At 38.9% G+C, this 200445-nt stretch carries 190 protein-coding genes, 2 tRNA genes and 3 pseudogenes (1 of these 195 only partly in view); 86 read left to right on the forward strand and 109 right to left on the reverse strand.

Annotated elements, in window-relative coordinates:
- Positions 1 to 3119 carry the 5' portion of an NACHT domain-containing protein gene (locus AC1PJP_RS18580; protein ID WP_479768081.1) on the reverse strand. 829 nt of this gene lie to the left of the window's left edge, so 3119 of the gene's 3948 nt are visible here — the first part of the coding sequence; its start codon is at positions 3117 to 3119; its stop codon lies off the left edge, out of view.
- A 126-nt stretch (positions 3120 to 3245) separates the two neighbouring features.
- Here AC1PJP_RS18580 and AC1PJP_RS18585 point away from each other — a divergent pair, with 126 nt between their 5' ends.
- Positions 3246 to 3668: a hypothetical protein gene (locus AC1PJP_RS18585; protein WP_479768083.1), complete on the forward strand. Its 423-nt coding sequence runs from the start codon at positions 3246 to 3248 to the stop codon at positions 3666 to 3668.
- Between the two features lie 27 nt (positions 3669 to 3695).
- Here the strand turns inward: AC1PJP_RS18585 and AC1PJP_RS18590 are convergent, their stop codons facing one another.
- The 13 genes from AC1PJP_RS18590 to paaA all read right to left on the reverse strand — a co-directional run bounded on the left by AC1PJP_RS18590 (position 3696) and on the right by paaA (position 15064).
- The gene (locus tag AC1PJP_RS18590) at positions 3696 to 4079 is read right to left on the reverse strand and encodes a PaaI family thioesterase (RefSeq protein ID WP_479768085.1); all 384 of its coding nucleotides are present in this window, start codon (positions 4077 to 4079) and stop codon (positions 3696 to 3698) included.
- A gap of 77 nt (positions 4080 to 4156) precedes the next feature.
- Positions 4157 to 4762: a DapH/DapD/GlmU-related protein gene (locus tag AC1PJP_RS18595; protein ID WP_479768087.1), complete on the reverse strand. Its 606-nt coding sequence runs from the start codon at positions 4760 to 4762 to the stop codon at positions 4157 to 4159.
- Positions 4749 to 5714 carry a phenylacetic acid degradation operon negative regulatory protein PaaX gene (gene paaX / locus AC1PJP_RS18600; protein WP_420939937.1) on the reverse strand — a complete coding sequence of 322 codons (966 nt, stop codon included), beginning with the start codon at positions 5712 to 5714 and terminating at the stop codon, positions 4749 to 4751. The genes AC1PJP_RS18595 and paaX overlap by 14 nt, the downstream gene beginning before the upstream one ends.
- 53 nt (positions 5715 to 5767) lie before the next feature.
- A complete protein-coding gene (paaK, locus tag AC1PJP_RS18605) occupies positions 5768 to 7057 on the reverse strand; it encodes a phenylacetate--CoA ligase PaaK (RefSeq protein WP_479768089.1) in 1290 nt (429 codons plus the stop codon).
- Between the two features lie 40 nt (positions 7058 to 7097).
- Positions 7098 to 8306, reverse strand: coding sequence for a 3-oxoadipyl-CoA thiolase (gene pcaF / locus AC1PJP_RS18610; protein ID WP_479768091.1), 1209 nt, complete (start codon positions 8304 to 8306; stop codon positions 7098 to 7100).
- Positions 8307 to 8318: 12 nt separating this feature from the next.
- Complete coding sequence (locus AC1PJP_RS18615) at positions 8319 to 9857, reverse strand: 3-hydroxyacyl-CoA dehydrogenase (protein WP_479768093.1); 1539 nt, start codon at positions 9855 to 9857, stop codon at positions 8319 to 8321.
- Positions 9858 to 9859: 2 nt separating this feature from the next.
- The gene (gene paaG / locus AC1PJP_RS18620) at positions 9860 to 10651 is read right to left on the reverse strand and encodes a 2-(1,2-epoxy-1,2-dihydrophenyl)acetyl-CoA isomerase PaaG (protein WP_479768094.1); all 792 of its coding nucleotides are present in this window, start codon (positions 10649 to 10651) and stop codon (positions 9860 to 9862) included.
- Positions 10651 to 11424, reverse strand: coding sequence for an enoyl-CoA hydratase-related protein (locus tag AC1PJP_RS18625; RefSeq protein WP_479768096.1), 774 nt, complete (start codon positions 11422 to 11424; stop codon positions 10651 to 10653). The genes paaG and AC1PJP_RS18625 overlap by 1 nt, the downstream gene beginning before the upstream one ends.
- A gap of 8 nt (positions 11425 to 11432) precedes the next feature.
- A complete protein-coding gene (gene paaE / locus AC1PJP_RS18630) occupies positions 11433 to 12494 on the reverse strand; it encodes a 1,2-phenylacetyl-CoA epoxidase subunit PaaE (protein ID WP_479768098.1) in 1062 nt (353 codons plus the stop codon).
- 23 nt (positions 12495 to 12517) lie between these two features.
- On the reverse strand, positions 12518 to 13018 hold the full coding sequence (gene paaD, locus AC1PJP_RS18635) for a 1,2-phenylacetyl-CoA epoxidase subunit PaaD (RefSeq protein ID WP_013198407.1): 501 nt from the start codon (positions 13016 to 13018) through the stop codon (positions 12518 to 12520).
- 16 nt (positions 13019 to 13034) lie between these two features.
- Positions 13035 to 13790, reverse strand: coding sequence for a 1,2-phenylacetyl-CoA epoxidase subunit PaaC (paaC, locus tag AC1PJP_RS18640; RefSeq protein ID WP_005303777.1), 756 nt, complete (start codon positions 13788 to 13790; stop codon positions 13035 to 13037).
- Positions 13791 to 13802: 12 nt separating this feature from the next.
- Positions 13803 to 14093, reverse strand: a complete 291-nt coding sequence (gene paaB, locus AC1PJP_RS18645) for a 1,2-phenylacetyl-CoA epoxidase subunit PaaB (RefSeq protein ID WP_000389648.1) — start codon at positions 14091 to 14093, stop codon at positions 13803 to 13805.
- Positions 14094 to 14125: 32 nt separating this feature from the next.
- Positions 14126 to 15064, reverse strand: a complete 939-nt coding sequence (gene paaA / locus AC1PJP_RS18650) for a 1,2-phenylacetyl-CoA epoxidase subunit PaaA (protein WP_004793398.1) — start codon at positions 15062 to 15064, stop codon at positions 14126 to 14128.
- Positions 15065 to 15330: 266 nt separating this feature from the next.
- Here paaA and paaZ point away from each other — a divergent pair, with 266 nt between their 5' ends.
- The 6 genes from paaZ to AC1PJP_RS18680 all read left to right on the forward strand — a co-directional run bounded on the left by paaZ (position 15331) and on the right by AC1PJP_RS18680 (position 23403).
- Positions 15331 to 17433 (forward strand): phenylacetic acid degradation bifunctional protein PaaZ, encoded by a 2103-nt coding sequence (gene paaZ, locus AC1PJP_RS18655; RefSeq protein WP_013198409.1) that lies wholly within the window; start codon positions 15331 to 15333, stop codon positions 17431 to 17433.
- Positions 17434 to 17843: 410 nt separating this feature from the next.
- Positions 17844 to 20483, forward strand: coding sequence for a DNA mismatch repair protein MutS (gene mutS, locus AC1PJP_RS18660; protein WP_479768102.1), 2640 nt, complete (start codon positions 17844 to 17846; stop codon positions 20481 to 20483).
- Between the two features lie 61 nt (positions 20484 to 20544).
- The gene (locus tag AC1PJP_RS18665; RefSeq protein ID WP_479768103.1) at positions 20545 to 21075 is read left to right on the forward strand and encodes a GNAT family N-acetyltransferase; all 531 of its coding nucleotides are present in this window, start codon (positions 20545 to 20547) and stop codon (positions 21073 to 21075) included.
- Between the two features lie 344 nt (positions 21076 to 21419).
- The gene (gene fdxA, locus AC1PJP_RS18670; RefSeq protein WP_003650851.1) at positions 21420 to 21743 is read left to right on the forward strand and encodes a ferredoxin FdxA; all 324 of its coding nucleotides are present in this window, start codon (positions 21420 to 21422) and stop codon (positions 21741 to 21743) included.
- Positions 21744 to 21873: 130 nt separating this feature from the next.
- Positions 21874 to 22596 carry a D-Ala-D-Ala carboxypeptidase family metallohydrolase gene (locus AC1PJP_RS18675; RefSeq protein WP_174746768.1) on the forward strand — a complete coding sequence of 241 codons (723 nt, stop codon included), beginning with the start codon at positions 21874 to 21876 and terminating at the stop codon, positions 22594 to 22596.
- Positions 22597 to 22734: 138 nt separating this feature from the next.
- Positions 22735 to 23403: an O-methyltransferase gene (locus AC1PJP_RS18680; protein ID WP_416661612.1), complete on the forward strand. Its 669-nt coding sequence runs from the start codon at positions 22735 to 22737 to the stop codon at positions 23401 to 23403.
- A gap of 116 nt (positions 23404 to 23519) precedes the next feature.
- Here the strand turns inward: AC1PJP_RS18680 and AC1PJP_RS18685 are convergent, their stop codons facing one another.
- The 12 genes from AC1PJP_RS18685 to AC1PJP_RS18740 all read right to left on the reverse strand — a co-directional run bounded on the left by AC1PJP_RS18685 (position 23520) and on the right by AC1PJP_RS18740 (position 35110).
- Positions 23520 to 24362, reverse strand: a complete 843-nt coding sequence (locus AC1PJP_RS18685) for a universal stress protein (protein ID WP_199944779.1) — start codon at positions 24360 to 24362, stop codon at positions 23520 to 23522.
- 155 nt (positions 24363 to 24517) lie between these two features.
- Positions 24518 to 25129, reverse strand: coding sequence for an acyltransferase (locus tag AC1PJP_RS18690; RefSeq protein WP_416717096.1), 612 nt, complete (start codon positions 25127 to 25129; stop codon positions 24518 to 24520).
- A complete protein-coding gene (locus AC1PJP_RS18695; RefSeq protein ID WP_004793414.1) occupies positions 25122 to 25721 on the reverse strand; it encodes an IMPACT family protein in 600 nt (199 codons plus the stop codon). The genes AC1PJP_RS18690 and AC1PJP_RS18695 overlap by 8 nt, the downstream gene beginning before the upstream one ends.
- A 92-nt stretch (positions 25722 to 25813) precedes the next feature.
- Positions 25814 to 27010 (reverse strand): beta-barrel domain-containing protein, encoded by a 1197-nt coding sequence (locus AC1PJP_RS18700; RefSeq protein ID WP_013198415.1) that lies wholly within the window; start codon positions 27008 to 27010, stop codon positions 25814 to 25816.
- Positions 27007 to 29145, reverse strand: coding sequence for a type I secretion system permease/ATPase (locus AC1PJP_RS18705; RefSeq protein ID WP_013198416.1), 2139 nt, complete (start codon positions 29143 to 29145; stop codon positions 27007 to 27009). The genes AC1PJP_RS18700 and AC1PJP_RS18705 overlap by 4 nt, the downstream gene beginning before the upstream one ends.
- Entirely contained in the window at positions 29142 to 30608 is a 1467-nt protein-coding gene (locus AC1PJP_RS18710) for a TolC family outer membrane protein (RefSeq protein WP_192833678.1), read from the reverse strand. Before AC1PJP_RS18710 ends, AC1PJP_RS18705 begins: the two co-directional genes overlap by 4 nt.
- Before the next feature lie 273 nt (positions 30609 to 30881).
- Entirely contained in the window at positions 30882 to 31628 is a 747-nt protein-coding gene (lptB, locus tag AC1PJP_RS18715; RefSeq protein ID WP_107881577.1) for an LPS export ABC transporter ATP-binding protein, read from the reverse strand.
- A complete protein-coding gene (lptA, locus tag AC1PJP_RS18720) occupies positions 31628 to 32176 on the reverse strand; it encodes a lipopolysaccharide transport periplasmic protein LptA (RefSeq protein WP_013198418.1) in 549 nt (182 codons plus the stop codon). Before lptA ends, lptB begins: the two co-directional genes overlap by 1 nt.
- Positions 32160 to 32708, reverse strand: coding sequence for an LPS export ABC transporter periplasmic protein LptC (lptC, locus tag AC1PJP_RS18725; protein ID WP_013198419.1), 549 nt, complete (start codon positions 32706 to 32708; stop codon positions 32160 to 32162). The genes lptA and lptC overlap by 17 nt, the downstream gene beginning before the upstream one ends.
- A 37-nt stretch (positions 32709 to 32745) precedes the next feature.
- Positions 32746 to 33285, reverse strand: a complete 540-nt coding sequence (locus AC1PJP_RS18730; protein ID WP_004793423.1) for a KdsC family phosphatase — start codon at positions 33283 to 33285, stop codon at positions 32746 to 32748.
- Between the two features lie 3 nt (positions 33286 to 33288).
- On the reverse strand, positions 33289 to 34266 hold the full coding sequence (locus tag AC1PJP_RS18735; RefSeq protein ID WP_004793424.1) for a KpsF/GutQ family sugar-phosphate isomerase: 978 nt from the start codon (positions 34264 to 34266) through the stop codon (positions 33289 to 33291).
- A gap of 202 nt (positions 34267 to 34468) precedes the next feature.
- Entirely contained in the window at positions 34469 to 35110 is a 642-nt protein-coding gene (locus tag AC1PJP_RS18740; RefSeq protein WP_228269810.1) for a hypothetical protein, read from the reverse strand.
- 163 nt (positions 35111 to 35273) lie between these two features.
- Between AC1PJP_RS18740 and cysS the strand changes: the two genes are divergently transcribed.
- The 4 genes from cysS (at position 35274) to AC1PJP_RS18760 (ending at position 38734) form a co-directional block, all read left to right on the forward strand.
- Positions 35274 to 36695, forward strand: a complete 1422-nt coding sequence (gene cysS, locus AC1PJP_RS18745; protein WP_479768108.1) for a cysteine--tRNA ligase — start codon at positions 35274 to 35276, stop codon at positions 36693 to 36695.
- 63 nt (positions 36696 to 36758) lie between these two features.
- Positions 36759 to 36834: transfer RNA gene (locus AC1PJP_RS18750), tRNA-Gly, on the forward strand.
- A gap of 386 nt (positions 36835 to 37220) precedes the next feature.
- On the forward strand, positions 37221 to 38228 hold the full coding sequence (locus AC1PJP_RS18755; protein ID WP_479768110.1) for a hypothetical protein: 1008 nt from the start codon (positions 37221 to 37223) through the stop codon (positions 38226 to 38228).
- A gap of 2 nt (positions 38229 to 38230) precedes the next feature.
- Complete coding sequence (locus AC1PJP_RS18760) at positions 38231 to 38734, forward strand: hypothetical protein (RefSeq protein ID WP_479768112.1); 504 nt, start codon at positions 38231 to 38233, stop codon at positions 38732 to 38734.
- A gap of 250 nt (positions 38735 to 38984) precedes the next feature.
- Here the strand turns inward: AC1PJP_RS18760 and AC1PJP_RS18765 are convergent, their stop codons facing one another.
- Together AC1PJP_RS18765 and AC1PJP_RS18770 are read right to left on the reverse strand one after the other, a co-directional pair.
- Entirely contained in the window at positions 38985 to 39314 is a 330-nt protein-coding gene (locus AC1PJP_RS18765; protein ID WP_375036858.1) for a hypothetical protein, read from the reverse strand.
- Positions 39315 to 39402: 88 nt separating this feature from the next.
- Positions 39403 to 39846, reverse strand: a complete 444-nt coding sequence (locus tag AC1PJP_RS18770) for a winged helix-turn-helix transcriptional regulator (protein WP_479768114.1) — start codon at positions 39844 to 39846, stop codon at positions 39403 to 39405.
- A gap of 110 nt (positions 39847 to 39956) precedes the next feature.
- On the opposite strand from AC1PJP_RS18770, the gene AC1PJP_RS18775 reads away from it, so the two are divergent.
- Positions 39957 to 41174, forward strand: a complete 1218-nt coding sequence (locus tag AC1PJP_RS18775; RefSeq protein ID WP_479768116.1) for an MFS transporter — start codon at positions 39957 to 39959, stop codon at positions 41172 to 41174.
- Positions 41175 to 41243: 69 nt separating this feature from the next.
- On the opposite strand, the gene AC1PJP_RS18780 is transcribed toward AC1PJP_RS18775, so the two are convergent.
- Entirely contained in the window at positions 41244 to 42008 is a 765-nt protein-coding gene (locus tag AC1PJP_RS18780) for a COG4705 family protein (protein WP_479768117.1), read from the reverse strand.
- Positions 42009 to 42317: 309 nt separating this feature from the next.
- Here AC1PJP_RS18780 and AC1PJP_RS18785 point away from each other — a divergent pair, with 309 nt between their 5' ends.
- A complete protein-coding gene (locus AC1PJP_RS18785; protein ID WP_192833688.1) occupies positions 42318 to 42722 on the forward strand; it encodes a hypothetical protein in 405 nt (134 codons plus the stop codon).
- Between the two features lie 164 nt (positions 42723 to 42886).
- On the opposite strand, the gene AC1PJP_RS18790 is transcribed toward AC1PJP_RS18785, so the two are convergent.
- Positions 42887 to 44134, reverse strand: coding sequence for a mechanosensitive ion channel family protein (locus tag AC1PJP_RS18790; RefSeq protein ID WP_199942403.1), 1248 nt, complete (start codon positions 44132 to 44134; stop codon positions 42887 to 42889).
- Positions 44135 to 44380: 246 nt separating this feature from the next.
- Between AC1PJP_RS18790 and AC1PJP_RS18795 the strand changes: the two genes are divergently transcribed.
- Entirely contained in the window at positions 44381 to 44743 is a 363-nt protein-coding gene (locus AC1PJP_RS18795; protein ID WP_051080044.1) for a DUF3592 domain-containing protein, read from the forward strand.
- A 4-nt stretch (positions 44744 to 44747) separates the two neighbouring features.
- Here the strand turns inward: AC1PJP_RS18795 and AC1PJP_RS18800 are convergent, their stop codons facing one another.
- From AC1PJP_RS18800 to AC1PJP_RS18815, 4 genes are read right to left on the reverse strand one after another with little or no spacing between them, the layout of a single operon-like run.
- Positions 44748 to 45392 (reverse strand): glycosyltransferase family 2 protein, encoded by a 645-nt coding sequence (locus tag AC1PJP_RS18800; RefSeq protein ID WP_479768120.1) that lies wholly within the window; start codon positions 45390 to 45392, stop codon positions 44748 to 44750.
- Complete coding sequence (locus AC1PJP_RS18805; RefSeq protein WP_416715786.1) at positions 45389 to 45988, reverse strand: class I SAM-dependent methyltransferase; 600 nt, start codon at positions 45986 to 45988, stop codon at positions 45389 to 45391. Before AC1PJP_RS18805 ends, AC1PJP_RS18800 begins: the two co-directional genes overlap by 4 nt.
- Complete coding sequence (locus AC1PJP_RS18810) at positions 45963 to 46757, reverse strand: PIG-L deacetylase family protein (RefSeq protein ID WP_479768122.1); 795 nt, start codon at positions 46755 to 46757, stop codon at positions 45963 to 45965. The genes AC1PJP_RS18805 and AC1PJP_RS18810 overlap by 26 nt, the downstream gene beginning before the upstream one ends.
- Positions 46745 to 47758, reverse strand: a complete 1014-nt coding sequence (locus AC1PJP_RS18815; protein WP_479768124.1) for an acyl-CoA dehydrogenase — start codon at positions 47756 to 47758, stop codon at positions 46745 to 46747. Before AC1PJP_RS18815 ends, AC1PJP_RS18810 begins: the two co-directional genes overlap by 13 nt.
- Positions 47759 to 48007: 249 nt before the next feature.
- On the opposite strand from AC1PJP_RS18815, the gene AC1PJP_RS18820 reads away from it, so the two are divergent.
- Positions 48008 to 48241, forward strand: a complete 234-nt coding sequence (locus tag AC1PJP_RS18820) for a DUF2171 domain-containing protein (protein WP_005303705.1) — start codon at positions 48008 to 48010, stop codon at positions 48239 to 48241.
- 283 nt (positions 48242 to 48524) lie between these two features.
- A complete protein-coding gene (locus tag AC1PJP_RS18825) occupies positions 48525 to 49469 on the forward strand; it encodes a metal-dependent hydrolase (RefSeq protein WP_479768125.1) in 945 nt (314 codons plus the stop codon).
- Positions 49470 to 49535: 66 nt separating this feature from the next.
- Here the strand turns inward: AC1PJP_RS18825 and AC1PJP_RS18830 are convergent, their stop codons facing one another.
- From AC1PJP_RS18830 to AC1PJP_RS18840, 3 genes are all read right to left on the reverse strand, one after another.
- Positions 49536 to 50090, reverse strand: a complete 555-nt coding sequence (locus AC1PJP_RS18830) for a TetR/AcrR family transcriptional regulator (protein ID WP_479768127.1) — start codon at positions 50088 to 50090, stop codon at positions 49536 to 49538.
- 652 nt (positions 50091 to 50742) lie between these two features.
- A complete protein-coding gene (locus AC1PJP_RS18835; RefSeq protein ID WP_479768129.1) occupies positions 50743 to 51165 on the reverse strand; it encodes a hypothetical protein in 423 nt (140 codons plus the stop codon).
- A gap of 90 nt (positions 51166 to 51255) precedes the next feature.
- On the reverse strand, positions 51256 to 51381 hold the full coding sequence (locus AC1PJP_RS18840; RefSeq protein ID WP_094030692.1) for a YHYH domain-containing protein: 126 nt from the start codon (positions 51379 to 51381) through the stop codon (positions 51256 to 51258).
- Between the two features lie 154 nt (positions 51382 to 51535).
- On the opposite strand from AC1PJP_RS18840, the gene AC1PJP_RS18845 reads away from it, so the two are divergent.
- Positions 51536 to 52081, forward strand: coding sequence for an AAA family ATPase (locus AC1PJP_RS18845; RefSeq protein WP_479768131.1), 546 nt, complete (start codon positions 51536 to 51538; stop codon positions 52079 to 52081).
- 217 nt (positions 52082 to 52298) lie between these two features.
- On the opposite strand, the gene AC1PJP_RS18850 is transcribed toward AC1PJP_RS18845, so the two are convergent.
- Positions 52299 to 52637, reverse strand: a complete 339-nt coding sequence (locus AC1PJP_RS18850) for a hypothetical protein (RefSeq protein ID WP_151768479.1) — start codon at positions 52635 to 52637, stop codon at positions 52299 to 52301.
- A 280-nt stretch (positions 52638 to 52917) separates the two neighbouring features.
- Positions 52918 to 53685, reverse strand: coding sequence for a class I SAM-dependent methyltransferase (locus AC1PJP_RS18855; RefSeq protein ID WP_151823266.1), 768 nt, complete (start codon positions 53683 to 53685; stop codon positions 52918 to 52920).
- Between the two features lie 197 nt (positions 53686 to 53882).
- Between AC1PJP_RS18855 and AC1PJP_RS18860 the strand changes: the two genes are divergently transcribed.
- The 3 genes from AC1PJP_RS18860 (at position 53883) to AC1PJP_RS18870 (ending at position 55570) form a co-directional block, all read left to right on the forward strand.
- Positions 53883 to 54557, forward strand: coding sequence for an HAD family hydrolase (locus AC1PJP_RS18860; RefSeq protein ID WP_479768133.1), 675 nt, complete (start codon positions 53883 to 53885; stop codon positions 54555 to 54557).
- Positions 54558 to 54789: 232 nt separating this feature from the next.
- Complete coding sequence (locus AC1PJP_RS18865; protein ID WP_031945309.1) at positions 54790 to 55275, forward strand: Lrp/AsnC family transcriptional regulator; 486 nt, start codon at positions 54790 to 54792, stop codon at positions 55273 to 55275.
- Between the two features lie 178 nt (positions 55276 to 55453).
- The gene (locus tag AC1PJP_RS18870) at positions 55454 to 55570 is read left to right on the forward strand and encodes a hypothetical protein (protein ID WP_004793556.1); all 117 of its coding nucleotides are present in this window, start codon (positions 55454 to 55456) and stop codon (positions 55568 to 55570) included.
- Between the two features lie 15 nt (positions 55571 to 55585).
- On the opposite strand, the gene AC1PJP_RS18875 is transcribed toward AC1PJP_RS18870, so the two are convergent.
- From AC1PJP_RS18875 to AC1PJP_RS18890, 4 genes are all read right to left on the reverse strand, one after another.
- On the reverse strand, positions 55586 to 56395 hold the full coding sequence (locus AC1PJP_RS18875; protein WP_479768139.1) for a pyrroline-5-carboxylate reductase family protein: 810 nt from the start codon (positions 56393 to 56395) through the stop codon (positions 55586 to 55588).
- A gap of 330 nt (positions 56396 to 56725) precedes the next feature.
- A complete protein-coding gene (locus AC1PJP_RS18880; RefSeq protein WP_479768141.1) occupies positions 56726 to 56950 on the reverse strand; it encodes a hypothetical protein in 225 nt (74 codons plus the stop codon).
- Positions 56951 to 57167: 217 nt separating this feature from the next.
- Positions 57168 to 57383 (reverse strand): cold-shock protein, encoded by a 216-nt coding sequence (locus AC1PJP_RS18885; RefSeq protein ID WP_005303678.1) that lies wholly within the window; start codon positions 57381 to 57383, stop codon positions 57168 to 57170.
- Between the two features lie 351 nt (positions 57384 to 57734).
- Positions 57735 to 58667, reverse strand: coding sequence for an LpxL/LpxP family acyltransferase (locus tag AC1PJP_RS18890; protein ID WP_013198449.1), 933 nt, complete (start codon positions 58665 to 58667; stop codon positions 57735 to 57737).
- 238 nt (positions 58668 to 58905) lie between these two features.
- Here AC1PJP_RS18890 and AC1PJP_RS18895 point away from each other — a divergent pair, with 238 nt between their 5' ends.
- A complete protein-coding gene (locus AC1PJP_RS18895) occupies positions 58906 to 59523 on the forward strand; it encodes a LysE family translocator (protein WP_013198450.1) in 618 nt (205 codons plus the stop codon).
- 97 nt (positions 59524 to 59620) lie between these two features.
- Here the strand turns inward: AC1PJP_RS18895 and AC1PJP_RS18900 are convergent, their stop codons facing one another.
- From AC1PJP_RS18900 to AC1PJP_RS18910, 3 genes are all read right to left on the reverse strand, one after another.
- Positions 59621 to 60166, reverse strand: a complete 546-nt coding sequence (locus AC1PJP_RS18900) for a glycoside hydrolase family 108 protein (protein WP_479768143.1) — start codon at positions 60164 to 60166, stop codon at positions 59621 to 59623.
- Between the two features lie 29 nt (positions 60167 to 60195).
- Complete coding sequence (locus AC1PJP_RS18905) at positions 60196 to 60585, reverse strand: hypothetical protein (RefSeq protein WP_005303665.1); 390 nt, start codon at positions 60583 to 60585, stop codon at positions 60196 to 60198.
- A 210-nt stretch (positions 60586 to 60795) separates the two neighbouring features.
- Positions 60796 to 61050 carry a hypothetical protein gene (locus tag AC1PJP_RS18910; RefSeq protein WP_005303662.1) on the reverse strand — a complete coding sequence of 85 codons (255 nt, stop codon included), beginning with the start codon at positions 61048 to 61050 and terminating at the stop codon, positions 60796 to 60798.
- Between the two features lie 669 nt (positions 61051 to 61719).
- Between AC1PJP_RS18910 and AC1PJP_RS18915 the strand changes: the two genes are divergently transcribed.
- Positions 61720 to 62391: an XRE family transcriptional regulator gene (locus AC1PJP_RS18915; RefSeq protein WP_005303661.1), complete on the forward strand. Its 672-nt coding sequence runs from the start codon at positions 61720 to 61722 to the stop codon at positions 62389 to 62391.
- Between the two features lie 151 nt (positions 62392 to 62542).
- On the opposite strand, the gene AC1PJP_RS18920 is transcribed toward AC1PJP_RS18915, so the two are convergent.
- Together AC1PJP_RS18920 and AC1PJP_RS18925 are read right to left on the reverse strand one after the other, a co-directional pair.
- The gene (locus AC1PJP_RS18920) at positions 62543 to 62776 is read right to left on the reverse strand and encodes a hypothetical protein (protein WP_004793577.1); all 234 of its coding nucleotides are present in this window, start codon (positions 62774 to 62776) and stop codon (positions 62543 to 62545) included.
- Between the two features lie 174 nt (positions 62777 to 62950).
- Positions 62951 to 63027, reverse strand: a tRNA-Met gene (locus tag AC1PJP_RS18925).
- 256 nt (positions 63028 to 63283) lie between these two features.
- Here AC1PJP_RS18925 and xseA point away from each other — a divergent pair.
- Together xseA and xseB are read left to right on the forward strand one after the other, a co-directional pair.
- Complete coding sequence (xseA, locus tag AC1PJP_RS18930) at positions 63284 to 64549, forward strand: exodeoxyribonuclease VII large subunit (protein ID WP_479768146.1); 1266 nt, start codon at positions 63284 to 63286, stop codon at positions 64547 to 64549.
- Entirely contained in the window at positions 64539 to 64733 is a 195-nt protein-coding gene (gene xseB, locus AC1PJP_RS18935) for an exodeoxyribonuclease VII small subunit (RefSeq protein ID WP_004793582.1), read from the forward strand. The genes xseA and xseB overlap by 11 nt, the downstream gene beginning before the upstream one ends.
- 199 nt (positions 64734 to 64932) lie before the next feature.
- On the opposite strand, the gene AC1PJP_RS18940 is transcribed toward xseB, so the two are convergent.
- Both AC1PJP_RS18940 and AC1PJP_RS18945 read right to left on the reverse strand, forming a co-directional pair.
- Positions 64933 to 65151: a hypothetical protein gene (locus AC1PJP_RS18940; RefSeq protein ID WP_004793583.1), complete on the reverse strand. Its 219-nt coding sequence runs from the start codon at positions 65149 to 65151 to the stop codon at positions 64933 to 64935.
- Between the two features lie 48 nt (positions 65152 to 65199).
- Entirely contained in the window at positions 65200 to 65793 is a 594-nt protein-coding gene (locus AC1PJP_RS18945) for a LysE family translocator (RefSeq protein ID WP_479768147.1), read from the reverse strand.
- A gap of 442 nt (positions 65794 to 66235) precedes the next feature.
- On the opposite strand from AC1PJP_RS18945, the gene AC1PJP_RS18950 reads away from it, so the two are divergent.
- On the forward strand, positions 66236 to 66565 hold the full coding sequence (locus AC1PJP_RS18950) for a hypothetical protein (protein WP_004793585.1): 330 nt from the start codon (positions 66236 to 66238) through the stop codon (positions 66563 to 66565).
- 472 nt (positions 66566 to 67037) lie between these two features.
- Positions 67038 to 67394 carry a four-helix bundle copper-binding protein gene (locus AC1PJP_RS18955; protein ID WP_005303648.1) on the forward strand — a complete coding sequence of 119 codons (357 nt, stop codon included), beginning with the start codon at positions 67038 to 67040 and terminating at the stop codon, positions 67392 to 67394.
- A gap of 634 nt (positions 67395 to 68028) precedes the next feature.
- On the opposite strand, the gene AC1PJP_RS18960 is transcribed toward AC1PJP_RS18955, so the two are convergent.
- The 3 genes from AC1PJP_RS18960 to AC1PJP_RS18970 form a co-directional block, all read right to left on the reverse strand.
- Entirely contained in the window at positions 68029 to 68436 is a 408-nt protein-coding gene (locus AC1PJP_RS18960) for a GFA family protein (RefSeq protein ID WP_479768148.1), read from the reverse strand.
- A 30-nt stretch (positions 68437 to 68466) separates the two neighbouring features.
- Positions 68467 to 68868: a Cu(I)-responsive transcriptional regulator gene (gene cueR / locus AC1PJP_RS18965; protein WP_005070253.1), complete on the reverse strand. Its 402-nt coding sequence runs from the start codon at positions 68866 to 68868 to the stop codon at positions 68467 to 68469.
- Positions 68869 to 68943: 75 nt separating this feature from the next.
- The gene (locus AC1PJP_RS18970; RefSeq protein WP_479768149.1) at positions 68944 to 71415 is read right to left on the reverse strand and encodes a heavy metal translocating P-type ATPase; all 2472 of its coding nucleotides are present in this window, start codon (positions 71413 to 71415) and stop codon (positions 68944 to 68946) included.
- Positions 71416 to 71581: 166 nt separating this feature from the next.
- Between AC1PJP_RS18970 and AC1PJP_RS18975 the strand changes: the two genes are divergently transcribed.
- Positions 71582 to 71782: a heavy-metal-associated domain-containing protein gene (locus tag AC1PJP_RS18975; protein WP_081400315.1), complete on the forward strand. Its 201-nt coding sequence runs from the start codon at positions 71582 to 71584 to the stop codon at positions 71780 to 71782.
- 57 nt (positions 71783 to 71839) lie between these two features.
- On the opposite strand, the gene mobR is transcribed toward AC1PJP_RS18975, so the two are convergent.
- Entirely contained in the window at positions 71840 to 73510 is a 1671-nt protein-coding gene (gene mobR, locus AC1PJP_RS18980) for a phenol degradation transcriptional regulator MobR (protein ID WP_479768150.1), read from the reverse strand.
- 368 nt (positions 73511 to 73878) lie between these two features.
- Between mobR and AC1PJP_RS18985 the strand changes: the two genes are divergently transcribed.
- The 7 genes from AC1PJP_RS18985 to AC1PJP_RS19015 all read left to right on the forward strand — a co-directional run bounded on the left by AC1PJP_RS18985 (position 73879) and on the right by AC1PJP_RS19015 (position 79601).
- Positions 73879 to 74166, forward strand: coding sequence for a phenol hydroxylase subunit (locus AC1PJP_RS18985; protein WP_068527940.1), 288 nt, complete (start codon positions 73879 to 73881; stop codon positions 74164 to 74166).
- 21 nt (positions 74167 to 74187) lie between these two features.
- Positions 74188 to 75186, forward strand: coding sequence for an aromatic/alkene monooxygenase hydroxylase subunit beta (locus AC1PJP_RS18990; protein ID WP_044100881.1), 999 nt, complete (start codon positions 74188 to 74190; stop codon positions 75184 to 75186).
- 11 nt (positions 75187 to 75197) lie between these two features.
- Entirely contained in the window at positions 75198 to 75464 is a 267-nt protein-coding gene (locus AC1PJP_RS18995; RefSeq protein ID WP_000049450.1) for an MmoB/DmpM family protein, read from the forward strand.
- A gap of 45 nt (positions 75465 to 75509) precedes the next feature.
- Positions 75510 to 77036, forward strand: a complete 1527-nt coding sequence (locus AC1PJP_RS19000; RefSeq protein ID WP_479768151.1) for an aromatic/alkene/methane monooxygenase hydroxylase/oxygenase subunit alpha — start codon at positions 75510 to 75512, stop codon at positions 77034 to 77036.
- Positions 77037 to 77095: 59 nt separating this feature from the next.
- Positions 77096 to 77458, forward strand: a complete 363-nt coding sequence (locus AC1PJP_RS19005; protein ID WP_420200546.1) for a phenol hydroxylase subunit P4 — start codon at positions 77096 to 77098, stop codon at positions 77456 to 77458.
- 14 nt (positions 77459 to 77472) lie between these two features.
- Positions 77473 to 78534, forward strand: coding sequence for a 2Fe-2S iron-sulfur cluster-binding protein (locus AC1PJP_RS19010; protein WP_479768153.1), 1062 nt, complete (start codon positions 77473 to 77475; stop codon positions 78532 to 78534).
- 185 nt (positions 78535 to 78719) lie between these two features.
- Positions 78720 to 79601: a SphA family protein gene (locus tag AC1PJP_RS19015; RefSeq protein WP_479768155.1), complete on the forward strand. Its 882-nt coding sequence runs from the start codon at positions 78720 to 78722 to the stop codon at positions 79599 to 79601.
- 48 nt (positions 79602 to 79649) lie between these two features.
- Here AC1PJP_RS19015 and AC1PJP_RS19020 read toward each other — a convergent pair whose 3' ends face one another.
- Both AC1PJP_RS19020 and AC1PJP_RS19025 read right to left on the reverse strand, forming a co-directional pair.
- Positions 79650 to 80609, reverse strand: coding sequence for a LysR family transcriptional regulator (locus AC1PJP_RS19020; RefSeq protein ID WP_004702719.1), 960 nt, complete (start codon positions 80607 to 80609; stop codon positions 79650 to 79652).
- Positions 80610 to 80653: 44 nt separating this feature from the next.
- Positions 80654 to 80783 (reverse strand): annotated as a pseudogene (locus tag AC1PJP_RS19025) (hypothetical protein).
- A 106-nt stretch (positions 80784 to 80889) separates the two neighbouring features.
- Here AC1PJP_RS19025 and benA point away from each other — a divergent pair.
- From benA to AC1PJP_RS19060, 7 genes and pseudogenes are all read left to right on the forward strand, one after another.
- Positions 80890 to 82272: a benzoate 1,2-dioxygenase large subunit gene (gene benA / locus AC1PJP_RS19030; protein WP_004793610.1), complete on the forward strand. Its 1383-nt coding sequence runs from the start codon at positions 80890 to 80892 to the stop codon at positions 82270 to 82272.
- A pseudogene (benB, locus tag AC1PJP_RS19035) lies at positions 82269 to 82788 on the forward strand (benzoate 1,2-dioxygenase small subunit). The gene benA and the pseudogene benB overlap by 4 nt, the downstream one beginning before the upstream one ends.
- A 52-nt stretch (positions 82789 to 82840) precedes the next feature.
- The gene (benC, locus tag AC1PJP_RS19040) at positions 82841 to 83857 is read left to right on the forward strand and encodes a benzoate 1,2-dioxygenase electron transfer component BenC (protein ID WP_479768158.1); all 1017 of its coding nucleotides are present in this window, start codon (positions 82841 to 82843) and stop codon (positions 83855 to 83857) included.
- A 21-nt stretch (positions 83858 to 83878) separates the two neighbouring features.
- The gene (locus AC1PJP_RS19045; protein WP_198071387.1) at positions 83879 to 84664 is read left to right on the forward strand and encodes a 1,6-dihydroxycyclohexa-2,4-diene-1-carboxylate dehydrogenase; all 786 of its coding nucleotides are present in this window, start codon (positions 83879 to 83881) and stop codon (positions 84662 to 84664) included.
- A 57-nt stretch (positions 84665 to 84721) separates the two neighbouring features.
- Positions 84722 to 85915: a benzoate/H(+) symporter BenE gene (gene benE, locus AC1PJP_RS19050; protein WP_479768160.1), complete on the forward strand. Its 1194-nt coding sequence runs from the start codon at positions 84722 to 84724 to the stop codon at positions 85913 to 85915.
- A 479-nt stretch (positions 85916 to 86394) separates the two neighbouring features.
- Positions 86395 to 87753: an aromatic acid/H+ symport family MFS transporter gene (locus AC1PJP_RS19055; protein ID WP_479768162.1), complete on the forward strand. Its 1359-nt coding sequence runs from the start codon at positions 86395 to 86397 to the stop codon at positions 87751 to 87753.
- Positions 87754 to 87797: 44 nt separating this feature from the next.
- Positions 87798 to 89054: an OprD family outer membrane porin gene (locus AC1PJP_RS19060; RefSeq protein WP_479768164.1), complete on the forward strand. Its 1257-nt coding sequence runs from the start codon at positions 87798 to 87800 to the stop codon at positions 89052 to 89054.
- A 105-nt stretch (positions 89055 to 89159) separates the two neighbouring features.
- Here AC1PJP_RS19060 and AC1PJP_RS19065 read toward each other — a convergent pair whose 3' ends face one another.
- Together AC1PJP_RS19065 and hrpA are read right to left on the reverse strand one after the other, a co-directional pair.
- On the reverse strand, positions 89160 to 90266 hold the full coding sequence (locus tag AC1PJP_RS19065; protein ID WP_013198471.1) for a beta-ketoacyl-ACP synthase III: 1107 nt from the start codon (positions 90264 to 90266) through the stop codon (positions 89160 to 89162).
- A 95-nt stretch (positions 90267 to 90361) separates the two neighbouring features.
- Positions 90362 to 94219 carry an ATP-dependent RNA helicase HrpA gene (gene hrpA, locus AC1PJP_RS19070; RefSeq protein ID WP_479768166.1) on the reverse strand — a complete coding sequence of 1286 codons (3858 nt, stop codon included), beginning with the start codon at positions 94217 to 94219 and terminating at the stop codon, positions 90362 to 90364.
- A gap of 352 nt (positions 94220 to 94571) precedes the next feature.
- Here hrpA and ahpC point away from each other — a divergent pair, with 352 nt between their 5' ends.
- Both ahpC and AC1PJP_RS19080 read left to right on the forward strand, forming a co-directional pair.
- On the forward strand, positions 94572 to 95135 hold the full coding sequence (gene ahpC / locus AC1PJP_RS19075; RefSeq protein ID WP_003652649.1) for an alkyl hydroperoxide reductase subunit C: 564 nt from the start codon (positions 94572 to 94574) through the stop codon (positions 95133 to 95135).
- A 253-nt stretch (positions 95136 to 95388) separates the two neighbouring features.
- Positions 95389 to 95598: a KTSC domain-containing protein gene (locus tag AC1PJP_RS19080; RefSeq protein ID WP_004793625.1), complete on the forward strand. Its 210-nt coding sequence runs from the start codon at positions 95389 to 95391 to the stop codon at positions 95596 to 95598.
- 50 nt (positions 95599 to 95648) lie between these two features.
- Here AC1PJP_RS19080 and AC1PJP_RS19085 read toward each other — a convergent pair whose 3' ends face one another.
- Positions 95649 to 96842 carry an alkane 1-monooxygenase gene (locus AC1PJP_RS19085; RefSeq protein ID WP_479768168.1) on the reverse strand — a complete coding sequence of 398 codons (1194 nt, stop codon included), beginning with the start codon at positions 96840 to 96842 and terminating at the stop codon, positions 95649 to 95651.
- A gap of 120 nt (positions 96843 to 96962) precedes the next feature.
- Between AC1PJP_RS19085 and AC1PJP_RS19090 the strand changes: the two genes are divergently transcribed.
- Entirely contained in the window at positions 96963 to 97997 is a 1035-nt protein-coding gene (locus AC1PJP_RS19090) for a helix-turn-helix domain-containing protein (RefSeq protein ID WP_437119981.1), read from the forward strand.
- On the opposite strand, the gene AC1PJP_RS19095 is transcribed toward AC1PJP_RS19090, so the two are convergent.
- Positions 97989 to 98576 (reverse strand): O-methyltransferase, encoded by a 588-nt coding sequence (locus AC1PJP_RS19095; protein WP_151822022.1) that lies wholly within the window; start codon positions 98574 to 98576, stop codon positions 97989 to 97991. The two genes, AC1PJP_RS19090 and AC1PJP_RS19095, sit on opposite strands and share 9 nt — an antisense overlap.
- 45 nt (positions 98577 to 98621) lie before the next feature.
- Positions 98622 to 98840, reverse strand: a complete 219-nt coding sequence (locus AC1PJP_RS19100) for a DUF1653 domain-containing protein (protein WP_049837791.1) — start codon at positions 98838 to 98840, stop codon at positions 98622 to 98624.
- 267 nt (positions 98841 to 99107) lie between these two features.
- Here AC1PJP_RS19100 and ahpF point away from each other — a divergent pair, with 267 nt between their 5' ends.
- Together ahpF and AC1PJP_RS19110 are read left to right on the forward strand one after the other, a co-directional pair.
- Positions 99108 to 100673 carry an alkyl hydroperoxide reductase subunit F gene (gene ahpF / locus AC1PJP_RS19105; RefSeq protein ID WP_479768170.1) on the forward strand — a complete coding sequence of 522 codons (1566 nt, stop codon included), beginning with the start codon at positions 99108 to 99110 and terminating at the stop codon, positions 100671 to 100673.
- Between the two features lie 172 nt (positions 100674 to 100845).
- Positions 100846 to 101190 (forward strand): hypothetical protein, encoded by a 345-nt coding sequence (locus AC1PJP_RS19110; RefSeq protein ID WP_005303582.1) that lies wholly within the window; start codon positions 100846 to 100848, stop codon positions 101188 to 101190.
- 64 nt (positions 101191 to 101254) lie between these two features.
- Here AC1PJP_RS19110 and AC1PJP_RS19115 read toward each other — a convergent pair whose 3' ends face one another.
- Positions 101255 to 101866: a glutathione binding-like protein gene (locus AC1PJP_RS19115; RefSeq protein ID WP_003652661.1), complete on the reverse strand. Its 612-nt coding sequence runs from the start codon at positions 101864 to 101866 to the stop codon at positions 101255 to 101257.
- A gap of 207 nt (positions 101867 to 102073) precedes the next feature.
- Complete coding sequence (locus AC1PJP_RS19120) at positions 102074 to 104512, reverse strand: ExeM/NucH family extracellular endonuclease (RefSeq protein ID WP_479768172.1); 2439 nt, start codon at positions 104510 to 104512, stop codon at positions 102074 to 102076.
- 145 nt (positions 104513 to 104657) lie between these two features.
- Between AC1PJP_RS19120 and trmB the strand changes: the two genes are divergently transcribed.
- On the forward strand, positions 104658 to 105374 hold the full coding sequence (trmB, locus tag AC1PJP_RS19125; RefSeq protein ID WP_479768174.1) for a tRNA (guanosine(46)-N7)-methyltransferase TrmB: 717 nt from the start codon (positions 104658 to 104660) through the stop codon (positions 105372 to 105374).
- A gap of 59 nt (positions 105375 to 105433) precedes the next feature.
- Here trmB and AC1PJP_RS19130 read toward each other — a convergent pair whose 3' ends face one another.
- From AC1PJP_RS19130 to AC1PJP_RS19140, 3 genes are all read right to left on the reverse strand, one after another.
- Positions 105434 to 106279, reverse strand: coding sequence for an ADP-ribosylglycohydrolase family protein (locus AC1PJP_RS19130; RefSeq protein ID WP_479768176.1), 846 nt, complete (start codon positions 106277 to 106279; stop codon positions 105434 to 105436).
- Positions 106280 to 106535: 256 nt separating this feature from the next.
- On the reverse strand, positions 106536 to 106961 hold the full coding sequence (locus AC1PJP_RS19135; RefSeq protein WP_479768178.1) for a hypothetical protein: 426 nt from the start codon (positions 106959 to 106961) through the stop codon (positions 106536 to 106538).
- A gap of 33 nt (positions 106962 to 106994) precedes the next feature.
- Complete coding sequence (locus AC1PJP_RS19140) at positions 106995 to 107606, reverse strand: immunity protein Imm33 domain-containing protein (RefSeq protein ID WP_437119218.1); 612 nt, start codon at positions 107604 to 107606, stop codon at positions 106995 to 106997.
- 278 nt (positions 107607 to 107884) lie between these two features.
- Here AC1PJP_RS19140 and AC1PJP_RS19145 point away from each other — a divergent pair, with 278 nt between their 5' ends.
- Entirely contained in the window at positions 107885 to 108511 is a 627-nt protein-coding gene (locus tag AC1PJP_RS19145) for a glutathione S-transferase family protein (RefSeq protein ID WP_174746535.1), read from the forward strand.
- 13 nt (positions 108512 to 108524) lie between these two features.
- Here the strand turns inward: AC1PJP_RS19145 and AC1PJP_RS19150 are convergent, their stop codons facing one another.
- The 5 genes from AC1PJP_RS19150 to AC1PJP_RS19170 form a co-directional block, all read right to left on the reverse strand.
- Entirely contained in the window at positions 108525 to 109304 is a 780-nt protein-coding gene (locus AC1PJP_RS19150; protein ID WP_479768180.1) for a Rossmann-like and DUF2520 domain-containing protein, read from the reverse strand.
- A gap of 93 nt (positions 109305 to 109397) precedes the next feature.
- Entirely contained in the window at positions 109398 to 110813 is a 1416-nt protein-coding gene (locus AC1PJP_RS19155) for an OmpA family protein (protein WP_479768182.1), read from the reverse strand.
- Between the two features lie 213 nt (positions 110814 to 111026).
- Positions 111027 to 112262: a dihydroorotase gene (locus tag AC1PJP_RS19160; protein ID WP_192836389.1), complete on the reverse strand. Its 1236-nt coding sequence runs from the start codon at positions 112260 to 112262 to the stop codon at positions 111027 to 111029.
- 12 nt (positions 112263 to 112274) lie between these two features.
- Positions 112275 to 113291 (reverse strand): aspartate carbamoyltransferase catalytic subunit, encoded by a 1017-nt coding sequence (locus AC1PJP_RS19165; protein WP_003652674.1) that lies wholly within the window; start codon positions 113289 to 113291, stop codon positions 112275 to 112277.
- Positions 113292 to 113413: 122 nt separating this feature from the next.
- Positions 113414 to 113758 carry a hypothetical protein gene (locus AC1PJP_RS19170; RefSeq protein WP_151768661.1) on the reverse strand — a complete coding sequence of 115 codons (345 nt, stop codon included), beginning with the start codon at positions 113756 to 113758 and terminating at the stop codon, positions 113414 to 113416.
- A gap of 239 nt (positions 113759 to 113997) precedes the next feature.
- Between AC1PJP_RS19170 and rlmKL the strand changes: the two genes are divergently transcribed.
- On the forward strand, positions 113998 to 116208 hold the full coding sequence (gene rlmKL / locus AC1PJP_RS19175) for a bifunctional 23S rRNA (guanine(2069)-N(7))-methyltransferase RlmK/23S rRNA (guanine(2445)-N(2))-methyltransferase RlmL (protein WP_479768184.1): 2211 nt from the start codon (positions 113998 to 114000) through the stop codon (positions 116206 to 116208).
- 18 nt (positions 116209 to 116226) lie between these two features.
- Here rlmKL and AC1PJP_RS19180 read toward each other — a convergent pair whose 3' ends face one another.
- Complete coding sequence (locus tag AC1PJP_RS19180; RefSeq protein ID WP_107882491.1) at positions 116227 to 116643, reverse strand: hypothetical protein; 417 nt, start codon at positions 116641 to 116643, stop codon at positions 116227 to 116229.
- Between the two features lie 268 nt (positions 116644 to 116911).
- Here AC1PJP_RS19180 and AC1PJP_RS19185 point away from each other — a divergent pair, with 268 nt between their 5' ends.
- Complete coding sequence (locus AC1PJP_RS19185) at positions 116912 to 117406, forward strand: CinA family protein (protein WP_479768186.1); 495 nt, start codon at positions 116912 to 116914, stop codon at positions 117404 to 117406.
- A 50-nt stretch (positions 117407 to 117456) separates the two neighbouring features.
- Here AC1PJP_RS19185 and clpB read toward each other — a convergent pair whose 3' ends face one another.
- Entirely contained in the window at positions 117457 to 120036 is a 2580-nt protein-coding gene (gene clpB / locus AC1PJP_RS19190) for an ATP-dependent chaperone ClpB (RefSeq protein WP_013198493.1), read from the reverse strand.
- 300 nt (positions 120037 to 120336) lie between these two features.
- Between clpB and AC1PJP_RS19195 the strand changes: the two genes are divergently transcribed.
- Positions 120337 to 121146 (forward strand): peptidoglycan DD-metalloendopeptidase family protein, encoded by an 810-nt coding sequence (locus tag AC1PJP_RS19195; protein ID WP_479768188.1) that lies wholly within the window; start codon positions 120337 to 120339, stop codon positions 121144 to 121146.
- Here AC1PJP_RS19195 and AC1PJP_RS19200 read toward each other — a convergent pair.
- The 3 genes and pseudogenes from AC1PJP_RS19200 to AC1PJP_RS19210 all read right to left on the reverse strand — a co-directional run.
- A complete protein-coding gene (locus AC1PJP_RS19200) occupies positions 121143 to 121568 on the reverse strand; it encodes a GNAT family N-acetyltransferase (RefSeq protein WP_151987350.1) in 426 nt (141 codons plus the stop codon). The genes AC1PJP_RS19195 and AC1PJP_RS19200 overlap by 4 nt on opposite strands.
- A 94-nt stretch (positions 121569 to 121662) precedes the next feature.
- The gene (locus AC1PJP_RS19205) at positions 121663 to 122085 is read right to left on the reverse strand and encodes an OsmC family protein (RefSeq protein ID WP_005041936.1); all 423 of its coding nucleotides are present in this window, start codon (positions 122083 to 122085) and stop codon (positions 121663 to 121665) included.
- Between the two features lie 135 nt (positions 122086 to 122220).
- Positions 122221 to 122283: pseudogene (locus AC1PJP_RS19210) on the reverse strand (hypothetical protein); the annotation flags it as partial.
- Between the two features lie 241 nt (positions 122284 to 122524).
- Here AC1PJP_RS19210 and crp point away from each other — a divergent pair.
- The gene (gene crp / locus AC1PJP_RS19215) at positions 122525 to 123232 is read left to right on the forward strand and encodes a cAMP-activated global transcriptional regulator CRP (protein WP_004793675.1); all 708 of its coding nucleotides are present in this window, start codon (positions 122525 to 122527) and stop codon (positions 123230 to 123232) included.
- A gap of 159 nt (positions 123233 to 123391) precedes the next feature.
- Positions 123392 to 124441 (forward strand): NADP(H)-dependent aldo-keto reductase, encoded by a 1050-nt coding sequence (locus tag AC1PJP_RS19220; protein WP_151767709.1) that lies wholly within the window; start codon positions 123392 to 123394, stop codon positions 124439 to 124441.
- Between the two features lie 55 nt (positions 124442 to 124496).
- Here the strand turns inward: AC1PJP_RS19220 and AC1PJP_RS19225 are convergent, their stop codons facing one another.
- The 6 genes from AC1PJP_RS19225 to gap form a co-directional block, all read right to left on the reverse strand.
- The gene (locus AC1PJP_RS19225; protein ID WP_013198497.1) at positions 124497 to 125276 is read right to left on the reverse strand and encodes a M48 family metallopeptidase; all 780 of its coding nucleotides are present in this window, start codon (positions 125274 to 125276) and stop codon (positions 124497 to 124499) included.
- 115 nt (positions 125277 to 125391) lie between these two features.
- Positions 125392 to 125709 carry a hypothetical protein gene (locus AC1PJP_RS19230; protein ID WP_013198498.1) on the reverse strand — a complete coding sequence of 106 codons (318 nt, stop codon included), beginning with the start codon at positions 125707 to 125709 and terminating at the stop codon, positions 125392 to 125394.
- Between the two features lie 119 nt (positions 125710 to 125828).
- Positions 125829 to 127148: an adenylosuccinate synthase gene (locus AC1PJP_RS19235; RefSeq protein ID WP_013198499.1), complete on the reverse strand. Its 1320-nt coding sequence runs from the start codon at positions 127146 to 127148 to the stop codon at positions 125829 to 125831.
- A gap of 63 nt (positions 127149 to 127211) precedes the next feature.
- Positions 127212 to 128378 carry an ATP phosphoribosyltransferase regulatory subunit gene (locus AC1PJP_RS19240; protein ID WP_003652693.1) on the reverse strand — a complete coding sequence of 389 codons (1167 nt, stop codon included), beginning with the start codon at positions 128376 to 128378 and terminating at the stop codon, positions 127212 to 127214.
- Positions 128379 to 128576: 198 nt separating this feature from the next.
- Entirely contained in the window at positions 128577 to 129650 is a 1074-nt protein-coding gene (locus AC1PJP_RS19245) for a hypothetical protein (protein WP_479768190.1), read from the reverse strand.
- Positions 129651 to 129815: 165 nt separating this feature from the next.
- Positions 129816 to 130835 carry a type I glyceraldehyde-3-phosphate dehydrogenase gene (gene gap, locus AC1PJP_RS19250; RefSeq protein WP_479768192.1) on the reverse strand — a complete coding sequence of 340 codons (1020 nt, stop codon included), beginning with the start codon at positions 130833 to 130835 and terminating at the stop codon, positions 129816 to 129818.
- Positions 130836 to 131105: 270 nt separating this feature from the next.
- Between gap and alaS the strand changes: the two genes are divergently transcribed.
- The 3 genes from alaS to csrA all read left to right on the forward strand — a co-directional run bounded on the left by alaS (position 131106) and on the right by csrA (position 135588).
- Positions 131106 to 133742, forward strand: coding sequence for an alanine--tRNA ligase (gene alaS, locus AC1PJP_RS19255; protein ID WP_479768264.1), 2637 nt, complete (start codon positions 131106 to 131108; stop codon positions 133740 to 133742).
- Positions 133743 to 133807: 65 nt separating this feature from the next.
- Positions 133808 to 135088 (forward strand): aspartate kinase, encoded by a 1281-nt coding sequence (locus AC1PJP_RS19260; protein ID WP_004793772.1) that lies wholly within the window; start codon positions 133808 to 133810, stop codon positions 135086 to 135088.
- Positions 135089 to 135333: 245 nt separating this feature from the next.
- Positions 135334 to 135588 (forward strand): carbon storage regulator CsrA, encoded by a 255-nt coding sequence (gene csrA, locus AC1PJP_RS19265; RefSeq protein ID WP_004793773.1) that lies wholly within the window; start codon positions 135334 to 135336, stop codon positions 135586 to 135588.
- Between the two features lie 67 nt (positions 135589 to 135655).
- Here csrA and rnhB read toward each other — a convergent pair whose 3' ends face one another.
- Positions 135656 to 136222, reverse strand: coding sequence for a ribonuclease HII (gene rnhB / locus AC1PJP_RS19270; RefSeq protein WP_004793774.1), 567 nt, complete (start codon positions 136220 to 136222; stop codon positions 135656 to 135658).
- Between the two features lie 70 nt (positions 136223 to 136292).
- Entirely contained in the window at positions 136293 to 136682 is a 390-nt protein-coding gene (locus AC1PJP_RS19275) for a hypothetical protein (protein ID WP_004793775.1), read from the reverse strand.
- 236 nt (positions 136683 to 136918) lie between these two features.
- Here AC1PJP_RS19275 and AC1PJP_RS19280 point away from each other — a divergent pair, with 236 nt between their 5' ends.
- Positions 136919 to 137476, forward strand: coding sequence for a cytochrome b (locus AC1PJP_RS19280; RefSeq protein ID WP_252060143.1), 558 nt, complete (start codon positions 136919 to 136921; stop codon positions 137474 to 137476).
- A 44-nt stretch (positions 137477 to 137520) separates the two neighbouring features.
- Here the strand turns inward: AC1PJP_RS19280 and AC1PJP_RS19285 are convergent, their stop codons facing one another.
- The 3 genes from AC1PJP_RS19285 to AC1PJP_RS19295 form a co-directional block, all read right to left on the reverse strand.
- On the reverse strand, positions 137521 to 138519 hold the full coding sequence (locus AC1PJP_RS19285; protein WP_151987342.1) for an adenosine deaminase: 999 nt from the start codon (positions 138517 to 138519) through the stop codon (positions 137521 to 137523).
- Between the two features lie 116 nt (positions 138520 to 138635).
- Positions 138636 to 139955, reverse strand: a complete 1320-nt coding sequence (locus AC1PJP_RS19290) for an NCS2 family permease (RefSeq protein ID WP_004793782.1) — start codon at positions 139953 to 139955, stop codon at positions 138636 to 138638.
- Between the two features lie 320 nt (positions 139956 to 140275).
- Positions 140276 to 140503 (reverse strand): hypothetical protein, encoded by a 228-nt coding sequence (locus AC1PJP_RS19295; protein ID WP_013198505.1) that lies wholly within the window; start codon positions 140501 to 140503, stop codon positions 140276 to 140278.
- 572 nt (positions 140504 to 141075) lie between these two features.
- Here AC1PJP_RS19295 and AC1PJP_RS19300 point away from each other — a divergent pair.
- The gene (locus AC1PJP_RS19300) at positions 141076 to 141798 is read left to right on the forward strand and encodes a pirin family protein (RefSeq protein WP_005299292.1); all 723 of its coding nucleotides are present in this window, start codon (positions 141076 to 141078) and stop codon (positions 141796 to 141798) included.
- 75 nt (positions 141799 to 141873) lie between these two features.
- Here AC1PJP_RS19300 and AC1PJP_RS19305 read toward each other — a convergent pair whose 3' ends face one another.
- Positions 141874 to 142494, reverse strand: coding sequence for a TetR/AcrR family transcriptional regulator (locus AC1PJP_RS19305; RefSeq protein WP_002163161.1), 621 nt, complete (start codon positions 142492 to 142494; stop codon positions 141874 to 141876).
- A gap of 523 nt (positions 142495 to 143017) precedes the next feature.
- On the opposite strand from AC1PJP_RS19305, the gene AC1PJP_RS19310 reads away from it, so the two are divergent.
- The 4 genes from AC1PJP_RS19310 (at position 143018) to AC1PJP_RS19325 (ending at position 147414) form a co-directional block, all read left to right on the forward strand.
- On the forward strand, positions 143018 to 143977 hold the full coding sequence (locus AC1PJP_RS19310; protein ID WP_005299295.1) for a metal-dependent hydrolase: 960 nt from the start codon (positions 143018 to 143020) through the stop codon (positions 143975 to 143977).
- Positions 143978 to 144042: 65 nt separating this feature from the next.
- A complete protein-coding gene (locus tag AC1PJP_RS19315; protein ID WP_416707394.1) occupies positions 144043 to 144876 on the forward strand; it encodes an SDR family NAD(P)-dependent oxidoreductase in 834 nt (277 codons plus the stop codon).
- A gap of 22 nt (positions 144877 to 144898) precedes the next feature.
- Entirely contained in the window at positions 144899 to 146422 is a 1524-nt protein-coding gene (locus tag AC1PJP_RS19320; protein WP_005299300.1) for a flavin-containing monooxygenase, read from the forward strand.
- Between the two features lie 113 nt (positions 146423 to 146535).
- On the forward strand, positions 146536 to 147414 hold the full coding sequence (locus AC1PJP_RS19325) for a class I SAM-dependent methyltransferase (protein ID WP_005299303.1): 879 nt from the start codon (positions 146536 to 146538) through the stop codon (positions 147412 to 147414).
- A gap of 57 nt (positions 147415 to 147471) precedes the next feature.
- Here the strand turns inward: AC1PJP_RS19325 and AC1PJP_RS19330 are convergent, their stop codons facing one another.
- The gene (locus tag AC1PJP_RS19330) at positions 147472 to 148392 is read right to left on the reverse strand and encodes a LysR family transcriptional regulator (protein ID WP_016141783.1); all 921 of its coding nucleotides are present in this window, start codon (positions 148390 to 148392) and stop codon (positions 147472 to 147474) included.
- Positions 148393 to 148630: 238 nt separating this feature from the next.
- On the opposite strand from AC1PJP_RS19330, the gene AC1PJP_RS19335 reads away from it, so the two are divergent.
- From AC1PJP_RS19335 to ttdB, 3 genes are read left to right on the forward strand one after another with little or no spacing between them, the layout of a single operon-like run.
- Entirely contained in the window at positions 148631 to 149929 is a 1299-nt protein-coding gene (locus tag AC1PJP_RS19335) for an MFS transporter (protein ID WP_440206921.1), read from the forward strand.
- A 49-nt stretch (positions 149930 to 149978) separates the two neighbouring features.
- The gene (ttdA, locus tag AC1PJP_RS19340; RefSeq protein ID WP_002163154.1) at positions 149979 to 150878 is read left to right on the forward strand and encodes a L(+)-tartrate dehydratase subunit alpha; all 900 of its coding nucleotides are present in this window, start codon (positions 149979 to 149981) and stop codon (positions 150876 to 150878) included.
- Positions 150875 to 151483, forward strand: coding sequence for a L(+)-tartrate dehydratase subunit beta (ttdB, locus tag AC1PJP_RS19345; protein WP_000722967.1), 609 nt, complete (start codon positions 150875 to 150877; stop codon positions 151481 to 151483). The genes ttdA and ttdB overlap by 4 nt, the downstream gene beginning before the upstream one ends.
- Positions 151484 to 151526: 43 nt before the next feature.
- Here ttdB and AC1PJP_RS19350 read toward each other — a convergent pair whose 3' ends face one another.
- On the reverse strand, positions 151527 to 152540 hold the full coding sequence (locus AC1PJP_RS19350; protein WP_035331466.1) for an AraC family transcriptional regulator: 1014 nt from the start codon (positions 152538 to 152540) through the stop codon (positions 151527 to 151529).
- Between the two features lie 135 nt (positions 152541 to 152675).
- Here AC1PJP_RS19350 and AC1PJP_RS19355 point away from each other — a divergent pair, with 135 nt between their 5' ends.
- The 4 genes from AC1PJP_RS19355 to AC1PJP_RS19370 all read left to right on the forward strand — a co-directional run bounded on the left by AC1PJP_RS19355 (position 152676) and on the right by AC1PJP_RS19370 (position 157729).
- Positions 152676 to 154163, forward strand: a complete 1488-nt coding sequence (locus AC1PJP_RS19355) for a flavin-containing monooxygenase (RefSeq protein WP_479768197.1) — start codon at positions 152676 to 152678, stop codon at positions 154161 to 154163.
- Between the two features lie 44 nt (positions 154164 to 154207).
- On the forward strand, positions 154208 to 155062 hold the full coding sequence (locus AC1PJP_RS19360) for an SDR family NAD(P)-dependent oxidoreductase (protein WP_057074190.1): 855 nt from the start codon (positions 154208 to 154210) through the stop codon (positions 155060 to 155062).
- A gap of 75 nt (positions 155063 to 155137) precedes the next feature.
- Positions 155138 to 156031, forward strand: coding sequence for an alpha/beta hydrolase (locus tag AC1PJP_RS19365; protein WP_192836380.1), 894 nt, complete (start codon positions 155138 to 155140; stop codon positions 156029 to 156031).
- A gap of 27 nt (positions 156032 to 156058) precedes the next feature.
- Positions 156059 to 157729, forward strand: coding sequence for a GMC family oxidoreductase (locus tag AC1PJP_RS19370; RefSeq protein WP_192836379.1), 1671 nt, complete (start codon positions 156059 to 156061; stop codon positions 157727 to 157729).
- A 63-nt stretch (positions 157730 to 157792) separates the two neighbouring features.
- Here the strand turns inward: AC1PJP_RS19370 and AC1PJP_RS19375 are convergent, their stop codons facing one another.
- From AC1PJP_RS19375 to AC1PJP_RS19385, 3 genes are all read right to left on the reverse strand, one after another.
- Positions 157793 to 159991: an OsmC domain/YcaO domain-containing protein gene (locus AC1PJP_RS19375; RefSeq protein WP_144733547.1), complete on the reverse strand. Its 2199-nt coding sequence runs from the start codon at positions 159989 to 159991 to the stop codon at positions 157793 to 157795.
- A 251-nt stretch (positions 159992 to 160242) separates the two neighbouring features.
- Complete coding sequence (locus AC1PJP_RS19380) at positions 160243 to 161523, reverse strand: OprD family outer membrane porin (protein WP_192836378.1); 1281 nt, start codon at positions 161521 to 161523, stop codon at positions 160243 to 160245.
- Between the two features lie 31 nt (positions 161524 to 161554).
- On the reverse strand, positions 161555 to 162901 hold the full coding sequence (locus AC1PJP_RS19385; protein WP_479768200.1) for an MFS transporter: 1347 nt from the start codon (positions 162899 to 162901) through the stop codon (positions 161555 to 161557).
- A 373-nt stretch (positions 162902 to 163274) separates the two neighbouring features.
- Between AC1PJP_RS19385 and AC1PJP_RS19390 the strand changes: the two genes are divergently transcribed.
- The 5 genes from AC1PJP_RS19390 to AC1PJP_RS19410 all read left to right on the forward strand — a co-directional run bounded on the left by AC1PJP_RS19390 (position 163275) and on the right by AC1PJP_RS19410 (position 169405).
- Positions 163275 to 164960, forward strand: coding sequence for an arylsulfatase (locus AC1PJP_RS19390; protein WP_479768202.1), 1686 nt, complete (start codon positions 163275 to 163277; stop codon positions 164958 to 164960).
- A gap of 25 nt (positions 164961 to 164985) precedes the next feature.
- The gene (locus AC1PJP_RS19395) at positions 164986 to 165939 is read left to right on the forward strand and encodes a formylglycine-generating enzyme family protein (protein ID WP_479768266.1); all 954 of its coding nucleotides are present in this window, start codon (positions 164986 to 164988) and stop codon (positions 165937 to 165939) included.
- Positions 165940 to 165951: 12 nt separating this feature from the next.
- A complete protein-coding gene (locus AC1PJP_RS19400) occupies positions 165952 to 167139 on the forward strand; it encodes an OprD family outer membrane porin (RefSeq protein ID WP_479768203.1) in 1188 nt (395 codons plus the stop codon).
- Between the two features lie 232 nt (positions 167140 to 167371).
- Complete coding sequence (locus AC1PJP_RS19405; RefSeq protein WP_479768205.1) at positions 167372 to 168448, forward strand: aromatic ring-hydroxylating dioxygenase subunit alpha; 1077 nt, start codon at positions 167372 to 167374, stop codon at positions 168446 to 168448.
- A 12-nt stretch (positions 168449 to 168460) separates the two neighbouring features.
- The gene (locus AC1PJP_RS19410; RefSeq protein WP_192836373.1) at positions 168461 to 169405 is read left to right on the forward strand and encodes a PDR/VanB family oxidoreductase; all 945 of its coding nucleotides are present in this window, start codon (positions 168461 to 168463) and stop codon (positions 169403 to 169405) included.
- Positions 169406 to 169448: 43 nt separating this feature from the next.
- Here AC1PJP_RS19410 and AC1PJP_RS19415 read toward each other — a convergent pair whose 3' ends face one another.
- From AC1PJP_RS19415 to mhpT, 3 genes are all read right to left on the reverse strand, one after another.
- Positions 169449 to 170141 carry a GntR family transcriptional regulator gene (locus AC1PJP_RS19415; RefSeq protein ID WP_192836372.1) on the reverse strand — a complete coding sequence of 231 codons (693 nt, stop codon included), beginning with the start codon at positions 170139 to 170141 and terminating at the stop codon, positions 169449 to 169451.
- Positions 170142 to 170264: 123 nt separating this feature from the next.
- Entirely contained in the window at positions 170265 to 170720 is a 456-nt protein-coding gene (locus AC1PJP_RS19420; RefSeq protein WP_004702845.1) for a MarR family winged helix-turn-helix transcriptional regulator, read from the reverse strand.
- Positions 170721 to 170790: 70 nt separating this feature from the next.
- A complete protein-coding gene (mhpT, locus tag AC1PJP_RS19425; RefSeq protein ID WP_013198528.1) occupies positions 170791 to 172023 on the reverse strand; it encodes a 3-(3-hydroxy-phenyl)propionate transporter MhpT in 1233 nt (410 codons plus the stop codon).
- A 248-nt stretch (positions 172024 to 172271) separates the two neighbouring features.
- Here mhpT and AC1PJP_RS19430 point away from each other — a divergent pair, with 248 nt between their 5' ends.
- The 8 genes from AC1PJP_RS19430 (at position 172272) to AC1PJP_RS19465 (ending at position 181925) form a co-directional block, all read left to right on the forward strand.
- Positions 172272 to 173111: a p-hydroxycinnamoyl CoA hydratase/lyase gene (locus tag AC1PJP_RS19430; RefSeq protein WP_171056853.1), complete on the forward strand. Its 840-nt coding sequence runs from the start codon at positions 172272 to 172274 to the stop codon at positions 173109 to 173111.
- 37 nt (positions 173112 to 173148) lie between these two features.
- A complete protein-coding gene (locus AC1PJP_RS19435; protein WP_479768208.1) occupies positions 173149 to 174600 on the forward strand; it encodes an aldehyde dehydrogenase in 1452 nt (483 codons plus the stop codon).
- An 81-nt stretch (positions 174601 to 174681) separates the two neighbouring features.
- Complete coding sequence (locus AC1PJP_RS19440; protein WP_479768210.1) at positions 174682 to 176568, forward strand: feruloyl-CoA synthase; 1887 nt, start codon at positions 174682 to 174684, stop codon at positions 176566 to 176568.
- 75 nt (positions 176569 to 176643) lie between these two features.
- Positions 176644 to 177783, forward strand: a complete 1140-nt coding sequence (locus tag AC1PJP_RS19445; protein WP_479768211.1) for an acyl-CoA dehydrogenase family protein — start codon at positions 176644 to 176646, stop codon at positions 177781 to 177783.
- Between the two features lie 82 nt (positions 177784 to 177865).
- Positions 177866 to 179116, forward strand: coding sequence for an OprD family porin (locus AC1PJP_RS19450; protein WP_479768213.1), 1251 nt, complete (start codon positions 177866 to 177868; stop codon positions 179114 to 179116).
- A gap of 58 nt (positions 179117 to 179174) precedes the next feature.
- The gene (locus tag AC1PJP_RS19455) at positions 179175 to 179711 is read left to right on the forward strand and encodes a DUF3237 domain-containing protein (protein WP_151745192.1); all 537 of its coding nucleotides are present in this window, start codon (positions 179175 to 179177) and stop codon (positions 179709 to 179711) included.
- Between the two features lie 40 nt (positions 179712 to 179751).
- Positions 179752 to 180141 (forward strand): PaaI family thioesterase, encoded by a 390-nt coding sequence (locus AC1PJP_RS19460; protein WP_192455799.1) that lies wholly within the window; start codon positions 179752 to 179754, stop codon positions 180139 to 180141.
- Positions 180142 to 180173: 32 nt separating this feature from the next.
- Complete coding sequence (locus AC1PJP_RS19465) at positions 180174 to 181925, forward strand: tannase/feruloyl esterase family alpha/beta hydrolase (RefSeq protein WP_479768215.1); 1752 nt, start codon at positions 180174 to 180176, stop codon at positions 181923 to 181925.
- Between the two features lie 73 nt (positions 181926 to 181998).
- Here the strand turns inward: AC1PJP_RS19465 and AC1PJP_RS19470 are convergent, their stop codons facing one another.
- The 4 genes from AC1PJP_RS19470 to gudD form a co-directional block, all read right to left on the reverse strand.
- On the reverse strand, positions 181999 to 182712 hold the full coding sequence (locus tag AC1PJP_RS19470) for a FadR/GntR family transcriptional regulator (protein ID WP_005299379.1): 714 nt from the start codon (positions 182710 to 182712) through the stop codon (positions 181999 to 182001).
- Between the two features lie 241 nt (positions 182713 to 182953).
- A complete protein-coding gene (locus AC1PJP_RS19475) occupies positions 182954 to 184540 on the reverse strand; it encodes an aldehyde dehydrogenase (NADP(+)) (RefSeq protein WP_192835053.1) in 1587 nt (528 codons plus the stop codon).
- A 30-nt stretch (positions 184541 to 184570) separates the two neighbouring features.
- Complete coding sequence (gene kdgD / locus AC1PJP_RS19480; RefSeq protein WP_005299384.1) at positions 184571 to 185482, reverse strand: 5-dehydro-4-deoxyglucarate dehydratase; 912 nt, start codon at positions 185480 to 185482, stop codon at positions 184571 to 184573.
- Between the two features lie 268 nt (positions 185483 to 185750).
- Positions 185751 to 187085, reverse strand: a complete 1335-nt coding sequence (gene gudD, locus AC1PJP_RS19485; protein ID WP_005299387.1) for a glucarate dehydratase — start codon at positions 187083 to 187085, stop codon at positions 185751 to 185753.
- A gap of 284 nt (positions 187086 to 187369) precedes the next feature.
- Between gudD and AC1PJP_RS19490 the strand changes: the two genes are divergently transcribed.
- From AC1PJP_RS19490 to AC1PJP_RS19500, 3 genes are all read left to right on the forward strand, one after another.
- Positions 187370 to 188734 (forward strand): MFS transporter, encoded by a 1365-nt coding sequence (locus tag AC1PJP_RS19490; protein WP_192836363.1) that lies wholly within the window; start codon positions 187370 to 187372, stop codon positions 188732 to 188734.
- A gap of 70 nt (positions 188735 to 188804) precedes the next feature.
- Positions 188805 to 190352, forward strand: a complete 1548-nt coding sequence (garD, locus tag AC1PJP_RS19495) for a galactarate dehydratase (protein ID WP_479768217.1) — start codon at positions 188805 to 188807, stop codon at positions 190350 to 190352.
- A gap of 124 nt (positions 190353 to 190476) precedes the next feature.
- The gene (locus AC1PJP_RS19500) at positions 190477 to 191382 is read left to right on the forward strand and encodes a DMT family transporter (RefSeq protein WP_192455806.1); all 906 of its coding nucleotides are present in this window, start codon (positions 190477 to 190479) and stop codon (positions 191380 to 191382) included.
- Positions 191383 to 191393: 11 nt separating this feature from the next.
- Here the strand turns inward: AC1PJP_RS19500 and AC1PJP_RS19505 are convergent, their stop codons facing one another.
- On the reverse strand, positions 191394 to 192458 hold the full coding sequence (locus tag AC1PJP_RS19505) for an AraC family transcriptional regulator (RefSeq protein ID WP_479768219.1): 1065 nt from the start codon (positions 192456 to 192458) through the stop codon (positions 191394 to 191396).
- Positions 192459 to 192588: 130 nt separating this feature from the next.
- Between AC1PJP_RS19505 and AC1PJP_RS19510 the strand changes: the two genes are divergently transcribed.
- Positions 192589 to 194049, forward strand: a complete 1461-nt coding sequence (locus AC1PJP_RS19510; protein ID WP_479768221.1) for a coniferyl aldehyde dehydrogenase — start codon at positions 192589 to 192591, stop codon at positions 194047 to 194049.
- A 247-nt stretch (positions 194050 to 194296) separates the two neighbouring features.
- Here AC1PJP_RS19510 and AC1PJP_RS19515 read toward each other — a convergent pair whose 3' ends face one another.
- The 8 genes from AC1PJP_RS19515 to AC1PJP_RS19550 form a co-directional block, all read right to left on the reverse strand.
- Complete coding sequence (locus AC1PJP_RS19515) at positions 194297 to 194851, reverse strand: SMI1/KNR4 family protein (RefSeq protein ID WP_479768222.1); 555 nt, start codon at positions 194849 to 194851, stop codon at positions 194297 to 194299.
- A gap of 71 nt (positions 194852 to 194922) precedes the next feature.
- Positions 194923 to 195255: a hypothetical protein gene (locus AC1PJP_RS19520; protein ID WP_479768223.1), complete on the reverse strand. Its 333-nt coding sequence runs from the start codon at positions 195253 to 195255 to the stop codon at positions 194923 to 194925.
- Between the two features lie 34 nt (positions 195256 to 195289).
- Positions 195290 to 195742 carry a DUF4265 domain-containing protein gene (locus tag AC1PJP_RS19525; protein ID WP_479768225.1) on the reverse strand — a complete coding sequence of 151 codons (453 nt, stop codon included), beginning with the start codon at positions 195740 to 195742 and terminating at the stop codon, positions 195290 to 195292.
- Between the two features lie 75 nt (positions 195743 to 195817).
- Positions 195818 to 196165 carry a hypothetical protein gene (locus tag AC1PJP_RS19530; RefSeq protein ID WP_479768267.1) on the reverse strand — a complete coding sequence of 116 codons (348 nt, stop codon included), beginning with the start codon at positions 196163 to 196165 and terminating at the stop codon, positions 195818 to 195820.
- Positions 196166 to 196380: 215 nt separating this feature from the next.
- On the reverse strand, positions 196381 to 196803 hold the full coding sequence (locus tag AC1PJP_RS19535) for a hypothetical protein (protein ID WP_479768227.1): 423 nt from the start codon (positions 196801 to 196803) through the stop codon (positions 196381 to 196383).
- Between the two features lie 226 nt (positions 196804 to 197029).
- Positions 197030 to 198493, reverse strand: a complete 1464-nt coding sequence (locus tag AC1PJP_RS19540) for an amino acid permease (protein ID WP_004793843.1) — start codon at positions 198491 to 198493, stop codon at positions 197030 to 197032.
- A gap of 399 nt (positions 198494 to 198892) precedes the next feature.
- Positions 198893 to 199987, reverse strand: coding sequence for an arginine N-succinyltransferase (gene astA, locus AC1PJP_RS19545; protein ID WP_479768229.1), 1095 nt, complete (start codon positions 199985 to 199987; stop codon positions 198893 to 198895).
- A partial coding sequence (locus AC1PJP_RS19550) for an aminotransferase class III-fold pyridoxal phosphate-dependent enzyme (RefSeq protein WP_479768231.1) occupies positions 199984 to 200445 on the reverse strand: 462 nt, incomplete at its 5' end. The genes astA and AC1PJP_RS19550, both read right to left, overlap by 4 nt.

Genomic DNA, 200445 nt, shown 5'->3' on the forward strand with positions numbered 1-200445 from the left:
TCAGATCGAAATGTATTCATTATCCATTCTAATAAGTTAACACTTAGTTGAAGGTTCGCTTTATTTTCTCGATATCTTCCATTTAGCCTGTCTCCAATAGTCCAAATAAAATCTCTATCAGATAACTCTTTCTGAAATTGTTTAATCGTTTCTTCAAAATCTATAATTAAGCCTATACCAATCCAATTTTTCTTCTGTTCAATATTTTCAAGGTTTGTACGTTGTGATAGAAATTTTTTGAGAAAATCAAACTGGCCTGCATAAAGCAAACTATCTATTAACTCCGATTCTGGCTTAAGTGCAATCAATGGGAATTGCTTCATCCATCTTTTAGCTAATTCAATATTGAAACTTTTATATTTTGCTCCATTCATAACATTATATAAACCATGAATATCAGCAAATCTGCTTTGAAATAGTGGTTCATAAAATAATTGTAGTGCTTCTTCTAAACAACCACGTCTGAGCAACTCATTTTCAATTTCTTCGAATACTTCAGGAATTTTCACCTCTTGGTCATATCGACAATTCATTAATGTAAAATAACCAGCAAATAAGCGCTCATCAGGTAAATCATTTAAGCCAATATTTTTTCGAACACGCTCTGCTAATGCGACAATGAGGATAAAACATTCATTATAAATCCTACCTTCTTTTCTAATTTCTAGAATATCTTCGGCCCTTACTTTGGGTGCACTATTCGTTAGAAAGTTTTCAAATCCTTCCATACAAATATTTGATATTTCACTCCCTAGCCACGCTGCAATACACTGATGAGGTGCGGGTTTACTATCGATATCACTAAACATTTTTAAATATGCTTTTGCTGGAGCCAAAATGACCTCATAATTACCATTACGTAATAGTTCGCGATTTTGATAATAAAACTTCTGTTGTTCAGCTTGCAGTACTTGTTTTTTCTTTTCTTGTTTTTGTGTACGCAAATCTTCTTTAATTGCCCAATCATCCAATTTTCTAATAGAAATTTGCTCTAACCATATTTTATCTTGTGCGTTTGCTCTAGTAAAAGGCAGTGCTATGTTACGAACCTCCTGACCTATCTCACCATCATGTCGTACTAAGTGAACAATTTCTTTCCAACGCTCATCCAGAGGATTAGTTAAAAACATATTTTCTAATAATAAAATAACATCGTTTTCATTCGGTATAAGACCTAATGATGCTTGGGAAAGATTTCTAGATCGTTGCCCTATAAGCTTCTCATTAGTAAGTCCAAGAAGCACAAAGCTCTGTATTTTTTGTCTTAATAAATCATTGGTTCGGAAAAAATTTTCTAATTCTTTTATTTTTTCATTATTATAACCATAGCTATAATCAAACTCTTCAAGCCATCTCCATAATTTTTCAACTGGAATTTCTTTAAAATTGAGAACTCTTAATATTAAATGAGATAGAAGATTCTTTATTTCATATCTTTCATCATGTTGAAATGGGTTTTCTTCTGACTTTAAATGTTCTACAAAAGCATCAAGAAATTTTTCTATTTGACCATCAGGTAGATCAATTTCGATGAACCAAAGTGGTCCCGAAACAGTTTCTTCAGTTTTTAAGTATAAAAAAGCTAAAGTGGCTATTAGCTTACTATCAATTCTGTTATATCCAATATCTTGTAGTAGCTCTAAAGCTAGTCGAAATGATGATTCATCATTAAATTTAGAAAGACTAAGATAAATTTCTTCCCAATCTATTAGTTGCTTTTGAATTGCTAATGTTTCACCAGCAGCTTTACGAATAGCATACTCGACCTGAGTCTCTAAAACTAACTTCTTTAAAACTTCAATAAAATAAGCTGGTAATTGAAATAACTGAATAGATTCAAGTAAAAAAATTCTAAACGTAAAAGAAATTTCATAATTTAAAAGAATATCTTTAATTTGGTTTAAAATGACTGGTGCGGTGAAAGCCCGAATCTGATAGCTATTTCGTTTATAAAACCTAGGATTATTTTCTGCTAAGTTTTCTATACTAGACAATAAAACTTTAGCTTGTTCTACTGAAAGATTATCGACATCCCCATATTCTAATATTCCGATTGGATCAGATTTAATAACTTCGAAAGCTAAATTATGATCCATAATTAACCATGCATGCATACCACGTAAATTAGCAGGAACAAGCTCATATGCATGAAAAAAAGATAGAAGACGTTTTCTTTTACGGCTCGTATTTGCTTGTTTAATTAGCCATTTAGCACCTAAAAACTCTCCTATCCTACGATGTAGATAGGTAAAGCGTTCAACACCATTAGCTTTAAATAAGCGAGAACCAATTATATTTTCAATATATTGTCCATTTGTAATACTTTTTATTTCACTTATTGGCAATTCCCCATCATCAATTTTGTGAATAGGCTTTCTAGTGATAGCTTCATTTGCTGACAATATTAAACTTCCAAAAGCTGCTCCTGCTACTTCAAGTTCAGTTTCTTTGGATAGTTGTCTTTCTTTCTTCTGTTCAGAATGTTCAATTCTTAATAAATTAACTGCTTGGTCAAACAGTTGAGTTAATGTTTCAGGTAGTTGAGTGGCACTAGCAACTTCTGAAATCAAATTTAATGTTTGTGGATTACCCAATAGCCCTTCTAATCCGAGGTTCACAAAGTGATCCACAACTTTCAATGCTTGCTCATTTCCTATTTTTTCACTTAAGAAATCATTCATATCACTTTGAGAGAAAGGATTTAAATGAAGTTCTAGTGGTTCAATATTATATTGTTCTTTAATTGCTACTAAACCAGTAGCACTACGCCAATCTGCCACACGACAAGACAAAACAAACTGTGGATAATCAAGTTCTCCCAATTTTTGCAAAACTAAATCGATACCATCCCCATCCTTAGATGAACTCAATTCATCCAAAGCATCAATTACAAGAACTTTTTTATTATTTAGCAAAGTATTAGGTTTATGACGATAGAGTAACTGTCGAGCAGTACAATATGCAAAATTATCCAAGCTTCCTAACCACTCAAGCAGGCAAGATTTTCCCATACCTGCCTCTCCTAAAATAACTAATGAGTTATCCATATTAGGTAAATCTTCTTGAGTTACTGACAAATACTCTTTTTCAACTTGATACCACAAAGTTCGTTTAATCATTTATTTTTAACTACCTAATATTTGGAATATCTTGTAAGAAAAATCTAATCATATACCAGATAAATATAAAATTTTCTTTGATTAACTCTATTATATATTTCAAGAAAACGTTAAAGAACAAAATCTATGTGTGAATGTCAAAATGTCGGTGAATTTTTTGTATGCCCTGACAGCTTTTCAAATATTTTCAGCAATAACTATGAAATGAAAAATAGGTTTCCTCACTACATCATTGAAGAGGCTCCATGCGAAGAAACTCTTCCAAAATTTGACTATGGTGAGTTTTATTATGTCTGCTCTGAGTGTGAGCAAGCATGGTATTTCGAGTGTTATCCAGATATACCAACAGCGCCTATTTTTGGAATTAAACTTTCAGATGTGAACCAAACCTTGAGCCAAAATCGAATAAACAGTATTAAGCAATTCTTAGTTGTTTTAGCTCATGAAGGCTTTTCAGAAAATAAGTGCATTCATAAAGGATGTACTGACTACTCACTTAATGGAATTAACGTATGCCTTAATCATTTTGGCTATAAGTTTAGTACCTGATAAGTTTTGTTCTAGATCTAACGCATATCACGGCGCAAGCCTGTAACACGTAGATGTAAACAAAGCGACTCTATTATTCAAACCGTCTGTTATCAACACTTCATAATGCGCGAACTTTTTACTACTGCCGACCTTGGTTGCCGTTGCAAATAACAACCTATCTTTCGCACCGCTCATATAGCGAATATCAGCCTGTAGGCCTGTATATGGCGCATCCCCTGCATTACAAGCCATCGCAAAAGCAATATCGGCTAAAGAAAATATGACTCCACCATGTACGCCGCCCAAGGCATTCATGTGTTCATCTTTCACATTAAGCTTGCAACGCGCTTCATCAAAACTGCGATGCAGCACTTGAACACCCAATAATTCTGCAAATTGATCAACCGCAGTATTTTCCATTTTTTGCACAAACGTCTCCCTACTCGTGCGAGTATTCCTTAAGTGTTATAAATCTATGTCTATTGAAATCGACTGATTAAAAGCCGTTAAACGCTATCTTGTTTAATCTGATAGTTTGAAGAATTAAAGTCCTTATAGGTCAGGCGGTCATCTGACTCTGAACTTAAAGGCTGAACTTCTTGCATTGTGTTTAAGCAGCGCTGTGCAAGCTCAATGTATTCTTGCGTGCCTCTGGTTTTCCATTTTTTTTCTTGTTCTGATAAATCACGTGCAACCTTAGCAGGACTTCCGATTGCCAATACATTTGCCGGAATAATATCTTTGGTTTTGACCAAGCTATTTGCGCCAATAATAGTGTTTTCACCAATTTCGGCATAGTCCAAAATTACGCTGTTCATGCCGACCAAAACATTTTTTCCAATACGGCAGCCATGCAAAATTGCCCCATGCCCAATGTGCCCCATTTCCTCAACTAGAGTCACGCTTTGCGGAAAACCATGTACGGTGCAGCTATCTTGTATATTGGCATTTTGCTTAATATGGATACGTCCAAAATCGGCACGTAATGAAGCAAATGGCCCTACATATACGCCCGCTTCAATAATCACATCACCAATTAAAACAGCAGTTGGATGTACAAAAGCCTCTGGGCTAACGACGGGAATAACACCGTCAATACTATAACAAGGCATGATTTAACCTCTCATTTGCCGCCACCAAACCTCCGAAACGGCGCCAATAATGTGCTGTGGCATTTGGCATTGGTCCTTCTGCTGTTGCGGCAACAGACAAGAAGTATTCATCCGCAGGTTCAAATACTTTTTTATAAATATTCATTGATAAAGTTCGTGCACTAATCGCGGGCCAGTCAGTTGGCAATAACTCAAGCGGTAATGCAGGGTCTTTCAATAAAATCCGTCGATAGTAATGAATCAGCAAAGTTCGAATTTGAAAGGCCTGAACCGGTTCGAGTTGTTCGTTTTCTTGCATGAGCAACACGCCAATTTCTCTAAAAATATCGAGAAACTGTAGATATCTTTGGCGTAATTCATCGATGGGCCAGTTGGTTCTGAGCATACGACCAATGGTATCGACCGAATTATTAAAGAGCTGCAATGTTTCGGCTTTAAACACCACCACTTGCTCACTCATATTTAAGTCAACCAACAAGCGTTGCAGTTCAATACGGTTACAACCCGGATAAGCCATTAAGTTTGTCGAAATATTGGCAAATCCTAACCATTCGAGTTCTTTCTTTAACAACGCTTTATTTTCAGTATCGAGACTAGACATCAGAATAAGATCCCAATAATGGTCCCACTCTTTCATCTGGTCGTTATAAATGCGTTGCTCGGCCTGCAAATAAGTCGAACGGCTCGAATCGGTAATTCGATAAAAACTGGTTCTGCCGATTTTGTCTGAACATAACCAATCATTTTTAACTAAACGAAAAACAGAGGTTCTTACAGCACGGTCATTAAAACCAAATAGCTCTAATAACTGAATCAGGCTTGCAAGACTAATGTTTCCACCCCGATGAAGTACTGAATCTCCAAAAATTGTCGAAATAAGCGAAGTTCCACTTAAGGTTTCATTCTTTACAACAGAATCAATTATTTGCTGTATTTTTGCACTCATACTCATGTCTTGGCGTTTAGTTTCAGGGTATAGATTCTATACCCTGAATGATCTTGATGTTAAGCAATCTGACGCATATCGATTACCCGCTTTGCCTTACCTTCCGAACGAGGTAAGGTCGCTTCAGTAACAACTTCTACAGTAACGCTAATCCCAATCATGGTTTTAATGCGTTTCATCAACTCCTGAGCAAGTTGATTGGCCTGTATATTACAGTTATGACACATCTCTGTGCGAATATGCAAAGTATCCATATGTCCTTTTTTAGTCACCAAAATTTCATAATTTGGAACTAAATGTGGAACTTGCAAAATTTGCTCTTCAATTTGGGTCGGGAAAACATTCACACCGCGAATAATCAGCATGTCGTCACTACGGCCAACAATTTTATCCATTTTACGCATTGCCAGATTTTCACCCGGTAGTAAACGGGTCAAATCACGGGTACGGTAACGGATAATCGGTAAGCCTTCTTTGGTAATAGTCGTAAAGACTAGCTCACCAAGTTCACCATCTTTACAAACTTCACCCGTTTCAGGGTTAATAATTTCAGGGTAGAAATGATCTTCCCAAATCGTTAATCCCTCGCCCTCACCTAAGCACTGCATTGCAACGCCCGGCCCCATTACTTCAGACAAACCATAAATATCGAGTGCTTTAATATTTAGGCGTTCCTCAATTTCACGGCGCAGTTCGTTGGTCCACGGCTCGGCACCAAAAATACCGACTTTTAAAGACGTATTACGTGCCGTACCAAATTGTTGCTCGAGCTTTTCAATAATGCTCACACAATACGATGGCGTAACCATAATTGCAGTCGGTTTAAAGTCTTGAATAAGCTGAACTTGCTTTTCAGTTTGACCGCCAGACATTGGAATAACCGTTGCACCTAAGCGCTCAGCGCCATAATGTGCACCTAGACCACCTGTAAATAGTCCATAGCCATAAGCAACCTGAACCATATCTTTCGCGGTTAAACCTGCCATGCGTAAGCAACGCGCAACAATGTCTGACCAAGTGTTGATATCTTTTTGGGTATAGCCCACTACTGTCGGTTTACCCGTTGTGCCCGATGATGCATGTAAACGCACAATTTGCTCTTGCGGTACGGCAAACATCCCAAACGGATAGTTGTCTCTTAAATCCTGTTTGGTGGTAAATGGAAACTTCGCCAAATCATCTAAAGTCACGAAGTCATCAGGATGTATACCTGCTTCATCGAACTTTTTCTTATAGACCGGACTATTTTCATATACAAAAGTCAGGGTTTGTTTTAACCGTTTAGTTTGCAGCTCTCTAAGCTCTGCAAGTGTTAATTGTTCAACATTATCCGTTGTAAGGCTGTCCATCGCCTATCTCCTCATTATGTAATTTTTAAAACCGTCTAAATTAATTTAAGTTTTCCAAAATCAGTGCGACGCCTTGTCCAACACCTACACACATCGTGCAAAGTGCATAGCGTCCACCGCGTTTTTTTAGCTCACGTGTTGCTGTAATTACTAAGCGAGTACCACTCATACCGAGCGGATGTCCTAACGCAATCGCACCACCATTTGGGTTCACGCGTTGATCGTCATCTTTTAGGCCAAGTTCACGCATACAAGCCAAAGATTGGGCTGCGAATGCTTCATTCAGCTCAATCACATCCATCTGATCTAGCGTTAAACCTGTTTGCTTTAAAATTTTCTGCACAGCCGGAACAGGACCTATACCCATATATTTGGGTTCAACACCTGCACTTGCAATGCCAATCACGCGTGCTAAAGGTTTTAAACCATGTGTATCTGCAAATTCACCGTTGGTAATTAACACACATGCGGCGCCATCATTTACACCAGAGGCATTTCCGGCAGTCACCGAACCACCTTCTTTCTTAAACGGCGCTTTTAGCTTCGCAAGTGCTTCAAGTGTCGTTTCACGCGGATGTTCATCGCGGTTCACCACAACCACGTTTTTCTTACGATCTACAATCTCGACAGGCAAAATCTCGTCGGTAAAAAAACCGTTTTGCTGTGCAGCAGCCGTTTTTTGTTGGCTAAGCAATGCAAACGCATCTTGGTCTTCACGACTAATCTGGTATTTTTCAGCTACATTTTCGGCAGTTTCAGGCATGCTGTCTGTGCCGTATTGCGCTTTGAGTTGCTTATTTACAAAGCGCCAGCCAATGGTGGTGTCATAAATTTCAGGTGTACGGCTAAAAGCTTCAGTTGGTTTAGCTTGTACAAAGGGTGCACGGCTCATTGACTCAACACCACCTGCCAACACAAACTGCGCTTCACCTGCTTTAATTGAGCGTGCCGCAAGGCCTACTGCATCTAGACCTGAAGCACATAAACGATTGATGGTCATCGCTGGTACTGTGTCAGGTAAGCCCGCCAAGAGTGTCGCCATACGTGCAACGTTACGGTTGTCTTCACCTGCTTGGTTAGCACATCCTAAAAACACTTCGTCTACCGTATTCCACGGCAAGTTCGGGTGTTGATCTTTTAAATATTTGATGGGCAATGCAGCTAAATCATCTGCACGTACTGCACTTAAGGCACCTGCATATCGTCCAATTGGGGTACGAATAAAATCGCAAATTAAAACGTCTTCCATGTTGACTCCTGATTATGCAAATTCGGTCATATCGCGTGAATATTGGGTAGCAATGTTTTGAGTTTTTGCTACATATTGTTTGAGGTAGATACTCGCGCGATATTTTTCCTCTCCATACAGTGCATATAAGTTATTTAAAGTTTGGAGCACATAAGCACCGCCCATTTGTGTCAACCACTGGTAAGGACCCTTAGGATAATTCACTCCATATTTCATGGCATTATCAATATCTTCCAGACTCGCAACACCATGTAAACTTGCTTCACAGGCTTCATTAATGAGTAAAGCGATGGTGCGTAAGGTTAACAGTGCCGGATGGTCTTTAATCCACATCACGCTAATACCAAACTGTGCAAAGTAAGCTTCAACTTTAGCGAGATCACTTTCTTCACAAAGCTCGTTATGACTGAGTACTAAAGCCTCTGCGTGCTCAAAATCATGATGCCAATCCATTAAAACCACTTTACGGCTTAAGTAATGAATATTGGCAGACTCACCTTGGCTTAAACGTAAGTCGATATCATCAATTTGAAGGATGTTGTCGTCACTTGCAGATCCGCTTTTTAAACCCAACCGTGTTAAAAAAGCAGGTAGCTGAGACCAAGTCCCTTTGAGCTGAATATGGGCATCGACTGGTTTGGTAGTCACAGCTTTAGGCTGAAATGTCTCGTACTGATTTTTTTCGTTATAGCTATAAAAGCCTTGTTTTGACTTACGGCCCCAAGCACCCGCATCGACCAATTCTTTTTGAATCAGGCTTGGGCGGTAGCGTGGCTCGTAAAAAAATTCTTGATAAACGCTTTGGGTCACTGAAAAGTTAACATCTTGCCCAATGAGGTCGGTAAGTTCACACGGCCCCATCGCAAAACCGCCACACTGCTTTAAGGCATAATCTAGCTGGTCGTAGCTGGTGACTTGTTCTTGCAGTGCTCTAAAGCCTTCTGCATAAAACGGACGTGCAATTCGGTTAACAATAAAACCAGGAGTCGACTTGGTGAGTACTGGAATTTTTTTCCAGCCGAGCATTAAGGTTTTTAAAGCCAAACATAAGCTGTTTGGGGTTTTTAAGCCTTGCACAATTTCAACCAGTTTCATGACTGGCGCAGGATTAAAAAAGTGTAAACCTACTACGCGCTCAGGGTGAGCAATGCCAGCCGAAATTGCAGTCACTGAAATTGAAGATGTATTGCTTGCAAAAATGGTTTGCTCACTACAAATTTCAGCAAGTTGCTTAAATAAAGACTGTTTAACTTCTTTTTTCTCAACGACCGCTTCAATGACTAAGTCAGCATCACGCAGCGCTTCAATTTGATTCACCACAGTTAAACGCGCTAAAGCTTCATCCGCTTGCTGTTGTGTGAGCTTGCTCTTTTCAACCAGCTTTTTAAAAGTCTGCTCTAAGCCGTGAACGGCTTGTTGCGCTTTTTGAGCGTCCAGATCATATAAAACGGTCGAGTGCCCATTGACGATGGCTAACTGGGCAATGCCGATGCCCATAGTGCCAGAACCAATAACGGCAATTCGGGCACGAGATAAGTCTAAATCTGTCATGCTTAGCGCCCTTTAAAATTTGGTTCACGTTTATTCATAAAGGCTTGTACACCTTCACGATAATCTTCGGAACGACCCGCAATACGTTGTAAGTCACGCTCTAACAGCATTTGCTCATCAAAGGTGTTATTACTTGATTGATGAATGGCTTTTTTAATGAGAGATAGACCAAATGTAGGCTGTTTCGCTAAACGCTCTGCGAGTTCAGTCACTTTTGTTTTAAGCTCAGCGTCTTCAACTACATCCCAAATCATGCCCCATTCTTTTACGGTTTCTGCTGGGAGCTTGTCACCTAACAAGGTCAAACCCATCGCACGCGCATGGCCTACAGCACGTGGTAAAAACCATGTACCCGCAGAATCTGGAACCAAACCTAAACGGCAAAAGGCTTGTACGAAGTTTGCCGATTTTGCTGCAATCACTAAATCACATGCCAGTGCAATATTTGCCCCTGCACCTGCTGCTACACCATTTACGGCGCAAATCACAGGCTTCGGCATATTTACAATCGTCTTAATGAGCGGGTTATAGTAAGTTTCAATGGAATATCCTAAATCTGGAGCTTCAGCATTTGGGTCAACTACACGATCACCTAAATCTTGCCCTGCACAGAAGCCACGGCCTTCGCCACTAATCACCACACAGCGAACATCCGGATTTTTGGTCCACTGGTTTAAAACCTCAGCCACTTCACGGTGCATATCAACGTTAAAGCTATTCAGTGCTTTTGGGCGGTTAAATGTCAGGTAGCCAACACCATTTTTTTCTTCAGCAATAATATTTTGATAGTCCATCACTCACCTCTAAACACTGGCTTTCTTTTCTCAAAGAAAGCATTAATCCCTTCGTTTCGATCTTTTGTAGCCGCCAGCCAGACAAAGTTTTGACGTTCAAACTTGAGTCCCTGACTTAAAGTCGTTTCATGAATACTTTTAATTGATTGTTTAATCACGCGAATCGCTAAAGGCGCTTGTTTGGCAATTTTGGCTGCAAGTTGAACCGCATATTCAACGGTTAATTCAGTCGGAACCACTTGACTGCAAATGCCATGTTGCTCTGCCTGTTTTGCCGAAATCATCTCACCTGTCATGGCCCAGCGCATGGTGAGTTGTTGTCCAACCAAGCGAGCCAAACGCTGTGTTCCGCCTGCACCCGGCAACATACCCAAGGTAATTTCAGGTAAAGCAAAACGGGCATTTTCACCGCAAATTACCATATCTGAATGTAAAACCAGCTCAAACCCAGCGCCTAAGGCATAGCCTTTGACTGCGGTAATCAGTGGCTTACTAAATGCATCAATTTTTTGCCAAAGCTTCGGGCGAATATCGAGTTGCAAAGTCACGGCGTCCATTGCAGCTAATTCGCTAAGATCTGCTCCAGCCGCAAAACATTGTGAGTTACCCGTTAAAACCACCGCTTTGACTTGAGCATTGTGTTCAGCTTCTTCGAGCAACTCGCATAAACACTGCAATGTTGCATTGTTTAAAGCATTTCTTTTTTCTGGACGGTTTAGGGTTAATAACAAAACACCGTCAGCAGCTGTGCTGGCTTTGATTAACTCTTGCATAACAGCCTCTATTCATCAAAACTCAAACGAACATTTGAGCCTTTTGGTAAGGTCTGACAGCTCAGCACATAGCCCTTTTCAACTTCATCTTCTTCAAGACTATAGTTAAGGAACATGTCGACTTCACCAGAAAGTACCTTACAACGACAGGTCGCACACACCCCACCTTTACATGCATACGGTAAGTCAGCACCTGCACGTAAAGCCGCATCAAGAATACTTTCGTCGTCCTGAGCCACAGAAACAATCAGCTCACGACCATCTAAAATGATGTTTACTTTTTCTTCTTTACGATTTGCATCAGCTTCAGCGCTACGTTTACGAGCCTGCCCTGTATGGAAACGTTCGGTGTGGATTTTTTCTTTTGCAATACCATAGTTTGGCAAAGTGCTCTCTACGGCATTCATCATTTCGTCTGGACCACAAGCAAACACATGGTCAAAACTCGTTTCAAGCACATCAAAATCAAAAAGTTGTTTTAGCTTTTCTTCATCAATACGACCATTCATCAGTTCACTGTCATTGAACTCACGAGAAAAAATATTGATGAGCTGAAAACGTTCTTTAAACTGATCTTTCAAATCCATAATTTGCTCGGCAAACATGGTTTGTTTCCATGAGCGATTGCCATAGAGCAATGTAAATTTAGCTTCAGGTTGTTCAAACAACACTTGCTTAACAATCGATAAAATTGGGGTAATACCACTGCCCGCAGCAACACCTAAATAGTTTTGTCCACCCATCTTGGCTGCTTTTTGAAAAAACACACCTTGTGGTGGCATCACTTCAAGCACATCACCCACTTTTAAATGGTCATTTGCCCAGTTTGAAAATTGACCCTGATCAATTTTTTTAACCGCAATGCTGATGTCTTCTTTTGCTGCATAGCTACAAATTGAATAACAACGGCGGATTTCACCCGCTTCGGTTAAATGGCGAATGGTTAAATGTTGCCCCGGTTGAAATTGAAATTGTTCTTGTTGTTCAGGTACAACGTCAAATGCAATACAAATTGCCTGATCGGTTTGAGGCGTAATACTTTTTACTTTTAATGGTACAAATTGGCTCATGGCTGATTTCCTTATCTAAAGACTTAAATACATTTGAAGTAATCAAAAGGCTCAAGACAGTCCTGACATTTATAAAGTGCTTTACAGGCGGTAGAACTAAACTCTGTTAACAGTCGGGTGTGTTTACTTTTGCAACGTGGGCACTCGACACCATCTTTTAAGTGAACGTGAGTCCCACATTGATGCGCCAACCCTTCTGGTGGTGCAATGCCATAAACTTGCAGTTTCTTTTTACCCGCTTCAGACATCCAGTCCGTGGTCCATGCTTCTGACAAATCGACCATGACTTTGACTGGTGTCAAAGCTTCTGCGGTAAAGGCTTCAGCAATTTGTGCTTTCAACATATCTGTTGCTGGACAACCGCTATATGTCGGAGTTAAACGAACAATAATTTCTTGTTGGTCGTTAATCTCTACACCACGAATCATGCCTAAATCCACAACAGATAAAACCGGAATTTCAGGGTCACTTACCGTTTGTAGAACATCCCAACATTGGTCGATGCAATGACGAATCATTTGCATGGCTCACCTCCTTGTCTTACCAGGTCATGCCTGGATAAGTTCTTTGAATACTTTGCATTTCAGCCAACAAATAACCTAAATGCTCGGTATGCAATCCTTGTTTTGCACCGCGGCGATAAGCACCGTTCACAGCAACATTTAATTCAAAACGTTTAAGTTCATCTGCAATGGTTTGGTTCCATTGTTCTTTTTCATTTGAAAAATCTGGAATCACACCTTCTGCAACTAGTGCTTGTTCGTCTGCATTAAGTTCAAATAACTCAGCAGTAAAGCGCCATAAATTATTTAATCCATCTTGTACACGTTGATGTGCTTCATCTGTGCTTAAACTTAAACGTTCCATCCAGCTTGTTGAAAAACGGATGTGATACTTCACTTCTTTTAAAGATTTGACAGCAAGCGCACTAACTTCTGGAAGCGAACTCTGGGTTAAAGCCGTAAATAAATGAAGATGGTAATGGTCCATCAACCACTGACGTACAATCGTTTGTGCAAAATCGCCATTCGGTTGTTCGCATAACAATAGGTTTAAAAACTCACGTTCTGTACGGAAATATGCAAGCTGATCTTCATCACGTTTAGCTTCATCATATTGACCAGCCAAAGTCAGAAAGTTTCTTGCCTGACCTAATAAGTCCAAACCGATGTTTGCTAAGGCAATATCAACTTCAAGCTCAGGTGCATGCCCACACCACTCAGCCAAACGCTGAGACAAAACCAGTTGGCTGTCGCCAATATGTAATAAGAATTTAGATAAAACTGAATGATTCATGTGTCATCTCCCTTACATGTGCTCAATGCCATCTGGGATATGGTAGAAAGTCGGATGACGATAAACCTTGTCTAAAGAAGGATCGAAAAATTCAGCTTTTTCATCTGGCTGTGATGACTTAATCAGTTCAGAACGAACCACCCAAATGCTGATTCCTTCATTGCGGCGTGTGTAAACATCACGAGCATGTTGCAGTGCAATCTCATCATCAGGTGCTCTTAAGCTGCCTACATGACGGTGGCTTAAGCCTTGTTTACTACGTACAAATACTTCGTAGAGCGACCAGTTGTTTTTATCTTCCATTTTGATTTCCTCAAATTTTTCCATAAATCTTGTTAAGCCACTTTGTTCGCTTCAAGCTGTTGTTTTTTAGCGTAGACCACGGCTGCATCACGAACCCATTTGCCGTTTTCCCATGCCTTACGGCGTGCTTCGATACGCTCGTGATTACATGGTCCACGTCCGGCAATCACTTCATTAAATTCGTGCCAGTCGATCTCGCCAAACTCATAGTGGCCTGTTTCTTCATTCAGTTTTAAATCTGGGTCTGGAACTTCCAAACCTAGCTGTAAAATTTGCGGCACCGTGTTATCAACAAACTTTTGACGTAATTCATCGTTACTAAAGCGTTTGATTTTCCATGCCATGCTTTGTGCGCTGTTTGGAGAGTGCTCATCACTTGGACCAAACATCATGAGTGCTGGCCACCAGTAGCGATTTACCGCATCTTGTGCCATCTGTTTTTGTTCTGGTGTACCACCTGCTAAAGCCATCATGGCTTCAAAACCTTGGCGTTGGTGGAAACTTTCTTCTTTACAAATACGTACCATTGCACGTGCATATGGTCCGTAAGACGTACGGCAAAGCGCAACTTGGTTCACAATGGCTGCCCCATCGACAAGCCAACCAATTGCAGCGACATCTGCCCAAGTCAAAGTTGGATAGTTAAAAATTGATGAGTATTTCATTTTCCCATCAATTAATTTTTCCATCATGTCATCACGGTCAGCACCTAAAGTTTCTGCGGCGCTATACAAATACAAACCATGACCTGCTTCATCTTGTACTTTCGCGAGCAAAACCGCTTTACGTTTTAAAGTCGGCGCACGAGTAATCCAGTTTCCTTCAGGCAACATACCTACAATTTCAGAATGGCCATGTTGCCCAATTTGACGAATCAATGTTTTGCGGTAGGCATCGGGCATTTGATCCTTAGCCTCGATCGTAATTTCATTGGCAATATTTTGTTCAAATTTCTGGTAGTTGTTTTCCATTCTTTCATTCCCTGTAGGCATCACCCTTAAATCTATTTTTCGATACACTAAAAACAAAGTCAATCACTTTTTTAGTATCAAATTAAATTACCAACAGTAAAACACATCAAATTATTGAAATTATTAAATTTAAGCCAATTGTAAAAAACCTTTTTACTTTTACAAATCAAAATAAAGTTGACTTTTAGACAAATTAATCTGAAATTATGAATCATATTTTTTCAATTTTTATAATTGACGTATCACATAAAAAAAGGAGTTTGGTCATGCTTGAACAAGCACACCTAGAAGGAACCTCAACTGACACAGATTTTCAGCAGTCTGGGCATCAACTGCCTCATCTTGCTTCTTCTGTCTATGGAACATGGCATTCGACCAGTGAAGAACTGCGCCCTGTTTACCATGCCATTACAGGTGAATCGATTTATGCCGTAAGTAGTCATGGCATTGATATGAAACGTGTTGTTCAATATGCCAAACAAAATGGTTCAGAACTGGCTAACTGGACATTCCACCAACGTGCTAATGCGTTAAAACAAATTGCCCAACATTTGCTTGAGCGTAAAGAAGAGTTCTACAAACTTGCTTATGCCACAGGCGCAACTCGTAAAGATGCATGGATTGATATTGAAGGTGGCATCCAGACGTTATTTGCTTATTCAAGTCTGGTTCGCCGTGAACTCAATGACGAAAAAATTATTACTGAAGATAGCTGGATTCAATTATCTAAAAATGGAACTTTTGGTGCTAAACACATTTTAAGTCCTAAAGCAGGTGTTGCCGTTCACATCAACGCATTTAACTTCCCAATTTGGGGAATGCTTGAAAAGATTGCACCGACGCTACTTGCAGGTGTGCCATGTATTGTGAAACCTGCAACAGATGGTTCTCAATTAACTCAAGCGGTTGTAAAAGCCATTGAAGAAGCCCATGTATTACCAAAAGGCTCGCTACAACTTATTTGCGGTCAGACTTATGACTTGTTCGACCACTTAGGTCCACAAGACTGTGTTACGTTTACAGGTTCTGCTTACACAGGTCAAAAACTGCGTAACCACCCTCACCTCAATAAATATTCGATTCCATTTAGCATGGAAGCCGACTCGGTAAACAGCGCAATTTTAAGCCCTGAGGCAAATGAAGAAACAGTCGATTTATTTGTGCGTGAAGTTTTCCGTGAAATGACCACAAAAGCAGGCCAAAAATGTACTGCGATTCGTCGTGCATTTGTTCCTGAAAACTTGTTAGCGACTGTGCAAGAAAAGCTAACTGCCAAACTTGCTAAAGTTGTGGTAGGTGACCCTCAAAAAGAAGAAACCACCATGGGTGCTTTAGCTAGCATTAAACAAAAACATGATGTTGCAGAAAAAGTTGCCGAACTCAGCAAAGATGCAAAAATTGTTTTTGGTGGCAACGATAGCTTTACATTTAATGCAGATCATCCTGAAAAAGGCGCTTTTTTCGCTCCAACTTTATTGCTATGTGAGCAACCTTTACAAGCAACACATGTGCATACCACAGAAGCTTTCGGTCCGGTATGTACCCTCATGCCATACAACAACATTGAAGAACTAGCTGACCTTGTTTCACGTGGCGAAGGTAGCTTAGTGGCTTCAGTCGTTAAAAATAACGATGAGAATATTGAACAGATTATTCAAAAAATTGCACCTTGGCATGGCCGTGTCCATGTACTCGATGCAGAATCGGCAAAAGAAAGTACAGGACATGGTTCACCACTTCCGCATTTAGTACACGGCGGACCTGGTCGTGCAGGTGGCGGTGAAGAGTTAGGTGGTATTCGCGCTGTTAAACATTATATGCAGCGTACTGCAATTCAAGGTTCTCCAAATAGCTTGACGCAAATTACTCACTCGTGGACTGCTGGTTCAAAAGTTAATGAAGACCGTGTACATCCATTTAAAAAGTCGTTTGATGAGTTAGTGATTGGTGAACGTTTATTGACGGCTCGTCGCACCGTAAGCGAAGCAGATATTGTCAACTTTGCTGGTTTAAGCGGTGACTATTTCTATGCGCATACCGACAAAATTGCAGCTGCCGAGTCTTTCTTTGGTGAGCGTGTTGCACATGGATATTTCATTGTGTCTGCCGCAGCAGGTCTATTTGTAGATGCAGCACAAGGCCCTGTGATTGCCAATTATGGTATGGACAACTTACGCTTTGTTGAACCGGTTAAAATTGGTGATTCAATTCAGGTTGAACTCACCTGTAAGCAAAAAACACCTAAACCACAAAAAGACCCGTCTCAGCCTGCTCATGGCGTTGTAGTGTGGGATATTAAAGTCAAAAACCAACGTGGTGAACTTGTCGCAACCTACGACATTTTAACTTTAGTTGCTCGTGATTTATAAATAGAACTCAAACTGATGGATATTCAATGTATCCATCAGTTTTTTATCTTAAATAGGCGTTGAACTCCCCCACAAGAAATAATGATCAAAAAATAAGTATAGCTAGCGCTACTGTTGTTTCTTTTATACTAAAAAACTTCAAAATTTGTACTATTAAAAACGGTCTTATTAGGAAATACAGGAATCCTTTTTGCCAATCAGTCTCAATTTGTTAAGATGGCAACCGTGAAAAATTAAGTTAAGTTCTCACACACTGTTAACTCAATATTGACATTAAAAAAGGTACACTACAAAGGTATACTTTTTTCTTAGATTAAGTCAGATTTACACAGAAGTTGTTAGAATTGGTTCGATAACCAAACTTTCAAAGTTAACTTATTTATTATTGATTTTTTAAGGGTTTATTACGCATGAATAGCGCTGAAATCATGGCTGATCTCTCCACCCACACTCCAATGATGCAGCAATATCTCAAGGTTAAAAAAGACTATCAACATGCGTTGCTGTTTTATCGTATGGGCGACTTTTATGAACTATTCTTTGAAGATGCCCATTTAGCAGCTAAACTTTTAGGTATTACCTTAACCCATCGTGGTAAAGCAAACGGCAACCCGATTCCAATGGCAGGCGTTCCTTATCATTCGGCAGAAGGTTATCTTGCACGTCTTGTCAAAGCTGGGCGAACTGTAGCCATTTGCGAGCAAGTGGGAGAAGTAACAGGTAAAGGTCCAGTTGATCGTAAAGTTGTTCGTATTCTGACCCCTGGTACTTTAACTGATGATGCATTACTCAGCAGTTATCAATCGTCTAATCTCGTTTCATTATGCATTCATCAAAACCAGATTGGTTTCGCGTTACTCGACTTAAGTGCAGGCATTTTTAAAGTTCAACAACAAGATTACAAGCCTGAACAACTTCCAATTGAACTTGCGCGTTTAATGCCAAGTGAAATCTTGATTGATGAAGACTTGGTCGACACAAATATTATTGAGCAAATTAAAAAACACTTAGAATGCCCTGTTACCAAACGTCCAAATGTAGACTTCAATCTAAATAACGCACAAAAAACTTTATGTGACCAATTTACGGTATCAACGCTTTCAGGTTTTGGTTTAGACCCATTACCTTTAGCTAAAGCTGCTGCCGCTGCACTCATTCACTATGCAAAAGAAACACAAAAAACTGCATTACCACATATCCGTTCAATTCAGCTTGAGCAAAGTACAGACTTTATTGCGCTTGACCCAATCACGCGCCGTAACCTAGAAATTATCGAACCGCTATTTGAACATGGCACCTCATTATTCCAACTGGTAAATGACTGCCAAACTGCAATGGGTGGTCGTTTATTAAGCCGCACACTCATGCAACCTGTTCGTGATACGGCTTTACTCGATGCTCGTTTAGATGCAATTGAGCAACTCATTCAAGGCTACCATGAAAGTCCTGTTCGTTTAGTGCTTAAAGAAATTGGCGATATTGAGCGTGTGCTTAGCCGTGTAGCATTGGGCAGTGCGCGACCACGCGATTTAGTACAGCTTCGTCATGCATGTGCACAAATTCCAGCTTTGAGAACGGCGTTAACTCCAGTCATTCAAGCGAAAAAATCCAAGTTATTAGTTCAGCTTGATCAAGAACTTGGAGATTTTAAAGCGCTTCATCAGCACTTGATGGCAGCAATTGTTGAAAATCCGCCAGTATTACTTCGTGATGGCAATGTAATTGCAGAAGGATATGATGCCGACCTTGATGAATTACGCCAAATTCGCGATCATGCAGGTCAGTTCCTGATTGATTTAGAAGTCAAAGAACGCGAGCGCACAGGAATTAACACCCTTAAAATTGGCTATAACCGTGTAAGTGGTTACTACATCGAATTGACTCGTGCTCAAGCAGAACAAGCCCCTGCTGACTATATTCGTCGCCAGACTTTAAAAAATGCTGAGCGCTACATTACGCCAGAGCTAAAAAGTTTTGAAGATAAAGTCCTGTCGAGTGAGTCGCGCGCATTAGCACGTGAAAAAGCTTTATTCGAAGCTTTGCTTGAAAACCTTCGTGAAAATATTGCTCACTTACAAATGATGAGTTCAGCAATTGCTCAAATTGATGTGGTGGCAAACTTTGCGCATCAAGCACGTCTAAACAATTGGGCACGTCCTGAATTTACCCCAGAAACGGGCATTAAAATTCAGGCGGGTCGTCACCCTGTGGTTGAGGCATTAAATAAAGCACCATTTACCCCAAATGATACTTTCCTTGATGCTCAGCACCGCATGGCAATTATTACCGGTCCAAACATGGGTGGTAAATCAACCTTTATGCGTCAAACCGCATTAATTAGTTTACTTGCTTATTGCGGTAGCTATGTTCCTGCTAAAGCAGCCAAGCTTGGTCCAATTGACCGAATTTTCACTCGTATTGGTTCAGCCGATGATTTATCTACAGGCAAGTCAACCTTTATGGTTGAGATGACAGAAACTTCGCAAATTCTACACCATGCCACCAATCAATCGCTGGTTTTAATGGATGAAGTTGGCCGCGGAACCAGTACCTATGACGGCTTATCTTTAGCATGGGCATGCGTGGTTGATTTAACAAAACGCGTAAAATGTTTATGTTTATTTGCCACACATTATTTCGAGTTAACTGAACTGGGTAGTGAAGCAGGAATTGATAACTATCATGTGACTGCACAAGAGCTTAACGGCAACCTGATTTTATTGCATAAGGTTCAGCAAGGTCCTGCAAGTCAAAGCCATGGTTTACAGGTTGCAAAATTAGCGGGTATTCCTGCCAATGTTATTAAAGAAGCACAAAAGCGTTTACGTATTTTGGAAAAACAGCAGCAGCAACATCTACAAACCAGTTTCCAAAATGATTTGTTTGCTCCACCAGATGCGAACTCTGGTTCACAAATTATAGAAAAAGTTGTCGAGATCGAAGTTTCATCCCCTGCTCTAGACTTACTTAAGCAAATTGAAGTCGATAACTTATCGCCTCGTCAGGCGCTTGAACAACTCTATGAGCTGAAAGCTGCACTCAAATCTTAATAAAACACCTCTGAATAAGCAGGCTTAGGTCTGCTTATTCACCTCGGAGAATAATATTTATATGATCTTAAGATCTTTGCAATATTCAGAAATCGATCTTATTTGGCAGCAAATTAGCCGCCGTGAATTAATTACTCAAAACTACATACAAAAACAGCAACATCTAGACTTAGTTGATTGTTTTTTTGATGTACAACATTGGGACTTATATCATCTAGAAAATGACCCACCTAAACTGAAACAGCTCTATGAACAAGGTTCAATATTTATCGGCGCATTTGATGCTTCTGAAAAACTCGTTGGTGTAAGTGTAGTCTCAAATCAATTTATAGCGGATTACCCTCACGCGAAATTACTCCACTATTTCTATGTCGATGCAAACCAGCAAGGTCAAGGCATTGGTGCTAAGCTTATGCAAGCCGCAAAAGAGTCCGCCAAGCAGCTCGGTGCAAAACAACTGTATATTTCAGCAACCCCAAGTCGGCGCACTGTAGACTTCTATATGAAGCATGGTGCAGAACCTCTAAGTGCTCCAGATCAACAACTTTGGCAGCTCGAACCTGAAGATATTCATTTACTGTGTAACGTTTAGCTCTAAATATTTAAAGATTTTCAGCCCCAAAAGCTGAAAATCAGAATTTGTAAAAGAAAAAATGAAAAGTTAAGGTATTTATTAAAATAGATGCCTTGACTTAAATGACATCTAAACAATTAAATAAAATAATTTTTAAGTTATTGTTTTATAAAATATATTATTATTTTAATTTTATAGACAAGCAGTTCACAAGACTGAAAGATTTGTTTGATTATCAACGTATTAACTTATCTTCATATGCATGAATAAAGAATATCAATAAAAGCAATTGTTTGTTTACCCCTTTTTTGCCTAAAATAAGCTATTCGAAATGAAACCATATTTTTTAGGTAGCTGTCGCCATGACCTTTGTTGTCACTGAAAATTGTATTAAATGTAAATACCAAGATTGCGTAGAAGTTTGTCCTGTTGACTGTTTCTACGAAGGTCCGAATTTCCTAGTGATTAATCCGGATGAATGTATTGACTGTGCATTATGTGAACCAGAGTGCCCGGCAAATGCAATTTTCTCTGAAGATGAGTTACCAGAAGGTCAGGAAGTGTTTATTGAATTAAATGCTGATCTTTCTCAAAAATGGCCTAACATTACGCAAATTGGTGATCAACCAGCTGACCGTGAAGAATGGAACGGCAAACCTGATAAATTACAATATCTTGAAAAGTAATTTCAAAAAAGATCAGCAACCGCTGATCTTTTTTATACCCTATTCAAACATTTCATTGCAAATTCCTCGTAATTTGTGCACTGTTTTGCATTAAAATAGCCGCAATATTTATAAGTGCTTAATTTTTCTTATGCGGAAGTTTTTGCAGAGTCTGGTGCCCTTATGCATAATCCCAGCGGTTATGGTAGGTTGTGTCAGCTCTCCCCAACACACAACAACAGGCAAAACCTCTCCAAGTGGTAAACGAATCTTTATTCCACAAGAGCGCGTTATTATCGAGCGCCCGATCCCCCCTAAAGTTGAGCCTGCGTCTTATCGAGGCTGGTTAAGTTCTGGTGAAAATTACCAACGTGTTCGTGAATACGAAAATTTCTTAACCCGAAACAACGTCGCAGGCATTGTGCCAAGTTTTGAGTTATTACGCTCAGCGCGTGATTGGCAAAAATGTGGCCGCTCAGAATATGCCGTGCCTAATCGCGAACTTTGGGGCAACTCTTTATCAACCCTACGCGTATTTAAATATTTAGTTGCAGCAAAAGTTTTAACTGACTTTGAAGTAACCTCAGTTTACCGTGACTTACCTTTAAATGAATGCGCTGGTGGCGCAAGCTCATCTAAACATTTATTTAACTCGGCAATCGATTTCCGTATTGGGCCTGAGTTCCCACAAGCTCAAGATTATGCATTTATCGAAAATACCAAGTTTAAACTTTGTCAGTTCTGGGCTCAGCATGGTCAAAGCTTAAATATGGGTATTGGCTTATATAGCTCTGGGCAAATTCATATTGATACTCAAGGCTATCGTACTTGGGGACCGGACCTCACCCGAAACAGTTCGATGTGTAATTTCTAATTCAAAAAACTCCTTTCAACTGAAAGGAGTTTTTTATTGTTCATTTCTCAATCAACCAAAATTTCTTGAAACGAAGATTTTTGCACTCTATGCATAAACGTTTAAAATAGCCCGATCAACATATAGGTAAATTTGATTATGCAGCAGATGTGGACAGACATTGACCAATATATCGATTCACATTTAATTCCTGAAGACCCGCGACTCGAATATGCATTAAAGAATACCGATGAACACGGCTTTTCAAATCATCTTGCAGTGGCACCTAACCAAGGAATGTTCTTGCAGATGCTTATTCAAATGAATAAATGCAAACGAGTTTTAGAAATCGGAACCTTTGCTGCATACAGTACTATCTGGTTAGGTCGTGCTTTACCTGAAGATGGTTATTTACTCACAATTGAAGGCCGTGATACTCATGCAGAAATGGCTCAAAAAAATATTGACCATGCTAACCTTCCGGTAAAAGTCGATCTTAAAGCTGGCCGCGCCGCTGATATTCTGTCTGCAATTGATCCTCAATCTATCGAGCCTTTTGATTTTATTTTCATTGATGCAGATAAACAGGGTTATCCTGAATATTTAGAATTGAGCCTAAAATTCTCTAGATCAGGTACGATTATTGTGCTGGATAATGTAATTCGCGCAGGTGATATTTTAAATCCAGACAATAAAAAACCGAGTATTGAAGGCATCCGTGAAATGTTTAAAGCTCTCGAAAATCATCCACAAATATTGTCTTGTACAGCCTTACAAACAGTCGGCTCAAAGGGCCATGATGGCTTCGCAATTGCAATTGTGAAATAATGGTTAAAAAATCATCTTTTTTATTTTATTATTTATAATCAATAAATTACTTTTATTACTGTTGCTTTTCCATATAGTTATCCACAAGATTTGCGGATAACTATATGGAAATCTCATCATTTAGCCACAAGTAACGGTACAGTCGCGTTTCGGAATATAGTTGTCGCAATACTTCCTAAGAAGAATTGATGAATCTTGCTATGACTAAATGCCCCTAGCACAATAATTTGAATACCGTGTTCTTGTTGGTACTCTAAAATATTTTGTGCAACATCACCATAGCGATATACGGTCACAACATCAATGCCCGCTTGTTTCAGATAATGCTCAGGTTCATTTAATATTTCTGGATGATCACCTACATATACCAAATGACATTGCAGTGTTCGCAATAAATCACTTTGGGCAATACGGCGCATCATTTTTTGACAAGTTGGTGAATATTCATAAGCAAAGATAAAACGGGTTGGTACTTTAAAGTTTTCACCAATAGTCAAAACTGTACAGTTAGCACCACGAATAAAGTTCTCAACATTACTACCGATTGGTTTCTGTTTCTCGGCAGCCCGCTCCCCGACTCGACCTAAAATGACGATGTCATTTTCATGCAAAAGATTAAAACTTTGCTCTAAAAAATCACCTTTTTCTTGAATTTTTGAACTCGTAATTCCATGTTTTTCTTGAATAAGCTCAGAAATGTGACGGAGTAAATTATTGCTATAGTCTAAAGCGAGTTCACTTTGTTTTTGTTCCAGCTCAGCTAACTCTTTTAGCAGCATTGCATTGCTTTCAAAGCCAATTACCCCACTAATTTCACCAAGATGATAACTGGCTGGGTAATAATCTAGAATTTGTAATAATACAAGTTCCCGTCCGGTTGCTTTAGCAACCCATGCTGCTGCATCGGCAATAGCATTAATACACGGTGATGAGTCAATACACGCAATAACACGGTTCATGTTAGCCTCTCTTCTTCAGGTCTATTGCCTTGGAGATTATTCTTAAAACTTAGCTTTAACTTAACATAGATAAAAATTGGTATGTTAAGGTTTATGTATAAAAATCAACTTTTTTGTTTAAAGATCAAACATTTTATTACATTCTTAAGACTGCATTATCCTCTTAAACGAATAAATTTTGCGGGATTTCCACCGACAATATGGTAAGGCTCAACATCTTTGGTCACCATACTATTCATCCCGACCACAGCATGTTTTCCTACTTTAATACCATCTTTAATACCCACATGTGCCCCCAACCAAACGTCCTGCTCAACTTCAATTCCTTTAGAAGTGACAGGCTGTTGGTAAAGTGGACGGTCTAACTGCATCCCATGATCAAATGCATATAAATGACAATATGCTGCAATCCGAACTTGGTCATGCAATTTTATGCCAGCTCGCCCACCATCTAAAATACAATGATGATTTATCGCGACCTCATTTCCAATTTCAAGGGGTCCATGCAAACTACAATCTGCTGCGATAAAGCAATTATCACCAATAATAATTTTACGTCCCGGCTCAGCAAAAATATGTGCTAACGGTGAAATAAAACAGTTTTCACCAATCTCAACGGTTTCCATGTCCATCAAATAAGCTTGGTATTCTTTTTGCCATTCTTCGGCCCAAGCACGATGTTTAGGTTTTAAAGTCCAATATAACCATGGCATATAGTTTAAGCGGTGCTTATGTTGCTCACGATATTTCAATAAGGAATCAGTCATCAGTTAATTCCTCTTCAATTTTTAACTCTTCACGACCACGCGTTACGTCTCTAAGTTTTAAAGCAAGCGGTTCAATTTGATGTATTTGTAGCCTTGCTTCGATATCTACACCCGTTGCAGTGTAGGTTTCCTGATATTCAATTTGTTGTTGAGTAAGCTCATATTGAAATATCGCCCACTCATTAAAGTGACAAGAAAAGTAAATCGTTTTCTTTGCAATGAGTTCAATACGCTCAGCCAAAAGCAAACATTGCCCAGCACAGCCTCCATATGCTCTAACAAGGCCACCTGTTCCAAGTTTTATTCCACCGTACCAACGGTTAACCATCACAATAATATTCGTCAGGTCATTCCCTTCAATGGTCGCCAAAATTGGGCGGCCTGCTGTTCCTGACGGTTCGCCGTCATCATTAAAGCGTACGTTATGGCCAATTTTCCAAGCCCAACATTGGTGAGTTGTAGAGATATCTTTATTGAGTTCTAAAAATTCTTTAACTTGCTGTTCATTTTCTACTGGCGCAGCGATAGCCTGAAATCTGCTTTTTTTAATTTCTTCTTCAAATGTAATCTGTGATGCAATCGTAAAAGCCATAAATTAAATAAAGCATAATAAAAATCAAATTATAACGTGAATTTAATAGAATCAAACCCATAAAAAAGCCCCGAATCTCGGGGCTTTTTTTATTATCTTTCTCGTAACGCTTCTTTCGCTTTATTAAACGGTTTAAGTAAGTAATCGAGTACTGTTTTTTCACCCGTACGAATATCTACTGTTGCCACCATACCCGGTGTAATACCAAAAGCCTTACCTTCTTTATTATAAAGCTTGTCGGAATCAGTGCGGATATAAACACGATAATAGAATTGGTCTTGTTTCACTTCATCACGAATTGTATCCGGTGAAATAACCGTAACCTTTCCTTTTAAACCACCATAAATTGAGTAGTCATAGGCAGTAATCTTAACCAGTGCTTCTTGTCCCGGACGAATAAATGCAATGTCACGCGGCAAAATACGCGCTTCAATAAGCAACTGCTCATCAATCGGTACAATGGTCATCAATTTACCGTTCTGTGGAATAACACCACCATGGGTTGTGACTGCAATTTCTTTTACAACACCACGAACCGGTGCTTTGAACACCGCACGATCTAAACTGTCACTACGACCCAGCACAATTTGTTGCTGCGTTTCACTATCCGTATTTGCTTTCGATAACTCTTCACGAGCCTTAACATAATACTGATTCTGCGCATCATTCATTTTGTTTCTAAGGTCATTTGCTTCACGACGTAAACGTAAAACTTCAACCTCACTTGCCGCACCTTTAGCAACCAAAGGCTCCGTCATTGCCAGTTCTTGTTGCACCAGTTGCAAAGCCTGTTTTAAACCTGAAAGTGTTTGCTCAAGATCAGCACGACGTGAGCGATAGAGCGCTGTTTCTTCTAGTACAAGTTTTGGTTCTTTCATCACAATTTCAGGAAAAACCAATGGCGTACCGTTTACTTCCGCACGCAAACGCGCTGCTGTCGCCTGAGCTGAAATGAGTAAAGATCTTGATTCACCCACATTAGATGCAAAACGGGTTGGATCTAGTTGCGCAAGAATTTCGCCTTTTTGAACAATGTCGCCTTCTTGTACATTGAGCTTGGTTAAAATACCGCCCTCTAAAGACTGAATCACCTGTTCTTTAGATGATGGAATCACTTTACCCGTACCGGTAGAAACTTCTTCAAGTTTAAATACCCATGCCCAGATAAAGAAAATAACTAAACCAATCCCCACAATCCAGATCACTAAGCTGGCACGTGGTAAAGGTGGCTCACTATAAGAGACATTCATTGAACGGGTGAGTTGTTGTTCTTGTTGTGGTTCGCTCATGAATTACCCCCTTGCACTTGTTTTTGTTGGGCTGTTGATTGATTAAGGACCTGATCTCTTGGACCATCCATCACGATTTTGCCATCGTTAACGACAATAATACGGTCCACCAGTTCTAAAACAGCTCGGCGGTGAGTCGCAACGACCAAAGTACGATGCGCCAGCCATCCTTTTAAATGATCAATCAGTTGTTTCTCTGCCACATCATCAATGGCTGCTGTTGGTTCGTCTAACAATAAAATGTTAGGTTGACGAATCAATAGACGAGCCAATAACAATGCTTGTTTCTGACCACCCGAGAAACCAACGCCACCCTCTAAAATCAGGTGATCCAATCCTTCTTTTTTCTCTTGAACAAAAGGTAATGCACCTGTCACCACTAAAGCCCGAAGAATTTCTTCATCGGTTGCAAGCGGAGCACCTAAAGTAAGGTTCTCACGAATCGTACCGTAAAAAAGATAAGCATTCTGGTTAAGTAAACCCATATCACGACGTACATCAGATGGGTCAATTAAAGACAGATCCAGACCATCTAAATGCACTGAACCTTGAGTTGGGACTTGCATGCCAGATAGAAGCTGAAGCAATGTCGATTTACCCGCACCATTACGCCCCAGAATTGCAATTTTTTCACCAGCGCGAATTTTTAAATGACGGATTGCCAAACTTGGTCTCGGGTCTTCTTCTCCATATTGGAACAAAGCATTTTTTAGTTCGTAATCGCCATTTAAAGCAGCTTTATGTACCAGATGTGAACGGTCAGCCTGATCAATCGGACGTTGCATAAGCTCATCTAAACTTTGTTTTGCAACTTTAGCCTGCTGTAAACGTCCTAGAACGCCAGTAATCTGTGCAATCGGACCTAACATACGTGAAGATAAAATTGAACAAGCCACTAACGCACCTGTCGTCATTTCACCATCCATTACGGCAAAACATCCCACTAAAACCACAATCGCATAGGTCAAACCTTGAAGCATTTGAGTCCATGCCATTAAGGTACCAACGATTTTACGTTGTCTCATACCAATGTCGGCTGAAACTTCATTCATGTGGTTCCACTGGTTCTGGAAGCGTGATTCAGCACGTAAAAGCTTGATGTCTTCAATACCTTGCACCGCTTCAACAAGAATGGCGTTACGAATTGAAGATTCTCTCATGCCTTCTTGTGCGAGTTGCGCTAGCTTCTTCTGTGCCAAAATACCCGGCAAAAGCATAAGTGGTACAACCAGCAACATCACCCAAAACAATTTCCCGCCAATAATCGCAAAAATGGTCAGGAACAAGAAAAAGAACGGGAAATCGGCAATTGCACTAATGGTGGTTGAAGTCACCAGTTCACGAACACCTTCAAGCTCACGAATCTGGGAAATAAAACTACCTGTAGACTTCGAACGGTCTTTATTTTTGATGCGTAAGGCATGACCAAATACACGGTCAGATACCCGTAAGTCAGCACGTTTACCAATAATATCGGATAAGTACACGCGTGATATGCGTAAGGTAAACTCAAAAAGCGCTGCAATGAGTACACCACCTGCCAGCACCCATAAAGTTGGAATAGACTGTGATGGAACAACGCGGTCATAGACTTGCATTGAGAAAATAATGGTTGCCAGTGCCAAAATATTGGCAATCAGTGAGGCAAACATAATATCAACGTAGCGCTTCCAGTCTCTGAGTACAATTGACCAGAACCAGCTTGCTTCATACGGTTTGATATATTCGTCAATACGCGCATCAGGAATAGAAGTTTCAGGACGCAGAATATAGACATTTTTAATTGTCGTTTTTAAGACGTCTAAGCTTAAATTTTGGGAAAGGCCGTGATCTCCACTCAACTGGATACTGACATTTCCTTGAGTATCAGCTTTATCAACAACACCAACCTGTCCGTCGTTAAACTCGACCATAACAGGCAGGCGCCACGGATTCAGCACCTCTAATGAAAAAGGTACTTTACGTAAATTTAGTCCAACCTGACGTGTAATGAGCTGTAAAACATCATCAAGGTTTTGATTCTGGTTCCAATCAAGTTGTAAACGGATTCTTTCTTCTGAAGGCTCAATTCGGTAATGTTTAGCAATCGTTAAGACCGCCTGTAACCAGGGCTGGTAGTTTATTTTTGTCATCATGGTTGTACTTCGAACCCCTGAATTGAAATATTATTTAAGTCATAAGCTTGGCGGGAACGTCCTGTTGCCGAAATGTACTGAACAATACTGTTATAGATATCGTAACGTGCCGTCTCGAGTTCTGAGTTAGCACTATGAATGGCTTGTTCTGCGTTCAGTAAATCAACCAATGAACGTGTACCAAGCTTGTACTGCTCTTGATAAAGTTCACGGGTACGAACTGTAGTGGCTTGGCGATTTGCTAAAACCAACATTTGACGTTGTTTATTTTCAATTTGTTCACGGCTGGTTCTAATTTGGTCGAGAACGTCCAGATAAACTGAATTGACTTTAGACTTTGCTGCTTCTTCGGCATAACTTGCCATTTTCACCTGAGAAGAAACGGCTCCACCTTGATAAAACTGACTGCTTGCTTCAAGCATGACTGAACTATATAGACCGTCATCTTTATCATTGTTTGGGTTTCTGCCATTGATGGCTTGACTCAAAGAACCTTTAACCGACAAAGTTGGATAACGTGTTAAACGAGTCTGTTCCTTTTGTGCTTTAGCGACTTCAACACTGGCTTGAGCCGCGATCATTTTTGGAATGGTATTAAACTCAGGTTCGCCATATAAATCAGATTGTTTCACCAAATCATCTGAAATAATCCAACCCGTGCGCGAGACATCTGCACCCAATAATGTTCTTAAATGTTGTTGGTACTGACGCAATAATGATTGCTGTGCAATCAAACCAGACTGGGCAGCTTGTAAATAAGACTGAGCTTGAATCGGGTCAGCCTGACTACTAATACCCGCATTTGCACGTAAATTAGCGATTTCCTGAATTCGCTGAATACCTGCAATTTGCTGCTCGGCAATTTTATTTAATTGAAGATAGCGCTGAATATTAATAATCGACTGTGCAACATCAAGTGCAATATCATCAATGCTGACCAGCACATTGGCCTGTTCAACTTGAACCTTTGCTTGCTCAACATCTACACCTGATTTAACTTTACCAAAATCATAGAGCATTTGAGTCGCATTTAAGGTCAATAATTGCCTACCACGCTCACCACTAGTCAAGTCACCTGTAGTGATACCACCTGAAAGCTGTGGATAATAACCAGCCTTAGCATAATCAATACCTGCGTTTTGGCCAGCTAAAGTAGAAATGGCTTGAGAAATATCAGGGTTACGCTGGATAGCGATTTTCACCGCTTCCTGCAAAGTCATTTTGCTTGATGGCAAACTTGAATAAGATCCAGCCGATCGATCATTGAGTTGAACAGTCGGAAACTCCTGAACTCTAGAACGATCTAACTTAAAATTACTCAGCTCTTGCATCTTGGCAACTTTAAATTCATCACTACTTTTTGGGGCAAAAAGCTGTGATAAGTTGTCTTTTAAGGTGTGATATTGCTCACTTGGTTTAGCAGCATATATCACCATAGGTACATGCAATGAAGTTAAAAGCATCAACCCTTTCAGGAAAGCTGGCTTTTTACATGTCCTTGTTACTCTTCTCTGGTTATATCCAATCATGCTTGTCTTGTTGATCTTGTTTGTTATCGTTTAAAAGCTTTTACATTCTACATATTTTTTTGCATAAAGAAGCATAATTGCAGGAATAATTCACACATTATAGTTCTATTAACTGAACAAGTTAAATCATTGTTTTTAAAAACTAAATATAAAAAAACTAAAAAGAGGCATTGACCTCTTTTTAGACAAATAGATTAACTTTGTAATTTAAACTGTAAAATCGTCACCTAAGTAGACTTTACGGACTTGCTCATTATCCAGAATTTCTTGTGGTGTACCTTCTGCAATTACAGCCCCTTCACTCACAATATATGCACGTTCACAAATTGCCAAAGTTTCACGTACGTTATGGTCAGTAATGAGCACACCGATGCCACGGTCCTTCAAATTCTGGATAATATCTTTAATATCTCCAACCGAGATTGGATCAACGCCGGCAAATGGTTCATCAAGCAACATAAATTTAGGATCAGCAGCCAATGCACGTGCAATTTCAGCACGGCGGCGTTCACCACCCGACACGCTCATTCCTAATGAATCTTTAATATGACTAATTTTAAAGTCATTTAATAATTCAGTAAGACGTTGCTGGCGTTGTTGCTTATTTAAGTCCTTACGTGTTTCTAAAATGGACATAATATTTTCAGCAATGGTCAGCTTTCTAAAAATAGAAGCCTCTTGCGGAAGATATCCAATGCCCTTACGTGCCCGTTCATGCATTGCCAAATCGGACATATCAAGATCATCAAGGTGAATTTCACCTTTGTCCATACGCACTAGCCCTACAACCATATAGAAGCTTGTTGTTTTTCCTGCACCGTTAGGGCCAAGCAAACCAACAATCTGTCCACTTTGCATACTAAAAGATACGTCTTTGACGACCCAACGCTTACTATAGTTTTTTCCTAAGTGCTTAATACACAAAGTTTGGGGTTGTTGAAGAGCTTGTTGCATTAGTCACGCGCTCCTGGAAAGCTTTTTGAACTTGATGGTGGAATAATAATCTGCACACGATTTGATGATGAACCTTGAGCTTCAACATCACCTTTGTTCATACTATATTTCAATGAGTTACCACGAATACTAGAACCATCTTGATATAAATATGCACCACCATTCAATGTAATAATGCCCGTATCTGCATTATAAACAATGGTCTGTCCTTCACCACGTGCCACGCCCTTATCAGCACTTATTTGTTGCTGAAACTTAGATGGTCGGCCTTTAGCAGTAATGGTTTGGATTTCACGCTTAGAGTTTAGTGTAGCAACAATCGAATCTGCTTGAAGCTTCATCGTACCTTGCTCAATCACGACATTACCGGTGTAAGTCGTCAAACCAGTTTTTTCGTTATAAGTTGCACGGTCTGCCACGAGTGAAATTTGTTGATTACGGTCAGACGGCAACGCAAAAGTCGAAGCTGATGATAAAGCAACGAATGTAATAACCGCAGCTTGTTTTAGGAAAGCTGAAGAACGTTTTAAATTAAGACTTTGGTGCATACTTTCCTCGAATATTAAAAAATTCGTACTGACCGTTGTTCAAATTGGCTTTTAATCCTTTGCTGACAAAGTCGGCTTGTGGAGACTGTACAATCACTTGATGATCCGTTTCAATCTCTCTGGTCTTTGGATAACCAGTTAACTCATCGGTTTTGAATTCGATTTTCCCTTGTGGAGCAAGTTTAGTTGCGACCACATCACCCGATAGTATAACTTTACGATTATCATCATAGCCATTTGCTTGTTTCGCAAAGAATGTCGCATCAACCTTGCCATCTTTATACATAGAGGCATTAAGTTGATCCAACTTTGATGTTTTTTGTTGCATATCCTGTTCAAGCTGACGAACTTCAGCACGAATATACAAATTGCCTTGATCATCAGTTTGAGTCAAATGGACGCCCTGCGCCGAATATGTCATATTCTTCGCAGAACCAATGTCTAGTTTTTTTGCTTTGCCACTATAGTAGTAATAACCACCACTTATAGCAGCAATAACTACAGCAACAATAGATAAAACTCTGGTATCCATGAGCAGGAATAGCCTACCTTTTTAAGTAATCTTATTATTAATGCGGTACTGCAAGATATTTTTCAAGAAGTTCTTGGTAAATGCCTTTTGCGATCAGCAACATATCACAGACTTCACGTACAGCACCACGTCCGCCCATTGACTGGGTAACTAAATGCGCACGACGACGCACTTCTTCATGACCATTTGGCACGGTAACGCTCATTCCTGCGATTGCAAAAGCAGATAAATCAGGCCAGTCATCACCCATATACAAGCAATCGGAAGGCAAAATATTAAACTGTGCACAAGCTTCACGTAACGCAGAACCTTTGTCTTCACGGCCTTGAAAAACAAGATCTACGCCTAAATCAGACATACGTTTTTCAACAATATTACTTTTTCGGCCCGTAATAATGATGACTTTCATGCCTGCTTGCTGCACAAGTTTCATGCCTAAACCATCACGAATATCGAATGATTTAATTTCATCGCCACTATTGGTTAAAGTTACAAAGCCATCACTCAAAATACCATCGACATCCAGAACCAATGCCTGTAAGTGACGTGCTTGTTCTAACAATGCATAAGATGCCATTGATTAATTTACCCCTGCCTGAATAAGGTCATGCATACTAATTACACCAATCACTTTATTTTGGTCATCAACCACAACAAATTGACTGATTTTTTTCAGGTTAAGCTGTTGTAAAGCTTCTACCGCACGTGCTTCTTGAGAAATAGTTGACGGTTTTTTTGTCATTACTTCAGAAACAGGTAAATTCACATCGAAACCTTGCTGTTTATCAATTAAACGACGCAAGTCACCATCAGTGAAAATACCAAGCAAATGTTCCTGTTCATCTACAATCGTGGTCAAGCCTAAACGCTTATTAGAAATTTCGTAAAGCACTTGATTCATGGGCGTATCTGGTGAAACTTTTGGCAATTCATCGCCTGTATGCATGAGGTGTTTTACATGTAAAAGTAAACGCTTACCCAATGCTCCAGCAGGATGCGAACGAGCAAAATCATCTGCAGTAAAACCACGTGCTTCAAGTAAAGCAACAGCCAGCGCATCACCCAATACTAAGGTTGCAGTCGTGCTCGATGTCGGAGCTAATCCTAGTGGGCATGCTTCATCAGACTCGCCTAAAGTTAAAGCGATGTCGGCATTTTGAGGCATTGGCCCTTTATCAGTACGGCTAATGGTAATAAGAGGTACACCAAGATGTTTGATCAGTGGCATCAACATCATGATTTCATCGCTTTTTCCAGAATTGGAAATTGCAATTAGAACATCACCACGAACCAGCATCCCCAAATCGCCATGTCCAGCTTCGCCCGGATGCATAAAGAAAGATGGTGTACCAGTTGAAGCAAAAGTCGCAGCCATTTTACGGCCAATATGCCCTGACTTACCCATGCCAGTAATCACAACACGGCCTTTACACTGTAACAATATTTCACAAGCCTGACTAAAACTGTCATTAATTTGTGTTGCTAACACGTCTAGGGCTTGTTGCTCAATACGCAAGGTTGCTAATGCGCTGCTTTGAAAATCTGTAGGATTGGGCATACGAGTTTGACTCAAAATAATTGATCTGATCTCTTATGAAGATCGGTGATTTTAATCAAAAGATTTGGGGGCATTCTAACATAACTCAATCATCTACACGTTTTTAAATGTATAGGATTTAATTAAACATGGAGAAAAAACTGGTTCTTATTTCAACTTAGTTAAAGAAGACTTATCAAAGAATCTTATTTCCCCGTATTTATTACCAATCTATCTGAATATGTCGAATTTCCTTATCTGTATAAGCAATAACATTTGCCTGACCCGATTTCCCTGACAAAGACATGCTCGAAACGTAATATTGAAAATTGGAACCAAGTTGTTGCCGAGCTAATTCTTTGGCCTTCTGCTCTGACTCTTTGCCTACAATAGTAAGCATTCCCAGCATAAATATTAAAAAAACAGAACCAAAGAAATAAGCTGAACTCTTTGTAGTTGCATACCCTGCTTCAGTAAACAATTTCAGCACTTCTGGAGTCGAAAGTTGACGATAGATCCATATAAGTAAAGAGAAAAATATCACTACAATAAAAAATGTAATTAGCGCAGATAATATATTGAGTTTAATTTGTATTTTTAATAAATCGAAAGGCATGATCAATATCATCCCAATAGCTCCTCCCACCAATACAATAGAGAAGAATAAACTGAACCATCTTGTTAATCGTGCAGTTTTTACACTACCTTTTAGAAGAAGAATTCCAACAATTACAGCAAATATATTGAATGATGATGAGTAACTAATCTTACTTATTATCGAGTAGATCATTAAAATAATATCTAGAACACCTATTGTAAGGAGCGCAATACCAGCCTTTTTAAAAGGGTTACTTGCATGATTCATATAAATTTTCTTATTCATTAAAAACTTTCTGCATCTTCACCTATAACGAATCATTTTTCAAATAACGATACTTATCTCAGCATCTTTTTTACTGATAACTTTATGAAATATGGTGTATACGTTATGATGGATGACGATTTTTTTAGAGTGTTTGAAAACCCTTATGCAACCGTTTGTTTTATATAACTCTGAGCAACGAAAAAAAGTTGAATTTGTACCTCGCAAAGAAGGTCACATCGATATGTACGTCTGCGGTATGACCGTTTACGATTACTGTCATATCGGGCATGCTCGAGTTATGGTTGCATTTGACTACATTATTCGTTTCTTGCGTAGCCAAGGCTGGAATGTTCGCTATATTCGCAACATTACCGACATTGACGACAAAATTATTAAACGCGCGAATGAAAATGGTGAAACCATTCAGCAGCTGACTACTCGTTTCATTGATGCAATGAACGAAGATGCAGCTAACTTAGGCTGTGCTGCACCCGATGAAGCACCTAAAGCGACTGAATATATTGATCAGATGCAAAACATGATTGGCAATCTGGTCAATAAAGGCTCTGCTTACCCTGCTGCAAATGGCGATGTTTATTTTGAAGTCACCAAATTTGAAAAATATGGTCGCCTCTCTGGCCGTAAGCTTGATGATATGCAAGCTGGCGCAAGTGAGCGTGTTGACGTAGAAGTTGAAAAGAAACATCCGTTTGACTTTGTACTTTGGAAACATGCCAAAGAAAATGAACCATCTTGGGCATCTCCTTGGGGTAATGGCCGTCCGGGTTGGCACATTGAATGTTCTGCAATGTCGACTTGCTGCCTAGGCAATCACTTTGACATTCATGGTGGTGGTTCAGATTTAATGTTCCCACACCATGAAAATGAAATTGCGCAAAGTGAAGCGTCAACTGGCGAGCAATATGTAAACTACTGGATGCATGTTGGCTTCATTAACGTTGATGGTGAAAAGATGTCTAAGTCTTTAGGCAACTTCTTTACTATTCGTGACGTTATGGAGAAATTTCACCCTGAAGTGATTCGCTACTTTATTGTGTCTTCACACTATCGTAGTCCTGTGAACTTCTCTGATGTGGCACTGAAAGAAGCAAAAACTTCTTTAACTCGTTTCTATCATTCATTTAAAGCTTACCAACAAGTGTACGGTCAAACGACAACTGAAACGCTTGATCAAAGCTTTGTTGAACGTTTTAATAATGCGATGTGTGATGACTTCAACACTGCCGAAGCAATGGCGGTATTGTTTGAACTGAACAAAGAGTTAAACCGTGCAGTAAAAGAAGAGCAAGCTGACCAAGCGACTGTGCTTTATTCGACATTACGTCACCTCACCAACATTTTAGGTTTGGTACAACACAATGTAGATGATTTCTTAAAATCAGATATTGGACAAGAAGCGCTTACTTTGTCTGATTCTGAAATTGAAGATTTTATTCAACAACGTGTTGATGCGAAAAAAGCAAAAGACTTTGCTAAAGCAGATGGTATTCGTCAGTCTTTACTCGACCAAGGTGTAGTACTTGAAGACACTCGCCAAGGTACAGTTTGGCGTCGTGCTGATTAAATGTTCAATTAAATCACAAGAGTGTTGACACTTTAGTGAAACACTCTATAATGTGCTCACATTGCGGGAATAGCTCAGTTGGTAGAGCATAACCTTGCCAAGGTTGGGGTCGCGAGTTCGAGTCTCGTTTCCCGCTCCAAAATTTAAAAACCACTTAATTCGAAAGAATTAGGTGGTTTTTTTATTGTCTATTGGTTAGCTAAATTCGTATTGCTCCTACCCCGATTTATAAATAGCTTTAATCAGATTTAACGAGCTGCTTTCTTTAAATAAAGTCACAGATGATCAACACTTTTGCCATCTGAGTGAAGTTATACCTATTCTTGAAAACTTGAATATTCAGAGATAGCCACGGCAGTCGAGACGGAAGAATTAGAATGGGGCTAATACCCCTTTAAACATACAAGGTTTACAAATTAAAACTCTTAATATATATAATCTTATTAAATGTTTAAAAATTAAACCAAATTAATAAATTTTAATTATTCCCGACTTAAAATTTCAAAATTCGGGGGGAGAAAAAACATGAGCAAAACTGTTGTTAAAGATAAAACTGTACATTATAAAAAAGTTGATTTTTTAAAAGGTGCTAATCTCGGGCAATTACTTAAGGCACAGTTGTTAGATAAGGATTCATTTTATTATAAAGCGGTTAATCGCCAACAATTTGTATCTGCAACAAAAGATGATTTTCTTTTAATCAATCACACAAGCTCTCATCAAAGTATGTTTTTCGGTGAATTAATTATTATCGAATCTGGGAAAGCACAAGCTGTATTGAAAATTGAAAGTGAAGATGCCACAGAATATCCTATTAAAACTTATTTAACTGAAGATCTACCAGATGATGAAGAAGGTAAACCTTCTGAAATTTCAACAAGAAAAGAATTTGTAGATAGTGTTCTTTATTTTGGTGTTATAGATAATCATGTCGCAATCATTCAATCAAGATCACTAACATCCAGAACTCTTGAATCTTATTTAGGATGGCTTCTAGGAGAGGCTGCTAAAGCCTTACCTGAAAATAGTGCATTGATATTAAAAGATGCTCCAAATCCCGCAATAAAGCAAAAGTTAGATACAACTCCAGCCAAAACTATTTCAATTTCCTCTGGTATAGGATCTGCAGAGCTACAGCCTGTACACACAGTAGAATCGAATGTACCAGCAAAGATCGATTATAAAATTGAAGATAATGTTCTTGAGGTGCTAAAAAATGCATTTGGTGTAGATTTAAATAATTTAAAATTCGAAGATAGTTTAGATGACGCTAATCTCAAGTTAAAACTAACACTGACTTACAACCGTAAAACCTCTAAAAGTGGACAAAAAGTAATTGATACTGTTGCCTCATCAATGAGACACAATGATGATTACGTCATAACACTAGAAGATGGGACAAAAGTTACTGCCGACAATCTAAAAATGAGTGGTAAGATTTCTGTTGAAACAATCAACAATAAAGTTTATAACGACGGCCTCAAAGTTCAACTATATAATTGGATGACGACCAATATTAATTTTGGTGATTAATTATGAACAAACGCTACTTGCCGTTTTACAATAATGCTAGATTTATTGCACTAGTGTTAGTAGCATTATTTGTCATTTTTTCCTTAATATTTAGTTATTTAAAATTCACAGTAACAATTAATCTTATTCAGTTTTCTTTTGTTTTACTACTTCCTTTAAGCCAGATCTATCTGGCTTATAAAGGGATGCTAGATGCACTTAAACTTGATGGGTTAAGTCAATCGGAAAGAGACAGGCTCACTTCAACTGTCGAAGTTCGCAGCAAATCATCTCTTTATGTTGCTGTTTTATTTATAATTATTGTATTTACAATATTTATCTTAAATTCTTTAAGCTTGTTATCCGACAAACATCTTTTAGCATTAATTTTATCAATAGGTCTTACTTCTATTTTTAGTTTTTTCTTAGCATGGAGCGACTTAAAAGAAATCTCAATGTTAGAAAAAACCTTAAAGAGTCGAAAAGAAGCTCGCGAAGCTAAAGCCAAGGTTCTGAGTAATAAATAATAAGTTTGTTAAAGTCATTTTATTGTTTAATTTTCACTTACCACTCAGATAATGATCTGTAAAAAATTATTCGACACCACTTCGGCACCATTCAAATATAACTTATTGTTATTTAATGTTTATTATAACCTTGCCAAGGTTAGAGTCACAATTTCGAGCCTCATTTACTGCTTTCAAATTAAAAAACCACCTAGCTTAAAAAATTAGGTGGTTTTCAGTATCGGTTAGTTAGCTATTTGCACCAACACCCTCAAATATTTTTAGCTAAATCTTTTGCTAAACATTGTTCATGCCAAGTCGTTTGAAAATTTTCGACAGCTTTTGACTTAATGAGAGGATCTTCAAATAATTTTGAAGAATATGCAGATTTAATAAGCTCTTGATAAAGTTGTTTGGCTTGTTGCTCTTCAAGATGATTGGCTATGTCGTGTAACTCTTGAGCTGGCACTTCATGTTGTCTAGCATCCATCACCCCACTCGCTGCTTTTTTCACAGTTTCACAGTAATGAAGCTCCATCGCTTCTGATGCTGCATAACATTGAATTGAAATTGCGCTTATAAAGAGGAATATAAATCTCATAATCTCACCTTAATTTGACGCGCAAGGGTACCAACTAATCTGCCCAAATTTAAGTTAAAAAAGGTTATTTTTGTTTTCTCTTATTTTATTACACCTTTTGCACTTGAGTATTAGAAGCTCTTAGCACTGTTCCATCTGCCGCGACTGGCGCCATAAATGGAATTTGCTGACCTGTAGTTTTATCAATTAACAAAGAATGGCGCTCACCACTTTCAAATAGGTTCTGCTCTCCCCATTGTCGCAAAGCCACAACCACTGGAAACAAACTCTCCCCTTTAGCTGTCAAAACATATTCTTGATAAGCCGTGCCATCCGAAGCATCTTGCATTTCAAGAACACCAGCATCCACTAATTTTTTTAGTCGATCAGAAAGAATATTTCGCGCAACTCCCAAACTCTTCTGAAAGTCTCCAAAACGGCGCATTCCATCAAAAGCATCACGCACAATAAGCAGTGACCAACGATCTCCGATGAGATTGACGCAGCGTGCAACAGGACAAGATTCGTCTTTTACCAGTGTAGTGTTCGTCATCGAGTTTCCTTACCAATCATCAGTAACAAGTTATCTAGTTGCATTTTAAAACTAGCAGGCTTAACATTCAACTAGTTTCATTTTAAAACCAGATTAAATGAATTTAGGCCATGAAAGCTTCTCTTGCATCTTCAACTTCACACGCTAAAAGCGATAAACCGCTTTCAAGCATGCCTCGTGGCGTAATTTTGCTGTTTGCTATTGCAAGTGGTGCAAGCGTAGCAAATGTCTATTATGCGCAGCCCTTACTCGACATATTGGCAAGAGACTTTAATGTTAGTCATGCCGCCATTGGTGGGGTGGTGACAGCCACTCAAATAGGTTGTGCCCTAGCCTTAATCTTTTTAGTGCCGTTGGGTGACCTTGTCAATCGGCGTCGATTAATGGACCTACAGTTATTGGCTTTAATCTCGGCATTGCTCGTGGTTGCCTTTGCACATTCTACAATTATTCTTTTGGCAGGAATGCTTGCGGTGGGTTTACTCGGTACAGCCATGACTCAAGGGCTTATTGCTTATGCTGCAAGTGCTGCTCTCCCACATGAACAAGGACATGTAGTCGGTACTGCACAAAGTGGTGTGTTCATTGGTTTATTGCTTGCTCGTGTATTTTCAGGAGGAATTAGCGATGTAGCGGGTTGGCGTGGCGTGTACTTTTGTGCAGCCATCATCATGCTCATGATTGCGTTACCTCTTTGGAAACGTTTGCCTCATTTAGAAGTTCAACCTAGTGCCATGCGCTACCCGCAACTTCTGGCTTCTATGTTGAAACTTCTGCGCCAAGAAAAAGTACTGCAAGTGCGAGGTGTTTTAGCTTTACTCATGTTTGCAGCATTTAATATTTTCTGGAGTGCACTGGTCCTACCGTTGAGTGCACCACCATATAACTTCTCACATACTATTATTGGGGCTTTTGGATTCGTTGGAATTATTGGTGCACTGGCTGCCGCACGTGCGGGTTATTGGGCCGACCGCGGATATGCTCAGCGCACAAGCTTAGCAGCACTTGTAATATTACTGCTTGCTTGGGGTCCACTCTCACTCATGGCTTACTCACTGTGGGCACTGGTGATTGGCATCGTATTACTAGACTTGGGCGGACAAGCCTTACATGTCACCAACCAGAGCATGATTTTTCGCACTCGTCCGGAAGCGCATAGTCGGCTTGTCGGGCTATACATGCTGTTTTATGCAATTGGTAGTGGATTAGGTGCAATCAGTACAACAGCCACTTACGTCTATGCTGGATGGTTTGGCGTGTGTGCACTCGGTGCAAGTGTTAGCCTTCTGGCATTATTATTTTGGTGGATAACCCGTAAAGTCTCTTAAAAATGCCTACTCTCAAATAAAAAACCACATCACTCAAGAGAATCATGTGGTTTTTAATGAGCAGTTAATTTAATGAGACGACTGAGCTGCTTTAGGTTTAAAGACCACTAAACAGACAACAATAAAAGCTAATAAAACAAAAGACGCACTAAATCTACTTAACTCTAATCCACCATGTGCGATAGGTTTATCAAGGAAATCTCCCAATACCGCACCTAGAGGTCTGGTAAGAACAAAGGCCAACCAAAATAATAAGGTTCTTGAAATTTTGGTATAAAAATAGCAGATTGCTAACACCAATAATAAAGTACCAAAAATTAAAGCGGCGCTGGTATACCCCAAACCTTGAGTATCAGCAGTCCAGTCTCCTAAAGCTGTCCCTAATGTTTGAGAAAACATGATGGTTAACCAATAGAAAGCTTCACTTTTTGTAGATTGAACACTTTTTACTGAAATTGTGCCGCAACTCAAATACCAAACAAACAGAGATACGCCTAATAAAATAAGTAATATTAAGCTCCCTCCTGCATAGCCCACACCTAAAGTTCGATCAACGAAATCGGCAATTGTCGTACCTAACGTGGTAGTGGCAATGATCGTCGCCCAGTAGAAAAATGAATTATAGTTTTTAGCTTTAATTTGTAGTCCGACAAATACGGCAAAGATCACAGCAAAAATTGCCGTACTAATGATATATCCCAAATTTAGGGACATAGATAGCGCATCTCCAGCAGTTTCACCTAGCGTTGTAGCTGCAATTTTAATGATCCAGAATAATAAGGTGACTTCTGGAACCTTACTCAAGGTTTTAGATAAATTCTCATGACTCAACATTGTATGTTCTCCCAACATACATATTCATTAGCTCTTATCTAAATATTTATGCCTTAAGATAAAGTTAAGGTTAAAAATAAATTACAAATACTTTTTTCAAAGCAAATTGCACAATCCATCTTTCCCAAAAACTCAGATGAAAAAAGATAACAATATACAAATAAATAAAATATAATAACCAATAATTAATCATGCCAGTGAATGCGTACATTTGGCTTGAGTACTTAAGTTTAAACCGTAGTGAGATGAAATCTTCTCTAACAATCTAAAGATTGATATGCAACATTAGTCCATTACTATCAAAATTATATGGAAATCCCTATAGGAACAAAATTGGGTATTAAGAATAAATTGATTTGCGCAGTTGTTTTTGCTGTTCTTACAGGATGTCAGCAGCAAGAAGCGAACGAAAATGCAAGTGCGGTGAAACTCCCTGTTTATCAGTTTAACGGTGTTTCTGCTTCAGCACGCTTAAAAGGAATATTGCAGCTAAAACAAGAATGCCTTTATGTAAACGATATCCTCATTATCTTTCCCGAGCACTCCGCTCAGTGGGATTCTGAAAAAGAAGCTTTAAGCTATAAAGGTAAGCATATCCGCTTAGGTAACGAATTAGATATTGTTGGAGGGAGTGGTAATTTTGAGCGAGACAACCTACGCATTAAGCATTTAAGCCCAATGTGTGACCATCAAAATATTTGGTTTGCTGGATAGTCTAATTTTCGCTCCGCTCAACGTCTAGGTTTTAAATGAACCAATTTAACTCACTCTCAGATTTATATATTTTTCTCACAGGTCACTAAAGATGAAACATTAAAAAAGCCCCCATCTGGGAGCTTTTTAAAATAGTTGAGGAGCAGCTATTAACAGCTTAAAAGTTAGCTTGGATTAATCTCAGTAGTTAATCTTTGCAAATCATGACCCGAAGGTGCTTGGTAAACACGTAAACCAAATTCGGGAAGAATCGCAATTAAGTGGTCAAAAATATCTGACTGAATTGCTTCATAAGAAACCCATGCAATCGTATTGGTAAATGCATAAATTTCTAAAGGCAAACCTTGGCTAGTCGGCTGTAATTGGCGAACCATAATGGTTTGATTTTGGGCAATCCCCTTATGTTGGCGCAAATAAAATTCAACATAGGCTCTAAATGTACCGATATTGGTTAAACGGCGTTTGTTATAACGAGATTGATTGCTTAAATGCTTATTGAACTCTTCAATTTCAGAATTCTTTGCATCGAGATATTGATCTAATAATAAAAACTCTTTGAGCTTTTGTTGCTCTTCATCAGTCATAAAATGAACACTGCTTTGATCGAGAAAGAGTGAACGCTTCATTCGACGGCAGCCCGAATTGCTCATGCCTCGCCAGTTTTTAAATGTATCGGTAACGAGTTTATTGGTTGGAATGGTGGTATAGGTTTTATCAAAATTTTGCACAGTGACCGTATGCAGCGAAATATCAATTACATCACCATCTGCATTAAGCGACGGCATCTCAATCCAGTCTCCAATCCGAACCATGTCATAAGATGCAATTTGCACACTCGCCACTAAAGACAAAATGGTGTTTTGGAAAACCAACATTAATACCGCTGCCATCGCACCGAAACCTGCCAGTAAAGTGAACACATCCTTTTTAAGGAATGTTCCCAAAATCATCAGGCCACACACAACAAATAAGATTAACTTAACCAGTTGTAAGTAACCTTTAATCGGCTTATTTCTAGACTTCGGATTACGCTGATAAATAAGATTAAAGATATTTAAAAGCTCGCTAACCGTAAGCGCGAGTGTAAGAAAGATAAATGCTTGCGCGCCCATTTCTACAAATGAAATGAACTTTGGAGTGAGATGAGGAACCGTTGCAATACCGTTCATAATTACAACAGCAGGAACAATATTTGCAAATTTCTTTATGACGCTATGCTGGGCAAAAATAGATTGATTGGGTGATTTTAGCTTGGTCACCAAGTGACGGACGCCCCGAACAATAATGCGTTTAGCAATAAAATTTGCTATTGCTGCAAATAAAATCAAAATAGTGAGTGAAACAAACATTTCTAGCCAAGGATAATGGCTTAACTGAACCCGAATATCGCGGAAAAAACTTAAAAAATCCAAACCTATACACCTTAAAACTTTCTTTTCTAGAATTTTAAGGGCTAAAGCATATGTTAATAAGACTTGTTTACATATGTAGGCATAAATACAACAACTAAGTTATATACCCTGCTATTTATCTCATTATTTTTAACGCTTAACGATAAGGTTTTATCTGCTTATGTTTTAGATCACGTACATCAACTAGATCGAACAAATCTGTTCATTTAGAATAATCCGTTAAACGAATAATTCTGGTTTTAGTAAGTGAAGTTTTCTGATTTTTTGACTTTTATTGGAGTGGTTTGGTTCAGCTTATTCTTTGTCTATATTGCTTGGACCTTTTTTCTTAAAAGTCTGGTTCATAAGTTTTTAATTTATAAACGAGGAATGATTACTTCTGCCGAGGTCGTATATTTTCAGGACTCATTAGCTAAGGTGCAATATCGCCCGTTATGTTATATAAAATTGAAATTTCAAACTGAGCAAGGCCAAATCATTACTGAAAACCTTAAAGTGCTTATTGCTAAACAAAATCACGATCAATATAAGGTCGGTAGCATCATCAAAATTAAATATGACCCTAAAAATTTAAAGAATATTTCGATATTGGGAGAGATCATGGTTTAAGTGATTAGAGATTATTTAAAAAGTACGATAAGCCCTGAGGTGCACGTCCGTTTAAGCGACTACTCGTTGTCACTCTAACCAGATTACTCCAAGTAATATTGCAACAATGCTTGATCAGTTTTTTGATTAAAGATACATCTTCATGGCATGAAATAGGCTCAAAGCCGCCGACCAAAAGATAGACCTCTGCACTAAAACTTAAATTTGCCCCATGAATATGCGCGTGATCCATCTGATCTTTATAATGCGCTAAATATTTTTGCCGTTTCGTTATAGAGAGATGACTAAAATCGTCGAGCGTTACAGTACCGCAAATTGCATCTGTAGGTTGGTGCTGGATTTGATAGCGCAGCCAATCAGGACTAGCCACCGTGTCTGCATCCGTACATGCAATCCATGTCACGCCACGCCCAATTAAATGGCGAATTCCTAAATCTCGTGCTTGCCCAACACATGCGTAGTTACATTCAATCCAATTGATTTGATGGCTTTGTACAATCAACCGCGACTGATCTGTACAGTTATCCAGTACCACAATCACCTCTACGTCATAACCGCTAATGTTCTCTATAGCGACCTGAATAGATTGCAAACAGGCAGATAGATAGTGCTCTTCGTTATGTGCTGGAATGACGATACCTATTTTCATCTTAGTTTTTCCTGCTGTGCTAAAGAGGAAGTGTTCGCCGTCCAGAGATCAATCATAAAATCTGGATCGTTTAAGCTGAGATAGTGATGAAATGGAAAATGTTGCTGAAAGCATTGATGAACTTGTTCTGCATTTAATTCAAAATCTTGAATTTCATGACGCCAATGACAACAAAGAATCTCGCCATCATCATTTAAACTATGTTTTAACTTTTCAATAAACTGCTGCAACTCATCAGCAGATAAGTAATAGGCCATCTCACTAATTAAAATGAGATCGAATTTTTGAATTGAGTAGTCTTCAGGTATTTTTCTATTTTCAACAACCACATGCTCAAACTCTTTTAGGCGCTCGGACGCTAAGCGAACAGCACTCTCAGAGACATCTATACACAGCAGTTGCCCGGCTCTTTGCGCCAAATGAAAACTTAAATGTCCATTTGAACACCCCACTTCTAACACTTTTGAATAACGAGGTCTTGTCAGCAGCGCGAGACAAATTTGTCTTTTACGAGCTTCATACCAATGAGAGTCATAGCCCCACGGATCACTGTTATGACGATATAAATCTTCAAAGTACATGCGAGAATGAATCACTCAAATAAACCTCATAAGGCATTAAAAGACGTTTAATTGCACTTGAAGAAAGAACCGCAGCATTGCCCGTGGTTTCATCTGCTTCAAGTTGGGTTTTAAACTGCAAAATTGCTTGATGTTTTTTAGTTAGTTGTTCTTGGGTTAAGCGGTAGGCTTTTGCTCGGTACCAATCAATTCGTGAGTCTAACGGCTTTGCCCAATGCCAAGCCCAAATTAATACGTGTAAACATAGAAGTTGCTTAGCTGTTGCGTAAGCTTGTACGGTTTTACCTACGGCTTCGTGGTCTGGGTGACCATCAAACGCATAGCTACAAATTAGAATATCGTCGGCTTGAACGATCTGCTCTAAACTCTGCCACAGTTGATCGGTTTGTAAATGAATCTGACCATCTAACAAATTAAGCTCTACATGCTCGGTTGACTCGGCTACCCCTAAACACTTTAAGGCTGCCAAGCTTTCTTGCGGACGAAGAATATTGAGCTGATCTGGAGGATATTTTGTAGATTTAGGATGGCTTTGGGTGCCGTTACTTACCGCTAAAATGAGGATCTTACAATTCAGCGCAATAAGTTGCTGCATTAAACCACCGCAACCAAGTACTTCATCATCAGGATGTGGAGCGACAATCACCACTCTTTTAGAGCGAAACAACTCAAGATTTAAAGGCGCTAAAGGTTGTTGTTGAAATGCATTTAACCATTGCTCTTTTGACGTGCCCTCACCAAAAATAATGCGGTCTTCGACCAAAGGATGTTTTAAAGTTCCCATAGGCTTTGGTCCGATAAACAGAGTTCTGTAATTTGCTGGTAGTCAAAAGCAGCATGACTTTGTCTGATAAACACCGGCAAATCAGCCATGAGCTGTGCAAAAGTAGCATCTTCACAAAAAGGACGAGCGCCTAATGCTTTGCCTACTCGCTCAACTACACTCAGACAGCATTGTTCTGTTTGGGCACGTAGTATTCGTATTTCCCGCTCATGATTTAGCATGGGTTTGCTGTCAATCAGTTCAGCAACATATTGAAAATATTGCTTAGTAATTTCTAATTGATGAGCGACCTCTCCCAAGTACAATTTTTTAAAAGGATTCGGACTGACCTGACAACTTTCTTGTAAAAAACCAGCTAAACCCACGGCGGCACCATACCAACAAGCCGCAACACCTGCTGCACCATGCCAAAAACCTGGGCGTTTTAAATAACTATTTGGATGACCTATCAATTTAACAGGTGTATTTTCAAAACTTACTCTTGCAGTCTTTGTCGCATTCATCCCGACTGCATGCCAGTGGCTTGAGTCCGTGCTAATAGAGGAATGACTTAAGTCAACAATACAAAGCTGCGCCTGCCCTTGTTGATTTTTATAACTCATCAAAACTTTTTGAATAAACTCTGCACCAGAGCACCAAGGCTTTATGCCATTACAAAGGTTATCTTTTACTTGCAATGGAGCTGGTCCACCGTCTGCTGCCCACACAGCCCAAAGCTGGTCATCTATTTCTGGGTGATAACCCAATTCATTTAAAATGCTTAAAGCATCGCAGTGTGATTCAAAAAGCTTCGCCAAACTTAAATCGACTCCAGCAATTTGAGCAAAAAGCTGCCAACGTTGATAGGTCTGACCCGAAGCGGGATGAGGCAAATTTTTCGCTAAATTTACCAATTGAAAGAGTAAATCTATACGAAGCTTGCTTTTATCTTCAGCTAAGGCAGATTCAAATTCACTCAAGACACTTAATATCGTCACATTTATAGGTATTTTAATATTCATTGCAAATAATTATTTATAAGACTTGGTTTAACCTTATCTAAATACTTCTGTTTAAATAAACATGTAAATTGTAATAAAAAGATAAATATTATTAGTTTTATATCTAATTATTTCATTGTTACTCGAATATATTTATTAAGTGAACTTATAAACCCATCCTGTAAGGTTTATTAAAAACCCCTGATTTATCCAATTATTTAAAGTAATTTAAGTCTTACCGTTTTTCTATTTCTAAAGAAGAGGTCTAAAATGAGCACTTTAAATATTAATGATATTAAAAAACACGCAGACGTTATTGCTTCTTGTGGTACTAAAGTAGGTACAGTCGACCACCTAGAGGGTGAAAACCAATTAAAGCTGACTCGAGACGAAAGCGGTCAACATCACCTTATTCCTACTGGATGGATTGGTGAAGTGAAAGAAAACCAAGTCATTCTGAATAAAAATTCAGAAGAAGTTAAAGATCAGTGGCAAGCGATCTAGACTTTAAAGCACGATACGTGACTTAACGTGAAATTTATAATAAAGCGTTTCAGCTTAGAAAAATAAAGAGGCTTAGAAACTTTAAAGCCTAACTCCCCAAACTGAAGGCTCCTTTTCATAAGGAGCCTTTTTTTATTTATGAAATCTCTGTCTTAGACCGTTTTTATCTCTTTAAGCCTTTGGTTGGATGTTTTTGTCCTTTACTCACATGGTGATCGATTTTACTTAATGCTAAAAATTGTGCATTCGCATTAAATGAATAATTATGAATAGGGTGACGTATATGATCACAGGGAATCATCAGCTTAAAGCTCGAAAAGTACATTTTGATTTCGCGGAGTCATCTGTGTGTTGGATGCCGAATGATCCGCTATGCTCACATGTAGCCAATGGTATTAATATGCTCTTGCCGGCTGGTGAGTTTTGGTTTTGCCGCGTGTTTAATAAAACCCTTCCCTTGATTACCGATGAAACCTTAAAACAAGAAGTGATTGGCTTTGTTCGTCAAGAAGCAGCTCATGCACGTGCCCATGAAAAAGCTCAGGACTTCTTACGTGAAAATGGCTACGACATTCAAGAAACACTCAACCGCGCCCATTTTGTGTTTAACATTTTATTGGGTGACAAACCTTTAGGTATGCCCTTTTTAAAAGGCGAAAAGCTCGATGAATATTGGTTACTTTTTCGAGTAGGTGTGATTGCTGCAATTGAGCACTTTACCGGAACTATTGGTCAATGGACACTTGATAGTAAGTCTTGGGATAGCGCAGACCCAGCAATGGCAGATTTGTTCCGTTGGCATTTGGCTGAAGAAGTTGAGCATCGTTGTGTTGCCTACGACTTATTTGAGCACCTACTAACAAACAAGTTTGGTTTTTATGTGTCGCGTCAAGTGATTATGGCGGCTGTTTTCCCGCTGTTTATTTATTTCCTAGCTGACTTTGCGCGTAGTTTAGGCCAACAAGATTTAGAGCACGAAGATATTCAAAAATTAATGCGTCGTGGCTACTTCAAAATTATTCGTGAATTTGAAAAAACTGCGACTCGCTCAGACAACTTACCGACCATTAAATATTTATGGAAAGCGACATTAAGATGGGTTTCTCCAAAATTTAACCCACTTCATGAAGGTGACACCGAGCAAGCTTTAGCTTATATGGCTCGTTCACCTGCCGTGCAATATTTTGAAGGAATGGCTCAGACTGCAAAACCTGCAACATTAAGCTAAGCAGCTATTTTATTTAAAATGAAAGCCTCCTTATTTGGAGGCTTTTTCTTTAGTGAGTTTTGTCGCTTAAGCAAAATTTAAAAAGAAATAATCCAATAACCGATCTCTTTCATCTACTGCATTTTTATCTAAAAGCTGAACCATCGCGCCATCAATCATAAATAAAAACATGTAAGCATCTTGGATGGAGGCTGTAGCTTTTAAGGTTAAGAGCAACTTATAGATTTCGTTTACAAACCAGTTTCTATAGTCAACCACAACTTTATAGGCACCTGGATAGAGCTTTTCAATTTCAAAAATTGCTTTAAAGGGTAAATGATAAAAGCCATTTAAGTCGGCATGTAACAGGTAAATCTGCTTAAGTTTATCGAGCACCATTTCTTCACGGTAAGAATTAACGATGGAAAACACTTTTACTTTGAGCGCGTCTTTCTGAAAAGTGAGACACATCTCGATGAGTCGTGCTTTTGAGTGAAAGTCGTTGTAAAAAGTAGCCTTGGCAACTTTGGCTTCTGCAATAATTTGGTCGACCCCGACCTTATGAAACCCATATTGATTAAATAAGTTTTTTGCTGCGTGAAGCACTCTGAGTGCTCTAAATGAAGATTCTAAATTTGGCATAGGTATACCGTTTAAATAATTTTTTGTTGTATGTAAATGAGATAGAAATGCCGTCACTCTTAAAATGAATGCTAAAAACAGGCATGCAAAAGCAGCACAAAAATGTGCCTAAGCTATCTCAGGTTTTATTGTTGCTATGATTTTTTAGTCGTAACGAGCTAAGGTTGTAGAAAACCTAGAGTCGGTTAAACCGTTTTATAGACTGTTCAAGAGGTATGGATAGAGAGAGTTTGGCAAAGACCAATAAATGAGAAGAAATAGTACGCATGAGCGGACTCCTTTGGGTAATAAAGAAGCTTCACCACATTACTGTCAAATAATGGTGGCGAAACGAGAGAAGGTTGACAGACTGATACCCAAAAGATCAGCACACCCGAAGGTGTCCCCCTCCCGTTCCGCCGCAGAGGGGGCACGCAGGGATGCCCACAAAAAAGAAAGACTTTTTCGTGTGCTTTGGGTATACGGCCTGTCAAAGCCGACTGGCGATGTAGGCCAGCAGGCAAAGCATAATCGGAGGGGTTTTAGGTGTCAATGTGATATTGGCTAGAAATAAAGCTTTAAAAACATGAGAAAAAAGATTTATTAATACCTTAGAGGATACTTTTATTTTTTTAGATTTAACAATGTAAGGTAAACTTAAAAATGCACTTCGTTATATTAATTCATTAAGACTTTGAATACCGAGTTTTACGCCATAGCTACCTTCACTATCGTTATCAAGCCAACCACCATTAATTAAAGCTGGCACAGTCTTATTTATCACTTTACCAGCTAATAGTTTGGCATCATCCCTACTTAAATAGCCAACTGTTAAACCATTAATTTCAATTTTAACTGCGTTCTTGTCATAAGCATTAAAAGGTTCAGAAACAACTCTAGCCATTACTTCTACATATTTTGAATTTTCTTGTTTAGGCCCAGCAATCTTTCTTAAATTTGCTTGATAAGATTGCTCCCCAACAATATCAACCAAATAGACTATTGATCTTTCACCACTGAGATTTTTCTTCTTATGCTTTTTACTTAATATTAAAAATAAAACCAATAGGCCCAATACTCCTAATACCATTTCCATTCTTTTTCCTCTTATTATTCATAAAAAATATAAAACTAAAGATATTAAAAAGAATAAACCAGAAGTCAGCTTACTCTTTCATACCCTTATTTAATGACAATGATGGTCACCAGTTTTACTATTGGTATGGCATCCTTTAGAATTTGTACCTCCAGAATGAGCATTAACCTGTGTCACTGCTAAACCGATTAGACAAATGAATAAAATTTTTTTCATGAGTTTATTTCCTTCAAGTTGGAATTATAATTGAGTTTTTATTGTACAAAAGAAAATTCTTAAGCTTTGATAAAACAGATGAGTAACTTATAAACTTTAGTCTAGTTTCGATTTATAACTAGTTTGTTGATATATCCCTTTAAAAAGATAAACCATGAAAATTTGTATTGTAGGCCCTTCTGGTGCTGGTAAAACAACTGTCGCCAAGAAATTAGCTAAAGAATTAAAGATACCTGCTCATGCATTTGATGAAGTCTATTGGGACTTAAGTGGAACTGAATTTGTAAAAAATTCCGAAGAAACTATCTCATTGGGTATTAAACAAATCACCTTACAAGATAGTTGGATTGTAGAGGGAGCTTACGATAAACGGTTACTTCCACTACTTCTTGAGTGCTCTTTAATTTTAAAGATGGAAGTACCTCTTTATTTAAGAACAACAAGGCTACTTCAACGTTACCTAAAGTCTGTAGTTACAGGTAAAAGCCCTAAAGAGACTCTAAAAAACACAATCGAATTGATTCAGTTTTCACATAGTTTTGATAAACGTTTAGAAAAATTTCTGAGTAGTAATAATCAACTCTCGAGAAAGGTTATTTCTTTTAATAATTTTTCAAAAGCTACAAATATTATTCAGACAATTTTTAAAAATAATTTATCCGCTTCGTTGAATCATAATGATAGAACGAGAAAGGGTTGACAGACTGACACACAAGAATCAGCACGCATTAAGCGTCCCTCTCTCATCCTGAAATGAAGAATAATAAGAGAGATTTCAAGTGTCAATGTGATATTCGGTGAATTCTTAAAGTTTATTATCTGGTTTAATTGGCAAATTATATAGGGTGATACACCGATAAAATGAATAATTAAATCCATTTTATCGGCTTGCTAGAAGAGGTCTTTAAAACCTTATTTTATTTTTTAATATAATTTGGAAACTCTTTTAAAACCGTACTACATAATTGGCCTTTCATATCTCCTCTCTTGCGTGCTTCAAATTGGTCCATACCTAATCTCATAACTTCTCTACCATATTTTTCACCTAGTTCATGTTTAGTACATTTGTCAGATTCATGAACTAATTCTTGTGAAGTATAGTGATAATTACAATCAAGTTGAGCACGGCTTAAAAAACCATGTAGCTGTACTGTTCTCTCGCAAGTTGTTCGCTGTATATAAGTTTTAGGCTCTTGTTCAGCATAAACTGATGTTGCTACCAATAAAGTGAAAACTGTTACTAAAATATTACGCATTATTTCCCCGATAAAGTTATTAAAAGTATTAGTGATAATGTTGCGAGCGTATTAAATAATAATTACTTATAAGTGTCTATTAATAATAAGGAAATTAGATAAATCCTCCTCCCTTTTGAATACTTAATCACCTTAAAAAAATTGTGTGATTAACTTTTATCAAATAAATGATATTAAATTTTTTTTAATCTTCTTTAATATAATCCAAGTTATTCAAGTAAAGAGTTTTAGTGATATTTCATTCCTTTCTTATCGACTAAAACCCTTACTCATTAGCACTTTAAAACCCTAACTTCTTAAAGACAAAATAACCCACATGGCTTTCGAAGCTACCGTCATTTTGAATTTTGAAATACTTCTTAACGAGGTCAGATGAACCTTCCTGCAAATAGCGTAAAGTTTTAACTTGATCTTCAGGAGTTTTCATACGCTTTACCCAACTATCAAAGTCTAATGAAAGCGTTTGCTTGTCTAAAGCTACTAAGTCAAAGCCTGCATCTTCGATAAAATAAACCCACTCTTTCACACTATAGTTTCTTACGTGACTCGGGTCTCGAATCGTTTCGATCGTCTGTAAAAACGTATCTAATATAGGTGAGCTAGAACTAATAATGTCTACAAAAATAACAATGCCATCTGGCTTAAGAACACGGTTTACTTCTTTCATGGCCGTCGGAACATGCTGCCAGTGATGAGCTGAATATCGGCTAATCACGACATCAAACTGCTGATCACTAAAAGGCATGTCTTCAGCAATGCCCTGCTGCACAAAGATGTTTTTTAATTTGCGCTGGCTAGCTGCCTTAGACACTGTGTCTAACATTTCATGAGATAAATCGTAGGCAAAGACTAGGTCAGCATGTGGAGCAACATTATAAGAGACATGACCACCACCACAGCCTAAATCTAGAACGACAGCCTTTTCATATTTCTGAATTTCATGAATAAATTTATTAAATTCAATTCCTTCAGAGTGAGCTTGGCTATTCAAATAGTCTAAAGATTTATTTTGATATTGTTTTTGGTTTATATCGTGCTGGGTGATCATAACCTTGCTTCCTACTTTGCAATGAAATCACCATAAAGGAAAATTTAGATAAAAAATAATGATTAGTTTTTCTTCAATTGATAAATAAAAGTTATTATTTAATTTATTTTAATACACAGTAAACACAAAATTTTAAAATCCTTAAATTCAATAGACAGCTATACTGGCTTTATCTAAAAATTCTACAAAAACAGAAAATGCTAAAAGCCATTTTATTTGATTTAGATCAGACTCTACTTGACAGAAATACGTCACTTAAAAAATTTGTTGAATGGCAAGTAAACTTTTTCCAATTGGTATCACAGAAGAATAAGCAAGACTTTATCACTCGCTTTATTGAATTAGATAATAATGGAAATGTTTGGAAAGACTTGGTTTATACCCAATTGCTTAACGAATTTAATATCAAAAATTTTAACGTCGAGACCTTGCTTAACTTCTATGTTAATGACTTTAACAAGTTTTCCTCTTCATTTGAAAGAGTTCCTGAAACAATTCAAAATCTTTATAACAAAGGATATAAATTAGGCTTAATTTCTAATGGGAAATCCCCTTTTCAAGAAAATAACTTTTATGCACTAGGTCTTAAGGAATTTTTTTCTACAATTATTGTTTCAGAAGCTATAGGCTTACGAAAACCCGATATACGAATATTTGAGCATGCATGTAAAGAGCTTGGCTTTATCCCTAATGAATGTATTTTTGTAGGTGATAATCCGAAGGCCGATATTGAAGGTGCTAACAAAGCTGGAATGAAAACGATCTTTTTCCATCCTGATCCTTCCATTGATTATCCTTTAGCAGATAAACAGATTCACCATTATGATCAGCTAGAAATAGCAATTAACAAATTAGAGAATTCTATTCTTTAACAATAGATTTAAGAACTCAGAAGAGATCCGCAAAGAGCACTGTTTAGTCACCCTTACTGAAACAGTGCTCTTTGCTCCATCACAACCCTTATCCAGAGAGTTCGATGCATAGAACTAGTGTATGTACCTTTAACTCAAAATGTTTCCTGTATTTTTTAATATTTTTAAATATTTGCAGCATAAAAATGAAGTATATTTAATTTTATCAGAAGATTCTTCTTTGGTTTATATTTTGAACAGAACAGAATACACACTAGATCGTATAGATCGGAAAATTTTATCTGCCTTACGCGGTAATGGCCGTCTAACCGTTGCTCAATTAGCAGAAGAAGTCGGTCTTTCATCTTCACCATGCTGGACACGACTAAAACGTCTGGAAACTTTAAAAATTATTGAAGGCTATACGGTAAACGTAAACCCAAAAGCGATTGGTATTCATGAAGTATTTTTTATAGAAATTACTTTAGAACGCCATGACGATGAAATGCTGGAAAATTTCAGCGAAGCATTAGCTGACATACCTGAAGTTGTAGAAGCGCATCTGGTTACAGGTGATTATGATTATTTGGTGAAAGTAGCAGTAAAAGATGCTGACCATTACGAACGGTTTTTACGAAAAAAACTCTATTCAATTAAGGGAATTCGACACACCCGTTCGACCTTTGCCCTACGCCCTCTTAAATCTGCCAATACCGCCGATTTAATGTTAATTGAATAAAAGGTATAAGGCCTATAGCGCATCGACTTAAACTATTGATTCAAAACTTCTTATTCAGTTAAGCGGCTTAAACCATAACAGATTTAGGCTCTGTTATATTTTTTTTAAAAAATTCTGTATCTATGATTACAGCCTCCTCATCTCCATAATAAAATTAATCTGAATTGGAGGCATCGCCATGAACATTTTGAAGAAAAAAAATAAGGCCAGTTTTGTATTCTTTATTATTACTCTCTACTCTTTTATTGGGTTTGGCTTAGGTTTCATTATTTGGGAATACTTTTTAAAGGCCTAATTTGCTAAAGAAGAGTTAACGAGCCTCAGAAATAATTTCTGAAGTAATTTCTTTGCTACGATGATATGCGGCCCTCATTGCTAAACGTATATCATCAGACACATTGCCTAATTCAAACATTTGTAAAGCAGATTCGGTAATCCCGTTGGCTAAAGTGACCTTTCCACATAACTCCGCTGGTGGAACATTACTTTTACGAATCATTTCGACTGCGCCAGTAGCTGCTTGAAGCGCAAGATCTAAGGCAAATTGTTTATCTAGGCCTAATGAAACACCCGTCTTAATCATGCTATCTAAAATATAGAAAAAGTAAGCTGGCCCTGAACCTGATAAAGCAATAATGGCATCAGTTTGTGTTTCAGACGGCGCCCAAAAAGTCTGGCCCGTTGCAGAATACAAGGTTTCAATTAAGTCTTTATCAAGCTGGTCCATTTGCTCTGAAGCAATAAGCACGTGAGTGCCCGTATGCGTAAGCACAGGTGGATTTGAAATCACACGAACGATTTTCTTTGAACCTGTAAAACTGGATAGATGCGCAATATCAATCCCTGCCATCATAGAAACAATAATCTTATTTGCTAACCATTTTTTAAACGGCGCAACTGTCTCTTTTAATTGTTTTGGATCGAGTAACAACACAACAATGTCAGCTTTTTTTAAACCATTTTCTTTTTGCTTTAATGCCTGTGTATCATTAATTTTTTTCTCTTCAATCAAATGTATTTTTTCTTTTTGAAATCCTTTTAAAACTAACCCTCCTATTAATGCTAAAGCTAAATTACTACTACCGATAAAGCAAATATTAGGATGTACTGCATTTAACATTTAAAATGTTTTCCTTTCTTAAGAGAGGCTTATAACAATGAATATTATCTATAGTTTAATTATGAATATTGAATTAATAATGACCGTCTGAATAAAGAACCCACTTTAATAAAATATATTATAAAGTGGGCGTTGTTTTATTTGCGCAATAAATAAAACTACTTTAACTTAAGCCTAATGTAGTAGTTTGAATAGTAAATACCACATATAAATTGTTTAAAGTATGTAAGTATTAGCATGATATTGTAAACAATCTACACTTAGAATTAAGTGAATATAAAAGTAATTTAATTAAGCTTATAAAAGAAAGTCCTTATATAGTTAAGTTATTTAAATACTTTCTTTTTTCTTCTTTAAAATACTCTCTGCTTTTCTTATTGCTTGACTTAAATCAACCTCTTCACACACCCAGAAGCTAAAAATTTGTCCAAACAAGTGGAAGTGTTGCCTAATATATTTAGAACTATTGTCTGAATAATGCTCTTCAACCTTAAAGAAATCATTATTGTTTTCTATTTTCTGACCGTCAAAAATACCACCAATACAAATATCCATTTTAATACCATACACCTAATTCGTTATATTTTAACATAAAAATTTAGAAGCACTTTGATAAGAGTATTTTTATACTTCTTTTTTTTAAATATAAGTTGAATTAAAACTTATAAAAAACCCACAAGACTAAAGTGGGCTTTTTTAAACTCTAATAAAATGCTTTAGACTTAAATATATTTTATTTAAATAATATATTTAAATCAATTAAACGCTTTATTTATGAGTTTTGAAGAATCACAATATTTGAAGCTTGAGGGCCTTTTTTACCTTGTACTACGGTAAACTCAACACGTTGACCTTCTAATAGAACTTTAAAACCTTGTGTTTGAATATCAGTAAAATGAGCAAAAATATCTTTACCTTCATCAGTCACAATAAAACCAAAACCTTTAGTTTCATTGAACCATTTTACTGTACCAGTACTAGTAGACATATGTTATATCCTAAATCTTAAAATATTATAACTTATTATTGGGAAACCAATTTAACTAAAAAATAGATGTCAAAAATTAAATATCTGAAGAAACCCAAGGATTATAAATATAAAACTGCGAAAATAGAAATTTATTATGACAAGAATATTTTGTTAGTTATGCTCGATAATACACGCTTCATAAGCATTTGCAATCGATATTCAAAATAATTAAAGCAAGAAAAATTCTACCCACTCCTCGATTCACCTTTCACATTGATTTAATTAAGATTCCTTTCAATTAAAAGTCAAATTTTGTTTCATTTTAATCGAAAGAAGTCCCATATCAGTGCTATTTCCCTCTAAAAACCATCAATAAAATTTCTTTTCACCAGCAGGGCGCGTCTTAAAGCGTCGATGGAACCACATGTATTGCGTAGGGGCAATACGAATTTGATTCTCAATAATCTTGTTGACTCTTTCAGCATCACTCACTTCACATCCACTCGGAAAATTTTCTAATTTAGGTTCCACGAGAACATGATATTGAGGGTTTCTAATATCGCCACTTCTATAAAAGTATAAAGGTACTGCTGCTGCTTTTGAGATATCCATCAATCTACGGTGAGCGGTCACGGTAGCCGCCTGTATTCCGAAAAATGAGGCCATTACACCTTGTTTTAAGCCAAAGTCCTGATCTGGGCTATACCATATAGCATGACCATGTTTAAGGTTTTGGATAAGTCCACGCATGTTGTCTCGAGCAATCTGGTTTTTATAGACTCTTGCGCGGCTGCGATGAATTAGAAAATCTAAAAAGGGATTATTTTGAGGTCTGTAAACCACGTCCATGTTAAAAAATAAGGTACAAGCTGCTCCACCAGCGTCTAAAAGCGTACTATGGGTGCCTAATAGTAGTACGCCATTTTCCTGATTATTGGTTAAATTCTCTAATCCATCTATGTGAACACGGCTTTTAAACCAGTTTGGACTGTACCAAGCATTTAAGGCTTCAAATACACCCGTGAGAGTATCTACAAAAACCTGTTTGGCTTTCACCTCAATTTGCATAGGTGTTTTTTCAGGAAAGCAGGCTTCTAAATTACGTAATGTTGTTTTTCTTCTTGAACCTAAAGATTTCCATGCTATTTTTGATAAAAGATCGGCAAGACGCCATTGAATTGCCCAAGGTAACATCGCAAAACACATCAGAATAAATGCTAAAAACCATATACCCCAATATTTAAACGATAAAAAGGAAAATCGAAATTCGCCAGATTTAAACTGCCGTTCTTTTTTCGTCATGCTGTATATTTCTTGAGGTATAGGTTTAGCATACTAACACCCCCTGCTTTTAGGGTTGTATGTTTATGTTGCTTTGAGTAATAAGCTTTTTATTACCCTATCTATTTATCAAAATGCATATTTTAAACATTTAATCTATTTAAGGCTTAAATATACATAACTGTCTGTATACATAACTTATTTTCTCATTTAAAGTAATCGCATAATCTTGTCTCATTGATAAATAGGATATATCAGCGTGAGCGGTCTTTTAGTCTTTATAACAATTGCATTTCTTACTCTCCTAAGCCCCGGACCTGGCGTTTTATTTACTGTCACAAATTCAATCAATTATGGTGTTAAAACTGCTTTATTCGGTATTAGCGGCTTAATCATTGGTATGTTTGTAATTGCTGTAATTTCCGCTAGTGGTGTAGGTCTTATTATTACCAGCAACCCAACTATTTTTACGGTTTTAAAATTTATTGGTGCATTTTATTTAATGTATCTTGGATATAAAAATTTCAGCAAAAAAACGCCATCGCAAGATTTAATCACTGATCAACAAAGCGATAAAAATGTAAGTAAATCGAGACTCTTTTATCAAGGCCTACTTGCATCTTTGCTTAACCCTAAAACAATCGTATTTTTTATTGCTCTATTCCCTCAATTTATTGATATCAAGAAAGAAATTTTAACTCAGTTTTTAGTTCTATCTTTAACCTTTTGTTTTATTGGCTTCTTAATTCATTTGGTCTATGCAAATTTCTCTTCAATTTTTAAAGAAAAGATGTTGGCTGGAAATAATTTTTCTATACTCAATAAAATTAGCGGTGCTATTTTCTTTCTTCTTGCCGTTTTACTCATTGCACAATAAATCATTACTCGACATATGATTATTTGAAAAGCCTCAACTCATGGTTAGGCTTTTCAAGTCTTTTGTCTATCAACATATTTTTATCTAACTACAATTTTTACAACACTACCCTGTTTAAGATCCATCCATAAAAGAAGTCTTCGTAATTTGGGTTCTTCTCTGTAATTTCGATATAGTGCTGCCCTTGCATAATATTTAAAACGCGTAGTAAGACCGTTTCTCCGTCTTTATTACGCCTGTTCAAATATGTACTCAGTGCTTGAATAGTGCGAGGTCCATATTGACCATCTAAGGTAAGATTTGGCCAGCTCTCCTCACCCTGCTTATTTAGCAGATTTAGAGCACGTTGTAATAAAGGTTTAGCAAAGTTGACTCCACAATTTATAGCCGTATTAAGTAACTCTTCTGCAATAGCAGGGCTAATTTTATTGATCTGGTCAAATTGGGGTTCAAACCAATATTGTTGTTTATAAATAGACTTGGCCACAGCTAAAGGTAAATCTCTCATATCACCTTGATATCCGTTTGATCGAGCGACTGCCTCGGTAATGCCAAATTTGGTGGCATGCCCATGGTCTGATGGATGATTAATATATCCACCTTCTCTGTCTATGATTGCTTCTAAGTATTGGTCAATATTCATTTTATTTTACCTATATCATTGAAACTGTTTTAGCTATTTTGCAGATCATCTTTCGCTTTTTTTAAGTCTTTGATGACTTCCACAATCGTTTTCCCTTCTTGTTTATTGATGAAGTTAAATATCCATCTCACAATCGCCCAGCCTGGCAAACCGCAAATAAAGAAGAATCCACATAGTGTGATCATTCCCCAAATATCCGATACCCATTCATGTAGATTCCATTTCATGATAATAAATGAGCCACCTGTTAAGCTTGAAACGACTGTGCATATCAGCCCAACAATCCATTCTTGTGGTGAGCGAGGGAAACGCATCATCAACACGACTGCCACAACTAAGCTGACTGCTAAAGCCACCATAATTGCGATGCTATAAAAATCTAAAAATGTGGCTAAACCACCTGTTGGAACTGTTTTCATCATCTTGTCCTGCTTTAAAGGGTAAAACTTGAAAACTCACCACGCTTACTCGCTTGTTGTTTTTCAGGTTTCATCAATACCCTTAGTTTTCTTTATTACAGTCAATAAAAAACACTAACGCTTTTTTAACCGCGCTAAATTGCAAGACGAACTGATCCTTGACCCCATATTTCAGGGGTCCAAGAAAGAATGTTTGTATGCTAAAGCCTGTTAGTGTGCACTATTTAAGGCTTGTTCAATCAACTCAATCACGGTGATTGCACCTATCGCTTTTTGCATTGAGACTTGATCATCGAATTCGAATGCATCATCTTCAAGCTCACTTGCAATTAGCTTTGCCTCTTCAAGCGCCCTTTTTATTTTTTGTACCTTGTATTTGTTTACGTCTTTTGCAATTGTCGGGACATATCCTCCACGTTTTGCATTTTTAAGTTGTTTAGCTCTGTTCTGCATTGCTGTAGTCATTCACTATCTCCAACTCACACGTTTAATAAGGCATCTTTATCGTTTGTTATTCTTGAAGTTTTGATCCATTCTTTGAGCAATATAGCGAAGCTATGACTACAAATGTGTGTTCAAAACGTTTCATCTGGTACAACAAACCTAAAGAACTAAACGGTATGCATTTAAAGCATTCATTTAAAAGTAGATATTCCTTTTTCTAAAATTGTAAAAAAGTATGAAAGCGCTTACATTTACGCCTTTTTCGAACTTTAATTTTTTGACCAAAAAGTTCAAATAAGACTTTGCCGTATATCGGAAACTTTTGTTACGACTCACAATCTTTGCTAAATTCTTCATGTTCTTGATACCCTTTATCGACGAACATTAAGCCTGATCCACGGAATCGGGCTTTTTTTTATTCCATTTTTTGTTTTGATAGCCTATCTGTAAATAATAATTGAGCTATCTCCCTTCTATTTTGCCTCCTGTAGAAACAAAATAAATTTAGCTTTCATCTCAACATGCTGATAATTCAATAAATAGTGGTTCAAATACGATTTAAACTTAATCTATTCATCTGAAGATATAACTGATATTATAACTATAGTTATTATTAGTCAATAACTATAGTTGTTTTACTCGATATAACTTTAGTTATATATTTGTTATAAGTTTGCTGGTGTAACCGTTATGGCTCTTAAAGACCGTTTAAAAGATTCTAGAATTAAAGCCAAAAAAACTCAGGCTGAAGTCGCTGAGGCTGTAAAAATGTCTCAGCCGGCCTATCAGGCTTTAGAGTCTGGGAAAAATTTAAAATCTGCGTTTCTTCCACTTATTGCCCAGTTTTTGGGTGTAGATGGTTATTGGTTAACGACTGGAAATACAGAAGATGCTTTTAGAGAAAGTGATGTATTTAGCCCTACTGTTGTGAGTGCTGAATCCACCGATCAATATGCATGGATTGAAGTAGTAGAAGCTAGTTTTTCGTGTGGTACTGGTGAGTCTATTGAGTTTCACTTCGATGCAATTAATGGAAAAATTCCTTTCCCTGCTTCATTCTTTAAAGAAAAACGGGTTGCTCAAGAGTGCATGCGTATTATCAAAGCTAAAGGCGATAGTATGACAGACTACATTAAAGATGGAGATCTGGTTGGTATTGATATCTCCCAAACTGAAGTAATTGATGGCGAGATTTATGCGGTTTACTTTGCAGGCGAAGGAATGATTAAGCAAATTTTTAAAGAAGCTGATGGGTCTTTAATTTTGCATAGTTTGAATGAAAAATTTAGAGACCGCCGTGTAACCGAAGAAAATGGAAAGAACTTTAAGGTCATGGGGCGTCAATTCTGGCGAGCGGGTTAAGGTCGTTATAAATATAATTAAAATAATAATTCTATCAATTTAATACGTTTTTGCTTTTTATAATTTTAATTATTTTATATCCATATAGATATAAAAAAACCTATCTCTTTTAAAGGAGATAGGTTTTTTAGCTTTAGCGCCAAGCATTTTATCAACAATACGTTGTTAAACGATAAAGCTGATTAAATCCAGCATAAAAGCTTTTACCATCTTGGTTTAATTCGATTTCTTCACCAGATTGAAGTTGAATTTTCTTACCAACTTCGACCCAACGATAACCATCTTGAGAGTTTTGCTTACGCACATGAGGAACGATCCTCACATTGATCTCATTGCCATTTACGGATGTGGCAATTTGCCACTCATTTACTATATTCACAATCATTCACTCATCACTGAGCTCATGTGATTTAACGGTATTTAATTAGAACGCTAGATTTAAGGTATGGACAGTCAGTCTAGAATTTAATATTTAGCTTTATATTGGGTTATTTATAAGCTAATTGCTTTTCATAATTTTCGCATTATGAAAAGTGGTACATCACAGAGCATAATATTTTGGTTGCGGGGGCCGGATTTGAACCAACGACCTTCGGGTTATGAGCCCGACGAGCTACCAGACTGCTCCACCCCGCAATTGGAAGTAAGCTTTATACGCTCATATATTTCATAAAGCAAACTTTATTTTTTAATCGGTTGTAATTATTAAGAATTATCTTTTTATTAATTTTTCATTTTAACCGTTTGGTCTAAATAACCCTATCAATTTCCAATTTTTAATTCTTTAAATTGTTGTATTTATTTTAAATAGAACCCGATATTCATAGACAGCAATTGCCTTGGTTGGTTGGCTTTTATACTATCTAGATTGGTCCTTTAATCTTTAGTTCGTATGTCTGAACCTCAGTTTTCCCTTAGTGAATATCTCGGCACAGTTCAGGAAGTCATACGTTTGGCTTTTGATGAGCCAGTCTGGGTAAAAGCGGAGATTCGAAATTTAAATATTAAAGGCGGCCATTACTATTTAGAGCTTGCAGAAAAAGATGCAGAGACTGATAAAGTCATTGCCAGTTGTAAAGCTACGATCTGGAAGTTTTCAGCCAGTAAAATTGTTTTAAAGTTTGAACGTGAAACTGGCATTGAGATTTCAAGCGACTTAAATGTGCTCATCAAAATTAGAGCGCGTTTTGATCCTCAATATGGATTTTCGGTCAATATTGAAGAGATTGATTCAAGCTTTACCTTAGGTGAAATTGCTAAACGTTATCAACAAATTATTGAACGCCTCACGCAAGAAGGGTTAATTAACAAGAACAAACTCCTGCCTATTCCTTTTGACATTCAAAATGTTTTAGTCATTGCTCCTCAAAATGCTGCGGGCCTAGGTGACTTTAAAAAAGATGCCGATGCTCTAGAGAGAAATAACGTTTGCCATTTTGTGTATCACACCGCTACTTTTCAAGGGAACACCGCTGCAACTAGTTTGATTGAGTCTTTAGGTTCGGGTTTAAGACAATGGGCCAGCACATTTAAATTTCCACCAGACCTTATTGTAATTATTCGCGGTGGCGGATCTGTGAATGATCTGGCTTATTTAAATGATTATGAACTTGCAGCCCTGCTCTGCAAACGCACTGTACCAATTTGGGTCGGTATTGGTCATGAAAAAGACCGTACTATTCTTGATGAAATTGCCCATCGTTCATTCGACACGCCAAGTAAAGTGATTGCTGGCATCCGTAACCATATTGTTGAACGCGTACAAGAAGCCGTCGATAGTCTGCAAACCATTAAGCTTCTTTCGCAGCATCAAATCACGACTTATCAAAGCAAGAATGATCAGCTACTTCATCAGATTAAATCTTCGGCGCAAGGTCAACTTAACTCGGCACATCGCCTGCTCGACCAAATGAAAGAGCGTATTCAGTTTAGTTCACAGCAACAGGTTAAATTTTCATTAACTCAAATCGAATCATTAATGAAAGAAGTCCTTTTACAAAATCCGAAACAAGTTCAAGCCAAAGGCTATGCAATTGTTAGATCCGAAGGAAAAGCGATTCGGTCTATACATCAAATTTCAAACCCTGCCATTGCGATTGAAATGCAAGATGGTGTGATTGAAGCCAACATTACACAGGTAATTCCAAATGAACAATGAAGAGTTAACGTTTAAAGACGGCCATGACATTTTGAAAAAAAATGCAGAACTACTTGAGTCTCAAGAAAGCCCAGATATTGATAATTTAATGAAGATTGTTGAAGAGTCGATTACTGCTTATAAAGCATGTAAATCCCGTATAGAAGCCGTTCAACAAGCTTTAGATGAAACATTTAAAGAATAATTTGCAATAAAAAAAGCCCATTCCTACTTCTCATTGAAGGAATGGGCTTAGTGAAAACCACTTAGTCCTGAAATGCAAAAAATGTGGATTAGGTCACATTTTTGCAAAAGCATAGTCCCACAAGTATTGGGTATCTTCAATATTTTAATTGTGTCTATTACGTAGTTTGGCTTTATTTTCAGCACTTCTTAGCTAAAAGCTATTCCTCGCTGAATGCTCCAATCAATTGATAAATTTTACCGTCTTTAGGGTTTTCATAAAGCAAGTCCATGTTCGGCAAAATAATATCGTCATCAATTTCAATATGTTCAACGCTTTTGTGAAGTTCAAGGGCGTGGTCATTCATAGGTCGAACTTTTGCCAAAGCAATCGTTTCTTGGTTAAACTGGTCCTTAATAATTACTTTTAATCTTTTCATAAAAATCTCCTGAAAATTAAATTTTTTAATATAAATAACGAGTTAAGTTTAAAATGAGCTAATCGCTGAATAGCCGATTGGCATAGCAAAAAAAGTTAAAATAAATGCAGCCGTACGTTGTAAATTACATTGGTTTAACCAAGTTACTTTGTTTGAAATTAATACGGTTCCAAAAGCAATCCATAAAAAAGCAATGGGTGTAATTAAAGATAAAAAAACAGCAATATGAATAAAATATACGTGAAACACTTCCCATGCTGCATGTGGAAAAATAGCAGAAGCAAAGAGTAAAGCTTTAGGATTTAAAAGTGTCGCGACAAATAAAGCCTTAGGCGTAATCAATGGATTGTCTAATTTGATGTCGTTTGTCGATGTTGTCCAAAGTTTAAATGCAAGGTAGAGAATAAAAGTTGCACTTATTAACTTTAATACAGGTGGAAGCCACGGAATAAAATGTGAAACGGACTCAAGTAAAATACCCCATGAAGTAATTGCAATGAGATAACCCATCACTTCAGCAGGAATAAGTTTAAGAGACTGCTTCACTCCTGCCTGTATTCCAGCAGAGGCTAACAATGTATTTGTTGGGCCTGGAGTCAACAAAATGGTGACCACAAGTCCAATGAACATAAATGACACCATAGGCAACGAACTCTTTAATTATGCTAGGCGAAATATGTCAAAAAGGTGCATCTATTGTCGACAAAATGGTTGTAACAAGAAATATTAAAACTTAATTATTTATTTTTAAAACAAATAATTAACTAAAACTGACCTTAAATTCACTTACGATTTCATCAATTTTAAATATGCAAAACCGATCACACAAATACGGAATAGTGGGCTATTCTTTTTGCCTACAAGGAATGAACTTGAAAATTTATTACTCAAAAAAATAAGCTTTTTTTTAATATTTTTGAGCGTATATAACTCAGTAAATAACTGCTTTCCGCCTCACTTGAAATTTGAAAATTGAGCAATATACAAACAACTAGAAATCGTGATTTTACTGAATATGATGTCTCACTCCCCATCAATTCATTGATTGTCGCTTTCATCAAATAAATCAAATGATGGAGGATGCATGATGAATGCTTATGTTCGCCCTCATCCCGATGGTTTTAAATCTTATTTAGGTAAAAATCAGAAAACCGGACTCTATGCTGTGCGGCTTGGTTGGACGGTTTATGAAACAAATGGCAATGGCTCTGTTCTATACATTGTCAAGAATGAAGATAAGATTCCATTAGATGTAGATAAGTTTAAAACTGACCGACCCAAAATTTATGCTGCTCTTCTTAATGAAGTTCAGTTTCAACGCAAGAAACAACTGGCGATTGATCTCCAGCAATCAAATATCCCTTCTTATGACCGTAAAGCCTACAAAAAACGTCGTGGTTTTATAGACTCTTAAACCTATCTATTTATAGTACACATATAGAAAAAGCACCCTCGGGTGCTTTTTCTTTTAACGACCAGTTGTAATTAATACAAACATGCTCAGTATTAATGTGCTTAATGATCGTTTGCAATGGATGTGGACTTCATGCTCAGCTCCGTGAGCGTATTGATTAACGTTTTCCATTTCGTGTCCTTCAAAGTTCACATTCCTAATTTGCCTAATATTCACACAATAAGAAATTAACCAAAAGTATTATATGCAATTAAATTTAACACAATCCTTAAATTTAAATCTCCTATCAATTTCAAAAAATAAGAGCATTTAAGCTAAAAGTTGGATGTAACATTCTACTACGAGGTTAATTATGTATTAACGATTTGTAGCCCTTTCATCTCAAACAGCCATGCCTTAAAAATCATCTTCTAAAATAGAAAATATAACGATATTCCATTTTTTAATAATAGTCTTCGATAGGAGAACTCTTATGGAAATTCAACAAGAAACAAACTCAGCTTTATTTTGTGACACCTCTACCTCAGTTCAAGCCTGTATTGAATGTATGATCGCCTGTAAAACTTGTGCAGCTGCATGTTTGCAAGAGGAACATGTCCATATGATGCGAGAGTGTATTAAGCATTGCATGACATGTGTAGAAACCTGCCAACTGTGTACATCTTTAGAGTTAAGAAATTCTGAACTTGCTGAACAAGCCATGCAATTGTGCGCCAACGCCTGTCAACTCTGTGCAGCAGAATGCAGTAAACATGAACATGAGCACTGTCAGATCTGTGCTAAAGCATGTTTGGCTTGTGCTCAAGCGTGTTTGGCCTATCGCGCCTAAATTTTTAAACATGTAAAGCCTACGCAATCTTTAGATCGTAGGCTTATTAAAATCTAATAAATAACAGAAAATTATATGTTTTTTATTTAAGTCGAGTTAATCGTCACTTTTCTATAGGCATAAAAAAAACCCGCATCTTGGGGAAGAATGCAGGCTCTTAGATCTCCCACAACGACCATGAGTCCATTATTAAACTTGAACTTTAAACCGTTAAGTAAATGTACCTATAAATAAATTAAATTGCAATACAGAATAGTCTGTATGTTTAAAAAATTTTATTATTTCTACATCTTTTTATTTGCTTAAGAACGAATGGTAAAAAAAGACGTCATAAAAAAACTTTATTTATAGTCTGATCATCCACTAAATAGCTTTTTACAGGCATTAAAAAAGCCCGTTTCACGGGCTTTTCTGCAACGGTGAGCAATCTAAGATTTGTGTCTATCCATCTCTTACATGCTCTTTGCTAGCTATATGTAAGGTCCTATCGTATCTTTTGCCCTGTCCCAAGTTTCCCTGTGGATCGAGGAGATATTACGATTACCTTAGATACAGTTATAGCACATTATTTATCCATGGCTAGTCTTGTTCACGTTTTTTTACAAATGAATAAAATACGATCTAACCTTAATATTTAAGGGTTTTCTACCCCATTTTGATATTGGCGAGCATTATCGCAAATTGGATACCATTTCACTTTTGAAGACACAAAAGCATGAGAAATGATAGATGTCGATATTTCTTCATTAATGAGTCCCACCCTCAAACGCACCACTTCAGACTTATCTAAACGTTCACTCCAGATCGGTGAACCGCAAGTTTTACAGAACACTCTCTTTTTATTAGGCGATGCAAAATAAGCCTGTAAAAGATTTTCACCCTGCACAATATTTAAATCATTTTTTTGTACTTGAGTAATGGCAGCGAAAGCAGCACCTTGGGCTTTTTGGCACTGCGTGCAATGACAAACCATGATGGGTTCTAATTCGGCATTAATACGCAGTTGAATCCCATTACAAAGACAAGAAGCTGTATAAGCCATGATTTTTCCTTTTTTTTATTTTAATGAAACTTAGCTTACACCTACACCTTTTTCAATGTGATCTAAGATCGCACAAGAAGCTTGCTGGTTACCGCAGCAATCATCGGCTGAAGCCTGCAAAATATTGACCATTTCTTGGAGATGGGCAATTTTCTGTTTTAATTCGGCAATGTGTTTTACGGTTAAGGCTTTCACCTCTGCACTATGACGATCTGTATTTTTCCAAAGCGAAATAAGCTCTTTCATCTGTTCAGATGAAAAACCTAACTCACGAGCATGCTTTAAGAAATTTAAAGTTTTAAGGTCTGTTTCTGAATAAATGCGATAGCCAGAAGCAGAACGCTGAGCTGCTTCAAGTAGACCGATTTCTTCATAGTAGCGAATCATTTTCGCCGAAATGCCTGAATGTTTGGATGCCTGACCGATATTCATCTCACACCTCAAATATTAAATTTGGTTTAAGACCTGCTGTCATGATCTTAAACCAAAAGTTGATTTTCAGCACCCTTACTGTACGGGCGCATGAAAACGTTTTAAGCGTAATGCATTGCCTAAAACAAAAACCGAAGAAAGTGCCATCGCGCCTGCTGCAAACATCGGTGAAAGTAACACACCAAATGCTGGATAAAGCGCACCTGCTGCAATTGGAATAAGTGCAACGTTATATACAAATGCCCAAAACAGGTTTTGACGTATGTTTCGCATGGTTGCTTTACTTAATGCAATTGCGTTCGGTACGCCTTTTAAACTACCTGACATCAACACAACATCGGCAGCTTCAATAGCAACATCTGTTCCTGTACCAATGGCTAAGCCAACATCTGCTTGCGCTAAGGCTGGTGCATCGTTAATGCCATCACCTACAAAGGCCAAACGACCATATTGTTTTTGCAGCTGGCGAACTGTGTCTACTTTGCCTTCGGGTAAAACCTCTGCCACAACTTCATCAATATTCAGCTTTTTAGCAATCGCTTGCGCCGTATGACGGTTGTCTCCAGTAATCATTGCAACCTTTAACCCAAGCTGATGCAAGGCCTCAATCGCAGCATAGGTTGTTTCTTTAATTGGATCTGCCACGGCAATAATTGCAGCAAGTTTCTGATCAATAGCAACGTATAGCGGTGTTTTACCTTCTTCACCTAATTGAGCAGCAATCGCTTGGAATGAGTTGGTGTCTAAACCAAGTTGATGCATATAACGGTCTGCGCCAATTTGTACTTTTTGACCTGATACTTCAGCCTCAATACCTGAACCTGTAATCGAGTTAAATGCTGTCACAGGTAATAAAGTTAGACCCTCAGTCTCTGCTGCTTGAACAATCGCAAGAGCAATTGGATGTTCAGACTTGGCTTCGACCGAAGCAACTAAAGTTAGTACTTGTTCACGCTCGAAACCTGATTGCACATTAAAGTCTGTCAGTGTCGGTTTACCCTCGGTAAGTGTGCCCGTTTTATCAACGGCAACGACCTGTGCTTCTTGTAAAAGCTGCAAAGCTTCACCTTTACGGAACAAGACACCTAACTCAGCACCACGTCCAGTACCGACCATAATAGAAGTTGGTGTTGCAAGTCCCATCGCACATGGACATGCAATAATCAGTACCGCAACAGCATTCACTAAACCAAAAGTCAGCGCAGGCTCTGGCCCAAAAATAAACCAGACCAAGAAAGTAATTGCAGCAATTAGCATGACAGCCGGTACAAACCACATGGTGACTTTATCAACTAAACCCTGAATCGGAAGTTTAGAACCTTGAGCTTGTTCAACCATGCGAATAATTTGTGAAAGTACAGATGAGCTCCCCACTGCGGTTGCCCGAATGTTTAGAGTACCGTTCTGGTTGACTGTACCACCGACCACCTGATGTCCTACTATTTTTTCAACAGGAACAGGTTCACCCGTAATCATAGATTCATCAATGTAGCTATGCCCTTCAATCACTTCACCATCGACAGGTACACGTTCACCCGGACGAATTTCTACAATAGTTCCACTGACCACGTCAGCAACAGCAACTTCCACCACTTGACCGTCACGCTGAATACGAGCAGTTTTTGGCTGCATTCCAACTAAATGTTGAATAGCTTGCGAGGTTCGTCCTTTAGCTTTTGCTTCAAAATATCGTCCGAGCAAAATTAAACTGACAATAACGGCAGCCGCTTCAAAGTAAACATTGACCGTGCCTTCGGGTAAAACCTGTGGCATAAAGGTTGCCACAACTGAAAAGCTATAGGCAGCTAAGGTGCCAACAGCAACCAGCGAGTTCATATCTGGCGCTAAACGCAATAAGGCTGGAATACCTTTTTGGTAAAAACGGCGACCAGGAAAAACGAGTACTAATGTGGTCAAAACAAACTGTAAAAGCCAGCTATTGTATTGCCCAATGGTGTGCATGACCCACATGTGAAAAGCTGGAATGAGATGTGAACCCATTTCCAAAATAAACACAGGTAAAGCCAACACAATCGAAATGATTAAATCTTTTTTAAGCTGATCTAACTCTGACGCTTTTTTGTCGAGTTGCTCATCTTGATTTTTTTCAGATGCTTTCGCGTCGTAACCTGCTTTTTTAACAGCGCGAATTAAGTCTTCAACATTGACTGATGCATCTGCTTGTACCCAAGCCTGCTCTGTTGCTAAGTTGACCGTAGCTTCTTGAACGCCATCTACTTTTTTAAGGGCTTTTTCAACACGTGCAACACAAGATGCACAGGTCATGCCCTCAATAGACAACTCCACTGGCGCAGCTTTTGGAACATCATAACCCGCTCGTTCAACTGCTTTAACCAGTGCTTCGCGCTGAATCGGTTGATTTGAATAAACAACGGCTTTTTCTGTTGCCAAATTAACGTTGGCAATCTCTACATTTTCAACTTTCTTAAGTGCTTTTTCGACACGACCTACACACGAGGCACAGGTCATGCCTTCAATTGGAAGTGTTTCACTATATGCTGGCAATTTTGTGTTTTTTGAGTCCATCAAACACCTCTGCAAATTTGCAAAATTTAATATTCTGTATTGAGCATACAGATTCCCATCATGGGAAGGTCAAGCATATTTTTTTAAAAATTTGATCTTGACCTTACAATGATGACAAGGTTTAGACTCAGTGTTATCCAAACAAACATCTCATTCTTGATGGAGTATGAACATGAAACTACTTATTGAAAATATGACTTGTGGTGGCTGCGCTCGTGGCGTAACTGCAACTATTCAAGATATCGACCCAAATGCAAAAGTAGATGTGGACTTAGCGACCAAAATCGTAACTGTTGAAAGCAGTGAAAGCATCGATAAAATTACTGAAGCACTTGAAGAAGATGGTTTCCCTGCTCAAGTGCAATAATGAATAAGGCCTAACATTTAAAGTTAGGCCTTTATTTTTGAGCGTGTTGATATTGACTCAAAGCTGAAATTTTTTAATTCGATAATCCAGTGCTGCCCGAGTTAGCCCTAATAAACGTGCCGCTTCAGACACATTATGATTTGCCTTTTTTAAAGCCGTTAAAATTAACTGCTTTTCGTGTTCTTCTAAATTAAACTCTGCCTGTAATAATTGCTCAAAGTCAGTTTTAACAGCTATAGCCTGCTCTGGGTCATGCTTGATCTGTGGAAAAATGGCATTTAACTTAATCAGTTGCTGATCGTCCGTTAGTAAAACCGCCCTTTCTAATAAGTTTTCCAACTCACGAATATTTCCCGGCCATTCATATTGCTGCATAAAAACTTTAGTCTTTTCACTTACACCCTGAATGGTTTTACCGTACATTTTTTCAAAACGATGAAGAAAGTGTTCAACCAGTAAAGGAATGTCTTCACGGCGCTCCCGCAAAGGCGGAATCTGAACTGGAAAAATATTTAAGCGATAATACAAATCTGCCCGAAATCGTCCTGTTTTCACAGCCTGCTCAAGATCTTCATTGGTTGCTGTAATTACACGGACATCTAAAATACGTGTCTGCGAATCTCCAACTCGCTCAAACTCTCCTTCTTGCAAAATGCGTAATAGTGCCGCTTGTGCACGAGGTGAAAGCTCAATCACTTCGTCTAAAAAAATAGTACCGCCATTGGCTCGTTCAAACTTGCCCAAGCGAGATTGATGTGCCCCCGTATAGGCACCTTTTTCTACCCCAAATAACTCAGACTCAATTAATTCTGGGGGAATCGCTGCACAATTTACCGCAACAAAAGGTTGGTCTTTTCTTTGGCTATTTGCATGAACCCCTCGTGCAAAAGCTTCTTTACCAACCCCTGTTTCGCCTTGTAGCAAAATAGAAACTTTCGAACCTGCCGCCTTTGTTAATAATGCACAGACCTGTTTATAAGATGCTGACTTACCCACAGAACTAAATAATTGGTAATCGGCTTCACTATCGCTATAAATTGATTTTTTTAATTCAAACAGTTCAGCCTGCAATGCAATCAGTTCTTTTTCCATAGGTTCGGGTGACATGAACTGAATCAGTTCATCTGCATTTTCCCACTCTTCTAAAGGCTTACCAATAATACGGCAATGCTCATCACCACAAGCTTTGCACTCTATTTCCTGATAGATAATGGTCATGCCCGTCGCAAAACTACTGTAGCCGCACGCATAACCCAAAAGCATCCAGCACGCAGGTTCATCACTTGGACCAAAATGCTCTAAATGCACATCAGCTTCAAAAGAGTTAAGCCAATTTAAATCGGCATAAAACTGTTTTTTATCGTGGCTTAAATTGAGCTGGTTGGCCTGTACTTGCACCATTCCACGAATGGCGTGCATTTGTGGACCTGCCATAAAAGCATCGTGTTCATTTAAATCGGGACGCATTTTTATTGTAACTTCTGCATCTTTTAACCCAGCTTGATACCCCAATCGAATAAAAAAACGCTTAGTTCGTTCAAGTCCAATCATGTGCGCTAAATCTTTACGCAAATATCCCATAATGCTGGTGTGTAAAAGCAGCATCCGATATTCATCAAACCAGATTTGGCCGTGGGCAGTATCAAACTGCAATTTAGACAGCAAATCGTGTATTTCTTGCGGATGATCTGCGTAGCGTCCCGTTGTATCGTATTTTACTCGAGCCATGAGTGATCTGTTTTAATCCATTAAACACATTTGGGTGTTATCTCATCTTATCGAAGAACACGATAAATGTCCTAGTACCTTAAAGACATAACTTCATACTAAAAAAGTATTTCTAAATCTCTCCCATTTAAAGCCTCAAACAAGCTAAAAAGAAATTTTACGACCCTGTTCATCAAATCATGAATATCTCTATTTCACTATTCAAAAAAATTCATGAAATGGTGAATTTTAAAATGCTGCACTTTTAATAAAAATACTAAGCAATTGTTTTTAATTATAAAAATAAAGTTGGCATAGCTTTTGTAAAGCTTATAGCGAGAGCAAGGAGCATTCATCAATTTCAAGACCATGTCTTGATGGAGTACAGCATGACGCAACCTCAAGTCGAAGCATTAACCAAATATATTCGGGTCACTGGCGACTTAAACGCAGAGTTTATCGAATTCGATTTTGCCATTCACGACCCAAGTCTATTTGTGGAACTGGTTTTGCCTAAACATGCATTTAATGATTTTTGTAAGACCAATCAAGTGGTTGAAATGACCCAAGAGCAGCAAGCTTTTAACGATGCGCAGGAAGAAAAATGGCGCTATGGCACTGAAGCAACCTTAGTCGGCATGCAACGTAATAGCAACGATCACGATGATCAGATGTAAAAAATATAAGGAGATAAAGCCATGACTTTAGAAATCAAAACGTCAAATGTCGAACCTATCCGCCAAAACTACGCCTATATCGAAAGACGATTTGGTAGTAAGCCAGCAACTCGATATCAAGAAGTAAGTTTTGATGTACAGGCAGAAACTAACTTTCACTATCGTCCTTTGTGGAAACCTGAAAAGACCTTAAATGACAAAACCCATACTGCCCTGCAAATGCAAGATTGGTATGCATTTAAAGACCCTCGTCAATTCTATTATGGAACTTATGTTCAACACCGTGCGCGTTTACAAGACACCGCCGAAAGTAATTTTGCTTTTTTTGAAAAACGTCAGCTTGCAGAACATTTATCTGAAGAAGTCAAAGCTAAGATCATTGAATGCTTATTGCCATTTCGCCACGTTGAACAAACGGCAAACTTACACATGATGTCTGGTAGTGCCTATGGTTATGGCACCGTGCTTACCCAAGCTTGTATCTATGCCGCGATGGATCATTTAGGTATTGCGCAGTACATCTCACGGATTGGCTTAGCTTTAGATGGTAATAGCGGCGACTCACTACAGCAGGCAAAACAGGCTTGGATGCAGCATCCTGCATGGCAAGGCTTACGCCGTCTATGTGAAGAAAGCCTCACCGAGCAAGACTATTTCAAACTTTTCTTATTACAGAACCTTGTGATTGATGGCTTTGTGACAGAGCTGGTCTATCAACAGTTTGATCAGTGGTTAGTCACTCAACATGCTCGCGACTTAGCCATGCTGACTGAGTTTATGAAAGACACTTTAGGTGATTTACGTAAGTGGTCAGACACTGTCATTAAAACTGCGGCAGCAGAATCCAATCACAATAAACAACTATTAAATGAATGGTTCACCCAGTCTTTAGCTCAAGTAAAAGCAGCTTTTACGCCGTGGGCAACAGCAGCCTTAACAGCAGATGCAGTTGATCAAGCAGAACAAGCCGTTATTGAACGTGCAAAAAAACTCGGCCTACAACCACTTACAAATGCTTAAGGAGAAGCAACATGTCTAAAGTCTATCTCGCATTACAAGACAACGATACTTCACGCTATATCCTCGAAGCGATTGAAGAAGATAACCCTGAAGCTTCAATTCAGTATTTACCAGCCATGATTCGAATTGAAAGTGAAACTGATTTGGTCATTAAAGCCGAAACCGTATCTGAAAAACTAGGCCAAGATTGGGACATCCAATCGTTACAACTCAACATGATTACGCTGGGCGGCAACGTCGAAGAAGATGACGATACTTTCCGCCTTCACTGGAATTAATCACAACATAGACGTTGTTTAACAAAGATTTAAGGATGATCAATCATGACAACTCAAACCAAAGAAACCAGCAAAAAGTTAAATGCGAAAGATCGTTACCGCGCATTAACCCGTGATCTAGACTGGGACTTTTCCTATGCTGACCGTAAAGAGGCCTTCCCTTATGAGGAGTTTGAAGGTATCAAAATTACGGACTGGTCTAAATGGGAAGATCCATTCCGTTTAACTATGGATGCTTACTGGAAATATCAGGCAGAAAAAGAGAAAAAACTGTATGCCATTTTCGATGCATTTGCTCAAAACAATGGTCAGATGAATGTCAGCAATGAACGCTACTTAAATGCGATCAAACTCTTTTTAACAGCGGTGACTCCACTTGAATATCAGGCTTATCAAGGTTATGCACATGTAGGCCGCCAGTTTAGTGGTATTGGAGCACGTATTGCTTCTCAGATGCAGTCGATTGATGAACTGCGTCATGTACAGACTCAAATTCATGCCATGAGCCATTACAACAAGTTCTTTGATGGCTTTCAGGACTGGGCGCACATGCATGACCGCGTTTGGTATTTGTCTGTGCCTAAATCATTTTTTGAAGATGCCCGTTCTGCTGGCCCTTTCGAATTTTTATTAGCCATTAGTTTTGCTTTTGAATATGTACTTACCAACTTGCTATTTGTTCCGTTTATGTCGGGTGCAGCTTATAACGGCGATATGGCAACTGTAACCTTTGGTTTTAGTGCACAGTCAGATGAAGCTCGCCACATGACGCTTGGTCTTGAAATCGTGAAATTCTTGCTCGAACAACATGAAGACAACGTGCCGATTGTGCAGGAATGGATTGATAAATGGTTCTGGCGTGGAACGCGTTTGCTTTCAATTGTGGGCATGATGATGGATTACATGCTGCCAAATAAAGTGATGTCGTGGAAAGAAGCTTGGGAAGTTTATTTTGAACAGGCAGGCGGTGCGCTATTTAAAGATTTGAGCCGTTATGGCATTCGCATGCCGAAATATAGCGATGTGATTGTGAAAGAAAAAGAGCATGTCTCACATCAGGCATGGTGGATTTTCTATAACTTTGGTCATGTTGCTGGTTTCCATACTTGGATTCCAACCGACGAAGAAATGGATTGGTTATCGGCTAAATATCCAGACACTTTCGATAAATACTACCGTCCAAAATGGGAGTTGGCTCGCAAAATGGAAGCCGAAGGTAAACGCTTCTATAGCGCAGGTTTACCACAGCTTTGTCAGGTTTGTCAGATTCCAATGACCTTTACCGAAATGGGCGATGATCCGACTCAGTTTAGTTATCGCCATAGCATCTACCAAGGCGAACGCTACCACACCTGTTCAGATGGCTGTCATGACATTTTCGAGCGTGAGCCTGAGAAATATATACAAGCATGGCTCCCTGTAAATCAAATTTTGCAAGGCAACTGTGGTGGCGGTGACCTCGAAACCATGCTCCGTGATTATTACCGCATGAATGTCGGCGCCGACAATCTGGATATTGAAGGCTCACCAGACCAACAACGCTGGAAAAAATGGAAAGGCAACGCAGCTTAAGCACAAGGAATTGTTCAGGCAGTGATCAAGCTGCCTGATCGGAAATAAGGAGATTGAACATGACTGTTCGCGCGATACACAACAACTATCAATTTGAACCACTTGATCTGCAAAAAAATTATGGCGATCAATTCTTACTTTACGTGGGTTGGGATCATCACACACTTTTTTGCTCGGCACATGCCATGCTTGCCTCACCTCAACAAACTTTGGGACAGTTGATTGAGCAACAAATTACAGGTGGTTTTGCCCAGCATCCAGATTTTGACAAAATTGATTGGTCAAAAGTGCAATACACCTTAGATGGTCAAACAATCAGTCCAGAGAGTACACAAAGCTTGGCTGAGCTTGGTTTTGGTCATAAGTCATTACTTCGTTTCGTTACGCCAGAATTAAATGGCTATAACGACAGCTACGTTTAATTCGGAGGTGTGTCATGAGTTATCAAGTCACCATTGAACCGATCGGGACAACGATTGAAGTAGAAGAAGACCAAACCATTTTAGACGCCGCCCTACGCCAAGGCGTTTGGTTACCCTTTGCCTGTGGTCATGGCACTTGCGGGACATGTAAGGTTCAAGTCACCGACGGTTTTTATGAGGTCGGTGAAGCCTCGTCATTTGCGCTCATGGATATTGAACGTGATGAAAATAAGGTGCTTGCCTGCTGCTGCAAACCACAATCCGACATGGTCATTGAAGCCGATGTCGATGAAGACCCAGATTTCTTAGGTCATTTGGTTCAAGACTATCAAGCGACCGTCATTGAAATAAAAGACTTGTCGCCGACCATTAAAGGAATCCGACTACAATTAGATCGTCCAATCGAGTTCCAAGCTGGCCAATATATCAATGTCCAATTTCCAGACATTGAAGGAACGCGAGCGTTTTCAATTGCCAATTCACCAAGTGAAGTCGGCATCGTTGAACTGCATATTCGTAAAGTTGAAGGTGGCGCAGCGACGACTTATATACATGAACAGCTTGCCACAGGTGATCAGCTTGATATTTCAGGCCCTTATGGTCAATTTTTCGTACGCAAGTCAGATGATCAAAATGCCATCTTCATTGCAGGTGGTTCAGGTCTTTCAAGCCCACAATCGATGATTTTAGATTTACTTGAATCTGGAGATAGTCGCACGATTTACCTCTTCCAAGGAGCACGAGACTTGGCAGAGCTATACAACCGAGATTTGTTTGAACAGCTCGTAAAAGACTATCCAAACTTCCGCTATATCCCTGCCCTCAATGCACCAAAAGCAGAAGACCAATGGACTGGATTTACCGGATTTGTGCACGAGGCTGTTGCTGATTACTTTGAAAATCGATGTGGTGGACACAAAGCATATTTGTGCGGCCCACCAATCATGATCGACTCGGCAATTTCAACACTCATGCAAAGTCGCTTATTCGAACGGGACATTCATACTGAACGGTTCTTAAGTGCAGCCGATGGCGCTGCTGGACAATCGCGTTCGGCTTTATTCAAACATATTTAAAGATAAACCTTTAAGCACTCCGCTTTTTCAAATGAGCTTTGTATTTGTAATTTAGAAAGCAAATACAAGGCTCACAGGAATTCTGCATTCCAAATTTACAGGTTAAACAGACTCAAATTTTTAAAGACCGTTAAGGAATAACGTTTTTTTAGTGACAAACCAAACAACACAGAATAGGACATTCTATGAATAACAAAATTGCTGCAATCATATGTGGTGTAATCAGTGCCCTTTACCTTCCTTCTGCATTTGCGACAGAAAATGGCTCGGACTCTTTTGCCTTAGGTGCCGAAGGTATGATGGCTGGTGCCTTACCACCTGCTGGGGTTTATCTACTCAGTTATTATCAAAATTATCACGCATCAGAGTTTCAAAATGGTCCCGATCAGTTCCATGTTGATGTCAACGCCGTGGTTCCACGGTTGGTCTGGATGACCGATCAAAAAATTATGGATGGACAACTGGGGCTTTATGCAGCCCAGCCATTGGTTGATCTAAGACTCAAAGTAAATGGAATGGCTGACTCAAACCAAGGTCTCGGAGACTTGATTTTGGGTGGTATGCTCGGCTGGCATCAAGGAAATCATCACTGGATTGCAGCTCTCGAAACGGTACTTGGGACAGGTGAATACGACACTCCAAGTACGACACATCCAGTTGAAGCCAATCTCGGGAAAAACTATCACACCATTCGACCGATTATTGCCTATAGTTATGCCAACGCGGCAGGCTTAGATCTTTCAACTAAACTGTCTTATAGCTGGAATACGCGTAACGACGCGACTGACTACCAGTCTGGACAATACATTGCGGGTGACTATAGCTTAGGTTACCGCATTAACCCCAAACTCAAAGTTGCAGTTGAAGGCTATGCTTTTAAACAAACTACAGATGACAAAGTAAACGGAAGTGACATTGGGTTTAAAGGACAGGCTTTTGCAATTGGGCCAGGCATTCAATATGCCGATAAGAACTGGTCTATCGAAGCCAAATTTTTAAAAGAAACCGAAGTCGAATATCGTCCCGAAGGCCATACCAGCTGGCTAAAACTGATTTGGGCTTTTTAAAACACATCAACGCATAGCTTCAGCTTTTGAGGCTATGCCCTGCTTTATTTAAAAATCGATACCGTCTGAATCATCTATCGGATTTTGATCGAGCGTGAAAACGGTGCGTTTATATGGAATACCTTCAAGATCATAAACCTGATAAATACAATCAAATAAAAGCTGTAAGTCTTCACTTCGATCCATTGCACGAGCAGTAATGAAAATCGGACTGACTGCGCCGTTATCTAAAATCGGAATGTAATTTAAATGAGGAAAGCGAATAGTATCGGCACTGGCAGGAATAATACACAAACCTTCACCCGCAGCCACCAAACCCAAAGCCAGCTGAATTTCCCGTATTTCATGCATATTTTTTGGAACCAAACTATGCTCGGCAAAAATATTCAAAAGCTGGGTCGAAAAATTGGGTTTCGGTGAAGTGGGATACATAAACATCTTTTCATCAATGAGATCGGCCAGATATACCCCTTCGGTACGCTGCGCAATCGGATGACTCGTATGTGCAGCAACCACCAAACGTTCTTTACGTAGCAGAATACGTCTTACCGCAGGATCACTAATTCTTAAACGTCCAAACCCAACATCAATACGTCCTTCTTTTAATGCCTGTAGTTGCTCAGTCGTACTTAACTCCATCAATTGAATATTCAGATGCGGCTGCTGCTGCCGAAATAAATAAATGATTCGCGGCAGTAAACCATAGAGTAAAGACCCAACAAAACCGATGGTCACACTGCGTTCAATCAGTCCAATACGCTTGGTCATACTTTTTATTTCTTCAGCATTCGACAAAAGTTTAAGGGCATGCTGATAAAAGAAATGTCCAGCTGGTGTTGTCTGTAAAGGACGGCTTCCACGCTCAAACAGTTGAATTCCAAGCTCACTTTCCAAATTTTGAATCTGTCGACTCAAAGGTGGTTGAGCAATAAATAGTTTTTCCGCAGCTTTTGTAAAGCTCTGCTCTTCAACAACAGCCACAAAATATCGTAAATGTCTTAGTTCCATAAGGCATCCATACCTTTAAGATATAAAAAAATGCAAATTCAGTCTTAGACACAGTTTAACCATTCTTTTAAGGTATGTACAAGCAACAAACCGATGAAGTGATGAATTGCTTTGTGAAAAAGCCCTCTTGCCAATCTTCCAGCGATTCATCTTCATCAATTCACGGTTAAACACCCAGCGCACTCATGCGCTTCATTGACAATATTAGGATATCAAGACCTTGTAAATCGTAGCTAAGGCCTTGGTGACTTCCACACTTTTGGAAAGTCGGAGAACGGACATGCCACGTATTCCTGTAATCAATACTAGCCATCTTGACCGTATTGATGAATTACTTGTAGATAATATCGATACAGGTGAATTTAAACTTCATCGCTCAGTGTTTACTGACGAAGCCCTATTTGACCTCGAAATGAAATATATCTTCGAAGGTAATTGGGTTTACTTAGCACACGAAAGTCAAATTCCGAATAATAATGACTACTACACCACTCACATTGGTCGTCAGCCAGTCATTATTGCCCGCAACCGTAACGGCGAACTCAATGCCATGATCAATGCGTGTTCACACCGCGGAGCACAACTTTGCCGTCACAAGCGTGGTAACAAAGCAACATATACCTGCCCTTTCCACGGTTGGACGTTTAACAACTCAGGTAAATTACTCAAGGTTAAAGATCCAAGCGAAGCTGGTTACTCGGACTGCTTTAACCAAGAAGGCTCACACGACCTTAAAAAAGTGGCTCGTTTTGAGAGCTACAAAGGTTTCTTATTTGGTAGCTTAAATCCCGATGTTCCTTCACTTGAAGAATTCTTGGGTGAAACCACCAAAATCATCGACATGATTGTTGATCAGTCTGAACATGGTTTAGAAGTTTTACGTGGTTCATCTACCTATACATACGAAGGTAACTGGAAACTCACCGCTGAAAATGGTGCCGATGGTTATCATGTTTCTGCTGTTCACTGGAACTACGCAGCAACAACTCAACACCGCAAAGAAACACAAGCTGCCGATAACATCCGTGCAATGAGTGCAGGTTCTTGGGGTAAACAAGGCGGTGGCTCATATGGCTTTGAAAATGGCCACATGTTGCTGTGGACACAATGGGCAAACCCAGAAGACCGTCCTAACTTCCCTAAAGCAGACGAATACACCGAAAAATACGGTGAAGCGATGTCGAAATGGATGATTGAGCGTTCACGTAACTTGTGTCTCTATCCAAACGTTTATTTGATGGATCAGTTCGGTTCGCAAATTCGTGTACTTCGACCACTTTCGGTTAATAGAACTGAAGTCACCATTTACTGTATCGCACCTAAAGGCGAAGCACCTGAAGCTCGCGCACGTCGTATCCGTCAATATGAAGATTTCTTCAATGCCTCAGGCATGGCAACACCAGACGATTTAGAAGAATTCCGTGCTTGTCAGGCAGGCTACGCAGGTATTGCCCTTGAGTGGAATGACATGTGCCGTGGTTCAAAACACTGGATTTATGGACCAGACGATGCAGCGAACGAAATCGGTTTAAAACCCATGCTAAGTGGTATCAAAACTGAAGATGAAGGTCTTTATCTTGCCCAACATCAATATTGGTTACACACCATGAAACACGCGATTGCATCAGAGAAAGAAATTGCTGATCAGGGAGAAACAGCATGAGTGCTCAAGACAAAGCAACTTTAGAAAATATTGCTCAGTTTCTCTATCGTGAAGCTCGCTTTTTAGATGATGAACAATGGGAAGATTGGATTGAATGCTATGCACCCGAAGCTTCTTTCTGGATGCCAGCTTGGGACGACGACGATAGATTAACTGAAGATCCGCAATCTGAAATTTCACTTATTTATTATCCAGACCGTCAAGGTTTAGAAGATCGTGTGTTCCGTATTAAAACCGAGCGCTCATCTGCAACCATGCCAGACACACGCACAAGCCACAATATTGCCAACGTTGAAGTCGTAGAGCGTGACGGAGACAAAGTCACTGTTCGCTTTAACTGGAATACCTTGAGTTTCCGTTACAAGACAAATTACAGCTATTTCGGTATGTCACGTTATGTGATCGATTTTTCAGGTGATCAACCAAAGATCTTGAGCAAGTATGTCGTTTTGAAAAATGACTACATCAATCAAGTGATTGATATCTACCACCTTTAAGACATACCCCCTCAGTTAAACGGACTGTTGGCTGAGGGTATAAGTTTCAAATATTTTGTAGGATACATGCCATGTCAAACCACAATGTTGCACTTCAATTTGAAGATGGTGTTACACGTTTCATTAACGTAGCTCAAGGCGAAACCCTATCTGACGCAGCCTATCGCCAAAAAATTAATATTCCTTTGGATTGCCGTGACGGTGCATGTGGAACTTGCCGTGCATTTTGCGAGTCCGGTAGTTATGACATGCCAGAAGAAACCTATATTGAAGATGCATTAACTCCAGAAGAAGCTGAGCAAGGCTATATTCTTGCTTGCCAATGTCGTCCAACTTCTGATGCGGTATTCCAGATTCAAGCCTCGTCAGATGTTTGTAAAACTGCAATTCATAGCTTCCAAGGCATATTAGCTCGCGTTGAAAATTTATCAGACTCAACCATCACATTTGATATTCAACTTGATGAAGGTCAACCGGATATTCATTTTCTTGCAGGTCAGTATGTGAATGTTGCTATTCCTGAAACTGGCGAAACACGTTCATATTCATTTAGCTCAAAACCAGGCAATCGCTTAACTGGCTTTGTAGTCCGTAACGTACCGAACGGCAAAATGAGTGAATTCCTGAGCAAAAATGCCCAAGCTGGCGACAAAATGACATTTACCGGTCCATTCGGTAGCTTCTACTTACGTAATGTAGTGCGTCCAGTGCTGATGCTGGCAGGCGGTACTGGTATTGCTCCATTTATGTCAATGTTACAAGTGCTTGAAGAAAAAGGTTCAGAACAACCAGTTCGCTTAGTCTTTGGCGTCACCAATGACTTTGATTTGGTTGCTCTAGAAAAACTCAATGAGTTGCAAGCAAAATTCCCATGGTTTGAATATCGAACTGTAGTTGCAAGCCCTGAGAGCAACCATGAACGCAAAGGCTATGTCACTGGTCATATTGAAAGTGACTGGTTAAACGGTGGCGACGTCGATGTTTATCTATGTGGCCCAGTACCAATGGTAGAAGCGGTACGTGGCTGGTTAGAAACTGAAAATATCAAACCTGCTAATTTCTTGTTTGAAAAATTCTCTGCAAACTAATTCAAGGTGGAGAAGTTATATATGTCAAACCGTCAAAGATTTACCGATAAAGTCGTGATTGTTACGGGTAGTGCCCAAGGTATTGGCCGTGGCGTGGCACTGCAAGTTGCAGCTGAAGGCGGCCAAGTCATCATGGCTGACCGCTCTGAATATGTTGAGGAAGTTCTCAAAGAAATTCAGAGTGCAAATGGCAATGCTGTCACGATTAATGCCGACCTTGAAACCTATGCAGGTGCACAAGCAGTTGTTGCAAAAGCCATTGAACACTATGGTCGGGTAGATATCCTGATTAATAATGTGGGTGGCGCGATCTGGATGAAACCTTTTGAAGAGTTTTCTGAAGAAGAGATTATTAAGGAAGTGAATCGCTCGTTATTTCCAACGTTATGGTGCTGCCGTGCTGTGTTGCCAGCCATGATTAAGCAACAAGCAGGTGTTATTGTAAATGTCTCTTCAATTGCAACCCGTGGTATTAATCGTATTCCATACTCTGCATCTAAGGGCGGTGTAAATGCTCTAACAGCATCGCTTGCTTTTGAACATGCCAAAGACGGAATTCGAGTCAATGCCGTTGCGACAGGTGGAACCGAAGCACCACCTCGGAAAGTACCACGCAATGCCAATCCGTTAAGTCAAAATGAAAAAGACTGGATGCAGCAAGTGGTTGATCAAACCATAGATCGAACATTTATGGGCCGTTATGGCACAATTCAAGAACAAGTGAATGCAATTTTATTTCTTGCATCAGACGAAGCATCCTATATGACTGGCTCGGTTATTTCAGTCGGAGGTGGAGATCAGGGTTAAACCTGATCTTTTTGCATGATTGGGTAAATAATATGATTTGCATGGAGGCAATCACACATGGCAACCCTGTTCAAGACATTAAAAAATGACTGGTCCATATCAGCAACAGTTGCTGGCTTTCTTGCGGTTTTAATTTCTTACTCAGGCCCACTGATTATTTTTTTCCAAGCTGCTCAGCGTGCTCATGTGTCCACCGATATGATGGTGTCATGGATTTGGGGAATCTCAATTGGTGCCGCCGTTTCAGGTATTTATCTTTCGATTAAATATAAAACGCCTGTCATAACCGCATGGTCAGCACCAGGCACTGCCCTATTAGTTACCCTATTTCCCAACGTATCATTGAATGAAGCGGTAGCCGCCTATATTACTTCTGCCATCGTTATTTTTTTAATTGGCGTTACCGGTTACTTCGACAAGTTACTTAAGTGGATTCCGCAAGACGTCGCTGCGGGCATGATGGCGGGTATTCTTTTTCAATTTGGTATTGGTCTATTTACCGCGTCTGATAGCATGCCTTTTATTGTCTTTAGCATGCTTATTGTCTTTTTAATTGCCAAACGTTTAATGCCGCGCTACACCATGATTTGGGTGTTAGCTGCTGGAGTTTTATTAAGTCTCATTTTAGGAAAAATGAATCCAGTTGATGTAAGTTTTAGTTTAGCGATCCCACAGTGGATTAGCCCAGAATGGACATGGAACTCAACACTCAACCTCGCTGTTCCTCTCATTTTAGTTAGTCTAACTGGTCAGTTTTTACCGGGTATGGCGATTATGAAACTCAGCGGTTACGACACACCAGCCAAACCCATTATTACTGTCACCAGTATTGCCTCTTTAGCTGTTGCCTGTGTCGGCGGTATTACCATTGTGCTTGCCTCCATTACCGCTGCTTTATGTATGGGCAAAGATGCGCATGAACTTAAAGAAAAACGCTATATCGCAGGAATCGCCAACGGAATTTTTTATATTTTAGGAGGCTTATTTGCTGGCAGTATTGTCATGTTATTTAGCTTACTTCCTAAAGAATTAGTTGCAGCACTGGCAGGTTTAGCCTTGCTTGGAGCAATTGCCACCAATATTTCTATTGCCATGAAAAATGATAGTCAACGCGATGCTGCACTTATTACCTTTTTAGCTACCGCATCAGGCATGCATTTCCTTGGATTAAGCTCAGTTTTTTGGGGTATTTGTATTGGTGTAATCGCCCATTTCATTCTCACACCACGTTCAACTTCAGCCACAAATTAAGTTTTTTATCTAAGTGCCCGCCACTAAAATAAAGCCTCAATCGCCAAATCAGGATGCAAATAATTTGCTAATTCTGATTTGGCGATTTTTTATTGAATATAGATTAAATTTTATTTTTAAGATCAATTTCTAAAATAATTAAATAATAGACTTTAGTATTTTATTTTTATATTTTCACTTCAACTCATAATACAAATTTAACAATATTTTTAGCTGTGATTATTATCAATAAAATCCATAAAAAAACATCTATAAAATCCTTAAAATTCTCATCATACAATATTTAATCTTATTTTAAAGACACAACAAAGACAGCTAAAACAATAAAAATAAATATATATTTTTCAAATAATTAAACCAATAAAAGCACAATACCTTAAAGACATAAAGATATATCAATTAGGTTTTTGACTCCAACTCAATAACAAAATAGTTTATTAAAAAATAACGCGATGCTTCACAAATTGGAGGTGAAGAAAATGGATACGAGCAAGGTTAATATTAATGAGTTAATTGATAAGGCCAGTTTTACATCTTTTCATTGGAAAGTTTTAATCTGGTGCTTACTTATTATTATTTTTGATGGATATGATTTAGTTATTTATGGGGTTGCTCTTCCTCTGTTAATGCAGCAATGGTCATTAACTGCGGTAGAAGCTGGTTTACTCGCCAGTGCTGCTCTATTCGGCATGATGTTTGGTGCCATGATTTTCGGCACACTTTCAGACAAACTGGGACGTAAAAAAACCATCCTGATTTGTGTCACCTTATTTAGCGGATTTACCTTTATAGGTGCCTTTGCCAAAGGACCAACTGAGTTTGCTATTTTACGCTTTATTGCAGGCCTTGGGATTGGTGGCGTTATGCCAAACGTTGTCGCACTTATGACCGAATACGCACCAAAAAAAATCCGCAGTACATTAGTCGCAATTATGTTTAGTGGCTATGCAATTGGCGGCATGACATCTGCTCTACTCGGTGCATGGCTGGTTAAAGATATGGGCTGGCAAATCATGTTTTTGATTGCGGGTATTCCCCTGTTATTGCTCCCATTCATTTGGAAATTTTTGCCAGAGTCTCTCACCTTTTTAGTGAAATCAAACCATAGCGAACAGGCAAAAAGTATTGTTTGTAAAATTGCGCCAGAAACGCAGGTAAACGCCAATACACAACTGGTGTTAAACGAAAGCACAACCACAGATGCACCTGTCCGTGCGCTTTTCCAACAAGGCCGTACCTTCAGCACATTTATGTTCTGGATTGCTTTCTTTATGTGCTTACTCATGGTGTATGCCTTAGGAAGCTGGTTACCTAAACTCATGCTGCAAGCGGGCTATTCATTAGGTGCGAGCATGTTGTTCCTGTTTGCACTCAATATTGGCGGCATGGTCGGTGCAATTGGCGGCGGTGCTTTAGCAGATAGATTCCATTTAAAACCTGTTATTACGATCATGTTTATTGTGGGATCAGCAGCTTTAATTTTACTTGGCATTAATAGTCCGCAATTTATTTTATATAGCCTGATTGCGATTGCTGGTGCTGCCACAATTGGTTCGCAAATCTTACTCTACACTTTCGTTGCACAGTTCTATCCAACAGCACTTCGTTCAACTGGCATGGGCTGGGCATCTGGAATTGGTCGTATTGGTGCGATTATTGGACCAGTTTTAACCGGAGCCCTACTCACACTTGAGCTTCCTCACCAAATGAATTTCTTAGCGATTGCAATTCCGGGTGTGATTGCTGCGTTTGCAATATTTATGGTCAATCTAAAAGCCTCTGTTGCCGCACAAACGCCATCAACTTTTAACCCTCAAAACACGCTTACCCAGCAATAAATATAAATGCGCCGAGGATTGGCGCATCTTTTTGGAAATGGATTATGGAATTATTACATCGCTTTAAGCCACGTGCTTTAACTTTCGCGACCTTAGTGTTGATGTGTGGCAATTCATTCGCTGCAAATCCAAATCAGCAGCCCGAAGATGAGTGGAAATTCACTTTAAAAAATGCCTATATCAATCGTAATTTTGATAATGATGCACTCAAAGATACTGGTAGCTGGTCTCAGGCAGCATCACTATTTTATAAATCGAAAATGCATGACACCCCTCTGCAAATTGCAGATAAGCCCATTACGATTGGTGCCGATGCTTCTGTTCAATACGCCGTTCGCTTGAGTTCAGATAAACATGTTGCGGACACGGTTTTGCCTTTTAATAAAGAAACACAATCTCAAGCATCCGACTTTTTAAAATACGGCGCCACTTTAAAGCTAGGATATGACAAAACCCTTTTAAGTATCGGTGAACTCTGGCTAGATTTGCCTGTAACGGCTGTTGATGCCAGCCGACAATTGCTTGCCTCTTATTGGGGAACCAATCTTAAGTCGCAACTTTCAGATCAGCTTTATGCTGAAATTGGTCGGGTTGAAAAAGTCTCTCCACGAAATGAAGAAGACTTTAAAAAGTTTTCATTCACGGCAAATGGCATTACCAAAGAATCTGATGGCCTTAACTATATTGACTTGCGCTATCAATTCACGCCGTCACTCAAGGGCGAATACTACTTTGGTAATTTAGAAGACCTCTACAACAAACACTATGTAGGGCTTGAGCATAATTGGAAACAACCTAATTTTGCGCTTACTTCTAAGTTTAAATACTTCAATGCAAAAGATGATGGCAATACTTTTGATATTGATGCGCAAAACATTGGGGTGCTAGAGACTCTTAAAGTAAAAAACCACACCTTTGGTTTAGGTTATCAACAAATTATGGGTGAGTCGGCTTACCCATTACCGGATGGTTTTTTACCAGAGACCTATTTCATTAACTGGAATACCACCGGATTCTTTAAAGAAGACGAAAAGTCCTATCATGTGATGTATGGCTACGATTTTAAAGATTACGTTCCAGGCTTAAACGCAATGGTGAAATATGTTTACGGCCATGACTTTAAAGCAGCCAATGGTGAGAAAAACCATGAAACTGAGTCGAATGTGATTTTAAATTATGCGTTTCAGCAGCCATTCTTAAAAGGCGTCGCTCTGCAATATATTCGTATTGATTACAACGTTAAACATGGCAATGATTTTGGTGAAGATCGCTTGTTTGTAAACTACACCAAAAAGTTTTAATCATTTTTGATTCAATCTAAGCGGGCTAATTTTGGCCCGCTTTTTTATTTTATTTCGCTCATAAAAAAACGCTCTTACGAGCGTTTTTTTAATTAATCTTGTAGCTTAAGCAACATGCTTTTGTACAACAATCGAACCTACTGAATAACCAGCGCCGAAAGATGAAATCACGCCATACTCGCCATTATCTACTTCGTGGCCTGTACGGTGTAAAGCAATAATCACACCTGCTGAAGAGGTATTGGCAAACTCATCTAGAATAATTGGTGCACGGCTTAAATCAGCTTCTTTACCAGCAACATATTTCAAGATTAGTTCATTCATGTTGGCATTGGCTTGATGTAACCAGAAACGCTTAATATCGTTTGCAGTTAACTGCATTTTTTCCAACTGTGCATTAATGATTTTTGCCACTAACGGACAAACATCTTTAAATACTTTACGGCCATCTTGACGGAATAACTTGTCGTCAACCACTGCATCTTCGCTACGGTTTAAGAAACCGAAGTTATTGCGAATGTTGTTTGAAAATTGAGTAAATAAATGAATATCTAAAATTTCAAAACCAGTTTTAGTAGTCGTTTCTTCAATAATAGAAGCAGTCGCAACGTCACCAAAAATGAAGTGACAATCACGGTTACGGTAGTCTAGGTGACCCGATGTAATCTCAACGTTCACCAATAAAACACGGCGAGCACCCGAACGAATTGCATCAGCTGCTTGTTTCAAACCAAAAGTGGCAGCTGAACATGCAACGTTCATATCGTAGGCATAACCTTGAATGCCAAGTGCTGACTGGATTTCAATCGCTACAGCTGGATAAGCACGCTGCATGTTTGAACATGCCAAAATCACAACATCGATATCTTCAGCAGTTACACCTGCATTTTCCATTGCCTGTTTCGCAGCAATGACGCCCCACTCTGCTTGAAGTGAAAGTTCATCATTTGAACGTTCAGACAAACGAGGACGCAAACGATTTGGATCGAGAATACCTGATTTCTCAATCACGTAACGACGCTTAATACCAGACGCTTTTTCAATAAATTCAGCACTAGAACCACGTAATTCTTCTAGCTCACCTGCTGCAATTTTTTCCGCATTCTCTTGGTTATATTGTTCCACATAAGCATTTAAACTGTCGGCCAGTTCTTCATTAGAAATGATTTCTGTTGGGTGAAATAACCCAGTACCTGTGATACGAATGCCCATGTAAAACTCCTAAAAAAATGAATAGGGTCTGTTAATCTTTCATTTATAAATTGCGTTGTAGGCTAAACAACAACATAAACAGACCCCGATCTATCTTAACTGATTCCCAAACGATCCCATAACTTTTGTAGTCGAGTTGGTGAAATAGGCATCTTGGTTTTCATCGGTTGAGAAAATAAAGAAATGCGAAATTCTTCCAACATCAAATACAATTCTTTGATTTTGGGATTGTTTTTGAATTTAAATACCTTGTCCATCCATGGATCGACATCATCAATAGCGGCATGATCTCGCTGTAGATTATTTGGCAATCGATCCAAACGCAATAGCAGTGCTTTTAAATATCGCGGATATTCCTGCCAAAGATCGACTGGTTGGCAATAAACAAAATTACCAAGTGACATGAGATCTAATTGATCTTCAATATCATCAATACTGCGTCCAAATACCCCTGCATCAAGCACTAAAAGCTGACGGCGAATTTGCTGCCATTGAATATAAATATCACTTAATTGCTCAAGTGCTTGCTGACCATAACTCAAAAATTGCTTTTTGACCTGATCTAGCAGCTTATTAAATTCATCAGCATTAATTGGCAAAGTTGTAATTGCCATTTGCAATGTTGCATAAACTAACATCTGCTCAAGCTTAGCTTTATCACCCAAAGGTGAATATGCCAAAGCAAGCGGTTTTGAAATCTGCTTTTTCAACTGACGAACTAAGTCACCAAGCTGCATGTGAACCAGACGGATAATCCCTTCACGATGCTGCTTAATGGCTTCAGCCTGATCATTAAAAGTTTGAATAACAACACCAGAGTCATCTTTAGCTTCAATTTCAGCAAAAGCTTTTGTAGGAACTAAAGCCTGATATTGTTTCACAACAACACCCGTAACTTTATGTGAAGCCTCAAAAGTAAAATTCTCAGGGAAGTTTTTAAACTCACCTTTTTGCTGTTTTACTGGACGATGTGTTTCCACACGGCAACGCGCTTTTAACTCAGGTAAATCACGGCCTTTTGCAATCAACTTACCTTTTTCATCAATCACTTTAATGAAAGGCACCAAATATGGATCAATGCGTTCAAACGAGAAATCTTTGTCAGTAATTTGCTCACCACGTAAGGCAAAAGCTAAATAACTAAAGATATGTTCACGTAAATGTACTGCATCAATGCCTTGCATGAGCTTGCGAGCAGTATCTGGAATAGGCACTACATTACGACGCTTATCTTTAGGTAAAGCTTTAAGTAAAGCCTCAATTAAATCTAAACGCCAACCCGGAATTCCCCATGACCAAATATTTTCATCAACTTGAGGCAATGCCTGTACAGGAATTTGAACAGTCGCACCATCTTCGTCATGGCTCGGGTCAAAATGATATGTCGTTGCTAGACGTAGCTGCCCATTGTGTAGATGATCTGGGAATTGCTGCGTTGTTGGTCGGTCATTGAGCCAAAGTGAATCATCTTCAATAAATAAATAACGCGGATGATTCGCTTCTACCGTCGCACGCCAGTCTTCAAAACTACGACGACTTGCGATTTCTTCAGGAATCTTAGAGGCGTAAAACTGATAAATCGTTTCTTCATCGACCACTAAATCACGGCGACGCAATTTATCTTCAACTCGCTCCACTTCTTCAAGTTTAAGTAAGTTGTGTTTTAAAAATGGTGGGATCGTACCCAAATTACCAGTGGTTAATGCATCGCGTAAGAAAATCTCATGAGCAGCAGGCTGGTCAACTTTCTCAAAATTAATTAAGCGTTTTGGTTCAATAATTAAACCAAAAAGCGAAATTTGCGCATACGCATTTACGATCCCAGCTTTCTTGGACCAGTGCGGCTCAAAATAGTGATATTTCAATAAGTCACGTGCAGCAAGCAAAATCCATTCAGGGTCAATTTTGGCTAAAGTACGTAAATACACTTGAGAGGTTTCAACCATCTCAAAAGCCATCACCCATGAGGTATTGGTTTTGTGCAACGTACTTGCTGGAAAAACTTTAGCCTTTTGCTGACGCACCGCCATAAAGGTATTGCGCTCATCTGTTTTATTCGCAATAAAAGACAACAAACCTGTCAGCAATGCACGGTGCAAGTTTTCATAATTCGCAGGTTTTTCATTAAAGCTAAGTTTTAAACCTTCTGCTAACTCAACTAATTGCTGATGTGTCTGTTTCCATTCACGTAAACGTAACCAACTTAAAAAATTCTGCTTAGCAAACTGACGTCGTTTATTTTCAGACATCCCTACTTCACCTTTAGGATTTAAAGTCTCCCAAAGTTTCAAATAAAACAGAAAATCTGAATCGGCTTCTTTGAACAAAGCATGCTTTTGGTCAGCCTGCATTTGCTTGTCGGCTGGTCGCTCACGCGGGTCTTGAACTGCTAAAGCACTCACTACAATTAAGATTTCTTTGAGCACGCCAAAATGAGCACCACCAACAATCATACGAGCGAGTCGTGGGTCAATTGGCATACGTGCCATCATTTGCCCGACTTTAGTCAGCTCATTTTTCTTTTCGTTAAGCGCCCCTAACTCGATGAGTAGCTTTCGACCATCATTTACAAGTCGGAAATCTGGTGGCTCAATAAAATCAAAGTTTTCTAACTCGCCCAAACCTAAACTGTGCATTTGCAAAATAACAGAAGCCAAATTGGTTCGTTTAATTTCAGGTTCGGTAAATTCGGGGCGGCTTAAGAAGTCTTCTTCGCTATATAAACGAATACAGACACCCGCCGCAATACGACCACAACGCCCTTTACGCTGATTGGCCGCAGCCTGAGAAATTGCCTCAATTGGTAAACGTTGCACACGTGAACGGTAGTTATAACGAGAAATACGGGCAAAACCGCTATCAATCACATAACGAATATTTGGAACAGTAAGCGCTGTTTCGGCCACGTTAGTCGCAATAATAATACGACGCCCTTTTCCACCTGGACTAAAAATCTTTTGTTGTTCAGAAACAGCTAAGCGCGCATACAAAGGTAAAATTTCGGTGTGTCTTGGCCCGTACTTTTGCAAGGTTTCCTGCAACTCACGAATTTCTTGTTCTGTACTTGAGAAAATTAAAATGTCGGCATGTTCGGGGTGACCTTTTGCTTCTGCGTCAGCAAAGCATTCTTCTACTGCCTGTACGACTGCTCGAGGTAAGTTTTCTTCGAAATCATCAAATTCATCGTCATCACTTCCGCCAATATTCATTTCTGAAATTGGACGATAAAGCACTTCAACTGGATAACTACGACCTTCTACTTCAAAAACTGGTGCATTATTAAAGTAATTACTGAAACGATTTACATCTAAAGTTGCCGAAGTCACAATCACTTTTAGGTCTGGGCGTTTTGGCAGTAACTGCTTTAAATAGCCCATAATAAAATCGATATTGAGTGAGCGTTCATGCGCTTCATCAATAATGATCGTGTCATATTTAGACAAGAAACGGTCATTGCCTAACTCGGCAAGCAAAATACCATCGGTCATTAACCGTACAATTGAATCTTGCGAACCTTGTTCATTAAATCGGATTTTAAAACCAATCGATTCACCAAGCTTTTCGCCGACTTCTTCTGCAATACGCTGAGAAACACTACGTGCAGCTAAACGACGAGGCTGAGTATGACCAATCATGCCCGTTAAGCCGCGACCTGCTAACATTGCAATTTGAGGAAGCTGAGTGGTTTTACCTGAACCCGTCTCACCTGCCACAATAATGACCTGATGCTTTTGAATCGCATCAATTAAACGGTCAGCATATTGAGAAACAGGTAAATCCTGATTCAGTTTAATTTTAGGCAGTCGTTCAAATCGTTGCCTTACTTTGGCATTAGATTGTTCAAATAATTTTTCAATCTCTGCTGTATTGGCTTTTTTATCTTTACGCAAACGATTTAAACGGTAACGATCTCTTGCCATTACCCACTGATCAATATTTAAATCATTCTGCACAGACAAATTTTCCTGAAAATACAACAATCCTCTATTTTACGCTCTAATGCCCTTCAGGTAAAACACTTGGTTTTTTATATATTTTTAATTTTTTAAAATTTTACCCTTGAATTTTGACTCGCTAGACTTCATGTTGTTATGCAAGTTTCTTTTACTATAACTGTCATTTGATTTACATGTTTTTGCAGTCAAATCGAATACAGTGTTTGGGGACTTAAAAATCGTAAATTTATCACTTATTCAATTTTCCGATTTTAGTCATGTAAAAATACTATTTCCCCAATAAAGAATTTTTATTTATTCTACATCTCGTAAACAAGTTTAAATATAAACCTCAATCATGGAGACAATGATGAGCTTGATTAATACTGAAGTTAAACCTTTCCAAGCAACTGCTTACCACAACGGCCAATTTGTTGAAGTTAACGAAACTAACCTTAAAGGTAAGTGGTCTGTTGTATTCTTCTATCCAGCTGACTTCACTTTCGTTTGTCCAACTGAACTTGGTGACTTAGCAGACAACTACGCTGAATTCCAAAAACTTGGTGTTGAAATTTATGCTGTATCTACTGATACACACTTCACTCACAAAGCTTGGCACGACACTTCTGAAGAAATCAAAAAAATCCAATATCCATTAGTTGGTGACCCAACTTGGACTCTTTCTAAAAACTTCGACGTTCTTATTGAATCTGAAGGTTTAGCTGACCGTGGTACTTTCGTTATCGATCCAGAAGGTAAAATCCAAATCGTTGAACTCAACGCTGGTGGTATCGGCCGTGACGCGTCTGAACTTCTTCGTAAAGTAAAAGCTGCTCAATACGTACACGCTCACCCAGGTGAAGTTTGCCCAGCTAAATGGAAAGAAGGCGAAGCTACTCTTGCTCCATCTATCGACCTAGTTGGTAAAATCTAATTTTTTAGATTAGACCAATACGTCTGAAAACCACCCTTTTTAGGGTGGTTTTTTTATTGGTTATTTTTATAAATCTAAGCCCTATTCTCTACTCAAATTTTATAGCTAATTTTTTACAATTCTTATACTTATAAATTTATAGCAATCTTCATTTATGAATTGTCAGCCTGCTTAACTTAGAGTACTGTCGAATTATGAAACAAAAGAGCTTTATATATGTATTAAAAGATCAAACAAAAGTAGGAGTAGTTATATGGAAAAATCTGTTGTTGTAACCTCTTGGAAATACGATGTTTCTTCACGCTATTTAAAAATTTTCTATAGCAATGGCTCAGGTGAGCTCTACCATCCAGTTCCAGAGTTTATCTACAATAATTTGTTACGTACCAATGATAAAACTGCATTTGTTCACAAATATCTTGAGTTTGATCTGCATTTTAATAGACTCCGTATTTCTGCTTAATCATAAAAAATCAGCCCGCTGGGGCTGATCTGTTTTATATCTTTTGGCTATTAAGCCGCGTCATTTTGACCAATATATTTCTCTAGCATTTTTTCCTTCACATCAACATGCATATTGATTTTACTAAGGTCACCCTTATAGTGCTCGACAACGCGATCATCCATAATTTTTGACCACCAAGATGGAATAAATGCAGGCAAAATCATTGCACCATAACCTGCAGGTAATTGCGGCGCATCTTCAAAGTGACGTAAGGTCTGAAAGCTGCGAGTTGGATTGGCATGATGATCTGAATGGCGTTGTAATTGATACAAGAACAAATTAGTCACCACATTATTATTGTTCCAGCTATGCTCTGGCAAAGTGCGTTCATATTGGCCATTTTCTTTCTTTGCACGCTTTAAACCATAATGTTCAATGTAATTCACCGATTCAAACAAAGTTATTGCATACGCAGCCTGAGTAACTTGAAATGGAATTGAACGCGCACCAAATTTCGCAAACATGGCTGCATGGTACACAGCCGACATTGCCCAGCCATGAATTAGCTCATTTTCCTTACAGAAGAAAGGTAATTTCTTACGCTCTAAACGATTCTTTTCAATTTCAATCGCCGATTTAAAGCTGCCAATTACAGTCCGCGGTAAAAACTTCCAAAAGGTTTCGCCAAATTGTGAAGATGCTGGGTCTTCAGGTGTCGCAACGCGTCGGTGGTGTCCATAAGGGTGTTCGATTCGAAAATGGTTATAACCCGAAGGCGCTAAAGCTAAATGAGATAAATAATGTTCAAGCTGCCCATTCTTGTGGCTGAGTTCATGTGCCGTATTAATGGCAATCCCATTAACCATACCCACCAAAGTTCCAAGTAAAACCTGATCAGCAAGAGATGTATTTTTACGACTGGCTAAATATGCTCCATAAATATTGGTCGCATATTGCAAAGGAATAAAAAGTTTAACAATGCGAGCGTAATACGGATCTGCTTCTAAATCCGCGATTGCGTCTAATGGCGGATTTTCCTTGTCTTCCCCAATCAGTTTATCTAATGCAGGAATAACACCATGAATAAATAATGGCCCAAATGAAGCGAAGAATTTTTTAGTTTTTTTAGGACCAAATTGATAGCCTGCTAACCCACCCATTGCAATGGTCGGTACAGCCAAACCCAATAGCCATAAATAACGTTTCTTATCCTTAAATGTTGTTGTCGCTTGCTCGACATCCAGTTGAGTATGCATATTCATTAGAGACTCCAATCAAACACAAAATGTTTTGCTTGAATTGATTGTGTTCGTTCATAGCCCCTCTATATTATCATTTTAAGACTTGCTATTATCATTTTAAGACTTTGCTGAGTTTTTCTTGTGCAGAAGCAACAGATTCCTGTTATCCCATCACGTTATTATTTACGACTGATTGAAATTTTAATCGGCACGCATCAATACGATAATGATTTACTGAGGGCATTCCAACAAGAACTATCAAAAACAGAATTATTATCGATTCAACAAATTGAACAATTCATTGAGATGGGTTTAAGCCTGCCCAACACTCAAGACTTAGCCTTTGAACTGGGTAAAAATATCAAACTCAGCTCACATAGTCTGGTCGGTTATGCGCTAATGACCAGTCCTAATTTGGAACATGCTCTTAGGCTGATTGCACAATATTTTAGACTGATTATGCCGAGTTTTAAGCTCAGCATTCAGTTTCCGGCCAATCAGCAAAAGGTTGAACTATTATTTGAACCGATTTTGCAGATGAATAAGCAATGTTTGGCCTTTCATATTGAAGCGATTGCCGTGGCGTTTTACTACAGCTTGTTAGAATTGGCAGGTCAACAATTACAACGCTACCAAGTGTATTTGAGTGTTCCAGAGCCGAGCTATCAAGAACGTTACATATCCCTAGTAAAAGCCAATTTCCACTTTAACTATATGTGGCTTTCAGGTATCCGCGTGGTGATTGATCAGCAACAATTAGCACTTCCCTTGCCTCTAGCTGACGCACATAGTTTAAAAATAGTTGAACAACGCTGTCAGGAACAAATCCAGAAGATCTATCATCAAGGTGAGATTGTTGAATGGGTTAGCATGATGTTGCGACAAGCCAATCAAGTCCCAACCCTAATGGAATGTGCCAAAGTATTAAATATTTCGACCAAAACTTTGCAACGCTATTTACAACAGCAAGGCGTTGAATTTCAAAATTTGAAGCAGCGGATTAGCACTGAGCGTGCCATTGATTTATTAGAGAACTCTACCTTTACCATTACCCATATTGCCTATGAACTGGGCTATTCTAATCCTGCCAATTTCACCCGTGCATTTAATAAAGTACAGGGCTGTAGTCCACAAGCTTATCGCCAAGAATATATCAAGAAAGTGAACCTACTTTAAAACCACCAGACTTAAACCTGCGCCTACTGGCAAAATACTGCTCATAAAATTTTCATCTTTTTTAATTAAAGATAAGAATGAACTTACTTCAGCCGCATGTGAAATCACCTTATCAATAATAAGGACACCACCTTTGGGCTTCATCAGACGCTTTAAATCGGGCCAATAATTTTCGTAAGCATTACGCTCAGCATCTAACAAAATAAAATCGAACGTTTCGTGAGTTTCTTTTAAATAATCGGCGGCATCCCCTATCCAAAAATCAACGACTTCATTTAATGCCAGTTCAGTCGCATGGCGTTTCGCCTCAGTACTACGATTGGCATCAATTTCAAGCGTGGTTACTTTTCCATGAGTCGATTGTGCAGCCTCAGCAAGCCATAGAGTAGAATAACCCGTTGAAGTACCAATTTCTAAAATTGATTTGGCTTGCTGCATTCGAATAAATTGCGACAGAAGTTTTGCAGATTCAGCCTCAATATTTCGATAGCGTAGCAAGCGATCTGACTGCTGGGCATCATGTCGTTTAAAGGTGTCATATAAATCTGCAACTCTTTGTAAGAAAAAAGTATTTGGCATATCTTCACCCTTTAAAATCGTTATTTTATATGACAGCCGTTTGAGTTAAGTGCTTTGAATTAACTTGAATCGCGGCACGATACTTCCATCAGCCATTTGAACCGTTTCAGTAAACATATCAAGCGGACGTACCCAAGTTGAATAGTCACCATAAAGACACTGATAAACCACGAGTTGCTCTTCAGTCTCGCTGTGTTTTGCCACAGAAAAAACTTGATAGAGATTACCTTTATAATGCTGATAAATGCCGCGTTGCAATGACATGAAAGTACCTTTTAATGTTATGACATAAAATCTTTACAGCCATATAACATATATAAATTTTTAAACACTTTCACTTTAAAAGATAAAAAAGAGTAATAAAGACGACCTAAAGACAAATTACACCTTAACTTTTTGATATTATTTATAAGTACCAATCAACATTCAAAAAACCGATCAAATCTATAAAAACATACTGTTTCACCTATTCTGTGTTTTAACGTACTATGCATCTATTGAAAGAATTTGGATGTATTGGAGTAAAAACAGATGTTAGATCAAAACATTAAAACTCAATTAAAAGCTTACTTAGAACGTTTAGAAAGTCCAATCGAATTAGTTGCTGCTTTAGATGAATCAGATAAAGCTGCTCAAATTAAAGAGTTAGTGACAGAAATCGCTGAGCTTTCTGAGAAAGTAACTGCCCGTTTTGATGGCAACAATACACGTCGTCCAAGCTTTGGTGTGGCTAAAGCAGGTGAACAGCCTCGTGTGTTCTTTGCAGGCTTACCAATGGGTCATGAGTTTACATCTTTGATCTTGGCTCTGTTACAGGTGTCTGGCTATGCACCTAAAGTGTCAAATGAAGTGCTTAACCAGATTAAAGGTTTAAACCTCAAAGCCAACTTTGATGTGTTTGTATCGTTAAGCTGTCATAACTGTCCGGATGTGGTACAGGCGCTTAACCTGATCGCGATTTATAACCCAAACACCACAGCAACCATGATTGATGGTTCTTTCTTCCAAGACGAAGTTGAACAACGCAAAATCATGGCTGTACCAATGGTGTTCCAAGACAATGAACACATTGGCCAAGGTCGTATGACCCTTGAAGAGATTGTGGCGAAATTCGACACCAACTCAGCTGAAAAAGATGCAGCAGCACTCAATGCCAAAGATGCTTTTGATGTATTGGTGATTGGTGGTGGACCTGCGGGTGCAACAGCAGCAATCTATGCAGCACGTAAGGGCATTAACACGGGTATCGTAGCTGAACGCTTTGGTGGTCAGGTGATGGATACCATGGACATTGAAAACTTCACGTCTGTGCAAAAGACTCAAGGTCCTAAGTTTGCTGCCGAGATGGAAGCACATGTTCGTGAATATGATGTGGATATCATGAACTTGCAACGTGTCAGCAAAATCACAGGTGCAAACCAAACGATCAATGGTCTGGTTGAAGTTGAACTTGAAAACGGTGCGAAACTTGAATCGAAAACTGTGATCCTTTCAACAGGTGCACGTTGGAGAGAAATGAATGTACCGGGTGAGCAAGAATACCGTACCCGTGGTGTCGCGTACTGCCCGCACTGTGATGGCCCATTATTTAAAGGCAAACGTGTTGCCGTGATTGGTGGTGGTAACTCAGGTGTTGAAGCTGCGATTGACCTTGCAGGGATTGTTGAGCATGTAACTTTGGTTGAGTTCGATACAAAACTACGTGCTGACCAAGTTTTGCAAAACAAACTGCATAGCTTGCCAAACACAACTGTGATTATGAATGCCTTAAGTACAGAAGTGTTAGGCGACGGATCACAAGTGACAGGTCTTAAATATAAAGACCGTGCCACTGATGAAGAGCATGTAGTAGAGCTTGCAGGGATCTTTGTACAGATTGGTTTACTGCCAAATACTGACTTCTTAAAAGACAGTGAAGTTGAGTTAACCAACCGTGGCGAGATCATAGTGAATGACCGCAATGAAACCAATGTCAAAGGTGTATTTGCTGCGGGTGACTGTACGACTGTGCCTTACAAACAAATCATTATTGCCACAGGTGAAGGCGCTAAAGCATCCCTCTCTGCGTTTGATTACATCATCCGTTCTGGGCAGTAATATTTAGCCAAACTAGTATGATTTAACGCAAGCCTAGCATTACAAAATGCTAGGCTTTTTTAATATTAGAGTTACAACTCTTTAACAATTTTCGATCTTTATTAATCAGTTAGTTTATGTTTATATTTTATACATCCATATTTGGATGCCATGAATTAGAAGGAAAAACACAATGAATAAATTACTTGTTGCTTTAGGTCTTGCTGCGACCGTTGCCCTTGTTGGATGTAATAAAGATAAAGCTCCAGAAACAGGTGCGACAACGGGTGAACACTTAGAAAATGCTGCTCAACAAGCAACTGCAGATATCAAATCGGCTGGTGACAAAGCTGCAAGCGATATTGCTACTGCAACTGATAATGCTACCGCAAAAATCGATGCTGCAACTGACCATGCTGCTGATGCAACCGCTGAAGCTGCTGCAAAAACTGAAGCGACTGCTCGTAAGGCAACTGCTGATGCTGCCCAAGCTGTTGAAAATACTGCTGCTGATGTGAAAAAAGATGCTCAACACTAATCATCTTTAATATAAAAAAGCCCCTGTTCATACAGGGGCTTTTTATTAAAGTCTAAAAAATTGATTAAGAAATTAGACCTTCATCACGCATTGCAATTTGTACAGATTGACGTTCTGCTACCTTATTACGTAGAGCAATAATATGTTTATATGGCGTTAAATCATGTTCAATTGAGTTTGACCAGTTTGTTAAAACAAATAGATAAGCATCTGCTGGGCCGAAATTATCATTTACCAAATAATCATAATCAGACTCAGCCAAATAGTTATCGATATATTTTAAAAGACGATCAATTTCTGCATAAGCTTTAGTTTTTTCATCAGTCGTTAACGGCGCCCCAAAGAAGACTGCATATGCATCATGTAATTCAGAGTTCAAATATCCCAACCATTCCAATACTTTCGCACGGCCCATCCCCGATGGAGGAATTAAATCCTGCTTAGGATCATGCTGAGCAAGAAACGGTAAAATCGCAACGTTTTCAGTTAACATTAAACCCGGATTAATTTCTAAAGCTGGTACATATCCTTTTGGGTTAATCTCGTAATAATCTGCGCCTTTTTCCGTTTTATGAGTTTTTAAATTTACCCGTTCTAAGTCAAAATCAACATTAATTTCATTTAAAATAATATGTGCAGCTAAAGAACATGCGCCTGGCGAATAATATAATTTCATATCTGATCCTTGTTATCTCATATTAACGTTTTAAATTGCTTCTAGAAAACCTGCAAGGTTTGCACAATTCTTTAATTGTAAAAAAGCGTAAACTTATAAAATACTTACACCATCTAATATTCTTCAAAAAGTCATTCCTTGCAAGTTGTCTTGCGTGACGATTGTTTAAAACATGATAGAACACATTTGCGTCACGCAATTTTTCCGTTAATTACGCTTAAAAAGCTGGCTAAGCCAATTCACTAATTCAGTTAAGAAATCAAAAATCCCATTTTTCTTATCATCGTCAGGATGACTTGAGTCTTTTCCATTTAAATCTAGATCGACAATTACAGGGTCATGGTCCGAAGAACGATAAGCATCTTCACCATAAAACAATGCCTTTTGCTCATCCGTTTTATATTCTTCGTTGTAATCTAGAACCGTTGGCTCATCTGCATTGATATGCCATGCAAAGGTTCTAACCACTTTTGGATATAAAGCTGCATCAGCAATTGCATGATCTAAGTTACCTGCTCCACCATTGCCGTTGGTATCACTCGCAACACCATACACATAGCTATACGCCTGAGTACCCTGACCGACCTTAGTGTCATTAAGTAAAACTTTATAGTTCGCTTTTTCAAATGACAAAATAGGCTCTTCTTTTGCGTAACTATTCATATCCCCTACAAGTAAAGCATTTTGCTTTTGCACTTGAGTTGGATTTTTCGCGAGCCATTGCACAATTTGATCAACGGCTTTCACACGAGTTGGGTTCCAGCAGCCTTGACCATCTTTTTGGTCTGCGTCAGTAGAGCTAGCATCGACCCCACTACAGCTTTTCGATTTCAAATGGTTTGGAATAACGGTAAATGTTTTATTACCACGAACTGCTTGGAAACTTTGCGCCAAAGTTGTTCGGTTCTTGTCACCTAAATCAAGCACAACAGGTTTATTCAAAGGTTTAACACGTTTGCTGTTATAAATAATAGCAACTGCGATTGCATCGCCACCTAAACGATCTAGATTTTCAGGAATAACGTATTTCCAATCACTACCTAAAGCACTCGTTAAATGAGCAATTGCACTGTTCGGTCCATAACCATTGTTCGCAATTTCCATTAAACCGTAAACATCGGCATCAATCGCTTTTAATGCACTCACAATTTTACGATGCTGTTTATCAAACTCAGCTTGTGTTGTCGCACCACGCTCTGTTGGGAAACCTGTTGCACCATTGTCATAGTTCAAAACGTTAAATGAAGCTACACGAATGTGATTAGCATTTTTAGTAAGGACGCTTTGACGCTGGTTTGTTTGAGTAATAACTTCAGGCTGATTACGTCCAAGCACAGGTTGTACACGCCAACCATTAAAACGATATTCTAAAATACCTTCAGCATTTTTAAGTTGATAACCCGAACGTAGCGTATTGGCAGCGCTAAAATTGCTTGGTAACCAAGGTGTACGGTTTTGATTGTTATAACCATCATCAAAAATAATTTTCGATAATAAGTTTTTCTGAGCTAGAGCTTTAGCTTCAGGAGATAAAGCTGGATATAAATTTGTTGGAATATATAAACGGCCTAAACTCAGCGACAACTCACCATAACGACCGTAATTATAGTTCTCACTCACAGTTAAAGTCTGAGGCAGTTTGACCAACATACCTTGATAACGCTGCGGCGAATTAACTGAGCCACCCGTTAAACTAGCAAACGGAAGTTCGAGGCTAATCGGCTGAACCTGATTTGTCATATTGCTGTTACAGGTTTGAATATCTTGTTGTAATTTATCTATTTGTAGCTGATTTTGATAAGACGTTAAACGGCCACGTAAAATAACCTCATCGCCAACTTGCCCACCTTTTACCGCACTGCTATTTGGGATATAAACAAAAATCGCATTGCTAACATTTGCACGTGCTTTTGTATCAGGCGTCTGAACATAAAAACCAGAGAAACCATTGGCATAACGATAATCAGCTGTAATCACACCACGCACAGTATAAGTCTGGTCTTGAGTTGCTGCCGCCAAGTCAGCAATTGGTGTATCTGAGCTTGAACAACTGACTGTTTCAACAGGAGGCTGAGTTGTAGAACCTGATAAATTTGAAAAGTCATTTCGGTTTGTCCAAGCCGACCATGAATGATCCAAATCAAATGCTGCGGTTGCATCAACACTTAAAGCTGGGTTTTCTGTTTCAATACGCTTAAAACTATTTCCGAGGCTTGAAACTGCCGCCCCCCATCCTGCAGCTGGGCGTTCACCAATGCGGCCAAAACGATCTACAGGCGTACCTTTATAGACAAGTACAACCGCATCATCTCCATTAAAAGATAAAGCAACGACCTGATTAACTTTACTTCCAAGCTCAGTTTGTAACTCTGAGCGCCCCACTAAAAACTTCTGCTTACTCGCAAGCGTGCCTTGTAAACGAAAAGCCACAGTCTTTGCTGTACCACCATTATTAAATTGTTGAATCTCATAATCGGCTAAATTAACCGTAGCGCCATCTGGATTATAAATTTCCAAGCCTTTTTTATTGCTGCTGCCATCCACATATTGGCTAAACATGAGCTGCGCTTGAGCAACTGAGCTATATGAAAATGCACCTAATGCACTTAAAAAGACCGAAAGTGTTCTTAATTGAAAAGTTTTCATGAGTAAAAGTGTTCATATGAGTTTTAATTAGTCTCTTAGAGTAAATATTGATCATGACATCTACATGAAGAAAAACACCGAAACATTTGACTTGATCCCATGAAGACTTAAAATACCGCATTTGAATTTCAATATTGCCAAGGTTATGTCGATCGATCAGTTAGAAACGCAAATTGCAGACTTAGACAATTTGCCTGAACACCGTGAAATTGTGACGTTTATGCGTCGTTCAGCACCACTTAATACGTCTCAACGCACGGCATTAGAACAACATCGCGATTTAATTTTGGAATATCCTGTTGGCGACTTACGTCAACACTTCGAACACCCAGAGCGCCCATTAACTGTTGAAATCGGTTTTGGTATGGGTCGTTCGTTAGTACTTATGGCAAAAGCAAACCCTGAACGCAACTATGTGGGTATTGAAGTCCATGTACCTGGTATTGCTCAATGCCTATATGAAGCAGGTATAGCAGAAGTTAAAAACTTACGTGTACTTGATGCAGATGCAATTCAGGTTTTACGTGAAATGCCAGACAACAGCATTAACTGCGTTCAACTTTACTTCCCAGACCCTTGGCAAAAGAAACGTCATTTTAAACGTCGTTTTGTTGCTCATGAGCGTATGCCATTGGTTGAACAAAAGCTTGAGCTTGCCGGTACATTCCATGCTGCAACAGATTGGGAACCTTATGCTGAATGGATGCTAGATGTATTAGACAACCGTCCAGACCTTGAAAACTTGGCAGGTAAAGGCAACAGCTACCCACGTCCAGACTGGCGCCCAATCACTAAGTTCGAACGCCGTGGTATTGAGTCAGGTCATAAGATTAATGACTTTATCTTTAAAAAGATTAAGTAAAGAGCGTATTATTTTTACTTAAAATTATGGCATTAAGTTTTAATGACTTAGTGCCATAATTAATTATCTAAATTGCATTTTTTCAGAAGCTTACTCTCTAAATCTAATAAAAAAGATATTCCATATTTATCTTCATTTAAATTATTATAAAGTTGAATAGGTAAATCTTTTTTGTATTCTCTAAAACATGTAGCCAAACCAACGGCTATTGCCGCAACGCTATCAGTATCTCCACCTAAATTAATACATGACTTTAGGAGCTCACTTAAAGAACTATGTTTCAATAAACATGTTAATGCAGCACTGACCGTATCATATGCATTTAAAGATACTCTATCTTTCCAATTATAATCCCAGTTTCCATATTGCTCTGACTCGAGAAAACTCTCTAAATCCTTAATAGACCCTTTTTGGTGAGTTCCAAAATGGGCAGCTAAAGCGACAGCACAGCTGGATTGAATTCCTATGGGTGAATCATGTGTAACTTGTGCTTGTAACTTTGCTAAAGCAATTACATCTTCTTTATTTTTTAGAAAGCCAATAGGAACTGAACGCATCGCAGCCCCATTTCTTTCACTTGTTGGTATTATTAATTCAAGTAAATCTTTGCTAGACTCCACTTTACTTAATAAATTGAAGAAACCTTCTGAATACCCTAATCTCACATCTCTTTTAAAGCATTCTATAAATTTTGAAGCTATATTTTCTTTAGTCCATTCTTGATCTGACAATATAAACTCCACTAGCGCAATCGACATCTGTGTATCATCTGTATACTTGCCGAAAATATCGTATAACTCATGCTTGCTGTATGAATCTAAATTGTTTTGTAAAATAATCTTATCTTCGCTACAAAATTCAAAACCTGCGCCATAAGCATCAGAGATAGCAATTTCAGTTAACATCAGAATTAAGTCTCTTTAAGTGAAAATAGTCTTTTATTAAATCGTGAAAAACCATAGATACTGGTTCATATGTTGCACTTTCTTCAAATACTAATACTTCCAAAAGTGCCGTTTGAACTCACCCTCATGATCAAATAATTCTTGAGATAAGATAATCTTCTTAATAAGAACCTTTCTTATATTTTAATCCTAGAATTACTTAGAAATATTTTTAAAATTTAAAAAGTATTTACTAAATTATACAATCCTTATTTTATTATACAAATTCATTGGGAAGTAAAATTTTATAACCAGCATTGATTACCTCCTCCCCCCAATTTGTAACCATTAAGTAATAAATATCTTTAAAAAAAGATCTTGGTTTTTCAATTTTCCAATTACAAGGAAAATAAAAGCATGTTTCATCATCAGACTCTAATAATTCCGAGAAATTATAATTCTCAGTTAGCAAAGCTTTCTCTAATGAGAGCATAACTACTGCTTTATGATGAATATTATACTTTTTATTTTTTACTTTAAAAAAATATTCATTAAATAAGGGTTTCATTTGAGTAAAATCATTTGGATCATAGTGAGATAAATACTCTTCCCATTCATCCCGATCATATACCTGAAAAGGGGTCAAAGCATGTGCTGGACTTGCTGAAAAATCAACAGTACTATCTGGATATTTCAATAACATACTAAATATTCCATTGTTTTATCAAAAAGTTTATTAGCTCCAGACAACTTCATTTTTTTCATTTATTACTTTTTCAATAGTATTCTTATCTACTAGAACTATAAATTCTGGTGGTAATATCAGTACAGACATGATTTCAGGTCTTAAGTAAACTAGTTGAAAAGCATATATTGCTTCATATTCAATGTCTTCGCTATCATCTTCAAGTGTATTAATGAACCATCCAGAATCACCTTTCTCTAAATCTGGTTCTATACGCTCCATAAATAGTTTTTCTTTATCCAAACATCCTTTTACTAAAATAATTTTATCCTGAAATAACGTAGCTATAGGATCTACCCCGCAACGCTTTGCAAAACTATTTTGTAGTGCCTGAACTTCAAGTGTAAAATCAATACTATTTTTTTCTTCACTAAATGGATTACGTGAAAAATCTGGTTCACACAATATTAACTGATTATCATCAAAATTTCGAAATATCAAAAAAGACCAACCAAACTGTATTTTTACACCATCTTCAATAGATACACCCTTCCGACTCATATCTACAATCAGTTCTGCCAACCATTTTGCTTGCTCACTTAATCGAGAGGAATATCTCATTAGGATATTCTTCTCATTTAATTCAATAACTTTCTCTTCCATTAATAACCTTTTATTAATTAAATTATATAGACCAACTCATTTCCACACTTATTTTGAATAGTTTATCTTTTCAATTCTGGTTAAAAGTATTACTCCTATATTATCAAACAACTCTCCTTAAAAATTCAAATATATTCTTATTAATCAAATTTTTAGATTTTTATTTAGGATATATGTCCTAATAGATATATTTTTTAACTATTGATTGCCAATCGAGCCAAATCTAGCTATTTATAGAAACTGGTACTTGCCATACTAAAAATTGCTAAGGACAACACATGTTAAAAATTTTAGGGCGCGATAACTCCATTAATGTTCGCAAAGTCTTATGGTTGTGTGAAGAACTAGATCTTGAATATGAAAGAGAAGACTGGGGACGAGGTTTTCGCTCAGCACAATCACCTGAATATTTACAATTAAACCCCAACGGTCAAATTCCTGTTGTTTTAGATGGCGATTTAGTCCTTTGGCAATCCAACAGCATTATCCGTTATCTGGCGAATGCTTATGACAAAGAGCATCAGCTTTACCCTACTCAAGCGAAAGAAAGATTCTTTGTCGACCAGTGGATTGATTGGCAAGCAATAGAGCTGAATAACAGTTGGACTTATACGATTATGTCTCTCTTGAGACACTCACCAGATCATCAAGATCCAAACTTATTGCAACAAGGTATTGATGACTGGAATCATCATATGCAGATTCTTGATCAACAACTCGCAAAAACTCAGACCTATGTTGCAGGCTCACAATTTAGCTTAGCCGATATTCCAATTGGTCTATCTGTACAGCGCTGGAAGGCCACTCCTTTTGACCATCCAACGCTTAAGAATGTCGATCAATATTTTGAACGCTTAAATCAACGTGCTGGTTTTTTAAAATGGGGCAATAACGGCGAACCTTAATTTTAAATCACTTTTAGTCCGAGTGATGGCGTTTCACGATGCCATCACTTAAAAGTTGATAAACCTGTTTTAAATCATCTTGATTTGCTTGAGCCAATAAGTCTTGATGCATTGCCAAGATATTCTGATCTCCCCTTACCGCAGGCCCAGTTTGCATTTGTTTTGGATCATTCTCAGTCGCTTTTTTAGCTGTTTCCAAAATTAAAGGATAGAGCAAGCTAAAGTCCACCTGCTCTTTATCTACAACCTGTTTTGCCATATCAAAACAGTAATTACTAAAATTACAAGCGAACACAGCCGCTAAGTGTAAAGTTAAACGCTGCTTCGAGGTGTATTGATATACTCGACTACTTAGGCTATTTGCTAAATTTGAAAGTAGTTCCTGATCAATATCTGTTATTGCTTCAACAAATAATGGCGTTGCAGACCAATCAACATCTCTTTCTAAGCTAAATGTTTGTAATGGATAAAACACCCCTGCTTTTGTATGTACCTGACTGATGACTTCAATATCAGTACTACCCGAAGTATGGACAATAAGTGTGTCAGGAAAGAATTCATGAACTTGTTTTACAAGCTCTGCAATTGCACTATCTGAAACCGCTAAAATGATAAGATCGGTCGGTTGAAATTCGCGAAGAGTTTGGCATGCTTTTGCTTGAATTTTTTCTGCAAATTTTTGGGTTTTATCAAAATCACGCGCATAGACTTGTACGATGTTATGACCTTCGCCTAATAAAGCCTTTGCCAAATGAAAGGCAACTCGCCCACTTCCCACCAAACTGATTTTCATATCAATCCAACATTATTTGTCTCAACAAAAAAGCTTCTCAAAATGAGAAGCTTTTTTCAAATTAAAATAACTAATTTTTCATAAATCAGTCGATTATTGGGCTACTGAAAACTCGATACGACGGTTTTTAAAGCGACCTTCTTCTGTTGTGTTTTCTGCAACTGGCTGATCAGAACCATAGCCTTCTGCAACTAATTTAGAAGCATCCACACCTTTAGATTTTAAATAATCTACCACTGCTTGAGCACGGCGTTGAGACAAAGCTTTATTTGCAGCAGCGTTACCTGTTGAGTCGGTATGACCACCCACATTTAATTTGACGCTAGTCACTTTATTTAAAAGTGTTGCAGCTTGGTCAAGAATGGCTTTGTTATCGGCAGGTATGTCACTTGAACCACTCGCAAAATTAATAATTTGCAAGTTAAGTGCTTTCACCAAAGCATTTACATCGACATTGTTCGGGTCAATTGATCCTAGAGCAGTTTGCGAAGCAGTTAAACTATTGCTTACAGATTGCTCAGCGGTTACTGGTGCTGTGCCCACAACTTCTGTATGTGGCACCAATGCTTTTACTTTTGCAGTTAATGCTTCTAATGCTGCCGCATCACCCGCTTTCAAAGTAATTTTGTCGCCTACCCATTCTAAAGATGCATTTGGTACACCTTTTAATGCACCTAACACACCTGCAAGCGCATCTTTGTCTGTAAATGAAGCTGCATAAGTTTGGCTTGTATCCACCTTACAATCTTGAGTGGTCGAAAAAACCTTTTTAACGTTGGTTTGTAGCGTTGCCAAGAAGCCTTGATCGCCAATTCCCGCCTGACACTCACTCACTGTACCTTTATCATCGGTACTTAAAGTTAAGCTAGCGGGTGCAGCAGCAGCTTCAACACCACTTGCAGCCGTCGGTTCTGGGGCTGGTACAGCTTCTTTATGCTGACAAGAACGCCATAACCAAGCAATGATAAGACCCAGAATAATAAGTGCAATAATCGGTAAGAATCCACGAGACTTACCTGTATTTTCAGTTGCTGCAGCAAGCGGAGGTGCAGTTGATGGCGTGACAGAAGATAAACCTGCACCAAGTCCTAGCGGAGCTAATAGACCCACTGCCCATGCTGGTAAATATGAACGAATAGTATCTGCATGCTGGCGCAAGTAATTCACAATACTTTGCTGATCATTTCCAGCAACATCTGAAATTGCATTAAGGCTGGGTTTAATTGCACTGTTGAGCGTGCTTTCAATTTCATTATTTGGTGCTGTACCACTTAAATGAGTAAGCACAGTATTTTTGATTTGGTCATTATGAGAAAAAAGGTCTGACAAGGAAGGAGCCAAACTATTTTTCAATTGTCCGATAAGATCAGGTTTAGCAGCTAATAATGAAAGTAAAATTGGATAAAACTTAGATAAAGCATTCGATTTTTCGCCTAGGTATCCATCCTGTTCATTTAATAATATTGAAGATACTTTTTCTTTAAGCAATTCTATAGGGTTTATCGACATTGGTTATTCTCCCGAATCTTATACGTCGTAACCAGCAATTTTTGATTATTCAAATACTTCTCTTTGCTGATAGTTTTTTATTCTAGTCTTCCTTCAATCTTTTGTTGTTTTTTATATAATTTATATACAATTTTCCATCTAGTATTTACAAAACAGGTAGATCATATTGATCTACCTGTTCATATTTTAAATTTACTTTAACTAAGCACTTTATCAGTTAGCAAAAGTTTGAAGTACTTTACCCGTCAAGGTTTGACCCAACAATGGGGTATTTTTTCCTTGCGATAAAATAGTATCTTTGCTTACTGTCCAGCTTAAAGCAGGATCAACCAATACCCATCCAGCTTCATCTTCCCAACGCGAGGTCATATTCGCAACCTGTGCTGGAACACTCGTAACTTTAGCAACCCATTCTAAAGGTTCAAATAAACCCTCATTAATGAGTTGAACGCCTAAAGAGACATAAGTATCAAAAGCGGTAATACCCGGCTGAGTTTCAGCAAATGGCGCCATTTTTGCCGAACTGCTTAAAGGCTCATGGTGCGTACAAATTGCATCAATTACACCTTCTTTTAATCCTTGACGTAAAAGTTCTTTATCTTGCTCAGAACGCAATGGTGGGCGAACGTGTGCAAGTGAATTGAAACCGTCGATTAAGTGTTCAGTTAAATGTAACTGGTGCATTGCAACGTCAGCAGTCACAGGCAAACCTTTTGCTTTTGCCGCACGTATTAATTCAACCGATGCACCACAAGACAACAAACCAAAGTGAGCTTTTACGCCAGTTGCTTCAATCATAAGCAAATATTTTGCAATCGCTACAGTTTCAGCAAGCGCCGGAATCATTGGCAGACCTTGGCGAGAAGCAATAAAGCCTTCGTGTGTACATCCATCTTTAGCAATTTGTGGTTCTTCGGCATAGAACACAACCGTTAAGCCAAGACCCGCTGCATATTCCAAAGTACGAATAACCACATCATCATTTTCAAAAGCAGCGTTAGCATTTGAAACAGCAGTACAACCACCCTTTTTAAGACCGGCCATATTTGCAGGTTGTTTACCATTTAGACCTTGGGTTTGAGCACCAATAATATGCATATGAATGCCGCCATCAAGCCATGCCTTTTCAATCAAGCCATGAATAAGCGCACCGTTGTCTTGCACAATTGGCTTTGAATCTGGCGGAGTAATCACATGCAAAATACCATTAGCACGTGCTGCCTTCCCTTCAGATTTAAGTGTACCGTGTTGCTGTTGACCCGGTTCACGCAAACGCGCACACAAATCAACCATGGTTGGCATTAACCATTTGCCTTGACCATCGATGGTTTGTTCAACTTGTTCTACTGGAGTAACCAACTTGCCATTTTGAATATATACAGTTTGTACGTTGTCTGTTTTTTGGATTGGGTCTAACACACGTACATTTTCAATTTTTACAATACTCATGTGATCCATTCCTTACAACGTAATCGCTTCAATTAAACCTTGCTCTTGGAGCTGGCCTTGCATTGACAGTGCCAACACAGCCATACGAACAGCAATACCGTTGGTTACTTGTTTCAAAATAACTGATTGGTCCCCATCCGCAACACTTGAGTCAATTTCTACACCACGATTCATTGGTCCCGGATGCATCACGATACAGTCCGGTTTAGCTAAACCAAGACGCTCTTTGTTTAATCCATACATTCTGTAGAATTCAGACTGTGAAGATAATGCCGGAGAGTCAATACGCTCATTTTGAATACGTAGAGCAATAATCACATCACAATCCGCAATCCCAGCATCCATGTTATTGAACAAACGAACGTGTTCGCCATATTCTGAAAAGCCCACTGGCAATAATGTATTCGGCGCAATCACACGAATATCTTTACATCCGAGGGTTTGTAATGCTGCTACATCCGAACGTGCTACGCGAGAGTGTTTGATGTCTCCAATAATGGCAACACTCAACTCTTCAAAAGGTTTCTTTGTTTCACGGCGAATAGTAAGCATATCAAGCATCGCTTGCGTTGGATGAGCATGACGTCCATCTCCAGCATTAATAATCGCGACCTTTGGACATACATCTTTAGCAATGAAATGTGCAGCGCCAGAAGATGAATGGCGGACAACAAAAATATCGGCAGCCATTGCTTCAAGGTTCCAAAGCGTATCTCGTAGCGTTTCACCTTTTGAAGTACTTGAACGTGCAATATCAATATTCAATACATTGGCAGACAAGCGTTTTGCTGCTGCTTCAAAAGTAGTACGAGTACGGGTGGAATTTTCAAAGAAAAGATTCATAACCGTCAATCCCTCTAAGAGCGGACGGTTAATTAAATTATTATTATCATCTAAAAAGCTTTGTGCGGTATCTAAAATCTTCGTGAGGTTTTCTTTTGAAAGTCCCTCAATTGTTAAAAAATGTTTTAAATTTCCGTCCTGATTGAGCTGAACCTGGCTCGGCTGATGCAACGCTGCAATATGCATAATGGATTCCTATGGGTCGAATCGCGAAAACGTGCATAGTGTAGCTGAATTCCGCTCTTTTCGCAGAAGAACTTTACAGAATAAGACCCTAAATTGACCAAAATTTAAGGTCTTATTCGAGATTACCTTAAAGCACCAATATAATGATGTGGAACTTGTGCTCGATAAATGTCTTCGGCTGTTATTTCTGGCTCTTCATCGACCTTAGCAACAGCGAGCGTTTCTTTTTGAGGAGGTTCTGGCAGTGTGTCAACTAACGATCTTAATCGCTCAACACATCGTTTTAATTCATCATCCTCTGTTTCTAACGCCACTGTAATTACATATTTTGCATAATCTTTATTTTGAATCACATACATTGCATCTATTACCCGCCCCGTGACCCGACGCATACGTACATATATTTGTGTAGCCACTGAGAAAGCATCCGCATTCGTAATAAAACCATTCCCCATCATGTCTTTCATTTATAACGTCCCCATCCATTAAAATTATAAAAATGGTTAAAAATCGACTTTGTCTGTTAAATAAATAACCATCAATTATCTTGGTCTAGCAAAATACATACCAATTACAAGGTATTACTCTTTAAAAATCAGATTATTGGTTGCTAAATGAAAGGTTGCAATAATTTAAAAACCTTTAGACATCAAAATAAGTTAAACTTTGCATCGTTAATATTTATATGTTTTGGTCAATCGAGTTTATGAATACCTCTTTACGTTTAAACCACTATTGGATTACTTGTGCTGATGGTTTAGAACCCCTCTTACAAGAAGAAATAGAACAACTTGGCACCAAAGTGACAGAACGTAAAGCAGGACGTTTAATCATTGAAGGAACGCTTGAACAAGCTTACCGCATTTGTATGTGGTCGCGTCTCGCTTCTCGTGTTTTACTTCCTATTCATACTTATGAACTTGATTTTACGCACGATGCACGTGATGTGGCAGAAGAACTCTACGAAGGTGCAATGAGCTTTGACTGGTCACTTGTTTTTGCACCACAAAGTACCTTTGCAATTCGCTTGCATGCCGAACGTGAAATCATGGTCAATTCGCAATTTGCGACACTACGTGTAAAAGATGGTGTCGTTGATTCCTTTATGGAAGCTGTAGGTCGTCGTCCTAGCATTGACACTAAACAACCAGAAATTACGATCTATGCTTTGGCAGGTAAAACTGAACATACCTACTGTCTAGATTTATCAGGTGACTCACTCCATAAGCGTGGTTACCGCCGTTACATGACAGATGCACCAATTAAAGAAAACCTTGCTGCGGCAATTTTACAAAAAGCTCAGCTTAAACAGCGTAATCCAGAGATTGTACTTGACCCAATGTGTGGCTCAGGCACATTTATCATTGAAGCATTAATGATTTTAACTGACCGTGCACCGGGACTTGTTCGCCGTTTTGGATTTAATGGCTGGCATGGTCATGACCGTGAACTTTGGCTTTCACTTAAAGCAGAAGCAGCAGAACGTCACGAAAAAGCACTTCAATTACCTTTACCTAAATTTTATGCCTACGATGCAGATTGGGAAGCAATTAAAGCAACCCGTGAAAATATTATTGCGGCAGGCTTTGAAAATTTATTAGGTCAGATTCAAATCGAAGAGCGTACTTTAGCGGACTGGCCAGATTTTGCTGCTGAAGGCAAAACTGCATTTATTGTCACTAACCCGCCTTATGGTGAACGTTTAGGTGAAAAAGCATCAAACCGTTCTCTATACTTAGGTTTATCAGCGCTTTTACAAAAACATTTCCCAAATCAATATGCAGCAGTTATTGCAGCTCAAATTGAACAATCTGATGTTTTAGCATTTGAAGCACCTGAAACTTTACGTTTAATGAATGGTAAGTTGCCAATTTATATTCGTTTCGGTGTAATCAAACCAGAAAAAGTGAGTCAACCATTTTTAGCGACTTGGCAAGCCCAACCTATTGAAATGGAAGAAGCACAAGACTTCGCTAACCGTTTGCAAAAAAATATGACAGCCCTGAAAAAATGGGCAACTAAAGAAAATATTTATTGCTTACGTTTATATGATGCCGACTTACCTGACTTTAATGTCGCTGTTGACTTATATGGTGACCGTTTACACGTTCAGGAATACGCTCCACCAAAAACAATTGATCCAGAAAAAGCTAAAAAACGTTTTAATTTAGCGCTTGCTGCAATTCGTGCTGTTACTGGTTTAAACCGCGATGCCATCTTTATTAAGACACGTGCACGCCAAACTGGTACAACTCAATATACGAAACAAAGTACAGCTTCAAAACGTTTTATCGTGCAAGAAGGTAAAGCTAAAATTTTGGTTAACCTGACTGATTACCTAGATACAGGTTTATTCCTTGACCACCGTCAAATGCGTTTACGTATTGCTCAAGAAGCACGTGGTAAACACTTCTTGAACTTATATAGTTATACGTCTACTGCAAGCTTACATGCTGCACTTGGCGGTGCCGCAAGTACGACAAGTGTGGATTTATCTAACACTTATTTAAACTGGTCAAAAGAAAACTTCGTGCTAAATGGCTTAACTGTAGATCATGCAGATGAACAACACATGTTCTTTGCCAGTGACTGTTTTGAGTGGTTAAAAGAAGGTCATGAACAATACGATCTTATTTTTATTGACCCACCGACATTCTCAAACTCTAAAAAGTTCTATGGGACATTCGATGTACAACGTGACCATATCTCACTAATTAAACGTGCAATGAACCGTTTGCACAGTGAAGGTACGCTCTACTTCTCGAATAACTATCGTGGTTTTGAGATGGACGAAGAAATTGAAGCTATTTTTCAGGTTGAAGAAATCACTTCTGAAACAATTGGCCTTGATTTTAAACGTAATCAAAAAATCCACCGCGCATGGAAAATTCAGCACCCTGGTTTAGATCAGTATTAATGAGACTAGAGGTTATTATTACTTCACGGTAATAATAACCTCACCATGAACATTTTTTGACTCAAAATCATATTTAGTAAAACGATCTGCTCTTTCAGGTAACGCAATCATTTCTAACTTCTTCTTTTCTTTACTATCAACAACATGATTCTGTTTTTGTTCTTGATACGGAGAAAGTACGCTAGTTCTAAGCGCATCCCATCGAACTTGCTGTAAATAGTTATCTCCTAACGCCTGCTGTACTTGTTGTTGTTCTATCGCAGGTTTTTTAGCATCATCCTGAGCTTTGGCAATAATCACGGGTAAAGATGCGGTTATCGCCCCTGTTTGAGTGGCAAGCGCACTTTCCGACATTGGTTGTGCTGCCCATGTGTTTGATAATAATACAGATACACCGCTCAAAATTCCCAGCATATACCCTTGCTTATTGTTCATTTCATTCATCCTAAAATTGTTATTGTTCGTTATATTGAACAAAATTAACAATTTTTTACGCATGTCGCAATGTTATAAATAAACTTCCCGACAATTAACATTGAACATTTTAAAACCTGATTTTTTCACAGGCATTTTGTGAATATTCAAGTAGTTTTATAGATTTTTATCCCCGACTTGAATGACTCCCTTAAATCACTTACTGTAATTTTATAATTTATCTGTAAATTGATTTTATTTATAAATAGACACCATTCGAGGTGAAATAATGCTTCAGCACTGCTGCCAACTATTAGAAAATCTTCAACTCAAAATTGCTTTTATTGAAAGTGCCAGTTCCGGTTATTTAACCAGTCAATTTTCTATTCATAAAAATAGCGGTGCAGACATTTTACTCGGTGGTTTAGTGAGTTATGACCCCAGCATTAAAATTAGTATTTTAAATATTAATCCCAAGTTAATAGAGACTTACACAGCTGAGTCACCACAAGTTACAGAGGAAATGTGTAGGCTCGGACAAACTTTATTTCAACAAGCCGATATTATTGTAAGTTGTACTGGGCTATTAAAATCTGGGGGAAGTGAAACTTCAGAAAAACCTGTAGGTACCTTTTTTATCTGCATTTCTTATCAAGAACGTATTTATCATTACCATTATTTTTTATCTGCCCATCCTGAACAAAAGTTAAAGACATTAACTCAGAAAGTTTCAGATACCCTAATTGCTTTACTCACATCAAAAACTCAAATAGCTTCGCCATAAAAAAAGAGAATATGTTTCCATATTCTCTTTTCGGTTTTAGCAGAACAAGATTAGCTGAGTTTCATTTTATCGAAGACTAAATGACCATTTTCACCTTTCACTAAAATGGTATCACCTGCGACAAAATCACCCGACAAGATTTTTTGAGCTAATGTGTTTTCAATCTGTTGTTGAATCGCACGTTTTAATGGACGCGCGCCATAAACAGGATCGAAACCAGCATCAATCAATAAATCAAAAGCAGTGTCATCTACAGTTAAACTCATATCACGATCAACCAGACGTGAACGTAAGCGATCCAACTGAATATCGGCAATGCCTCGAATCTGTGCTTTTTTGAGTGAATGGAAAATCACAAGCTCATCAATCCGGTTAATAAATTCCGGACGGAAATGCTGACTTACCGCATTCATTACAATGGTACGCACTTCATCGTCTGTTGCACCCTCACCTAGCTCACGTACATCTTGTGAACCTAAGTTCGAGGTCATCACAATCACAGTGTTTTTAAAATCTACTACTCGACCTTGGGAGTCTGTTAAGCGACCATCATCCAACACTTGTAGCAAGATATTGAATACATCTGGATGCGCTTTTTCAACCTCATCAAACAACACCACACTATATGGTTTACGGCGAACAGCTTCAGTTAAAACACCACCTTCTTCATAACCCACATATCCTGGAGGCGCACCAACCAAACGGCTAACCGAATGTTTTTCCATGAATTCACTCATGTCGATACGAATCATGGCATCATCACTGTCAAACAAGAAATTAGCCAATGCTTTGGTTAATTCTGTTTTACCAACACCTGTTGGACCCAAGAACAAGAATGATCCGCTAGGACGATTCGGGTCAGACAAGCCTGCACGTGAACGACGAACAGCATTCGAAACGGCTACAACAGCTTCATCTTGACCTACAACACGGTCATGTAAAAACTCTTCCATATTAAGCAGTTTTTCACGCTCGCCTTGCATCATTTTAGCAACCGGAATTCCTGTTGCAGCACTCACAACCTCGGCAATTTCATTTTCAGTCACTTTAGTACGAATAAGTTTTGGCTCTTCGTTTTCTTCAGCAACTTCATCTTGCTCTAGTTGTTTTTGTAGCTCTGGAATTACGCCATACTGTAAACGCGCTGCTTCAGCCAAATCGCCTTCACGCTGAGCTTTCTCAAAAGCAATACGCGCTTTATCAAGTTCAACCTGAGCCTGTTTAGTACCCTCAACAAGAGTCTTCTCAGATTTCCAGATTTCTTCAAGATCGTTATATTCTTTCTCGACTTCAGCAATCTGTTTTTCAAGATGATTAACTTCAGCTTTACTGCCGACATCTTCATCTTTTTTCACAGCTTCCAATTGCATTTTCAACTGGATTAAACGGCGATCAAGTTTATCAAGTGCTTCAGGTTTAGAGTCAATTTCCATCTTAATACGAGAAGCGGCTTCATCAATCAAGTCAATTGCTTTGTCTGGTAATTGACGATCTGTAATATAGCGATGAGACATTTTTGCCGCTGCAATAATCGCTGAGTCTAAAATTTGCACGCCATGGTGAGTGGCATATTTCTCTTTTAGACCACGTAAAATCGCAATGGTATCTTCAACACTTGGTTCATCAACCAACACTTTTTGGAAACGACGCTCTAATGCAGCATCTTTTTCAATATATTGGCGATATTCATCTAAAGTTGTTGCACCCACACAGCGCAATTCACCACGAGCCAATGCAGGTTTTAACATATTACCTGCATCCATAGCGCCATCGCCCTTACCCGCGCCTACAAGCGTATGTAGCTCATCAATAAACAGGATGATTTCGCCTTCGTGTTTTGCCAAATCTTTTAAAACAGCTTTTAAACGTTCTTCAAACTCACCGCGATATTTAGCACCAGCAAGTAATGAACCTAAATCTAAAGATAAAACACGTTTGCTTTTTAAGCCTTCTGGTACTTCACCATTGACAATACGCTGAGCCAAACCTTCAACAATAGCGGTTTTACCTACGCCAGGTTCACCAATAAGAACAGGGTTGTTTTTTGTACGACGCGACAAGACTTGAATGGTCCGGCGAATCTCATCATCACGCCCAATCACCGGATCAAGTTTTCCAGATAAAGCACGCTCAGTTAAATCAATCGTATATTTATTAAGTGAGTCACGTTGATCTTCGTGATTATTACTCATGACTTTGTCACTACCTCGAATATGTTCAATTACTTTGCGTAGACTGTCGGGAGTTACACCTACGGCACTTAAAATATTTTTAGTTTCGCCTGTTTCTGCTAGACCTAATAGCACCCAGTCAGTTGACAAAAATTCATCACCCGCTTTTTGCGCATATCGATCTGCCAGATTAAGCGCTTTAACAGCTTCAGGGTTTAAATTGACATCCCCAGTCGGATTCGCAATGGTCGGAGCATCTTTTATAGCTTGCTCAAGCTTTTGTTTAAGTTCAGGTAACCGTGCACCTGCTTGTTGCAACAAACTAATATTTGATGGCTCTTCTAATAGGGTAGACAAAATATGAATACCAGCGATCGCGGTATGGTCTTTACCCATCGCTAAAGATTGAGCATCTGAAAGGGCTTGCTGCAAGCGGTTTGTAAATTTTTCAAAACGCATTCTTGTTATTCCTCACAACAAATTTGTACTTGTCTAATAGATGGGAACATTTCTTCGGATTTCAAATAAATTTTTATATATTTTTCATAATGTTATTAAAATAACAATGAGTAAAACTCCATTATAATATGGGATTGTTTTGTATATATTTCAAGTACAGTTCAGCTACATTTTATTAAAATACTTGAATATTTAGCTTAATGCTTATTCATACTACAGTTTTCACAAACTCTTCATTGAGAATTTATTGATTAAGCTTTAGTTTATCTTGTTAGTTTACTACTCGTTTTGAAATGAAAAATGCACTTTAAACACATTCTATTAACAACAACTTGTCTTTTTACTTCAGCACTGGCAGTCGCTCAACTTCCTCAAGACTCAAGAAGACCCGGTGGCATCGCAGTTGTCCCATTAACCGCTGATATTACTCAGGTCACTTTTCAACAAAAGCCAGTTTTAATTAGTCACGAAGGTCAGCAGCATTATGCTGTTGTGGGTATACCCTTATCTACCCCACTTGGCAATGTACAACTCGACACGAATAAAACCCCTATTCAAATAGAAATTAAGTCCTATCCTTATGCGGAGCAACGGATTAAAGTCACTAACCAAGATTATGTGAACCCGAACCAAAGCCAGTTAGACCGTTATGCTCAAGAAGCTAAAGAACAAAATGATGTGTATAGCTCATTTACAAAGAGTTCTTGGCAAACTTTACCAGCATTTATACGCCCGACTTCAGGGAAATTTTCTAACTCTTTTGGACGAAAGCGTTTTTTTAATGGTGAAGAGCGTGCTCCCCACTCAGGTTTAGATATCCCTGCGCCAATAGGACAAAAAGTTGTTGCACCCGCAGATGGTGTCGTTATCCAAACTGGATCTTATTTTTTTAATGGTCAAACCGTGTTGATTGATCATGGCCAAGGCCTAGTCAGCATGTTCTGCCATTTAAGCGCAATTAAAGTAGAGAAAGGCCAACATATCCGCCAAGGAGAAACACTAGGTTTAGTGGGCAAAACTGGACGTGTGACAGGTCCTCACCTACATTGGGGCATGAGCCTTAATAATGCTCGGGTAGATCCTCAGCTTTTTCTAAATACAGCTCGTTAATTTAAGGTTTTACGAAAATACTTTGGTGCTTCGATATAGCCTTCTCTTAGGTAAAATTGATGTGCCAAAGGTCTTTGCACTCCAGAATGAAGTTCCATTCGATCACAACCACGGCGCTTGGCTTGTTGCTCAGCTTCTTGTACGAGTAACCGCCCTACACCTTTACTACGCATATTCTCATCAACGCACAGATAGCATATTTTGGCAAAGTCACCCTCTAAGGCAATTTGCGGAATAAAATAAAGAGATAAAAAACCACAAATCTTGCCCTTTTCTTCAGCAACCAAAATTTGTGAGTTAGCGTCATTATGCAGTATTTCAAATTTTTCTTGGATAAGAGTGAGTGGCTGTGGGTAGCCCATCTGTTTAAGTAAATCGCATATTGCTTGAGTATCTTCCCATTTAGCAGTCCGAATATTCATTTCATCTCTCCTCTTATTTTTTAGTTATTTTTGACAATAAAAAAGCCAACTCTAATGTCAGCTTCTTTTAATTTTTAGCTATCAAAAAACTGTCTTATTCCGCTTCAATAATTTCAAAGTCATGGGTAATTTCTACACCACCATCGGAAAGCATTTTACTCGCTGAACAATATTTTTCGGCAGACAATTCAACCGCTTTTGCAACCTGTTTTTCTTTAACAGCTTTACCCGTTACCACAAAGTGTAAGTGGATTTTAGTAAAAACAGCCGGAATTGTGTCAGCACGCTCAGCTTTTAAATTACATACAACATTCGTCACATCTTGACGAGATTTCTTTAAAATGGTCACAATATCAAACGAAGCACACCCACCAAGTCCCATTAATAGCAACTCCATAGGACGTGGGCCACGGTTTTCACCACCATACTCAGGTGAGCCATCCATAATGACACTATGCCCACTATCCGATTTCGCTTCAAAAGCAACATTCTCTAGCCAATGTACACTTGTTTGCATTGCAACTACCTAAAAAAAATTATAAATTTAAGCAGGGTCTGTTGACATTTCATCTATGGATTGCGTTAGAGCTAAAAATTAATCCAAATAAGACGCAAAACCCAGACAATGGCAATCCTTTGTCCAGTTTTGTTATATAGTTTGTGAAATTTCAGCCATAATCTGAGTTGCCATTTAAGCAGCGCAGGCACAGCGCAAGACCATGTTATTTTGTACGTTCCGTTGTTAAGATCTATTTATTTAGAATGGCTAAATTTCATAGCTCTTGCTTGGTAACGTCTAAAAGAATTGTCTTATGTCGCAACCATCTGTGAAATGTCAACAGACCCTTGTTTTGTACACTAACATAAAATGAGTTGATAAGGAATTTCATCTCTTCTGTGTAATAGCTCATCTCGGGCTTGTGTGAATTGTTTACCCTATTCGGAACATATTAAGCATGACTTCAAATTTTTCACAACTCAGCACAGATGCTTTATCTCCGGGGCAACTACCTGAATCCGTTAAAGCATTGTTAAAACGTGCTCACATCAACAGATATCCAAAACGAACCACAATTGTTGATGCCGGAACAGAGTCAAAATCTTTATACTTAATTTTAAAAGGCTCAGTTTCAATTATTTTACGTGAAGATGACGAACGTGAAATTGTCGTTGCGTATTTGAATCCGGGCGACTTCTTTGGGGAAATGGGGCTTTTCGAACCGAACCCTCAACGTACAGCTGAAGTTCGTACTCGTGATGTCTGTGAAATTGCAGAAATTTCTTATGACAACTTCCACGAACTTAGCAAACAATATCCGGACTTAAGTTATGCTGTTTTTGCACAACTTGTTCGTCGTCTAAAAAATACAACTCGTAAAATGACAGATCTTGCGTTTATTGATGTGTCTGGACGTATTGCACGTTGTTTAATCGACTTATCTTCACAACCAGAAGCAATGATTTTGCCAAACGGTCGTCAAATTCGTATTACGCGTCAAGAAATTGGCCGTATTGTGGGATGTTCACGTGAGATGGTTGGCCGTGTACTTAAGACCTTAGAAGATCAAGGCATGATCCAGACAGATGGTAAAGCTATTCTTATTTTTGATGTTTCATTAGAAGAAGCACCTGTTTCTGATGAAGACTATGATGATGAAGAATAATATTTATTAAGTTTTTAATAAAAAGCAAACTTCGGTTTGCTTTTTTTATATGCAACAATGAGTTAATACACAAAACTTACAAACTATTCTAATTTTATGATTTAAGTTGAATACATATTCTCCGTTAGGCTAACTCAAAATTCCCAAGGATTCCGCTGTATGCAATTTAACCCACTTAGTCGCACAGGCCTCAAGCTTCCAGAAATTTGTTTAGGCACCATGACATTTGGTGAGCAAAACTCTCAGCAAGAAGCATTTGAACAACTCAATTATGCTCTGGCACACGGTTTATATTTTTGGGATACGGCAGAGATGTATTCGGTTCCGCCAAAACCTGAAACCTATGGTGCAACTGAAACGATTATTGGCAATTGGTTTGCCCAAAATGGTCAACGTGACAAAGTCTTTCTTGCCTCTAAAATTGCAGGGCCAGGCTTTGGAGGAACTCACATCAGAGAAGGCCATACGCGCTTCAACAACGATCATATTGCTAAAGCCCTAGATGGCTCCCTGAAACGTCTCCAAACCGACTATATCGATCTCTATCAACTACATTGGCCTGAACGTCATACCAACTTTTTCGGTACGCTAGCTTATGGCAACCAGCAAGCACAAAATGATTACGATACCACCCCTCTAGAAGAAACATTACTTGCTCTACAAGAAGAGATTAACCGAGGACGCATTCGCTATATTGGCTTATCGAATGAAACGCCGTGGGGCACTATGAAATTTTTACATTTGGCTGAAAAGTTAGGTGTAAGTAAATTTGTAAGTGTTCAAAATCCATATAGCCTTCTCAACCGTACGTATGAAATAGGTATGTCTGAAATTGCTAAATATGAAGATGTTGGTTTACTCGCTTACTCTCCTCTTGCGTTTGGCTATCTCTCTGGCAAGTTTAGAAATGGCGCTCGTCCCGCGAATGCTCGTGTCACATTATTTCCACGTTTTAGCCGCTATAGTAACCCTCAAAGTGAGTGGGCAACTGAACAATATGCACAGCTAGCTGAGAAACATGGGTTAAGCTTAACTCAAATGGCATTAGCTTTTATTAAACAACAATTCTTTGTGACCAGCACAATTATTGGTGCCACTAATCTAGACCAACTTAAAGAAAATATTCAGGCATTTGAAATTGAACTACCTGCTGAAGTCTTACAAGGCATTGAAGCCATTCATGTCCAACAGCCCAACCCTGCTCCTTAAATAAAAAAACGGATGCTTAAGCATCCGTTTTCTTTATCTATAAAAAATTTATATCTTATTTACGGCCATTATAAATAGCCATTGCTGCAGGCAAGTTTTGACGCATATCGCTAATACGCTGAGAGTTAGATGGGTGAGTAGATAAGAATGATGAACCACCACCACCTTCAAGCTTATTCATTTTTTCCCAAAGTGTAATCGCTGCATTTGGATTATAACCTGCACGTGCCATTAGCATTAAGCCACCTTGGTCAGCACGACTTTCCAAACTACGAGAATATGGTAAGCCTACACCCACTTGTGAACCTAGCTGAGCCGCAGCAGTACCAAGTTGGCCAACATTATTGCCAGCATAGCTTAAACCAATACCAAGAGCTAAATCAGTTAGAGCCTGAGCACCGATTTTACTTTTTGCGTGCTCTTCTAAGGCGTGAGTCATTTCATGTCCCATAACAGCTGCAATTTCAGCATCTGTCAGGTTCAATTTATTTACAATGCCTGTATAGAACACCACTTTACCACCTGGTGCTACATAAGCATTAATCGTATCTGATTTCAGTACTGCCAACTGCCAGCTAAAAGGCTGACCAGTCTGGTTCATCTGGTTCGCATAAGGTTTTAAACGGTTAAAAACAGCATTAATACGGCTATAGGTACTTGAACTTGTATCCAAAGTTCCTTTGCCACGTGCTTCCTGCACCATCTTATTAAAACCTTGAGCAGATTGGGCATTTAAGGTTGCAGTATCTGCACCCGCCATGTCCGCTACTGTTGCACAGCCAGAAATGGTCATCACACTTGCCGCACACAAGCTTAAAAAGAGTTTTTTATTCATAACATGGATCACCTAAATCGAGAAAAAGCTGTTTATTCTTTTGCACTTATTATAAGAAATACCGCTTACACTTTGAATGTCTCATTTCTTCATGATCATAGTATTTATGTAACGATCAAGCCGATAAAGTCATCAAATAAATCCAGAAAATTAGACATATTATATTTAAGCCAAGATAAACATAACTTAAAAACTTAACTTTCTCTTCAAGATTAGGACTTTCTCTTTTCCAGAGTAAATAACTATTTTGTATGAGCACCACAGGAATTAACACACATGCGAACAATACCGACAAACTCATAAACGCGGTCATGAAGAAATCTTCATGATATTCTTGACCATAAATAACTAACATCGCCAGTGTCGGTGAACCACCAATAGCGAATAAAAAAGAATAAAAAATTGTTTTCGAAATAGTTGGTTGTAGCTTCATCCTGAGCCCATCATTCCTTATCTATCTAACGTTTTAATCTGAATCGAATAAAACGAAAACTGCACTTTAGTCGGGTATAAAAAAGCCCCCTTTTAGGAGGCCTTTTTAATCTTTGCTAATTAAGCAGAGAATGGATGACGTAAAACAATTGTTTCTGCACGGTCTGGACCAGTTGAAACGATATCAATCGGACATTCGATTAATTGTTCAATACGCTTCACATAAGCTAAAGCATTTGCTGGTAATTGATCGATACTGGTTAAACCAACAGTCGATTCGCTCCAACCTGGCATAGTTTCATAAATTGGTTTCAAGCATTCAAAAGAAACCGCATCAGAAGAACCTACACAACCTGAGTCTGTATTTTCATAGCCCACACAGATTTTTACTTCTTCTAAACCATCTAGAACGTCTAGTTTAGTTAAGCAAATACCAGAAAGTGAGTTTACATCTACAGAACGGCGAAGGATTTCAGCATCAAACCAACCACAACGACGTTGACGACCAGTAGAAGCACCAAATTCATGACCAACTGTACCAAGGTGTTTACCCACTGGGTCACCAGCATCAGCAGCTGCATCGTAAACCAATTCAGTTGGGAATGGGCCAGCACCTACACGTGTTGTATAAGCTTTAGTAATACCTAATACATAATCAAGATGTAAAGGTCCCATACCTGAACCAGAGCTTACGCCACCAGCAGTTGTATTTGAACTTGTAACGTATGGATAAGTACCGTGGTCGATGTCTAAAAGTGAACCTTGAGCGCCTTCAAACATTACAGGCTTACCTTCTTTGCGGTAGTCATGTAACACTTTAGTCACGTCAATCACTAATGGAGCAAGCACTTCGCGCCATTCGTTGCAAAGAGCCAATACATCTTCAAATTTAACAGCTTCTACACCGTAGAACTGAGTTAACTGGAAGTTATGTAACTCAAGCATTTCAGACAGTTTTTCTTCTAATGCTGCGCCACCACGAACAAGGTCAGCAACACGCACTGCACGGCGAGCCACTTTATCTTCGTAAGCAGGACCAATACCACGACCTGTAGTACCGATTTTAGCATTACCACGTTTCTTCTCACGTGCCTGATCAAGTGCAATGTGGTTAGGCAAAATGAGTGGACAGTTTGGAGAAATACGTAGACGTTCTTTAACAGGAACACCTTCTGCTTCCAAAATTCCCATTTCTTCAATTAACGCGGCTGGTGAAAGTACTACACCATTACCAATTAAGCACAATACGTTTTCACGTAAAATGCCTGATGGAATGAGGTGCAATACAGTCTTTTTACCACCTACGACAAGAGTATGACCTGCGTTATGTCCGCCTTGATAACGTACTACCGCAGCCGCCTGATCTGTGAGCAGGTCGACGATTTTACCTTTACCTTCGTCGCCCCATTGGGTACCAAGTACCACAACATTTTTGCCCATAATAGCCTCATTACATCATGCTGTTAAAATTGGAAACCACCAGTAAAAACTTACTGTTGGCGTTTAAATCTTTTCAATATTCCATTGACCATTTTGCGCCACGAGTTGATGGGTCGCGTATGGAATAGAACTTAAATCATCATTACCTAACAATTGAACGACACGTAAACCTTGAGCGCGTGCATTCGAAATTGCTGAGAGTAAATCTTGTTCTGAGCCTTTTGGAGCAACAACAGTTTCTATTTCGGCGAACTGATTTGCACCTAAGGCATATAAATCGCAACTGAAGCCAGTAGCAGGACGCGCACGACCAAAGTGCTCACCAATACCATCATAACGGCCACCCTGCGCTAACGGCGCAGCACGGTTTGGTGCATAGACTGCATACATTAAGCCAGTGTGATAGTGATAACTACGTAGCTCTACAACATCAATACCGATGTTGAGATTTGGCCAACGACCTTTAATTTGCTCAAGTGTCGTCTTCAGTGCATCTAATGCTGACTTAAATTCAGCATCTTGCAAAATATTGGCACTTAAATTCGTCTGCAATGCTTCTAGATCACTAGAATAACGACCAAGCGCATAGAAATCAGAACCCATGTTAAGGCTTTGAGTAAACTCTGCTAACTCTGGCAATGCTTTTCTTTGATAAAGATCAGACAGTTCATGTTCTTCATTTTTTGACAGGCCAGCATACTTCACTAGACTGCGGAACAAGCCTACATGGCCCAAATCTAAATGTGCGCCTTGTAATGTGTAGATGTTTTCAATCAATCCCAGCATAACATCGACCATTTCGACATCAGCTTCGATACTATCGTGGCCATATAACTCTGCACCTAATTGCAAAGGTGCACGTGTGGCATTGAAATTTTGTGGTTTAGTATGTAATACAGTCCCTGAATAACAGTAACGTGCAACACCTTCAACTGGTCTTACATGTGCATCAATACGTGCAACTTGTGGCGTCATATCAGCACGAACACCGAGTAAACGGCCTGAGAGCTGATCAATAACCTTAAAAGTTACTAAATCTAAGTCTTGATTTGATTCTGATAATGAAGACAACGATTCGATGTATTCGATAAATGGTGTATATACCAATTGATAACCTCGCACCGCGAGGAAATCTAAAGCTTCACGGCGAAGTTTTTCAATGACTTGTGCCTGTTCCGGCAATACATCTGCTACCCCGTCAGGCAGCAACCATGTCTCTGAAATGGTCATATTTCAAGCCTAAAATCTGATCAACGTGGAACGACCCCACATAAAAAAATCGGGAACACACCCGATTTCTCTTAGTGTAGCATGATACTTTCTGCCATGCACCTGACAATTTGCATAAATCTTTCTTAATAAACTCTAAAGTCAAAAAGAAGATAATAAGAATAAACAATAGTATTCAAAGCCTTACTCTCATCCAATTTAGTTACTTACTAAAGTTCTTCGACTAAAGAAAGGGCTAATATCTGAACTATCGCCGGGTTGCCAGTTAACTAAATTTAATCTTTGAATAGCTTGAGCTGCTTGAGTATTAAAAGCAAAGCAACCTTTTTCAAGATTTGCGATTTTTAATTTTTGTCTGAAAGCAGTTAATGAATGCGTATTATTAAGCGGGTTATCTTCTATAGAATAAAGGTGAGACTTCTCATACGCCAAACTTCTATCAGCATCCCATACACTGCTTGATACAAACTCTATAGAAGCAGACTGGTCATTATTATTCCCCAGTACGCTTTCAATATCACCAGTTTCCAAGTTTTCTAAAACAGTTAAGTTATAGCCATGCCACTGCGAGTTTAGAAGCCTAAAATACTTTTTATCTTGACCTAAGTTATTATATCTTTCGATTATTGACTGCTTTTTTTCACTAAACGTGGGATTGGCATTAAAACTAGATATATATGAAATATAAGATTGATTCCATTGAGTCTCTTTTAAACGATAACAATAACTATTTTTTGGAAACGTAACATTCTTATAGTTTTGGTAAAATTCAATTAAATTTTTATCAAGTTGATTATGAAGGCCTGTTTCTAGATTTTTATTTTCTTTATAGCCCGGCAATACACGATCAAAGATATTTTCACCATCTAACTTCACAATTTCAAACTTTAAATTTTTTTTCAAATCAGGAGTTAACTCATAAGTCCAACTACTAGGTGTTAACCTTTTTACAATATTTGTTTGCAGTGTCTCTTTATTTAAAATTTTCTGTTCAGTTAAAAAATCATTTTTTAATGGTTGATTGCGTGACTTTGCAAAAAATATTTCATTATTTTTAATTGGATATTGAGTAATTTCAAAAAAATCACTATAGATACCTGAAGAAATATCAGAAGATTGATAATAAACTTGGTAAATTTTGTCTTCTTTTTCTAAATTATTTTCAGCTTGACCATTGGTATTTTGATCTGAGCTTTCACCACCACAAGCAGTTAAAATAATAGTAGATGTAAAAATTAAAAAAACACTTATTCTTTTTGAATTAAATTTCATATGAACTCTATAATTAAAATTTTAATGTTTGCGAATCATACAAATAGATATAATTTTACACAACACTAATATTTATAATTTTCATTATTTTTAACTTTTTATACTTCAAATTAATAATTACAAAAAGGATGTTTATTCAACATCCTTTATTACTTTAATTCACTTTCAGAAAGAATCGCACAAATCTAATAATCGATTTGCATAGCCCCATTCATTATCGTACCAAGCAAATACTTTAGCTTGATGCCCGACAACCATAGTTTGAGTTAAATCAACAATGAGTGAATAAGGAGAATGGTTAAAATCGCTTGAAACTAATGGCTCATCAGTCACTGCCATAATTTCCGCATAGTCGGTTTGAGATGCTTTAATTAGCAATTCATTAATATGATGCACAGTAATTGGAGATTGCGCGATAAAAGTTAAGTCAATTGCAGCTACATTAATAGTAGGTACCCGAATTGAATAACCGTCTATACGGTCTTCCATTTTAGGCATAACACGTTTTAATGCACCAAGTGCACTAGACGTGGTCGGAATAATATTTTGTCCTGAAGCTCTAGCGCGGCGCAAATCACGATGTGCATGATCAAGTACAGATTGGTCTGCCGTTACTGCATGAATTTCGGTCATAAGCGCTGTTTCAATACCAAAAGCATCATCAATGATTTTCACCAATGGAACTAAAGCCTGCGTAGTACATGAAACGCTTGATATGATCTGATCAGTCACTTTGACTTCATGATGGTTCACACCATAAACAATGGCTGCATCGACATGATCAAAAGGTGCTGCCCCAATAATCACCCGCTTCGCCCCTGCTTGTAGATGACGCGTTGCATCAGCGTGAGAACGGAACAGTCCTGTACACTCAAGCACCACATCAACATCTAAACTAGACCATGGTAAAAGTTCAGGTTGTTTCTGCTTTAAAACCTCAACTTTTAGGGTTCGTTGATTTGACTGAATATTCAAAAAAACTTTTTCATTTTCAATGAAAATTTCCACATTTCCATTGAAGCGGCCATGTGTTGAGTCATATTTAAATAAATGCACTAATGTTTGCACATCAGCTATATCGTTAATCGCCACGATTTCAAATTGAAATTGTTTTGGGCTCTCAAACCAGGCACGTAAAACATTACGTCCAATTCGGCCAAACCCATTAATGGCGATACGTTGCATGACCTATCCTTATCTACAAAACTACAGGCTAAAGAAGGCATATAGTAAAGCACGTCATGCCCAATTGAATATAGATTTTTAGCCAAATCACAGTTTTGTAAGATATTCCTTTTAAAATCGTTGGTTCGGTGGGGTTTTTCCGCTACAATTTAGCGTTTTTAAAAAATAAGCCCCGTATCACATGCCAAGGTTTTGCATAAAACAAACAGGCATTGATACATTTAGCCAAATTCGAAAATATGGAGTGACTTGGTTGTGAGTACTCGTTTAATGACATCTGCTGAAATTCGTGAAGCATTTTTGCGCTACTTTGAGACGCAAGGGCATACACGTGTCGCGTCGAGTTCTCTTGTTCCTGCCAACGACCCAACTTTATTATTTACAAATGCTGGGATGAACCAGTTTAAAGACTGCTTCTTAGGTCTTGAAAAACGTGACTATGTACGTGCAACTACATCACAAAAATGTGTACGTGCTGGTGGTAAACACAATGACTTAGACAACGTTGGTTACACTGCTCGTCACCATACATTCTTTGAAATGTTAGGTAATTTCTCATTTGGTGATTATTTCAAACGTGATGCACTTAAATTCGCTTGGGAATTTTTGACTAGCGATGAATGGTTAGCTCTCCCTAAAGATCGTTTATATGCGACCGTTTATCACACCGATGATGAAGCTTATGACATCTGGAATAAAGAAATTGGTTTAGCACCTGAACGTATTATCCGTATTGGTGATAATAAAGGCGAAAAATACGCATCTGATAACTTCTGGGCAATGGGTGACACAGGTCCATGTGGTCCATGTTCTGAAATTTTCTTTGACCATGGCGATCACATTTGGGGTGGTTTACCAGGCACACCTGAAGAAGATGGCGACCGTTTCATCGAAATCTGGAACAACGTTTTCATGCAGTTCAACCGTACTGCTGATGGCGTGCTTCACCCTCTCCCTGCTCCATCTGTTGATACAGGTATGGGCTTAGAACGTATCTCTGCAGTATTGCAACATGTTAATTCAAACTACGACATTGACCTGTTCCAACATTTATTAAAAGCTGCTGCAAACATTATTGGTATTGAAGACGAAGGTCAGCCTTCTTTACGTGTTGTTGCAGACCATGCGCGTTCATGCTGTTTCTTAATTGCTGATGGTGTTAACCCAAGCAATGAAGGTCGTGGTTATGTACTACGCCGTATTATCCGCCGCGCTGTGCGTCATGGTAATAAGCTTGGTGCAACCGGTACATTCTTCTACAAAATGTTGCAACCTTTAATCGAAGTTATGGGTGAGGCTTATCCTGAACTCGCAGCTCGTAAAGATGTGATTGAAGCAACTTTAGTTCGTGAAGAAGAACAGTTTGCTAAAACACTTGAGCAAGGTTTAAAACTACTTGAAGGTGAACTTGCTCAGTTAAAAGACAAGACTATTCCTGGTGCGACAGTCTTCAAACTTTACGACACTTACGGCTTCCCAACAGACTTAACTGCTGATATTGCACGTGAACGTGACTTTATTATTGACGAAGCTGGTTTTGAAATAGAAATGGCTGCTCAGCGTCAACGTGCTCGTGATGCTGGTAAATTTGCTATTGACTATAACAGCATTGTACAAGTTGAAGGCGAAACCCAGTTTGACGGTTACATCAACACCACTGGTCAAGGCCAAATTGTAGCGATCTACAAAGATGGTGTACAAGTTGATGAAGTTTCTGAAGGCGACGAAGCACTTATCGTTTTAAACCAGACTCCTTTCTATGCAGAAAGTGGTGGTCAGATTGGTGACACAGGTATCTTCAAAAACGAAACTGGTATTTTTGAAGTTCAAGATACTAAGAAATCAGGCGGTGCCTTTGTTCATCAAGGTATTGTGACCGTTGGTAACCTTAAAGCTGATCAAAACGTTGAAGCAATTGTTAAAGCAGATATTCGTGAAGCTACTGCGCGCAACCACTCAGCAACTCACTTATTACATGCTGCTCTACGTCAAATCTTAGGTTCACACGTACAACAAAAAGGTTCTTTAGTTGCAAGTGATATCTTACGTTTTGACTTTGCTAACGATCAACCTGTAACTTTTGAACAGTTACAACAGGTTGAGCGTTTAGTTAATGCAGAAATTATCGCAAATACAGCTGTAACCACTGAACTCCTTGACATTGAAGCGGCAAAAGCAAAAGGCGCAATGATGTTGTTCGGTGAAAAATACGGTAACGAAGTTCGTGTTCTCGCTATGGGTTCAGTGATTGATGAGAAAAACTTCTCAATTGAACTTTGTGGTGGTATTCACGTTAAGCGTACAGGTGATATTGGTTTATTTAAAATCACTTCTGAAGGCGGTGTAGCTGCTGGTGTACGTCGTATTGAAGCAGTGACTGGTACTAAAGCTTTAGAAGTAGTACAAAAAACTGATTCAGATATCCAGCACATTAATGGCTTACTAAAAGCACAGAAAGACCAAACTGTTGAGCGTGTACAGGCTAATGTAGAACTTGTTTCTGCATTACAAAAGCAGATTGAACAGCTCAATCAGAAATTGGCAAACTTCCAAGCGTCAGAATTGATTGATCAGGTACAAACGATTTCTGGTCGTCAAACGCTTATTACCACTGTTCAAGGTGTAGACGCGAAATCACTTCGCAACTTACATGACAGTGTTAAATCAAAATTAGAGAATGCAGTTATTGTGTTAGCTGGCGTAGAGGGTGACAAAGTTAGCCTACTTGCTTCAGTTGCATCACAATACACTGCAAATCTAAAAGCAGGTGACATCATCAAACATCTAGCAACCGAGTTAGGTGGTAAAGGTGGTGGTAAACCTGACTTAGCACAAGGTGGCGCGCCACTTAACGAGAAGTTTGGACAAGTTATTGCTGCATTACCTGCATGGCTTGAACAAAAATAAGACTTCACTTTTTGTGTAACTGACCCTGAAAAGCCTCTCAGGGTCATGGCTTATATGGAAAAACTATGGCATTAATCGTTCAAAAATATGGCGGTACTTCTATGGGTACCCCCGAGCGCATTTTAAATGTTGCTCGTCGTGTTAAGCGTTGGCATGATCACGGTCACAAGGTTGTTGTGGTCGTATCTGCAATGAGTGGTGAAACAAACCGCTTACTTGCTCTCGCTAAAGCCATTACCGAAACACCTGACCCACGCGAGTTAGACCAAATGGTTTCAACCGGTGAACAGGTGACGATTTCCATGTTAGCTATGGCACTTAATTCGATTGGTGTGGAAGCTAAATCCTATACCGGACGTCAAGTCGGTATTAAAACTGACAGTGCATTTACCAAGGCGCGTATCGAGTCTATTGATACAGATGTCATGACCAATGACCTAGATGCAGGCCGTGTTATTGTTGTTGCAGGTTTCCAAGGCTTTGACGCTAATGGAAATATCACAACACTAGGCCGCGGTGGTTCAGATACTTCTGGTGTTGCTCTTGCTGCTGCCCTAAAAGCAGATGAATGCCAAATTTACACTGATGTAGATGGCGTTTACACCACTGACCCGCGTGTTGCTCCTAAAGCTAAAAAAATCGACCGTATTTCTTTTGAAGAAATGCTAGAAATGGCTTCATTAGGTTCAAAAGTTTTACAAATTCGCTCAGTAGAATTTGCCGGAAAATATCAAGTTCCTTTACGTGTATTATCAAGTTTTGATAATGATAACGACGGCGCGTTTGACGAAGAATTTAAAGAAAATGTAGGTACACTCATTACGACTGAGGCGGAAGATACTATGGAACAGCCAATTATTGCAGGTATTGCTTTTAACCGTGACGAAGCAAAATTAACGATTTTAGGTGTACCTGATGAACCAGGTATTGCTTCTAAAATTTTATCACCAGTAAGTGATGCCAATATTGAAGTCGACATGATAGTGCAAAATGTTGAAGAAGATGGCACAACAGATTTCACTTTCACTGTAAACCGTGTTGATTTAGCGAAAGCTGAAAAAATCTTGAACGAAACTGCCAAAAATATTGGTGCCCGTGAAGTTTCAACACGTGATGACATCGTTAAAGTGTCTATCGTAGGTGTAGGTATGCGTTCACATGCAGGCGTAGCGAGCAAGATGTTCACTGCCCTAGCTGACGAAGGCATCAACATTCTTATGATTTCAACTTCTGAAATTAAAGTTTCTGTCATTATTGACGAGAAATATCTTGAACTTGCTGTTCGTTGTCTACATACCGCTTTTGGTTTAGATCGTGAACATGGTGAAAGCAGCGCCCGCGCTTAATTTTACCAAACGGTCAATAATTCATTAAAAAATGTTTACTTGTCCGACAATAATCAAAGAAAACACAGAGCCGCTATAGTTTTTTTTATAGCGGCTCTGTTATATTAAACGGAAAGTTTTTTGGCAGTGATTATCAAAATATGACTTTGTTCTCATATTTCTGTTAGAATCTGACTGAAAACTGAGGTTGAGCTTTTATTTGGGTACCAATATTGCAGTTTTAAGCGTTTAGCAAGGAGATAAACATGCTGATTCTGACCCGCCGTGTCGGGGAAACATTAATGATTGGGGATCAAGTCAGTGTTACTGTGCTTGGCGTCAAAGGAAACCAGGTTCGTATTGGTGTGAATGCACCAAAAGAGGTTTCTGTTCATCGCGAAGAAATTTATCAACGTATTCAACATGAACGTGCAATGCATGAACACCTTCAACATCTTGATCAAGATTATCAAGTTTCTTTTGAAGATGATAATTATGCACAGAAAAACTTCAATCGTTAATATGAAGTTATTCTCTCCCTAATTAAAGCGACTTTCTAGTCGCTTTAAATTTTTTAGGACTTTGTATTTATAAGCCTAGAGCACGTTTAACAGGAGCATAGCTGCGGCGGTGCTGATCGATTACCCCATGCGCTGCAATCGCTTCAAAATGCGCTTTAGTTGGATATCCTTTATGTTTGGCAAAACCAAATAATGGATATTGCTGATCTAATTCTGCCATTTGTCGGTCACGTGTAACCTTTGCCAGAATACTCGCAGCACTGATCTCTGGATGACTCGCATCTCCCCCAACAATAGCTTCACAAGGAATAATGATTCCTTTTGGAATTTGATTTCCATCTACAATCACTTTTTGTGGTTGAGCTTTTAAACCATCAACAGCACGCTGCATAGCCAAAAAAGTCGCTTGTAAAATATTTAATTCATCAATTTCAGCGTGCGTTGCTTCTGCAATTGACCAAGCTAAAGCTTTTTCTTGTATTTCAATAAATAACTTTTCACGTTTCTTTTCAGTTAATTTTTTAGAATCATTTAATCCCTCAATTGGATTATTCGGATCTAAAATAACAGCCGCTGCCACAACGGAACCTACTAATGGGCCACGTCCCGCCTCATCTACACCAGCAATAAACATTTACTCTTCACCTTTAAACAAAAGAGGCTGATCAATAGTAATCAGCCTTCTTTAATACAAAAATCATTAATTACTTTTGTAAAGCTTCTGCCACACACTCATTTACAGTTTTTGAAACCACTTGGTTTACAATTGTAGCACGTGCATTTACATCAAATGCAGCCGCTGCCAATTCTACCGCCGTTACACTATTTGGTGCCTTTTCGCTCACACAACCACAAACATTTGTTTGAATGCTATCACGTTGCTCAGCAGTCATAAGCTTTGTTGCTGTTTTCCAAGCGGCAACATTATTAATCTCTGTAATACATTTCGCATTTACAGCAACTTTTAATGCAGCCACACCCAACTGCTGAGTTGTTGTTTGTGCAGAAGTAGCGCCTGTACCCGTACCTGTAGTCGTTGCACACGCTGTTAAAGCTAAAACAACTGGCGCTAGAGCGAGCATCAATTTTTTCATCATTTTTTCCTTTGATTGAACGTTGGCAGCGCGTATTGTGCCTAAACTCGACTTTAGAAGAAACAAATAATTTGATGCATTTATGCAATCTTTTTCCACAGCAAAACTCAGCTCATCAAATGCATTTTTCCTTAAACGTTCTGTTTTTAGCACGCTCTGTTACATTTAAAACATTTCTCAAAATCAGTGCTTTCTCATAAAATTGAAAATCAAAACGACAAAAAAATAGGTTTTTTATGCCTGCTGTTTCATCTCAGTATTACACCCGTACCGCACAAATCCTGCATTGGGTGATGGCAATCATTTTCATCGCAGCATGGGCTATTGGTTTCTATAGTGGAAATTTTTTAAGTTATGACGTTGATGGCCCCTTTAAAGGCGATGTCATTACGCTGCACAAAAATATTGCAACCACCATTATCTTTTTGGTGATTATCCGGATTTTATGGCGCTATACACATCCAGCTCCAAAACTACCTGACAGCATGTCTCCAATGATGAAAACTCTGGCTCACATTGGTCATCTATTGCTTTATGTGATTTTGGTGGCTTTACCTGTCACGGGTTGTTTATTTAGCTGGAGCGCGGGTCACCCTGCCCCTGTTTTATATTTATTTGAAATTCCGCGTTTAGTACAAGATAACCCAGAGCTTTTAGCTGTTGTTAAACCATTACACGTTTATATTTCTTGGTTTGCAGGCTTGCTTATTGTTGGGCATGTGCTTGCAGCTTTAAAACATCACTTTGTTGATAAAGACAATATTTTAAATAGTATGACCAAACAACCTAAATAAAACGTATGTATAAAAAAACCGCCTGAGATAGGCGGTTTTTTTATTTAGATTTTTTGGATTTCTGCAATCCACTTTTGTTTTTCTTCATCTGAAATGAAAGAGGCTTCAAAAGAGTTAATTGCGAGTTGCTTCAACTCATCATTGTTTAAGTCTAAAGCTTGTTGGATAGCAAAGAAATTATCATTCATATATCCACCGAAATATGAAGGATCATCTGAGTTAACCGTCACGTGTACACCTTTTTGCAATAGACGACGGATATTATGATCTTTCATATCCTTAACAACACATAGCTTTAAGTTACTTAAAGGACAAACAGTTAAAGGCATTTTTTCGTTAATTAAACGCGTCATTAATTGTTCGTCTTCTTCAGAACGTACACCATGATCAATACGATTCACTTTGAGTAGATCTAAAGCTTCCCATACATATTCAGGTGGACCTTCTTCACCAGCGTGAGCAACGATTAAGAAGCCTTCTTCACGAGCTTTAGCAAAAACACGTTCAAATTTAGCTGGCGGATGCCCTACTTCACTTGAATCGAGGCCGACTGCAATAATGTCTTGTTTAAATGGTAAAGCTTGTTCAAGTGTTTCAAATGCAGCTTCTTCACTTAAATGACGTAAGAAACACATAATCAATTGAGAGCTGATACCAAACTTAGCTTTAGCATCTGCACACGCACGCTTTAAACCACCAATCACTGTTGAGAATGCAACACCACGGTCAGTGTGAGTTTGCGGGTCGAAGAACATTTCTGTATGAACGACATGATCTTCAGCACATTTCTCAAAATAGGCCCATGCTAAATCATAAAAGTCTTGTTCATGTACAAGAACATTCGCACCAGCATAGTAAATATCTAAGAATGATTGAAGATTATGAAAGTTATAAGCTTGCTTTACTTCTTCAACAGATTTGTAAGGAATCTGAATCTGATTGCGCTGGGCAATTGCAAACATTAATTCAGGTTCAAAAGTCCCTTCAATATGCACATGCAATTCGGCTTTTGGTAAGGCGCGAATCAGCTCGACTTGATTCATATTAACTCCACATCTAAAGAAAAAAGGGTGTGGTCAAAATCACACCCTTCTATAACTTTCTTCTTATTAGAAACTATGACTAAGATAGCTCAAGAAAAAAATTATAAAAAATCATATTAACCGCCAAACGCGATAAATTTAAATACCCAAAGTGCAGCAATAATCCATACCATGTACGGTACAGTTTTTGCCTTACCCGTGAATAATTTAACTAATGCATAGCTAATAAAGCCCATTGCAATACCATCAGCAATTGAATAGGTGAATGGCATAAATACAATAGTTAAAAAGGCTGGAACAGCTTCTGTAATATCATCCCAATCGATATGAGTGATACCTTGAATCATCAACACACCAATGAACAATAAAGCTGGCGCTGTGGCAAAACCTGGTACAGATTGAGCAAGAGGTGCTAAAAATAAACAGCAGATAAATAAGACAGCAACCACAACAGCAGTTAAACCAGTACGTCCACCCGCAGCTACACCTGAAGCTGATTCAATATATGGCGTAGTTGAAGATGTACCTAATGCAGCACCAGCAACAATTGCAGTAGAGTCTGCAAATAATGCTTTCTTCAAACGAGGTAATTTACCGTCTTGTAAAAGACCCGCACGGTGTGAAACACCAACCAAAGTACCCGTACTGTCAAATAAATCGACAATAAAGAATACAAAGATGACGCCGACCATACTTGCTGTAAATAGACCTTTAAAGTCCATTTGCATGAACGTTGGTGCAATTGAAGGGATTTGCCCCACTACACCTTTAAATTCGTTTAGACCTAAAGCAGTAGCAATGCCTGTAACGACTAAAATACTAATAATGATTGCACCGCGAATCTTTAACTGATGTAAAACTACAATCATTAAAAATCCGAATAGCGCTAATAATACTGTAGGCTGTTTGATATCACCTAAACCGACTAATGTCGCTTGGTTATCAACAATGATTCCTGCATTTTTTAGTGCAATCAGTGCTAGGAATAATCCAATACCCCCACCGATTGCAAACTTAAGTGACATCGGAATCGCATTGACAATTGCTTCACGAATTTTAAAGAAGCTAATTGCAAGAAAAACAAGGCCTGAAACAAAAACAGCCGCTAAAGCTGTTTGCCATGGCACGCCCATCCCCATACAAACCGAGTAGGTAAAGTAAGCGTTTAAACCCATACCAGGGGCCAGTGCGATTGGATAATTTGCAATGATCCCCATTACTAAACATCCGATTGCTGCTGCCAAACAGGTCGCAACGAATACGGCACCATGATCCATGCCGGTTTCAGATAAAATGAGTGGATTGACAATAATGATGTAACACATCGTTAGGAATGTAGTTACACCAGCAAGAACTTCAGTTCGGAAAGTGGTTTTATTGTCGCTTAACTTAAATAAACGCTCTAACCAGCCTGCCGAAGAATTGGGCGCCGCCATAAGTAGCCTCTATGCAAAATCTGAACTGTGGAATATTTACTTCTATGTAGGTCGCTGAACAATATTGTTTTTCTGTTCAGCCCTATAAACAAGAATCTCAAACTTATGAAGCAACAAATATGCCACTCATTTGATTTCTAGCTCGTACATAGGAAATAGCCACAGCCCCTCTTGAAACACAAAAAAGCTGCATAACCCCTATGCAGCTTTTTTACTATACGTTAAATAAGTTTAACAGATTCAACAGAAACATGATCAAAATTTATGAAAAGATATGACCAATGACAAAGTAAAATTCAGAAATTTATCATTCAATATTTTTAGAAAATAATTCTTTTCTCACTTATATATCCTTGCAAATTATAAGAAGCCAAATTGCTGTGGTGAGCATGATTAGGATTGCGTTCGATACTTTGTAAATTTTGTTCTGCTTCTTGAATGATCCGCATTAGCTCTTGATGTCTTTTATTTTGAGTATCTAAATAGGCCCAATATCCCAATACAAAGACGATACCCACACACAACACTATTAATACTTTATTGATCATTATTATTATCTCTATGTTTTTAATGTTAATGATCTTAACAAAAAATTATAGCTTTGTGAATATTTTCACATTTATTTACAATAACACACTCTCACTCAAACTATTGAAAAGAAAGGTGATTTTAATTTCACCATTACAATCATTGGTAAATACAAAACATTTCCATTGAAAAGTAACTTTATTTCCAAATAGTTTAGGTTTAATTATTTTTAATATTAGCTTTTTATTCATTCCCATTATTAAGTTCATTTAAATACACAGAGTAGACTAATGTGTATATAGCATGAAATATCTCTAAATTTTCTACCAATTAAATAGGATAAAAAGATTCATTTTTCTTTCAATTGTTCTATTTAAAAGTGTTTGGCGATCTCGCTATTTCTCCATTTTCATCTTTAGCTTTAAAAGTAAAATTTCAATTTTAACCCAAAGAGCCCTTTTTCTTAGTCAAAAAATAATTTTCATTTAATCGTTCTAAAAATCGTACCAAGCTTTCCATTTTCAGTGCTTTATTACAATAAACGCTACGATAAACTACGCTCAGATAGAAAATTAAATCAGGAGAATACATCATGTTTGATATGCGTTTATCTCACGAGCGTGGTGCAGCACATCATGGTTGGTTACAATCAAAACATAGCTTTTCATTCGCTAACTATTGGGATCCTAAACAAGTTGGTTTTTCTGATCTACTTGTAATTAATGATGATAACGTTGCTCCATCTAAAGGCTTTGGTACTCACCCTCACCGCAATATGGAAATTATTTCCTATGTGCTTGAAGGTGCATTAGAGCATAAAGACTCAATGGGTACAGGTTCTGTGATTGTGCCAGGTGACATTCAGCTCATGAGTGCAGGTCGTGGCGTTGCTCATAGTGAATTTAACCATTCAGCTCATGAAGGCGTTCATTTCTTGCAAATTTGGGTTGTTCCAAATGAAGTGAATACAGATCCGGGCTACCAACAAGTTCATATTGATGAAGCAGACAAACGCGGTAAATTGCATTTGATCATCTCACCGAAAGGTGGTGAGAAAACTTTATCGATCAAACAAGACATTAATATTTACTCAGGTCTTTTTGACGGTGAAGAAACTGCTGAATTTGTGATTCCTGAAGGTCGATATGTTTACCTACACGTTGCTAAAGGTCGTGTTGATGTAAATGGTAAAACATTTAACACTGGCGATGCTGCACGTATTCGTGAAGGCGGAAGTTTATCGTTTACCAATGGTGATAACGCCGAAATTTTGATTTTCGATATGCGTCCTGAAGAAGTTCCAACCATGCCATAATGTAACTAAGCCCTCGCATAAAATTTATGCGAGGGCTTTTTTATTGTTGATCGGACTTAAAAATTCTAACTCAGCTCAATGTTCTTCTGAACGTGCCATCTCTGTATTGATATAGCTCATAATCATCGTGGTTAGCCCCTGCACCATTTCATCAAAACTAATATAAGGATTTGGCAAAATAAGATGCCGTGCGACATTAAAAATTCCGCTATTGATACAAATGTAGGTAATTACAGGCAAATTATTGATTTTTAGGTATTTAGGATTGTGCATCATATATTTCATGATCACTTCCATTAAAGCCTGTTCAATTTTTGGGATGTATTTGTCGTACTGCAATTCCCCTGCATAGCGCAAAACAGTCAAATAGCGGTCATTATTTTTCTTTAATAAATCACTAAAAGTATAAAAAATCATTTCGATGACAGGCTCTAACTCCAACTGTAAAATCGTCGGTGTAAGCTCTGTAATCATGTCCAGAATTTCCCGAACAAAAAAGTGATTCATCGCATCATAAATTTCTTCTTTATTTTTAAAATATTCGTATAAAGATCCGACACTCACCCCTGCAATCTCTGCAATATGGCGTGTTGTAGTACCACTTGGTCCGTGAAGTGCCACTGCAATAAAACCTGCTTCAATAATCGTGTCGACAGTGACTTTGGCTCGAGTTTGACGAGGTTTACGCGTAGTCATACGATCTAATCAATAATCCGAACATAAAGTCAGATTAGCATGTAATTTGACTCAGAAGAAATATAAAAACAAAATCCGAATAGTTGTCAAACTTAGTAAAAAGAAATGGGAAAAACATGCCCCAAGCTATGAGTGAAACTGTGTTTTTAAGTGACTGCTGCAATAGCTAAAATTTAAATTAATTTATTGTTTTTCAAATAGATAAAATCATTAAATCTAAAATTTTTATTGCAGAACGGGTCTATAAAATACTTTGATATTTTTAAAAATTTACCCGAATTGAATCCGAACATAAAGTCAGATTAATATGAAAAAATTAAAGAAGAGTCACTAAATAGTTTGTCTATCTTTCCTCTTCTTTCCGTTATTCAGCCAAATAATCAAACAAATAACGGAGCAACAACACCGTAGTCAATGCAGAGAATCATCTGCTTTTGAAAATGGAATTTTACAGTGCTTTGTTGATCATTGAGTTTATTGATTTTCATCAAAATGCACCACTACTTTGCCTCAGGGTGTCGCCATGATCTCGACCGCAGTTAAAAAATCATTCAACAAACTTAAATTTCAGCGTGAAATTGAGTTACCGGATTTTTCTAGCAAAAGCTCAATTCCAATCCGACATTTAAATATTGGTTTTGATGGAAAGGAAATTGATGTCAGATTCTATATGGACAATCAATTTGCTACTTTGTTTTTTGCCACACTTTCGGTGTTTTTAACCTATGGTGAAGATCTGGTTATTGAAACAGCTCGCCATCACCGCGAATTTATTAAAGACCCAGTTTTAAAGCAACGTGTTACCTCACTGATTGGCCAAGAAGCAATTCATTCTAAATTGCACAATGAATATAACGATGCTCTTCAAGATGCTGAATATCCTGTTGCGCTATATCGCTTTCTTGGTTCGAACTTCTTTAAATATGTATTTTTGAAATTTCCACAACCCCTAAAATTGTCAATGATGGCAGGTATTGAGCATTTTACTGCGGTACTTGCTGAATACATGATGAAGCATGAAAAGAATTTCTATTATTCAGATGATGCAAAAAGCCGTGCGTTGTGGATGTGGCATATGCTTGAAGAATCTGAACATAAAGACATTGCCTACGATGTTTATCAAATCTTGAATGGCAGCTATCCACTGCGCGCATCTGGTTTCTTCCTTGCGCTATTTACGATTTTAGGCTTAATCCCTGCGACTACATTATTTGTCCCTGTATTAAGAAAGCCGCAAGAGATGTTGACCTTAAAATTCTGGAAAGATGCTCGTCGTGGTGTAGGCTTAATTTTTGGTCCAAAAGATGGTGTCTTTGGCAGTACGATTGGTCAAATTCTTGACTACTTACGTCCAGACTTTCATCCAAATGATCATGATACGACTGAATATCTTGAGTATTACAAACAGAAATTACTGAACGAAGGCGGTGCGATTGCACCTTACTTTGTTAAAGAATTTACCCCACCAGTACGCATGTCTTAATCGTCCTGTATTTCCAGCTATCGAACAGATAGCTGGTATCTCTTCAAGCTATTTATGGATGAATCATGATTTTATTTGGCAAAAAGAAAGTTAAACCAAGCCAAAAAGCTTATGCCGTAGTGACGGGTGCAGGCAGTGGGATTGGTCGAAGTTTTGCACTTGAACTTGCAAAACGTGGTGGCAGCGTAGTGTGTGCAGATATTAATCTCGAAGCTGCTGAAGAAACAGTAAAACTTCTTGAACAAGAAGGCGCTAAAGCTTTTGCTATGCGTTGTGATGTGGGTAATGCTGAACAGGTTAATCATCTAGCTGAAACTGCTGAAATTTTACTTGGACACCCTGTAACTCTTGTCATTAATAATGCTGGTGTGGGTTTGGGTGGTAAGTTTGACGAGCTAAGCCTAGAAGACTGGAAATGGGTTATGAATATTAACCTTTGGGGTGTTATTCACGGTTGCCATGCATTTGTTCCAAAGTTTAAAAAGCTAGGTTACGGTGCGATTATTAATGTGGCATCTGCTGCATCGTATACGGCTGCACCAGAAATGACCGCTTATAACGTGACTAAAGCAGGTGTGCGTGCGCTTTCAGAGACGCTTTCGGCTGAACTGCATAAGTTTAATATTAAAGTGAATGTACTCTGCCCGACGCTGGTTCCAACCAACATCATTAAAAATGGTCGAATTCCAGGACGCTATTCAAAGCTAGCAGACCATGCGCTGATGAACTATGCCTTCACGACAAGTGACGATGTTGCAAGATTAACGCTTAATCGCCTTGATCAGGATGAGTTGTATACGATTCCTCAAATTGATGCGAAGTTATTCTGGCTCATGAAACGTGCATCTCCAAGCTTGTATAACAAGTTCCTTGGCACATCGTACAAATTATTTAAATAAGAAATTTATAGGTAGTACACATATGACTGCTCAAATGAAAACAAATGCTTCAGCAAAAAAAGCTGTCAAATCACCAAACCATATTTTCGATACTTTTATTGTGGGGGCTGGTATTTCAGGGATCGCCGCTGCTATTCGCCTAGATCAAGTGGGTTATACCAATTATAAGATTATTGAAAAAGCTGGCCGTGTTGGTGGAACATGGCGTGAAAATACCTACCCAGGTTGTGGTTGTGATGTACCTTCTGCTCTTTACTCTTATTCATTTGCACCAAGTGCAAAATGGAGCCATTTATTTGCGCGCCAACCAGAAATCTTAAGTTATCTGGAAGATGTGAGTAACGAGTTTAATGTTACGTCTAAAATCGAGTTTAATAGCGAACTGCTCAACGCAGCGTGGGATGACTCACGTCATGTGTGGGTACTTGATACCAGTACTGGTCAATATTTGTCTAAAACCGTTATTTTTGCCACAGGTCCAATTACCGAAGCTCAAGTTCCACGTCTTGAAGGCTTAGAAACTTTTAAAGGCGAAATGTTCCATTCAGCGAAATGGAACCATGATTATGATTTGACAGGTAAACGCATTGCAGTGATTGGTACTGGTGCATCTGCTATTCAATTTGTGCCGCAAATCCAACCAAAAGCAAAAGAACTGTTTGTGTTCCAGCGTACAGCACCTTGGGTACTACCGAAACCAGATACAGACTTGGGCGAGTTTAGTAAAACAGTCATTGCCAAATATCCGGCTATTCAGGCGAGCTGGCGTAAAAGTGTAGCGCTAACGCTGAATGCAATTAACTTTGGTTTACGTAACCCTCTTGCGCTCAAACCAGTCAATGTATTGGGTAAGCAATTACTTAAATTGCAAATTAATGACCCTGTACTACGTAAAAACGTAACGCCGAACTTTGACATTGGTTGTAAACGTATTTTATTCGCTAACAATTATTATCCAGCACTACAAGCACCAAACACGACCCTGATCCCTCATGGCTTAGTGAAGGTTGAAGGCAATACGGTGGTTGCTGCCAATGGTGAACGCCACGAAGTGGATGTGATTATTTGGGGTACAGGCTTTGAAGTATCTCATCCACCCATTGGTAAACGTGTCCACAATGAAAAAGGTCAATGTTTACAAGACATATGGAAAAGTAGTTCACCAGAGGCTTACTTGGGGACTAACATTGAAAATGTACCAAATGCATTTTTAGTTTTAGGGCCTAACGTACTGGTCTATGACTCTTTCATTGGTTTGGCAGAAGCGCAGCTCGACTATATCGTAGATGGCTTATTGAAAATTAAAAACAAAGGAATTAGCAAATTAAATGTTAAATCTGATGTGATTAAAAAGCATAACGATTTAGTGCAAAAGCACTTACAAACAACGGTATTTAATAGCGGCGGCTGTAAGAGTTATTACCTTGATGCCAACGGACGTAACTTTGCTGCATGGCCGTGGTCACTGAAAAAACTTAAACAACGTTTGGAAAAAGTGGATTTGAAAGATTATGAAGTGACGTATCAAACGACAAAAACTCACTAATTTGTAATTTCGATCAAATCAGTTGTAAGAAAGAGGCAGTGTATTTTAGGTTTTCATGAAATACACTGCCTTCTTCGTTGAGTATCTTCAAGAAATAAAAAAACAGGATAAAGATGAAAGAAGGTCAATCAAGTCGTACCGCCGAGGCCGCTGCTGCATTAAGAGCCAATCATTTTCAAAATACGAAGAACCCTGTATTTTCAGATCCTTATGCTTTTGAGCTGACCAGTAAAGGCTGGAAAAAACTGCTCTCTAACCCACTGATTGTTAAAGTCATGAATTCTTCGGTTTTAAACCGCACTTTAGGTTTACTTACTGGGCAAGTGGTCGGACGCTCTCGTTATGCCGAAGATTTACTTGATCTATCAGTTCAACAAAATATTCAACAATATGTGTTAGTGGGTGCTGGCCTAGACTCTTTTGCACTACGTGAATCACACCATTACCCTACTTTGAAAATTTTTGAAGTGGACCATCCTGATACTCAAGCGGCCAAACAAGCCAAGCTAAGAAAGTTAGGAAATATTCCTACTACCGTTGAGTTTGTCGCGATTAACTTTGAAAAAGAGTCTATTTCAGAAGCCCTGACCAGAAGTGCCTATGATTCATCTGCTCCTGCATTTTTTTCTTGGTTAGGCACAACGCACTATTTAAACCCGCAAACCACCTTGGAAACTTTAAAAAGTATTGCAGAATTTGCTGCAAACGGTAGTGAAGTGGTACTCGACTATTCAACCGATTTTCAGGAATTAAATGGTATTGAGCGACTTGGAAGTATGGGCGTTGCACAGTTTACCCATTTGCTGAAAGAACCTTTATTAGGTCAATTTAAACCAATAGATTTACATCATGCAGTGGAGCAGATGGGATTTGAAGTGGTCGAAGATCTTTCAGGGGAAGCCATTACTGAACGATATTTTAATGCACGAATCGATGAAATTCGCCACACCTCAGCAACGCGTTTATTGCATTTACGTTTAAATAGAAAATAATGTTGAAAGCCAACTTAGACTTTAAGTTGGCTTTTTTAATCAAGATTAATACCATCATTACCAGCTTGAACGCGGCTCTGGCCCATCGACATGCTGATTTAAAAATTGGCGCAAATGATCTAAAAAGTGCGCGACTTTAGGTGACAGATTAAGTCTCTCTAAATACACCGCATAGACATCTGCTGGTGGTGTTTCATAGTCCGCTAACACCTGAACCAATCTACCACTTCTTAAATATTTCGCTACGTCCCACTCTGCTCGCATCAAAATTCCGTAGCCTTCTAAAGCCCAATTTAATGCGACTGCCCCATCATTGGTACTCAGTTGCCCATGAACTTTAACAGTTTCAACTTGTTTGCCATGACTCAACCGCCAATTCCCATAAGCTGAATCATTTTGCCGAATCACAATACACTGATGCTGCGTTAAATCATGGGGAGTGAGCGGTTGCCCTGCCATTTTTAAATAGCTAGGTGATGCACATAATAAACGGCGGTTGGCTGCCAATTTTTTGGCAATGAGACGCGAATCGGGTATTTCACCAAAGCGGATTGACACATCAATGGCTTCATCTGGCAGATTAATCGGGCGATCAGTTAAATGCAGTTGGACATCGACATCAGGATAGATTTTGGCAAATGTAGAAATCGCTGGAGCAATATAAGAACGACCAAAGCCTAAAGGCGCATTCACACGCAATACCCCTTTGGGTGCTGCTCGACTACTTGAAACCAAACGCTCCATTTCATCGATCTCTTTTAAAATACGAACCGCATTTTCAAAGTAGACCTCACCTTCACTGGTTAAGCTAATTCGGCGTGTTGTTCTATTTAAAAGCCTTACTCCCAAACGCTCTTCAAGTTGAGTTAAACGTCTAGAAACCGCAGGTGGAGTCAAGTTTAACTCTCGTGCCGTCGCGACAAGACTTCCTTGTTTAACCAATAAACAAAAGAAAGCTAATTCCGTATCTGCGTTCATGATTATTAAGTTTTTTGCAATAGTGATTTAACTTTATATCGATTCATCAGTTTTTTAAAGGGTTTAACATCCATTTCATTGTTTCCCGACATAAGCCGTCTCTTGTTTAAGAGCATAAAAACGTCCGCAGAAGGAATGCTGTGGATGAACGGGAAAAAGCCATCTAGCCGAATGAATAGCGGTAAAGAAAGCGAAAACTACCAATCAGGATTGGTAGTCATGAATATGGAGTCATGACATGGAAATGGATATTGAAAAGCGAACGTTACGTCGAATCACGTGGAGAATCGTACCGTTTATTATGTTGTTATACCTTGTAGCCTATATCGACCGCGTCAATATTGGCTTTGCAGCACTCACCATGAAAGAAGATCTAGGGTTTACCGCCTCAGTTCTCGGGTTTGGTGCCGGAATTTTCTTTTTGGGCTATTTCTTATTTGAAGTCCCATCCAACATTATTTTGCATAAAGTCGGTGCCCGTATCTGGATTGCTCGAGTCATGGTGACTTGGGGTCTGATTGCAGCGGGAATGGCATTTGTAGAAAGCTCAACCAGCTTTTACGTTATGCGATTTTTACTCGGTGTTGCCGAAGCGGGTTTCTTTCCGGGCATTATTTTGTACTTAACTTACTGGTTTCCTGCACGCCATCGCGCTGGTGTGATTGCTTTATTTATGGCAGCCGCCCCAATTGCCACAGCAATTGGTTCACCAATCTCTGCCGCGTTACTTGAAATGCATGGAATTTGGGGACTCGCTGGCTGGCAATGGATGTTCATTATTGAAGCTATACCAGCACTCATCTTAGGCGTTGTCGTTTTTAAATATATGACTGACCGTCCTGAACAAGCCACTTGGTTAAAACAGGATGAACGCGAATGGCTTGTAAAAACCATGAAGGAAGAAGATGTAGGGAAAAATGCACCTCAGCATCACAGCATTCTTCGCGGTCTTGCCAACCCACGAGTACTTGCCCTTGCATTGATTTATTTCGGAACGTCAGCTGGGCTTTATACCCTCGGCATCTGGGCACCACAAATTATTAAACAGCTTGGCGTAACGTCTATGACTGTCGGGCTTTTAAATGCCATTCCACCAATCGTTTCTGTCATTGCCATGGTTTTATGGTCTCGACACTCTGACCGCACCAATGAACGTACATGGCATGTTGCTCTTGCATGTTTAACTGCAGCAGTTGGTCTCGCAATTGCAGCTGGAACACACAATGTCATTGGATTAATTGCAGCACTTACCATTGTGAATGTCGGTATTAGCTGTGCCAAACCACCTCTATGGAGCATGCCAACCATGTTCTTATCAGGATCAGCCGCAGCAGCAGGCATTGCCACGATTAACTCAATCGGAAATTTAGGTGGGTTTGCAGGCCCTGCGATGATCGGCTGGATTAAAGATCAAACTGGAGACTTCACAGGTGGACTCTATTTTGTGGCAGGCCTACTCATTATCTCAACCTTACTGACACTAGTGCTGAGCTTCTCCCAAAAAGTGAAAGTAAACACTGCCAAAGCAACTCAATAACCCTATTTACATCAATTAGATCTGAACAAGTTTCTTCAAGGAGCACAACATGGACAAAGATATTGCAGTCCAGTCCCTTACGGACACCATGGCCAAATTTACGGCTTATATTGGAAAACGCCTACCTAAAGATGTGAAAAGCAAGTTAATTGAACTGCGTACTTTAGAAACCAATCCATTGGCTAAGTCAGTTTATGACTCGATGGAAGAAAATCAGCAAGCAGCCGATAAGCTCAACCGCCCAAGCTGCCAAGACACGGGTGTGATTCAATATTTCGTTGAAGCAGGTGCCAACTTCCCTTTGCTTGGTGAACTTCAAGATATTTTGAGCGAAGCAACTGCTGAAGCAACTCGCATAGGTCCTTTACGTCACAATGCTGTCGAAACCTTCGATGAAAAAAATACGGGCACCAATACTGGTACTCAAATTCCATGGTTAGACTGGCGTATTGTGCCTGAACTCGACACTTGTACCATTGATGTCTATATGGCTGGTGGCGGTTGTACCCTACCCGGTGCGGCAAAAGTTTTAATGCCAGGTCAAGGCTATGAAGGTGTTGCTGAATTTGTGATGGATGTTATTACCGAACGCGGTGTAAATGCCTGTCCACCGTTACTAGTTGGTGTTGGGGTATCAACTTCGGTTGAAACCGCAGCTCGTCTTTCTAAACTCGCGATTATGCGTCCGGTTGACTCAACAAGTGATAATCCACGCGCTGCCTTAATGGAACAACTGTTAGAACAAGGTCTTAATGAAATTGGTATTGGCCCGCAGGGACTCACAGGTAATAACAGCGTGATGGGAGTCAATATTGAATCTTCTGCACGCCACCCATCAACTATTGGGGTTGCCGTAAATACAGGTTGCTGGGCACATCGCCGTGGCAAAATTAAGATTAACCCAGATATGTCTTATGAAATCTTATCTCATGAAGGAGTTGTACTATGAAAAAAATTCTGACCACTCCTATTAAAGATGAAGATCTTTTAGACCTTAAAGTCGGTGATGTCGTTTATTTGACTGGCCGTTTGGTAACTTGTCGCGATGTTGCCCATCGCAGACTAATCGAACAAGGTCGAGAACTACCAGTTAACCTTGAAGGCGGAGCGATTTTTCACGCTGGCCCTATTGTGCGCAAGAAAGGTGAAAACGACTTCGAAATGGTTTCGATCGGACCGACAACCAGTATGCGGATGGAAAAATTCGAACGGGAATTTATCAAACAAACTGGCGTTAAGCTTATTGTAGGTAAAGGTGGCATGGGACCAGAAACAGCTGCTGGATGTCAGGAAAATATTGCCGTTCATGCAATTTTTCCAGGCGGCTGTGCGGTACTCGCAGCAACCTTAGTTGAAGAGATTGAAGGTGCTGAATGGCAGGATTTAGGTATGCCAGAAACTCTTTGGATAAATCGAGTGAGAGAATTTGGTCCGCTCATTATTTCTATCGATACTAAAGGCAACAACCTGATTCAACAAAACAAAGTTGAGTTTCAAGCCAAGAAAGCCCCGATTTTAGAAAAAATTAGCAAACAGCTGAGCTTTATTAAATAAACCACTCTTTAGATGAAGGGAAAGCAAAAGCACCCTTCATCTTTTATTTTTGTACTAAACGCATGGCATGAGGTGTTTTCCCATGCCATCTTTTATAAGCATGAATAAAACTAGCAGGTTCCGCATAGCCTAACCACTCAGCAATCTGCTCGATAGATACTTTAGGCAAAGCTAGATATTGCTCAGCTAGAACTTGTCTGACTTCTTCACGAATCTGAATAAAAGTCATTCCTTCAGATGCCAAGTGACGGCGTAAAGTACGAATATTTAAATGCAAACGTTCAGCTACGATTTCCATAGAAGGCATTTCACCTCGCACAGTCATCAATTGCTGTTGTACTAAATTAATAAATTTCTTTTGGGTTTGACGCTTATCTAAAATTTGTCGACATTGTTCTTCTGCCGTATATAGCACCAGCTCATTTGCCATTTGCAGCTTTTGATTAATTTTCTGTGCATCAAGCAGAACAAAACTTTTGCTAGAACCAAATTCAGGCATGACCCCAAATAATTTTTCATAAGCCTCTAAATGATCTGTAGGTTCAAAAGAAAAAGCCAAATATTGGCAAAAGTTATCTTGTACGAGGTCGCGTTGCACCGTAATAAGAGCGGCAGCATCGCGTTCAATAATAAATTGCCTAACCAAAGATGGAATTCCTTCCTCTTCAATATCGACACGTGTTCCTGCATCAGTATCTGAAACTAAAAAACGGGTAAACGCAAAAGTAAGTGAAAAATAAGTGAGAGCTAAATCAAGCGCTTCACGAATGCTGGCACTACTCATCAGCGCCATACCTAATGGCCCAAATGTTGTGAAATGATAGCGTGTACCTACTTCTAAGCCCAACACTGGTCGGTCTGGAAACTGTGCAACCAGATTATGAATGAGCTGTAATTCCTGTTGCCCTGACACCACCATATTCGGGTCAAGCAACTGCTGTTGACTCAATCCTGTTCCATCTAAAATGGTCTGATAAGAAGCTCCTGCTTCTACTGCAAAATCAGCCATGAGTCGGACACTATGTATGCTGCGTTCAAATGCCCAAGCGTACGTCACTGTACTTTCCAAAATGTCCTCGAATCACAATATTTTGTCCTCATCCATCCTCTAAATCAAGCAAATAAACGACTATTCTGCATACAGGAAATTGCGATTCTTTCGCCCACTGTTTTTAAGGATTTAGAGCAGCCTATGTTTAATTCGTCGACTAATTCAAATAAAAATGTACGCATCGCCATCATTGGCACTGGCTTTGGTGGTCTAGGACTTGCCATTCGTCTCAAACAAGCAGGTTTTGAACAATTTACTCTATTTGAAAAAGCTGCCGATGTTGGTGGTGTATGGCGTGACAATACGTATCCGGGTGCTGCCTGTGATGTGCCCTCTCATTTGTATTCCTTTTCTTTTGAACAAGAACTCGGCTGGAAAAACCGTTTTGGTACCTCTCAAGAGATTTATCAATATTTACGTCACTGTGCCGATAAATACGACATTCGTCCACATGTTCAATTTAATACTGAAATAGCCAGTGCCGAATTTGATGCGCTGCAAGGCGTATGGCACATTCAAAGTACAACTGGTGAACAGTTTGAAGCTGAATTTTTAGTTGGTGCTGTAGGCCAACTCAACCGCCCTGCCTATCCAAAACTTAAAGGCATTGAAAACTTTAAAGGTAAGGCATTTCACTCAGCACGTTGGGATCATGATTATGACTTAACTGGCAAACGTGTTGCAGTGATCGGTACAGGTGCAAGCGCAATTCAATTTGTACCTGAAATTGCAAAACAAGTAGCACATCTAGACGTTTATCAACGTTCAGCACCTTACGTGATTCCAAAACCAGATCGGGTTTACCAACCTTTAGAGAAAAAAGCATTCCGCAAATTACCGATTTTGCAAAGTCTGGACCGTGCTTTGCAATATGGACACCATGAAATTCGCCTACTTGCTTTTACCACTTCACTTAATGAAATGCCTTTGGTGGAATATTTATTCCAACGCCACATCCGTAAAGTCGTTAAAGATGGGAAGTTACGCCACCGTTTAATGCCGGATTATCCAATTGGTTGTAAACGTATTTTAATCTCTAACCATTGGTATGAAACACTGACTCAACCTCATGTCGATGTGATTAATACTGGCATTCAAGAAATTACCGAAAACGGCATTTTAGATACGGAAGGAAAGCGACGTGAAATCGATACCATTATTTATGGTACGGGCTTTGCCGCAACCGAATTTATGGCGCCAATGCAGATTACAGGTCTTGATGGTCGCACCTTAAAAGACACATGGAAAGATGGTGCAGAAGCTTATCTCGGCTTAACTGTGAGCGGCTTTCCAAACTTCTTTATGCTTTATGGTCCAAACACCAATCTTGGGCACAACTCAATTGTCTATATGATTGAAAGCCAAGTGAATTATATTTTAGATGCCATTCAAACAACCCTACAAAATAAACTTCTGTTCACCAATGTTCGTACAGAAGTTCAACATGAGTTTAATCAAAGCATTCAAGAAAAAATGAAGAAAACTGTCTGGGCACAAGGTTGTACTAGTTGGTATCAAACTGCTGATGGCAAAAATACCAATAACTGGCCGGGCTTTACCCTTGAATATCGACAACGCACTCGTCGCTTCGATGTTGAAAACTACACTCAGGTTTCGGCTATTTCTTAATAAAGCTTCACCATAGGAAATGAGAAAAATAAACGGAGAATTTTATGAAGTCTTTTAAAAATAAAGTCGCAGCTGTGACAGGTGCTGGCTCTGGTATTGGACAAGCAATTGCCATTGCACTCGCAAAACAAGGTTGCCATCTGGCACTTTCCGATATTAGTGAAGCTGGATTAGCTAAAACAGTCGAGCTGTTAACGCCTTATTCAGTCAAAGTAACCACACAAAAAGTCGATGTGGCTAAGCGTGATGAAGTTGCAACTTGGGCAAAGGCAGTTGTAGATGAACATGGCCAAGTTAATTTGATTTTTAATAATGCAGGTGTCGCAATAGGCAGTACGGCTGAAGGTGTGAGCTATGAAGATCTTGAATGGCTGATTGGTATTAATTTTTGGGGCGTGGTTTATGGCACCAAAGAATTTTTACCTTACTTAAAGCAAAGTGGTGATGGGCATATTATTAATATTTCCAGTATGTTTGGCTTAACAGCTCAACCAACTCAAAGTGCTTATAACGCTAGTAAATTTGCCGTTCGTGGCTTCACTGAATCCCTACGCCAAGAACTCGATCTACAAAATGCTGGAGTGAGTGCGACTTGTGTGCATCCGGGTGGTATTCGTACCAATATTGCCAAAGCTGCCCGCATGAATAATAGCGTCCAGTCTTTAGGAATGGATCCTTTAAAAAGTCAGGATGCTTTCGATAAATTACTTCGCACCCCTGCTGACGATGCCGCTCAACAAATTTTAGAAGCTGTTCGTAAAGACCGTCGCCGCTTACTCATTGGAGCCGATGCGAAAGCCGTTGATGTGATTCAACGTATTCTTCCTCAGGGTTATCAAAAGATTTTTGCAACCGCGACTGCCTTGCAAACTCGTCTACTCAACAAATCAGCAAAATAAAAACAGTGGTCAGCATACTCTTTATTTTAAGAGATGCTGATCAATAAATAACAAGCTCTAGTATGAGTTCTTATTATGAAGCAGCTTCTTGCATGGACTATTCGTACCACGCTACGTCCAGCTTTATCCCCTAAAACACCACTTAAGCTACAACGTTTTTGTAGCGATGCAGCCAGTGCAATTGTGCTTGGGCCACGTGGCTATAAAACAAAAAAGCAAACAATTGATCAAGTACCGACAGTTCATATTCAGCCCAAAACGACTCAATCAGGCCTCGGCATCTTGTATTTACATGGCGGAGGCTATGTGGTGGGTAGCTCAAAAAGTCACACTAAGCTTGCTGCTCAAATCGGACATGCAGCTCAAGCACAAGTCTGGTTACCTGAATATCGCCTAGCCCCAGAGCACACAAGCCCTGCTGCTATTGAAGATGTAATTACAGTCTATAAAGCTTTACTTGCTCAAGGACAAGACCCGAAAAAACTCGTGATCGCTGGCGACTCTGCTGGCGGTGGCCTGAGTTTAAGTACTGCAATTGCGATACGGGACGCAGGGTTACCGTTACCAGCAGCATTAGTTTTACTTTCACCTTGGGTTGACTTAAGCCTCTCTGGAAGCACGATGAAAACTCATGCAGCTCAAGATGCAATGCTGTCAGAAGACTGGTTAGTTTGGTGTGCAAAAAACTATTGCGGACAAAAATCGACAAACGATCCAACCTGTTCCCCACTCTATGCCGACTTAACTGGATTACCACCTGTTTTAATTCATGTCGGTACCGAAGAAGTATTATTAGACGATGCAAAACGGCTTGCTAAACAAACCGAAAAGTATGGTATTCCGACGAATTTGAAGGTTTATGACCGAGTCGGACATGTTTTTCAGTTCCACGCGGGTATACTAAATGAATCTAATGACTCGATTGAGCGCATTGGGCAATTCATTGATAAACATACACAGTCAATATAAAAATATCGCCAGAGAGGAGTCCTCGGCATGACAACAAACAATTATGACTATGATTACCTCATTATTGGTTCAGGCTTTGGTGGTAGTGTTTCTGCCTGCCGTCTAACCGAAAAGGGCTACTCTGTTGCTGTAATGGAAATGGGGCGACGCTGGGAAGCTAAAGATTTTGCTAAAAATAACTGGAATACCCGTCGTTGGATTTGGCGCCCGGGCATGAAACTTTTCGGTTATTTCAACATGCGTTTTTTTCGCCATGTCACCATTATTTGCGGTAATGCTGTAGGTGGCGGTTCAATCACCTACGCCAATACCCTACTTGTTCCACCTGAACATATTTGGGATGAAGGCACGTGGGCAGATGCAGCGGACTGGAAAAATGAAATGCCACAGCATTATGCTGAAGCAGAACGTATGCTTGGGGTGACGGATAATAAAATTTTCGGTCCTGCCGACCACATGCTCAAAAAAATGGGCGATGCAGTTGGGGTTGGACATACGTTTAAGCCCACTCGTGTTGCAACGTTTTTTCCACCCGAAGGTGAAGAAGGTGGCAAGACCTACCCTGACCCGTACTTTAACGGTGAAGGTCCAGACCGCGGAACTTGTACGGCATGTGGCGGCTGTATGACGGGTTGTAAACACAACGCAAAAAATACCTTAGATAAAAACTATTTGTACTTTGCCGAAAAAAATGGCGCCAAGGTTTACGAAGAAACCAAAGTCGTTGATGTTAAACCACTCAATGGTAAAGCCGATGGCAGCGATGGCTATGAAGTTACGACTGAATGTTCAAGCTCATGGTTTAATAAACAACGCCGTACATGGCGTGTTCGAAATGTGATTTTTTCGGCATCGTCTTTAGGTACGCAAGAAATGCTGTTCCGTTTAAAACAGTCTGGTTCTCTGCCAAATGTTTCTGATGATTTGGGCAATCGGGTTCGTACTAATGCTGAGTCAATTTTAGGCGTTCGCTTTTTTGGTAAAGATGTCGACATGAGTAAAGGTGTTGCCATTGGTTCAAGTATTTACCTTGACCATGACACTCACATTGAAGCGACGCGTTACCAAACTGGTTCAGATGCCATGGGCCTTATGTGTACTTACATGGCTAAAGGTAAACCGGGTTGGACGCGTATTTTCTTTTGGTTATGGGCACTCATTTGCCATCCATTTATTTTCCTTCGCATGAGTAATCCTGTCAGTTTTGCACGCCAAACTTTAATTTTCTTGGTGATGCAAACCGCAGATGCCTCCATTAACATGCGCTTGAAACGTAATTGGTTCTGGCCTTTTGGCAAGGTGTTATCGAGCGAAGGTAAAAAGCTACCTGTGTATATTCCACAGGCCAATGCATTTACCGAAAAAGTTGCCAAAATGTTTAATGGCCACCCAATGACGACCATTACCGAAATTTTGTTTAATGTACCTTTTACAGCCCACTGTATGGGTGGTTGCGCAATTGCTTCAAGCCCAGAGCGCGGCGTGGTAGATGGACAAAACCGCGTGTTTAACTATAAAAACTTATACGTTGTGGATGGTTCAATGTTAGGTGCCAATTTGGGCGTTAACCCAAGTCTCACCATTACAGCTCTTGCAGAACGCGCAATGTCTTATATTCCAGCTAAACACACTTTGGATGAGCAACAAGATCATCTAACAACTACACAAACTGTAGAGATCACAAAAGCCTCTGCTTAAACTAGCAAGTTGTTTTATAAAAAAGCCTATTTAAAAATAGGCTTTTTTATTTCGCTTTTTAAATTACATCGCCACGGCTTTCGCGCGAGCTGCATGCAATTTTTTATAGCTCTCGATCAGACGTAAATGGCGATCAAGTCCTTCTAGTTTCATGCTTGTTGGTGTTAAACCATAGAAACGAACACTACCCTCTACAGAACCTAATACCGCATCCATTCGTGTATCACCAAACATACGACGGAAATTCGTAAGGTAGTCTTCAAGCTCTAGTTCTTCATCTAACATTACTTCCAGCACCACATTCATGCACTGATAGAACAAGCCACGCTCAACGGTGTTGGTGTTATATTGCAAGTAAGTTTCGACGAGCTCTTTTGCTTCTTCAAATTGTTGTAAAGCAACATAAATTAGCAATTTCAATTCTAAGATAGTGAGTTGACCCCAAACTGTATTGTCATCAAACTCGATGCCAATGAGTGTGGTGATTTCAGTGTAATCGTCTAACTCGCATTCCTCTAAGCGCTCAACCAATGCCTCAAGCTGCTCATCATCCAAACGATGCAGATTTAGAATATCTTCACGGAATGAAAGTGCTTTATTGGTGTTGTCCCAAATCAAATCTTCAACGAGATAAATTTCCGAATAATCTGGTACTAAAATACGGCAAGCGGTCGCACCTAAGTGCTCATAGACTGCCATATATACTTCTTTACCCATCTCTTCAAGAATGCCGAACAATGTTGCAGCTTCTTCTGCATTCGACTCTTCGCCTTCGCCAGAGAAATCCCATTCAACAAAGTCATAATCAGATTTAGAGCTAAAGAAGCGCCAAGAAACCAAACCGCTTGAGTCAATAAAGTGCTCAACAAAGTTGTTCGGCTCAGTGACCGCATTACTTTGGAAAGTCGGTTGCGGTAAATCATTTAAGCCTTCAAAACTACGGCCTTGAAGTAATTCAGTCAGACTGCGTTCCAATGCAACTTCAAAACTTGGATGCGCACCGAAAGATGCAAACACCCCACCCGTACGTGGGTTCATTAAAGTCACACACATTACAGGGAACTGACCGCCTAACGATGCATCTTTCACTAATACAGGGAAACCTTGCTCTTCTAAGCCTTTAATACCAGCAACAATACTTGGGTATTTTGCTAATACGTCTTCAGGAACATCTGGAAGTGCAATTTCACCTTCTAAAATTTCACGTTTTACAGCACGTTCAAAAATTTCTGACAAGCATTGAACTTGGGCTTCTGCCAAAGTGTTCCCAGCACTCATACCATTACTTAAGTATAAGTTTTCAATTAAATTTGATGGGAAATATACAACTTCATCGTCAGACTGGCGTACAAAAGGTAACGAGCAAATGCCGCGCTCTACGTTGCCTGAGTTGGTGTCATATAAATGTGTGCCAAGTAACTCATCATCTGGGTTATAAATCTCAAGACAGTATTCATCTAAGATTTCTTTAGGCAACTCACCATTTGGACCCGGTTTAAACCATTTTTCATCTGGATAATGCACAAATTCAGCATTAGCAATTTCTTCACCCCAGAACTGGTCGTTATAGAAGAAGTTACAGTTTAAACGCTCAATGAACTCGCCTAATGCAGATGCTAAAGCACTTTCTTTGGTAGCACCTTTACCATTGGTAAAACACATCGGAGACTGTGCATCACGAATGTGTAACGACCATACATTCGGGACAATATTACGCCAAGATGCGATTTCGATCTTCATGCCCAAATTTGCCAAAATAGCAGACATATTGGCAATGGTTTCTTCTAACGGCAGGTCTTTGCCTTGAATAAAAGTATGGCTTTCTGAAGTTAAGCTTGGCAATAACAATGCTTGTGCATCTGCGTCGATGCTTTCAACTTCTTCAATAATAAATTCAGGACCCGTTTGAATCACTTTTTTAACAGTACAACGGTCAATCGAACGTAAAATCCCTTGGCGATCTTTCTCTGAAATATCGGCTGGTAATTCAATTTGAATTTTAAAGGTTTGCTTATAGCGGTTTTCAGGATCAACAATATTATTTTGCGATAAACGAATATTATCGGTTGGGATATCTCGAGCGGCACAATACACTTTTACAAAGTACGCTGCGCACAATGCTGATGATGCTAAAAAGTAGTCAAATGGGCCCGGTGCCGAACCGTCACCCTTATAGCGAATTGGTTGATCGGCAATTACCGTAAAGTCATCGAACTTAGCTTCCTGTCGAAGATTGTCGAGATAATTAACCTTGATTTCCATGCTGGCACCTAAATATTTTTATGTGTCAGCACAGACACATAAAATTCTAAATATTGAAAAATAAGCCGAATCACAGCGAAGAAATTGACTTAAAAAAATGAGAGATTAAAGCCATATGTTTAATGAGAGACTCAATTGGCTTTAATAAGATTGGCGGTATTATAGAGGGATTTTGTGCAGTTGATAACTAAAGTTAAAACATTGCTGCTCACAATGTTTTAACTTGTCTTTAATTTAATAAATATTGAACATTAAAATTTAAAGGTGTAATCGACATTTAACCGCGTTTCATTTGTCGAGTGAAAGGTCATATTCGTTGGCATATCGTTGCGGTAGTGAGAAAAACGGGCTCGCATTCCCAATCCTTTTAGCTTACCTTCAGGAATTTTATAGCCCAAATCAAATTCCATCGACTCCTCTTTAAAACGCTGATCGCCATATTGCAATAAATCAATGTCTTCACCTTTTGCATAGCGAGTCATAAAACGCAGTCCGTTTAATGAAACATCACCTACCCGCGCATTTTTAAAGTCATATTCATAACGAATCGAATAGACTTTTTCGTCTTTATTTGAGTAGTCCGAACTCATAAAATCAAGCACGACTGGACTTTCAGTTCCCGACAAAAATGGCAGACCAGTCGAGCCAAACGACTGCATGTAGCCCAAAGAAACTGTATGGTTTTGATAGTTCAAACCAAATAAGCCACTAATATGTCGGTTATCAACTTCTCCAATTTTTTTGCTTCCAGTTTCTTCGCTATTAAAAAAACGCACGTCGCTTAAAAAATTAAGCTGATCATTTAAAGGTTGTTTGCCGTTAAAACCTAAAAACTGTTGTTGGTAAATGTCTTTGAGTTCAGCATGATAAGCCCGTAGACGATAATCCTTTAACTGATAGCTTCCACCTAATGTATAAAAAGAATCAGTAGTTGCCGCTTTGTCAAAACGATGGTTGATATTGTCTGTTCCAACATCGGTATAACGGATTGAGTCACGTTGACGCACTTCGTCGACATAAAACCCTTCGAGTTGAAGGTTTGGAATTTCATTTGAAACAAAGCGGATACCGCGATAAGTCTGAGGGAACAAACGCGCTGGCGATGAAAATATGGTCGGTAATTGTGGAACCAGATCCCCCACAAAAAGCTCATTTTTTCTAAATTTAGCCTTCCCTGTAATGCCGATTTTTCCATAATAATCATCACGTGAGTTATCGGTATTCACTGGTAATAAGCCACTACGCGTATAGTCATCAGCACGGCTTCCCATCAGGTTAAAACCTGCCATTGCCAGTACATCAACACCGAACCCAACCGCACCTTCAGTATAACCAGACTGTCCTTTAAAAATTAAACCCTGCGCCCAATCTCTGGCTGCTGTATAGGGATATGGGTCTTTTTTATAGTCTCGGTCAAAGTAAAAATTACGCAGTGTCAGCTCAGCTTTACTGTCTGCAATAAACTCAGCATGCACAACTTGACTAAATAATGGGCACAAGCATACCCCCACCCATAATGGTGTCTTTTTCATTTTTTATCTCAACTATTTAATTTTTAATGGATTAAGGTGCTGTTTTAAGAGAGTAGTTTTGCTCTTTTTGACTGCGGTAAAAAGCATTGCCCAAACTTAAAATCAGGAAAATAGCCAAGATAAAGACCACACCGTAATAGGCATACAGTGTTGCGGGTGCTATACCTTTATCCAGAAAAATGCCTGCGACCGTTGGCGATAAAATTGCCCCAATTCGTCCAAAACCAATTGCATAGCCCACGCCGCGACTACGAATTTCAGCATCGTAAATTGTTGGAGAAATAGAATATAAACCTGCTACACAGCCATTGATGAGTGTGCCAAGTAATAACCCAACCATGAGTGCAACACTGATTTGAGCGGAGACTGCGACAAATAGGAAAACACATGCCGAGGTTAGCCCTAAAAATAGACTTAAGGCATAGAAAATTTTCATGCGTGATGCTAATAAACCAATAATGGCTGCCCCGAAAATCCCGCCAATACTAATTAAAATGCCAGTACTTACACCTTGGTGTGGCGACATCCCCATTGAAATAAGAATTTTTGGTGTCCAGCTCATCACAAAGTAAAAGCCAAACATCACCAAAAAGAATGCAAACCACAAACAAAACGTTTGAAATCCAAGTTGTCCAGCAAATAATTTGCCCAGTTCACTGCCATTTTGCGTGCTGATTTTTTCATAACGCGGCATAACTGGTAATTCGTTTAGTCCCATACGACTTACAGTTGCATTAATTCGTTCTAGTGCCTGTTTTGGTCGCTTCGCGAGTAAGTAATCTAAAGATTCTGGTAATAACCATGCGCTAATTAGCAGCATTACAATGGTTGTAATCCCACCTGCTAAAAAGATTGAGCGCCAACCTAAGTGCTCAATCAATGCAAGTGATAGTACCCCGCCCAGTGTCGCGCCAATTCCATAACCAGTAGACATTAAGCTCACAGCAAGACTGCGCAAGCGAGCATTGGCATATTCACTCGCCAATACATTACTACTCGCAAGGATGCCACCCACCCCAATTCCAGTAATAAACCGAAGTGCGGCTAACATGCCGTGGCTTTGTACAAAAGCACAGCCCAACATGCTCAGACCTGCAATGACAAGACAAACTAAGATGAGTAAACGACGACCGATTTTATCGGCTAAAGGCGCGAGAAAAATGGAACCGGCAGCCATCCCAAAAAGACCTGAACTAAGCAATAAGCCAATTTGCGCCCCTGAAAGTGACCATTCTGCCGAAACAGATGGAGCAGTAAATGCCATTACCATCACGTCAAAGCCATCAATAATATTGAGACAAATACAGATCAGAATAACGAACCATTGGTAGCGGCTCATGTTGTTTTGATTGATCTCACTTAGAACGTCTCTTTCCATTTGTGTATCTCCCTTGGATAAGACATACACACGACATTGCTGATATAAGCGATTGGGTGGTTATGCACATCCGTATCCATAATGACCTAGAGGAATATTTGTTTTTTGAGCATCCTGCTCTTTTTCTATACTGAATATTTGGATCCAAAAAATCAACTAAAATTATAAATGGATTATTAAAAAGTATATAAACACATAAATTATATAAGTATAAAATTATTAAAAACATAAAATTAGAATGCTTAAATATTTTTATGGATCCATATTAAAAAATCCATTATGATCGATTCCAGAGCATTTTTTAGCCAAAAAAAGCTCAGTTTATTTCCAGGAAATGCAAGATGCATTTATGAAACATCAAAGGATTGTTGTTATGAAACTCAAAAGAGTAAGTCAGCTTACATTGGGACTTTTTTTTGCCAGCCAGTTGTTTTACACAGCGCAAGCAGCACCTCCAAAAAATCAACAACCACCTAACATCATGATTATTTTGGCCGATGATCTTGGATTCTCAGATATCAGTGCTTATGGTGGCGAAATTAAAACCCCTCATATTGATAGTCTATTAAAGCAAGGAAAAATGCTTTTTAATTTTCATGCTTCATCAATGTGTTCACCTACTCGTGCACAGCTTATGACTGGTGCAGATAACCACTTGGTAGGTTTAGGTGCGATGTATGAAACATCAAAACGACAAGAAAAATTGGTTGGCGCCGATAGCCCGCGTGCACTCCTCAAAATTGATGGCTATTCAGGTCATTTAACGCAAAATGCTTACACACTCGCAGAAATTTTAAAGACTAAAGATTATTACACCTTCATGGTCGGTAAATGGCACTTAGGCTATGCTCCCAACCAAAACCCTAAATCCCGTGGCTTTGATCAATCTTTTGCTCTGCTCGATGGCTTCGATTTACACTTTAAAGACCAACCTAAAAACTATCCGCGCAACACCCAATACACTGAAAATGGTCAAAAGACCACTTTGCCTGACAACTACTATTCGACCGACTTTTTTACACAAAAAGCGTTTGAGTACTTAGACAAAAATAAAGCGCAAAAACCATTTTTTGCTTACTTAGCCTATACCGCTCCACATTGGCCAATACAGGCGCCTGCTCACTATAGAGACTTATATAAAGGTAAATACGATCAAGGCTACGATGCAATTCGTAAGCAACGCTTTGAGAGACAAAAGCAACTAGGATTAATTCCTGCAAATGCAGAATACCCAGTCGAGCGTGGCAACCAAGCTTTAGGCATCAAAAGCTGGAATGAACTTACACCACAAGAGCGCAAATACGAAGCGCGCAAAATGGAAGTTTATGCGGGCATGGTCACCCAGTTAGACGACCGCGTGGGTGATGTCATTCAATATCTTAAAAAGCATCATTTATATGACAATACTTTAATTGTATTTATGTCAGATAACGGCGCTGAGGGTGGTGATCATAATTTCCCAATGGGTGATGCCGACAATCGCTATGAAAATATAGGTAACGCTAGCTCATATCTATACATGGGACCACGCTGGGCCGAAGTCAGCAGTACGCCATTTACTTACTGGAAATCAGCCGCTTCAGAAGGCGGAGTTCGAGTTCCATTTATTGTTAAATCACCAACTCAGGTTTCTAAACAACATGGAATTAACAATAACTTTGCGACAGTCAGAGATATATTCCCAACCGTTATGGAACTAGCGGGTATTCAAAATAATCAAATCTATCCAGCTTCAAGCACTAAAATTAAACCCTCTGGTTTTAGCCTAATTCCTGCTTTTAAAGACAATACAGCCCGTATTCGCCCTGTTAATTATTATGACTTCAAAGAATTACATGGCAGCCGCTACGCCAAAACTGATGAATGGAAACTTGTTGAAAACTCACCTTCTAAATTTAAGAGTCATGGCTGGGAACTCTACAATTTAAAAACAGATTTTAATGAGCAACATAATGTTTATGCAGAACATCCCGAAATAGTCAAAGTCTTAAATGACAAATATTTAAGATATGCCGATGAAAACGGCGTTGTGGATTTTGAGCAATACAACAAAAAGTAGAGAAAACCAGATGAAACAAATCATAATGCTTTCATCTTTCCTCTTACTTTGTGCATGCCAAAAAACTACACCTCGACTAGAACAAAATCCTTTGCCCGACCTAGGCACTAAAGCTAAATGTTCTTCCTATTCAGGCCTTCCTTCGGGATGGCCTAACAATAAAGAAGCAGGCATGGTTAAACTTCCGCAAGGAAAAATTGTTTTAGGCACCACACAAGGTTATGAAGATGAACGCCCATTAAACTTACAGGCAACTTCAGTTCCCGCTTTTTTAATTGATGCAACTGAAGTCACCAATGCTCAATTTCAAGAGTTTGTTAAACAAACGGGTTATGTCACCGATGCAGAGAAGCAAGGCGGTGCGGCCATGTTTGCACAACCTGAGCATCCAGTTGAAGAATTACAGTGGTGGAAATTTGAAAAAGGGGCCAATTGGAAACATCCATGGGGCCCAAACAACCCTAAACAACCTACGCCTCATGAGCCTGTTCGCATGGTGACATGGAATGATGCCTATGCTTATGCGAACTGGCTAGGTCATGACTTACCGACTGAGCTTGAGTGGGAATATGCAGCCAAAGGTTTTCAACAAAATTCCGATATTGGCCCGACCCACGAAGGCCATATTGTAGCCAATTTCTGGCAAGGCGAATTTCCTTATAAAAACATTCAGGAAGATGGTTTTAAGGATGTTGCCCCTGTCGGTTGTTTTAGTAAAAACCCCTTTGGTTTGTATGACTTGATTGGCAATGTATGGGAATGGACGCAAACACCCTATACAGGGCCACGAGATCACCATATGGGAGATCCATCAAAATATCGGCAAAGTCACGAACAGATTTTGCAATACACGATTAAAGGTGGGTCTTATTTATGCGCAACCAACTATTGCGCGCGTTATCGTGCTGCCGCGAGGCATCCACAGGAACTCGACCTTGCCACCAGCCATGTCGGATTTAGAACAGTAAAACGCTTTTAAACGGATTTAAAAATGAAGCATATTTTTATTTATGGGATTTTATTCTCAGGGACAACCCTTGCCTGCTGTTTAGCTCATAGTGAAGTAGATGTTAATTTGCAAAATACACTCACACTAAAAACATTTAACTTCGACAGACAATATGAAAATGGCACTAGCCCCGATACTCATAGCTTGAGCCAAGGCTTGATTTATCGTGGCGACTGGTCAACCAAACTGAATGAGGTTCAACTACACCTCAATCCTAGCATCCAATATGCTTATCGCCTAAGTCACGACCAACACACTAATGATATGGTCATACCCTTTGACCCTAACACCAAGAAACAAGCACAAGACCAAGTTAAATATGGCTTAGGTGCTGGAGTTGAATATCAAAACTTTCGCATGAATGTAGGTGAAATCACTCCTAATTCACCACTGACTCCACAAGTGGATACACATCAATTACGAGTGAACTATAAAGGCTTGGAATTAAAATATAAGACACCGCAACAAAATTTCGAGCTGGGTTTGATTAACCGTTATTCACCAAAAAATGAGGAGGACTACCACAAACTCGCCATTTCAAAATATGAATCTGACGGACTCTATTTCTTTCAATGGGATGGCAAAACACCTCGATACCATTGGAAATTTTATAATGGTTACTTAACAGATCTCATCAATCAAAGTTACTTTGCCTTTGATTATCAATGGTCAAAGCAGCACACTACAAAATTACGTGTGTTTCGCCACGATGATGTTGGTAAATCAAAACTTGGAGAATATGACAATACATCTGTAGGCGCTATGCATTTCATCAAACATGGCAACTTTACAACTGGAATTGGCTACCAAGAAAACTTTGGCAAAGATGGTATTCCAAAACTCGACAATATGCCCATCCCCCATATGGTGAACTGGACCTTAGGTGCGTTTACCAAAGCAGATGAAAAGTCGTATCATTTCGTTGCCTCGTATGACTTTAAAGACTATATCAAGGGTCTAAAAGTGACCTATAAATATATTTATGGCGATTCATTTCAAACCATGAATCAAAATGATTTTGAGCAAGAAAGTGATGTGTTGATTCAGTACGACCTAAATGCTTGGATTAAAAATCTTAAGTTTCTGTTCTTAAATATTAATTACGATACCAAACATGGCAAAAGTCTAGATGAACAGCGCATGATGCTTCACTACACGGTTAATTTCTAAATTTTCACACTCCATAATGGCTTAACTACCGCCATTATGGATCCAAATTAAGATGAATAAAAATTTAGCCTCTAAAATTCAAAGTAAATACAAAAGTCTTTAATAGCAATTAAAAATCTACAAAAAAACCAAACCTAAAGATCAATATTTTTAAAAAATATACTGCTTATCAATTGACCAATATTTTTATTTATTATAAATTGGATCCAATAAGTGATAAGGAGTCGTCACAATGTTTATTAAAAATGCTTGGTATGTTGCCTGCCGTCCAGAAGAAATCCAAGACAAACCATTAGGTCGCACCATCTGTGGTGAAAAAATCGTTTTTTATCGTAGCAAAGAAAACCAAGTCGCAGCCGTTGAAGATTTTTGCCCCCATCGCGGCGCCCCACTTTCACTTGGTTATGTCGAAGATGGCAACCTTGTGTGTGGCTATCATGGCTTAGTTATGGGCTGTGACGGAAAAACTGTTTCAATGCCAGCTCAACGTGTAAACGGTTTCCCTTGCAACAAAGCATATGCAGTTGTTGAAAAGTTCGGCTTTATTTGGGTATGGCCAGGTGAAAAAGCTTTAGCAGATGAAGCAAAAATGCCAACTTTAGAATGGGCAGATCATCCTGAATGGAGCTATGGCGGAGGCCTATTTCATATTCAGTGTGACTATCGATTGATGGTCGATAACCTGATGGATTTAACCCACGAGACCTATGTTCACTCAAGCAGCATCGGACAAAAAGAAATTGATGAATCATTACCAGTCACTAAAGTTGATGGTGATCATGTCATTACCGAACGCTACATGGAAAATGTGATCGCACCTCCATTTTGGCAAATGGCTCTTCGTGGTAACCACTTAGCAGATGATGTACCTGTTGACCGTTGGCAACGTTGTCACTTCTTTGCTCCAAGCAATGTCCATATTGAAGTAGGTGTAGCACATGCTGGACATGGTGGTTATCACGCACCAAGTGACAAAAAAGTTTCCTCAATCGTGGTCGATTTTATTACGCCAGAAACCGAAACCTCTCACTGGTATTTCTGGGGAATGGCACGTAACTTCCAACCTGACAATGCTGAACTCACCGATCAAATTCGTGAAGGCCAAGGCAAAATCTTTACTGAAGATTTAGAAATGCTTGAGCAACAGCAGCAAAATATTTTAAACAATCCACATCGCAAGTTACTAATGCTCAACATCGACGCAGGCGGTGTACAGTCTCGTAAGGTGATTGAGCGACTGCTTGCCGAAGAAAATAAAACACCTCCTGAAACATCCGCACAGAAGTTTCCAAACATTCGGATTATTTAAAGGAGTATGAACATGGACGTTATTATTCAAAAAATTCACCAGCTTACCCCGACCATTCGTGCTTTTGAATTAGTCTCGGCAAATGGCACAGCGCTACCGAATTTTGAGGCAGGTGCACATATTGATGTGCATCTTAAAAACGGTCTCACCCGCCAATATTCACTTTCAAATTGTTGCAGTGAAAAGCATCGTTATGTCATTGGTGTTTTACATGATGCCAATTCACGCGGTGGTTCACGTTGCATCCACACTGAATATCGTGAAGGCGATCATTTAAAGATTGGTGAACCACGTAATTTATTTGAGATTCACCCTCAGACAAAACAGGCAGTTTTATTTGCAGGTGGTATTGGTATTACCCCTATTTTATCGATGGCGTATCGACTTAAGTCGGCCAATATACCTTTCGAATTGCACTACTTTGTTCGTAGTCATGAAATGATTGCCTTCTATGGCAACTTGACCGAGCACTTTGGTGACCAAGTTCATTTTCATATTCAAGATCAACCGGACACTGAATGTAATATGGCAGAGGTTTTGGGCCAAGCTTCACCAAATAGACACTTATATGTATGTGGGCCTACAGGGTTTATGCAGTTTGTCATGAGCTCAGCCGAACAAGCTGACTGGCACAGCGAACAGTTACATCAAGAGCATTTTGTCGCTCAAAAAGTAGATACATCTAACGATGAAGCTTTTACCATTGAAGTTAAAGGTACGGGCCGTCGAATTGAAGTATTACCAGAGCAAACTGCTACTGAGGCATTAATTGCAAATGGTTTTGATATCCCAGTTTCATGTGAACAAGGTATTTGCGGGACCTGTATTACCCGCGTAGTAGAAGGCACTCCTGATCATCGAGATATGTTTATGACCGATGAGGAACATGCTTTGAACGACCAATTTACGCCCTGCTGTTCTCGTGCAAAAACTAAAAATCTTGTGATTGAACTTTAATATTTAAGTTCCTTTATTCAGAAATAAAGGAACTTATTTCAGCTTAAGCGCTGAGAATATTTCTTAGCGTTTCACCTAAAATTACCACGCTACTGTGCTCACGCATTAAGGTTTCAGCGCGTCCTGCCTGACGATGGACCAATGCATCAAAAATCGAGCAATGCTGTAAATGTGCATAGTGTAAACGGCGATATTCTGACAAAGCTCGGTTCTGGTCATAGGTAATCGCTTGAGCAGAAGCCATCGGCAATTGGTTGTTTTTTGCTAAGGCTTGTATGAGTGCAACGTTTTGCGCGCCCTCAATAATCGTGTCATGAAAAATGACGTTAAAATGGTGATAACGTTCTAATTCAACATCGCCAAACTCGTCTTTATCATTAAATAGTTTTTCAGTTTCTTGAATGCAATGTTGCAGCGTCTTTTTCTGCTCTTCGCTTAAGCCTTGTTCTGCCAAAGTTTTCGCAGCCAATCCTTCCAGCACACCGCGTACTTCAAGCGCATCATGAACCAGTTGTTCTGAAATTTCACGAACCGTGTAACCACGAGTTGGGTTTTTAATGAGGAGGCCTTCTTGCTCAAGCAACCTAAAAGCAATACGAACAGGCTGCCTTGAAACACCAAGTAACTCGGCAGTCGGAATTTCGGCAATTCTGGCACCGCCTTCAAGTTCCCCTGAAATAATCATTTTTCTTAGTTTAAGTAAAACTTGTTGTCCTGAAGACATTCGCTGCCACACATCACCAAAAACGTCACTTCGATGCTAGCAAGTTCATTTGTAAAATGAAATCAATTTTCTGTTTGAATCAGTGCTTAAGCATGTTTACTGCGTTTAATAAATTAAATTGCAAACTACCTTTCATCAAAGGTTTTTAAGATTATTGACCATAATATCGAGGTTATTACGAATTAAATAAGCTAAGTTAATATCGATGCCTTCAAGCATTTTTTCTTCAACTTTTAAAACCACTTCATTACATTTATTTAGCTTTTCAATACCGCTTTCAGTCAGCGTAATTAAAATACGGCGGCCATGTGTTGGATCTGGTTTTTTCTCAATCCAGCCATTGACCAGTAAATCTTGCAAAATTTTGTTGGCCGATTGCGGCTTAATGAAAGACCGCTCAGCGAGCTTAGCATTGGATACATTACTTTTTGAAGCTAAAACAGAAAGCGCAGTAAATTGCGGCAAGGTAATCTCAAGCTCTTTTAAATGTTCTGTTAAATGTTTACTAATAATTCGGTCAACACGAGCAATCATGTAACTTAACTTAGGCTCATCTTCTACTTTTTTTTGAACTGAATTCGAACGTACCATAACCTTTCAATCATCATAAGAAAATCTGTAGTGAAAGTATGAGGCACTACCCCCATACTTTCGTTAAAACTTAGCGAGCACCTGAGCTTTGTACTAAATGTACAGGCTGTTTAGGTTTTTTGACAAGAAGTAATGCAGAGATCGCTGCAATTAAAATCACTGGAATACTTGAACCAATCACAATGGTCGAGCTTTGTCCAAGCGAGAGTAAAAAACCAGCCATTAAAGGTCCTGCAAAAGAACCAATACGCCCGATCGCAACCGCTGAACCTACACCTGTTCCACGCATTTCGGTTGGATAATACATGGCAGCCAAACCGTACAACGCCGATTGTCCGCCCACAATGAATAAACCACAACCTACTGCCGAAAGTGCAAGTAAAGCAACGGTTGGGGATATTGCTAAACAACAAAGCGAAAATAAAATGCCGAGATAAATCAGCTTAATCACAAAGCTCATGCGTAATTTATCAAGCAATACACCCATCAGGATTGAACCTAAAATTCCACCCACGTTATAGCCCATCTGCACATAGTTTGCCTGTAATTTCGATAAGCCTTGCGCACCCATCAGCAATGGCAACCAATTCAATAAGAAATACAGTACAACGAGCGTACAGAAAAAACTGACCCAAAGCTGAATGGTCGACATACGACGTTCTTTCGCAAATAAAACTTCCAAGAATGGAGTCGTTTTTTGCGCTTGACCTTTTCGTTGCAGGTAGTCATTTGACTCAGGTAAAAAGCGCATAATCAGTGGAATGAGCAAAATAGGCGCAATCCCACCAATATAGAAAATATGACGCCACTCTGCATCGCCAGCCAATGACATGGCAACTACAGAAGTAAGTAATCCACCAAAAGGAATGCCACTATACATAATACTCACCGCGGTACCTTTATATTTATCAGGTACAGCTTCAGATGCCAGTGTAATCATCATCGGAAGTGCCCCACCCATTCCCAAACCAGTACAAAAACGAATGAGTAACAGCAAACTAAAGTTAGCAGCATAAGCCGTTAGCAAAGACATAATTCCAAAAAGTAAAATACTAAAAATCAGAATTTTCTTACGCCCGACAATATCTGCAAATCTACCACCTAATATGGCACCTGGTAGTGTTCCTAAAATTGCAGCACTAAATGCCCACGCCATCTGGCCATTGTCCAACATAAACTCAGCCCGCATTCTTGGAGCGGCTACCCCCATTGACTGAAGATCAAAACCTTCAAAAATTGCTATTGCAAAGCATAATAGCAACGTGATTTTTGCCCTTGCAGACTGTCCTAATATCTTTTCCATTGTGTTATCCCTTATTGACTAGTCGTTCCATTTAGCCCTTTGTGTATTATTGTTTAAACACACCAAAAATATCAGTTAAACTTACTAAAAAATCAACATGTTTTTCTATTAAATCAACAATAAAATTAATTAATATTTAAAATACAATTAATTATAAAATATTTATGAAATTTTATAAAAAAGACTTGAATGTAAGTTTAACTGATATTAAATTAAATCCCAGAACAGCAAAAAATCATTCAAGGAGTATGAAGATGAGTTATGAAAACCGCTGGGAAACAGTAGATGTTAAAGTTGAAGATGGAATTGCATGGGTAACACTAAACCGCCCAGAAAAGAAAAATGCCATGAGCCCGACACTCAATCGTGAAATGATTGATGTGCTTGAAGCAATAGAACTTGATCAAAATGCGCGTGTGCTTGTGTTGACAGGTGCAGGTGATTCTTGGACAGCAGGCATGGACTTGAAGGAATATTTCCGTGAAGTCGATACTCAACCAGAAATTTATCAAGAACGTATTCGCCGCGACTCATGCCGTTGGCAGTGGCAACTTCTTCGCATGTATTCAAAACCAACCATTGCTATGGTCAACGGCTGGTGCTTTGGAGGCGGTTTCTCACCTTTAGTGGCGTGTGATCTCGCAATTGCAGCAGATGAAGCAACTTTCGGTTTATCTGAAATTAACTGGGGGATCCCACCGGGTAACCTTGTAAGCAAAGCAATGGCAGACACTGTTGGTCACCGTGCCTCTTTGTACTACATCATGACGGGTAAAACCTTTAGTGGTAAAGAAGCTGAAACCATGGGCCTTGTGAACAAAAGTGTACCGCTTGAACAGCTAAAAGCTGAAGTGACTGAGCTTGCAAACTGTCTACTTGAGAAAAACCCTGTGGTTCTTCGTACCGCTAAAAATGGATTTAAGCGTTGTCGTGAACTGACTTGGGATCAAAACGAAGACTACTTATATGCCAAACTTGATCAATGTATCCACCGTGATACAGAAAATGGCCGTCAAGAAGGTTTGAAACAATTTTTAGATGAAAAATCAATTAAACCGGGTTTACAGAGCTATAAACGTACTGGTTAACTTTTGATTCTCTAATGGCAATGTAAGGACACAACCCATGCAAAATGTACAGTTACTTATTCACGGTCAATCTGTTGATGCATCAAATCAGGCAACTTTTGAGCGTATTAGCCCCATTGATGGATCAGTGGCAAGCAAAGCCGCTGCTGCAACTTTGGACGATGTTGATCGTGCAATCGAATCGGCACAACAAGCTTTTAAAGTATGGTCGAAGCTCTCGCCTACCGAACGCCGTTTACGTTTGTTAAAAGCAGCCGATTTAATGGACCAAAAGACCGAGCAATTCATTGAAACTGGAATGCAAGAAACAGGTTCAACTGCCACATGGTATGGGTTTAACGTTCACCTTGCTGCCAACATGTTACGTGAAGCAGCAGCAATGACCACACAAATTGACGGAAGCCTGATTCCGTCAGATGTACCGGGCAATCTTGCGATGGGTGTGCGAGTTCCTTGCGGTGTGATTGTAGGGATTGCACCTTGGAATGCACCTGTCATTTTGGCAACACGTGCGCTTGCTATGCCTTTGGCTTGTGGTAACACGGTGGTGTTAAAAGCATCTGAAGCTTGTCCAGCAACCCATCGTCTGATTGGTGAAGTGTTACATGAGGCAGGACTTGGTGAGGGTGTGGTGAATGTGATTACGCATGCCGCCGAAGATGCACCACAAATCGTGGAGCGCTTAGTTTCTCATCCAGCTGTGAAGCGCATTAATTTTACCGGTTCAACCAAAGTCGGAAAAATTATTGCCGAGACTGCGGCTAAATATTTAAAACCAGTTTTACTCGAACTTGGTGGCAAAGCCCCTGTCGTGGTTTTAAACGAGGCCGACATTCATGAAGCCGTAAATGCAGTTGCTTTTGGAGCATTCTTTAATCAGGGGCAAATTTGCATGTCGACCGAACGTGTTTTGGTTCAAGACAAAATTGCCGACCAGTTTATTGAAAAGCTCATTGAGAAAACACGTTCCATTCAGGCGGGCAACCCAACCTCGAAAGAAAATGCACTCGGTGTTTTAGAAAGTCGCCGTGCCGCAAACCGTATTCAGCATTTACTTGAAGATGCCCAAAACAAAGGTGCCGACTTACCTTTAGGTATTCATATTGAAGACACCACCATGCAACCGACGCTGGTACTCAATATTAAACCTGACATGCTGCTTTACCGCGAAGAATCGTTTGGGCCTGTCTGCACAGTTCAACGTTTTGCAACCGTTGAAGAAGGTGTAGCACTGGCAAATGACAGCGAGTTCGGTCTTTCTTCGGCAGTGTTTAGCCAAAATATTTCACAGGCATTAGAAGTCGCTCAACAGATTGATTCGGGTATTTGTCACATTAACGGCGCAACCGTACATGACGAAGCTCAAATGCCATTTGGCGGAACCAAATCGAGTGGTTACGGACGTTTTGGTAGTAAAGTCTCGGTTGCCGAATTTACCGACTTACGCTGGATTACCATTCAAACCCAATCACGTCATTACCCGATTTAGTCAGGGTAATGCGAACACAGACATATTAAATAAAAATTGCATGATGCAAAAAATAAAGCGCAGTGATGCGCTTTCCATGGAGTGAAAGAAATGCAAATGAATGCCACTCAATCACAAGACCGCGAACGGTTCGTAAAATTAGGGCAACATGATATTCATTATCACCATAAAGATGACACGCTCTATATCAGCCCAAAAGAGCAATTAAAACCGTATCCACAAAAACTTACAGATCGGTTAATTCATTTTGCACAAACCAAACCAGACCATATTTTTGCAGCAAAACGCAATGCTCAAGGTGAATGGGTCAAACTGAGTTATGCAGAAGTTTTACAACGTGCATGGCACATTGCTCAGGCATTACATGAACGTAAGTTAAACCAAGAAAGACCTCTGGTTATTTTAAGTGGTAATGATCTCGAACATTTAACACTGTCTATGGCTGCCATGCTGGCAGGTGTGCCTTTTTCAGCAATTTCACCAGCCTACTCTCTGATTTCTCAAGACTTTGGCAAACTTAAACATGTGTTTGAAGTGCTTACACCTGGTATGGTCTATGCCAGCGATGGACAAGCTTTTGCCAAAGCGATTCAGGCATGTATTACACCTGACATTGAAGTGGTGACCAATAAAGGGATTGTGGGCGATCAGATCTGCACATCTTTTCAATCGCTTTTAGATACGCCTGTTTCAAATGTTCAAGAGTTTTATCAAACCCTTGATGAAAACCAGATTGCCAAATTCTTATTTACGTCAGGTTCAACCAAACTACCTAAAGCTGTGCCGACCACACATTTAATGTTGTGTGTTAATCAGCAAATGTTATTGCAGACTTTCCCTGAGTTTGAAGAAACACCACCTGTCTTACTGGACTGGCTATCTTGGCACCATACTTTTGGCGGCAGTCACAATGTCGGCATTGCACTCTATAACGGAGGTACCATTTACATTGATGATGGCAAACCCGTTGCAGGAAAATTTGACGAAACTATTCGTAATCTGAAAGAAATTTCTCCAACCGTTTATTTAAATGTGCCAAAAGGTTGGGAAGAACTTACCGAAGCCTTAGAAAAAGATGAAGAATTAAGAGACCGCTTTTTTGCCAAAGTTAAAATTTTATTCTTTGCAGGTGCAGCACTTTCAGAAGCGGGCTGGAACAGACTCGATAAAATTGCTCAGCAACATTGCGGAGAAAAAATTCGCATCATGAGCGGATTGGGCATGACTGAAACTGCACCATCTTGTGCTTTTACAACTGGCCCACGTGTAATGGCTGGTTTTATTGGATACCCTGCTCCGGGATGCGAAATTAAGCTAGTTCCATGTGGTGACAAACTTGAGTTTTGTGTTCGTGGCAAACATGTCATGAAAGGCTATTGGCGCTTAAAAGCAGACCAGCAAAGCACTGTGTTTGATGATGAAGGCTTTTTCCATACTGGAGATGCTGTGCGTTTGGTCGATATCAATGATCCAACCAAAGGCCTCATGTACGACGGGCGAATTGCTGAAGACTTTAAACTCAATACAGGCACTTTCGTCAATGTCGGCACGATTCGCAACAAAGTGCTCATTCAAGGTAATTTACTGGTTCAAGATGTCTGTATTACAGGTTCAAACCTCAATGCAGTTGGCTTTCTGATTTTTCCAAAATTAGAAGCTTGTGCTCAATACGCAGGCCTTAAGCTTGGCGAACATTCTCCAGCAGAGATATTGCAGCACCCTAAAGTCCAGCAATGGTTCCGCCAATTTTTAACCACCTTTAATAAAGATGCGACTGGCAGTTCAAATACAGTCTCAATGCTTTATTTAATGACCGAGCCACCTCAACTCGATGCAGGTGAAGTGACTGATAAAGGCAACCTTAATCAAGGCAATATTACCAAGCGTCGTGCTGCTTTAATTGATGAGCTTTATCAAAAGCAGAATGATAACCCACTGATTATTCGGGTGCCCACCTTAAAGCAATAAGCAATTGAAATAGAAAAGAAAGCTCAAATTTCGGTTTGAGCTACAGCCTCACTTTTGCCTAAAAAAAGGTTCAACATGCCACACGATACAGAATTTGAACTATTTCGGGATAGCTATCGCAGGTTCTTAAAAGAACAGGTTGCCCCGTATTATGAACAGTGGGAACACGATGGCCTTATCCCACGTGATCTATGGCTTCGTCTTGGGGAGAATGGTTTTTTGTGCGTCGATGTACCCGAAGAATACGGTGGTTACGGTGCTCCTGTTCATTACTCCCTCATGCTGGTTCAAGAAACGGCTCAAGCTGGTTTTGCATCTTTAGCGGTTGCCATTGGCGGGCAAAATGAGTTGGTCTCTCCTTACCTGCAAAATATTGGAACTGAAGAGCAAAAACGCTATTGGTTACCGAAAATGGTGACAGGTGAAGTCGTCACTGCAATTGCCATGACCGAAGCGAATGCTGGTTCAGACTTACAGGCCATACGCACTCAAGCGATTTTAGAAAATGATCATTACCGTATTAATGGTTCAAAAACTTTTATTTCAAATGGTTTGCATGCCGATCTGATCGTTCTGGTTGCGAAAACTGATCCGCAAGCTAAAGCAAAAGGCATTTCGATTTTTCTAGTCGATGCTGCGTTAGATGGCGTTAAAAAAGGCCGTTCATTACAAAAAATCGGGCTACATGCTCAAGATACAGCCGAACTATTTTTTGATGATGTCTGTGTGCCTGCAACTCAGCGTTTAGGTGAAGAAGGACAAGGCTTTGCTTATTTAATGCAAGAGTTACCTCGCGAACGTTTAAGCATTTCCATGATGGCTTTGGGGTCAATTTTAGGCGCCATCGAACTAACCAAAGACTATGTATTAGAGCGTAAAGCTTTCGGACAACCTTTAAGCCAAATGCAAAACACACGCTTTGTGCTCGCAAACGCGCACATCAAAGCAAAAGCCGCTCAAGCTTTTGTAGATCAATGTGCGGCGCTGTATCAACAACACCAGTTAAGCGTCACTCAAGTTGCCGCACTGAAATGCTTTATTACCGATGCTCAATGTGAAGTGATTGATCAATTACTTCAGCTTTTTGGTGGCTACGGTTACATGCAGGAATACCCGATTTCACGCTTTTTTGTCGATGCGCGGGTACAAAAAATTTATGGGGGAACCAATGAAATTATGAAAGAAATCGTGGCCCGAGAACTGCTCGGAAAATAATTCGATTTAAAAACCAAACAAGGCTGACACAACAACTAAGCCTTATTGAAAACAAAAAAATGTTATTTCAGGAAGAAATGCTATGTCGAAATTATGGATGTACTCTACCCTTATGCTCTCTGGTTCAGTGTGGGCTGGCAATTTTATTGACAACAGTTCAGTAGAACTCACCACGCGAAATTTCTATTTTGACCGCGACTACCAAGAGCAATCTGCCTACCCTGCCGCCAAGGACTGGACACAAGGGTTTATTCTTAAAGCCAATTCAGGTTATACCGAAGGGACTGTCGGTTTTGGACTGGATGTGCTTGCGACAGCAGGCTTTAAACTCGATGCCGATGCCGAGCATGGAGGTACAGGAAACTTACCTAGAGACACACGCACCAATGAACCTGCTGACTCTTATGGCGAAATTGGGGTCACAGCAAAAGCGAAAATGAGCCAGACCGAGCTACGCATTGGTACGCTAATGCCGATGAACCCAGTTTTAGTGGCTTCACCTGCTCGTTTGCTTCCTCAAACCTATCGAGGAATTTCACTCACCAGTAAAGATATTAAAGACTTCGACTTACAAGCGGCCTACCTAGATAAAGTGAATCATCGTGATTCGACCAACTATGAAAAAATTAAAATTTCAGGGGTGAATGGACGATTTAAAAGTGCCGAAACTGATGGTCTTTATTATTTAGGTGGAAACTATCAGCTTGATTCAACAATCAAACTCACCGCTTTTTATATGGATGTCGATGATCTTTATAACCAAACCATGGTGGGTGCCTTACACCAACATAAAATTAATGACACCACTAACTTTAGCTCTCAATTACGTTACTACCGCAGCCGAGATGATGGACAAGCAAAAGCAGGCTTAGTCGATAATGACCTTTATCATGCGCATTTCGAACTCAAACATCAAAACCATAAATTTATTTTCGGAACTTTTCAGCATCACGGCGACACCGCCTTTCCGTATTTAACAGGAGGTGAAACTGGGCTTCTCATTGACACATGGCCAGGTGAGTTTTTAAACCCAAAAGAAAAAGCCTATAGCTTCCGTTATGAATATGACTTTAAAGATTATGTACCGGGTTTACGTTTTATGACTCGTTACACCACAGGTCACAATATTTATACACCTAACTTAGGCGGAACTAATTTGAAAGAGCGAGAAACAGACTTCGATTTAGGCTACACCGTTCAAAGTGGCTGGTTAAAAAATCTAGGGTTACGCGCACGATATGCCATTTATGACAATAACATGCTTTCTACAGCAAATATCAAACCAGTAAACGAAACCCGTATCAACATCGACTACACATGGAAATTTAAATAATTCAAAACAAGAGGTTCTGTCACATATAGAACCTCTTTTTAATTTCGAGAAATTCATCATGAAGAAAGTTGTAACGCTACTCTGCACAATGAGTCTGATTGCCCTGACTCACGCTGAAACTCAATATAGCCCACCACCCATTCAGCTTGAACCTTTAGCAAAATTTAGTGTTGATTTAAATGCCCCTATTTGGGAGTTAGGCACAACCAGTGATGCTGGTAAACGCCGAATTATTCCTATTACAGGAGGGTCATTCGAAGGCAAAACACTTAAAGGCCGTATTTTAAATAATGGCGCAGATTGGCAAATCGTTGACAGTAAAGGACTAGCAATTATTGATACGCGATACTTGTTAGAAACCGATGACGGTGCACTTATTTATCTTCAAACCAAAGGTTACCGACATGGCTCAGCCGAAACACTAAAACAGCTTGCTCAAGGCAAAGATGTTGACCCGAAAAATTACTATTTCAAAATTACCATGCAGTTTGAAACCAGCTCACCTAAATACTCATGGCTGAACCAGACCGTTGCAGTAGGTAGTGCAATGCGTTTGGGTAAAGCGGTTATTTATGATGCCTATACCCTGAAATAATAATTTTTATAACACCAACAAAAAGGATGGACCCTTAACTATGGATCAAAAAATTTTAGAACACTTACCCCCCATTCATCACCATTTGGGTGGACATAATATCCATTGGAATGACAAGAACACTGAACTCACCATCCACTACACAGCACTAGAAAGCTTTACCAATCCACGCGGCACCGTTGAAGGCGGCATGATCTGCGCCATGCTTGACGATGTGATGGGACTTTTTGCCTTTCTCGCCAATGACCATAAACCCGCTACCACTATCAACTTAACGATGGATTTTTTGAGGCCCTGTGTTGTGGGAGAAGTCATTACGAAATGCCGATTCATTAAACAAGGCAAAACTGTACTGAATCTCGAAAGTGAAGCTTGGCAAAACAACAAAATGATTGCACGAAGCACAGCTAATTTTCTGGTTTTAGATTAATTAAACCATTCATTCAATAAGGATATGAATAAATGAATTACACCAACAATAAACGAATTTTGACCCACTCCGCTTTAGTACTTGCCATGCTTGGTGCTTTGACAGGCTGTGGAAGTGATAATGATGACACAACAACTCCCTCAACAACCAAACCACCGCAGCTGTCTCCTGCTGTGGGCGTAAAAATGACAGGAAGCTGTACGGACTTACTTGGATTTCAATACAACAATACGGTCATTAGCTCAGCTACCCTTCAAGAAGCAGGCACATTGACTGTCGCCAATAAACCGATTGGCGCACATTGTTTGGTCAAAGGTTATATGGATCAACGTATAAGTCCTGTCGATGGACAAACTTATCAAATTGGTTTTGAAATGCGCTTACCAATAGACTGGAATGGTCGTTTCCTCTATCAAGGCAATGGCGGAACCGACGGTAATTTAGTCCCTGCAACGGGTCAGGTCGGCAGCGGCGGTCCACTCACCAATGCTCTACATGATGGTTTTGCTGTTATTTCTTCCGATGCTGGACATAATGCTTCACAAAATCCAATGTTTGGTTTAGACCCTCAAGCCAGAATTAACTACGGCTACGGTGCAATTACCAAACTCACGCCTATGGCAAAAAACCTAATTAAAGCCGCCTATGGTAAATTGCCAGACCGCTCCTATGCAGGCGGTACATCTAACGGCGGGCGTCATGCCATGATTGCTGCAACCCGTTTAGGTGATCAATATGATGGAATTTTAGCAAGCACACCGGGTTTTCATTTACCTCGTGCAGCCGCAGCTCAACTCTACACAGCACAGCAGCTTCGTCGTGTCGCAACAGATGAAAATGACCTAAGTACCGCTCTTACTCTTCCAGAGCGTAAAGTTTTAGCAAAAGCGATTTTAGATCGATGCGATGCTCTAGACGGTGTTGCAGATGGCTTGGTTCAAGATGTCGAATCTTGCCGTACGGCTTTTGATATTCAGAAAGATGTACCCGTTTGCTCAAGCACAAGAGATGGTACTTGTTTAAGCACCGAACAAATTGATGTATTAGCCAACATTTACCGCGGCCCTATAAATTCGGCTGGACAAGCGCTCTATGCAACCCAACCTTTTGACCCCGGTTTAGTGGGAAGCAACTGGGCAAGCTGGAAATTCGAATCTTCGGTGGGAACAGCACGTGACCCCGTTGCCGTTGGCATTCTTTTTCAGGTTCCACCAGACCCAACTGTGACTCAAAATTCTAGACAATTTGCCTTTAATTTTAACTTCGATACCGACTATCCAAAACTCTCGGCAACTAATGATATCTACACCGAAAGTTCGATGTCTTTCATGATGCCACCCGATGAACTTAATCTAGATAAACTCCGTAATCACGGTGGAAAAATGATTGTGGTACAAGGCACAGCAGATGGCGTTTTCTCTGTAGATGACACCCAAAATTGGTACGATCAACTACTCCAACACTATAAAAATGATGCAAAAGGTACAGCACCTGAATTTGCACGTTTCTTTAGAGTTCCGGGCATGAACCATACCCGTGATGGCATTGCGACCGATCAATTTGATGCATTGACTGCTTTAGTCAACTGGGTTGAATACGGGCAAGCACCTGACAAAATCATTGCGACCGCACGCGGCGCAGGTAACCCAAGTGGTCAAGTGAATACTGAACTTCCGCAAGATTGGGCACCAGACCGTACCCGCCCACTTTGCCCTTACCCACTGATTGCCCGTTACAACGGTCAAGGTGATAGCGAAAAAGCTGAAAACTTTAGCTGTAAATAACACCCTATAAAATTAAAAGAGAGCTTAAATAAGCTCTCTTTTTATCTTACTCTGCCTAATCTTAGCTCAAGCTTTACTGCTTAAATTTTTTAATACTTTTAGACAGATGAGCTCGCATCATTTGTCGGGCCAATAAACCGTCCTGATCCACAATTGCATTATAAATATTGACATGATCATGGTGAACCGCTTTTAAATATTCTTCACGGTTTTCAGGGCTCTGCTCAATAGATTTTAAGCGTGCACGCGGAATAATTTTTTCACCCAGATACTTTAAAAAATCAACGAAATATTGGTTTTCAGAAGCTTCAGCAATGGCAATATGGAAATCATAATCAGCTTTTACTGTGCCATCATTTGCATCTGATGAAATATGACGTTCAAAGTCTTGAAGTGCAGCTTTCATTTTATCGATGTGGATTTGCTTACGGCGCTCAGAGGCTAAAAAAACAGCTTCAGACTCAAGGCTAATTCGAAGCTCAAGTAAAGAAACAATATCGTTAATCGTTTCTAAACTGGCATTAGATAGCAAAAAATTCTGTTCAATAGTCTGCTCTTTTACAAAAGTACCAATCCCGTGACGAGTTTCGACAAACCCTAAAGAGCGCAACTCAGTGATTGCTTCTCGAATAACAGAACGGCTTACTTCAAAAGTTTCAATTAATTCAAGTTCGGTCGGAATTTTCTCTCCAACTTGGAAGTCTCCAGACTGAATTTTTTCGATCAGTTGTTCTACAATAATCTGGCTTAGTTTTTTTGTTGATCTAGGTTTAATTGCACTAGACATAATCTGAAGAACTCATGAAATGTTGAAAAAATTAGAAAATTCATTTTACTATAAACTTAGACGATAGTCATATTCGGTTTTTATGCCTCTAAGCTATTAAAATTAAAATATTTTATCTTCCTTATCAAACACTCACATATATTTAAAAAGTGAGCAACTTGTGCTTATTTCAATATTTAATAATGCGTTGAATAAGCTAAAAAATATGCAGCTCAATACCTTTGATTAAGCTGCACAATTTTTAAATTTGAGTCTGAGTTAACTGCCCATTGATCAGACGAGTAATCTGTAGCGGATTACTGTCTTTTAGTGCATCAGGTAATAATACTTGTGGCGTATTTTGGAAACATACCGGACGTAAGAAGCGTTCAATTGCTCCCGTACCTACCGAAGTTCCGCGTGCATCACTGGTTGCAGGGAAAGGACCACCATGTACCATCGCATCAGACACTTCAACTCCTGTCGGGAAACCGTTAAACAATACACGGCCAGCTTTACCAGTTAGCAAATGAAGAAGTTCGCCTGCTTCGGACAACTCATTTTCATCACCAATAATCGTTGCCGTGAGCTGTCCACCTAAAGCCTCGATCCCTTTTAACAAAGTCGCTTCATCCTCCACGCCAATCACAATTGACATCGGCCCGAAAACTTCATGTTGTAGTTTTGGGTTGCCTGACAGTAAAACAGATTGGTCCGCTTTAAATAGATGTGCTTTTGCTTGAGAAACTAGCTCGGCCTCTTGACCTGTCGCAACTACTTCAAAACCAGATTCACTGTTTAGAGCATCAATACCTTGACGGTAGCTTTTTAAAGTTCCTTCATTCAGCATGACCTGAGGCACAGCTTTTTGCGTGCTTTCAGCTAAAGCTGCTACGAAACTGTCAAATTCAGGTCCTTGTACACCTAAAATTAACCCCGGTTTTGTACAGAACTGACCACATCCCATATTAAATGAGGCAACTGTATCTTGTGCAATCTGTTCACCACGAGAGCTCAGCGCTTGAGATAAAACCACTACAGGGTTCACACTCGACATTTCAGCAAAGAATGGAATTGGCTGAGGACGGCTCTGCGCAAGGTTATAAAGTGCCATTCCGCCTTCAAGAGAACCCGTAAAACCAGCTGCCTGAATCAGTGGATGTTCTACCAAATTTGCGCCAATACGGCCGCCAAAAATCATGTTAAATGTGCCTTTAGGCATATCACAAACTTCGATTGCTTGTTCAATGGCTTCTGCAACAAGCTCAGCAGTTGCCATATGGCCAGAGTGTGCTTTAAAGACAACCGGACACCCTGCTGCTAAAGCAGCTACGGTATCACCGCCTGCTGTTGAAAATGCAAGTGGGAAATTACTCGCGCCAAACACAGCAACCGGTCCTACCCCAACTTTATATTGACGCAAATCAACACGCGGTAAAGGCTTGCGTTCTGGCAATGCCACATCAATACGAGCACCATAAAAATCGCCACGGCGTAAAAGTTCAGCAAACAGTCGAAGCTGACCAGTAACACGGCCTGTCTCTCCTTGAAGACGAGCAAGTGGTAAGCCCGTTTCAAGTGAAGCGACTTCTTGTAAGTTCGCACCTAATGCTTCAATTTGGCGAGCAATTTCTTCAAGAAAAGAGGCACGTTGCTCTTGAGAAGTTTGGCTATAAACTAAAAAAGCGTTATGTGCAGCTTGAGCAGCTTGATCCACTTCGTCAAGGGTTGCCTGACTAAATACATAACCTGTTGGCTGATAGTCTTTTGCAGCTATACTTTCTAGAGCTGGTGCATTTGTAGCAACGCGTTGACCATTAATAAACTGCCGACCATTATTTTTACTCATTTTAAAGCTCCAATACCTAAACAGTTAGAATTATTGCGGACCAAGTGTCGCAATGAGAGTAGCCAAATCTTCATAGTCTGCATGAGTTAAATCACTTAATGGTGGACGGACTGGACCTGCGTCGTGCCCAACAATTTTGGCACCTGCTTTGATCATACTTACCGCATAACCTGATTTACGGTCGCGAATTTTAATCAATGGCAAGAAGAAATCTTTAATCAAACGATTGGTTGTTTCAAAGTCATCACTGCGAAGCGCGTTATAAAACTCCATTGCAGTCTTTGGAATAAAGTTAAATACAGCTGATGAATAAACTGGGCAACCTAGGGCTTTATATGGCGCTGCAAAAACTTCTGCTGTTGGCAGGCCACCTAAATACGACAAACGATCACCCATAGTTTGGGTCACTGCCGTCATCATATCGATTTGACCAGAGCTGTCTTTAAAGCCAATTAAGTTCGGACACATCTCGGCTAACTTTTGGATTGAATCGAGATTTAATCTTGAAACGCTACGGTTATAAAAAATTACGCCAAAGTCTACTGAGTTACATACTTGCTTAACGTGTTCGATCAAACCTTCTTGGCTTGCTTCAGTTAGGTAATGCGGCATTAACAAAATACCGTGTGCACCTAAGCGCTCTGCTTCTTTTGCCTGTTCAATCGCCTGACGTGTCGGACCACCTGCCCCAGCAATAATCGGTACACTACCTTTACAAGTATCGACAGCTGTTTTAATCACGTCAGAGTATTCACTTCCAGTTAACGAGAAAAACTCACCTGTACCACCCGCAGCAAATAATGCACTTGCACCATAAGGCGCTAACCATTCAAGACGTTTTGCATAAGAAGATTTGTTAAAGTCCCCATTTTGGTCAAAGTCAGTAACCGGAAAAGAAAGAAGGCCATCAGAAACAATGTTTTTTAACTCAAGAGCATCCATTAGAAAATATCCATACATGTTTATGTTGTCAGACATCTTACATCATAAATTTTATTTTAATCAATATATTTTTCCTCTGAGAATCTAAAATTTTTAAAAAGATAAAAGTTCTTTATCAAAAATCACTTAACTATTTGTTTTATAAAATATAGTTAAAATTTCTTAACTTTATAGCTAATCTTTAGACATAAAAAAAAGCTGCCCGTATGGACAGCAAAGCATTAAGAAAACTTAAAAAAGCGAATTTTTCAAAGATATCGATAAAATATTAACGAACCAAACACGGCTTTTTATTATTAAATGACCAGTTTGGTATTAAAAATTGCATCGCATCGGCATCATTACGAGCTCCTAAACCTTTTAATTTATAGAGCTCATGGGCTTGATTAATTCGGTCCCAGTCCAGTTCAACACCAAGTCCCGGTGCTGTTGGCACCTGAATTTTACCGTCTTTAATTTCAAGCGGTGCTTTCGTTAGCTGATCTGTACCTTCTTGCCAAATCCAGTGTGTATCAATTGCCGTAACGTTACCTACAGCGGCGGCAGCAACATGGGTAAACATGGCCAGTGAAATATCAAAGTGATTATTAGAATGCGAACCCCACGTTAAGTTATACATATTGCAGAGCTGTGAAACTCGAACCGAGCCTTCCAATGTCCAAAAATGTGGATCAGCCAAAGGAATATCAACGGCTTGCAATTGAATACTATGTGACATTTCTCGCCAGTCGGTAGCAATCATGTTGGTCGCAGTGGGTAAACCTGTGGCACGTTTAAACTCGGCCATAATTTCACGGCTTGAATAACCTTGTTCTGCACCGCACGGGTCTTCTGCATAGGCCAACACGCCTTTAAGATGTTTGCCTAAAGCAATTGCTTCATCTAAAAACCATGCTCCGTTTGGATCAAGCGTCACACGTGCTTCTGGAAAACGGCGAGCGATAGCTGTAACAGCTTCAGCTTCTTGTTCTCCGTGTAATACACCACCTTTTAATTTGAAGTCTTTAAAACCGTAACGGTCATAAGATGCTTCTGCTAAACGCTGCACTGATTCAGGTGTTAACGCTTTTTCATGGCGGACTTTGTACCAGTCATGGTTCAGATGTGGTGAGGTCGCATAATCAAGAGATGTCTGTTTGCGATCACCAACAAAGAATAAATATCCTAAAACCTCAACTTCACTACGTTGCTGACCCTCACCAAGCAAACTTGCGACATTCACATTTAAATGCTTACCAAGCAAATCAAGCAATGCCGACTCATAAGCCGTTACAACATGAATTGTGGTCCGTAAATCAAAGGTTTGGTTGCCTCGTCCGCCACTGTCACGATCAGCAAAAGTTTGCTGAATTTTTTTAAGTAGATTTTTATATTCACCAATCGGTTGCCCTTCTATCAAGGCCTTAGCATCATTTAATGTCGCTAAAATTTTTTCTCCGCCCGGAATTTCGCCTACCCCAATATTTCCAGAGTTATCTTCGATAATGAGTATATTACGAGTGAAATAAGGTCCATGGGCACCACTCAAATTGAGCAGCATGCTGTCATGTCCAGCAACAGGAATTGCTCGAATTGATTTAACGATAGGTGTAGAGGTCGCCATTAAAATACTCCTTGGCATTCTGATACTATTTTTTCATCACCAAAACTTATAAGACATCATACAACTTGTCAATATAAACCCGCATAAAAATTATTTTTCGGCCCCACTTGCCAAAATAATATTTTTAATCATATGATGTCATACATCTAAAGACGCGGTTTTAGAACTAGGACTATAGAGTAGATACAAAATTCCGTTTTCTCATCTATTCTATCGATGAATTTGACATGACGTCACCTATTTCACGGATATGCAAATAGGTCGATTATTAAAAGAGTTTGTATATGGATAATCTGCAAACAAATCTTGCTGCTGTAAATCAGCAAAGAGCGAAGCATAATAAAACCCGCTATTACATTTTAGCGATGATTTTTTTAGTTACTTCATTAAATTACGGTGATCGGGCAACACTTTCAATGGCTGCTGCTCCGATGTCTCAAGAACTGGGATTAAGCTCAGTGACCATGGGATATATCTTCTCTGCGTTTGGCTGGGCTTATGTTATTGGTCAAATTCCAGGTGGCTGGTTACTCGACAAGTTCGGTGCTCGAAGAGTTTATTTCTGGAGCATCATGCTCTGGTCTTTTTTCACTATTCTCTTGGGTTTTGTTGATATTTTAGGTTCTATTCCTCTCATTATCGCCTCATTATTTCTTTTACGTTTCTTGGTCGGATTATCTGAAAGCCCTGCTTTTCCAGGCAATAGCCAAATTGTAGCAGCTTGGTTCCCAACCAAAGAACGTGGAACCGCCGCAGCAATATTTAACTCAGCTCAATATTTTGCAACTGTCATATTTGCACCATTCATGGGATGGCTGGTTGCCCATATTCATTGGCAATCTGTGTTTTGGATTATGGGTGGATTAGGCATTGTGATTGCTTTTATCTGGTTAAAAGTCATCTATAGCCCAGAAAAACACCCTACTATTAATTCAAATGAGTTCAAATATTTACAAGCAGGCGGTGCTATTACTAGCATGGGTGAAAATCAGCTTAAAGTTGCTGATGAAAACAACAAGATGAATTTTAAAAATATTAAAAAGCTGCTTTCTTCTCGTATGCTTCTAGGTATTTTTATCGCTCAGTATTGTATTACCTGCTTAACCTATTTCTTTCTAACTTGGTTCCCTGTCTACCTTGTAAAAGAACGCCACATGTCAATTTTAGAAGCTGGTTTTGCGGCTGTATTACCGGCACTTTGCGGATTTATTGGTGGCGTATTAGGGGGAGTAATTTCCGATAAACTTATCAAGATGAACAAGTCTCTAACCTTTTCACGTAAATTTCCCATTATTTTTGGCATGTTGTTATCAACCAGTATTGTGGTTTGTAACTATGTCGATTCGCAAACAGCCATCTTGTTCTTTATGTCACTGGCCTTTTTTGGCAAAGGTTTTGGTGCATTAGGCTGGGCAGTCATGTCGGATGTCGCACCCAAAGAAATGGTGGGTTTATCGGGTGGGTTGTTTAATACCTTCGGCAATACTGCGGGCATTGTGATCCCTATTGTGATTGGCTATATCATCAACTCAACAGGTTCTTTCAATGGTGCACTGGTTTTTGTAGGCATACATGCAGTCATCGCAATTATTTGCTACCTCTTTATGGTCGGCAAAATCCAGCGCTTCGAGTTAAAACCCACCTCTTAAAACTTTAAGGCATAACGCTTAACTAAATTAAGCGTTATGCCCTCTCTTCAAATGTATACAAGGAACGATCATGCTGAAGCCTCTCCTCATAAAAATTAGTCCTCTCGATAATGTAGCCATTGTAGTGAATGACGGCGGTTTACCACCCTCTACACATATTGAAGAATACCACCTGACCTTGGTTGATAATGTGCCACAAGGACATAAAGTTTTATTAGAGTCATTAAAACAAGGTGACGCAATTGTTCGTTATGGGGAAATTATTGGTTATACCAATAAAGATTTACCCGCGGGTTCATGGGTAAATGAAGCCGTTACCCAAATGCCTGAGGCACCTGAGCTAGATGATCTTGAGTTAGCAACTCGTCCTGATCCAAAGCTCCCTACGCTTAGCGGATATACATTTAAAGGTTATAAAAATAAAGATGGCAGTGTCGGCACAAAGAATATTTTAGGTATTACAACCAGTGTTAACTGTGTTGAAGGTATTGTCGATTATGTCGTTAAAATTATTGAACGTGATTTACTTCCAAAATATCCAAATGTAGATGGTGTAGTCGGATTAAACCATTTATATGGTTGTGGTGTGGCAATCGATGCCCCCGCTGCAATTGTTCCTATTCGTACAATTCATAATCTTGCACTCAACCCTAATTTTGGTGGAGAAATTATGGTTGTGAGTCTAGGCTGCGAAAAAATGCAACCCGAACGACTTTTAAACATTCCTAAAGAAAACAAATATATTCCTCTAGCAAATGAAGATATTATTCAGTTACAAGATGAACGTCATAATGGTTTTGAAAGTATGGTGAACCATATTTTAACTGTGGCAGAACAACATCTTGAAAAGCTTAATCAACGTACTCGAGAAGAAGTTCCAGCTTCTAATTTAGTTGTAGGCATGCAATGTGGTGGGAGTGATGCATTTTCTGGAGTCACCTCTAACCCTGCCGTTGGTTTCGCAGCTGACCTGATTGTGCAATGTGGCGGTACAGTCATGTTCTCTGAAGTTACGGAAGTCCGCGATGGTATTCACCTACTTACTCCACGTGCAGCAAATGAACAAGTTGCCAAAGATCTAATTCGGGAAATGAAATGGTACGATGACTACTTAGCAGCAGGCCAAGTAGACCGAAGTGCCAATACCACACCGGGTAATAAAAAAGGTGGACTGAATAACATTGTAGAAAAAGCGATGGGATCGATTGCCAAATCGGGTCGCTCACCGATTGTAGAAGTTCTCGCACCAGGCCAAAGACCGACAAAAAAAGGATTAATTTTTGCGGCAACGCCTTCGAGTGACTTTATCTGTGGTACGCAGCAAATGGCATCTGGAATTACGGTTCAAGTCTTTACTACAGGCCGCGGTACACCCTATGGACTGGCAGCAGTGCCGGTCATTAAAATGGCAAGCCGAAACAATATTGCAAACCGTTGGTATGACCTGATTGATATCAGTGCTGGCGATATTGCTATTGGAAAGAAAACTATTGAAGAAGTGGGCTGGGAACTTTTTGAACTGATTTTACAAGTGGCTAGTGGCGAAAAACAAACGTGGTCAGACCGTTGGGGTATTCATAACTCACTTGCTGTATTTAACCCAGCACCCGTGACCTAATAAAGTTTAAAAGATGAGGCATATCACCTCATCTTTCTTATTTCCCATATTAATTACGACACATTTCACCAAAACTTAACATCGCTGCTAAAATAACATCGAAAATTAAGAACTGTATTTCTCTATGCAAAATCAGACTGCTCAAAATCTCCCCTCAACTCAACTTGGAAAAGCATTGCTTTGTCTTATGACATCAGCATTATTATTTTCCATTATGGGAGTGTGCATTCGTTTTGCTTCACAAACGGTAGACAACGCGACCGTCGTATTTTTTAGAAATGCTGTCGGCTTATTTATTTTTATTCCGATGCTGTTTAAACAGGGTTTAGATTTTATTAAAACCGATAAACTCTGGATGCATACTTGGCGAAGTATTGTCGGGCTAGCCGCCATGTATGGTTTTTTCTATGCCATTGCGAACTTAAAACTATCAAATGCCATGGTTTTTAGTTATTCATCCCCTATCTTTATTCCACTGATTGCATGGCTTTTCTTAAAAGAAAAAATTACCAAATCGATGATTTTTGCTGCTGTTATTGGGCTCGTTGGGGTTTTATTTGTCGCTAAACCCGACCAAGGTTTATTTAATGCACTATCTTTTATTGGCTTGGGTGCATGCTTTTTATCAGCAATGGCTTTTGTGACTGTAAGAGCTTTAACCAGTACAGAGCCACCTGAGCGTATCGTTTTTTATTTCTGTATTTTTGGTAGTTTAATTTCCTCTATTCCGATGTTCTGGCATTGGCGTATTTTCACTTGGCACGAATTAAGCCTACTGATTGCCGCAGGACTTTTAGCTAATATTAGTCAACTATTTATGTCTTATGCTTATAGCTTAGCGCCAGCAGGACAAATTGGCCCCATGAATTACATTGCCATTATTTTTGCAGGAATATGGGGATTTGTTTTTTGGCATGAATTACCGGATCTGTTTAGCATTATCGGCATATTTATTATTTTATTTGCGATTTTGCTCTGTAATCCATTTTTGCAGAAAAAGTTACTTTCTCGATTTAAGATACAGATATAACTCATTCTAATTTAATACTGTATCCGGTACTCATTCGGTGAAATGCCCGTCCAGTGACGATAGGCTTTTCTAAAATTAGAAGTATCTGAAAAGCCAATTCTTTCAGCAATTTCATCTACGGTTAAAGTCGTCTCTCGCAAATATTCATCCGCAAGACGGCGCCGAGTTTCATCTAACAACTCTTGATAAGTCAGGCTAAAACCTGCCAAACGCCGATGTAAGGTACGCTTTGACATATGGAGCCGTTCAGCCATTTCTTGGGCTGATGGGAAAAGTCCTGTTCCATCCAATAATATTAAACGGATCGTTTTCACTAACTCAGGCTCTTCAAGTTCATCTGTACCTAACATCCGCTCACAAAACGACTTACACATATCCGCAGTAATCGGGTTGGCATTTGGGCAAGGTACATCGAGCCACTTCAAATCAAAGTGCCATTGCATCACCCCAGTATTAAACTGAACAGGACAATGAAACACTTTTTCATATTCCTCCGCATAGTCAGGTGCTGGATAAGGCAACAAAAGCTTCTTCGCTTGAAATGGTCCTTCCAGCACACGTTCAATTAAGGTTTGCATTGAGCTAAACCAAAATTCGCACACCAAAGGCAAAAGCTTACCTAGTGCAATAATGTCCTGCCCTTCAAAAACAGCAGCATCATCTCGAATATAAAAAGATTTCTTTAAAATAGGCCCTGCAAGCTTAATATGTCGAATACCGAGCTCTACCGCTTGTCTAAAATTACGCGAAGAATAGAGTGCGTAACCATACACCCCAAAATCTGACAGCCGCTGCTTTTGTCCAGCACGTAATCCAATTAACGGATCATGTGATAAACGTTGAATATTTTGAAATAACTGGATTTTTTGAAGTTGAGAAATATATAAAGAGGGTTGATTCATCGCATCTGGTGAAATATTTGTACCGGATAGAACATCTGACATTGAATGGCCTTGCAAGCCTATTTCATCAAATAAACTGGTCAACCCCAGCAAATATGTATTCGAACCAAAAGATGTATTATCATAATTTCCTTCAATAACAAGATTTGTATTTTTATAAATATTATTAGCCATTTAACTCACACCATCCCTAGAGTGACGTGCATAATGGCACTAAACTACCTCTTGTTGTCTCAATTTAACATCGACCATACAACGCTTCAAGCATAAAGTATGATAAGCAAAAGTATGGGAAGGAATAAAAATGGAAAGCTCCACTTTAAAAGAATATAGCGGCTCTGCCACCGAACATATGGAACTTATTTTTTCCAAACAACGTGCTAATTTTGAGGCGGATCCATATCCAAGCCTTGAGGCACGTCGAACAAAACTGCATCAACTTAAAAAACAAATTATTCGTTATCAAGATGCTTTAGCTACTGCGATTAATGCTGACTTTAGTTCAAGATCACTGGATGAATCTAAACTATTAGATTTACTTGGCTCTGTGTTAGAGGCTGATCATGCAATTCATCACTTACGCCGCTGGATGCGCCCAAGTAAACGCCGTACGGAACTCTTATTTTTATCAAATCGTTTAAGTGTGCAATACCAACCTAAAGGCGTGGTTGGTGTAATTGTTCCTTGGAACTTCCCCGTTTATTTAGCACTTGGACCACTCATTGCCGCATTAGCTGCGGGCAACCGAGTCATGATTAAATTGTCTGAAATTACACCGAATACCAATGCAATGCTACGACGTATGCTCGCCGAAGTCTTTAATGAGGATGAAGTCGCAGTCTTTGGTGAAGAAATTACAGACCCCGCTAGATTTACCTCTTTGCCGTTTAACCATATTGTATTTACTGGCTCTCCAGCTATTGGCAAAGTCGTAATGAGAGCAGCAGCTGAAAATCTAACTCCTGTTACACTTGAATTAGGCGGTAAATCACCAGCAATTGTGAGCCGTAACTACCCAATTGCCGATGCCGCAAAACGTATTACCCATGGCAAAGCAACTAATAGTGGTCAAATTTGTGTAGCACCTGACTATGCATTGGTTCCCAAAGAAAGTATTGATGAATTTGTGGATGCTGCAAAATCAAGCTTTATAAAAATGTTTGGTCAAAACATCACAAACAATGAGAATTACACGTCCATTGTGAACGACCGTCATTTAAAACGTATTCAAGATATTTTGACCGATGCACAAGAAAAAGGTGCGCGGATTATTCCTTGCGACACTTATAGCTTTGACCAACAAGGCCGCAGAATGCCTGTACAGATTGTGCTTAACTGCACTCCCGACATGCGCATTATGAAAGAAGAGCTCTTTGGCCCTGTTTTACCCGTGGTGGCATATGATTCTTTAGATGATGCAATTACCTATGTGAAATCAGACGAACGACCTTTAGCGCTTTATTGCTTTACACATAGCTCTGTAGAACGTGACCGTATTTTACGTGAAACTCATTCAGGTGGTGTGACCATCAATGATTGGGGCTGGCATGTAGTTAACCATGATGCTCCTTTCGGAGGTATCGGAAACTCAGGCATGGGGTCATATCATGGTGAAGAAGGCTTCCGTGAACTTTCACATGCAAAAACTGTATTTATACGTCATCGGTTTTTCCCAACTCAGCTTTTCCACCCTCCTTATGGAACATTCCTACAAAAACTAGCGATTCGCTTTTTCTTGAAAAAAGGCGATCCCAATATTAAATAAAGATTATGAAAAAAGCCTCGTTATGAGGCTTTTTTTATAGAATCAAAGAATTTATTGATGTAATAGATTTATATTTCAATCGCTTATAGAAAAATTCGGAATTTTTAGAACCAAGACCTAGTATGAGTAATCGCTATACTGTTCCTATTAAAGTAATCAATAAAATAGAGCATAATTAAAGTAGCAGTCACTATTAAAAAATAGTGACTGCTACTAACCATTAAATTTTATTCATATTTAAAACTATCTAGAGTAAACGACCTGTAATAGATCTATTAATTTGTTCTTCTGTTAAATCAAAATCTATAAATCGATTTCTTTTAGTTTTTTCAAAAACATAATTTTTTAGATAATCTAATAAGGTCATATTAGTTTTTTCCCAAATTGCAGATTCAGCACTATCAAGGAACCATACATAATTATCCTGCTCAGAAGTAAATAAATAATACAGATAGGTTTCATATTCACAGGATAGAAAAAATATTTTTTTGCCTACAGAATCTAATTTTCCCTGATTATCAAACATATAATCATCTTCTTGAATATTTTTTTGATAGTTGATAAAAAAATCTTTTTCACATCTATAATCATACATGTAGAACTCATCACTCAATAATAAGCCCCCTGAATATTTTCCTATTTGAAGTAAAAAATCTCTAAATTGTCCATGTATATCAAGATTAAGATTTTTAGCAATTAGCTCTACTTCTTGCTCTGTATAACCTTGTACTTTTTCAGGATAAAAAGGAAGTTGTGTTCCCTCAACACGGCAGGCAGATAATTCTTTAACAAAATCATTCATTATTTTCTCAATAAATTAATTTATATAGACTAAATAAATTCCCAAATACAAAGTTTATTATTTTATAAAAATTACTCTTCCAACAATTCAAAGTTAAAAAATTTAAAGAGAATTCTATCATCTTCTAATTGATTTAAGTTGTATTTAACACCATCCCATCCATCTAAATTTTTCTCAATATACATTCTACAAAACTGAGTAAACCTATTACCAACATCATTCAGATAAAGATTAGTAATATTAAAGAATCTAATTTTTATTTTTTCACTATATATATCTGATAAATCTTTGGCTAAAACCATATCTAAATTATAGGCTCCAACAAAGTCATCAAAATACATATTTATAGAATGCACATGATCATATCCAACAAATTTTCCATTTAAATTATCAACATCACTCATGACTAATTCCCCCTCTCTTTTATTTACTAATATTTTAAAACAAGCATAAATCACTTGAGTGCTTATCTGACAAGCATGATTCCTCATAATCAAAAAAAAACTTCTTATCATCTAAATATTTTTTAATTAGAGCATAATCAACCTTTTTGGGTATATTAATTGCATAATAGTATCTACCTTCAAAGCCTTCCCAACTACATAAATAAGACTCCAAAGTAGTTAATATTTTTTCAATACATTTAATATCGTTATTAAAAAATACAATTCTTAATGTTGAATTATTAGATGGTTTTATTAAATCATCAAAATAGAGCTTTTCATTTTCTATTTCAACCTGAATAAGATCATCAAATGCAAGATTAGGTGCAAAGAAAGGAATACTTCTAACAAAGTACTGATCAGTCTCGTACATCTCTCCCCATATTAACTCTTTTGATAGTTCATTATTTTTATCTAAATAGTCTATTACAATTTTTTGCTTATCCACTATACTTCCTTTTATTTAAGAATCTTTTGTTTGAATGATATAAATTTTAAAATATCTATTTTTCTCATTATAGTTCTAATCATAATATCCTTCTATGAATATTATAATTGCTTCAACTGGTAAAAATGGTTCTTCTTCATAATTCGGCTCATAAAAACCTATCCCAAATTTAAATGAAGTTAGACCATCCCCATCAATAGCAATATCTTTATCTAATGAAGCCATTAGCTTATAAGCCTCATATGCAGGGAGCTTAGATAGCTCTATCCCATTAAAAACAACATGAGCAGGTTCGTAAAGCTCCAATGCTATAACTTTATCAGTACTATCATAATGTACATTGACACCAGCTTTATCATAACGATCAATAGTAGGTTCTGAATAAGAGGTTTCCCAAGAAACTCTAGGCTCATACTCAGACATCAGTTTTCTTACTTCTTCTCTTCTTATGCCAAACTTAATTAAACCGGCTCCCACGTATGGGGTTATCTCAAACATTATTCTATCTCGATTATTTATTAAGCACTTATTTCTTCAATAAGTAATCTTTATATAGCATTATCTGATATATTTTTCACTATATTACATACTAATTTTGATTGTATCTTACCTAGTTTTTTTCATTCAACTTTGTTAAATCAATTACTATACCCTTCTGTGAATAGAATGATTGATTCAACTGGTAACATATAGTCGTCTTCATAAAATGGTACATAAAAACCTACCCCGAATTTAAAAGAAGTTAATCCATCCTCATTAATAGCAATATCCTTATCTAATGAAGCCATTAGCTTATAAGCCTCAAATGCAGGGAGCTTAGATACCTCTGTACCATTAAAAATAACTTGAGCGGGTTTATAAAATTCTAATGCTATAGTTTTATCAGTACTGTCATAATATACATTAATACCAATTTCATCATAGCCATCAGTAGCAGCCTCTGAATAAGAATTTCGCCAAAATGCTCTAGGCTCATATTCAGAAAGAATCTTTCTTACTTCTTCTCTTTTCATGCTAAAGTTAATTAAACCAGTTCCCACATATGGAGTTATTTCAAACATTATTCTTTCTCAACTATTTTTTAGGTGATTAGTAATTCTATAAGTAGTATATATAACCACTTTTATAATTTTTTTATCATATCTCTTTTCAAATTTTATTTATATATCACCTATCTCTTTAAGTTAACCTTCTTATTTAAGTTTTATCTTTCAATCAGTTCCTACTTTTCAAAATAAAAAAGCTAGGCACTTACCTAGCTTTAATATAAAAGCAACTACACTCGACTTAAATATAATCAACCTTTTGAGCTTTTAAAATATCAAGCTGCAACATCTTTTTCTTTTTATATTTATAGGCAATAAACAAACCAATAAACCATACTGGTGAAAACTCTAAAGCAATCAGCGTATCATGATCTAAAGCTAAAATAACGATAGTGAAAACTAAAAATAGCATCGTCATCCATGCCATAAATAAGCCACCTGGCATTTTATATTTTGACTGGATATGCAATTCTGGGCTTTTCTTACGATAATAAATATACGAAAGCACAATCAGCATGAATGTAAAAATACATAAAATTGAAGTAAGTGCTGAAATAATCGTAAATGCCGTCATAACATTTGGAACAATAAATAGAATTGATGTCCCAAGGGTCACACAAGCCATTGAAAATACGAGGCCTCTAATTGGAACCTTTCTTTTCGATAATTTACTAAAACTTTTTGGTGCATCGTTATCTAAAGCTAAGCCATATAACATACGGCTGGTCGCAAATATTCCACTATTTGCAGAAGATAGCGCCGAAGTCGCAACAACAAAGTTGATTAAACCTGCCGCAATTGGTAACCCTACCAATGTAAACATTTCCACAAACGGGCTTTTTTCTGGTGAAACCTTAGCCCAAGATGTAACTGCAATAATACAAACCAATGCGCCCACATAAAACAATAAAATACGTAAAGGAATGGAGTTAATTGCTTTTGGAAGTGAGGTGTGCGGGTCTTTGGTTTCAGCAGCAGTTGTACCAACCAGCTCAATACCCACAAACGCAAATATAGCAATTTGAAAACCCGCTAAGAAACCTGTTACACCATAAGGAAACATAGACTGTGTTTCGAACAAATGGCTCATTGAGGCCTTGACCCCATTTGGAGAAGTAAATCCGGTACTAATTAAATAAATACCAGCCAGAATAAACAGAATAATTGCAGTAATTTTGATGAGTGAGAACCAAAACTCTAGTTCACCGAATAATCGAACGGCCACAAAGTTGAGTATGGTTAAGACGGCCAATGAAGTAAATGCAGGAATCCAAACGGGTAAATCGGGATACCAAAACTGCATGTACCCTCCGATCACAATCACATCGGCAATAGCAGTAATAATCCAGTTACACCAGTACGACCAACCAAGGAAAAAACCCGCCCACGGACCAAGATAAGCCGTTGCAAAATCGGCGAAGGTTTTAAAATTGGTATTCGCAAGCAACAATTCACCCATTGCCCGCATTACGAAGAAAAAGAAGAAACCAATAATTAAATAGGTTAAAACAATTGAAGTACCCGAAACACTTAATGTTTTCCCGGAACCCATAAATAACCCAGTACCAATTGCACCACCAATTGCGATCATCTGAATATGACGATTGGTTAATGAGCGCTGCAATTTCTCTTCTTCTTGTTCAGTCATATGTTGACTACCAAGAAGATCTCCTTCCAGGAACTGCTTTCCGTTATTCTTACTCATGTAATATTTACTCCAATTTATAGCAACCGTCGTAAATGCTTTAATAATAAATAAATTATATGATTATTAATTTAGTCCATTAAATCATGTTAAAAATATTATTAAACCACTTAAAACCTTATAAATTCCTTTTTAAAAGCTATTACCTATAACAATAAAAATTAATCACCAATCCTTTCCTTCATTATTATATTAGCTCGCTTTCCTAAATATAATTTCAATAAATATTTAAAATATATAGATTAATTAAATATTTTATTTACTTACTCTATATATAGAAAAACAGGCTAATTAATCCCAGCTCAGCGAGCAAGATTGTATTTATCCATATACCCATCTTGCACTAGCGATAATATAGTATTCCTTCTTAAATTTGGTGAAATGTATAGTAATTTCTGCTTAATTAACAGCCATTCGAAAATGTTCAGTCACTTTAAGTTTATTGACCACTTCTGGACTCGAAACTTGTTTAACTTGAACACTTAGTACCCGAACTAAAGAGCCATTTTCAACATTCAATTGTTTTGCTTGTTCTTTCGTTAACTGCAATATGTTTTGATGAGGTTTGCTATACACAAGAATCGAGCGATAATTTTCATAGTCATCATTAGCCACAATGTAAGCTTCATCCCCTACAGCGATATTTTCAGGTTGTTCAATTTGTACTGCTACAGACTGACTTTCTTTAATTGCCCGTAAATTTTCGATATCTGCTTGCAGGGTCGCACCACCATCAAAAATATCGACATAGCCTTTATAGCGTAGTCCCTCTTCAAGCAAGAGATTGTAGGCTGGTCGAGTATTTGGGTGAACAATGCCAATCGCGGCTTTCGCATCATCAGGTAACATATCGACATAGAGTGGATGTCTTGGCATTAGCTCAGCAATAAAAGCCTTTTGCCCGACTCCACTCAAATAATCAGCTTTGGTAAATTCAATATTAAAAAACTTATGACCTACCGCATTCCAAAATGGTGATTGTCCATTTGCATCGGAGTATCCACGCATTTCAGCAACAATCGTTTCTTCAAAATATTGACGGAATGCTGAAAGAAACAAGAAGCGAACTTTAGATAAAAATTTGCCATTTTTATTTAAGCGATAGTCAGGATCTAAAAATAAAGTACAAAGCTCACTACAGTTAGTATGGTCATTACTCAAATACAAAGTAGGTAAAGCGTTATAAACACTTAAAGGTTCTGAAGCATGAACTTGAGTTCCTACATGAAAGTTGTACCAAGGCTCTTTTAAACCAAGTGCGACTTCAATACCGCAAACACCAACGACTTTGTTGAGTTCAGTATCTTCTAAAACAAATAAATAAACCTGATCTGCCTTTGGGAGTTCACCTGCGACCGTTTTACACGCCCGCTCAATACGAGCAGCAAGTTTTTCCATATTTGGCTGCAAAGATGTCAAACCAAAACCCGCTTTTTGCGCCAACAGGTAAAGGTCATTAACATCTTTAGGTTCGATGTAGCGAATAATCATCATGCTGCTTGTTCATCCTTTTGAATTTCCACAAAGCGAACAAGCGCACGTTCGAACCGTTTTAGACCTTCATCAATATCGGCAAATGGAATAATCAAAGACGGTGTAAAACGTAGAACATTTGGACCTGCAATAAGACTCAGTAAACCTTCTTCACCTGCAAGGTTATTAATATCTTTTGCTTTACCTGCGAACTTATCTTTTAAGGCACAACCAATCAGTAACCCTTCACCACGAATCGTTTCAAAGATTTCATATTTTTCATTTAATTGATTTAAAGCGTTTTTATAGTAATCATGACGTTCTTTCACACCTTCAAGCACTTCAGGCGTATTAATAAACTCAAATACTGCACCTGCAACCGCACTTGCTAACGGGTTACCGCCATAAGTCGTACCATGTGTACCCACTGAAAAATGCGGAGCAAACTTATCTGTTGTTAACATTGCACCCACTGGGAA

It is taken from the genome of Acinetobacter sp. V116_7 (assembly GCF_056735735.1).

What these genes read in the sequence shown, in the direction of transcription:
- AC1PJP_RS18585 (WP_479768083.1), top strand. Translation starts at nt 3,246, where the DNA reads ATGTGTGAATGTCAAAATGTCGGTGAATTTTTTGTATGCCCTGACAGC.
- AC1PJP_RS18595 (WP_479768087.1), bottom strand. Translation starts at nt 4,762, where the DNA reads ATGCCTTGTTATAGTATTGACGGTGTTATTCCCGTCGTTAGCCCAGAG.
- paaX (WP_420939937.1), bottom strand. Translation starts at nt 5,714, where the DNA reads ATGAGTATGAGTGCAAAAATACAGCAAATAATTGATTCTGTTGTAAAG.
- paaK (WP_479768089.1), bottom strand. Translation starts at nt 7,057, where the DNA reads ATGGACAGCCTTACAACGGATAATGTTGAACAATTAACACTTGCAGAG.
- pcaF (WP_479768091.1), bottom strand. Translation starts at nt 8,306, where the DNA reads ATGGAAGACGTTTTAATTTGCGATTTTATTCGTACCCCAATTGGACGA.
- AC1PJP_RS18615 (WP_479768093.1), bottom strand. Translation starts at nt 9,857, where the DNA reads ATGACAGATTTAGACTTATCTCGTGCCCGAATTGCCGTTATTGGTTCT.
- paaG (WP_479768094.1), bottom strand. Translation starts at nt 10,651, where the DNA reads ATGGACTATCAAAATATTATTGCTGAAGAAAAAAATGGTGTTGGCTAC.
- AC1PJP_RS18625 (WP_479768096.1), bottom strand. Translation starts at nt 11,424, where the DNA reads ATGCAAGAGTTAATCAAAGCCAGCACAGCTGCTGACGGTGTTTTGTTA.
- paaE (WP_479768098.1), bottom strand. Translation starts at nt 12,494, where the DNA reads ATGAGCCAATTTGTACCATTAAAAGTAAAAAGTATTACGCCTCAAACC.
- paaD (WP_013198407.1), bottom strand. Translation starts at nt 13,018, where the DNA reads ATGCAAATGATTCGTCATTGCATCGACCAATGTTGGGATGTTCTACAA.
- paaC (WP_005303777.1), bottom strand. Translation starts at nt 13,790, where the DNA reads ATGAATCATTCAGTTTTATCTAAATTCTTATTACATATTGGCGACAGC.
- paaB (WP_000389648.1), bottom strand. Translation starts at nt 14,093, where the DNA reads ATGGAAGATAAAAACAACTGGTCGCTCTACGAAGTATTTGTACGTAGT.
- paaA (WP_004793398.1), bottom strand. Translation starts at nt 15,064, where the DNA reads ATGGAAAACAACTACCAGAAATTTGAACAAAATATTGCCAATGAAATT.
- paaZ (WP_013198409.1), top strand. Translation starts at nt 15,331, where the DNA reads ATGCTTGAACAAGCACACCTAGAAGGAACCTCAACTGACACAGATTTT.
- mutS (WP_479768102.1), top strand. Translation starts at nt 17,844, where the DNA reads ATGAATAGCGCTGAAATCATGGCTGATCTCTCCACCCACACTCCAATG.
- AC1PJP_RS18665 (WP_479768103.1), top strand. Translation starts at nt 20,545, where the DNA reads ATGATCTTAAGATCTTTGCAATATTCAGAAATCGATCTTATTTGGCAG.
- fdxA (WP_003650851.1), top strand. Translation starts at nt 21,420, where the DNA reads ATGACCTTTGTTGTCACTGAAAATTGTATTAAATGTAAATACCAAGAT.
- AC1PJP_RS18675 (WP_174746768.1), top strand. Translation starts at nt 21,874, where the DNA reads ATGCGGAAGTTTTTGCAGAGTCTGGTGCCCTTATGCATAATCCCAGCG.
- AC1PJP_RS18680 (WP_416661612.1), top strand. Translation starts at nt 22,735, where the DNA reads ATGCAGCAGATGTGGACAGACATTGACCAATATATCGATTCACATTTA.
- AC1PJP_RS18685 (WP_199944779.1), bottom strand. Translation starts at nt 24,362, where the DNA reads ATGAACCGTGTTATTGCGTGTATTGACTCATCACCGTGTATTAATGCT.
- AC1PJP_RS18690 (WP_416717096.1), bottom strand. Translation starts at nt 25,129, where the DNA reads ATGACTGATTCCTTATTGAAATATCGTGAGCAACATAAGCACCGCTTA.
- AC1PJP_RS18695 (WP_004793414.1), bottom strand. Translation starts at nt 25,721, where the DNA reads ATGGCTTTTACGATTGCATCACAGATTACATTTGAAGAAGAAATTAAA.
- AC1PJP_RS18700 (WP_013198415.1), bottom strand. Translation starts at nt 27,010, where the DNA reads ATGAGCGAACCACAACAAGAACAACAACTCACCCGTTCAATGAATGTC.
- AC1PJP_RS18705 (WP_013198416.1), bottom strand. Translation starts at nt 29,145, where the DNA reads ATGATGACAAAAATAAACTACCAGCCCTGGTTACAGGCGGTCTTAACG.
- AC1PJP_RS18710 (WP_192833678.1), bottom strand. Translation starts at nt 30,608, where the DNA reads ATGCTTTTAACTTCATTGCATGTACCTATGGTGATATATGCTGCTAAA.
- lptB (WP_107881577.1), bottom strand. Translation starts at nt 31,628, where the DNA reads ATGCAACAAGCTCTTCAACAACCCCAAACTTTGTGTATTAAGCACTTA.
- lptA (WP_013198418.1), bottom strand. Translation starts at nt 32,176, where the DNA reads ATGCACCAAAGTCTTAATTTAAAACGTTCTTCAGCTTTCCTAAAACAA.
- lptC (WP_013198419.1), bottom strand. Translation starts at nt 32,708, where the DNA reads ATGGATACCAGAGTTTTATCTATTGTTGCTGTAGTTATTGCTGCTATA.
- AC1PJP_RS18730 (WP_004793423.1), bottom strand. Translation starts at nt 33,285, where the DNA reads ATGGCATCTTATGCATTGTTAGAACAAGCACGTCACTTACAGGCATTG.
- AC1PJP_RS18735 (WP_004793424.1), bottom strand. Translation starts at nt 34,266, where the DNA reads ATGCCCAATCCTACAGATTTTCAAAGCAGCGCATTAGCAACCTTGCGT.
- AC1PJP_RS18740 (WP_228269810.1), bottom strand. Translation starts at nt 35,110, where the DNA reads ATGAATCATGCAAGTAACCCTTTTAAAAAGGCTGGTATTGCGCTCCTT.
- cysS (WP_479768108.1), top strand. Translation starts at nt 35,274, where the DNA reads ATGCAACCGTTTGTTTTATATAACTCTGAGCAACGAAAAAAAGTTGAA.
- AC1PJP_RS18755 (WP_479768110.1), top strand. Translation starts at nt 37,221, where the DNA reads ATGAGCAAAACTGTTGTTAAAGATAAAACTGTACATTATAAAAAAGTT.
- AC1PJP_RS18760 (WP_479768112.1), top strand. Translation starts at nt 38,231, where the DNA reads ATGAACAAACGCTACTTGCCGTTTTACAATAATGCTAGATTTATTGCA.
- AC1PJP_RS18765 (WP_375036858.1), bottom strand. Translation starts at nt 39,314, where the DNA reads ATGAGATTTATATTCCTCTTTATAAGCGCAATTTCAATTCAATGTTAT.
- AC1PJP_RS18770 (WP_479768114.1), bottom strand. Translation starts at nt 39,846, where the DNA reads ATGACGAACACTACACTGGTAAAAGACGAATCTTGTCCTGTTGCACGC.
- AC1PJP_RS18775 (WP_479768116.1), top strand. Translation starts at nt 39,957, where the DNA reads ATGAAAGCTTCTCTTGCATCTTCAACTTCACACGCTAAAAGCGATAAA.
- AC1PJP_RS18780 (WP_479768117.1), bottom strand. Translation starts at nt 42,008, where the DNA reads ATGTTGAGTCATGAGAATTTATCTAAAACCTTGAGTAAGGTTCCAGAA.
- AC1PJP_RS18785 (WP_192833688.1), top strand. Translation starts at nt 42,318, where the DNA reads ATGGAAATCCCTATAGGAACAAAATTGGGTATTAAGAATAAATTGATT.
- AC1PJP_RS18800 (WP_479768120.1), bottom strand. Translation starts at nt 45,392, where the DNA reads ATGAAAATAGGTATCGTCATTCCAGCACATAACGAAGAGCACTATCTA.
- AC1PJP_RS18810 (WP_479768122.1), bottom strand. Translation starts at nt 46,757, where the DNA reads ATGGGAACTTTAAAACATCCTTTGGTCGAAGACCGCATTATTTTTGGT.
- AC1PJP_RS18815 (WP_479768124.1), bottom strand. Translation starts at nt 47,758, where the DNA reads ATGAATATTAAAATACCTATAAATGTGACGATATTAAGTGTCTTGAGT.
- AC1PJP_RS18820 (WP_005303705.1), top strand. Translation starts at nt 48,008, where the DNA reads ATGAGCACTTTAAATATTAATGATATTAAAAAACACGCAGACGTTATT.
- AC1PJP_RS18825 (WP_479768125.1), top strand. Translation starts at nt 48,525, where the DNA reads ATGATCACAGGGAATCATCAGCTTAAAGCTCGAAAAGTACATTTTGAT.
- AC1PJP_RS18830 (WP_479768127.1), bottom strand. Translation starts at nt 50,090, where the DNA reads ATGCCAAATTTAGAATCTTCATTTAGAGCACTCAGAGTGCTTCACGCA.
- AC1PJP_RS18835 (WP_479768129.1), bottom strand. Translation starts at nt 51,165, where the DNA reads ATGGAAATGGTATTAGGAGTATTGGGCCTATTGGTTTTATTTTTAATA.
- AC1PJP_RS18840 (WP_094030692.1), bottom strand. Translation starts at nt 51,381, where the DNA reads ATGAAAAAAATTTTATTCATTTGTCTAATCGGTTTAGCAGTGACACAG.
- AC1PJP_RS18845 (WP_479768131.1), top strand. Translation starts at nt 51,536, where the DNA reads ATGAAAATTTGTATTGTAGGCCCTTCTGGTGCTGGTAAAACAACTGTC.
- AC1PJP_RS18850 (WP_151768479.1), bottom strand. Translation starts at nt 52,637, where the DNA reads ATGCGTAATATTTTAGTAACAGTTTTCACTTTATTGGTAGCAACATCA.
- AC1PJP_RS18855 (WP_151823266.1), bottom strand. Translation starts at nt 53,685, where the DNA reads ATGATCACCCAGCACGATATAAACCAAAAACAATATCAAAATAAATCT.
- AC1PJP_RS18860 (WP_479768133.1), top strand. Translation starts at nt 53,883, where the DNA reads ATGCTAAAAGCCATTTTATTTGATTTAGATCAGACTCTACTTGACAGA.
- AC1PJP_RS18870 (WP_004793556.1), top strand. Translation starts at nt 55,454, where the DNA reads ATGAACATTTTGAAGAAAAAAAATAAGGCCAGTTTTGTATTCTTTATT.
- AC1PJP_RS18875 (WP_479768139.1), bottom strand. Translation starts at nt 56,395, where the DNA reads ATGTTAAATGCAGTACATCCTAATATTTGCTTTATCGGTAGTAGTAAT.
- AC1PJP_RS18880 (WP_479768141.1), bottom strand. Translation starts at nt 56,950, where the DNA reads ATGGATATTTGTATTGGTGGTATTTTTGACGGTCAGAAAATAGAAAAC.
- AC1PJP_RS18885 (WP_005303678.1), bottom strand. Translation starts at nt 57,383, where the DNA reads ATGTCTACTAGTACTGGTACAGTAAAATGGTTCAATGAAACTAAAGGT.
- AC1PJP_RS18890 (WP_013198449.1), bottom strand. Translation starts at nt 58,667, where the DNA reads ATGACGAAAAAAGAACGGCAGTTTAAATCTGGCGAATTTCGATTTTCC.
- AC1PJP_RS18900 (WP_479768143.1), bottom strand. Translation starts at nt 60,166, where the DNA reads ATGAATATTGACCAATACTTAGAAGCAATCATAGACAGAGAAGGTGGA.
- AC1PJP_RS18905 (WP_005303665.1), bottom strand. Translation starts at nt 60,585, where the DNA reads ATGAAAACAGTTCCAACAGGTGGTTTAGCCACATTTTTAGATTTTTAT.
- AC1PJP_RS18910 (WP_005303662.1), bottom strand. Translation starts at nt 61,050, where the DNA reads ATGACTACAGCAATGCAGAACAGAGCTAAACAACTTAAAAATGCAAAA.
- AC1PJP_RS18915 (WP_005303661.1), top strand. Translation starts at nt 61,720, where the DNA reads ATGGCTCTTAAAGACCGTTTAAAAGATTCTAGAATTAAAGCCAAAAAA.
- AC1PJP_RS18920 (WP_004793577.1), bottom strand. Translation starts at nt 62,776, where the DNA reads ATGATTGTGAATATAGTAAATGAGTGGCAAATTGCCACATCCGTAAAT.
- xseA (WP_479768146.1), top strand. Translation starts at nt 63,284, where the DNA reads ATGTCTGAACCTCAGTTTTCCCTTAGTGAATATCTCGGCACAGTTCAG.
- xseB (WP_004793582.1), top strand. Translation starts at nt 64,539, where the DNA reads ATGAACAATGAAGAGTTAACGTTTAAAGACGGCCATGACATTTTGAAA.
- AC1PJP_RS18940 (WP_004793583.1), bottom strand. Translation starts at nt 65,151, where the DNA reads ATGAAAAGATTAAAAGTAATTATTAAGGACCAGTTTAACCAAGAAACG.
- AC1PJP_RS18945 (WP_479768147.1), bottom strand. Translation starts at nt 65,793, where the DNA reads ATGGTGTCATTTATGTTCATTGGACTTGTGGTCACCATTTTGTTGACT.
- AC1PJP_RS18950 (WP_004793585.1), top strand. Translation starts at nt 66,236, where the DNA reads ATGATGAATGCTTATGTTCGCCCTCATCCCGATGGTTTTAAATCTTAT.
- AC1PJP_RS18955 (WP_005303648.1), top strand. Translation starts at nt 67,038, where the DNA reads ATGGAAATTCAACAAGAAACAAACTCAGCTTTATTTTGTGACACCTCT.
- AC1PJP_RS18960 (WP_479768148.1), bottom strand. Translation starts at nt 68,436, where the DNA reads ATGGCTTATACAGCTTCTTGTCTTTGTAATGGGATTCAACTGCGTATT.
- cueR (WP_005070253.1), bottom strand. Translation starts at nt 68,868, where the DNA reads ATGAATATCGGTCAGGCATCCAAACATTCAGGCATTTCGGCGAAAATG.
- AC1PJP_RS18970 (WP_479768149.1), bottom strand. Translation starts at nt 71,415, where the DNA reads ATGGACTCAAAAAACACAAAATTGCCAGCATATAGTGAAACACTTCCA.
- AC1PJP_RS18975 (WP_081400315.1), top strand. Translation starts at nt 71,582, where the DNA reads ATGAACATGAAACTACTTATTGAAAATATGACTTGTGGTGGCTGCGCT.
- mobR (WP_479768150.1), bottom strand. Translation starts at nt 73,510, where the DNA reads ATGGCTCGAGTAAAATACGATACAACGGGACGCTACGCAGATCATCCG.
- AC1PJP_RS18985 (WP_068527940.1), top strand. Translation starts at nt 73,879, where the DNA reads ATGACGCAACCTCAAGTCGAAGCATTAACCAAATATATTCGGGTCACT.
- AC1PJP_RS18990 (WP_044100881.1), top strand. Translation starts at nt 74,188, where the DNA reads ATGACTTTAGAAATCAAAACGTCAAATGTCGAACCTATCCGCCAAAAC.
- AC1PJP_RS18995 (WP_000049450.1), top strand. Translation starts at nt 75,198, where the DNA reads ATGTCTAAAGTCTATCTCGCATTACAAGACAACGATACTTCACGCTAT.
- AC1PJP_RS19000 (WP_479768151.1), top strand. Translation starts at nt 75,510, where the DNA reads ATGACAACTCAAACCAAAGAAACCAGCAAAAAGTTAAATGCGAAAGAT.
- AC1PJP_RS19005 (WP_420200546.1), top strand. Translation starts at nt 77,096, where the DNA reads ATGACTGTTCGCGCGATACACAACAACTATCAATTTGAACCACTTGAT.
- AC1PJP_RS19010 (WP_479768153.1), top strand. Translation starts at nt 77,473, where the DNA reads ATGAGTTATCAAGTCACCATTGAACCGATCGGGACAACGATTGAAGTA.
- AC1PJP_RS19015 (WP_479768155.1), top strand. Translation starts at nt 78,720, where the DNA reads ATGAATAACAAAATTGCTGCAATCATATGTGGTGTAATCAGTGCCCTT.
- AC1PJP_RS19020 (WP_004702719.1), bottom strand. Translation starts at nt 80,609, where the DNA reads ATGGAACTAAGACATTTACGATATTTTGTGGCTGTTGTTGAAGAGCAG.
- benA (WP_004793610.1), top strand. Translation starts at nt 80,890, where the DNA reads ATGCCACGTATTCCTGTAATCAATACTAGCCATCTTGACCGTATTGAT.
- benC (WP_479768158.1), top strand. Translation starts at nt 82,841, where the DNA reads ATGTCAAACCACAATGTTGCACTTCAATTTGAAGATGGTGTTACACGT.
- AC1PJP_RS19045 (WP_198071387.1), top strand. Translation starts at nt 83,879, where the DNA reads ATGTCAAACCGTCAAAGATTTACCGATAAAGTCGTGATTGTTACGGGT.
- benE (WP_479768160.1), top strand. Translation starts at nt 84,722, where the DNA reads ATGGCAACCCTGTTCAAGACATTAAAAAATGACTGGTCCATATCAGCA.
- AC1PJP_RS19055 (WP_479768162.1), top strand. Translation starts at nt 86,395, where the DNA reads ATGGATACGAGCAAGGTTAATATTAATGAGTTAATTGATAAGGCCAGT.
- AC1PJP_RS19060 (WP_479768164.1), top strand. Translation starts at nt 87,798, where the DNA reads ATGGAATTATTACATCGCTTTAAGCCACGTGCTTTAACTTTCGCGACC.
- AC1PJP_RS19065 (WP_013198471.1), bottom strand. Translation starts at nt 90,266, where the DNA reads ATGGGCATTCGTATCACAGGTACTGGGTTATTTCACCCAACAGAAATC.
- ahpC (WP_003652649.1), top strand. Translation starts at nt 94,572, where the DNA reads ATGAGCTTGATTAATACTGAAGTTAAACCTTTCCAAGCAACTGCTTAC.
- AC1PJP_RS19080 (WP_004793625.1), top strand. Translation starts at nt 95,389, where the DNA reads ATGGAAAAATCTGTTGTTGTAACCTCTTGGAAATACGATGTTTCTTCA.
- AC1PJP_RS19085 (WP_479768168.1), bottom strand. Translation starts at nt 96,842, where the DNA reads ATGAATATGCATACTCAACTGGATGTCGAGCAAGCGACAACAACATTT.
- AC1PJP_RS19095 (WP_151822022.1), bottom strand. Translation starts at nt 98,576, where the DNA reads ATGCCAAATACTTTTTTCTTACAAAGAGTTGCAGATTTATATGACACC.
- AC1PJP_RS19100 (WP_049837791.1), bottom strand. Translation starts at nt 98,840, where the DNA reads ATGTCATTGCAACGCGGCATTTATCAGCATTATAAAGGTAATCTCTAT.
- ahpF (WP_479768170.1), top strand. Translation starts at nt 99,108, where the DNA reads ATGTTAGATCAAAACATTAAAACTCAATTAAAAGCTTACTTAGAACGT.
- AC1PJP_RS19110 (WP_005303582.1), top strand. Translation starts at nt 100,846, where the DNA reads ATGAATAAATTACTTGTTGCTTTAGGTCTTGCTGCGACCGTTGCCCTT.
- AC1PJP_RS19115 (WP_003652661.1), bottom strand. Translation starts at nt 101,866, where the DNA reads ATGAAATTATATTATTCGCCAGGCGCATGTTCTTTAGCTGCACATATT.
- AC1PJP_RS19120 (WP_479768172.1), bottom strand. Translation starts at nt 104,512, where the DNA reads ATGAAAACTTTTCAATTAAGAACACTTTCGGTCTTTTTAAGTGCATTA.
- trmB (WP_479768174.1), top strand. Translation starts at nt 104,658, where the DNA reads ATGTCGATCGATCAGTTAGAAACGCAAATTGCAGACTTAGACAATTTG.
- AC1PJP_RS19130 (WP_479768176.1), bottom strand. Translation starts at nt 106,279, where the DNA reads ATGTTAACTGAAATTGCTATCTCTGATGCTTATGGCGCAGGTTTTGAA.
- AC1PJP_RS19135 (WP_479768178.1), bottom strand. Translation starts at nt 106,961, where the DNA reads ATGTTATTGAAATATCCAGATAGTACTGTTGATTTTTCAGCAAGTCCA.
- AC1PJP_RS19140 (WP_437119218.1), bottom strand. Translation starts at nt 107,606, where the DNA reads ATGGAAGAGAAAGTTATTGAATTAAATGAGAAGAATATCCTAATGAGA.
- AC1PJP_RS19145 (WP_174746535.1), top strand. Translation starts at nt 107,885, where the DNA reads ATGTTAAAAATTTTAGGGCGCGATAACTCCATTAATGTTCGCAAAGTC.
- AC1PJP_RS19150 (WP_479768180.1), bottom strand. Translation starts at nt 109,304, where the DNA reads ATGAAAATCAGTTTGGTGGGAAGTGGGCGAGTTGCCTTTCATTTGGCA.
- AC1PJP_RS19155 (WP_479768182.1), bottom strand. Translation starts at nt 110,813, where the DNA reads ATGTCGATAAACCCTATAGAATTGCTTAAAGAAAAAGTATCTTCAATA.
- AC1PJP_RS19160 (WP_192836389.1), bottom strand. Translation starts at nt 112,262, where the DNA reads ATGAGTATTGTAAAAATTGAAAATGTACGTGTGTTAGACCCAATCCAA.
- AC1PJP_RS19165 (WP_003652674.1), bottom strand. Translation starts at nt 113,291, where the DNA reads ATGCATATTGCAGCGTTGCATCAGCCGAGCCAGGTTCAGCTCAATCAG.
- AC1PJP_RS19170 (WP_151768661.1), bottom strand. Translation starts at nt 113,758, where the DNA reads ATGAAAGACATGATGGGGAATGGTTTTATTACGAATGCGGATGCTTTC.
- rlmKL (WP_479768184.1), top strand. Translation starts at nt 113,998, where the DNA reads ATGAATACCTCTTTACGTTTAAACCACTATTGGATTACTTGTGCTGAT.
- AC1PJP_RS19180 (WP_107882491.1), bottom strand. Translation starts at nt 116,643, where the DNA reads ATGAACAATAAGCAAGGGTATATGCTGGGAATTTTGAGCGGTGTATCT.
- AC1PJP_RS19185 (WP_479768186.1), top strand. Translation starts at nt 116,912, where the DNA reads ATGCTTCAGCACTGCTGCCAACTATTAGAAAATCTTCAACTCAAAATT.
- clpB (WP_013198493.1), bottom strand. Translation starts at nt 120,036, where the DNA reads ATGCGTTTTGAAAAATTTACAAACCGCTTGCAGCAAGCCCTTTCAGAT.
- AC1PJP_RS19195 (WP_479768188.1), top strand. Translation starts at nt 120,337, where the DNA reads ATGCACTTTAAACACATTCTATTAACAACAACTTGTCTTTTTACTTCA.
- AC1PJP_RS19200 (WP_151987350.1), bottom strand. Translation starts at nt 121,568, where the DNA reads ATGAATATTCGGACTGCTAAATGGGAAGATACTCAAGCAATATGCGAT.
- AC1PJP_RS19205 (WP_005041936.1), bottom strand. Translation starts at nt 122,085, where the DNA reads ATGCAAACAAGTGTACATTGGCTAGAGAATGTTGCTTTTGAAGCGAAA.
- crp (WP_004793675.1), top strand. Translation starts at nt 122,525, where the DNA reads ATGACTTCAAATTTTTCACAACTCAGCACAGATGCTTTATCTCCGGGG.
- AC1PJP_RS19220 (WP_151767709.1), top strand. Translation starts at nt 123,392, where the DNA reads ATGCAATTTAACCCACTTAGTCGCACAGGCCTCAAGCTTCCAGAAATT.
- AC1PJP_RS19225 (WP_013198497.1), bottom strand. Translation starts at nt 125,276, where the DNA reads ATGAATAAAAAACTCTTTTTAAGCTTGTGTGCGGCAAGTGTGATGACC.
- AC1PJP_RS19230 (WP_013198498.1), bottom strand. Translation starts at nt 125,709, where the DNA reads ATGAAGCTACAACCAACTATTTCGAAAACAATTTTTTATTCTTTTTTA.
- AC1PJP_RS19235 (WP_013198499.1), bottom strand. Translation starts at nt 127,148, where the DNA reads ATGGGCAAAAATGTTGTGGTACTTGGTACCCAATGGGGCGACGAAGGT.
- AC1PJP_RS19240 (WP_003652693.1), bottom strand. Translation starts at nt 128,378, where the DNA reads ATGACCATTTCAGAGACATGGTTGCTGCCTGACGGGGTAGCAGATGTA.
- AC1PJP_RS19245 (WP_479768190.1), bottom strand. Translation starts at nt 129,650, where the DNA reads ATGAAATTTAATTCAAAAAGAATAAGTGTTTTTTTAATTTTTACATCT.
- gap (WP_479768192.1), bottom strand. Translation starts at nt 130,835, where the DNA reads ATGCAACGTATCGCCATTAATGGGTTTGGCCGAATTGGACGTAATGTT.
- alaS (WP_479768264.1), top strand. Translation starts at nt 131,106, where the DNA reads ATGACATCTGCTGAAATTCGTGAAGCATTTTTGCGCTACTTTGAGACG.
- AC1PJP_RS19260 (WP_004793772.1), top strand. Translation starts at nt 133,808, where the DNA reads ATGGCATTAATCGTTCAAAAATATGGCGGTACTTCTATGGGTACCCCC.
- csrA (WP_004793773.1), top strand. Translation starts at nt 135,334, where the DNA reads ATGCTGATTCTGACCCGCCGTGTCGGGGAAACATTAATGATTGGGGAT.
- rnhB (WP_004793774.1), bottom strand. Translation starts at nt 136,222, where the DNA reads ATGTTTATTGCTGGTGTAGATGAGGCGGGACGTGGCCCATTAGTAGGT.
- AC1PJP_RS19275 (WP_004793775.1), bottom strand. Translation starts at nt 136,682, where the DNA reads ATGAAAAAATTGATGCTCGCTCTAGCGCCAGTTGTTTTAGCTTTAACA.
- AC1PJP_RS19280 (WP_252060143.1), top strand. Translation starts at nt 136,919, where the DNA reads ATGCCTGCTGTTTCATCTCAGTATTACACCCGTACCGCACAAATCCTG.
- AC1PJP_RS19285 (WP_151987342.1), bottom strand. Translation starts at nt 138,519, where the DNA reads ATGAATCAAGTCGAGCTGATTCGCGCCTTACCAAAAGCCGAATTGCAT.
- AC1PJP_RS19290 (WP_004793782.1), bottom strand. Translation starts at nt 139,955, where the DNA reads ATGGCGGCGCCCAATTCTTCGGCAGGCTGGTTAGAGCGTTTATTTAAG.
- AC1PJP_RS19295 (WP_013198505.1), bottom strand. Translation starts at nt 140,503, where the DNA reads ATGATCAATAAAGTATTAATAGTGTTGTGTGTGGGTATCGTCTTTGTA.
- AC1PJP_RS19300 (WP_005299292.1), top strand. Translation starts at nt 141,076, where the DNA reads ATGTTTGATATGCGTTTATCTCACGAGCGTGGTGCAGCACATCATGGT.
- AC1PJP_RS19305 (WP_002163161.1), bottom strand. Translation starts at nt 142,494, where the DNA reads ATGACTACGCGTAAACCTCGTCAAACTCGAGCCAAAGTCACTGTCGAC.
- AC1PJP_RS19310 (WP_005299295.1), top strand. Translation starts at nt 143,018, where the DNA reads ATGATCTCGACCGCAGTTAAAAAATCATTCAACAAACTTAAATTTCAG.
- AC1PJP_RS19315 (WP_416707394.1), top strand. Translation starts at nt 144,043, where the DNA reads ATGATTTTATTTGGCAAAAAGAAAGTTAAACCAAGCCAAAAAGCTTAT.
- AC1PJP_RS19320 (WP_005299300.1), top strand. Translation starts at nt 144,899, where the DNA reads ATGACTGCTCAAATGAAAACAAATGCTTCAGCAAAAAAAGCTGTCAAA.
- AC1PJP_RS19325 (WP_005299303.1), top strand. Translation starts at nt 146,536, where the DNA reads ATGAAAGAAGGTCAATCAAGTCGTACCGCCGAGGCCGCTGCTGCATTA.
- AC1PJP_RS19330 (WP_016141783.1), bottom strand. Translation starts at nt 148,392, where the DNA reads ATGAACGCAGATACGGAATTAGCTTTCTTTTGTTTATTGGTTAAACAA.
- AC1PJP_RS19335 (WP_440206921.1), top strand. Translation starts at nt 148,631, where the DNA reads ATGGAAATGGATATTGAAAAGCGAACGTTACGTCGAATCACGTGGAGA.
- ttdA (WP_002163154.1), top strand. Translation starts at nt 149,979, where the DNA reads ATGGACAAAGATATTGCAGTCCAGTCCCTTACGGACACCATGGCCAAA.
- ttdB (WP_000722967.1), top strand. Translation starts at nt 150,875, where the DNA reads ATGAAAAAAATTCTGACCACTCCTATTAAAGATGAAGATCTTTTAGAC.
- AC1PJP_RS19355 (WP_479768197.1), top strand. Translation starts at nt 152,676, where the DNA reads ATGTTTAATTCGTCGACTAATTCAAATAAAAATGTACGCATCGCCATC.
- AC1PJP_RS19360 (WP_057074190.1), top strand. Translation starts at nt 154,208, where the DNA reads ATGAAGTCTTTTAAAAATAAAGTCGCAGCTGTGACAGGTGCTGGCTCT.
- AC1PJP_RS19365 (WP_192836380.1), top strand. Translation starts at nt 155,138, where the DNA reads ATGAAGCAGCTTCTTGCATGGACTATTCGTACCACGCTACGTCCAGCT.
- AC1PJP_RS19370 (WP_192836379.1), top strand. Translation starts at nt 156,059, where the DNA reads ATGACAACAAACAATTATGACTATGATTACCTCATTATTGGTTCAGGC.
- AC1PJP_RS19375 (WP_144733547.1), bottom strand. Translation starts at nt 159,991, where the DNA reads ATGGAAATCAAGGTTAATTATCTCGACAATCTTCGACAGGAAGCTAAG.
- AC1PJP_RS19380 (WP_192836378.1), bottom strand. Translation starts at nt 161,523, where the DNA reads ATGAAAAAGACACCATTATGGGTGGGGGTATGCTTGTGCCCATTATTT.
- AC1PJP_RS19385 (WP_479768200.1), bottom strand. Translation starts at nt 162,901, where the DNA reads ATGGAAAGAGACGTTCTAAGTGAGATCAATCAAAACAACATGAGCCGC.
- AC1PJP_RS19390 (WP_479768202.1), top strand. Translation starts at nt 163,275, where the DNA reads ATGAAACTCAAAAGAGTAAGTCAGCTTACATTGGGACTTTTTTTTGCC.
- AC1PJP_RS19395 (WP_479768266.1), top strand. Translation starts at nt 164,986, where the DNA reads ATGCTTTCATCTTTCCTCTTACTTTGTGCATGCCAAAAAACTACACCT.
- AC1PJP_RS19400 (WP_479768203.1), top strand. Translation starts at nt 165,952, where the DNA reads ATGAAGCATATTTTTATTTATGGGATTTTATTCTCAGGGACAACCCTT.
- AC1PJP_RS19405 (WP_479768205.1), top strand. Translation starts at nt 167,372, where the DNA reads ATGTTTATTAAAAATGCTTGGTATGTTGCCTGCCGTCCAGAAGAAATC.
- AC1PJP_RS19410 (WP_192836373.1), top strand. Translation starts at nt 168,461, where the DNA reads ATGGACGTTATTATTCAAAAAATTCACCAGCTTACCCCGACCATTCGT.
- AC1PJP_RS19420 (WP_004702845.1), bottom strand. Translation starts at nt 170,720, where the DNA reads ATGGTACGTTCGAATTCAGTTCAAAAAAAAGTAGAAGATGAGCCTAAG.
- mhpT (WP_013198528.1), bottom strand. Translation starts at nt 172,023, where the DNA reads ATGGAAAAGATATTAGGACAGTCTGCAAGGGCAAAAATCACGTTGCTA.
- AC1PJP_RS19430 (WP_171056853.1), top strand. Translation starts at nt 172,272, where the DNA reads ATGAAGATGAGTTATGAAAACCGCTGGGAAACAGTAGATGTTAAAGTT.
- AC1PJP_RS19435 (WP_479768208.1), top strand. Translation starts at nt 173,149, where the DNA reads ATGCAAAATGTACAGTTACTTATTCACGGTCAATCTGTTGATGCATCA.
- AC1PJP_RS19445 (WP_479768211.1), top strand. Translation starts at nt 176,644, where the DNA reads ATGCCACACGATACAGAATTTGAACTATTTCGGGATAGCTATCGCAGG.
- AC1PJP_RS19450 (WP_479768213.1), top strand. Translation starts at nt 177,866, where the DNA reads ATGTCGAAATTATGGATGTACTCTACCCTTATGCTCTCTGGTTCAGTG.
- AC1PJP_RS19455 (WP_151745192.1), top strand. Translation starts at nt 179,175, where the DNA reads ATGAAGAAAGTTGTAACGCTACTCTGCACAATGAGTCTGATTGCCCTG.
- AC1PJP_RS19460 (WP_192455799.1), top strand. Translation starts at nt 179,752, where the DNA reads ATGGATCAAAAAATTTTAGAACACTTACCCCCCATTCATCACCATTTG.
- AC1PJP_RS19465 (WP_479768215.1), top strand. Translation starts at nt 180,174, where the DNA reads ATGAATTACACCAACAATAAACGAATTTTGACCCACTCCGCTTTAGTA.
- AC1PJP_RS19470 (WP_005299379.1), bottom strand. Translation starts at nt 182,712, where the DNA reads ATGTCTAGTGCAATTAAACCTAGATCAACAAAAAAACTAAGCCAGATT.
- AC1PJP_RS19475 (WP_192835053.1), bottom strand. Translation starts at nt 184,540, where the DNA reads ATGAGTAAAAATAATGGTCGGCAGTTTATTAATGGTCAACGCGTTGCT.
- kdgD (WP_005299384.1), bottom strand. Translation starts at nt 185,482, where the DNA reads ATGGATGCTCTTGAGTTAAAAAACATTGTTTCTGATGGCCTTCTTTCT.
- gudD (WP_005299387.1), bottom strand. Translation starts at nt 187,085, where the DNA reads ATGGCGACCTCTACACCTATCGTTAAATCAATTCGAGCAATTCCTGTT.
- AC1PJP_RS19490 (WP_192836363.1), top strand. Translation starts at nt 187,370, where the DNA reads ATGGATAATCTGCAAACAAATCTTGCTGCTGTAAATCAGCAAAGAGCG.
- garD (WP_479768217.1), top strand. Translation starts at nt 188,805, where the DNA reads ATGCTGAAGCCTCTCCTCATAAAAATTAGTCCTCTCGATAATGTAGCC.
- AC1PJP_RS19500 (WP_192455806.1), top strand. Translation starts at nt 190,477, where the DNA reads ATGCAAAATCAGACTGCTCAAAATCTCCCCTCAACTCAACTTGGAAAA.
- AC1PJP_RS19505 (WP_479768219.1), bottom strand. Translation starts at nt 192,458, where the DNA reads ATGGCTAATAATATTTATAAAAATACAAATCTTGTTATTGAAGGAAAT.
- AC1PJP_RS19510 (WP_479768221.1), top strand. Translation starts at nt 192,589, where the DNA reads ATGGAAAGCTCCACTTTAAAAGAATATAGCGGCTCTGCCACCGAACAT.
- AC1PJP_RS19515 (WP_479768222.1), bottom strand. Translation starts at nt 194,851, where the DNA reads ATGAATGATTTTGTTAAAGAATTATCTGCCTGCCGTGTTGAGGGAACA.
- AC1PJP_RS19520 (WP_479768223.1), bottom strand. Translation starts at nt 195,255, where the DNA reads ATGAGTGATGTTGATAATTTAAATGGAAAATTTGTTGGATATGATCAT.
- AC1PJP_RS19530 (WP_479768267.1), bottom strand. Translation starts at nt 196,165, where the DNA reads ATGTCTGAGTATGAGCCTAGAGTTTCTTGGGAAACCTCTTATTCAGAA.
- AC1PJP_RS19535 (WP_479768227.1), bottom strand. Translation starts at nt 196,803, where the DNA reads ATGTTTGAAATAACTCCATATGTGGGAACTGGTTTAATTAACTTTAGC.
- AC1PJP_RS19540 (WP_004793843.1), bottom strand. Translation starts at nt 198,493, where the DNA reads ATGAGTAAGAATAACGGAAAGCAGTTCCTGGAAGGAGATCTTCTTGGT.
- astA (WP_479768229.1), bottom strand. Translation starts at nt 199,987, where the DNA reads ATGATGATTATTCGCTACATCGAACCTAAAGATGTTAATGACCTTTAC.